The organism is Schaalia sp. lx-260 (assembly GCF_021083645.1).
Classification (GTDB): Bacteria; Actinomycetota; Actinomycetes; order Actinomycetales; family Actinomycetaceae; genus Pauljensenia.
Genome location: NZ_JAJNRQ010000001.1, coordinates 288,358 through 490,346, shown reverse-complemented (window position 1 = coordinate 490,346; position 201,989 = coordinate 288,358). Strand labels below are relative to the sequence as shown.

The window sequence follows — 201,989 nt, the reverse complement described above, 5'->3', positions numbered from 1 at the left end:
GAAACCAACCAAGCCCGCCAACAACACTGGGGACAAGCCATCACCTGGGCCGACCTCACATGGTCAACCAACACGCTCAAGGCCATCAACGAATAAACCCCCACCAACAAGATCTATCGTATAAGCCCCCATCACTGTCTGACCAACGCCATGCACACCTAAACGCCACGACAATCCGCCACTGGCACCTGAACCACCGCCGCCAGTCAACACAATTTCAGACCAGTGACAGTTCTCCAAACCGCGTAATCCATCAAATTCCAGCGGAGATAAACCAAGGGCCACAATCAATGCGCGCACAATAGCGCTTCCATGTGATACGACAATCAAAGTTCCACCATCGGCCACGCCCCGCGCATAAGATAAAGCAGCCTGCATCATCCGCTGCCCTACACGATCTGACGCTTCAACGCCCGCTTCGATACTCTCCCCTGTTTCCCGCCACTGTGCAACATATTCTGGATATTTACTCATTGCTTCTTCAAGCGTTTGCCCCTCAAATACCCCGTACGAACGTTCAATGAAGGCAGGATCTTCCAGCACGTCACCTTCTAAAAGACCTTGTTCAGCAAAAACTCCAGAAATAATCTGTGCGGTTTGCGCCGCACGCAGCAACGGAGAACACACGATACGCACAGCAGGATTTCCCTCATCTGTTTCAGTGAAATTACGTTGCTTTTGACGCAGAGCTAGCCATCCCGCTAATAAAGCAGAGGCAGTCTGGGCTTGCTGACATCCCACCTCATTCAAAGGCTGATTAACAATACCTTGAAAACGCCTCTGAACATTGAAATCCGTCTGCCCATGACGCAAGAAAACAATACGTTTCGCACCCACAACAGTACAAGTATCTTGTTGAATTATTCGGTGATCTGAAGATAGGTTTTTCATTTGGGTATGCGTACTCACGTTATCACTTTCTTTTGCGCACTCACATATCTGATACAAGCCATTAGCTCACATATGAAGGGCATATGTCATGCCCTTAGGTGAATAACTCGGCAAGGAAATAACGTCCCCTCGGCTTGGATCTTGCATTGAATACACCGGGCAATCTCCCCAAAGTTTTTCAAGTGCGTAGTATTCTCGTTCCTCGTCTTTCAGCACGTGAATAACAATTTCGCCATAGTCCAGTAAAACCCACGTGCCTTCTGTACGCCCCTCAATATGAACGGGACGTAGATGCTCTTTTTCTGCAATAACGTCCATGATTTCTTCTGCAATTGCTTTGACTTGCCGTACAGTAGGTGCCGAAGCCACAATAAAGCCTTCTGTTAAACCTAAACGCTCAGATACATCCACCAGAACAGGATTGGTTGCAAGTTTATCGTGTGCAGCACATGCCACATGATGAGCAAGTTGAGTGGTAAAAGCAGAACAAACCATATACATCCTCTGACTAGTTGATGCACTCCTTTACGGATACTACCGGAGTACGTTAAATCAAGCAGGTTTTCCCCTCCTGCAAACGCACAGGAACTTCCTTTTACAAGGCTTCCACAATGCCTTTCTTTTACGCGCAAGCAAATGTGCATAAAAATCACAAAGACATCCGCACGCCACTTATTTCCTCATATCGCCAGAAGAATCTACCTCTGTGCTATACGTGATACATAGTCAATATAGGCGATTGAATAGCAGGCGATTATCCCAGTATCCCTGTGCTATTTATTGACGTTTCGATACAAATTATACTTATTGATATATTGAACAACTCCATCAGGAACAAGGTACCATACGGGTTTACCTTGTTCTACCCGCAGCCGACAATCACTGGAAGAAATAGCCATTGCCGGCACTTCCAGCAAAGATACCGCAGAACGCGGCAACCCCGAAGCATCCAGCGTATGCCCCGGCCGTGTCACACCAACAAAATGCGCCGACTCAAATAAAGTATCCGCTTCTTTCCATTGGACTATCTGCGCCAAAGCATCAGCACCCGTAATGAAATAAAAATCAGCATCAGGATACTGCTCACGCAAATCCGTCAAAGTATCAATAGTGTATGTGGTTCCCCCACGCTCAATATCAACACGCGACACACTAAAACGAGGATTAGAAGCTGTTGCAATAACCGTCATAAGGTAGCGATGTTCAGGAGGTGTCACACGTCGGCCAGCCTTGAAAGGCTGCATAGCCGTCGGCACAAAAACAACCTCATCCAAACCGAAAACATCCATCACCTCACTCGCTGCAACTAAGTGACCATGATGAATCGGATCAAAAGTTCCACCCATGATTCCAATAGCAGGGCGCGCAGAACTTTTCTTTTGCTCACGAGGCACTGATTTCATCCCCGTAACAATACCTTGATTTACTACACGCATTTTAAGGCCGTACCGTTCCTTGGCCTTCAAAAATCCATGTACTTGTTGTGAGTTCTTCCAAACCCATCGGCCCACGCGCATGAAGTTTCTGTGTGGAAATACCTATTTCCGCACCAAGTCCTAGCTGCCCACCATCCGTAAAACGTGTTGACGCATTAATTGCAATGGCCGCTGCATCAATTTCCGTACGAAAACGCTGTGCCGATCGCAGACTCGATGTACAGATCGCTTCAGTGTGACCTGATGAGTATGTACGAATATGTTCGATCGCCTCATCAATACTCTTCACAACCTTCACAGCAATATCTAAAGATAAATACTCAGTCGCCCAATCCACTTCTTGCGCAGGAAGAACACCATGCCACTGATCTCGACCAGATTCACGCAGAATACGACGAGTATTTTCACACGCATGGATACTCACCCCAGCTTTGGTCAGCTCCTCTACGATCACAGGAAGAAAAAGCGAAGCAGCAGCAGAATGCACAAGTAAAGTCTCCGCCGCATTACATACACCTACTCGCTGCGTTTTTGAGTTCATAACGATTTTTTCAGCAGCATCCAAATCCGCTTCCGCATCCACATATACGTGACAATTCCCCACTCCTGTTTCAATCACAGGAACGCATGATTCCTGAACCACTGCACGGATTAAGCTAGCTCCACCCCTGGGAATAAGTACATCAATGTCACCATGAGCACGCATCATTGCTTTTGCCCCCGCACGCCCCCACGGGTCAACAGTAGAAATCACATCAGGATGTAAACCCACGGCCGTAACCGCTTCACGCATAACGGTGATGATCGTGTGATTTGTTATTTCAGCGGCACTGCCCCCACGCAAAATCACGGCATTTCCTGCTTTTAAGGCAAGGGTTGCCGCATCAATAGTGACATTTGGACGCGCCTCATAAATCATGCCGATAACACCTATAGGCACACTGATTTGCTGCACACTTAAGCCTGCCTCTGTGGTGTATCCACGCAAAATACGACCAACCGGGTCAGCAAGTCCGATAATATGGCGAACAGCCTCAGCAATATTGCACAGACGAGGCACTGTCAACATGAGACGGTCAATAAGTCCTTCTGACATTCCACTCAAACGAGCTTTAGCTACATCTTGCGCGTTTGCCTCTAAAATTTCGTCGCTATGTTGCAGGATTGCTTGCGCAATCGCTTCTAGAGCAGCATTTTTAGTCCGCGTACTCGCCCCTGCCAGATGACGCGCAGCTTGACGCGCAGCCCGCGTAAGAGCCGAAATGTCCACAGTTTCTTGAATCATCGGACTACGCTCCCTCGTTTCCTTCATATACGCATCGACAAATGTCAATAGCATATACGTTCTTACCCTCCATATGAGATGCCAAGAAACACAGGGAAACGAAACACGTCACTTATTTGCAGGAATAAACATGCAAGTTTTGATCTATGCCGTATCAAAAAGCTCGTATTTACACGATGATTGCTAAATCATCACGATGAATCACAGGGCGCGGATTTTCCCAGCCTTGGGCCACTAAATCTTCGCGGCTACCCCCAAGAATTGCTTCGACCGTTTCCCAATCATAAGCGGTAAGACCGCGCGCTACGAGCCCTTTTTCACCAACAATATCAACGACATCTCCTGAAATGAAATTTCCATGCACCCCGCGTATGCCTGCTGCAAGCAACGATTTCTTCCCAACGGTGATCGCGTGTACAGCGCCTTCATCAATGAAAAGTTCGCCTTGAGATTGTGCGGCGTAAGCAATCCACAAAGTGCGTGATGCAGGTCGTGACGAAGTGGGATGGAACCATGTGCCTACACGATGACCAGTCAAAACATCAGCTATCTGATCTGCATTAGCCAAAATGACACCGATTCCCGCGCAGGTTGCCATAGAAGCGGCCTGCACTTTCGTTACCATTCCTCCTGAACCAACCGCAGAACCAGCCCCTGTAATCAGTAAATCCGCTATATCATCACTTGTTTTCACTTCAGAGATAAACTGCGCCCCCTCATGTGTTGGAGGAGCCGTGTACAAGCCGTCCACATCTGTTAACAACACGAGGACATCAGCCCCTACAAGCTGCGCCACATGAGCTGCTAAACGGTCATTATCCCCAAAACGCACTTCCCGTGTAGTCACCGCATCATTTTCATTAATGATCGGTACAACACCGTATGCCAGCAAACGTTCAAGAGCTTGCCGAGCATTCGTGTAATGGTCACGACGCATAATATCGGCTGTTGTCAAAAGAACTTGAGCCGCATGACGATGATGTGATTGAAAAGCAGTTGACCAGTGAGCGATTAAAAGTCCCTGTCCCATTGCTGCGGCAGCTTGAACATGAGCAAGGTCTTTCGGGCGACGTTCCAATCCTAAAGGCGCAAGACCTGCAGCTACCGCACCTGATGACACAATAACGATTTCACGTCCACTGCCCTGCCATTGAGCAGCCAACCGTGCAACCGTGTCGATACGATTCAGATTTAAGCCACCATCTGCACGAGTTAACGATGATGAGCCAATTTTGACAACAATTCTTCGCGCTTTCGCTAACGCTTCCGTCATCATCACAATTCATCCTCATCGGGACCAGCCCATTTTCCTGCTAAACGATCCATCCACAGTTCTTCACGGGCAGCAGTTTTCGCGTCCATGACTTCATGGAAATGCTGACGGCGTTCTCGACGTGTCGGACGAGAGCTTTGGTCAATACGCATATCTGTTCCACGGCTACCTAGAAGTTCAGGACCTGTAGTTAATGTCGGCTCCCAGTCAAATAGGACACCTTCATGCAAGTCACCAATGACAACAGTATCCCCCGCGATTGCTCCGGCTTTCATAAGGAGATCCTCCACACCGGCAGCTGCCAAACGATCCGCAAGGTAGCCAACAGCCTCATCATTAGTGAAATCAGTTTGTTTCACCCAGCGTTCCGGTTGAGAACCACGCACTTGATACACTGTTTCACCAGCATGTTGAACAGCATTCACAGTAATGGTACGACGAGTTCCCACAGGGGCAGGCCGCAGGATCTGACGAGTTTTTTCCTGAGGTAATTGCACTCGATGTTCTTCAACCATAGTGGCTAAAACAAATGACAAAGCACGTAGGCCCTCATGCGATACCGCTGAAACTTCATGTATTGGCCATCCGAAAGATTCAAGGTCCGCACGAGTAATCTGCGCAAGGTCACGCCCATCGGGGATATCAATTTTATTCAGCACAATAATGCGTGGACGCTGCATTAACGGGACGTAGCCTTCAACAACTCCGAGATCACTTTCATACGCTGCAAGCTCTGCTTCAATGGTACGTAAATCGCTCACAGGGTCACGATCAGTTTCGTAAGCCGCAGTATCTAAAACATGGGCAATCACACCACAACGTTCAATATGACGTAGGAAATCTAATCCCAATCCCTTACCAGCTGAAGCACCGGGGATAAGACCCGGAACATCCGCCATTGTGAAACGAGAATCTCCCGCTTGAACAACACCAAGATTGGGCACAAGCGTGGTGAAAGGATAATCAGCAATCTTCGGTCGAGCAGCCGACATCGCGGCAATAAGTGAGGATTTTCCTGCCGAAGGGAATCCAACAAGAGCAACATCTGCAACGGATTTAAGTTCAAGAATTATTTGGCGTTCCTCACCAGGTTCACCAAGGAGAGCGAAACCCGGGGCTTTCCGAGCTTTCGAGGCGAGAGCGGCATTCCCTAAGCCCCCTCGTCCACCTTCTGCAATCACACAGCGTGTGCCCGCCCCTGTCATATCAGCGAGGAGTTCACCTGAAGCAGTTTTTACAACTGTTCCATCCGGAACAGGAAGAATAATGTCCTCGCCATTTTTTCCTTGACGAAAATCTCCCATCCCTTGCGTACCGTTATGGGCGCGTTGATGCGGGCTGCGGTGGTAGGTCAGCAAGGTGGTGACTTGAGGATCCACTTCCAAAATAACGGATCCACCATTTCCTCCGTCACCGCCATCTGGGCCGCCTAGAGGCTTAAACTTTTCACGTTTCACAGAGGCAACTCCGTGCCCACCATTACCACCTGCAGCGTAAATGGTGACCCGATCAACGAAACTCGTCATTTTTCCTCCTAGTTGCGACCCTAATACATATAAACCCTACCTGTACGTACCATCAAGATCAGATATTTATTTACGTTCCTTCAGGCATCAGATATGTGGTAGTCACTATGTCAGGTACGCGGGGTATAAATGCAGGCTGAATTCATATCACAACTGCGACATCAGCATGCAAGCTGCTCTGGTCAAACAGTGTTTTACAGAGCGCGTATGTGTAAAGAGGCGTCCGGCTAAGCCGAACGCCTCTTAAGTATGAGATGTCTCAGGCTGAGACAGACTCGACGATGTTGACAACCTTGCGATCACGACGAGTAGCAAATTCTACTTCGCCAGCACGCAAAGCAAAGAGCGTATCGTCTTTACCGCGTCCTACGCCTTCACCTGGGTGAAAGTGCGTGCCACGCTGACGAACAAGGATTTCGCCGGCTTTAACAAACTGGCCACCATAACGCTTCACGCCCAAGCGCTGAGCATTCGAGTCACGGCCGTTACGGGAAGAACCCAAGCCCTTCTTATGTGCCATCAGAGCACCTACTTTCTGCTTGTACTCCAGCTAATGTCAGGCGATCTCAGTGATCTTGACGACCGACATCTTCTGACGGTGACCTTGGCGCTTACGGTAGCCGGTCTTGTTCTTGTACTTGATGATGGAGATCTTCGGGCCTTTCGCACGGTCCACGACCTCAGCTTTGACGGTGACCTTCTCCAAGGAAGCAGAATCAACAGTGACGTTGTCACCATCAACCAGCATCAGAGGCTGGAGTTCAATGCTGGAACCGATTTCCTCAGCCAACTTATCGACGACAACGACGTCACCGACGGACACTTTTTCCTGTCGGCCGCCGGCCTTGACGATCGCGTAGACCACGTTAAAGCTCATCTCTTTTGGTATGTGGGACGGAATTCATATCTTACGTCGAACGTAAACAGACAATAGTTATTCCGTTGGCACTCGTTGTGCCGACGTATAAATTTAGCTGAAAACATTCGTCACAGCAAGCTGACAGGGACATTTATTACTCATTTTGATTGTGCGATTCCACACCTCTTATGCGTATGCCCTATCAAAGCTCTTTCTATGCCTCCCCCGTAGATTCTGGTGAGACTATCCCTGTGCTCACAGCTCGACGGCGACGTTTAGTCTGTTGAGCCGCTTGTGTGCGCTCGGGCAAGATAATGTCATTGAGTGCTACCATCGCGCGCGCACTCGTACCTGTGCGGACCGGTGGCAATTCCAGCGTCACCGGATTTTCTGATGTTTCCGGCTCAATCGACTGAGCCGTTACACTCCGACGGCGACGAGTGGTGGATTTCACCTGACCAGATTTTTCGCTACCTCGTGATGTTTTTCGCCCCGTCGAGGTAGTCGCAGATCGTTTCCGCTGGGTTACTGTTTCACTGCTACCTGAGAGGTCGCTTATGACAACCTCCGCATATTCACCCAGACTCACTTCATCTTTTTCCTGCGATGCCCCTGTCACGGCAGTATCCGTATCAGTGAACTGTTTTTTTACAGTTCGACGAGCAGCTTGACGTGTTTTCTTTTGTTGCGCGTGATTGCGCGAGGTTTCGTCATGCGATTGTCCGCGACGAGTTGTATGAGCTCGCCCTCGTACCTCCCCCTGTGCAGATGAGGATGTTACGGAAGCTTCTTTTACTTCCTCAGATTGCAACATGTCCGAAACGGACTGTTTCTGAGTATTTTCTTGAGTCGTCTCAGACACAGGTTGTGTAATCGGAGGTTCTAGCACGGGCGCTGTCACCATGTGTCGAACGCGACGAGTTTTTGAAGTAACGGGCGTCTGTACGGTTTCTTCAGTACTTTCAACGCCCGCCTCACGGTCAGCGAGTTGCCTTGTCGTTTTTTCAGCTTCATGCATATCAGCTATAGGCTGTTTTCGCTTTCCGCGCGAGCGTGCCGATCGCGGTGCTTCCGACAAAGTATCTGCCGTTTTTTCTGGCTCTGGCGTTCCTTCCTCAGTTGCGTTAAACGTTGCATCATCTTTTTGTGATGTTGCCGCTGCGATAGCGCTCAAAGCTTCACGGGCACGTTCACGCTCAGGCCCTTCTTCAATGCGACGCGGCTCTGCCATGTTTTTCTTTTTACGAGTGCTCTTTGCACCACCGGCATGGCTTCCATCAGCTTCCACGGGGTGTTGATGCACGATAAAGCCGCGTCCTTCACAGGACTGGCAGGTTGTTGAAAAAGCTTCAACAAGGCCTTCACCAGCACGTTTACGTGTCATTTGGACTAAGCCTAAAGAAGTAATTTCTGTGACTTGATGCCGTGTACGATCACGACCCAAACATTCAACAAGACGGCGTAACACAAGATCTCGATTCGATTCAAGAACCATGTCAACAAAGTCAATAATGACAATCCCACCGATATCGCGTAGGCGCAGTTGCCTCACAATTTCTTCAGCGGCTTCAAGATTGTTACGCGTTACCGTTTCTTCAAGGGTGCCACCAGCTCCGATAAATTTACCGGTATTTACGTCAATGACCGTCATTGCTTCCGTGCGATCAATGATGAGAGTACCGCCGCTGGGCAGCCAAACCTTTCTGTCCATTCCTTTCGATAGCTGCTCATCTATGCGGTGAGCGGCAAAAATATCTTCGTGCGAGGTCCACAGTTGAACGCGCTCAGACAGTTCAGGAGATAATTCTTCGACATACTCTTTGACCCGCTGATAGGTTTCTTTCCCTTGAATAATCAGCGAAGCAAAATCCTCGTTAAACAGATCCCGCACTACACGGACAGCAAGATCTGGCTCGCCGCGCAGAAGAACAGGGGCTGACTTTCCATTATTCTTTTTTGACTCAATATCCGCCCACTGTTTTGTCAGGCGCGACACATCATCACGTATTTGTTCTTCCGTTGCACCTTCAGCTGCGGTACGAACAATCACACCGGTATTGTCAGGGACTATCTGTTTCAATATTCGTTTCAGACGCTGACGTTCTTTCTCAGGTAATTTACGTGAAATACCCATCATTGAACCGCCAGGAATCAACACAAGATAGCGTCCAGCAAGGGTGATCTGACTGGTCAGTCGCGCTCCCTTATGCATGATGGGATCTTTGGTTACTTGAACAAGAACAGGATCGCCACTTTTTAGGGCTGACTCAATACGCCGAGGACGGCCTTCTAAGCCAACAGCATCCCAGTTCACTTCACCTGCGTATAAAACAGCGTTACGTCCCCGTCCAATATCAACGAAAGCAGCTTCCATTGAGGGCAACACATTTTGTACACGTCCCAAGTAAATATTGCCAACCATTGTCCCGTGAGTTCGACGGGCCACATAGTGCTCCACTAAAAGGTCGTCTTCAAGAACAGCAACCTGATCTAATCCATCCTGATGACGGATAACCATGACACGATTAACAGATTCGCGCCGCGCTAAGAACTCTGATTCTGTGATGGAATGACGACGACGATTTTCTTTGCGACCTTCACGACGACGTTGTTTTTTTGCTTCCAGACGCGTGGAGCCTTTCAACGCTTTCACTTGATCTGTGAGGTCAGTCGAGTCCATTTCTTCATCGGCGACCGCATGTGAACGGCGGCGACGGCGACGACGAGTGGTCGTTACTTCCTCGTCAAAAGCATCCTCTACCTGTAATGAAGCTGCAGAAAATTCCTCAGTAGCATCCGTGCTCTGATCGTCAGATTCTGCACGCTGAGTTCCTTTTTCTGTGCGCTCATCATCATTCACAGAAGAAGCAGTCCGCCTGCGTCTACGACGATATGAAGGGGTCGTTTCATCATCATTGTGTAGATCCTCCGATGTAAGGACCGAACGGCGACGACGATTTTTCGTTGTCGTTTCCTCATCCGAAAACTCAGAATCTGAAAATTTTTCTTCGCCAGAAGGCGCATTCTTTGTTTTTCGTAGCTGGCGTGTACGAGTTGAGCGAGTAGGCTCATCTGCCGAATAGGTACTGACCGGTGGCGCTGCCTGAAAAGTAGGAGCTTGAAATTCGGGTGCACGAAAAAGCAATGATGCCGCTGGAGTTTCCGGCAAATTCAGATCGTTAGACACGTCTCTCCCATATGTGAAGCAGCCGTCCTGCACCAACGGTAGCTTCCTGAACTCGCCCCGCATGGGGGCGGAAAGCCTGTGGGTCCGCAGTGGCGGAGAGTACGTCCACGTGCTCATGAAGCACATATCTGGGCGACGCTTAACTCACGTCACGATGGTGCGATCGTGACTCCCATCTTCACTCTCATTCTCCCATAGTTCACTCTGGCAAGCAGTGCAGCCTCAGGTGGCTTGTACCACCTCATCAGATGAAAGCTTAGGCTGAGATATTTCCCACTTTTAATTACGTAAGGTTTATATAGTGTATTCAGTGTCAGAATCCTATTTTCCGCATAACGAAAAGGAAGCATTTCTTTTACCTGACATATTGCTAAAAACTGTCACGGAATTTAGTCCCAAAAGCAGTTGACGCACCGCAAATTGAGGGTATTTTTATGGCATGACGTTCTGTTTTTCAGGACGTTGGTCCATCAATTTTTATCCCGATCGGAAGGCATCACCATGCCCCTCGCTCAGACAGCGTTAGATGCGCTGACCCTGGGGCGCTGGCAGTTCGGTATCACTACCGTCTACCACTTCCTCCAGGTTCCACTGACAATCGGTCTTTCCCTTTTAGTTGCCATTATGCAGACTTTCTGGGTAAAAACCGGCAAAGAAGCATGGCTTCAAGCAACACGCTTCTTTGGCAAAATTCTTCTCATCAACTTCGCATTAGGCGTTGCCACAGGTATCGTGCAGGAATTCCAGTTCGGCATGAACTGGTCGGAATACTCACGTTTCGTCGGCGATATCTTCGGTGCTCCTCTTGCAGTTGAAGCTCTCCTCGCATTCTTCCTTGAATCAACATTCCTTGGACTGTGGATCTTCGGTTGGGGACGCCTCTCAAAGGGATGGCACCTCGCCACCATTTGGCTTACCGCTATCGGCACTTCAGTTTCAGCTCTATGGATTCTCGGGGCAAATTCATGGATGCAGCACCCCACAGGCGCTGTTTTCAACCCCGAAACTGGCCGAGCTGAACTCAACACCACATTCGGTTTCATTGAAGTCGTACTCAACCCCCTCTTAGTATGGGAATACACCCACGTCATCACCTCCGCTTGGCTAGTTTCAGGCACATTAGTTGCCGGCTTTGCTTTATGGTGGCTGACACGCGCAGCACGTGAAGGTGGCGAAGCAGGGCTGACTGAAGCACGCAATGTGTGGCACCCTGTCGCTCGCTTCGGCCTCATCGTCGTTATTATCGGCGGTCTTGGCACAGCAATCACCGGACACTTCCAAGGACAAGACCTCGTTAAGTATCAACCAATGAAAATGGCTGCCGCCGAAGGCGTGTGTGTTGATACTCAAGGCGCAGCATTCACCGTCGCACAATTCGGTGACTGCCCACTCAACAACGAGTCACAGCCAACGAAATTCCTTGAAATTCCTGGTGTAGCCGCTTTCATGTCGCATAACGACTTCAACGCGACAGTTGCAGGCATCGCCGATGAACAAGCTCGCATGGTCAAACTGCTCAACGCAAATAAAGATTTCACTGCGACCTACGGTGACGCTTCACAATACGACTTCCGTCCTCCACAAATGGCAACATTCTGGTCATTCCGCCTGATGATGATCTTCGGAGCATTCTCAGCCATTTTGGCCATTTGGGGCTTGATCGCTACACGCAAAGGCAAACTCCCCACATCGAAATCCCTTGGGCGTTTTGCTTTGTGGAGTATCCCCATGCCATTTGTTGCAGCATCATTTGGTTGGATCATGACAGAAATTGGTCGCCAACCTTGGCTTGTTCACCCAAATATCGAAGGCCTCATGAATGGCGATCCCGTTGGTTCTGTCCTCATGATGACTGATTTTGGTCTTTCTTCACAGGTTCCAGCATGGCAAGTCGGTACCACAATGGTACTTTTCACCCTTCTCTACGGAGCACTCGGTGTCATTTGGATCCTGCTCATCAAGCGGTACGCGCTTGAAGGTATTCACGCAAAATCCGCATCCGATGAGGCTTCAGATCATGATGCCCTCTCCTTCGGATACTGAGGAAAAGGAGCGGAACAATGACACTTTCTATTCTCTGGTTCATCCTTATCGCTGTCCTTTGGACAATGTACTTAGTCCTCGAAGGCTTCGACTTTGGTGTTGGCGTCCTCTCAGCACTCGTTGCACGCGATGACCGCGAACGCACCCAAGTTGTCCGCACCATTGGCCCACACTGGGATGGCAATGAAGTATGGCTCTTAACCGCAGGTGGCGCCACATTCGCAGCCTTCCCAGAATGGTATGCCACAATGTTCTCCGGAATGTACCTGGCTCTTTTCCTGGTTCTCGTATGCCTCATTCTGCGTATCACAGCTCTGGAATGGCGTTCCAAGATCGCCACCGCCACATGGCGCACTATCTGGGACCGTATTCACACAGTCTGCGCTGCGCTTGTCCCCGTACTACTCGGTGTAGCATTCGCTAACCTCGTTCAGGGCATGGCTATTGAAGTTGTCGGACGCGACGGTAAAGTCGTTGCCGCCGATAAAGTCGCTGGAATGCTTGACACATCCGTTCATCAGCTCACCGGTGGCTTCTTCTCACTCCTGACCCCCTACACCATCCTCGGTGGCGTAGTCGTATTAGCGATCTGCCTGTCCCACGGAGCACAGTTCCTCGCACTCAAAACTGAAGGACCTGTCCGTGAACGTTCCAATACACTCGCAGGACCACTCTCACTGGTCGCTACACTCCTTGCAGCTGTGTGGGTTATCTGGGGTCAATTCGTTTACGTATCAAACGTCTTTGCATGGATTCCGCTCGCTGTAGCAGCAATCTGCTTGATCCTGTCAGCAGTTTTCTCACAGTCCGCGCTGCGTTCAGAAGGAAAATCCTTCCTGTTCTCCGCACTGGCAATTGCAGCTGCCGTGACATGGATCTTCAGCGCAATGGCTCCAGCAGTGATGAAGTCGTACATCAACCCGGCTTACTCACTCACCATCGACCAAGCATCCTCCACAACATCGACGCTCACCGTCATGACCATCGTGGCTGTATGCTTCGTCCCCGTGGTTCTCATCTACGTGGCATGGTCTTACTGGGTATTCCGCCATCGTGTGTCAATCAATGACATCGAAGAAAATGCGGGTCTGCTACCAAAGAAGATCCGACTCGGTCAGAACTTCCTCGCAGGCTGACCTCAACCAACCAACAACGGGGTCCTGTGTTTCAAAAGCGCAGGACCCCGTTGCGCTGCATAATAACTGTATCGTTACACCTGAGAAAGACATATACGACCTATGCGCCCCTTGGATCCTCGACTCTTACGATATGCACATAGCGCACGACGTCACATTCTTTTGACAGCTTTTCTTGGCCTCGTCACTGCAGCTCTTGTCATCGGACAATCAATACTCATAGCAGCAACACTGTCCCCCATCGTTGAGGAAACAGGAACTTTCAGCTCAGTCATGCCATTATTCTGGGGCCTACTTACCGTCATCATTATCCGTGCACTCTTAATTGGACTACGAGAATCCTTAGCACATAAAGCAGCCGATTCCGCAATTAAAGACCTCCGACAAGCAGTTATCAATCACAGCATCGCACTTGGTCCTCGCTGGCTTGCTGTCAAAGGTACCCACACCACGACACTACTCACACGCGGACTCGATGATCTTGGCCCCTACTTTGTCCGCTTCCTCCCCCAACTCATCCTTGTCAGCACAGTAACCCCACTGGCATTAGCAACTATTCTTCTCATTGATTTCTGGTCAGCATTTATCGCAGCCCTCACCGTTCCACTCATCCCGATCTTCATGATCCTCATAGGGCGTTTCACTCAAGATTCTTCCTCTGCGCGTCTGCTTTCCATGCAACACCTCAGCCAACAGCTCCTTGACCTCATGGCCGGCTTACCCACTCTGAAAGCCCTCGGACGCGCACAAGCACCACGCCCTCACCTCGCAAAAATTGGACAAAAAAACACAAAAATCACAATGGCAACGCTACGCATTGCTTTTCTTTCAGGCGGTGTCCTCGAATTTATCGCCACCCTATCTGTCGCACTTGTCGCAGTTGAAGTCGGTATGCGGCTGGTTTATGGAAATATCGGGCTGTTTTCCGGCCTAGCAGTCATCATGCTAGCCCCTGAAGTATTTGAACCGCTACGGCAAGTCGGCGCACAATTCCACGCCTCAGCAAATGGAGTAGCCGCCGCAAACGCCGCATTCGACATATTAGAAACTCCCCTCCCCAATGAGGCACACTCCCAAAGCATCACAACCACAGCACACCCACAAGAACTATCAGACTCACTCCCCTGCCCCAATTTACGAACCGCTTCACTCACTTTCACACATGTATCAGTTGCCGCACGCGGCGTATGGGCTCCAGCAGACCTGAATGCCACAATCACTCCCGCCACCCTTACAGTCCTCGTTGGCCCTTCAGGAGTCGGTAAAAGCACCACAATCATGGCTATGCTTGGTCTCATCCGCCCACAGCAAGGCCAGATCAGTATTGACGGTATCGACATAACAACAATCAACCCGGATTCTTTATGGGCGCAAGTCAGTTGGGTACCACAAAACCCCATGATTATTCCCGGAACCCTGCGTGAAAACCTCATTCATGACACCAACGAGGACGAACTGAGCAAGGCAGCACATGCCGCAGGATTTGACACCGTCCTCCACAAACTCCCCCAAGGCTGGGATACACCTATCGGACAAGGCGGCATCGGACTATCCGGTGGGCAACGACAAAGACTCGCCCTGCTCAGAGCCCTCATATCAGACGCGCCACTGGTAATTTTCGATGAACCTACCGCGCATCTTGATGCAGCAACCGAGGAAATCATCCTCAACACACTCCAACACTTACGCGCGCAAGGACGCACAGTACTCGTCATAGCACACCGCCAAACCCTCGTATCAATCGCTGACAAACACATCACAATCAAAGCGCAGGAAGCAACAGCCGCAGATTTTGAACGCTGGCCCATCCTCGCCGCAACCAGTACACACGAGCACGCACACTTTGAACTCCCTGAACTTCTTGACGCGACAAAAGGAAACATGCGATGACCACCGTGTTCCTCACCTCTACTGAACGAAACGCGCTACGCCGCATCCTCACACTCCTGCACGTCAACCGCACACAATTTGCGCTCGCACTCCTTCTGGGATGTCTTTGCTTAGGATCAGCAATCAGCCTATCTGCAACATCCGCATGGCTCATTGCCCGCGCCTCCCAACACCCACCTGTCCTCCACCTAACAGTTGCCGCAGTCGCCGTACGACTCTTCGGAGTTTTACGAGCATTAATGCGCTATCTTGGCCGACTAGCAAGCCACCACGTGGCCCTAGAAGGAATGGATAACCTGCGCCAAGGAATCTACGCAACCCTCGCCAATTACGAAGCTGACACGATCACACACATAACACGCGGTGACCTGCTCGCACGTGCCGGAGCAGATGTTGACGATGTCGGTGATGTAGTTGTCAAAAGTATTTTGCCTTTTGCCGTTGCCACCATCGTTGGTATAGGCACAATCATTGGAATTGCTTTCCTCAGCCCAGCTGCTGCCCTCATACTTGCGATCTGTCTTTTAATCTCTGGCGTGTGTGTTCCTCTTGTCACTATGCACGCCACACGCACAGTAGAAGAAGCCACACGAAGTGCACGTACACAACTTTCCAGCAGCATCCAAACAGTGATGGACGGAGCGCCCTACCTACAGGTAACCGGCCAACTCCCCGCACTTCTCCACACAATTTCAGCAACTGAATCAGAACTTACTCACACAACAAGGCGGACAGCTCAACTGCAAGGATGGGCTGCCGGAATTGATCGACTCTCCATGGGAATGGCTGTCATAGGGGCACTCATCGTGGGTATACCTGCAACAACACAAGGAATTTTATTCCCTGTGCTCCTCGCAGTCATTGTCCTCACACCTCTTTCCGTATTTGAAACAACATCCGAACTCTCAGCAGCCACTGCACAGCTAGTTCGCTCCGCCGCTGCCGCCGTACGTATTAACGAACTCCTCGGAGGCAACACAACCACACCGAATACTCACTATGCCCCAGCAAAGCAGGACACCACGGACCAGCGCAACACAGAGAATCTTTTGCCCTTGCAAAGCAAGGATGAGGACAACAGCCAAACCACGCCTCATACAATCCTCAACGCTCACAACCTAGCAATCGGATGGCCAGGTGGCCCAACCCTTGCCGAGGACCTCAATTTCACTTTAACTACCAATGAACGTATCGCCCTCGTTGGCCCATCAGGAATTGGAAAAACCACTCTCCTGCTGACTTTAGCGGGCCTACTTAAACCACACGCAGGAACGGTGACACTCAACGGGCATAACATTGCCGACCTTGATTACGACACCATTTTTTCTGCCCTTACTGTCACCACTGAAGATGCGCATATATTCGCCACCACAGTTTTAGAAAACCTACGAGTTGCACGCGCTGATCTAAGTAAGACAGAAGCAACACAACTCCTATCCGCCGTAGGACTCGACACATGGCTCCAGTCACTACCTGAAGGTCTGAACACGCAACTAGGAACCGCAGGAACAACTATTTCAGGCGGAGAACGCCGACGACTACTGATGGCACGTGCTCTGGCCTGCCCTGCCCCACTCATGCTCCTTGACGAAGCAAGTGAACACCTTGACACACCTACTGCTGACACATTACTGACAGAACTCTTACGCCCCCACCTGGGTCGCGCAGTCCTCGTCATCAGTCACAGACTCAGTGCACTAGAAAATGCTGATACCGTCCTTGTCATGGACCGCCGTGCAGATACTCCTCAAGCACCTGCAACAATAGTTGCTCACGGCACGCATGAAGAACTCCTGACACATGCACACACCTACCGATGGGCCTATGAACAGGAACACGTATGAGCGAAAAATCTGACTTTCGGCTTTTAGAAGCCGTACTTGACCTCACATCAAATCTTGATTCACGACGTACCCTCAAAGCCCTCGTCGAACAAGCATGTCATTTAGCAGGAGCACGCCACGGGACTCTTTCTGTCATCGACACGTGGGGTGATACCGTCATGGAAATCATGCACGGTGAAAAACTCGCCGTTATTCCGCAAGAACTCATCGTTCAAATCCCCACATCAGGGCATCTCCTTTTCAATGATTTATCTGACTACCCTGAACTTAGCGGGATAGAAAATTTCCTTGGTGTTCCCATCCTCGTCCACGGACGAATGTACGCACGCATGTACCTCACAGGAACACATCATGGTTTTAATGAACATACAGCACATATCGTTGAGGCCTTAGCCCACGCCACAGGGGTAGGCGTTGAAAACGCACAACTATACTCCGATGCGCGTCGCCGAGAACGATGGATCACAGCATCGCAGTCACTGACAACAACCATGCTTGAAGGCACGGATGAGGAAGATGCGCTGGTCCTTATCGCCCAAACAGTACGTGAAGTAGCACGTGCAGATACCGCAGTAATCGTTTTACCTTCCGTTGGAGACACCTGGGCCGCTGAAATCACCGAAGGGCATGACGCAGATCGTATCCTCGGCGCGGTTTTCCCCGCTGAAGGACGAGCCATGCAAGTCCTCGCCGAAGGTACCGGGATGCTCGTGGATTCTTTAGCTCGCGCCACGTCGCTGAGGGTACCGGTTCTTTCCACTTTCGGACCGGCATTGTATGCGCCACTGCGTTCACGTGGCCGTTCACTTGGGGTCCTTATTTTGCTGCGACTTCAAGGAGCGCCAGAATTTGATTCTTCTGAGCTTACCCTCGCTGAATCTTTGGCTTCTCAAGCGACTTTAGCGTTGGCTTTGGCTTCTGCCCGTCATGCTGAGGATATGGCTTCCCTGCTTGATGAACGTGACCGTATTGGCCGAGATCTGCATGATTTTGCTATTCAGCAGCTTTTTGCCACAGGTATGCGTCTTGATGCTGCGAAACAAAAAATTCATGCGGGCGATTTAGACCGTGAAACACTTATCGCAGCTTTAGATCATTCTTTGGCGGGGATTGACGAGGCAGTACGGCAGATACGGGCAATTGTCCATGACTTACGTGAACCAGACCGGACAGTGGGCTTAGTTGAACGTGTGCGTCGTGAGTCTTCTTTATCACGATCATTTTTAGGTTTTGCGCCTTCGCTGCTGATTTGTCTGGATGACCATGCTATCAATCAGGATGAAGATCATGAAGAAAATATGATTGCTGATCTGGAGGCCCGTGTAGGTTTGGATCTCAGTGATGATGTAGTTGCTGTGGTGCGTGAAGGCTTATCGAATATTGCTCGTCATGCACGCGCAACAGCGGGTCAAGTACGGATTGATGTGACAGGGCAAGAATCTGACGGCATGATTCATGTGAGTATCGCAGATGATGGTCAAGGAATTGACCCTCATCGTACCCGTAATTCAGGTTTATCGAATATGACGGAACGCGCTCGCAGGCACGGAGGTTCTTTTACCCTGTCAGATGGTATTGGAGGACGTGGTACACGTATTACTTGGTGCGCTCCGTTATCTTAGGGGCCGTATTCTGGGTGTTCATGCTAGCCCATTAAAACTAGCGGACTGCTATTTCACCCTTACTCTAGGAAGTAGCTCACGAAATATGGTGCAGCATCTAAGCGCCACGAATAAAAGATTCTGCCCACCATTATTTCAACAAAAAGTCCGCTGACCCCATCAATGTTTCACGGAATACGAAGGAGCTCATCTCCGCATTCGGCTCATCATGAAGCACTCGGTACAAGGGATGACCAACCGCCCACTCGTTACCGCCGGTTGTTCCTTTCGATGGTGATGACGGTGTCGTAGAGGCCGATTTTATGGAGGTCTTTGCGGCGCTTTTGCTCTGCATGGGAGGCGTAGCCCACGTAGGACAGGGAGGCGTCCTCGTAGCGGCGGAACGCAAAGACTGCCTGGTTCATGTGGATGGAGTTGAAGACTCCCAGGTTCACCAGGAGGTTGAAGTCCTCCACGGATAGGCCGGTGACTCGTTTGAACAGTTCAGGCTCGATCTTGGTGATGACGTCGTAGAGCGTGTTCTCCCTAAAGTCAGTCAGGTACATGAACGCGGGGATCCGGGTAGCGAACTTGATGAGCTTTTCCTGGATCTGCTTGCGTTTGGACTTGTAGTCCTTCTCCTCGGCTGAGAGTTCCTTCTTCTCCTTCGTGGTCAGCGAGTCGCCCTTTTCCTTCTTGGTCTTCGACACGGATTCACTCTTGTTCACCACGGTCTCGAAGATGCTAGCACCCAGGGCGCGGAATCCTTCGATATTAAGGATGGCCTCCATGGCACGCTCGTCGTTCATGATCTTCTTGAGTGTCATGTTGTCGACGTTGACTAGGATCGCGGACTCCCATTTCTTTGCCAGCAGGGTGGCTGAGGTTCCAGACATGGCGATGTCAAGCACCTCGCCCGCGTCGATCTCTTTCATCGAGGCGCCGTCATAGGCCAGTACCGGCAGGTAGTTGACGAGCTCAGCGACGGCATGCTCGGGGCTCTTAGCCTCGGGATGAAGCCCCGTGCCGTAGTCGGCAATCTGACGCAGAGCACGGGTTGGCGCGAAGTCAAAGACAAACCCGACAGGCTTGAGGATCTTCTCCCGGCTTGGGTCATCCCCATCTGGGTTCTTAATCGCCCACGGGGATTGCACCCGAAAAGCGGCCTGGAAGTAGGACTCCGGGCTGGTGAGGTTGCGCAGCATGAGGATCGATGACCACTGCTTGACGGTCACCCCGGTGGTGAGTTTGCCGCACGAGAGCGTAATGGTCTTTGTATCGTGCCCATCCCCGATCGCCTCACGCACAGGTGGGAGTGCTTCAACCCCAACCCCAGCGCCCGCTCCAGCGGCGACGATCACCTTGTATTGGTGCCAGAAGGTGTTATGTCGGGCAGCGAGCAGGTTGGCCATGGCCTGGCAGGCAGCAACGTTCGGCAGGTACCAGAACGAGTGCTGGAGGTAAGGAAGCAAACGGGCATCCGCGTAAGGGAAGGGTGGGCGGCCGCCAGCTTTGAGCATGTCCATCTGCGTGGGCGCATGCTCGCCACGGATCAGGTCCAGCCATTTTTGTACATCCGACTCGTGAACAAACCCAGCTTCGTCACCGCTACCTGTGGCCTCGAAGAAGGTGTTGAGGTCGAACTCGTCGAACTCACCCTGGTGCGCGATAGCCACGAGGTCATCGGGCATTCGGTAGGTCAGCAGACGCATCTGTGGTAGTGCGGCATACGGGTTCCACTCACCGGGATGTTCAACAGCCCATTGGCGCTTAGCGAGCTGCTCGTCGGTGTAGGTCCAGTTGAAGATCTGCTCCTCAATGAACTCGCCTGTGGCCAGAGCCTTAAAAGGAGTACCCGAGAGGTAGAGGTAGGAGCGGGTGGTGATAGGAAGAAAGTCATCCTCATCGCTGCCGAGCTCGTCGAGCTCTTCATCGAAGGCGGCCAGCCCCTCGTGGTACTCAGCATTGAGCTCCTTGGCCGCTTCTTTCTCATCCTCACCTTCGAAGAGGGCCTTAGCGTTGTCCCGCCAGGCACCGAAGTGGTACTCGTCGAAAACCACCAGGTCCCAGTTGACGGTGTGAATCCACTCGTTCTTCGACTTGATCAGGCCGGTCCTCTTATCACGCCCGAGGAGGTCCTGGAAAGAACCAAAGTAAACCAAAGGCTGATCTGCCTTGACTTCGATACCCTCATCGAGGGTTTTCGCGCTCAGATACCGCCAGCCCTCAAAATCTACATGGCTAGCCAGGTCCTCACGCCACGCGTCTTGCACGGCAGGCTTAAAGGTCACCACCAGCACACGCTTGGCACCCATACGCTTGGCGAGCTGATAGGTGGTGAAGGTCTTGCCGAAACGCATCTTCGCATTCCATAAGAAACGCGGCACCGCGCCCGGATCCTCTTCCCAGATGGAGTTGTAATAGGCGAGGGTTTGCTCAACGGCACGTGTCTGCTCCGGGCGCATCGCGAAGGTCTGGTATCGCTCACCCGTGTACTCCACGCCGGTGCGCAGTTCCGCGATAGCAGTGAGCACATCAGCAGGTTTGCAGCGCACCCACTCCGTCGCTGACCCAAAGTGAGGGTTGGCAAAGCCCTTCGCCTTCAGGCGCTGGATGACGTCCTTGTCCCGAAAGAGGGTGCCGTCCTCACACTCAGCAATAATGTCAGCATGCAGAGTGAACTCCTGCTGCATCTGCCCCTGGGACTCACGGATCCGCTCGCGCACATCCTCCTTGGTTGTCTGACCAACCTTAATCAGGCCCTCATAGCCAGCAGGAGGATTCTTCAAAGACCACGCATAAATCCGAAGCCGTGCCGAGGGCTTAGAAGGAAGAAGCTCCTCATCCCGCCTGACCATCACTCATCCTCCATCGGGCGCACGATCGACTCAATGAACGCGATCTCCTCATCGGTGATCCCGTACTTGGCGTACAACTCCTCATCGGTCCACTCGTGGTCCCAGGTTTGCATTGGAACCCAGGTATATGTTGCACGTGGTGCGTGCTGTGTCGTTTTTCGCAATGAAACGAGAAATCTGAAGAATCGCGTGCGGTAGTAACTTTCGATGGATCGCGCCTCCGCTTCGGTGTCCACGTAGAAAAAGAGGAAAGACTGAGTGCATGCAGATCCTGACGGCGCGATCCATGGCTTTCCTAAGACGATGTCCGGTAGTCTCTGTCCACCATCGGACGCCGCCTCCGGTATCAGGACTTTCCAATAAGAGAGTAGATGCTCACTCTTGCAAACCTCCGCCCGATCGATGTACTTGATCTGTCGCATTCGTTCTTGAATACAGTAGACTGGGACAGAAGTATGAGTTCGAGTCTTTGACAAGCCTTTGAAATTTGAAGTCCAACCAAATTCTTTGTCCACCGATAAAATATTTTGGATCGATTCCTCAGACGCTGTAAGAACTTTTCTAAGAATACTTAAAGCCTTATAATGCCGCACAAATACATCAAATTCACTCAGGTCACGTTCATGTGGCCCGTCCACTAACCCGGCAGTGACAGTTGTTACACTACATGAGTCATTCGGCGTTGAAGTTCGCAAAAAATAGCTTACCCCCCCCCGCACCTCAACACCAGGAAATACCTCGGCCGATGATGGGTAATCCACAAGAGCGCGAATATTCTTGTCCGACAACATTTCTTTCCGAAATTCAGACAAACCCAGTCCGGTGCTCATCCAACGCGAAGGGATAATCATGGCTAGATATCTAGAATCCAGCTGCTTCGCTTGCTGCACAAAATATTGATAGATTGGAATATCTCGATTGCCACCATTTGCATTCAACTGATACGGCGGGTTTCCGATCACCAGGTCAAAGTGCATGTCTGCTCCAAAGATTTCGTTAATGCGTTGCCTAATGTTGTTTGTGTGGATGAAGGCGTAGGCGTGGGTCTCAAGGTCTTCGCCGCGCCCGTAGTCGTTCTCGCCTGCCCCGCAGTAGGAGCAGCGTCGGCCAGTGCGGATAAAGATTTCCTCGCTGGAGAGTGGGTCAACACGGCTTTCGCGTGTGCCGGTTTTGTCATCCCAGGTGTGCTCGGTGCGTTCAAACCAGATATTACCGTCTGGTGTGTCGAAGGCGGTACAGATGGAGTGCTCACTGTTAGCGTACTTCGAGCAGTACACACTGCGGCGGGACATGAGGGCAGTGAGCTCAGTGATAGCAATCCCGTAAATCTGCTTGGTGAGGATGTGGTTGACCCGCTCCTGAGCATCAGGAATAACGGTAATGAGGCCTTCGTTGAAACGGCGGGTCGCCTCCCGTAGAAATACCCCGGTTTTGACGAACGGATCTAATACCCGGACGTTCGGGTTCGCCCACAGGTTCTCCCCGTCATGGTCACGTGCCCATGCTTCGGTGACGAGGTCAAGCATCGCTGCAGCCATCTCTGGAGGCGTGAACACTTCATCGTTCGAGAGGTTCGCGATGCAGGTGAGCACATCAGGGTTGTGCTTGTTCAACAGGAGGTTCGACACGCTCATGCTTGCTGCGCTCCTCTAGCGGCAACTTCGGCCACAGTCATTGGAGGGAAAGAGGTATCGGGGGTGAAGATTTCAGCCATGTCCATGGAACCAAACAAGGTGTCCTCCCCAAAAGCCGCACGTTTTGTCAGGTTCTGATACTGGAAGTCTCTCCGTTGAAACTTGCCCGCCCCAAGGTAACCCCACTCGGCGAAGGTCAAAGGCTCCCCGCTGGGGACCGTCATGGTCAAAGCATCGGCCTGCACGATGTTGATTTCCAGGACTGCGCGAGCCGCCGCCACCCACGTGCCGTCAGGATCCTCACCGATGAAGTCCGTGAAGATAGCGAGAAGGTTGGCGCGACAGATCTTGGCATTGTCAGCAAGCAGCTCAATGCCATAGGTGCTCATGAGAGCCAAGAGCGCGTAGTGGCGGCACTCAAAGTCGTTCTTGCCGTAGCGGGTTTGAACAGTCGAGAGCTTGCGGCGCAAGATCTCCTGAAGGAAAGCGCCCTCACCGCAAGCCGGCTCCAAGACGCGGGCATCGATACGCTCCGACTCATCTTTGACCAGGTCGAGCATGTCGTTGACCATCCATTCCGGGGTGAATACCTCGCCATGATCGGCCACGCGCTGCTTCGACTTAACTAGTTGCACCTGCTCGCTCACATCTCCTCCTGGCCTGCTCCAGCGTGGAGCATCGCGGCTGCCGTGGTTGTCTCAGCTCGATGCTCGAAACAGCCGCGAGGAGACACCCTGTCTTCCATTATCGGTTCTTTGGGCTCTCGGAGGGGTGAGGCGGGGCCGTGCGTGCCCCACAATCATGCGGTTTGCTCAATCAAACTCGTCAAAGCTGAACTCAAGTTGCCCGTCACTGCCACCCTTGCCTTGACGCTTCATGCGGAACGTGAGCAGCCGATAAACAGGGATCCCGAATGCGGGGCGTTCGTCAGCGGACAGCCTCGTGATATAGGCGAAGAAGGACTCTTCGTCAGCATCGAACGCGATGACGGTATGCACGGTGACGACTTCTTATTGGTTCTGGAGAGCGCGGATCTTGTCGCGGAGTTCCGCGTTGGGCCCGGTGACCATCTCGGCGCTGATCGTGCCCTTAGCCATCTCCTCTTTCAGCTCGCCGATGGATTTACCGGTCTTACGGGAGATCTCCTCCAGCGGGTTGAAACCGGCGTTGATCATCTGCATCAGGTCTTGGCCGGTCAGCTTGCCTGTCGAGGACATCTGGGCGAACGCCAAGGTCAGTGACTCCATCTTCTGCGCATCACCTTGGGAGATGTCACCAATATGCATCAGGTGCTTCTTCGCGCCCTCCAGGCTGATGCCAAAGGCCAGCAGGGTTTGCATATTCTCTCGTGGCACGCATGGTCAATATCAGTTCATCGGAGCGTCCGCCAATAACCACTACCGCATCAGAAGCCACATTTTTCGTTGTCATGTTTGGTTCTCCTTAGCTTGATACGGACGGTGCGGCAGGCTCGTAGACGGCCTTATATCAGTCGGTGATCGTTTTGGATGTGACTTTGGAAGCCCCTTCGGCGGCTTCGGCTTTCCACGGGTGGCGTCCCTTGCTATCGGGCTTGTTACGGCGCAGAATCGTGCCCTCCTGCTCGACGGTGCGGATCGTCCCGAATGCATCATTCGCGAATGTCTGGAGAGTATTAGCAGCCATGATCGGCTCCTTCCTAGGAAGCCGACAGATGAACAACACGGAAAGTTATGGCTTCCTAGCAGGAGGGCTTCGAGCACGCCAGATTTATAACCACACCCCGAAAGTTGAGGTTGCCTGCCCCTGAGCTATGACCTAGTCTTAATGTCAACATGACCGGTTCCGCTACCCACCGAGGTGGGAGTCCAGGGCCGGTCTTCGTTTTCTCAAATGCCGATCACGGAGTTGGCCTATTGGCCAAAAAGGACGCTCACCTTGTATCAAAATGAGCGTCCTAGTGGTTTTTTAGTGCCAGCGAATGATACAAGGGGCCTGCTGGGCGCATTTTCCCGAAGGTGGGTGCAGTTGGGTGCAGCGTCGCAGCACAGGTCATTCCACCTCACCGCTACGAGGTGAGGTTAGTTTGGGGCAAATGTTGACGGCCGTGTGCTGTCGAGCTCGACTTAGTTTTCGTCCTTGAAAGTGATGATGATGCCGTCAGCGTGGATGGTGGCGTGCTCGACGAGGGTGAGCTAAGCGGCCTCTGAGTATTGGAGGGTGCCTTGATTTTCTAGGTAGCGGGCGATGTTTTTGGCGGCAGCGATTTTCTCCTCCGCCCAGGCAATCTTTGCACTCAGTTCTTGGTAGCGCTGTTCTTGCTCTGCCCTCTCAGTTTCGAGTTGCTGGTATTGCTGGTCGTATTCGCCGGCGCTGATGGCGTGGTGGGTAGCCAGAGTGATCAGCTGACTAAGGCGTGACTGAACTTGCTCGAGGTTGGCGGTGATGTTCTGCTGGCGGGTTTTTAGCTCATCAATAGCCAGCACTTTCGTTTCGATCAAGCCCAGTGTGCTCTGTACACCTTTGGTAGCGGCGTAGCGGCTGGTTACTGCTTGGTTGAAGGCTTCTTGGATGTCTTCTTCGGATACATGTGGGGTGTTGCAGCGGGTGTTTTTCTCGTACTTGGCGCAGCAGCGCCAGATGTGTTTTTGGTATTTGGTTCCCGAATGCCACACCTTGCGCCCGTAGGCGCTACCGCAGTGTCCGCAGATCACTCGCCCGCAAAACGGGTGCTTGTATGAGGTGGCGTCTTTGGCGTGGTAGGCAAGTTTTGCTTGGACTAATTCCCACACGTCAGGGGCAATGATGGCCTCATGGTTGCCGTGCACGTAGTACTGGGCGACCTGGCCGTTGTTGGGTTTGATGGTTTTGGTCAGGAAGTCAGCGGTGTAGGTCTTTTGCAGTAGCGCATCGCCTTTGTATTTCTCGTTGGTAAGGATCGAGCGGATTGTGTGGGTGCGCCAGATTTGCTTACCCCTAGGCGTGGGGATTTTATCCCTAGTGAGGTCGCGGGCGATTTGGGCTGGTGAGGCACCGGAGAGGAACTGGGCGTAGATACGTCGCACCACCTTAGCTTGTTCAACATCGACCTCGAGGTTTCCGTCTTCACCTTTCTTGTAGCCAAGTAGGGATGAGTAAGGGACGAGAACTTTTCCGTCTGCGAAGCGTTTCCTGTGCCCCCAGGTCACCTTCTCGCTAATGCTTCTTGATTCTTCCTGGGCCAGGGAGGACATGATGGTGATGAGCAGTTCACCTTTGGAATCGAAGGTGAAAATGTTTTCTTTCTCAAACCACACCTCTACCCCGGCGTCTTTAAGACGTCTGACGGTGGTCAGCGAATCAACAGTGTTACGAGCGAAGCGTGAAACGCTCTTGGTGATAATTAAGTCAATTTTTCCCTCTAGGGCGTCGCGGATCATGTTTTGGAAGCCAACGCGCTTGGTTGTGGAGGTGCCGCTGATACCTTCATCGGAGTACATGCCTGCGAACTGCCAAGTAGCACGCGAATTAATCAACTTCGTGTAGTAGTCGATCTGGGAGCGATAGGACTGGGCTTGTTCTTCCATGTCCGTAGACACTCGCGCGTAGGCTGCCACCCGACGCACCACGTTCGGCGTATGCCCGAGGGTACTTTGGATAGTTTTGGTGGCGGGTATTGCCGTAATCGTTTTAGCCAACGCTTCTCACCTCTCCTTCCATACTTGGGTGACCGTCAGTCTGGTAGCGCCGGATGCTCCCTCCCGCCAACTCCACGCACACGCTCCGGTCGGGGCTGATTGTGATGGTGTTAATCCCCGTAATGACAGCTTCCTCATCCCACGTATCGAGGCCGAGGGCGTCTTGGCAGATGTGTTTGAGGGTCTCTTCGCGTACTTGTGGTGCCTGGCAGGGATTGCCCTGGCCGCGGGTCGCGTTGTAGCACCACCAGAACTTGTGGCTTGTTCCCGTTCTGGTTTTGGTGCGACGGTGGAAATGTTTCGAGCACACTGTGCAGGTGATTTTCGAGGTCAAAGCCATGCTGCCCCCACTTGGGGTGCGTGCCCGACCGACTTGGCGGCGCATGGCCAGTATCTGTTGGACTTGGTCGAAGAGCGCCGGGTCGATGATGGGCTCATGGGCACCATCAACCACCCACGAATCAAGCTCCCCTCATTACGTTGAACCGTGCTGATGGCTAGGTGGGGGCGGAAGTATTTTTGGCACACAACCCGCCCCGCATACACCTCATTTTCTAGCCACTTGCGCATCGTCTTGCCCCGAAACTTTCGCCCCGACCTAGGAAGCACACCCTCATCATTGAGCATGTGGGCGGTCTTTTCTGGGCTGATACCAGCCAGGTAGTTGTTGAACAGGCGGCGCACCACCACCGCTTCTTCCTCAATAACAACTAGGGTGCCTTGCTGGTAGGCGTACCCGTAGGGGTGGCGTGAATGTGGGGTGCCATCAGCGTATTTTTTGCGTATCCCCCACTTCACATTCGCACTGTTCGTCTCGGATTCTGCCTGCGCGAAAGCGGCAAGCAAAGTCAAGAGAACCTCGCCTTGGGCACTGGCAGTATCGATACTCTCGCGCTCGAAGCGCACTGATACACCTAGGCTTTTTAGTTCACGCACCACCTCGAGTAAGTCCGTGGTGTTTCGGGCCAGACGCGAAATCGACTTACACAACACCACATCCACCCCACCAGAGCGCGCCAGGCCCATTAAGTCCGCTAGGCCAACGCGCCCACTACGTTTAGTACCAGTTGCGCCTTCGTCTGAGAAAATCCCGGCAAACTCCCACCCTGGGGTGGACTCAATCAGGTGCAGATAATGCGAAACCTGGGCAGACAATGACGAGAGCTGGCGTTCATGCTCGGTTGAAACCCGCACATACGCCGCCACCCGTAACCTCTCCCCCACACTTGTCGGGGTAATCACTTCAACCCTGCCTGCCATAACCTTCCCCTTGTCACCTCAATCCACAACTCTCTGCATCCACCTAAGGGTTTTCTTTGCTTCTTGGTGTTTCAATGAACGCTTAAAACCTGCGGTTTATCCACTCCAACGCGCACAAACAACCGCCCCACCACCGCATTAGGAAACGCCTCGGTCAGCCCCTCCAACACCACACGTGCCTGGTCCTGATCAAGCACTCCCCCAGCAACGAGGGCTGACACGAACTGCGCCCCCTGCAACAAGGCCACCTCACTGGCTAGGTCCTGCCCGCCCATCAGCACCGACCGCCCTTAGTGCCAAACCGGGCACGGACATAACACGAATGGCAGCAGTACTTACGACCCTTATTCCCGTACGCGCTAAAACCCTCACCGCAGTGCGCACAAGTGAAGGAATAAATAGCCTGACGGTTAAGGTGCTCGGGGTGGGCATGCCACCAAGCCAGGCGGCAAGTAGCAGAGCAAAACCGGCGACGAGGCACCGGCATGCAAGCCTCAATTTCTTGGCCGCACTGTTCACACACCACCCCGCCATCCACAGCACTCGGGTTCTCGGTGTTGATGCTCTGGCGACGGCACAACGATTTGACCGTGTTGCGACTCAAGCCCACTTCCAAAGCGATCTGACCAAACGAGTGACCCCGACGGCGAAGCGCAAACACCTGCTCTCTGACAAGCGCATCCACAGCCATGCCAACCTCCATACGAGAAAAACTTTCCTGACGTATGGAGGGCTCTCAGCGGCCACGATTTATAACCCCCACCCCCAGATACGCAAAAAGCGCCCCCACCCAACCCAGTGAAGGGCCAGGTGAGGGCGCATGAAAAGGGTTGAAGCCCGGCTGTTTTAGTAGCCGAGCTTCTTGTTCACTAGGGCTTGGACAGCCTTGTAGTTGGCTCCCAGGCGTCGTTTGCGTTCCTCGCCATTGCCGAACTCGCCTCGGATGACCGCATCCGCCAAAGCATTCAGGTCAGGACCTGAGTAGGCGGGCGTGGAACCGTAGCCCAGGCGCTGGTTCACAATGGCCTGCACAGCAGCGTACTTCGAGCCGAGCCGGCGTCGGCGTTCGTCACCATTGCCATAGTCGCCACGCAGCACAGCATCCGCCAGTGCGTTCAGGTCACCGGAAGGCGCGCTTGCAGTAGTGGCGGGTTTGGCGTTGCCGCCACCTCCGCCTAGCCATGGTGCGAGCACAGTGGTGGGTGGGTAGTAGCGTCCTGGGCAGTCCGTAGAAGAGCAGTCCTTGTGTCCAAGAATGGTCAGCGGCCCGTGCTTGGCTTGCAGGTCGCGGATTAGTTCAGCCACGGTGGCTTTGTCGGCCTCATTGCAGCGGGGGTTGCATTCGATCCCAATAGACTCCAAATTCTTTGTCCAGTTGCCGGCGTGGTAGGCGGTGTTCCCGTCTGCAATCAGTTGGGCGACACGTCCAGCCTCAGCCACGTAGTGTGCGGATGTGTTGTTGCCGCCGCGTTCGAACCAGCGGATAGTGCCCTCAAAGGTGGGGTGTTTGGCAGGGTCATCCCAGTGATGCACCACAATGTATTTAATGCGGTGGCCTTGGCGGCCTCGGGTGAAAGCGGTGGCGTCATGGGAATGGTCAATCGTGTAAGACATAGCAGTTTTCTCCTTGATGTGGTGGATGGGTTTTAGGGTTGGACGATCACGTGCAACCAAATCAGCACAGTCAGTAGCGGGGTGGTGGCCTGGTCCCACACCCACCAGCCCACCCCGATTACTGAGGCGAGCATCAGGGTGCTGGCCAAAGCAGTGAGAATGGCTGGCAGGTGGGAGGCGGGTTTAGTCACCATCACCACCCGTCTCTTCATCGGGCGCGGGTTTGGTGGTGTGGGCTAGTGGTTTACGCACCTCGGAAACACTTGGGGTTAGAGGAATGTGCGGACGCGGCACCGCCACCGGCTCACTCGTGTTTGTTGCGGCGTGGCGACCGTGGGCCGAGCCCAAAAGACCATCCGTTGCAGTGCTTTCACGCTCGGTGAGGGTGGCTAGGACCTGGCTGAACTTGGGTGGTACTGGCAGGCCCAGGACGGTGGCGTTTTCAATCAGGGAGATACCTTCGTTGGCGATGTAGAAGAAGATCACCGCCCCGCGAAGCACCCCCACCCCACCAAGCACGTGGGTGTCCATCAGCTGGGCCAAGGCAACGAAGGTGAGGATGAGCATCTTGCCAAACAGCCCCTTAAACCCAACCGCACTGGAGAGTTTTCGGGTGGCGATCGCTGCCATCACCCCGGAGATGTAGTCGGCGGTGATGAACGCGAGCAAGGTGTAGAGCAGGGCGTCGGGGGTGCCAAATACCCAACCAGCCCCTGCGCCAATGATTCCGGCGATGGTGCGTAGGTAGTGGTCTAGTGGCATGAGAAATCAGTTCCTTCCAAGAGAGGTTTGGGCATGAAAAAGCCCCGAGGCTTCATTGGCCATCGGGGCTTGGTGGGATTGTGAGGATGTGGGTTTCAGGTTTCACCAGGGGCGGTGGTTCTGCTTCTTTTGGTGGCGTTAGTGGTTGAGCGACCACGGGTTCTGGTGGGGTGGGATCAATCTCCATCAGGGCACCTCCTTCCCGGTGGTCTCTTCTAACGCGTCGCACAGCAGGTCATAGGCTGTGGCGTCAGTCCCGGAGAACGTGCCTGGGTACTCGGCCAGAGCCTTGGTCAGGACGGCGTATTGATTCTCGTAGGTTTCGGGAAGCAATACAGCCTCACCCATGAGGGCCTGGTGTTCGGCCTTGAACTCACTAGCCTGACCGGGGTCCTTGAGTGTGAAGCCACCGGCCTCATCCAACAGGATTTCTCCGTCTTGGTCGAGGGTGGCGTACTGGCGAGCCAGCTCCACCTCAGATGCTCCCAATGCTTCAAGGTGAACAAGGAGCGAGGCGTGGAGTTTGGTTCTGGCACGTGATGCGCTACCGGCTAGTTCTAGCCCATCAAGTAGGCCGGTGATAGCAGGTAGATGGTGGTTGCGAATCTTCAATACAGCCATAGGGGGGTGCCTTTCGGTTAGGTGAGGTTGGTGGACATGGTCGATAGGCCGGTGTTCTTGTAGCTCGACCAGGCGACTCTGCCGCCTCCGATATCGTGGACTTCTTGGACCCAGCCCTTGTTCAGATAAGTGATGAGGTGGTTGACCCGCATAATCACCTCATTAAGACGCTTGGTGATCTGGGTGACCGAGTAGAGGTTGTTATCTGTCACCAAAAAGAGCGCCCCACTGGAGAAGGCGACCTGGCTGCGGGTATTCTCGCTACACCAGGCCGGCATCATCGTGCGGTTAACGTTGGAATCGAGCAGTTTGATCCCACGTTTACCCGTTGTCATTATTTTGTTCCCACCCAGGTGCAGGTCAATGCCCAGATGCAGACCACGTGCCCCCATGACGGAGCCTTTCGGGTCAAGGGTTAAGAGCACGACGTGGTCGTTGCTGCCGGCCCCATACGTCCAGGCCGCATATGAGGCGTCCTTGGAGAGCATGGTGTTGAGGCCCTTGACGCTCTCGGGTTTGTTTTTGAATCCTGCTTCACCGATTTGTCCGATGTACTTGGTGTCGTAATAAAACTGCAAACCACTTGAGCTCACTTTGCCGGTGAGGGTGTTGCCGTTGTACCAGCGGATCTCCGTGGGACTAATACGGATGCTCTGGCTCCATCCCGATAAGCCAACTTGAATGGCATTCGTTGCAAGCTTGTCAGCACTAATCGACCTTGCCCCGATTCTGCTCGCTGCCAGTGTGGCAGTAGTGATCTTGCCAGCATCCAAACTGGCAATTTTCGCGCTGTCAATGGTGCCGTCTTTGATCATCGCCCCCGTGATTACTGCCTGATCGATTGTGGTTTGACCTGTGATGTGAACCTTGGTCCCATCGATGAGGATGTCCTCACGCGAAATGTTGATTTGGTTGATGACCTGGTCTTTTTCCACCCTCAGGTTCACAGCACTTGAAAGTTGAGTTATTTTCGAGCGGGCCCCTTCGAGGAGGCTTCCGACCACAATCTGGTAGTCCTCAACTAGCTTGGCGTTCTCGGCTCCCTTATCGACTGCCTCCTGAGCCTTCAAAAGAGCCTTCTCAGCATCCCTTGAAGCGCTACGCACACGGGTGCGGACCTCGGTGCCTGCTTTGATGGCCGCATCTGCAACGTCTTTGGCTTCCGCTATCGCAGCTTCTGTCTCGTCGAGGCGTTGTTTAGCCTCCATATAGGTCAGATCCGTGGCGATTGGGAACCAGTCGTAACGGTTGTTTCGCTGCTCGTAGATCCAGATTTCCTGCTTCTCACCGTTCGTTTTGAACCAGACATCACCGGGGCGTGGATCCTTAGGAGTGGCACTGCCGTAGTGGTTGCGGTTTTTACCGTTCGCCGCCATCAGAGCCTCATCCACCCGCCCAGAAACCTCACCAACAGAAGCAAAAGCCTGGTCAGCCCTGGCCATAGCGTCACCAGCCACGGTGGTGACCGCTCCGGCCTGGGCGCTAGCATCCAGGGCAGCCCCCATCGCGTTTCCTGCTACCGCCATGGCCCTAGTGGATTGGCTGGTAATCCTTGGGGTGAAGGATCCCAGCGTCACCTGCGTGTAGCCCTCGGTGAGGGGGTTGTATTGGTAGGCCACCACCCGCGCCGACACATCCACACCAGCGTCCAGGTCTTTGACCGTGACAACGTCACCGATTGCCACACTCTCCAAAGCACGAAGATGGGCATATTCCTTTGTTCCGGCCAAATCGATTAAGTTCACTGTCCAGGTTCGGGTTGGCTCATCGATGCGCTGGAGGGCGAATTGCTGTTTTGCTGCTTGGCGCAAAGCGTTCTCAGCCTGCTTTGGTGGTAGTGCGTCCTCAGCGCTGGCTCCGTTTGGGGTGGCGGTGGATTTGATGTGATCAAACTTGATTACCCCAACCCTGGGGTGAGGGTATTGATCAAGTTTTCTCGAGTCGACCCATTTCTCCGGGAGCATCAGCCCATCAAACCCCACCGGCACGATGCGGGTGACCACCGTTGAGTAGTCCACTGACGCGGTCATGGACAACAGGTTCTTACCTGCCCGGATTTGCACCCCGTTATCCGCCCCACGCTTAGACACGAGGGAGATGTGGGTGTTGTTTCGGATTAGCTCCCCACCCCAGCGGTTCACGATCCCGTTATCAAGGTCCGGATCCATCAGGACTGAAGCGACAGACACCCTAACGAGGCGGGGTGAGGCACGAGTACTCAGGTTGCTGGTTGCGGTGAACGGGTGCTTGAACTGCGCCCCAGCAAGGACGCGGGTTAGTGCGCCGTTTGCGTCTTCGTTGACCAGGTTGGTATCCATCAAAAGGTTTGCAGCCAAGTCATAGAACACATGCTGAGCCGTGACATGCACCTGGTGGTGTTCGTTGGTCTGACAGTGGTGGATGCGGAAAAACTGGCCTCCAAGTACTGGTGCTGGACAGCGCACCAGGTTCCCAACCTGCAAGGATGAGGCTCCTTTGGCTGTGAGGGGGTAGTCGAACTCCAAGGCAAACGTGCCACCGAGTTCTTCAGTCACCACGGGGTTGATGATCTGGGCATCAAGGACGGCTAGTCCGTTGTCTGTAGTGACGTCTGTTTTGGGGATCGCGTTTGCGGGGTGTGTGGTGATCATTGGTTCCTCCACCTCGGTTCAATGACAAGCTGGCTGACCCCTGGGCCTAGTTGGACGTGGGATTTGCCGGGGCGGATGGTTGGGAATGGGCCGGTCATGTGTTGGTTTTGCGCCACATTGCCCTTGCGGCACTCCATGAGGGAACTGTCGACGGTGAGTTGGTCGGAGTCGATTTTCAGGTCCACCCTGTATCCGTTGGTCTCAAAAAACACCCTGCCACTGCCGTACACCGTGAAGACCGGACGAGCAACAGCATTACCGGGGTTAGTGATGTTCCCACTCTTAGTCAAGACAATGTTTTCCACACCCGTCAGGTAGGCGAAAGGGCCACAAAGGAGGGTGGCTTGGAACTGACCCATCATCGGAGACACCCTCACCAGCTCACTAAAAGTGACGCTCTTGACTTGATAGAACACGCCTGTGTCATGGCGGAAAGCAATCCGCTGAGCGTTTGTTAGTGCCACTACTGCTTTGCGCCATGCCCGCATCACATCACTAGAGCGGATGATCAGGTCGAGGGTGATGAGCCGGTCATTCCATCCTTGCTCGCGGGTGAGGGTGCCTTCACGGCCTGGCACCACAATCTGTTCCAGCACCCGTCCCGCCGGACTCAGCTTCACTGGAGAAGCCAGGTGCAGGTTCAGGTCCCGGCGAGCCTGGATAGTTCCATCCAACGTAAACACGGGGAATCATCCTCCTTCTCTTGAGTTGATGGCAAGTAGCGGGTTGCGGCGGGCTAGTCCCGCAAGGCTGGTATCGATGCGGGGTGCGAGGTGGCCGACTAGGGTTCCGTCATCAAGCACCACCCGAATATCCATACCCTTGAGCATCGAAGGCACCACGGCTTCGACCACAGACTGAATACCCTCCGCTGACAAACCAGTACCGCCCTCACCATTGGAAATCCCAGTAGTTAGCGCGGCAGTGGTTTGGTCGAGGTGAGCGAACTGGGCCTGGGTCTTGACATCGATTGGCACGTCCAGGCCTTCGGTGAGGCTGGTGAAGGCGGCGTCGATATCGGAGGCCATGGCATCTGCGGCTTTGGTGGCGCGCTGGGCGTTGTCGTTGATACCGGCAGCGAGACCGCGTGCGAGCATTTCACCGGCCCACGCCGTCTTGCGTGAGGGTGAGTGGATACCGAAGAATGACGTGATGCCATCCCAAATACCTGAAACCCAGTTAGATACTGAGTCCCATAGCCATCCGGCTAGGCCTTGGATGCCGTTCCACAAGCCCCGCACCAGATTCCCACCCACACTCACCATCTGACTAACGCCCTGCCCAAACGCGCTCACAATCCCAGAAACAATCTGCGGAATCGCAGACACGATCGTGGAAATGATCGTGGGCAGATTGCGGATGAGTGCGGTCAGTAGGGTGACGCCCATCATCATCAGCTGCGGAATATGGCTACTGATCGCGTTGAGCACGCTGCTGATGATTCTAGGGATGGCGGAGATGATGGTGGTGTGATGATCGTCGGCAACGCCTGAATCAATGCGACGAACAGTTTGATGCCAGCATCAATCAACAACGGCAATGACCCGAGGACGGCGTTGATGATCGCATCAATAATCTGCGGTAAAGCCGCCACGATCGTCTCAATAATCGTTGGGAGGGCTTCTACCAGCGAAGTGAGTAGAGTGATGCCAGCTTCAATGAGTTGCGGGATCGCACCCACCAAAAACTCCAACAGTGACTCAATGAGCGCTGGTAGTGCTTCGATGAGTACCGGGATGGCTTCGATAATGCCCTGCGCCAACCCCGTCACCAACTGCAGCGCAGCATCAAGCAGCATTGGTAGGTTGTCAATCAAGGCTTGGACGATCCCGACGATCGCCGCAATAGCAGCCGGAATCAACTCGGGTAGTGCCTGACCGATGCCACTGGCGAGGGTGGCGACCATGGTGGCGGCCGCCGTCGTGAGCTCGGGCAGCAACTGCAGGATCCCTTGGACGAGGGCGATGAGTAGTCCGGTTGCGGCCTCGGTAATCGCAGGCAAAACCTGAATCAAACCATCAGCCAACGACGTGACAATCCGCAAGGCCGCATCTAAGAAGGCCGGTAGCTGCTCGCTGATGAAGGCCAGGGCCTCTTGGATGACCTGACCTAAAGCGGTGATCAGCCCATCGACACCATCTTTTTCGAAGGCTTCGGACAGGGCGGAGACCCAGCCGTTGACTATCGGCATCACGGAGCCAGAGAGCATTTCGGTGAGCCCACCGGCCAACTGGCCTTTAAGGTTGGCGACCCCGTCTTGGAGGGTGGAGAGTTGGCCGTTGAAGGTTTTGGACTGATTCTCCATCGCCCCATAAAAACGCCCACCCTCAGCCGTAGCAGACTCGAAGGCCTCAGCCACCATCTCAGCCGAAATAGCGCCCTTACTCATCTCCTCCTTGAGCTCACCAATACTCTTGCCGGTCTTACGGGAGATTTCTTCCAAAGGGTTGAAGCCGGCCTTAATCATCTGCATCAGGTCCTGGCCCGTGAGCTTGCCAGCAGAGGAGACCTGAGCAAACGCCAAAGACAGCGAAGAAAACTTCTCCTTATCACCCTGGGCCACATCCCCAAGCATCCCCATGTACTTCTGCGCATCCTGCGCGCTGATACCAAAGGACATGAGGGTGCGGGTCGCATCAGCCAAATCCTGCATCCCATACGGGGTCGAGGTCGCGCGGGCCTTCAAGTCAGCGACGAGCTGGTGGGCCTTGGCCTCATTACCAAGCATCGTAGTGAACGACGCCGTGTAGGACTCCATAGTCGCGTTGTACTGGATGCCGTCCTTCATCGCGTCCACAAACCCACGCCTCACGGCCTTGATCGCACTGCCGATAGCCTTAACCCCAGCAACAATGGCCTCACTAGCGAGGTTGGCTTTCAGCACGTCGCCGAAGGACAGTGCCTTCTTGCCGCTTGAGTCCATCTCGTCGCCAAGATCGTCAACCGCGTCTTCTAGGCGGCCGGTGTCTTTGGCTGCGTCCCGTGCGTCATCCCCAGCATCATCAGCGTTATCACCGAAGGTTTCGAGGGTTTTGTTGTTGTCCTCCAACTCTCCCTCAAGGTCAGCCAACACCGCCTTCGCATTATTGAGCTGCGTCTGCCAAGCCAGAGTGCGCCGGTCAGTCTCCCCGAAATTCGTCGCAGCGTTCTTCAAGGCTGCTTCGAGGGTATTGATCTTGTCCCGCTGAGCGCTGATTTGCTCAGCCAACACTTTGCCTTTGGCGGCGTACTTGGCCTGAGCATCATCAGAGCGCTTGAACTGGGCATCAACCAGCTTCATCTCACTGCCGAGCACCCTAAAGGACGCGTTGATCTCCGTGATCGCCTTCTTGAACTCCCGCTCACCCTGCAGCGCGATTTTCAGTCCGAAGTCTTCAGCCATGAGCGGTTCCTTAAGTTGTAAAGCATGGATAATGGAGATGGAATTTCAAAATGGCTGGTCAGCTGACGTTCCCGCATAATGACAAAAGCCATTTCAGTTTGAACAAGGAGAGTTCCTGATGGGTTTTTGGTCTCGACTACTCGGCTTGCAAGATCCTGCTACGACCGATAAATCAATGAAAAATATCCCCATAAGGGGTGAAATCGGATACTACGGTCTTGAGGATTGGTGGTTGCATGAACTTAATGAGTCAGAACGAAAGCTCATCATCAATACCTACAAACCAATGGGTGTATCTAATTCAAAATCCACACTGTTAATGAGTAATGTAGAGTCTTCGCAAACTACTGCGTTTTGGTTGTCAGTTTTAGCTGGATGGTTTAAGCCGAACGACCCCGAGCAGTCTAGATTGATCCTGAAGATTGCTGATAAAGCCTGGGAAGTAAAGGAGAAGCTATCGCCAGCGACCGGAGACGACGCGATATTTTCAAAGCATCTAGCCCTTGGTGCCTTGGCAGAAATTTATTATCGTTTTCGTGAAGATCCGTTACTTCTTGAACGCTGCAAAGCTGCCGCTCGGATGCAAGTAGAAATGCAGTCAGAGGCGATGAAAGCCTACATTAGGAGAGAAAAACGTCTTGCCGTACCTGGAAAGAAAAACCAATCAATTATTTATCCCAGTCACAAGGGGTTCAAAAGGCTGGCGATTATTCTTGAAAAAGAAAAACGCTATGAAGATGCCCTTAAACTACTGGAAGGTGCTGCAAATAGTAAATGGGACGGTGACTGGGATAAGCGAATCGAGCGAATCAAAAAGAAAGCTCGTTCCCGACAATGTTGACAGTCTTCTAAACCCCGAACGGGATGACGTCATCAATGAATGTCTCCCGCAAAGGGCTTGCGGTGCCGGTGTGTTGGCGGTGGCATTCGATCAGGTCGAGTAGCAGGCCGAGGGGCATGTGCCAGACATCCGCCTGCCCCAACCCCAGGACAGTTACGCCCCAGTGGAGCAGGCGGATAAACGTGGCCTCATCAGAATCTGCTACTCGGCCTGCTGGTCTTTTCCCACCGGCTCCTGGGACACAATCTCGCGGCGAGTGCCGTTCACCAAAGCGGCCGTGATGGCCTCACGGTAACCAGCCAAATCAGCCGGACAGGTCAGCAACTCAACCAGGTATTCAGTGAGCAACTCCTGCTTGTCATCAGGATGGGCAAAGTTGTGGATTTGGATGCCCTGGTTAGCCAACAAGGTGACAATCCAGATGATCTCACCCAAAGCCTGGTCCATATCCTCACCCGTGAGGAGTTTTTCGCCGAGCTGATCTAGGCCGCCATAGCGGGCCGCAATCTTCCTAGTCGCCCCCGTCGAAAGGACGAGGGTGTATTCGGTGCCTGCGATGGTGACTGTGGCGGTGCGGCCATCGAGTGCGGGGTTTTCCATGGTCAAGGTTTCGCTACTCATGATTCAGTCTTCTCCTTCCCGCCTCAGGCGCTCTTGGGGGTGATGGTGGGTTCGTAAACCTTCTTGTACCAATCCGTAATGGTCTGAGGCTTGACCCCATCAACGCCTTCGGTGACTTCGGCTTTCCACGGGTGCAGGCCGTTCTTCTCAGCCTTGTTACGCCGCATGATGGTCCCCTCAATGCTCGGGGTCGCAAACGAAATCGAATCGCCCTTGGTGTTCAGACTGGTGGCGGACGGGGCGAACTTGACCCGGTAGAGCCAGAAATACGTGTACTTGCCGTTAGAGCGGCGGGCGCGGAAAGAGATAGCGACCGGCTTGGCCCCATCCTCACTGGTGGCGACCAGGACCTTGTTGTCATCGAGGGTGCAGCCGGTCAGTTCAGCTGCGACCTCGGGCTTGAGATCATCGATGCCCAGGGTGAGGGTGCCGGATTTGAACTCCTTGACCACCTCTGATGCGCCGTCGTCGGCGTACAAAATAGCCTCTGCTAGTTCAACGGAGAGTTCGGCGGAGATGGCTTTAGCCAGAGGTTTGGGGGTCGCGTAGGTTTCTTCCCCTTCGGGGTTTTCGGTGATGGTGGCGTAGTAGAGCTTGTCAAGACCAATCGTGGCCATGAGTGTCCTCCTTCAAAGACAAATGCGGGTGGATATATGGAAAGACCCCCGTACTAGTGGGGGTCAGTTCTTCAAGCTGTGAAACAACGACTTGCGAGTAGAAAGACCCCCGTACTAGTGGGGGTCAGTGGTGAGTGCGACTTCAACGACGTAGTGGTGGTAGCCGGCCTCGGGGTCATGGCCGATATAGCGGCGCTCACTAACCGTCAGGTCGTTTTGGCGCAATAGCGCTAGGAGCCGGTAGACCAGTGGCAGGTAGTTCTCTTGGCTGAACAGGTTGACTCTTACGTACTGAATCTCCACACCGGGTTGGTTATCGGCGTGCAGGTCGTAGACGTCCACTAGGGGTAGGAGGACGACGTAGTCGCTGGCCGGTAGGGCTGGCCAGGTGCCGGTGAACACTTCCATGCCAAGACGGCGAAAAACACTCACCAAAATCTCTAAACACTCCATGGGCCCACCTGCCTCTCATCCGGTTTTGCAGCACTTGTTTCATTGTCTCCAAGCAGGCCCGCCGACTTGAGGCTCTAGCCGGGCGTAGGAATGGGCGGGGCGTTTGCCCGGCCTTGCCGTATTCGAGGACGTTGGCGATCAGGGCGTTGGGGCGCCCATCCCTGCGGTTCTCGGTGAACCCGACTTTCACGTTGTGATCACCCTTGCGGTCCACTTTCGCAGGACTCAACCCCAAAGTGCCCAACAACTGCCCCGTGGAGCGTGACTTGCCCTTGGTATTCCCAATAGCCGCGGACAAGTTCGCCCGGACCCGGCTTTCTACGACCCGCCCGCCGGCTGTGACGGCCTCGTCGGCAATCTCGGGCATTGCTGTGGTCAGGTGAGCGAAGGCCTCGAGGGTTTTGGTTGGCATTTTGATTTGTGTTCTAGCCACGATGCACCTCCCTGCGTAGAAACAAGACGAGGTAGCGGCCTCGGCCTTTGACGTTTTCAATCCCGGTAATGGTGAACAGTTGCCCATCAGCAACGACTTTCTGACCCGTGACCGGGACCAAGCGTGGTTGGGTGCGAATTTTCGCTACCGCGTCTACTTGTTCGAATCCGGCCAGGTTCGCCCACCGGGTGGTGGCAGAACGCTCCTCGAAGACCCCACGACAGGTGAAACCCTCCAAGGCAGGTTTTGTGTAAAAGCCTTGACGGTCACTGTTCGCCATGTCGTCAACAAACAACAGCTCTGTGCGGAGCAATCCCAAACCCATCACTGCTCACCCCCTCCCTCTGTGCTTTTTAGACTTTCCAATCCCTGTCGAGAATCAGTAGTCGGTTGACGGCTTCCCACACGCGGGCGGCGGCCTGCGCGTTATCAGCGAAAAACCCGCCGGTTGAGCCATCCCTGGATTCGTAGAAGTGTGTTGCCAGCATGATCACCGCACGATACGTCGACTCCGACAACGGGTGATTCTCGTAGTGACCTGGGGCCAGGTGTTGGTAGGAGGTGGCGTAATCCAATCCCGCCTGAATCAACTCACCCAAAAGCTCATCATCCTGGCTGTGCTCAAGGACCAAATTGGCCTTGAGTGCTTCGATGAACTGGGCTTGGTTAAACGCGTGTGCCATGGCGTTACGCCACCCCCTTCTCCAACAACTGGCAGCGGATTACTGCTTCTGAACAAGCACCTTGACGGCCTCGGGCAGGATCAACTTGCCATCGACGCGTTGGGTTGCCATGAACCCCACCTGCCCCGTCGTCGCAAACAACTCATTCAGGCGCTTAAACGAGCGGCCAGCACGGTCAGCAATCCAGTAATAAGACAAGTCACCGAAGGCCACTGTCTTTGCCCCGGCCTTAATCTCCGGCACAAAGCTGGAGGTATAAATGGGGCGGCCTAGGATCATGTCCGGAGCCCCTGCCGTCAGGGCGGGCTGCCACAGGTACTGGCCCTGATTGTCCTTCAGCTTCCGAATCGCCTTGACCGTGGAGTCGTTGGTGAGCCACACGGCGTTCTTTCGATACGGGCTACGGAGCGCATAGAACAAATCGATGAGTTCGTCAGCGGTGATCGCTGCCTGGGCGGCAGCCTTAAGGCCTTCTTCTGCTCCGCCAGTCTTGTGGAAGATTCCGGTCGGCTTATTAGACCCATCCCCGACAAGGAACGCTTCTTCTTCAGCAGCACCGATACGACGGCCGAACTCGTTTGCCAGGTAGGCCTCGATGTTGAACGCAGAGTCAGCCAAGAGTTCTTCACTGACCTTGATGAAGGTGGAGAGTTTATAAGCCCCCAGCGTGACCTGCTTGAAAGCCTCATCAGACTCGGTGACCGCTGCCCCTTCATCGAGCCAGTTAGCCTTACCGTGGGTCGCCACGACGGGGATCTTGCGATCCCCAGATGTGGTGGTAATGCGCTTAGCCAATCCACGGATGATGTTTTCTTCCTGAAGGGCTTCTACGAGGGTGCGTTCGAACTCATCCGGCACCAGGTAGCCGCCTTCAGTGTCAGCGCCTTCTTTGAGGGCGTTGCGTACTTCGAAGGGGTTGGTGGCCATGCGCATGGCGTTCCAAAAGTTCTCCCGGTACTCATCCGTAGCCCGGAAAGGAACTGGCTTACCAGCCGGTTCTGGGGTGACGGTGCCGGGCATGGCAGCAATCGGTGAAGCCACTGGCTTAGACAACTGGGCGTCGAGCTCGGCGGCGCGTTCTGCTCGGGCGATCTCGCGGCCGAAGGCTTCGATTTCGGCTTCCATACGAGCGTAAGCCTCATCATCCTCAGCGGTCAGGATGCCGTTATTGGCGCTCTGGCGTTCAGTGAGGAAGGCCTTAGCCTTCTCCCACGTCTCAGCACGGCGGGTTCGCAGATCATTAATCATCGTTGTAGTCATGGTGTGTCCTTTCAAAACACGAATGGTGGATTGGGCATAAGAAAAGCCCCGGCGCGAATAGCGCTAGGGCTTCAAGGAATCGAGGGCGGATAACAGGTCATTGACCGCGCGGCTAGCAGGCGGCGGGTCAGGAGCAGCAGGCTCTACTACTAGTGGGAGCGGTTCTTGACCACCAGTGAGGTCTGCGTTGATGGCATCCAACAGTGAGTTCGTGACGGCGCGGCGAGAAAACACCATCGCTGACCTTTTCGCATCTGGCTGCGCGGCCGGGAACGGACTACCGGGGCTGATCAGGCCGTCTGCAAAGCCCAGCTCGATGGCTTTGTTCGCGTCCATCCAGGTCTCCGCATCCATCAACTCACTGAGCTCCGCACGGTCCATGTCCGTTTTGAGTTCGTAGGCGTTGAGGATGGATTCCTTAACCTCAGCCAGCATGGATACAGCGCGGAGCATTTCCTCGCTGTCGCCGATCGCGGCGGTCATGGGGTTATGAATCATCAACATCGCCACCGGACTCATCAGCACCTCGCTCCCAGCCATGGCAATCACTGACGCTGCGCTGGCTGCGAGGCCGTCGATTTTGACGGTGACGTGCCCTGGGTAGTCCATGAGCATCGAATAAATCTCGGCAGCCGCCACTACATCCCCACCAGGGCTGTTGATCCACACGATAATGTCGCCGCTGCCGCTCATGAGTTCGTCGCGAAATTGCTGTGGTGTGGTTTCGTCTCCGAACCAGGACTCGGGCGCAATCGGACCACGCAGCTCCAGAACGCGCTTACCATCCGGGCTGGTGGCATAATCCCAAAAACGCTTGGGGCTATTGGGGGTCTTCTGTGCTGTGGGGTCGGCTCTCATTGTCGCCGTCATCTGCATCCTCCTTGGGATCACTGTTGGGTTCATCAAGTTGTGTGTCTGGTTGGGTGTCTTGCATTTGGCGGTGGGTGTAGTAACTGCCCGCTTGGTTGAGTGGGAGCATGTTGCCGTTGACTAGGTAGAGGTCCCCGCCATCCTCGGCTGGGATGAGGTCGAGGTTTTCGAGTTGGCGGATGTCGTTGGCGCTCCTCCACCCGTTCTGGCGTGCTACCGCATACCCATGCATCCGGCTGGCGTAATCCCCACGCAACAGTCCTTCAAGGTTGAAGGCGATGGAGTACTTCTCCCGGTCAGCTCCGGTGAGGAGGGTTTTGGTGAGGGCTTGTTCCCACCTGATCACCCAGGGGTCGAGCGTGTACTTCACGAACTCGAGCGACTGTTGCTCAATGTTGGAAAAGCTGCTCTTTTCGAGGTCTCCGACCATGTGGGGTGGGATGCGGAAGATACGTGCGATCTCGTTGATCTGGAACTTGCGGGTCTCCAAGAACTGCGCCTGCTCCGGACTAATCCCAATCGGCGTGTACTTCATCCCCTCCTCCAAAACGGCGATCTTGCCCGCATTCTCGCTCCCGCCAAAGGTCGACTGCCACGATTCGCGCACCCTTGCTGGGTCACGAATCGTGCCCGGGTGCTCAAGTACCCCACCGGGTGCGGCACCGTTGGCGAAGAGCCTCGCCCCGTATTCTTCACAGGCCAGTCCCATGCCGATGGCGTTACGTGCCATCTGAATCGGCGAATACCCAACCAGCCCATCAAACCCGAGCCCTGGAATGTGGAGGACGTCGGCTGGGGATAAAACAACCACCGGCGGCCTACCGATGGTTTGAGGCCGATAGGTGTAACGCAATAGGCCCGTGTCCGGATCCCTATCGACGATCATCTGCGATGGTAGTAGCGGGTAGAGGCCGATGACCTCACCGCGCCCGTTGCGAATGACTTGGGCATAAGCATTACCCCACAGCAGCAGGTGAGTCATGAGGGTCTCACGGAACACAAACGAGGTCATCTCCGCATTCGGCTCATCATGCAACACCCGATACAACGGGTGCCCGGTCGCTCGTTCGTTGCCGCCCGTGCTGCCTTCGCGCTGCTGATACAGATGCAACGGCAGCGAGGCGACGGCTTCAGCCAGGATGCGCACGCAGGCATAGACGGCGGTCATCTGCATCGCACTGCGCTCCGTCACCGACTTACCCGAAGATGTAGGGCTGGTGAAGAATTCAGTGTTCGTTAGCGCCCAGTTGTTCTGAGGTTGGGGTGGTTCAGGTGGTTTGAGGCCGAGCCAGGATAGGAAACCCATAAATACACTCCTACAATTTGTGACCAGTCGGATTCGACTGTTCCTATTGACATGGCGATGGGAGAAGGTCTAGACTTTCAAGTGAACGACCTCCCCAGATCTTGGAGAGCGGATTCATCTAGTAATTGACCTGGCGTCAAGGGGAAACTCGGAACGCCCAGTTGGAAGCCTTTGCTTCCAGAAAGGTGGTAGTCATGCCACGTCCACACGATTTCAGTGCAACCAACAGCACCCTCGGATTTGAAGACGTAAAGCGTCAACTGGGAATCGGATCCAATACTCTATCGAAGTTGATCAAACTTCATCTCATCAATCGTGCCTCTGGGAATGAGCGTAACCGCTACACGGGAACATCAATCGAGAAACTTTTCCCTGCTCGTTCCAACTACTTACGGATTCCCAAATCAGAAGAAAAAGCACTAATCTGCTCGATCGGCTATGAAACTGGGAACTGTGTGCCATCTATGTATGTGGATGCCACTGGTCCACGAAATCTTGATCGATTGATTGACATCAAACAACATGTGACAGGCGACGAGTGGGTTCTGCTTGAGAATAACGAGCTACGAGTTACCGGTTATTGGTCTCTTAGTAAAGAGGATTCAGATTTCCTGACCGAGCAGCATTGCCTAGTCCTAGCTTCTTACGCAGGTTTCATCCTCGATGGCGGTCGCTTAATCCGCGAGATTGAGGGGATCAAGACTCATCGCGGCCGTCGTGCTTTCTTAGTAGAACCACTGGGAGATCCTGAACGAGAAACCTATGCTCAGAGCTATCTTCTTTCACGACAGGGGCCTATCAACCGAGTCTTGACAGCAGCAGAACTTGAAACTGCGGCTGAAGATCAAGCAGAGTTTGATAGTAACTGTCAGCGCTAAAGGAGACAATCTTTAGCGTCTTGTGGGGGTAGGTGCCTATGCGCTTCCCCCCACAAGACTTTTCAAAGAAGCAGTAACCCTCGCTGGTCGTATACCGACTCTGATGCTGGCCCGGCCCCACAACGTATGGCGCGGTCTAGTCCCATGATGGTGGCGACGACACCGTCGATTTTCTCGGTGCTCTTTTCTTTGTCGGGTTTGATGTTCCCGGCAGGATCTTGGCGGATGAAGATGTTGTCCATCATCCACCGCAAAACCGGGTGACCATCATGGGCCAGCTTGCCCTCGAGCACGAGCTTCATCAGCTCCTTAGTCGGTGGGCTCATGTCTTTGAAGCCTTGGCCGAAGGGGACGACGGTCAGGCCCATGTGGTCGAGGTTTTGGGTCATTTGGACTGTGCCCCACCGCTCGAAGGCAACCTCCCGCAAATCGTAGATTTCAGAGATTTGCTCGATGGCTTGTTCAATCGCCGCATAGTGGACCACGTTCCCTTCAGTGAGGTTGAGGTGGCCTTGGCGTGCCCAGAGGTCGTATGGGACCCGGTCACGCAGGACGCGGCGCTCAATGTTGTCTTCTGGGATCCAAAAGTGCGGGAGGACGAAGTAGGGTTCTCCGGCCTCGATGGGTGGGAAGACTTGGACGAACGCCGTGATATCCGTGGTGGATGACAGGTCGAGGCCGCCGTAGCAGACTCGGCCCCGCAGTTGCTCCGGCCGGAAGTCGCGCTTGCATGCATCCCACGCTGTCATGGGCATCCACCGCACGGATTGTTTCACCCACTGGTTCAATCTGAGTTGGCGGAAGGAGTTTTCCTCGGCCGGGTTTTGCTTTGCACTCTCACAGGCCGCACGGACCTTGTCGATGCCGACCGTGATACCCAGGGACGGGTTGGCCTTGGCCCAGACGGTCTCGTCGGTCCAGTCATCATCGGTGTCTGCACCGTAAATGACTGGGTAGAACGTGGGGTCGATCTTCCTGCCTTCTAAGATGTCCTGGGCTTTTTGGTGCGTCTCATAGCAAATGCTGTTCGTGTCTGACCCGGCTGTGGTGATCAGAAAATACAGGGGTTGGGTGCGGGCATCCCCGGAGCCTTTGGTCATGACGTCGAATAGGCGCCGGTCGGGCTGGGTGTGCAGCTCATCAAAGACAACGCCGTGAATGTTGAACCCATGCTTGGAATACGCCTCAGCCGAAAGGACCTGGTAGAAGCTGTTGGTGGGCTGGAAGACGATCCGTTTTTGGCTGGCGAGGATTTTGACGCGGCGGGACAGTGCGGGGCTGTTGCGGACCATGTCTGCTGCAACCTCGAACACGATGGAGGCTTGTTGGCGGTCTGCTGCGCACCCGTAGACCTCGGCGCGCTCCTCACCATCCCCACACGTGAGCAACAGTGCCACGGCTGCGGCGAGCTCGCTCTTGCCCATCTTTTTCGGGATCTCAACATAAGCGGTGTTGAACTGACGGAACCCATCAGGTTTGAGGGTGCCAAACAGGTCACGGATGATCTGCTCTTGCCAGTCGATCAGTTCGAAGGGTTTACCGGCCCAGCGGCCCTTGGTGTGGGTGAGGGCCTGGATGAACGCGACAGCGAAATCCGCTTTGCGCTGGTTGTAGGTGGAGCCGTCTGCCATGAACCTGGTCGGCTGATACGTGCTCATCATCGGGCAGATACTCCTTCCTCGTGTGGGTATAAGAAAAGCCCCAACCGTGTGGGGTGAAACGATCGGAGTGGGGCCAGGCCCGATCCGTGGGGGTCGGGGCGGCACGGGGGTTAGCGGTAGGTGGCGTGGAAGTCGGCAACCACCTGGCCGGTGTCGAAACCGCCGTAGCGCCAATCGGACAGGCCGCGCTGCCTGGCCAGGGCGATGATCTCCTCTGCCTTGGTGTAGTGCCAGCCGACGCGCGAGAGCGTGTGAACCGGGATCTTCTCGGCCCAGACCTCCTCGGCGAGCTCGTCGAGGACGCTGAAGGGGATCTCCGCGACGGCCTGGATCTCGCCGTGCGAAGCGGCGTCTGCGGGGATCTCCAGGTGGTTGGTGATCAGCTCTCTGGTGGCGTCCATCGTCGACTCCTTCTTGCCTGTGTGGTGTGTTGGTTAGATCTGGGTCAGGGCCCAGGCGATGGCGTGCCCGGCGTCGGCGAAGATGTGGTCGGCCTTGGCGATGAGTTTCAGGGCGCATTCGCTGCGACCGCGTGCGTTCGGGCCGAAGCCGTCGATCGGGGCTTCGGTCAGGCGGTAGACCTGAGCGCTGTTGCCGTAGCCGTCTTTCTTGGTCCAGGTCGCGAAGGTTGCCAGCGTGTAGTCGCCGTATGCGAGGACCGCCCCGTAGGAGTCGACGCGCATCTGCAGGGCTTCGGTGGTGAGCTTCTCGGTGGTGTTCATGGCTGTTTTCCTTTCCTCAGGTGCTGTTCTTTCGTCATGTACATACAGCCATAGGTGCGGACGCTTATCCAGTCATATGCGCTCAGATCAGGCTGAGATCTACAGCACCCAGGAAAACCGTGGAAAACAAGGCTTGTGACGAGAGGGAAACCCCGCTCGTGGCAGGGTTTCCGGGTGCCAGCAGGTCATGCGTCGCGATTGATGTGTCAGTTCTCCTTCCTGCTTGCTGGGGTGCGCCAGGCGGCGTCCCCCTCCAGGCCTGCCAGCAGGATGCGGCGGGCCTGCTTGTGTTCTGGGCCGATGAGCCCAGGGAGAGCAGAAAGCAGCGCATCGTATACTTGTCATTGCCCGGTGCAGGCGGCGTGGAGCGAATCCGGGTTGCCTCCTGGGCGCGCTGGCAGAGCCGGGCCACAAGCGGGATCACCGCCTCGCGTGCCGTCTCCGGCGTAATCGACTCACACCACGGGAACGAGACTGTCTCGTCATCGTTGAACTCGACGGGTGTGGCCGGGATGCCCAAAGCCTTGGCGATCAGTGGCCCTTTGGCTGCCAGGAGCGCTTCGAGATTTGTGCGAGTGCGCTCACTCCACCCGGTGGTGGGCATCGTGACCGTCAACGCCACCTCGCCCGGGTCAGTGGTGGCAAAGCCTGCCTGGCGGGCAGCCTCGAGCACGGCCTGCGTGTCGATGCCATCTGGCAGGTAGAGGGTCCAGTCCCGATCCAGCGAGGCGTCTGCGATCTGGTAGGCAAACGAGGGCGTGCCCAGATAGGTGGCCTTGACGCCAAGGTGATCGGCGAGAAGCTGGGCGAGCTTCTTCCTGCCCGTCTTGTGCGGGGTGAAGGCGAGGATGCTCATGCCACGACCTCCTGCTCGAACCAGGCGGCAACAAAGCTGAAGAAACACTTCGGGTCGTACTCGATCACGCGCACCACCAGCTGGTAGCCGCGTGCTGTGGCAACCCGCAGGGTTTCCTCGGGGTCGTAGACGTTGACTCCGGCTGCGATAAGCTCGCTGATTTCGATGTGTAATTCACTCATGACCAGTCCTTTTCGCTCGGTTCCCCAGGTGTGGGGGTGTTGTGGTCATGTACATACAGCCATACGTTTTTCCGCTTATCCAGTCGTTTTTGCCCTCGTCAACGGCTCATTTTCACGCCCCTGTTTTCCCTGCAATTTCGGAGTTTATTCGCGGTCGCGGTCAACCTGTTTGACCAGATCCAGGTACGTGTACTGGGTGCCGTCGCGCTGGCAGGTGATCCCGGCCGCGTCCCCGGTCGCCTCGGCGTAGCGGCGCAGGATCACCGAGGCGTACTTCTCATCAAGTTCCATGAGGTAGGCGATGCGGTCGGTCTGTTCGGCGGCCATCAGGGTCGAACCGCTGCCAGCGAAGGTGTCGAGGATGATCGCGCCTGCCTGGGTGGAGTTGCGGATCGGTAGGCCAGCAGGTCTAGCGGCTTGCTCGTTGGGTGGTCGGAGTTCTTACGCGGCTTGGCGAAGTTCCAGATCGTGGTCTGTTTCCGGTCAGCGAACCACTTGTGCTTGGCTCCTTGCTTCCACCCGTAGAGCACGGGTTCGTGCTGCCACTGGTACGGCGAGCGTCCCAGGACGAGGGAGTCTTTGACCCAGATGCAGCAGCCGGAGAGTGTGAACCCGGCGTCGATGAACGCTTTGCGGAAGTTCAGCCCTTCGGTGTCCGCGTGGAACACATACGCAGACCCGCCCTTGTCGAGAACGCCCGCCATGTTGGTAAACGCGGCGAGCAGGAACTCGTAGAAGGAGTCGGCCTTCATCGCGTCGTTTTTGATCTTGAGTCCATCGGAGGACTCAAAGGCGACGTTGTAGGGCGGGTCGGTGAGCACCAGGTTCGCGCTCTTGCCGTCCATGAGCACTGCGACATCGTCCGTGTTGGTGGCGTCCCCGCAGTCAACATCGGTGTGGCCGAGGTCGGCGAGCACTTTCAGGCGCTGGTGGCCGCCGACGACGTGGCCGGTGGTGTGGTTGTAGATCACCGGCTCGACGTAGCCGAACTCGGTGAGGCTGCGTTTGAGTTTTTCGTAGTCCGCGTCGCCGGGCTGGAGGTCTTTACGCGGGTTGTAGTCGGCGGGCTTGAGCTCACTGATGGGTAGCTGCTTGATGAGCACGGTCCTTCACCTCCGTCTTGAGCTTGTCGGTAAACGGCAGCGTCCATTCCCACTCGCTCAGGCCATGTCCCATGTGCCCGTAGGCGGAAAGCTTCGCGTAGATGGGGGCTTGCAGGCCCAGGCGTTCGATGATCGCGGCCGGGCGCAGCGGGAACACTGCACGTGCGGCGTCGGTGAGCAGCCAATCCGGGTGCTGACCCGTGCCGAAGGTTTCGATGTGGAACGCGACCGGATCGGCCTTCCCAATCGCATAGGAGATAGCGACGTGGCATTCTTCGGCCAGGGGCGCATCCACCACGGTTTTCGCGATCAGGCGCGCCATGTACGCGCCCGTCCGGTCGACCTTGGAGGGGTCCTTACCTGAGAAACGCGCCACCGCCGTGCGGGCCGAGCCCACCGTAGGTGTCGACCATGAGCTTGCGCCCCGAAAGCCCGGTGTCAGCGGTGGGCCCACCTGTGACGAACCGTCCCGACGGGTTGACCAACACGCGCTCAGCCGTAGCACCAGGCAGGTGCGCCTCGATCGCGGGAGCGACGACCAGCGTGCGCACCTCCCTTTCAAGAACGTCGAGGTCTTTATCGTGCTCGTGCTGGATCGAGACGATCACGGTGTCGATGCCGACCGGAGTGCCCAGCTCGTCGTAAAGCACACTGACCTGGGATTTGCCGTCGGGGCCGATCCCACGGATCGTGCCGTCGGCGCGGGCTGTATCGAGGCGGCGGCAGATCTCGTGGGCGAGCACGAGCGGCAACGGCAGCCGCTGACTGGTCTCGTTCGTAGCGTACCCGTAGACGGTGCCCTGATCGCCAGCACCCTGGCCCGCATAGGCCGACTCGTCACCCGCGCGCACCTCGAGCGAAGTGGAAACGCCTGCGCCGATGTCGGCTGATTGGCGGCGCACCCACACGTAGATAAGGAACCGGTTCGGGTTGTACCCGGCCCGTCGCAGCGCCTCCCTCGCGCAGGCACGCAGCTGCGGCCGGATGGTGGTGGTGATCTCGCCGGTGACGATGATGCGCCTGCCACTCGCCATGACCTCAACGGCCACGCGTGCCGTCGGGTCGCAGGTAAGGATGTCATCAAGGATATGGTCTGCGATCAGATCGCACAGCTTGTCGGGATGGCCGATACACACAGATTCAGCACTTCGCACTACAGACACGCGAGGGCTCCTTTCACAAAAGCGAACAACAACAAGAAAGCCCGCCCGGGTGCCGGGCAGGCAGGAAACGAAACAGGTGGAGTGGAAGGCGTTAGGAGGAAGCTTTGAGCAGCTGCTCCATGACCTCATCGCCTGGTGTGGTGCCGGAGTAGTCGGTGGTGCAGGTGGCGCGCACAATGTCGAAAATCTCGTACCAGTACACGTTCGCCTGCTTGCCGAACGACTGCGACATGGCCACGAACGGGCTGGCGATCGCAGCGCCCGTGGTGGGGTGTTTGCCGAGCAGACCGAACTTGGAAATCGCCTGCTCGCACTGGATGTAACGGGCAAACGCCTGCGCGTACTGCTCAATCAAGCGTTTGGAGACGAACTCGGTGCAGCCGCGTTCATCCAGCCAGTTCCACGTCTCCCGGTACACCAGGTCCGCGCCGAGCGGTTTGCCGTCACGCTGAATCTCCGACAGATAGTCCGATGGTTCGGGCATCGTCTCCCCGGCAAGCACCGCACCGTCGCCAATGTCATTACCTGCGAAGTCGAAGGGTTCGTTGAGCGGGTCTTCCAGGCGGGTGGCGGGGCGTCCGGCGGCGAGTTTCTCGCCCAGCGGGCCGGGCTTCGCGCCTGCACGCACGCGGCGTCCGCCCCTGTTGGTGCCGTCTTTGGCCATGGGTTGCCTCCCCGCTGTAGAATCGTCATGGTTTCGGTGCTGAAGTCCATGGGAGGTGTGAGTGGTTGAGTCTTTAAAACTATTCGTTCGGACCTACGCGTATTGGGTAGGTCTCATCCTTGGCTTCGCGATAGTGCCCGGTTCTCTGCTCTTCACTGCTGAAGTCGCCCCGGTGAACACTCCATTGTGGCTTGCACCTTTCGCCGGGCTGCTGCTTTTTGTCATTGATCGGCCATCAACATGGGAGCCGCCGCTCTGGCGAGCATTACTGATCCGAGTATTGGGTGCAGGATTTGCAGCCACCATGCTCATCGCGTTTGATGCAGTTGCTTCCACCCACTATGGATCTCAACACTGGAGTGAGACGCTCCTATCTTTCGGCCTCGGTTGGATTGTCTTCACGGTAGTGGCAGGACACATGCTCATGAGCAGCTCCGCCCGATTTGGCATACCTGCTCACACGATCAGGGACGCGATCCGTACCTACACGACATGGATAGGAATCTGCTTCGGGATTTTCTATATCCCCGCCGCGGGACTCTCCGCAGCTGGCACTCTTTTGATGGTTCTTCCGCTTTATGGAACGTTCCTCGCCGGCCTGGTTCTTTTGATAGTTGACCCGCCACGACGATGGCCGCAACCGCGAGTGAAGGCACTGTGGATACGACTCTTGTCAAGCGGGGCAGCAGCATTACTACTTGTTGTCACGAACTCGTTCTATCGCAGTACTCGCACACACGAGATTTTCGTCGGGGACTGGCAGGAAAACCTGGTCTTCTTCGTGGGTGCTTGGGCACTTTATGCCGCAGTGGCTGGGGCCACGTATCTTATGTGTGGCCCCAGCCACGAAGCAGATGACGAACTCAGTAGATGAATTCAGCTAGAGCTTGACATGCTGCCTTCTTGGTTTCTTCGCTAGGCTCAACGCCCGAGTAGCCGTATGCCCCATTGGAACCGTCTGTGAGAAGGCCAACGTATCTGTCATCCAATGGGCCATCAATTTCTGCAAAGAACTTGTCCTTTGCGGTTCCTCCGTCGCTTGCACCAACACTCTCAGAGATCGCCTTGAATCGCTGCAATAGCGAAACTGGATTGTTGTAGTAGCTCCTCAGCGTTCGAGACAGAAGGTTGGGGTCGTCGGGTCCCGAGCCTTTCAGTATCGCAGCCAGTTTGATCGCATCCCCGTCGCTACACAAGTCGGAGTAGTTGCAGTTGTTCGGCAGATCATTGGGGATGGTCAAACCTTGAAGTCCGCTGTGATTTTTATAGTTATCCCCTTGGCCAACAAGAGCTCTTGCTATTGCAATAATGTTTGAGCCGGGGTTCAGGTCAACAACCTTTTGAATCGGACCGAGCGCTGAAGCTAAGTCACCCGCCCAACCGGTCCACTTATCAGGGACGAGCGGGTTGAGGTTGATGTAGCCCAGGGTGGTCACGCTCATATGCGGGATATCTACTGCACCACCTGCGGGGTCCGTCCATTCTTGTCGATCAGAGCGAATCCACTTATTCAAGGCAGAGATTATCTGGGACGCTTGAGTGTCATCTTCCAGCCTTTTCGCGTCCGCCTCCCGATATGTTTCAGCTGCCGCGGACCACTTTGCGCTTCCCTTGAGGTAGACCGTTGATAGGTAGTTGAGGACACATCGCCAAGTCGGAACTTTAACCCATGTAACGTAACTGCCGGATGTGATCGGATCTTCTCCGAAAGCGTAGTCCTTATAGACCACGCGCAATTCCTCGAACCTGCTCTCAAGTGCTTCGATCAGATCGAGAAAATCTAGAGCGTCGTAATTCACTGGCTGCGCGGGGCGCACCGACGAATCGGCTGACATGCGACCCGAATATGCCACGCGGTCAAGATCCCATTTCCCCCGATATCCACTGATTTCGTGGAACTGATCAAATACCCAGTTGTCGGGGATGGGGAAACCGAGATTACCTGAGAATCCGGTAGACATGTCAGAAACGAATGATGCTACCGCGTATCCAGCCTGAGCTATCCGGGTGCAGATGTTTCGTGAGGCGTAGATACCCACTCGGTAGCCGCCGCCGAGGCTTTGCGTTACTGCCTTGAAGTAGGTCAGGATGTGGCTGGTCACTTCAGGGTCTGTGGCATCGTAGTCGACAGCGAAGTAAATGATTGTTGGTGGCACACCGAGTTGTTGAGCAGCGGCTTGTGCTTCTTTCGCGTGACGGTGTCCGTTGTCAACAGTGAAATGACTGAGCTTGGTTGAGTATTCTTGGAAAATCGGGAAGTACTTCAACCCGTGCTTGACAATGCGTTCGAGTTCTCCCGGTCTCAATGCCTTGAAATAGTTCTCCGGTTTCAAGACGCCCATTCCCGGCTCCGTCAAATAGCGGCCAACGATCTCGCATTTATCTTCTTTGAGATACTCAGCGAGCTCGTCTGTGATTTCAAATCTCGTATCGCACGCGACGCATTCACGGTCAGGATCACCTTTGGACGTGAGCAGGCTCATCCATGTGGTTGGATCGACAGCGCCGGTTACTGGCAGGGCATAGTCTTGTTGGAACGTGCGGATCGTGGATGCCAGCATGGAAGACCATGATTCACTCGGAGTAACTTTGTAGCCGTTACATACGAGTGCCACGCTCGCGAGCCATACCCATTGGCTTGTGCCAGAAGAGATGGTACGAAGCCGGGATCGTGTTCCTGAACCAAAGTTGCCGGTAGCTTGTGAGGGAGTAAAGCCTTGTAGGGATTGGAGAACCTGGATCAATGCTTTATTCATTTCACGGCTATACAATCCATCGGTAGGGACGATCCCCGTGTAATTCTTGTAATTTCGGTTGATGGCTTGTTGTGCAATGCGGATAGTCGTTTTGCCACCATAAGCTGCAAGTAGACGGAACTGCTTCATTGACAGTAGTGCCATCATCATCTCAAGATCAATCGTGGCGCTCGTGTCAGACAGTCCGATATCGGCCTTCATCTGGCGAATAGAGTCCGCCACGTTATCGGTGAACTTGGTCGTGATTCCACCGTATTCGGCTGGGTAGCCTTTACACCACAAGGCTCCTTGAATGATCCCGTGTACGTTATTTTCTGCCGTGTTTTGGCGAATACCGCTTGGCCAGCGGTTCTTGAAACGTGATTGTGTTCCAGAACCAAAATTGTTCGCGGTTGCCGTGATCCCCAGCTCGATCTGCAATGCACGAATGAGCGCGTAAATTGTCGCCCATCCTGTTTTCCCTGTCTCTTCTACTGCGCCGAATCCCGTTTTGTTCTTGTACGTTACGTTCAACCACTGTTGCATCGCGAGTACCATGTGATCGGTCATTGTTTCCTCCTTCAGGAATTTTTTGTGTTTTCACCAGGCGAGCACGATTGCTTGCCTACAAAGAAGGCTTCAAAGCAAGGGGTTTTATAACCCACACCGTTCGCCTTCACATATACGCCCTCGAGCAAGCCCAAATCCGGACTGTGTGGGAAAAATAGTCAAATGAGTGCGAAAAGTATGGACAACCCCGCACCGGAGTGCAGGACTGTCCACACTTTATTCAGCGGACACGATTGAGATATGTTTGCAATTTCGCTACATAATCCTGATGTGGAAATCGCGTTGCTTTTCTCAGCTTGCCGTCATGTCGATAGAGAACTTTTCCATCCTTCATAACGGTAAAACTCCAGTCGACTTTTGCATCGAGGCTGCGTCGTAAAGCATCCATGGTGTAGGGGCCGATAAGACCGTCAATCACGCGATCATAATACTTCTCCGCAGCCAACCAACGCTGAATAGCAGTTCGGGTTCCATGCCCCTCAATACCGTCTACTACGTAAGAATGGTTATACCACCCTCGACGCTGAGCAAATACCTGAAATGCGTAGATCGTTTCTGGCCCCAAAGACCATCAACGACGATTGGATTATATGGATATGCCATAAAGACACCTTTCTCTAAAATTGAACCAGGTTGTTCAAAAATAATTCGCAACGTCATTGGACGACGTATATGCAAGACATGCCACCTCGTAGAAAGCACAATGAAGATACGGGGACTAATTCAACCCCAGAAACCCGCACGAACAGTGATAGTCAATACCCTGTTTGATTCGGAGCTTTTGTGCGCGAGGGGCCACGCCCGCTGAAACCCCGAACAGCCCCAGAGATGCTGACCGCCCCTCCCCAGACTGGGGCCAGGGTCCAGAGCCCCGAGATGCTCCTGAGGTTCGTCAGTAGGTGTAGACCTGCGACCCGGCAGCCCCGTATTTCGCCACCGGTCACCATCCAAGGCAGTCTGCCTTGAGTGGCAGGGCTTTGCACAGGCTCATCAGGTTGTTCTCGTCGTGGGTGCCGCCGTGAGATAAGGGGCGGATGTGGTGGACCTCAGCCACCGGCGTCAAACGCCCTTCGGCCTCGCACTGTTCACACAGCGGATGCTTGGCAACGTACTGCGCGCGGATCTTCCGCCACGCACTCCCGTAGCGTTTGTTGATCTCAGGGTCACGCTCAAAGCGACGGTAGTTGCTGTCGGCTTCCTTGGCGTGGGCTTCACAGTAGCGGCCATCGGTGAGGGCTGGGCAGCCAGGCCAACGGCACGGAGTCTTCGGGCGACGAGGCACTGGTGCTCACCACCTTCCACGCGGGTACGCCGGAGCCCCAGCAACCAAGCTGGCTACTGGGGCTCCGGGGATATTTTTAACTACTTACAGTGTAGGTGGTCTGTAAGTGGTTTTCTATCGCAGGATTCGGACACTGTCTAACGCTAAATGCGCCCATACAGTGCGGTTGCCAGGCGGTCCACGGCGCGATTCTTCCTGCGGTAGACGCTGTCACGCTGGATGCAAAACTGTGCCTCGATGACAGCTACCCGCTCATCTTGGGAGCCTTGGCCAAGGAAGAAGTTTTCCAGCGTGTAACGGTCATCCTCGCTCAGCGCTGCCCATGCGGGAAGAAACCAGTCCATGTACTGGCGGGCTGCTTCTTGGCGTCGTTCAATCATGCTGATTGCATCCAAGGTTGCGGCCAGTCGGTTCTCACCAGCATGCGGGTCCTTCGCACCAGGCAGTCCATCAAGGCGCGGGCTTGAAGGCGAAGCCAAGTCATCACGCAGGGCTTGAATTTCGGCCGTGTTGTTGTCTGAATGGAGTTGGGCTTCCATCAGTGGGTAGTCGGTTAAGGCCGCGATGGTAGCCTTGCGGGTGTCGAGGTAACGGGTCATGACATGCATCAGCGGTCTCCTTCCATAGTGATGGTTGCTTTGACCGCATCAATCAACGCAGCCTGAGTGGTGTCCTTAACCGCCAGGGCGGAAAGGATTTTCTGGTCAATCGTGTCCTTGGCAGCGAGGTGGTGGACGACCACCGGCTCCCGCTGGCCCTGCCGGTATAGGCGGGCATTAGTCTGCTGGTAGAGCTCCAAGGACCAGGTGAGCGTGAACCACACCAGCGTCGAGCCACCAGCCTGCAGGTTCAGGCCATGACCGGCCGATGCAGGGTGAATTAGCGCCAGTGGGATCTGGCCGTTGTTCCAGGCGTTCATGTCCGCACCTGTTTTGAGCAGGCGAGCCTGCGGGAACCTGTTTTGGATTCGTTCGAGGTCGTGCGCGAACCAGTAGGCCACCAGCACCGGCTTCCCATTCGCCACCTCCACCAAATCCTCCAACGCGTCCAACTTGGCCTCATGGACGAGGTGCCAGTTGCCGTCCTCGTCATACAAGGCCCCGGAGGCCATTTGGGTGAGCTTGCCCGAAAGTGCTGCCGCGTTAGCCGCCGTCACCTCCATGCCCTCGAGCTCGAGGACCAGGTCTTTGAGCATCCGCTCGTAAGCCCGCCGGCCCTTATCACCCATGGCCACGTCGATGGTGTTGTAAGTGACCTCTGGCAGGGTGAGGTGGTCGCAGGTGCGCATCGAAATTGTGACATCGGAGATGCGCTTGTAGATCTCGTCTTCCGCGCCCGGTTTGGGTTTGTAGGAGAAGACCTGCATGCTGTTGCGCTTGTCAGGGTCGAAGAACTCACGCCGGTAATGCGTGATGTAACGCCCAAGACGCTCACCCATGTCCAATAGGCGGAACTGTGCCCACAGATCCTCTAGGCCATTGGCGGCCGGTGTCCCAGTCAAGCCCACGATGCGTTTGACGTGCGGGCGGGCTTTGAGCAGGGAGCGGAAGCGCTTGGCCTGGTGATTCTTGAACGAGCTCAGCTCGTCGATGACGACCATGTCCCACTGCCACTCCACACCACTGCGTTCGATAAGCCAGGTGACATTCTCCCGGTTAATCACCGTCACATCAGCCCCGGCCTGGAGTGCTTCAAGGCGCTTTGCTTCTGGCCCGACGGCCACTGCCATGGTGAGTCCTGCTAGGTGGTCCCACTTGGAGGCCTCGAGAGGCCAGGTATCCCTCGCCACACGAAGAGGAGCCACCACCAGCACGCGCTGGACTTCGAAGCGGTCGTACATGAGGTTCCAGATCGCCGTCAACGCGATCGAGCTTTTGCCAAGGCCCATCTCAAGCAGGAGGGCTGCGATGGGGTGGGTTTCGACGAACTCGATGGCGACTTGCTGGTAGTTATGCGGCTTGTAGAGCATCACACACCTCCTGGATCCCATCAGGGTGGTCGAGGAGGATGCAGGTGAAACCCTGACGCTGCAGTTCACGCATGCGGGTGACTTGTAGTGGGCGGGGGTGTTTGCCGGTGGTTTTGACTTCGACAAACACTGCCCGTCCATTCAGTAGGCAGATGCGGTCTGGGACGCCCGTCAGGCCGGGGGAAGTGAATTTCCAGCAGATGCCGCCCATCCGGCGAATAGCCCTTGTTAGGCGGGTTTCGAGTTGTTGTTCTTTCATTGTGTCTCCAAGATTTTTGTGGTCTTGGAGCCTGGTGTGCTGGTCTATGCTGTGCCGTTCTAGAACTTTTATATAGGGTTTGTATTTTTTATCCCTATATGGAAAGTCCTAGAAGAAAGTGACATAGAGCGGCACTCGGCTCTCAAAAACTGGTGCTTACGGCTTCAAAGTCGCTGCGTAGGACAAGGCCTTTGATGAACTTGCCGCGACTGTTCCGATATCTGCCGAACCCTCGTTGTTCGAGGGCTTCGTAGAAGTCGGTGGTGGAACGGGCGTACTCTCCTCGCTCCGCTGCGAAAGCCCTGTAGGTGGAATAGACCCGCCCCGATGCTTCACTCAGGTTCTCGCCGACCTCGCAGCGCTCATCAAGGAAGGGCGTAAGCCAGTCGTTGTTATCCCTATACGCCCCGATCGCTTCAGCCACCACACGCGGATGGGTCAGGTGGAAACCCTCAGCATGGATGCGCCTGGCGCCTTCCATGATCCAAGACAGGATCGCCCCACCAGCATGGTTGTAGAGGTAGTCGGCGTAGTTCTTAATGTCCTGGCTGCCTTCGATGCGGGCCTGGAACGGGATCACGATAAGACGCCGCCAGATGCCTGGGTCCATGCCACCGACCCTGGGTAGGTGGTTGGTGTAGAGAACGAGAGTGTGGGTTGGGGTGTAGGCGAAAGGAGCCTTGTATTTCTTCTCCGCATATATCTCGTCAGTCGAACACAGTTGTTTGACGTTCGAGGTGTTGAGCCGCATGCCTTCTTCGAGCTCAGCGGCGATGAGGAGGCGTTTGCCTTTGGCTTCGGCCAGTTCGGGTTTGACGTTGCGTTTGGCTCCGATGGTGAGCACGTCCGCTGAAAGGTTCCCGGCATAGGATCCGAACACGCGAGCGATGGTGTTCCAGAACGTGGATTTACCGTTGCGTCCGTCTCCGTAAGCGATGATGAGGGCTTCGACCATGACTTTACCGAAGGCTGCCAGGCCGACGATGCGCTGTGCATAGCCGATTAGCTCACGGTCGCCTTGGAAGAAGGTGTCCAGGGCCTGCTCCCAGATCTCTTTGCCGTCCTGGTTGGGGTCGACGGTGGTTTGTTTGGTGATCAGGTCTGCTGGGTCGTGGCCCCGCGCCGAACCCATACCTTCGATGAGGTTGTAGGTTGCTGAGGGCGTGTTGATGAGGAACGCGTCGGCGTCGAGGTCGGTGGGCAGGATTTGCAGCATCGGCCGGGCTTCTCGTAGCGCGTTAGCCACTCCACGCGATTCGCGTCGTTTGAGAGCAAACTTGTAATACTCCATCGCGTCCTCGTGAGCATGCCAGGCTTGACGCTGGGTGGGGTTCATCGCGGAGATGGCTTTGATTTTACTCATCGCCACCAGCAGGCCGGTTGCACCGGTTTGGTTCATGGCTTCTTTTGCGTCAGCGACCGCGATGAGGGCTTCGTCGAGTTGGCGGCCGGTGAGGTTTTGGCTCATGCCTTGGGCGCGTGGTTCGGATTCTTCCCAATAGGAGCCGTTGTAGGTGACAAAGTCCGTGGCCGGAGAATGCTTGAGTAGATGCCCGTATTCACGGCACAACACCTCAGCCTGACCCACATCCGAATAATCACCAGGCTTCAATGAACATGCCCCTTCGGCGTACTGCTCAGGCGGCACATACCCATCCTGAGAAAACACATGCTTGGCAAACCTGGTAGCTGAGGCCCAGATCTGCTCCACCTCAAAACCTGGCAGGGGCGGGTCGCACAGCGCAGCTTTCTGGTTGAACAGTTCTCGGGCTCGCTCGGTGGTGCCGTAACGGATCAGCACCCGCCCGGCGAAACGAGACAAGGTCGCGTTACGAGAACCTTCACCAATCAGGGATGAGGCCTGGTCAAACTCGGCGAACAGGTCGCGGGCCAGCCATTCATCGACGGGGCTCTCGCCGTCTATGGCCTGCATTTTGGCGTCCATGTTGCCGTAGATAAACCGCCCCGCATCCAACGCGTTCGAATCGAATACCGGCACCTGCGCAGCCAGTTGACGTTTGAGCGCAGCGTAGGCTTCCGCGTCCGACACTGGGTTGATGGGTAGGTAGACGTGGAACCTCGGCCGGGCACTACTGGTGCCTTTTGGTTTCATGTGGTTCCGGCTGGTGGCTGCCATGAAAGGGACACCGAGCATGAGCTCAGCAAGGTGGCTTGGGGTCACCCACTCCGTCTCGGTTTCAGAATGGTCGTTGTCCACGTCCATCACCAGGCAGTCCGAGGTTAGGAACCGGGAGTTGCCGCGCTGGCCACCCTCATACTCAGCGACCACATGATCGAAGACCACAACAGCCGTCAAATCATCCAAACTGGCCACAACATGCTGGTGTGGGTAGTGGGTGTTTTGTGCCTGCCCGGTTACTTCGGAGGCATACATGGTCATGGGGTTCACGGGCGTACCTCCATTAATTCGGTGCGATTGATGTAGGTGATCGGCAACGGGTGCTTGTAGAGGGATGCCCATTCGATTTCCAGGCGCATCCCGGCAGTGATGTCTTCTTCCCAGACCCACAGGGATTCGCATTTGCCCAGCATGATGCGGTTCATGAACATCGCCAATTCACGGTCAGAGTCAAGGTCGTCGTCCATGAATTGCGGGAACAACAGGTGTGGAGCCAAAGGGATCTTTTTGCGCTTCACTGCGAGGGCGCACAACTGCCTGGCTAGTTCTGTGTTGGCTTCCACGTCACCTCGGTAGGGTGAGCAAATGTAGGTCAGCGGCCGGTAACCAAACTCAGCTCGCTGCACCCGGCGCAGCGCCTGGAAGGTGGTCGAGTCCGGGTAACCCTCAGCGTTTGTGGTTTCGATACCGATACCAGCAGCAGCCATCAGCTCACCAAGCGAGGTGTCTTGGATGCGGGTGGTGCTCATTTGTCATCCTCACTCTCGATGGCAGCATGGGCCTGTTCGACAACGGGCAGGATTCCGAAACGGTTTTTCAGCAGGTCATAGATGAACAGCCGTCCGGCTTGGGTCCACTGGGTATGCATCCGCACCTGCCCATCAGGCAGGGTGAATGTCTTGGACTGGGTGTAGCCCTTGTTGGCATGGTGGGCGTAGAGGAACCACTGGCCCGATTGCTTGAACTGCACCTTCGCCTGGGCCAGCAGCGCATTGAGTTTCTTGGCTGAGAGCCCATAGTCCTTAGCGATCGCGGTCATTGTCACCAGCGAAGGCGAGGCTAAAACGACGTCGTAGTAGGAGGCTTTAGGTGCGGCCTCGGCTAGGGCCTGTTCGGCTGCCAGGCGGGCCATTCGCTCGGCGCGCAAATGCTCGATCGCGGCCTGCAAGAAATCATCGTTATCCAAAAGCGAGTCAACGGCATAGATGCCGTGGCGGCGGATACTGGGCAGGACTTCTTCCATCACCCACGCCTCAAAACGCTCTGCTGCCGCCAAGTGCGAGGAGACAATCAGGCGGTAGAGGTCGGCTTCGGTAATGAAACGGATTTGCTGTATGCCGCCTGGGGTTTCAAGGGGGTAGCGTTTCACGACCCCCTTGCAGTGACGCCCGAGCGCATCCTTGGTGTTGCTGTATCCCAGAGCAGTGGCAACATCTTTCCCGCCGAATAGGATCTGGCCGTTTTCGTCGGTGGTGGTGCGGATGGTTCCGAATGCCTCATGGTTAAAGACCTGCAAAGCGTTCGTGGTAGCCATGCTGGCTCCTTTCTAGAGCCAGCACCTAGACGACAAGATAAGGATTGGGCGTACCGGCTCTACCAGGAGGGCTTCCAGGCGGGCCGGTTTATAACCCCCGATACGCAAACTGTTTCCGGTCAGTCCTTCATGTAGTAATCACACCGGTAACCATCCGCATCCAGCGGCAAACCAGCAGCCCAGGCTGGTGATTGGCACATTGCATTGGCGATTTCATCGACGGTGACGGTTCGGATTGGGACTTCGATGATGAGTTCATCGTGAACATGCATGACTACCGGCCACCCCTTAGCCTCCACAGTGTGAATCGCATAGGCGAGGAGGTCGCGGGCGGTTGCTTGGACAATGTTCTCCACCAATTTGGGTCCGTAGGTTTCGATCAAGTCCCAACGTTTGGCCGTGTTCTGCCCTTGACAGGTGATGACTTCCCGCCCGAACCGCCCGGTGGTGATCGTGGCTCCTGGGTATGCCAAGCGACGCCCTGAAAGTAAACAGCAGAACAGGATTCCGGCCTCGCGGGTGAACGTAATGCCATGAGTCGAAGTGGGGCGTCCTGTGGTGAGGGCTTGCTGGGCTGCTTGGTCTATGGCCCACCAGAAGTCCACGATCGCTGGGTTAGCTTCCCGCCACGCACTCACCAGCCCCGGCAGCTCATCCTCGGACAAACCCATGCGGAGGGCTCCCATGTTTTCTAGCGCTCCTACGGAGCCGCCGTATCCACAGGCGAGTTCTGCGATCTTCCCCTTCTGCCGCAAATGCGCGTTCACCCCGTGCTTCTCCACAGGGACACCGAACATTTGGGATGCGGACTGGCAGTAAATATCCCCACCCCGCTTGAACAGGTCCAGCCGCCAGTCTTCTCCGGCCAGCCAGGCGATCACGCGGGCTTCGATGGCCGAGTAGTCAGCAACAATGAACTCACACCCCTCACGTGGGATAAACGCGGTACGGATGAGCTGGGAGAGGACATCTGGTACGGAGTCGTACAGCATTTCCAACGCTGTCAGGTTGCGGTCTTTGATCAGGGCGCGTGCGGCGTCAAGGTCGGGTAGGTAGTTGCGGGGCAGGTTTTGAACTTGGATCAGGCGGCCTGCCCAGCGTCCTGTTCTGGCTGCCCCGTGGAACTGTATCAACCCCCGCGCCCGATGATCCTTCGGGTCAGCGCTGGAGGTCATCGCCTCGTACTTACGCACTGACGACTTCGAGAGCTCGAGCCGCAGCGCAAGTACTTCTTTGACTACTGGGTCGGTGGTGGCGGTGAGGGTGTCTTGTACTTCTTGCTTGCCCATCGACCCCATAGTGACGCCACGCGTGGCAGCCCAGTCTTTAAGCTGCAACGGGCTGTTCGGATTATCCAAGCCAGTGAGCTCACTGGAGCGGGCGAGGTTCTTCTCCCGCACCTGCTTATCCAACTCAATCGCCGCATCGGCTAGGTCGAGGTCAAGGTGGATGCCTCGGTCGTTGATGGTCTGGTCGTCCCAGTACTCGCTCCACACCTGCTCAGGCAACGGGAAAGGTGAGAGCTTGGCATGCAGTTCCAGTTCTGCCTCCACGTCCCTCGCGTTATAGGTCTTGAACTGTTCCCACTTGTCTGGTACGTGACCGGGGAGGTTTCGGGTCAGGCCATTGTTGAGCAGGGATGGTTTGGCTGGGACGGAGAAGAACCGAATGAGCTCTTTACCGGTGGATAGTTTTGCGCAGGTAAGTTTGAGCACTATGGACACGCCGTCCAGGGAGAGTGGCAGTCCGAGGGCTGCTGCCCAGACCATGTGACACCGCCACCCACGAGGAGACAGTTGCCTCCCCAAATGAGCGGAGAGGCAGGTGCGCTCAAAAGCCGCATTGAACGCCCACTTCGTGATTCCCGGGTCATCAAGTGCGGCCAGCACGTCAGCGGGGATTGACTCACCCGAGGCGACGTCAATGGTCTGGACTGAACCCGCGTCCCAGGAGTAGGACAGGAGCAACAGCTCAAAAGATGGATCGTGGGCGTAGCGGTACATGCCCGCCCTACCAAGATTGACTTCGCTGAAAGTTTCTATGTCAATGAAGAGTTCGCGTTTCATATGTGGTGGTCCTTGAAGATAGGCGGAGGGGCACCAGAGGTTTGCTGCACCTTTGATGCCCCTCACGCTTGGGTTGGATTACTGGTTAGGACAGGAAGTCATCCCCACCAGATGGGGCTGCGAAGGGGTCGGTGAACGGGGTGAACTCCGCCTCCGCACTCACGCGGCCACCGAGGGGTTTGCCGTCGCGGATCTTTTGGATGTTGTGTAGTCCGCAGGCCACTCCCTTGTTCCCATTGGTGTTGAACGCGTAGAAGCTCAGGGTGACGCGGGCATAGACACCGGAGTACATCTCAGAGCGCTCAATGATGGGTTGCACGTTGGCATCGACGATGCCGGGCTGGGTGGTGGAGTTCGCGTTGACGAACATGGAGTTCGCATAGGCTTCGTCGTCGCGTTCAATATCCCCATCTCGCAACGGGAGTTTGAGGGCTCCCTTGGGTGGGATTTTGCCGCCGAACTTACCCACACCCTCCTTGATAGCCCCATCGATGGCCGCCTGGATTTTGTTCGAGGTGTCGGTGTCGGTTTTGGGGATGATGATCGAAGCCGAATACTTCGGCTTACTGCCCTGGATGCTCTTGGGCTCCCAGCAGTTCAAGTACGAGAGGCGGACGATGCCGGTCATCACGATCTTCGGATCATTGGTTGTCATTTGTTGTCTCCTTGTTTAGAAATGGATCCTGTGCCAGCAGTGTTGCTGTCATCAGGTTGGATCGGGGTGAACTCCTCAACCGCACTAGCGACAGTGAGTTCGGGTCTTGGGTCATCAGCTGGCACCAGGGATGGTTTGCCCGCTGGCTTGGTAACGAGGTCAGCGAAGACGGCCTGGAAGGTTTTCTTTCCCACCTGCTTTTCCAAAGCGGCCGGGGATTTGAGCTTCTTCTCGTAGATCTCCAAACCCTGGCTTTCAGCAACCGCCGCCACTGCCGTCTCGTCCGTGTACTTGCGTAGTGACCGGCCGGCAACCACCTTGAAGCCCTCAAACCGGATGCCCTGGTTGAGCACCGCGCTTAGCGCGTAGGACTGGATGTCACCAGCCCACTTAGTCAGTGCCGGGATTCGGCTGAGGATGCCCGCGATTTCCTCAGTTGTGAGGGTGTCGGGCTTAGCGAACTCAAACTTGGCAAGCTCCAACTGGGCCTCAGCGCGGGCGCGGCAGACGTTTTTCGCCTTGCAGTACCCACACCACTCCCCCGCCTGATACTCACCCTCACCAGCCAGCGCCTTTACAGCCGCAGGCTGGATAACCTCCCTTGCCCATGCCTCCAGCGCACCAGTGGCGATGGTTTCAGAAAGCACCGCGCCCCGTCTGGGTTGGAAGATGGTGGCCCGCACCTGAGTGAAGTCGTAGAGCATCCCATAAGCCCGGAAAGCACCCAGCGCATAAAGGCGTAGTTGTGGGTTGCCTTCGGCCTGGACTGGATTAAACCCGTACTTGAAATCAATGACCTCAAGGACCGGCTGCCCCAGGATGATGCAGTCGGCAGTCCCAAAAGACCCAGCCACATCAGCTGATAGATCCAGTTCCTGCTCCACCATGACCCGCGCGCCTGGAAACTCCTGCCGGGCTAGGGCGAGACGTTCAAGCACGTAGGCGACGTAATCATCCGTATGCTCTTCCATCTCCCCATCAACCAACGTGGACTCTGGCCGGTGGTTGGGGTGCTGGTGGAGGGCGCGGCGCAGTTTATGCTCCGCCAACGCGTGGGCCACTGTGCCTTCCCTGGTGGCGTCCGTATCCTCATTAGGGAACTGGGACTCCAACGCCAAGGACTTAGTGCAGTTAGTCCACTTGTGTGCACCTGATGGTGAGGCTTTTGCGTGACGATTAGGCATCAGACCAGCTCCCTGGCCTTAGCCAGCAGCCACCCATAATGCTCAGGTGCCACCTCAGAGAGTTTTTCCACACCGGTCTGGCGAATCAGGTCACGAACCTGATCGGTATGACCGGCATGGGAAATATCAGCTAACTGCCCGCGCAACTCATCCAAAGACAAAACCGGAGCAGCAGACTCGGCCACAGGGGCTTCGGCTGGTGTCTCCTGTGCAGTGTCAGTCTTGGATTCTTCGGCTGACGGGTCTTCCATCGGAAGTTCCTCAGCAGCCTCAGTGACAGATGCTGGGGTTTCCAACCTCGCGGCCGCGATAGGACGGGCACCGCTCATGCCGGCGTGGTCTTCGATCCCGTTCCACGCCATCTCCTCCAAAGCAGCACCGATGGTGGTGGCGGCTTCGGCCATCAGGTTCAAGCCGTGAATCAACTTATTCGCACTACGCACGTTCATACCACCTCACCGCCATCAGCCATGACACCAACCGCCTTGGCGAGGGCGGTCAGGTCCTCGTCAACGGTGGTGACCGTGATGTCCTTGACCGCATCCCCAGGGGTGAGCAGCATCAACTCCCGCACATCCCCGAACAAGAACCGCAGGATGCGTTCTCGAATACCCACGCGTTTGGCGCGTAATACCTTGCCGCGCACGCTCGGATGATTCGTACTCACCCGGACTTTCAACTTCTGTGCCATCTGGCCACTCCCATATCTCCTAGAGCAAGGGAGCCTCAAACCATTCCCACCAGGCCAGCGGGTGGTCGTCCCTTGCATAAGGAGGGCTTCCAGGCACACGGGTTTATAACCCCCACAGTTGGGCTTCATGACAGCTGGGCCTCCAGGCATGCAATGGCACGCTTCAAGATGCGGTTAACCATCGGCTGTGAAACACCCAGGAATTTGGCAACCTCACTTTGGGTGTAACCCTGGATTTTCACCGCCACCAACACCATGCGTTCACGCTCCGGCAGTGCCCGAATCGCATCCCAAAGGTGAGAAGTGGCTAAGGATTCTTCAACAGGGCTTTCCACGCTAGTGAGTGCTAACTTCGCGCGCGGCCCATCGCCAGTGTTCTCGCCACTAGTGACACGGTTAGAGCCACGTAAAACATCTCCACCACTAGTCAGAGAGGTTTCGATAAAGCCCGGCTTATCTTCACTGCCCGGGTTGCCGGCTGTGTTACGCACCCACTTCTTCGCCTGGTTGTACTCAGGCTTAGAAATCTCCTCTTTGAAGATTTCATCTATCTCCCGACGCTCCACCGCATCCGGATCTTCGGCTTGGTTTCGGCGCTGGGTGTAGTCATTTTCAATGATGATCTCAGCCTCATCAGCGCTGATTTCGAAAGTCTGCTCTCGATACGGCCGTGCAGGGTGAAAAGAGTCCTTCTCGAAACGAATAGTGATGGACTGGCGGTCACCCTGAGCGTGGGAGGAGTAGGCGAACTTTTCTTTGTTGTTGGCAGCATTTGCCATGGGGGTGTTCCCTCCTTTGAGGAGGGAGACCCGCTCGAGAAATATTCAGTTATGACGCCACACCAACCAGCCGAGAGGACGCAATGCTCGGGTACAGAAAAGGACAGGACCCCAATGACGGGGTTCCTGCCCTAACTGCCTCGAACGCGTCTCCCAAAATGGTTTGGTGGACAACCTGCGCTTAGCTAGGGCTCAGGTAAAAATGAAAATCAATAGCACTAACAAATGTGTGGTGCCTGTTCCTGGCCTGCCGGCGTGGCCATAGCGGAACCGGTGGTGGTGGTTTTTGGTGCGTTGTGCACTACGCCCCATCAACCCTGACGACTACCTACTAGGTGCTACTGCGACTAACAGGTGCCCATGCGGCAATGTCCTTAGCCCACTGCGGTGCAGTGCCCGGATTTTTCGCCACAAGATCAGCGATCAAGGCAGGCAGCACGCTGCCAACGTGTACCGGCAAGGAAGACTCAGTGGTCGTACTCATGGCTGGGTTTTCACCTCCTTCCTTCTTCGAGTCAGTTGTTGTGCATTGCGTCGCTGGTAAGAACGGAGGGACAAGTTCGCTTCTCTCGGCCAAACCAACAACAGATCCTCGCGATCTGCCCGTAAAATCTCATTGAGTGTTACGGCACAGCAGCGAGGCTTTGTTCTAGTGATATGTCGAGTGTCGGCGTTTGTAGCAGATGAAGCAGGCGCAGTCCGTACACAGCGGTACATGCGTGGTACACAGCCGTACATAGAGAAAGGAGGACAGCGAATATGCTCGTCGTGGATTTGCTGCGCCTCCTGCATACCAATGCGCACTTCACTCGTCTCGAACTCGAGGAACAACAGGCGTATTCCAAATCCGGAGGTGGATGGTTTATCCGACATCTGGCAGATCTGACGATGAAACCGGAGTCAGCGAGGAAAGAGAACAACCCCTTTTACTTTGCACAGTGCCCAGGGAGGTACGAACCAGAGAAGGAAGACAAGTACCTCAGAACGCTCCAGCGGTATTACTCTGGGGAGAAGAAGCGTCTAATTTCAAAATACCGCGCTCAGTACTGGCTATCTAACCTTGATCGGGACAGGTTACTGTCCTATCTGGAAACTGGGTTTCATCTTGATCGTCGTCAAGATTGGCTAGAGATATTCCGTGCTAATGGCTTCGAAGTGTCCGTTAGTAAAACACCAGAGCTCATCGCTGACCTTCTAACCCAGGGACTAGCCAATCTTGCCCAGGGTGATCCTCAGATCAACGATTTGAAGTGGAATCCTTCTCTCTTTGAGGCCACCAAGGAGTCCTTGGCGGAAGAAGACTTCTTCGAGGTCAGATTCTCAAGCTTGAAGGCAAGCGACATCTTCGTCGCAGATGGCATGCTCCATGTCGGCAGCCGCAAAGTCGCCCTGCCGGAAAGTTTCAAGTGCGATGACGCCACGAAGTACCGTAGCCGTCGGTTCATCGACCAAGCCTGTCTAGCATTCAGCGAGGACGCCGGACAGAACATTACGGTCGAAGAAATCGGTAATGCGCCCGAGCAATACCAGGAGGATTACGCCGATTACATTCAGTGCTTCCACACGGCCATGAGCATCCTGGCTTTGATGAGGGAAGTCAGCGTGGATGGCGAAGAAGAGTTTGATCGGATCAAACTTGACCTACTTTCTGCCCTTAAACCGGTACTGCGCCGCAAACAGGGCAACACCTATGACAAGCTCAACGACGCTCTTGCCGAATCCACACGGGCGCTACTAACCAAATCGCACGTACCTCAGACGACAGGACTGTTCGACAATGATGCCCGTAAAGGCGTATGCCACAGCCTGGCAGACACCAGCCACATCACCTGGGTAACCACGCCACCCCAGACTGTTGGGAGCAATGATGAGTAACCTACTGAACTCCCGAATGGACCTGGCAATCCGCTGCCTGCTTATCCTGTCTGCCACCCCGAATACTCCTCGTAGCATCACGGATCTGGCTGCTATCGACCTGCTGGCAACGCGCGGAGCAGATTTCGGTCTGATGCATACGAACCTTCACGGCGACCTGCGTACCGAACTAGGTCGCCTCTCTGGGCGTGACCCCCGTATCCGTGCTGCTATCCAGTGGAGTCAGCTACGCGGACTGACCACACGAACCATCCAAGGCATTCAAGCAACCAAACAGGGAAGTGATCTGGCCGCGCAGCTCGATAGTCCCTACTACCAGCAGTACCGAAAAGCCCTCATCTTTGCCCTCGACTACGTCGACCGGCACACCCTTGACCAAGTCCGAGCAATGATTCACGCCGTTGCTCCCCGAGCCTTTGAGGAGGAACAATGAGCGAAAGCCCCACCTTCTGGATAAAAGAAGTCCGCATCACCAGCAGCGACATCTACGATCAACGTAAGCCCTCGGTAATCGATCTCATCCCAGGGGTGAACATCATCCACGGCCCTTCCGACACTGGAAAAACCTACCTGGCACGCTCCATCCGGTTCGTCCTAGCGGGAGGCGCAACACCGTTCCCACGAGAAACCGGCTACGACACGGTCACCATCACTGTGGAAACTGAGTACGGCCCTGCGACCTTCAAGCGCATGATCGGGTACGGTCTCGCCGAAGTTCGCCTCCCCAGTGAGTACGGCATTCCCTCCCAGACATACCCGGTCTCCGTCACCGAAAAAACCAAGGGTCAGTTGACCGTCTCGGACATCCTCCTGCGGCTACTCGGCATCAAGATGAGCCCCAAAGGCGAACGCCGCCAGATCATCACCAACCAGTATGCCCGCAAAGAAGACCTCACCTGGCGGCACCTGCACCAGGTACTCCAACGCACCGAAGGTAACATCACCAGCGAAACCTCAATTTTCGGGCAGGACAGAACAGCCACCCTGACTGCTTTCGACCTTATCTTCAACGACACCCACCACGAAGACACCCGTGAACGCCGCGACCCGAGAGATGAAGCTCGCCGTTGGGAAATCCTCCAACCTGAGTACTCCACAGAACTCGCATATCTCGAAGACCGGATTGAACAGCTAGAAGGAGAACTTCCCACAACGGTGCAGGTTGAGGCGCTCACTAACGCCAAAGCCGCCATCGAAGACCAGATCCAACACCTACAGGCTGCACAGAAGGATCTGCGCAACAAACTCGCCGACCAGATCCACCAAATCCACGAGGCTGATAAGGAACTAGTTGCCCAGCGGTTTGTGTCTGAACAGAACGAACAACTCGCCGGGGTCTACCTATCCAATATTGAGCGCCTCACTGCGCTCGCCGACGCACAGGACGCACTATCAGGCGTTGAGCTTCCTACGGATTGTCCTACCTGTGGGGCACCTGTAGAAGCCGATTCTGACGAGGCTGCGGTCATTAAGCAGCAGGCTGCTGCCGAGTTGGAGACACTCATTACCGATCTTCGTTCGCTGCGCTCCGCGCAAGAAGCCCTCGATGAAAAGATCGCTACTACCAGCAGCGTCAAAGAGGAACTCGCACAAGAAGCGGCTGTCATCGAGTCTGACCTGGTTAGTTTCCTGCAACCCCAACTCGCTGACCTTGCTGCACGGGTACGCGACATCGAACAGACCATGCGGATTGTCCCGGAACTCGAATATCTCAAGCAGCGTCAGGAATATGTCGAAAAACGGCAGGGTGAAATCCTGATGCTCACCCAGGAACCCGATGACGAACCGTTCAATCCGCTCGCACCTTTCGACGGATACTTCAAACAAAACTTCAGCGTCTACCTGCGCGACATCCTCAAAGAATGCGCCTACGTCGGCAGTGAAAAAGCCGGACTCGACCTAGATTTCTTCGACATCCAGATTGGAGTAAAAGGAAAAGGTAACCACGGCAAGGGCTACCGCGCGTTCTTCAACTTCATCATGCTCATGGCACTGCGTCGTTACCTCAAGGATCATGCTGTCTATAAGCCTGGTTTCGTCATCATCGACACCCCAACCTTGGGACTTGAACAAAACAGCAGCGACACTGAGCTCGTTTCCGAACGCGCAGGCGGCAGCGGCCGCCCCAAGCTTGGACTCATCCGCAGGCTATTCGACTACGCCCTTGACAACGCGACAGACGGCCAGCTCATTATCATCAACAACACAGACGTCACTCCACTCATCGACTACAAAGCCAACAAAGCCAACGAAATCGTCTTCACCGGCAAGAAAGGAGAAGGGCGAGCTGGGCTACTCGAGGAACCCGAAGAGTAGCGGTTCTAGAAGCCGGTACAACTCGCAATTGGCACCGCAGCAAGGTAACCTTAACTTAGTAAGCATTGGTAAGGTTGAAGGGTTGCAAAATGCAGGATTTGTTATCGCTGACCGAGACAGCTACATATCTAGGAGTCTCAAAAGGCACACTGCGAAACTGGGACCGGAGCGGAAAACTTATCGCGGTTCGTCACCCTGTAAATGGTTACCGGATGTACCGACTAAGCGAAATTGAAGCGCTCAGGAGTTCAAGCAGTCAGAAGACCAACAAGGAAACAGGTGAATCAATTGACGCTACAGCAAATGAGTGGAAGCGCTCACTTTCTAAAATACACAACATAATAAGGGACAGTGATTCAACATCGGGCATTATGGAGCGCTTTGATGAAATGTCAAAACTGCTCCAACTAGGTCTACTTCAATCCGAGTCAACATCTCGTCTCAAAGGTGAATCAGATCCGGCCTATGCGAGGCGTTTACGACACATACATGCTCAGGGGATGAGCAGAGGTGGAGAGTCCCTAGGTAGATACTCCGAGCCGATTCGACTTCCAGATAGTGCTCTCTGTCAATGTGTAGAAATCATTAACTCACTCAACAATAAGAGTGCATCATTTGATATCCGGGGTCTAGCCTACGAACAATTTATCCAAAACACTTTCGACAAATCAGACAACCAACAGTATTTTACACCGCCACAAGTAGTGGAATTTATGGGTGACATGATGCAGCCTTTCCTCCATGGAGTTGCCTGCGACCCAGCCTGCGGAACTGGTGGTTTTCTGCGTGTCATAGCAGCAGAACATGATGTTACGCGCCTAGTAGGACTAGAAATTGACCCACGCTTGGCCTGGATTTCGCAGCTAAATCTTGAGATGCACGGAGGGACTAATAGTGAAGTTCACATCTTGGGGGCGGGGGGAAGCTTAGGGTCGGAAGCAAAACCGTTCTTTGGCGGTGTGGATGTTATTCTCACCAATCCACCTTTTGGTTCTGATTACAAAGATCCAGAAATATTAGGTGCCTTCACCTTAGGTAAAGGCCGACCTTCGCGGCGGCGGGGAATTCTATTTATTGAGCAGTGTTTTAACTTCCTGAAACCTGGTGGCACAATAGCAATTGTTATTGACGATGGGGTACTAAATTCACCCAGCACCGAAGATGTAAGGCAGTTTATCTTAAGCAAGTTTGACGTGCTTGCTATCGTAAGCTTGCCAGTTGCCGCATTCCAACCATACGCTAACGTAGCCACATCAGTCCTCATCTTGCGAAAACAAGGAGGCGCAAATAAACTCCCGAAACAGACTTTCTTCGCCAAAGCTGAATCAATTGGAAGAAAAGCAAACGGTGACGACGAGTTTACATTTGATGAACAAGGGCGCGCTCAACTGGATAGCGATCTACCTAAAATTTTGACTCAATGGATGCGCCACCTGTCTGATGAGACAATCACAGCGAATAATGTCTACGCTGCAGATATCAGTTCACCAGGTCCAAAGAGAGGTTTCCGCCTCGATTTTGCGTACAACGAGCCTCGACGTCGCGATGCGTTAGCGAGAATTCAGTCTCGCCGCGCGAACCTTGTTGAGCTTAGCGAGGTTTGCACGGAACGTAATGAGCCTTATCTACCCGCTCAGGATGTTGAAGCCACAACCATTCGCTTCACGGGACTGGCCCACATCTCACCTATGGTCGGCAAAGCGAGACAGGTCGAAGTAGCAGCAAAGTCGGTAAAAAGTGCTGTAAAACGATATGAACCTGGGGATATCATCTTCTCTAAGCTTCGCCCAAATCTACGAAAAGTGGCAGCAATTTCATTTCAAGAGGGAGGATTCGTTTCGTCAGAGTGCATCGTTCTTACACCTCGCGCGGATTTGCTTCAGACTGGGACATATGACTCCGAGCTCCTCGCTGCAATCCTCCGTTCCGACTTTGTGTACGGTCAACTCATTGGAACCGTCACTGGAATTGGACGGCCCCGCATTTCCGTAAAGGATATCCGAAGAATTTTGGTCCCTAGCCCTACCCCCGAGCGATTGAAGGCAGCTGCTATCGCCTTAAGGAATGGCAGAGATGCAGCCGAAACTCTTAGATCCAAAGCAACAGCTCTCCTAGAAGAATCTGAAATACTTTCTAGCAGCACTTTGAGTACCGTCGTAGATTTAGCAATCGGAGGTTCTGATGACTGACATTGACGCTAGAGGTATCCTTTTAGGGGCGAAGCCACCACGGGAAACTCTCGACTGGCTTAACCATGATTACATGCCAGAACTTAAAAAAAATACTGAACAGCACAGACTCTCGGCGACGTCTCGGACTTTATGCAGGCGAAGTGATCCCATCCAACGAACGAAACCTCACTGACGTTCGCACCAGGATGGGAATTCTCATCGAATTTGAACTTGCGCGCGCTGCAAACATGATGCTCGAGAATAGCGGAATCCATGACTTATTTTGGACCTACGTAATTGCGAACCGCTTCCCTGATCTAGAGATCAGAAAAACTTCTGGCGAAAGGCTTCTTCGGATGGAAGTTAAATGCCTCCAAGCTCGTGCTGAGGAAAAATCTGCGAATTTCGGAACACTCATCAAAGACATCGACCCAAACACTGATTTCCTCATCGTATGTTTGTGGGAGTGGGACCCTGAAATAAATGATGACGTTCTATGGGACCGGGCTCCATTAATTCTTGATATTTTTGTCTTCCATGCCTATTCCCTTGCATTATTAAGGGATTTTCGATGGCTAAATACCCCTCCTTCTGGGCTAGGTGGTGGATACCAGGGGTACGATATTCGTTCAGCCCTGACGTGCCGTGCGGGCCATTACTCTAAAGAGCAGGGCAACTACGGAAAGCTTTTGAGAATTTGGTCCAACGGCCTCGAATATAACGGCCCACATCATGAGCTACTAAATGCAACTATCGGCTCCTATGTTGAATTCACAAAACTTATTTCTACACAAGGTTTTAAATCCATTGCCGAGGATCATTTTCGTAACCTTGGGATGGGTGAGCCACAATTCACTGAACTTGAGTCCGGGGCACTAGTGGCTTTCACTAGCCAAATAGCATACTTGTACTCTGCCAGCAATAGAGACTTGAAGGAGCTCCTAGATAAGAATAGATTCTCTTATATCGTCAAAATGGGATCTAAATACAAAGCTACACTATACGCAAGTGCGGGCAACAAAGTGGACGGTGCAATTAATATAAAACCCAAGACTCTGTTGCTTCTACTGCGCAGTCGCTTACTTAATCATTACGAAGATTTACTTCTCTCTGACACAGAGTAAGTATCTGTTCACTAAATTCTCTGCCCGAAAAGTGATTAATGAAGCGTACGCATTCATCGCTGCTAAAAGTACCCGAATAAGTCCGGTCGAGATCGTGCACTCCCCAGCTAGAGGAAGAGGTTCTCTCTAAAAAGAAGAAATAGCCACCTCTGTTCTCGTGGCCTGTTTTAGAGCGCACACACAGAAATAATTCGCTTCGAGAGCCAGCTAAACTCTCTAACTGTTCTACAGTGAGTGGTTCATTTTGATCGACTAATAACGGTTCGGTCGTGGGCTGAAATCGCACTTCAAACGATGGCACTTCGTAGCCTCCAGATGCCTCATTCTGTACTCTCTTACCATCTCAGAGTACAGTGTCGATTTGGTGCGTGTCGCTTTCAAGCAAGACACCCCTTCTACGCTGGCATCTAAGCGCGAGTATGGTCGTTACTCATTGCTCCTGTCCAGAGGGAAACAAGTAGGTCGCACCAACCTGGCAGAGCGCTACCAGTTAAGGCAGATTTTGCCAATCGGGCTATGAAAATGGCGTCAGGTTACAGCGCTGGTGGCTAGTAGGGCATACAAGTTCTAGATGAGGTCTATATGCACGGCCAGAGAGGTTTGTAGGCTCTTACGTAGAAGGCTAGTGAACACCCAACTAGCATGTGTACAGTTCGAACGCGTCTTCAGCGCCTAGAACTCGATAGATGTTCGCTCATTTGCTGTGCCAGCGTTTGGGTAGTGCCAGGGTAATGTCGCGCTTGGTAGCGGTGGTGAGGATGAGGCGGCGGTCTTCTGTTAGGAGCCCGTCGGCTAGGTGTGCGCGCACATCATCCGCATGAGCCACTAGGTCCCGGGTGTCACTGTTGAGGATCATGGAGGCGTGGGCAAGGACAGTAAGCCTCTCGGCTTTCGATGCGGCCACCAAAGCGTCACAGGACATGGCCACGATTTCTGGGTCTTCACGGAGCAGGATTTGGAGGAACTCCGCGCGTTTCCACTTGAAGACCTCATCCAGCAGCCACCCTGTCGGGCATGAACCCCGCTTAGCGTGGGACACCTGGCACTCCCACACCACCTTGCGATAGCTCGGCGAAGTCGAGTGATGAATGTTCCGCCCATAACAGGTTCCGCAACTTTCACACATAATCAGCCCCATGAACAGCCTGCCTGGTGTGCCGATAGGCTCTGGTCGGCCATCAGACCAGTTGCGCGGCGCGGCTGCATACCAGGGGAGGCTTAGTTCTTTGGCGATGCGGGTGCGTGCCCGGTCAACAGTCGGCCAAGTGAAGTAGAAGCCCGAAGCAAGGTTGTCCAGGAGGAAGCAGGCCAGATGGTAGCGGCGTATCGCCACCAACGGCAGCGGTTCCATGGAGACGGTCGGGGCTATCGGTTTTCTTCTGATTCTCTTCGTGGTGCTCATGGCTGACATCAATCACTTGCCACCAGCCCAGCCGTCAAGCCCAAAACCATACTGTCTAACGCAAACCACGTTCCGTTAGACAGTTGGGTGCAAGCACCCCGCCGGTCTTTCCCCGCAGCCGTGCGGAAACCTGCCCGTGGGCATGAAAAAAGCGGCCCCGAAAAGCCGCCACCGAGAAAACCGCTTGGTATCAAGCCACTAGTGCACATGCACCCAAATCGTAGGAGCGTATGAATATCCACGCCCTTGGCTTCCTCAGGAATATCAAGATGACACGCCCCGGCTGAACCTTTTGACGCTACATCTAAACCTTTTGACGCCAGCCCATACTTTTTGACGTTGGCCTAAACCTTTTGACGCCCAACCCACGAGCAGGTTAAATCCGACCTCCGAACCCTCTGCATGGCACCCAAATCCCCATCCATGCGACCGGCACAAGGCTCTCAACCACCACCCTACTCCCCCACAAAACCCAGCATTTGCAAGGGAAAACCCGCCTTTGGGCATGAAAAAGATGCTGGCTTGGATTGTATCCAAACCAGCATCTAATTGGTGGAGATGCGGGGAATCGAACCCCGGTCCGACGGCTGGCCCCAAGGTATTCTCCGGGCGCAGTCTGCTTGATATTTCTCGGCCTCCGGCATCATGCAGACCTGTTACCGGATAGGCTCAGTCGATAAAGTGTTGAGGAAAACCGACCGACACGGTGTTCCTCCAGTGGCTCTCTGAATGACGCCAGGAACCGAGCTGAGAGCACCACTCGGGCTGACGGACTAAAGGTTCACGCGGCGATATCAGGCGGCGAGAACGTAGTCGGTGCGGTTCTGTTCGGCACCTATTGGTTTGCGCGCGTCGTTTACGAGGTGAGCGCACATCCTCGGCCCGCTTCCCCTTGATCGACAACCGTCGTCGAAACCGATCATCCCCTATTGAGTTCACAACTCTTCCTGCCCCAAAGAACAGATTTTTCATTCTAAACCCTTGAAAAGATGAAAGCAAACGAAATATTCTCATCCTTCAAGTTTCAAATACTTGGATTTTTATATTACTTCCAGAGTCGCTCTACAGGACCAGAATCATAAAAGAAGCGTTATCATGGATGGAAGGGCATTTGCCGCTCCGTTTCTGTCAGACTCTCAAGACCAATAAAACAATGTAGCTCACATGTGGAATACGCTTTTCCTCAGTGAAAGAAAGATTTCTGTGAATTCCTCGTATATTTTTGACACGCAGATTAGCGCTGACGATTACGATACTTTTGTCACTTCACAAAAGAATTGCAACGTACTGCAATCTGCTTGCTGGGCAGAAGTAAAAGACTCATGGGATTCTTTCCGCGCATGTGTACGCGATACACAGGGAAATATTATCGCTGCCGGCTTAATTCTTATTCGCCCCATTAAATGTGGATTTACTATGTGGTATCTCCCGCATGGGCCTATTCTTGATTATTCTGACCATGCTGTTTTAGTTTTCTTTTTAGATTCATTAAAGAAACTCGCTCAAAAATCTTCGTGTATATTTATTAAAATTGATCCTCCTGTGCCACTAAGAGCTGCAAAAATCGAAGAATTAACAAGTGATTATTCAGCCGATTCACTTGAAATAAGGGATGTATTTCAAGAATCAGGTTTTAGGCATCTGGGTTTCACAGAAAAAATGAGTGATACTTTGCAACCGCGTTTCACTACGGCGACTCTGCGACCACCTGAAGGTGAAAGTATTTTGCAGCATGTCCCTAAGCGCACAAGGCGTTTCGTGAAGGATGCAGTGAATCGTTATGTGGAAGTCCGACGTGCCAATATTGAGGCACTTGATGATTTCATGTTCCTCATTGCGCAAACAGAGGAAGCAAAATCAATATATTTACGATCACGTGAGTATTTTGAAAAAATATTCGATGTATACGGTAATGATGTCCTCTTGTATATCGCTTATCTTAATGTTCCTTCAGCTATTAAGAAATATCGTAACCGCATAAGTGAAACAGAAAAGAAACTTTCTGAACTTGGCGAAAACGCGAATCAGAAACGCCGAGAATACGAACAGCAAATTAAAAGCCATCAACAACAAATTGACTTTTTAGAAAAAGAGCATTCCGCTAATCCTCAAGATGTTATTCCTTTAGCAGGGTGCTTATCTGTGCTTTATGGGACTGGGCTTGAAATGCTGTATGCGGGAATGAATCGTCACTTTTCAAAAATTACTGCACAAGATCTTGTGTATATTCAATCCATGACAGAGGCTTTTGACCGTGGCGCCCAGTATTGTTCTATTGGCGGCGTATCCAATACTCTTGATGATGGATTAATGAAGTTTAAGTCACATTTCAACCCCATCGTTATTGAAAAACTTGGGGAGTTCGATTTTCCTATTCGGAAGTTAATGTATCGCGTCGTTAAGTTTTTTATCGATCATCGCGAATAGTTTGAGTAACGCAAACACTTCCTCACACCACTATTTCTTTCCAGTCGCAGAATATGCCTATCTGCGCACACCTATTGCCCGCGCATCTGCGTATTCTTTTATCAGTTTGAGGGGATTCAAAGGACTAAAACTTCGCCTTCCTTTCCAATGACGATCACTTACCACCTCCAAAAGATTTACTTCTTCCCACCAAAATTTATGCCCGAGATCACTTCCAACTCCCCTTTAGTTACTTTGAGGTAATCTGTTACCAATAGTTATTCTTGTGTGCGTCACAAACTCCACCACCGAAAGGAAAAATCATGAAGATTGCAGTGATCGGCGCAAATGGAATGATTGGCTCACAGATTGTTTCTGAGGCACTCTCCCGCAAGCATCAGGTCACCGCTTACACACGCAGCGGCACACAGATTGAGGGAACCACATCCGTCGCCCTCGAATTAACAAACACTTCCACAGTTGCCAAGGCTATTAATTCCCATGATTTCACCGTGATTACAGTTGCCAGCCGCGACAACTATCAAGCCGCAATTGATGCACATACTGCTCTCATTCATGCTGCCCCCACGGGCCGCTTCCTTATCGTTGGCGGCGCTGGCTCACTGGAAATTAATGGTACTCGCCTCTATGAAACCCCTGATTTCCCAAGTGATTACAGTGTTGAAGCCCGTACATTCGGCCAGATTCTCGACCTCTACCGCTCAGCCCCTACAGATGTACAGTGGACAATCGCAGCTCCCTCCCCTGAAATTGCTCCTGCAACCCGTACCGGCAGGTACATACTGGGGTCAGATTCGCCTGTTGGAGATTTTGTTTCTACTCAGGACTTCGCAATCGCAATTATTGACGAAGCTGAAAAGAAGCAAAATCTTCGTCGTCGTTTCACTGTGGCCACCGAGCAAGCCTAGTATCAACCTCAGAGATTTCACAGCACTACACCTCTAGTTTTAGGCGTAACTACACGCATGAGGGGATGCAATCACAAAAGGATTACATCCCCTCACAGCTATTATGCACGGGCTTCCCGCACCTCTCGGTTACATGCATTAATGACAGGATGAAACGCCTACTCGCTCCCCTTTGCCTGCTTTTCCTTGCACGCAACAAAATTTCAGTGTGACTGCGGCCCCGTATAATCATCGAAACGTTCGGGAGCACTGGGAACACCCATCTCTCCCATACGTCCAATTAAGTCAGTTTGCGCAGGATCTACTTGTTGGCCTCGAGAAATATCCGTCATTGCGCGGCGTGACACGACTTTGATACGTTCACGGCTTCCGCGATCACCTGGAAGATCCCCATAAGAGGCTCCTAAAGATTGCTCATATTCGTCAAGTAATTCCCAGCCATCCCACGTGGTGTATTCAATGTTGCGTTCTTCCAGCAGCTTCACGATGGCTTCATGCCCGACTGAAGTTCCTCGCGCGCGTAGGCGACCAGCTTGCGCGTCTTCCACAAGATGTGCGATTGTCTGTTGCGCGTCAGATTTTGTCGAGCCAATGAGTCCGACAGGGCCGCGTTTAATCCACCCTGTTGCGTACAGACCGTCGATAGTTGCGCTGTCTGGGTCAGATGTTTCACGTACACGTCCTTCATCATTAGGGATGATGCCGCGTACCGTATCAAAAGGCATACCTGGAATTGGGCTGGAGTAGTACCCGACGGCCCTGTACACAGCTTGCACTGGCCATGTTGTCATCACCCCGGTTCCTCGTACTGTGCCGTCGCCAACCAGTTCCATACGTTCAGTGCGTAGCGCGCGCACGTGTCCTTTATCATCGGGAACGATTTCGATAGGTGATTGGAAAAGGTGAATATGGATGCGACGCGAAGCTACGTGTTCTTCAGGGTCAGCGCTTGCGTAGGCGGTTAAAGTTTTCACTACTTGACGCTGTTGATTCGATGAGCGCAGTTGGTCTTCGGAGCCTTCATCGAATTCAAAGTCTTCTTCTGAAACGATAATGTCAACATCTGGCACATGGCCAAGTTCTCGTAATTCAAGGGGGGTAAATTTTACTTGAGCAGGGCCACGACGACCGAAAACATGAACATCTGTCACAGGGTTTTCGGCCAGAGTTTTCGCCACATTTTCAGGAATTTCTGTGACCAGCATATCCTCAGCGTGTTTAGCGAGTACACGAGCAACATCTAAAGCAACATTTCCTACACCGATGACAGCGATTTCACGAGCGTTCAGAGGCCATTCGCGCGGATAATCGGGGTGTCCGTCGTACCAGCTCACAAAGTCAGCTGCTCCGTAGGATTCAGGTAAGTTAATGCCTGGGATATCCAGCGGAGCATCACGGTCAGCACCGGAAGCAATAATAATCGCATCGTAGTGATCGCGTAGGTCGTCAATTGTGATATCTCGGCCTACTTCGACGTTACCGAGTAGTTGTATATCGCCACGCTGCAGAATCCTGTATAGGGCTGTGATGATTTGTTTAATACGCGGGTGATCTGGGGCTACGCCATATCGCACGAGGCCGTAGGGAGCAGGGAGGCGTTCAAAAAGGTCAATGCTGACATCCAGTCCTGATTTGGACAGAATATCTGAAGCGTAGATTCCTGCAGGGCCTGCGCCTACAACGGCAACATGTACAGTACTCACTCAATATTTCCTTCATTCATGGTGTGTACTTTGTAAAGTACACCGAATATCTCACTTCCGATATCCTAGCGCTGCATTAGACTTCTGTTCAGTGGCACAGCGCATACTGTATTCAAAAAGCTACTTGAGGACAATAAAACAGCCTGCAAGGTAAGGAATTCCGCTATCTCGAATACCACATGAGTATTCTCTATTTTCTGAAAAAGATGCAGGATTATTACGTATCAAGGGCTCTAACGATCAGAATATAAAAACTCGTCCGCAATTCTATCTAAAAAATTTGATACGTGAATAAATTCTTTACCCAAATCGAGTGTACGCACATCAATACGATTTCCCGACATAGCGTACCTTAAATCAAGGTTCATCATGTCTTGAGTTTTCGCATACAACAACATGCCACTTATCTGACAGCCAGAAGATCGAAAGGCTTCCTGCTCATTTTTTACATATGAAAAAATTTGATAAAGATGAGAAGATCTCACAGTTTCACTCCCCCTATTATGTTGAAAAATATCAGAATAATATTTAGCGTCAACAATGAGAATTTTATCTTTATATCGCAGCATTATATCGGTTTTCATTAAAGGCAAGTAATCATTAAAATTATCATCTAAAGCCCATGAAACTCTCGAAGCAGATACGGAGAGCAAGGGATGTTCTTTCCGATAATATTCTAAAATGAATTTTTCATATAGTTTTTCAATAAACTCCACTTTGAATGAAGAAAGAAAACGCATATCACCCTTATCAGTTGTCACAATAAGGCCTTCACATACCAACTGACAGATATTCAAGAGAAAACGATAATTTTCACTTACCTTGAAAGTATTGACATATGACCAATTAACATTAGCTAAGAAAATATCATCTACATCAGAAAAGAAAATTAAATACTTTTTTAGATTATCCTTATTTTCAGCACTAATAAAAGAATCAGTAAGCATTGAAAGAATTATCGACTTTAACACTTGATTTATTAGATTATTTTCCGAAAAGCTATCGTATTCACAGAAAAAAGTCTTTCGCCTCGACATGAAGTTATTCATCGTTTCGCCACTTATCAGCTTACCTCTCAGGAGATAAATGTTTTCTTTAACAGAAATATAGTCTTTATGCAGACCATGTTTAATTTGCTTTGAAAGAGCCGAAGACAACAAGCGGGCAAGAAATTCATGCACATTCTCAAATTTTTCAGTATTTAATGAATAGTGCTTCAATAATTTCCAATCATGGAAAACATAGCAGAGTATATGGTATATATTTTTAATTTCAATACCTTTATCGACGATCATGCGCCAATATTCCCTCTAAGCGTTCTTTCCATGAAAAATATTCTTCTTCATTATCAAACCAATATTCAGATAAGAGAGGAAGAATATCGAAAGAGATAATAGAAGAAAGAGTTTCAAAATCTATAGCAGAATAGCCGGTAAAGTAGCTATGCCCGATACAAAATCCCCTGCCCAATCCCCGATCAGATCGTATAACACTGTTGAGCTCTTTAATCTGCTCAAGCAGAGCATCCAACAAAGGACTATTTAAGTTTTTTTGATACACCCTGAAACCCTCTGAATCAAACTGTGGCTCCAATTCAAAGAAACTAAATCGCCGCCTCAGAGCATAGTCAATCATCGCAATTGATCGATCTGCAGTATTCATCATTCCAATGATAAATAGGTTATCAGGAATAGAGAAAGATTCACCATTATAGGAAAGGGTAATTTCTTCATTACGATGATCATTCTCCATAAGCATCAGAAGTTCACCGAAAACTTTTGATACATTTGCCCTATTTATTTCATCTATAATAAAAAAGAATTTTTCATTCGGACACTTTTTCGCCTTAATGCAAAAATTATAAAATACGCCTTCACGAAGTTCAAAGCCCTCAGCCAGAGGACGAAAACCCATAATAAATTCTTCATATGAGTAATTTTGATGGAACTGAACGAATTCAATATTATTAGTTTTCGCGCTACCAAGAAGCAACCAAGCTATACGCTTTGCAGCAAAGGTTTTTCCAACACCAGGAGGCCCCTGAAGAATTATATTTTTCTTACGTTCAAGTGTTCGAATAATAGAGCGAATCTTCTCCTCGCTCATATACACTTCTTTTAAGAAATCATCTATAGGGTAAGAAATCTCTACCTCAGAAGGTTTATCAGTTAAAACAAATCCGAGGGATTTCAAAATATTTTCATAGACTTCTTCATCAAGTTTAATAAGAGTTTTTTCATCAAGATCATCCATCACAAACTTTGGTAAAACTCCTGTAGATACGAGGCTCCCCCAAGTTTCTGTACTCACAAAGTTTTCAAGCTCAATTAAAGTAATAAAATCCTCGTCAACATTGTCAACAATACACTTCGCTATAAGTTGACCTTCAGAAAATTCTCCAAGACATACGACGTAGTCACCTTTTCTAATTCTCTGTAACTTTTTATAAATTATTTCCTCTTTATCCTTGAATATAAAACATGCCTCAATATTTTTCACAGGCATAGCTATGTAAGTAAAGTTTTCTTTTTGAAAATCAAGCATCCAATATGACAAGTTTATTTCCTTATCTTCGATAAAATTTTCATAAAGCGGAATAGTACTAAGATCTACACGTTCAAGAGCCTTTGACAGGTTTTCACGTAAACGCCAAACCCAACCACCCGCTTCATATCTCGTGGCTCTTCGAATTTGATAAAGTACAGCTACACCGGCTCCCGGTGGTTTTGATGCCCCTCGTGCCGCTAAAATACGCTCTGCTAACGCACTAGAAACATTTTGATACGTACCTGAGCTCGCACCATATTCCATGGCAAGCTGCTTACAGGAAGCTGTTCCGCCTATATCTTTCATACATTTCATGACTCTCAGACTTTTTTCTGTAAAAATCTCAGAATCCTCTAGTAAAGAAACCCATTCTTCAATACTTATTCCAGGATCGTACTCTGATTTTGTAGGAAACCAGACTTCATTTTCTTGTAGCCTGCGCATTTTTACCTCTTCACTGAAAAATTTTACGTACTAAACTCGCCTCAAAGACTTCCGCTTCTCCACCAACAAAGAAAAGCTCTCAACCTTACTTTCCCATTCGGTATCCCTTAGACAGCCACATTGCCAAAAGAAAGCCGTGTGAAACATTTCCAGTTCCACACGGCTTCCTCATGCGAGACGATCAACCATTAGCCCAGCGAAAGATTCAAGAGCTATTTTCGCTTCACTCGGCGGTAAAGAATCAAGCAAAGCAACCGCTTCATCAGCCCAGGTACGAGCAAGCTGACGTGTTTCTTCGAGTACATCATGCGAACGCAAAGCTTCAACGAGTTCTGCCAGCAGCTCATCAGATGACAAGTCTTGTTCCAAAAGCGACAAGATACGTTGCCCATCAGCATCAATCTGTCCACGTTCTGCGCGACGTCGCAGCAGCAACACAGGTAAAGTGTCCACACCTTCACGTAAATCCGTTCCCGGTGTTTTACCTGAAGTACCTTCCGCTGCAATATCAAGGACATCATCGGCAATTTGGAAAGCCACCCCGACTTTTTCACCAAAAGCCGCAACGATTTCCGCTACTTCATCCCCTGCTCCGCCATGCCATGCTCCAAAATGAGCAGCAGCAGCCACTAAAGAACCTGTTTTATCTGCAAGCACTTGCAAATAAAAGTCCACCGGGTCTGCATCAGGCGTTGGACCAAAAGTTTCGTTCAGCTGCCCTAAACACAAGCGTTCAAATGTGTGAGCGTGACGTTCAACCGTTTCTGGACCAAGCTGCGCAATCAAAACCGAGGCGCGCGCAAAAAGGACATCGCCAGCTAAAATCGCGCGATTATTACCCCACAAGTGTTGAGCCGACGGAGTACCACGACGAGTTGGAGCTGAATCCATAACATCGTCATGATACAAAGAAGCAAGGTGCGTGAGCTCAATCGCTGTTGCAGCGGTAATTACTTTCTCACGAGAAGCAGCATCATCTGACCCAAGTTGCGCACACACCAAGGTCAAAACAGGACGAATACGCTTACCACCAGCCTGTGCTAGATGGGATGTTAGATCATCTACCAAGTCACGCGCACCAGTAACAGCTTCAAGTAAATGCGCTTCAACTACCTGCAGGCTCGGCGTAATGCGAGCCTGCAAAGCTGGCACGTGAAAGTCAGGAATTTTTACACTCACGGAAGAAGAATAACCACCTTGTCCAACAAAGACAGAATAACGTTCGGGAATACACCCAAGATAATAGTTGCGCAAGCGCATAAAACAACAGTGACAGTGCTAAAGCCTTCTGACTGCACAACCTCTACATCACCCGTTGACTCAGTGAAAAACATGAGACGAACAACGCGGAAATAGAAGAAAGCAGTAACAGCCGAGCATAACAAAGCTAGGGCAACAAACCAGCCCATTCCTGCCGTAAATGCGTCAGAGAAAATCAGGAATTTACCGATGAAACCCGAGGTTAACGGGATACCTGCAAATGACAGAAGGAATACCAGCATCGCAGAAGCAATAAGCGGATTCGTTCGACCAATTCCTGCCCAACGAGTAATATCTGTCACTTCACCCGTGGCTTCCCCGTTCTCGTTCACTCCTCGGACCAAAGAGATAATTCCGAAGGCTCCAACGGTCGCAAAACCATAGCCCGCAAGGTAGAAGATCACATGACCTGAAGCACCGTGTGTCAGCGATAAAACACCTAAAAGCACGAATCCAGCGTGAGCAATCGACGAATAGGCGAGCATACGTTTGATGTCTTTTTGCAATAAACCCGCAAAAGTACCAACACACATTGTCAAAGCTGCGACGCCAAGCAAAACAGCAAGCAAATCCCACTGCAGAAGGGCCGCGACAACCTGATAGAAACGCAGCAAAGCAGCAAAAGCAGCTACTTTAACCGCAGCAGCCATGAAACCTGTCACCGGTGTCGGAGCACCTGTGTACACATCAGGAGTCCACGCATGGAAAGGCGCGGCACCAATCTTAAAGAGTAAGCCCACACACACCATGAAAACGCCGGCTAAAGCCAACCAGTCCATACCGGTGGTTCCCGGTAAAGCTGTAGCCACCTGAGAAATCGTTAAAGAACCTGAGAATCCATAGAGGAAAGCCGATCCCATCAGCATGAAACCTGAAGCAAAAGCACCCAAAATGAAATACTTCAGAGCTGCTTCTTGAGAAAGCTGACGACGACGACGCGCTGTTGCAGCTAAAACGTACAAAGGTAAAGACATGACTTCCAATGCCACGAAAAGTGTGACAAAAGAATTCGCTGCAGGAAATACCATCATCCCTGCAAGCGAGAATAACGCCAGAGGAAACATTTCAGAACGCTGATAGTTTTTACGATCAGATAATTCCTCATCATGTGAACCTGGACGGTCTGAAGGCTGGGCAGCAAATGCGCCATCCCCCACCGATGTGCGTTCTGCCATGACCATGAAGGCAAAGAAGGCGACAAGTACCAGCAAGAACTGCGTTGCCACAGTCAGAGAATCTTCAACGTATTCCCCTACTGATACGGGAGCATCAAGAACAACAAGCCATCGCGCTACCAAGGTCACGAGCGCAACTAGGGTTGTCAGTAAAGAAACACCAATAACGATGGGTCGTCGAGTTTTCGTCGGCGCGAAGGATTCAACGAGAATAGCCAAAACCGCGCCTGCAAGGACAACAATAACCGGACTAATGGAAGCCCAGTGGATATCCGGAGCCGCCAAAGTTTCTGTAGGAAGGAGATTCACTTCGAACTCCCTTCAAGAGCCGAGGAAGAAACCGGAACAACAACAGCGTCGGCAACCGGAGTGACAGCTGTTACCAGCGGAGCCGACCAAATACCGAGGATGAGCATGGCAGCAATCAAAGGAACCATAACTGCACGTTCGCGCCCACCTAAATCAGTAATCTTTTCTACATCACGGTGAGCTTTACCTGTGAAAACACGTTGATACGGCAAAAGCAAATACAGCGCCGCAATGACGACACCAAAGACAGCAAATATCGCTACCACAATATTGACCTGCCATGTACCCATGAGAACCAGGTATTCAGGAACGAAACCTGACAAACCTGGCAATGCCACAGAAGCCAAACCTGAGATCAACCATAAACCAGCAAGCACCGGAGTGACTCGTTGCATACCTGAGTAGTGGTTCATGTCAGCAGTCTCACCACGTTCAGCCAGCCAACCAGATAGTAAGAACATTGCGGCAATGGAAACACCGTGAGCCACCATGTAGAACATCGCACCTACGAGAGCAATTGATGTTCCAATGAAGGTACCTAAAACCATGAAACCAAAGTGTGAAACCGAGGTGTAGGACACCAAACGCATGATGTCATTTTGTCCTATAGCGGCAAGGCCACCCCACAGAATCGAAATGACTGCAAGGATAATGACAACCCATCGTGCCTGTGCGCAAGCCGCAGGGAATAATGGCAAGCACAAAGTAATCATTCCGAAAGTGCCAATTTTGTCGAGCACACCGACAAGGAGCACTGACGTGCCAGGACGGGCAACTGCTGCCGTATCAGGTAACCAGGTGTGAACGGGAACCATCGGCGCTTTGATGGCAAAAGCAATCATAAAGGTAACGAAAACACCCAGCTGTACACTGCCAGACAAGTTACTGGCCAGCATAGCTAAGGAATCTAAACGGAAGAATGTTCCAGTTTCACGCGCCGCTGTAGGTGCCCATCCCCATAAAGCAACCAAACCGCCAAGCATCGCCAAACCACCCGCGAGGGAGAACAGAAGGAATTTCATCGCAGCTGCGCGACGGGCCTCAGGCTCACCACGACCGTAACGACCGATCATCACATATAGCGGAATGAGCATCGCTTCAAAAGCAATATAAAAGACGACGACATCAAAAGCGGCAAATATCAGCACCATGAATGCTTCCAGAAGGAGCACCCATCCAGCATATGCGCCACCGCTACGTGGGTGTGCATCCTCAGACCATCCTGCGACAAGCACAACAGGCACAAGCGCAACAGCTAGGAGCAGCATTACCGCGCCCAAAGCATTCACGCCAAGAGCCCAGCTGACCCCCATTTGGGGTATCCAAGAATACGATTCAACCAGCTGATAGGACGCTGGTGTTGACCAGTCAAAGAAAACAATGAAAGCTACGAGGGAAATCACTAGCTCAATGACTGAAACTACTACAGCAAAAATGCGTCCATAGTTACGTACTGCTGGAATAGTCAAAAATGCGGAACCGATAAGCGGTACAGCAACAAGTAGTGTCAATAAAGGCATTGACGCATTCATAATCTCAAAAGTCTGCATATCTGTGAACTCCCCTCACAGCCTAAAGCCGAGGATGATAGCCAAGGCAAGGACAACCCCACCAAGGATGTATGACGCATACGCCCGTATATATCCGTTCTGAGTGTGCGTCACTAGGCGCCCCAGACCACGAGAACATGCACCGATAGCACGAACTAAACCATCAATTCCCTTGCTGTCACCCGCCGTTGCAGCAGTGACAAGCGCAGAACCCGGAGTAATGAAAACCGCTTCATTTACTTGGTCTTGATACATGTCGTTACGTGCTGCCCGTACCAGGACATTCCCTGAAGGAACAGCAATCGGGACATCATGCTGCGCGTATTTAACCCATGCCAACGCAGCGCCCGCAGCGACTAACAGTAATGTCAGAACTTGAATGACCCACACAGGCATCACAGGATGGCCGTGTTCCACAGCTCCCAGTGATGGTTCGAGCCAGTGAACAAAAAGATCACCAAAGGACAAAAGCCCACCAACTCCCACTGCGAAAACCGCGAGGATAATCATTGGGATCGTCATGAACGGTGAGGATTCATGAGGATGAACTGGGCTTCCTTCAGCTTCAGTAGTCCAACGTGCTTTGCCGTGGAATGTCATGAAGAACAGGCGCGACATGTAGAACGCTGTCACACCGGCGCCCAGCATAGCGATCCAACCGAAAAGCCAGCCAGCCCACGGTGCTTCTACGCCGAATGTGTGCAAGGAGAATGCGGCCTCAATAATTTTGTCTTTCGAGAAGAACCCTGCAAAAGGTGGGACACCTAAGATGGCAAGCCATCCCGCCATGAAAGTCACCCATGTTACTTTCATGGCTGTACGTAAAGCACCAAAACGACGCATATTCACTTGGTCAGCCATACCGTGCATGACAGAACCTGCACCCAAGAACATCAGTGCCTTAAAGAAACCGTGAGTGAATAGGTGGAATATTGCGAAAGCCCAACCAATCGGACCAAGGCCTGCGCCAAGCATCATGTAACCAATTTGGCTCATTGTTGAAGCAGCCAAGACTTTCTTCATATCGTCTTTTGCTGAACCCACAATAGCTCCGAAAACCAAGGTGATAGCACCGATGGTGACGACAGCTGCAGCCGCAACAGGTGAAGCCTGATAAATCAAACCTGAACGAACAACAAGGTACACACCTGCAGTAACCATTGTTGCAGCGTGTATGAGGGCTGATACCGGTGTCGGGCCAGCCATAGCGTCACCCAACCATGCTTGTAATGGGAATTGTGCTGATTTACCACACGCACCCACCAGCAAGAACAAGCCCATCACGGTGACAACACTCATTGGTAGGCCGGGAACCATGCTGTTCACTTGCGAAATATTGACTGTGCCGCAAGCCGCAACCATTGTCATCATCGCTAAAAGGAGTCCCATATCGCCCACGCGGTTCATAACGAATGCTTTTTTCGCTGCTTTTGCGTTATCTGGCACATGGTTCCAGAAACCGATAAGCAGGTAGGAGGCTAAGCCAACGCCTTCCCAACCTACGAAAAGAACCGCGTATGAATCGCCTAAAACCAATGTCAGCATCGCTGCAATGAACAGGTTGAGATAAGCGAAGAATCGACGACGATCCGTATCATGCTCCATATATGCCACCGCGTACACGTGGATAAGGGAACCCACGAAAGTCACAAGCATAACGAAAGTCAAAGACAACGGATCCAGTAAGAACGCCACATTCACAGTGAAAGAACCCGCTGGAATCCACGTAAATACATGGTCGAGTAAACGACGTCCCCCAGCAGGAGCTTGAATCAACTGAATCAGAATGAGCAGACCTACAATGAACGAAGCCCAGGACGCACATGTGGCCAGCCAATGGCCCCATTTATCGGTTTTACGTCCAAACAGCAATAATGTTCCAGCACTTAATGCCGGAATAGCAACCATCAGCCACGCATACTGCGCAACACCGGTAGCTGGAAGCACCTCCGTTGCTGTGTGCATATGCGTTTGCGTAGCGGCAAGCGCAGAGAAGACCAAGGATGACATGCTGTTAACCTCCCTCAGTTCTTCAGCAGATTCGCGTCGTCGAGGCTGGTAGTGCTCCGCGACTTAAAGATCGACACAATGATGGCTAACCCGACCACTACTTCAGCGGCCGCAACAACCATAACGAAAAATGCCATGATTTCACCCGACACGGTACCGTGCATACGGGCAAATGTGACAAAAGCAAGATTCGCGGAGTTCAACATGAGTTCAACGCCCATGAGTGAAATAACTGCGCTTCGACGCACAAGGACAATCGCCGCACCTATCGCAAACAGGAGTACAGCAAGAATCAGATAATAGGACATGCTCACTTGCTTTCCTCCTCAGTGACAGCAGGTGTGCTTTCGTTTTCTTGCACTTCGGGTTCACCAGCATCAGTTACAGATCGCGTAGGTAGATCGTTGAGGCCAGTCGGTGCTTTCGTTCCAGGCATCCCCCATGCGCCTGAACGTGGGACACGCGAAGAAGCTAACGGGCCGAAAACAGATTGATCGGCACGACCTAAACGAATATGAACCAGTTCATCAGCCACAGATGAATCGACTTGGCTGATATTTCGCAGAAGTCCCTTGACTCGCAAAACACGAGGAACAGATTCTTCTACCGGTCCCATTGTTTCACCGGAAAGCGCGGGGACATCGACAGCATTTGAATGAGCGTACACACCGGGTGCTGGTAGCTGCCCCATATGGCGACCACGTTCTTTGAAAGCACGCATCTTTGCTTCAGCAGTACCATGCTGGTCAGTACGAGGACCAAGCTTATCTGTGTGAGTAAGCAGCATAGCTCCAATGGCTGCGGTAATCAGCAAAGCTCCCGATAGTTCCATGGTGAACCAGTGCTGCCCGAACAACTCGGTAGCAAGATTAGTGACCGGCGCATTGGAGTATGGATCGACCTGTGTCACAGGAAGCTCCGTCCCTTTATGGGTCCTCGCTACCACGCCAACAAGAATAACAACCAACCCGAGAGCCAACAGCAGGGCCGCGACAATATTTCCTTGACGCTGAATCCTGTATTCATCAGAGGCACCCAGACCGATCATCATGATGACGAATAAGAACAGCATCATAATGGCGCCCGTATAGACCACCACTTGAACGGTTCCAAGGAAAGCTGCTCCATGAGTCAGATAGATGACAGCCAGACCTAACATGACAAGGACCATACACAACGCGGCATAAGCTGCTTTACGGAAGAAAAGAACACCTAAAGCGCCCAAAACCATGATTGTAGCCACACAGCAGAAAAGAATTGCTTCTGAAGTGGAGCTCATTGCAGGCCAAGTTCCTAACTCAATCACTGCTGTGCCTCCTTATCGGTGGGGCGTGCTGTGGCAAGGGTTGGATCATCTGGACGGTTCTGACGTACCCATTCGATTTGTTCGCTTGATGGCCCAGTGACTTCACCTCGATAATAGTCACCATCAGATAGCCCCTGCACTTGCGGATGCGGTGGAGCTAACATCCCTTCTGCCAGTGGAACCAGCAGATCTTGTTTTTCGTAGATGTCATCCAGACGCTCATATGTAGCAAGCTCAAAATCATGGCCCATTGTCAAAGCACGAGTGGGGCACGCTTCAATGCAGTAACCGCAGAAAATACAACGCAAGTAATTGATCTGGTAGATCGCTCCATAGCGTTCTCCCGGTGAATATTGTTCTTGCGGTGTATTAGAAGCAGCTTCAACCAAAATCGCGTCAGCAGGACAAGCCCATGCGCACAATTCGCAGCCGATACATTTTTCTAAACCGTCAGGATAACGATTCAGTTGATGGCGGCCATGGAAACGTGGTTCAACGAAAGGCCCTTCGAAAGGATACTGTTCAGTAACTGTGGGACGAAAGAAAGACGATATGGTGACCCCGTAGCCTGCGAAAGGTGCAAAGAATTCACCAATAGGACCCTTAGGATCTTGTTCGTAACGCATTTCGTCATCCTGGGATACGGACTTGTCTGTCATTGTGCGTCCTCCTCAGTGATGGTCGCAGCGATAGGGACTCGGCCTGCACGAGGCGATGGCGGCAAAGATTGCCCCGGCAAAGGCGGCACAGGGAAACCGTCAGCAAAAGCATCAAATGGCGCATTCCGCTGAGCGTGCTTTGCTGTTTCAATGGCTGCTTTCTTCTTTTCATCAGCACGATCTGTAAACCACAAGATCAGCAGGACAATCAGGAAGATACCGGCAATTGCACCAATCAGCACAGGAAGTGACACATTAACCCATTGGCTGATGCCTCTGACCAGAGCAACTGTGACAAGCCAGCCCAAAGAGAACGGGATTAAACGTTTCCACCCTAAAGCCATGAACTGGTCGTACCGGAAACGAAGTAAGGTAGCACGAGTCCAAATCATGAGGAACATAAAGAACCACATCTTCAGGAAGAACCACCCTAAAGCAAACCATCCACCATTGAGGATTTCAATATGGCTCAGAGGCCACGGCGCATGCCAGCCACCAAAGAACATTGTGGTTGCCACTGCCGATACGTTCAACATATTGACGTATTCTGACAGGTAATACCAACCAAACTTCATTGACGAGTATTCCGTCATATGGCCGGCCACCAATTCGCCTTCCGCTTCAGGTAAGTCGAAAGGCAAACGGTTTACTTCACCGACCATGGAAATCAAGTAGATCACAAATGCTGGGGCCAGAGGTAAGAACCACCATGTGTATCCTTGCGAGGCAACGATCTGTGAGGTAGACATCGAGCCCGCCATCAAAAAGACTGATACGAGCGCCAATCCCATTGATAATTCGTAGGAAATCACCTGAGCAGAGGAACGTACCGCACCATATAAAGGCAAAGTTGAACGAGTCGACCAACCGCCCAAGACAATTCCGTAGAGCCCTAAAGATGTAATGGCCAAAATGTACAGGACTGCTACAGGCATATCTGCAAGTTGCAGCGGCGTAGAGCGACCAAGAATCGTTACATTCGGTCCCATTGGGATCACAGCGAAAACACTGAAAGCACAAAAAGCCGAGATCGCTGGTGCTAGTAAGTATAAAAACTTGTCAGAACGCCGGGTCCACATGTCCTCTTTGAACAAGAGTTTGCCGGCATCTGCAATAGCTTGCAGCAAACCTAAAGGACCCGCCACATTCGGTCCCGGGCGTGTTTGCATACGCCCTAAACCACGGCGTTCCACCCACAGGGCGATCAGAACGTTCAAAATAAGGAAAACAATGATAAAGACAGCCTTGATGACAGTCAGCCACCAGGTTTCTTGTGAAAAATCTGCGGCAACGTACTGCGCTGCTAACGGCGTGTAGTTCACCGGTCCACCTCCCCAGTGGTGCTCAGAGTGACGACAGTACCTGCCCTGCCGAGCGACTCATGGACATAAGAGCCTTCCGAACATTCAGGCACCCACACGACGCAGTCAGGCAGGTCCGCAATATGCGCGGGTAAGGTCAGAGCACCACGTTCAGTGCTCAACGTCAAGGCGGGGCCGTGCAAGCGAGGTTCGCACCCTAAAGCCGCCATTGTTCCAGCGGAAATATACGCCACAGGCCGACGAGCAGTTCCTGCAAGATATGGAGATTCGTTTTGTAAACGACCAGCATCAAGCATGGGCTTATGCGTGGCAAGGAGGGCCTGTCCACTTCTTACCGCCGTCGGCGCAGGAGCATCCACCATGTCGAATGAGGCGCGCGGTCCGCGATAGGACATCACCGCGTTGACTTCCTCGTACAGATCGACAAGTGTTCGGCCGCCTAGGTCCGTATCGTAGTGCTCCGCGAGGCGAACAAATATGTCACGATCCGTCAATGAGCGAGCTGAAATTGCCTGACCGAAAGGACGTAAACGCCCTTCCCAGTTAATGTACGTGCCGTGTTTTTCAATAGGTGGAGCGACCGGCAAAACAACATCAGCGCGTTTGGTGATATCTGAATGACACACTTCAATACTGACCAAGAATTCAACAGATTCACATGCGTGACGTGCCTGTGCTGGATCAGCAAGATCACGCACATCCACACCGCCAACAACAAGTGCGGACACTGTCCCTTCGGTTGCTCCGTGAAGAATCTGAGTGATATCTAAACCACGTGTGGTCGGGACGTTTTCCCATCCCAGTTCGGTAATTGACTCAGCACATAAAGAACGACCAAAAGGCAACAGACCCGGCAACAAACCTGCTTCAATGGCTCCCCTGTCACCTGCGCGACGTGGAATCCATTGCATACGTGCCCCTGTGCGCTCTGCCAGACGTGTAACCGCTGTCAGTAAACCAGGTACTCGACCTGCACGCTCACCGACAAGGATGATACCGCCAGCTAAATCACCTGCCAGATCTGAGTGAATACCACCTGAAGCAATCGAAGTGACAACTTCCACTTCTGTTCCCGGAGCCGCATGAAGAACATGCGCATTCAACTTACGCAGACCTGCTGTAGTCATCGGCGCAACAGCCGATACCGTCAACATGCCTTTACGTGCTGATTTGCGCATACGCAAGAATAACGATCCACATTCGTCTTCTGGTTCAATGGCAACAAGCAGGACATGGGAGGCTTTTTCTACATCCTCGTATGTCACTCCTAAGCCGCTGCCGGCAACATGGGATGCAAGGAAAGAACGCTCCTCCTCGCTGATTTCACGTGAACGGAAATCAATCGCATCGGAACCTACAACTGTGCGAGCAAACTTTGACCATGCCCATGCATCTTCAAACGTGAGGCGACCACCCGGCAAGAAGCCCACAGTCCCTCGTTCACTCGCTTTCGTCAGCCCTTCGTGTACACGCTCAAGGGCATCCGACCATGAGGTAGGAACAAGTTCACCATTTTCACGAACAAGTGGAGTCGTAATGCGGTTGTGTTTTGCCCAGTCAAAGGCGAAACGATCTTTATCAGTAATCCATTCCTCATTGACCTGTGGATCATTTCCCGCCATACGACGAACAACTTCGCCACGTCGCACATCCACACGAATAGAAGAACCTGAAGCATCATGTTCAGTTACCGATGCCGTGGAGTGCAGGTCGAATGGGCGCGAACGGAAACGGTAGGACGCGGCTGTTAAAGCACCTACCGGGCAAATCTGAACAATATTTCCAGAGAAATATGAGGCGAAAGCGCGTCCAGACATGTCACGATCATTTTCTGCGACGGGTCCTGAGTTCACAGAACCAATCAGCCCTTCATCCCCGTAGGGACCTGATATTCCCGCTAAATGGTTATCTTGAGCGGCATCATCATGGTAGCCGAGGACAGCCGTATCAAAAGAGCCGATCTGCTCACCCATAAATACGTGGTGTTCATCAGGGGCTGTGCCGCCGCCTCGTCCTTGTAGATCTAAGAAGGCATCGCCGGCAATCTCTTTACCGAAACGTACGCAACGCTGACACAGAATACAACGATCACGGTCAAGCAGAATATGGCTTGTTAAGCGTAAAGGCTTCGTGTATGTCCGTTTAGAATCAACGAAACGTGACTTTGCTCGCCCATCCGTCATTGCTTGATTTTGTAGAGGACATTCGCCTCCCTTATCGCAAATTGGGCAGTCAAGTGGGTGGTTAAGTAGCAGGAATTCCATCACGCCTTGCTGAGCTGTGGCAGCAACTTCAGAGGTTTCCTGAGTTTTAATGACCATGCCTGGGGCAACTGTCTGAGCACAGGAAGGCTGTGGTTTAGGCATAAAACGCAGCTCACCCGTGTTACGATCCGGCATTCCTACTTCGACTAAACACTGACGACAGGCCGCCACTGGTTCAAGTAGCGGATGGTCGCAGAAACGAGGAATACGAATACCTGCTTGTTCAGCTGCGCGGATGACAAGTGTTCCGGCAGGGACACTCAGCTGCACATCATCGATAGTGACATCAACCATGGAAGTAGTCATCGTGCCCCTCCTCGCGCGAACACAGCGGATGCCTCATACGGGAATAATTCCCGCGCAGGCGTTGTTAACCCAGCTTCAAATTCGGAACGGAATTTCTTGATACCGGACATAATCGGTGTTGAAGCAGCATCACCTAATGCGCAGAAGCTACGCCCAAAAATGTTGTGCGCGATTTCATCCAGCAAATCCACATCTCCGGGTTTGCCTTTACCGGCTTCTAAACGCAGCATAATTTGTTTCAGCCAGTAGGTTCCTTCACGACAGGGCGTGCATTTACCGCATGATTCGTGTTGATAAAACTCAATCCACCGCGTAATTACTCGGACAACTGACGTGGTTTCATCAAAAACCTGCAATGCGCGTGTGGCAAGCATGGAACCTGCAGCGCCTACGGACTCGTAATCTAACGGTACGTCCAGATCTTCTTCTGTAAATAAAGGCGTTGAGGAACCACCCGGTGTCCAAAACTTCAAGCGGTGCCCCTGACGAATACCGCCAGCCATATCAATCAGCTCACGCATGGTGATACCGAATGGCGCTTCAAATTGTCCAGGGTGAGCAACATGGCCGGAAAGCGAGAAAATACCGTGTCCTTTTGATTTTTCCGTGCCCATCTGCGTGTACCAGTCAACACCGTGCTGGAAAATACCTGCCACTTGGCTGACAGATTCAACATTGTTAATCACCGTGGGACGCGCATATAAGCCTGCGACCGCTGGGAAAGGTGGTTTCAGGCGAGGATGTCCACGATAACCTTCAAGAGAATCGAGGAGAGCTGTTTCTTCACCACAAATGTAAGCACCGGCACCAGCATGTGCTGTAATTTTTAGATCACCTAAAATACCAGATTGTGTTGCTTCCTCGATTGCATTCATTAAGCGACGGTACACATGAACGACCTCACCACGTAGGTAAACGAATGCGTGTGTACAGTTAATTGCTCGGCTTGTAATCGCCATACCTTCAATGAGGACATGCGGGTTAGCCATAATCGTTGGAATGTCTTTACAGGTCCCCGGTTCAGACTCGTCAGCATTAACCACCAAATAGCGAGGTTGGCCGTCGTCTGGAGGCAAGAATGACCATTTCAGACCTGTGGGGAAGCCTGCACCACCACGACCACGCAGACCAGAGGCCTTAACCAGATCAATGATCTGCGCAGGTTCCATTTCATTTGCTTTTTTCAGGCCCTCGTATCCTCCACGTGACAGGTAAGAGTCGAGGGTCCACGAACGATCATCCCCCCACCCTCGGGTGAGAATCGGGGTCAGTGTGCTGGGAGCACTATATGTACTCATGCGTCCTGTCCCTCCTTTACGTGGTCTGTTGTGTCCGCACTGTCAATAGGTGTCGGAGCCGTCCAGCCATTTGTATCGGCAATTTTGAGGCCAAGAAGTGACGCTTCACCGGCGCTTGGACCTTCATGTACACGCCCATCAGGGAAACCAGCGAGGACGCGCTCATTTTCTTTGAATGTGGCTACCGTGTCAGGTCCACGGGTCGGGCTAACAGGACGGCCTGCTTCTAAAGCATCAACCAAGGCGATAGCGGATTCAACCGTTTGGTTATCGAAAAATTCCCAGTTCACCATGATGACTGGCGCGTAATCACAGGCAGCGTTACATTCTAATCGTTCAAGGGTGATTTTCCCCGAGGGGCTGGTTTCATCAGAGCCTACGCCAACGTGTTCAGATACGGCTTCCCAGATTTCGTCGCCGCCCATAACTGCGCACAAAGAGTTAGTGCATACGCCTACCAGGTAGTCGCCGTTAGGGTGTCGTTTGTACTGGGTGTAGAAAGTAGCGACAGCGCTGACTTCTGCGCGTGTAATGTCAAGGACATCTGCGCATAATGCAATGCCGTCAGCTGACACGTAGCCGTCTTCGGATTGGACGAGGTGCAGCATCGGTAAAAGCGCACTACGTTCGTGTCCTGTGGGGTACCTATCAATGATCTGCTGTGCTTCGTCACGTAGACGAGCTTCAACTTCAGGAGTGTAAGTCACCGGTCAACGCCTCCCAACACTGGGTCGATACTTGCCAAGGAAACCACAACATCAGCGAGCTGTCCGCCCTCAGTCATCATTGCTGTGGACTGCAAGTTTGCAAATGAGGGGTCACGGAAGTGTGCCCTGTATGGACGTGTTCCTCCGTTAGATACGAGGTGCACGCCGAGAATACCTTTTGCATGCTCCACCGTCTGATACACCTGACCAGATGGCACAGTGAAACCTTCAGTGACCAGTTTGAAATGATGGATCAAAGATTCCATTGACTGTCCCATAATTTCAGCAATATGTTCCAAGGAATTACCTTGACCGTCACTGGCAACACTTAAACGGGAAGGCCATGCGATATGAGCATCAGCAACCATTGTGGGCGCGCCTTCACATGCTTCTAAACGTCGAAGCACCTGGTTGATAATCTTCAAAGACTGGTAGCACTCGTTGAAGCGAACAACGACACGGTTATAACAGTCGGAAGCATCAGCAGTAACCACGTCGAAATCAAATTCTTCGTATCCGCAGTATGGTTGATCTTTACGTAAGTCTTGCGGCAAGCCAGCAGCCCTCAAACTTGGACCGGTCATCCCCAAAGCAATCAGACCCGATAAAGGCATATAACCTACGTCAACGAAACGCTTCTTAAAAATCGGATTTTGTAAAACAAGATCCTGCATTTCACCAATGTCACGGCGAACTTTCGGAAGTTTTTCACGAATGTACTCAACCGTGCCGGCTGGTAAATCCTGCGCAACACCACCGGGGCGAATATAGGCATGATTCATACGCAAACCGGTGATACGTTCAAAAATCCTGAGGATTTCTTCACGACCACGGAAAGCAATGGTCATCATTGTTGTAGCGCCTAATTCATTGCCGCCTGTGCCGATAGCCACCATGTGACTGGCAATGCGGTTCAGTTCCATTAACAGGATACGAATAAGGCTGGCGCGTTCAGGAACATCGTCGGTGATACGCAGTAGTTTTTCAACTGCTAAGCAGTAGGCCACTTCTTGGAAGAAGGGAGCCACATAGTCCATTCGTGTACAGAAGGTTACCCCTTGGGTCCACGTGCGGTACTCCATATTTTTTTCAATACCGGTATGCAGGTAACCGGTATCAACACGGGTTTCCCGAACGGTTTCACCGTCAAGTTCCAAAATCAGGCGGAGCACACCGTGAGTGGAAGGGTGAACCGGTCCCATATTCAACACGATGCGTTCGTGGCTGATTTTTTCAATTTCCGCTAAAACATCCTCCCAGTCACCGCCTTGTGCGAGGACTTCAGGAAGTTCCTCAATATTGAGGCCCGCGGCAGATGCAGCAGCGTGAATTTTTGTGTTCTGGATACTCATGAGTTGTAGGACCTCCGCGTGTCAGCAGGCGGAACAGTTGCACCACGGAATTCCACAGGAATACCGCCCAGTGGGTAGTCTTTTCGTTGAGGATGACCTACCCAGTCATCAGGCAAAGCGGTACGAGTCAGTGAAGGATGTCCGTCGAAAATAATTCCCATCAGATCCCATGTTTCACGTTCTTGCCAGTCGTTTGCTGGATAAATGGAAACAATTGAAGGGATATGCGGATCGCTTTCTGGGCAGGCAACTTCAAGACGGAGAACTCGATTATGTGTCAGTGACTGCAAAGGATAGATCGCGTGGAGTTCGCGTCCAGTATCGTGAGGGTAGTGAACCCCATTTGTTCCTAGGCACAATTCAAAACGTAGGTCTTGGTCGTCGCGGAGCCACTGGCATACACGTTGAATATGCTCGCGTGTAATGAAAATAGTGAGTTCACCTCGGTCGACCACTACTTTTTCAATCACATCTGCGATGGGGAGTTCAGCAGAAGTAATCAGTTCTTCTAAAATGTCAACCACCGAGTCAAACCATCCACCGTAAGGACGTTGAGACTCACCTGGTAGGTATTCCTGAGTAACTAATCCACCAAAACCTGTGGTGTCACCAGCATCATTTACCCCGAACATACCCTGACGGCGTGCAATAGGTTCAGTTGCAGCAAAACCACGATGCGTTTGAGTAAGTTCCACACCCGCTTCAGGAATCTGTTCGGCGTGTACTTCGTTGTTCATGCCAGGAGTCCTTTCAGTTGGTGGGTCGGTGTTGCAGCAAGAGCTGCTTGTTCGGCTTTACGAGCAATTTCACGGCGATGTGCGCCCAAAGGTTCTTTGCCGATTTGCTCACGCAAAGTCAAAATTGCGTGAATCAGTGCTTCTGGTCGCGGTGGGCATCCCGGTAAGTACACATCCACTGGCACGATATGGTCGCATCCTTGGACAACCGCATAGTTATTGAACATTCCACCGGAGGATGCACATGCTCCCATGGAAATCACCCATTTGGGTTCAGGCATTGAATCGTAGACGCGGCGAACGATTGGTGCCATTTTGTGTGACACGCGACCAGATACGATCATGAGGTCTGAGTGTCGTGGCGAGGCACGGAATACTTCAAGACCAAAACGTGACATATCAAAACGCGGTGTACCTGCTGCCATCATTTCAATAGCACAGCAGGCCAAGCCCATTGTGACAGGCCATTGACTGTGCTTACGTGCCAGCCCTAAAACTTTTTCAACGCTTGTCAGGGCAATGCCCGCAGGAATACTTTCTTCCAGTCCCATAGTTTTCTCCTTGACCTTCGCTCAGTAGTCCAGTCCGCCGCGGCGCCATTCGTAAATATATGGAACCGTAATAAGCGCAATGAAAGTGAGCATTGCGATCAAACCGAATAGGCCCAATTGGTTAAAGCTGACAGCCCACGGATACATGAACACAACTTCAATATCAAAGATGATGAAAGTCATGGCGACAAGGTAATAACGCACAGGAAAACGACCCAAGTCTGCCGTATGAGAACTGGGATCAATACCGCATTCGTAGTTATCAGCTTTTGTACGCGATTTCTTTGTTGGACCAAAGATCGCAGAAGCAGCTAAGCCTCCGAAAGCCAGTACCAGTGCAGCGGCTGCCATGATAAGCAGCGGCACATAGGGGTTCATTTCCATACCTCCCAGTTTTGGGTTAATGCCCTCATGTCCTTGAGGGGCCAACAGCGGTGTCCTGAAAAATTCATACAGGTTTCACCACCTTTGACAGGGCTGTAATCAGTAGGTCGTCAAAGTCTCCGCCGTTTCGTTCGTATCCGTCGGAGAGCAGTTTGTGAACAAGGGTCATCAGTCGAGGTAAAGGTAAGCCTCGCGTCGTACATAGCCGCATAATGTGTGGATTTTCAATGAGGCGCACAAAAATTCGACCCAGTTGATAGTAGCCGCCGTATTCTGTACGCATGGCTTCGGGGTACTCACTTAAAGCGCGGTCAATACCGACTCGCGTGTTCCGTCCCATTGCTTGTGCTATTGCTGCGGCCGCGTAGCGCCCTGCTTTCATACCTGGTGCGATACCTTCACCGTTGAAAGGACTCACCATACCTCCTGCATCTCCTACGAGTAGTAGGCCGTTTGTGTAGTGAGGTGTACGGTTGAAAGACATAGGTAAAGCTGCGCTGGCAAGTGGGCCAACTTGGTTTTCAGGTGTGAAGCCCCATTCGGGTGGCAGGTTTTGTACCCATTGTGCAAAAACTTTTTTGTACGGCAGGTGTGTTGCTTGAGCGTGAGAGGCAACTGACCCAAGGCCCACATTGACCAGCCCATCCCCCAAGGGGAAAATCCACCCATAGCCGGGCAGTAAATCCGATTCCCCTGGTTTTCCAGCCCATAGCTCTAAATGTGATTCCATCCATTCTTCGTTTCCACGAGGAGAACGGAAGTAGGTGCGTGCTGCAACTCCCATAGGCCGGTTGGGGTTTTTCTTTATTCCGAGGCTTGTGGCAAGGCGAGCAGATACGCCTCCTGCGTCAACAACAAGTTTTGCTTTGATCTGCCCTGTCACGGCTTGAGGTCCACGTCCTGAACGTGTGGTGATACCAATAACCCGTCCCGTTGAATCTTGGAGAGCGCCTGTGACTGTCACATTTTCGTTGACACGCGCCCCGGCTTCGCGTGCTCGCTGTACAAGCGCATGGTCTAAGTCCATCCGGCGACGCGCCATGCCGTAGCCTGGGAGAGATTTTTGGTCGGGCCATTCTAAGTGAACGGTATGACCCCCACCAATAACGGTGAGGCCGCGGTTACGTGTCCAGTCTGTTGTGTCGATTCCCATGAAAAGAAGCTCATGTACCGCTGCTGGTGTTAGGCCATCACCGCATACCTTATCGCGCGGGAAAACAGCTTTATCAACCATGAGGACATCAATCCCCATAGTTGCTAAATGATATGCGGTGGAGGCACCAGCAGGACCTGCCCCAACGACGACAACGTCGGCGGTGGCAGCAACGCCCATGTTTTCAATCACTCGCGTCCTCCAGGTCGCTCTTTCATATTCCGTGAGGAAGGAACACTACAGTCCAAGGGGTAACATTACCGGTTAAGACAGGTAAGAGGGACCAAAGCCAATTAATCCCTTGTTTTTAAGCGATCATCAAGGTAAGCAAGGAACAATACACGCACTATTTCGGAAAGACTTATGTTTTCAATTTAATGTGAGTGGATTTGAGTGCTTCATATGAAAGCAATATTTTCCCTCTTTCATTTCTGAGCGCGATGCAAGGCAACAATGCCGCCCGTAAGATTGCGATAATGAACATTTAACCAGCCCACACTCTTTATCATATGAGCCACCGTTTTTTGATCCGGCCATGAACGAATTGATTCCACAAGATAGTCATAGGCCACATCATCAGAGGACACCAGCGAAGCCACACGCGGCATGACATAGTCCAAATGAAGATCGTACAGGCGACGAAAAAGCGGATGCGTCGGAGTAGAAAACTCTGAAACAACCAGACGACCTCCTGGACGCACTACACGATACATCTCACCTAAAGCCCGATCCGGATGAGGAATATTACGCAAACCATATGAAATAGTCACAGCATCAAAAGAGTCATCATCAAAAGGCAATTCCATGGCATCACCATGCACAAACTCTAAGGAAGGATGACGACGACGGCCTACTTCAATCATCCCCTCAGACAAATCACAGGCCACCACATGCGCACCACTGCGAGCTAAAACCTGTGAAGATGTTCCCGTTCCTGCAGCCACATCAAGAATACGATCTGACGGGCACGGAGCGACCGCGCGCGCTAAAGCAGCAAGCCAGATATAGCTCATACCACCAGTTAATACAGCGTTCGTCACATCGTAACGCGCAGAAACATGATCGAACATTGAAGCGATTTCATGCGGCGCTTTATCCAAATCTGCACGTTTAACCGGTGAAGTTCCCTGAGACATATGAGAAGAATTCATAACTCAATCCTTACACGTTGTCCCCCTCAGAGTGAAGCCAAGAAGCTATTTGAGCATTAGCATGTGCGTATGGCTACATGTCTGACTTCAGATTTTTCTGCACTTCATATTCGAGTAGAAGCCTTGCCGGAAAATCACCCACTGGCTCATGTCCCCTTATTCGACCTTGCTCCGCATGGACAGCAGCTCCTCGCGTGGAACGGGACGGGTCACCAGTTACTCGGGTGGGGCAATGCCCTCAGCATCACAGTCGATGGCCCTCACGCTATACGTGATGCTGCGCGAATATGGGATGAGGTGCGTTCTGTGGCTCATGTGGACTCGCCTACCCAGGCACCACGTGCTCCTTTCGCTTTCGGTTCCTTTGGTTTTGCATCGACAACCCCAGGAATCCTCCGCGTACCTGAAGTCACAATTATCGACCATGATTATCAACGTTTTATTGCAACAGCAGCTTTATCTGCCCCAGCACCTGACCCACTAACCAGCGCAGAAGCAGCAGCACAGGAAAAAGAACAGAATCCTATTCATATTCCCTCAGGGCTACGGACTCAACCAGGCCGCATGACACAAAACGCTTGGGCAGAATCAGTCAGACGTGTCATTGAACGTTTGCGTTTAGGTAGCGCATCAAAAGTCGTGATGGCACGTGATATGCGCGTCACCAGTCCTTTACCAGTAGACGAACGATTTTTACTCCAACGTTTAAGCAAACTGTATCCCACCACATGGGTGTACGCCGTTGACAAACTCATCGGAGCAACTCCTGAATTGCTTGCCAGTACGCGCGACGGCACCGTTCATTCACGTGTTCTCGCTGGGTCCGCACGTACACATGCTGATCGTCTCATGACTGATATGAAAGAACGGACAGAACACCTTCTGGCTGTGGAGTCTGTTGTACGCGCATTATCACCTCTGGTTGATTCACTTGACGTACCTAGCGAACCTTTCCTTTTAGAGCTTCCAAATGTTACGCACTTGGCAACAGATATCCACGGGCACCTCAGGGATTCAAATGTCCTTGATGTGGTTTCTGCTGTACACCCCACGGCTGCCGTATGCGGAAGCCCTACTCCTTTGGCTTTTGATCTTTTATCAGCATATGAAACCACCGAACGCGGACGATATTGCGGCCCTATCGGTTGGATTGATGCCCAAGGTGAAGGCGAATTTGGTATCGCTTTGCGATGCGCTCAGCTCAGTAAAGATGGGACCAACTTACGACTTTTCGCAGGTGCCGGAATCATGCCCGATTCTGTTCCAGAAGCAGAACTCGCAGAAACACGAGCGAAAATGTCACCGCTTCTTGAAGCACTCGGCATATAAGAATACGAGCAGCTCATCACATTAGCTTTATGATTGTGTGGTCTTGCCATCACTCAAGGCCACACAATCACTACTCATCTTTCTTTTACTTCTTTGATTGTAAAGTCACAGAGATCTCTGAACTCTTACCCTCGCGAACAACTGTCAGTTTCACTGTGTCGCCACCTTTGTAGCGACGAACATAGCCTGATAGGGCTTTCCCTGAAGCAACATCAGCACCATCAACGGCGGTAATTGTGTCCCCAGATTTCAGCCCTGCTTTTTCAGCGGCACCGCCGGGTACGACTTCTTCAATTTGCGCACCTGCACGAGTAAATGAATCAACTCCAACAGCAGCAGTCTTAATGGTTACTCCCAGAACCGCATGATCGACACTTCCTGTTTCTACCAGTTGTTTCACAACAGAGACAACAAGATCTGAAGGGATCGCAAAACCTAAACCAATAGAACCAGCGGAGCTAGCGGATCCACTGTTAGAAGCGATAGAGGAATTAATGCCAATCACTGAGCCTGTTTCATCAAAAAGTGGCCCACCTGAGTTTCCTGGATTAATTGAGGCATCCACTTGAATAGCATTTGTAATAACAGGTTCATTGCTGGCACTACGATTTCCTTCATCTTCACGCGGCAATTGGCCGAAAGGATCAAAAGGATTCACTTGCTGGTCTTGATCGTTTTCTGAGGAAGTGGAAACCGCAACTGGCCGGTTCACAGCAGAGATAATGCCTGTTGTCACGGTATTTGAAAGTCCCAGTGGCGAACCAATCGCCATCACCTGCGTACCGATTGTTAGCTGCGAGGAAGATCCAAACTGCGCAACAGTTAAATCAGAGGGTGGATTTGTTAGGCGAATAACCGCGAGGTCAGTTGTTTGGTCGTGTCCAACAACGGTTGCGTCAAAAATTCTGTTATCAGCGAGGGTGACAGAAATTTTCCCTTTCCCGTTCAATGCGCTGGAGATAACGTGGTAGTTTGTCACGATTGTGCCGCGGGGATCATAAATAACACCAGAGCCCACACCTGAAGCGTTTTGACTGCTCACATTGATTGTCACAACTGCCGGCGAAACAGCAGCAGCAACAGCTTTCCAATCAGCTATTGTTCCATCGGAGCTGACAGGAGCAACTGTTTGCGTTGTGTATGCAGGAGCCGAAGCGCCTCGTAATCCTGTTATTGCTATTGTTGCGCTCACTGATAAAGCCGCAGTGACCCCCATTGCGCATAGGAGGGCAATCCACCCGGGGGCTTTGCGTTTTTTCCGTTTACTTCTGGTAACAGGTAACGGTGCAGGCGCATAGGGTAGTGCAGATGTGCCCGGATTCTGATTGTGAGAAGTAACGCGAGGCTCTTGAGGAGCGGCAAAGGGGAAAGATTGCGACTGAGAATATGTTGGTCGTATTTCTTGAGGGCTCATCTGGGGTGCCATATAGGGGCGAGGATTTTCTTGGGCAGGCTGAGCTGCTACACGCTGCGCTTCTGGTTCGTGTGGAGGCAGAGGTTGCGTAGGTGCCTGAAAGTGTTCGCGCATCAGATCAGTGTCCTGTGAGCGTCCTTCGACTGTGTGAGTTGTCTGCCCTTCAGTTGCGCGAATATGCTCCTGTGAAGCAATGGGCGTTGAACTATGTGTATCTGCGTGCTCAATAGGTGCGGTATGAGGCGAGGTAGGCATGTCCTGAGCAGAAGTGGAAAGAGGCGTATTTTGTGCCTCATCGTTACCTTCCCAGCGTTCATGAGGTTGCGGAATGGGCCATCCACCTGTTTCGTTTCCATGTGACTCGTTCATTATTCCTTCTTTCGCAAACTCTGTTCTACGGTTTTAGTCTGCCGGAGAATTTTAGAAGTTTACCGAACCTTTTCTGAAAGTTTTCTGAAAATCTAAAAGAGGTGGTCACCCTCGAATACGTTTATACACTTCAGGCACATGATGCACCGGAATATGAACCACCTGAATCCCCCGCCACGGAGCCTGACACACAGCAGGAATATCTTCCACACTCACACACCGATAATCCGCTCCATAAGCCTCACACAATCCTTTCACTGAAACATCAAGGCGCGTACGAAACCACCGATCAAAAAGCTCTACAGGAGCCGCCCCATGTTCCAAAGTAGAAAAAATAGAACCACCCCCATCATCAACAACAAAAATACGTACATCCGGCACATACTCACCATGAGGTACAGCTAAAGCACCCGCGTCATGAAAGAAAGTCAAATCACCCATCAAAGCAGACACGCACTCACCTGAAGCAATCGCCACACCACATGCCGTTGCAAGAGTCCCATCAATACCTGCAAGCCCCCGATTAGTAATCACTAAGCGAGGCCCCCCTCCCCTCGCAACAAGATCGACAGCACGCACAGAATTCGATGCGCCCAAGACAAGGACACCTGAAACTGATTCCCACACATGACGCGCAACCTGCACAGCAGAAGAATCAGCAGGCTCTTGAGCCAATACATCACGAATACGCGCATCCTCATCGTGCGCCACTTTCCACCACAGGTCATACCATGCGTGATCTGGATGAGGCTCCTCAGGCCCAGCAAGAGCTGCCACAACGTGAGTAGCACAGCCCGCCACATCAGTCCACGGTCCTGAAGGAGACTGCACAATAACACGCACACCTTTTTTCGCCAAAAGCCCCTGAACCACACGCGAAAGAGTCGGTCGACCAGTAACAATAACCTGCTCAATCCCCTCCATCAGCTGCGAGCGCGACAGCAAACTTTGTTCGTATGGCAACACGAACTCACTTCGAGGAACAGACGGCTCTGCGATCAAAGGCACACGGGCACGCGAAGCCCATTCACCAACCTGCTTATCAGCGCCTTCACCTGCTACGATAACCGTTCGCAGTTCAGGAACAATGACACTATTCCACGGCACAGGCACAGGCACAGCCGCATGTACTGTCGGCGTGCGCCTAGCTGCTTCATCTGCATAGTCGCACACAACATCAGCAACCCATTCACTATCCTCGCAAAAAGATGTGGGAGTAAGAGGGTCACGTAAACCCACATTGATATGGACTGGACCCGCTTCACCTGTTGGTTTTCCTTGAGCACAAGCCAGAGCCCGTCCCACAATTGCCGGCAGCGATGCTACTTCGTCACTTCCCGCAGGAATATCCCAATTGCCCCGCACATGCGAAGCAAAAACTCCCACCTGATCTGTCGTTTGAGATGCGCCTACTCCTCGCATTTCAAACGGACGATCCGCCGAAAGCACAAGGAGCGGAATCTTCGCATGAGAGGCCTCGGCAATACTTGCATGAAGTTCAGTGACAGCAGTCCCTGAGGTTGTCACGATAGCGACCGGAGCAGGATTTTTACCCTGAACCTCTGCGCCACGGCTTAACCCCAGTGCCAAAAAACCTGCTGAACGTTCATCCACACGAATATGTGAACGCAGATAGCCACGCTTTGTTAAAGCATCCAATACGTAAGCAAAAGGTGCGCTACGAGATCCAGGACAATACACCACATCACGGACGCCCTGCGCATATAAGGCGCCACAAACTGACGCAGCCAAGCGAACACTCGGAGAAATCATTGAGGCATGCCTCCTCTTTTCCTCCTTAGGCTCTGTCTCCCCCGTATGACCAGCAATATTTTCTTGACTTGTTTTATCCCTCATGAAAACGCCTCCATATATGCGCACATATCCCCTAAACGGCTCACCCACCTGTCATAGGTTCCATCCGGTAACGGTTTTTTACCTATTGCCTCCTCATACGGCTCAATAGGGGTAACCGGTAAGAAGCCCTCCGCAACCTGCAATGGTTGATACGTGACATCTGCTGCCAGTAATTGAGATGTTGCCAAACCACAGGCCACAGGCTCTTGCTGATCCATCAGATATGCGGCTGTGCGGATACCGGTCGCCAATCCGACCGATGATTCCAAAGCAGAGGAAACAACCACCCGTACTCCTGTGCGTTCAGCTAGATCCACTGTGCGCTCATATCCACCTAAAGGCGCTACTTTCACAACAGCCACATCTGCAGCTTGCTTACGTATGACTTTCATCGGGTCATCTGCTCTGCGAATTGATTCATCTGCAGCAATGGGAACATGTTGGGCTTTACGCACATAAGCTAATTCTTCAACTGTCGCACACGGCTGCTCCGCGTATTCAAGGCCACCAACGCTACTGGCTGCACGGTCAAGCTCCGCTAAAGCACGAATAGCCTCATCCTTATCCCACGCTCCATTAACATCCACGCGCACGCGAGCACGCTCCTGTCCCACAGTACGCACAAGCGCATCAGCAACAGCTTCTACGCGCTCACAGTCATCATATAAACGAGTACGAGGATCTGCGACTTTTACTTTCGCAGTCGCACAGCCACCGCTTCTTTCCACACGCTGCACTGCTTCTTCTGGAGAGCTGACAGGGATAGTAACATTCACAAGGACCCGATCAGCATGTACCTGCGGCGGGGCTACACAGGCTGCCTGCCATGCTGAAAATAGCCAGCGTGAAGATTCTTGCGGACCGTATTCAACAAAAGGCGCAGCTTCCCCCCAGCCGTATTCACCGTGGAGCAACAGGCCCTCACGTATCGTCACACCGCGAAAGCGCGTCACTAAAGGAAGCGAATACACAACTATGCGATCCACGCCCTGCAAGGTACGCCGAATATGCGACGAGCATGAGGACATATCAACCTCACGCATTGCCGCATACGATCGTGAAAAAGGTAGGCTTTGGGGTTTCATCGGTTGCGCCACAGTTTCACGCTCTAATGCGTTTGTCTGCACAAAAGAAGAATCCTCTGTCTGTACAAGAGAAGAACCCTCACGCGACGAAAACTCGTAATCCACACAGGTATTGTGTCATTGCTTGCCCTTAGCTGTGGACTCAAGAGCTGCATGTCCTCCTGTATCCACCACCATGACGCTACGCGGAGCAAGCATCACGTGCCCACGGCATTCTTGCTGATCGACTAAATCTGTCCCAATAATCCCTCGTAATTCAACAGATTTATCTGAATGATTCAACAAAAACAGGTACGGTCCGCGTCGTTGCGCTTCTACCCCATCAGGAAGGTCTGCCATCACCGGTCGCACACGCGCGTAAGCACAGACCAAAGTTGCTATGGCATAGCGTGATAGAGCATCCACATCACATGCGATATACCAGGCTGTCCCTTGCCCGCACAGATGTCGGGTAATTGCGGGCATACCTGAAAGATCTGCGCCACCGCCTCGGCCATCAAATACTGCGATAATGTCAATGTCTGTTGTTTTCTGCCACGTATCTCCTCGATACGGCATGATTTCTTCTGCCCACATACCGCAACGCATATCTGGCGCAGGAGAACCAATACGTTCCAGACAGCGACGCAAAGGCTCAGACACTACACTTAACCCTGCCCACGTACACGCGCTTGGCACACCCACAGCACGACTCAAACGGTTCACAGCATCTCCACGACTATCACTTGCTGAACTGGGAGAAATAACCTCACCCGTTAAAGCGGCGTGGTCGCTCACAGCAACACCTACAAGTTCACGCAAAGACCCGAGGTATCCGCCTGTGACTGCTTTCATGTGCTCATCAACAACACCTGAAGGTCCTTCCACAATCACGTGTGCTCCCTGCTGGGCTGCTTCACGTAAACGTTGAGCACAATCTGGATAGTCAATGAAAAGTTCCGGAACAATAATGAGGCGATACTTACGAAAATCTGCATCCACTGGGATAACGTCTGTTGCAATCCCCGCTTCCCATAAAGTGCGGTGCCACGCCCGTGTGCGTTCAAAAGGCGCATCAGAAACCGGGCCGATAGCAGATTCTTTCGCCCATTGGGAAGGCCAATCCATCACAACCGCCACCTGAGCCTCATATGATGAACCCATCACGGGGGCAAGACGCTGTATGACTTCGCCTGTACGCACCACCTCATGCCATGTACGTGATTTTTTCCCTGAATGTGGCACCATCCCCGAATGGAAGGTTTCTGATCCGCGCACGGATTGCCGCCACTGGAACTGTAAAATCCCATCAGCACCGTGCGCCATTTTTGCTACAGACCAGAGGGTAAATTGTCCTGGTCGTTTCGGTGAATTGCGTTCACGCCATTGGACCGCGCTGGGAGCTTGCTCCATCAGGAGCCATGGTTTCCCCGCTTTTAAGCCTCGCATAATATCTGCAGTCCAGGCCGCTGTATGCGCGGCAGCAGGATCGGCTGGATCAGGGTATGAATCATCAGAAATAACATCAAGATATTTCGCCCACTGCGCATAGTCCAGACTTGAAAAATCACCCATGAAATTCGTTGTCACTGGGCGATCGGAGTATTCACGTATCGCTTCCTTTTCCATACGCATAAGTGAAAGCAGGTTTTCTTGGCAAAAACGTTTCCAATCAAGATCCTGAGCAGGATTATGGAATGTTGGCATTTCACGAGGCGGCATGATCTGTTCGTAGGCGGTGTAGCGTTGCGACCAAAAAGCCGTTCCCCATACTTCATTGAGCTCTGTGAGATTGCTGTAACGGTTACGTAACCAGACGCGGAATGCATCTGCGCATATGTCACAGTAACACTGTGCTGTGTGACACCCGTATTCATTACCGATATGCCATAAAGCAACTGCCGGATGGCCGCCAAAACGTTGGGCAAGACGCTGAACCAGGCCCCGGGCAGCTGCACGGTAGATAGGGGAAGATGGACAATACTGCTGTCGTGAACCAAAACCTAAACGCACACCATGCTTGTCTACAGGTAATGTTTGAGGGTATGTATGGGCCATCCATGCGGGTGGGGATGCTGTTCCGCTGGCAAGATCAACAGCTATTCCTGCTGCATGTAAACGGTCAATAATGGAAGCCAACCAGTCAAAGTCATAGTGCTTTTCTGTTGGTTCAAGGAAAGCCCACGAAAAGATGCCGAGGGAAATCATTGTGACCCCGGCTTCGCCCATCAGGTGAATATCCTGATCGATTGTTGCTTCGTCCCATTGTTCGGGGCTCCAGTCGCCACCATACGCGGGTGTTCGTAGCGTTGGAATCATCTTCACTTCCTTTGACTTTGCGTACACATGTACGTGTATTTCAGCATAATTTAATTGAGGCTGAGACCGCCTATCATTGCTCATATTGCTTGATATTGCTTGCCTTTTCCTCATCCCTTGGGGGGCAAAGTTTTGAAGAACTGCTGGCGTGGGTTGAGCGCGTCGTTTTCCCTCGTTCCTTGGGAGCAAAGCCTTATGAATTCCACACGTGCAGCTTGTGGCACCTAAGCTAGAGATCATGAGTGCTTTAGATTGTGTTTCTGATACTTTCGATCCCACACGCTGGCGTGAGGTCAGCGGATTTACTCTGTCAGATGTCACGTATCATCGTGGCATTTCACGTGGCTATGAGCTTGATGGAAAACCTGCGGGTAAGGATTTACCTGTTGTTCGGATAGCTTTTGATCGACCGGAGATTCGTAATGCTTTCCGCCCTCATACCGTTGATGAACTATACCGGTGTTTAGATCACGCGCGGATGAGTTCTGATGTGGCTGCTGTTATTTTGACAGGTAATGGTCCGTCGCCGCGTGATGGTGGGTACGCTTTTTGTTCTGGTGGCGATCAAAGGATTCGTGGGCGTGACGGGTACCGTTATGAAATCGAAGGCTCAGATGCGAATGCTGATACTGGTACGCGGCGTGAAAATGTTGATCCTGCGCGTGCTGGACGCTTACATATCCTTGAGGTACAAAGACTTATTCGGACTATGCCGAAAGTGGTGATTGCGGCTGTTCCTGGTTGGGCTGCTGGTGGCGGCCATTCACTTCATGTGGTGTGTGATTTGTCGGTTGCTTCACGTGAGCATGCGGCTTTTATGCAAACTGATGCGAATGTTGGTTCTTTTGATGCAGGTTATGGTTCTGCGCTTCTTGCACGTCAAGTGGGGGACCGCAGAGCACGTGAAATATTTTTCCTTGCTGAACGTTATGATGCTGATACCGCAGAAAAGTGGGGTGCCATCAACCGTGCTGTTACGCATTGCGAGCTGGAAAATACGGCTTTAGAGTGGGCACGTATCATCGCAACAAAGTCACCACAAGCAATACGGATGCTGAAGTTTGCTTTCAATCTCGCTGATGATGGTTTAGCCGGCCAGCAAGTGTTCGCAGGAGAAGCGACACGTATGGCGTATATGACGCATGAGGCTCAAGAAGGACGTGATGCTTTCCTTGAACATCGCACGCCGGATTGGTCGCAGTATCCGTACTATTACTGAGCTATTGCTGACAACAATAAGGGTTTTTCATGAGGGCTGCTCTGCGGTTTCCTCGTAGTCCATACGCGGTAAAACGACCGTATATATCGTCCCATGTGTCATATCTGCGATAGGTTCTTCTCCCTCGCAGACGGTGCTTAAAATTACTTTCCCACCTAAGGCTTCTACGATTGAGCTCACAATGGAAAGACCTAATCCAGATGAGCCTTTTCCAGTGGCGCGTGTGCGGGATGTATCAGCACGAACAAAACGATCAAATACCGTATCGCGTAAGTGTTGAGGAATACCTGGGCCGTTATCACGCACAGTAATCACAAGGTTTTCTTTCCCTTTGTCTGCGGATTGTTCATGCGCGTCAGAATCGACAGGTGTATTCGTGAAATATGTTGTTCCTTGAGCTTCCTCTGGCTGGATTGATAAATCCACAATTGTTCCTGCCGGAGTGTGTACACGCGCGTTGCTCAACAGATTCGCAAATACCTGCCGTAAAGCGGCTTCATCACCGCGCACGTAGCAGTGTTCAGCTTGCGCACCTTGAGGAATATTTAGATTCCATTGGTGCTGTGGACTTGCTGCGTGAGCATCTGTCAGGGCGTCAATGGCAAGAAGAATGATATTGACAGGTTCCGTATTCAGTTCCCGTCCTGCATCAAGGCGTGCCAGTAATAGTAGGTCCTCCACAAGGTCAGACATACGTGCTGATTCTGCGCCAATACGAGTTAAGGCTGTTGAAGTATCAATGGAGTTTCGTTGCAAAAGCTGGGTGTATCCCTGAATTGAGGCTAAAGGGGTACGTAATTCATGTGACGCATCCGCTACGAACTGACGTAAACGTTGCTCAGATTCGGTGCGAGCTTGGAAAGCATGTTCCACATTGTCAATCATGGCGTTTAACGCTTGGCTCACGTCCCCAACTTCTGTTCCTTTAACGATCGCAGTAGGTTCCACCCGTTCAAAAGGTTCTATTGTCTGTGTCGCGCTTAAATCTTTATGGCTTATTTGGCGCGCTATTTGGGCAACTGCTCCGAGGGGTTTCATTTCACGGAGCACCCAGCGGCGGCCAAGCAAGGCAGCTACACCTGCAATCACACATGCGCACGCGCATGCAATCAGCAACAATGTGCGCGTCAGTCCATATACATGATCCAATGATTGTCCAACAACAATGCGCGTGCCATCCGAGGTTTCTGTGGCAGCTACACGAAAATATCCGTGTGGTCCTACATATACCGTGCGATAGTGTCCTGTTGTTGGCACATGCGTGAGGACATCAATTTCAGGTTGTTTCAGGGTAAGTACTCGAAATCCTCGCACAAGACCGGTGTATATGCCTTGGCTTGTCGATATGAGTTGCAGTTGACCGTCATGTGATCCTGGACCATCCAAATCTGAAGGAGGAAGCGGTAAACTCTCAGATTGCTCCGAGTGTGCTAAGTCCCCCGATTGCTCAAGTGGAGCGGCTTCTTCACTGGGTTTTTCTGTTTGCTGGCTTTCTTTGTCAAAGGCGTCAAATGAGCGACCAATATTTTCCGCTGCTTTCACAGCAGGGATCACATCTTCATTTTCAATAAGATTTTTGACATGCGTTAAGTCTTCTTGCACTGACATGTCCAGTTCGTGAACCATCCAAGTGCGCATGGCATAGCTGGCAGCACCTGTCATTAAAGCAAGCGACACAGCAACAATTAAGGCCATAAATATAGATAGGCGTGTTGATAAAGCCCATCGGCGTATAGCACGTCTTGTTGTTTTCATATTCATCACTTTCACACCCCTTTTTTCCAAGTGGAAAGGTTTTCATATAGACAGTTCAGAGGCATTTTCTGTAAGCAGGACTCTGAGGAACATTCATGAAAGCGAATACACATGGCTACTTGCTCTAGGCTGGTGGACGCAACATGTAACCTGCTCCGCGTAATGTGTGGATCATTGGTTCACGGTCACGATCAATTTTTTTACGTAAGTAAGACACGTACAGTTCCACAACATTTGCTTGCCCACCAAAATCATATGACCACACACGGTCAAGAATCTGAGATTTTGAAAGCACAATATTTGGGTTTTCCATGAAATATCGTAAGAGCTCAAATTCTGTATTTGTTAAAAGAATGGGTTGTCCTGCGCGTGTCACATCGTGTGAATCTTCGTCCAGAACAAGGTCACCCACTGTGAGTATGTGGCTTACTGTGGTGCTGGCCATGCCAGCTCGACGTAAAAGCGCATCAATGCGGGCGATTACTTCGTCCAAATCGAAAGGTTTTGTCACATAATCATCCGCACCTGCACGTAGACCCGCTATACGATCAGCAACAGCGTCACGTGCTGTAAGGAAAAGAACAGGGATATGTGGATGTTTTTTGCGAAGGCGTTCCAGCGTGGCCATTCCATCCAACCCTGGCATTTGAACGTCAAGGACAACAATATCCGGTTGGTATTCATCTGTGCTTTCTAAGGCTTCCCAACCATTAGCTGCGGTGCGCGTCATCCATCCTTGGTGCCGCAATGCTGCACTTAAAAGTTCAGCAAGCACAGTTTCATCATCAACAACAAGGATGCGGATGGGGCTACCATCGGGTCGCGTAAATGAAGATTGATTGGAAGTCACATTCGTCATTTTGTCAGGTCGCACTAAAAAAGGACACCTGAAAAACTATGATTTTCCTGTGGAACTGAAGAAGTTGTGTTTCTTCGAGTTTTTAGTCGATGTGTCTGCGGCCTTCAAGTGCTCGCCCGAGTGTCACAGCATCGGCGTATTCTAGGTCGCCTCCCACTGGTAATCCCATAGCAAGTCGTGATGTTGTCACGCCAATAGTCGCTAAGGTGCGCGCAAGGTAAGAGGCTGTGGCTTCGCCTTCAATATTCGGATTCGTTGCCAAAATAATTTCAGTTACTTGCCCGTCTTGAAGCCGTGTGAGCAGTTCACGTATGCGTAATTGTTCTGGGCCGATCCCCCTCATCGGATCAATTGCGCCGCCCAGTACGTGATAACGACCTCGGAATACTCGGGCTGCTTCAATTGCCTGTATGTCTTTTGGCTCTTGGACCACGCAAATCATCGTGGGGTCACGACGTATGTCACGACAAATAGCACAGGTATTTTCTTCTGTCAGATTCGCGCATATTTCACAGTGATGAACACGAGTACGAACTGCGTTAATGGCTTCCACAAGCATTGATACTTCATCAGGTTCTGCTTCTAAAAGATACAAAGCCATACGTTGAGCTGATTTTGGGCCAACTCCGGGAAGGCGTCCCAGTTGATCAACGAGGCTTTGTAAAGCACCTTCATACATGGGTGTTTCTTTCTTTCAGCTAAATACCAGAAATGATGACGAATCGATCAAACATAGGAATACTACGCGTTGATGTCAGCTTTGCTGTGGAGCGTAAGAGGTGGGTTTATGTGTTTTTCGTGTCAATTACTGTCCCGCCCAGCACATCAAAAACTGCTGCTAAACCAATTTTTCCTGTGTTTTCCGCGTCAATATCGTCAATACTCGCTGATTCATCATCTGCTGCACTTACACGAGCTGGGCGCGCAGCAGGCTGATTTTCCTGTGTCACAGTCATTTCTGATGATGCGGATTCATGATGTTTTCTTTGAGGATACCTGTCGGAAAAAGCTCCATATCCGAAAGCTTCCGCCACTTTACCTTCGGATACAAAAGGATCCTCATTACTGTATGTGACTTCTCCCCCGGGCACAGCCACCGTTTCACTCCAACCATTTATCACAGGTACAGATTGCATATGCGGTGGATCTGCTGGGCTAAATGGCCCTGCGTCATGGGCAGAAGGAGCGATATTTCCTTCCTCTTTTTCTATTCCAGTAGTGCTTATTCCTATGGAAGCATCAATGGATTTTGTGCTTTCTGTGGGGTTTTGTTGATATGCAGGTGAGTGTGACAGATCATTTTTTTGACTTTCTGGAGGAATATTTTTTACAGGCAAAGGCTCCCATTCAGCTTCAGCGGGTCCAGGACGGTAATCGGCGTATTGTGTTGAGTCTACGTTTGTCGGCTCTACCAGCGCAGATTCATGAAAAGGTTCCTCTCTTGTCAGCGAATTTTCTCCCTCAACAAGGTACGTATCACGATAATCTTCAGGGAAAGTGTGACTATGGTTTTCTTGTGTAGGTGAGGCATTGGCCTCGTCAGTCATTCCTCGCCTATTTTCCTCAGAAGAAGCCGGGAAAGAGGTGGGGGGGATTGCTGCTTGCGGCCACACTGATTCAGAAGCAGGGACTGCTTCCGTTTCCCGATATGCGGGTGATTCATCAGGGAGTGAATCAGATTCACGCAGTGGCATATTGACAACTGCAGAAGCAGCCGTCACGGGTCGCCCACCCCCTACTTGTCCTATTTCAGCACGAACCTCAACATGTATACCTGTAACTGCGTGGATTGCTTGGGCGACGATATTTCCACGTCCACCGTGAGTAAAGTGCGAAACATGCCCTGCGGTGGGCAAAAGAATGACCACGGTATTTCCATCTACAGCGCCCAGCTGCCCGTATTGGTGAAGTAAGGACCACACCACACGGCTGGTTGATGCTAAGCGGTCAACAATTTCACCCCATCGCCCTCGGATAGCATCTGCTTCTTTATGCAAATCTGCACCCTCAGCAGGGATGATCGGCCTTTGTTCCGTTGAAGTATCAGGATGAGCAAAGGCAACAGGGGATGTATCTTCAGTTTTTTTGCTCTGTTCGTTGTTTTCCTTTTCTTTATCGGGTGAGGCAGATACAGTCCTAGTGAAGCGGTCACCGTTTTTTACCGTATCCGCTTGTGCCCCCTCAGGTCTTATATCTTCAACGTGATGTCCAGGAACACGCGGTACCGTGTCTTGCGGCCATGAAGATTGCTGCGTTGGCGCATCAGGCATTTCGGGGCGAGTATTTCCTGATTCCAGTCCACCACTGTGAGGAATATTCATTGCTGCGTTGGGCGATTGCGCCGAAAATTCAGCATTATGTTCACTGGTAGCACCGTGAGTAGCTGCCGTTTGGAGCGATTTACCTGAAGTAGCTTGTGCTTCTTGACGTTTACGCGCATATGCCTCACGTGCTTCACGAGCACCAAAGCGACGCGGAACCTCAGATTCATATGTTTCGCGCGAGGGGGCTTCTGATTGTTCAGGGGTGGGTGCTCCTCCGCCGCTTAAACCAACAATGCCTGGCACCGAGGATTCCTCAAGGTCTGCCAAATAAGCTGTGCGTTTACCTTGCGCCCAGCTTTCCGTAGGAACCAAAATACGACCGATCAACAGCTCTAATTGAAGGCGAGGTGATGTCGCACCCGTCATTGCTCGTAAGGCTTCATCCGTTAAATCAGCAGCACGTGAAAGCTGACGTGGTCCCCAATTACGGGCTTGCACATACATGCGTTCCAGCTGATCCTGCGGTATATCTGAAAGGACTTGCTTAGCCCCCTCGCCTGCCACAGAAATAATCAGCAAATCACGTAAACGCCGCAAAAAGTCCTCAACAAATCGACGTGGATCTTGACCTGATTCCACCATGCGCTCAATGACACGATACGCTGCTGCCCCATCACCACCGGCGAGCGCATCAATGCTATGGTCAAGAAGCGCTTGATCTGTGTACCCTAATAAAGCTACAGCTGTTCCGTATGACACGGATTCATCAATTGCTCCAGCCATCAGCTGATCTAAGACCGATAAAGTGTCGCGTACCGATCCTCCACCCGCGCGTATTACCAGTGGGATCACCCCAGAATCCATGGTGATGTGTTCGTCATTGCATAGCTGTTCAACATATGGGGCAAGAACATCTGGGGGTACTAAACGGAATGGATAGTGGTGTGTGCGCGAACGAATAGTGCCCAGAACACGTTCTGGTTCTGTCGTTGCGAAAACAAATTTCACATGTTCTGGGGGTTCTTCCACCAGTTTAAGTAGGGCGTTGAAACCTTGCGGTGTCACCATATGCGCTTCATCAACAATGAAGATTTTGTAGCGATCACGTACGGGAGCAAATGTGGCACGTTCTCGTAAATCGCGCGCATCGTCAACACCACCGTGGGATGCCGCGTCAATTTCAACGACATCTAAAGACCCTGGTCCTCCTGTCGCAAGTTCACGGCATGAGTCACATTGACCGCACGGGGTGTCCGTAGGTCCGTGAAAACAGTTCAGACATCTGGCCAAGATACGTGCAGATGTGGTTTTTCCACAACCTCGTGGGCCTGAAAAAAGGTAGGCATGGGTTACGCGGTTCGCTCGTAAAGCGGCACGTAAAGGATCGGTGACATGTGTTTGTCCGATCACTTGTGCGAAAGTGTCAGGGCGATAACGACGGTAAAGGGCTGTGCTCACATATCAACCCTAAAGCCCCGGACCCACATTTGCGTCCTTGACCATCAGATGTTTTTTATTAAAGAGGCAAATTGACCTGCAAAATCATCGACAGCCCGCCAATCGGTGTAGACCTTTTTCACACCGGGGCCATGTGGTTTACCGGTGTGGGCAAGTATTTTATCCATAACAAATGCGTCAACTCCACTATATAAATCAAAGTCAATTTCCCCACCGAAAAGGCAGAGCAGTGTCGGTTCCCACGGTGTGGAAGCAAGGAATTTACGTGAATACACATTTGTGTCTGGTTCAGATTTATCAGGGTTTTCTGACGATAAGCTAACTCCAACAAAGGCTGTTGGCATTTTATTCAAGCGACGCGCGTGGCGTCGTGTCCATTTTTTGAGGCGTGGCGAATAGAAACCATATCGTACGGAAGCTCCGACAAGAACTGCGTCTATGTCCTCAGGGAGGGATCGCATAGCATGTACCGGTCGTATAAGAACTTCATGCCCTTCACGTTCAAGGATTCGCGTCATTGCGCACACAATTCGAGTGGTATGCCCGAAACGACTGGAATGGAGAGCGAGAACTTTCACGATTCCTCCTGCGCGGTCTTTTGTTCTGTGGGGAAATTAATACGTAGATGAAAACTCATCCTTCTCAACGGTACGCCATTGTCATCACCTATCTGATGACAAGCTGTCATATCGTGCTACGACAGCGAGTAAACCTATGCTTCTCAGTATTTTCTGTTCGGGATGCATATTTTTCTTTTCTCATCTTTACCTATTGTGGGCCTTCCTGACTCCCTGAAATTCGATACATGACTGTCATGAAAGTCCTTTTTCTACCTCCACATTCATGCCGCTTCTACGCCACGAAAGACATGATGGGAAACAACATTTTCCTGGCATTCACGTCACAACAGTTCAAAATGGCGTGTCGCAGTAAATAATATGACATTCTTAGTTCAAGTTGTCACAAACCCTTCGGTTTTCTTTCCTACTTCTCCTCCACTCATAAGGACACCCAATGACCACCTCAACCCCCACAGGCCATGCCCTCGCTCCACGCGCACTCATCAACATCGGCATTTTCGGCGCAATCTATTTCTTCATACTTTTCCTCAGCTCACTCGTCAGTTTCGTCAGCCCAGCACTACACCTAGTCGGCATCCTTATTGGCACGCTTATCAATGCCACCGTCGTTATCCTTTTCATGGTGAAAACACCCCGCGTATTCGCTATGACGCTTTTTGGCACACTTATCGGCGGCACAATGGCCCTTCTCGGACAATTCTGGGGAACCGTTATCGTAGCTGCCCTATGCGGCTTTATCGCCGATCTCATCCTTTACTCTGGTCACTACACTTCACGGTGGCGCGCATGCCTTGCCTTCGGTATCTTCCAATTCTGGTTAATCGCGCCGCTCATCCCCGTCATCATTGGATCTGACGCTTTCTTCCAACGCATTACACGACGCCAAGGAGCAGAATACGCAGACTTTATGCGCAGCCTCTTTACTCCGTGGTTCCTCATTGGATTCCACATTGCACTCTGTATTGTCGCTGTCGGAGCCGCATGGGTTGGCACCCGCATATTGGATAAGCATTTTTCACGCGCCGGCATCCTGTGATCCTCACGTGTCATTCTTCAACAACATTCACTTCTTCCACGGAAAAACAGCACATAACGCCACATCATTTCGTGTAGATCCCCGAACGAAAATTCTTGCACTCCTGCTCACAAATACTCTTGTCATGGGCCGAGGCCCCTTTTTGCTGGCACTCGTATGCGCTGTACTCCTTTTTCCTCTCCTTGCATCAGCCGTACCACTACGTAAGGTATGCATCTGGTTCACATGGACCTTCCTATGGGCCGGTGTCTATATGTGCGCACCACTCCTATGGGTTGGTTGGATCCCCACCCTCACAGCAGGATTAGGCTTTTGGTTTACACGTTTCAGCGTATGCGCAGGAGCCGCGTGGTACCTTATTTCTTCCACACAAGTTGCCCACCTCATTGCAGCACTGTCAGCACTGAAAATCCCCCAGTTTTTCATTATTCCCCTCGCTGTCATGCTCCGATTCCTGCCCTCACTTTCTGTGGAACTACATAATATTCACGACGCAATGCGCCTACGCGGAATAGATGTCAGCCCTCACAAAATAATGCGTCACCCCATACGCACAGCTGAATACATCCTCGTTCCTCTGCTGACTTCCACCACACGTATGGCCGATGAACTCAGCGCCTCCGCTCTGCTACGCGGATTAGGACGAAAAGGGCCACATACTAGCCGAATTACTCTACGATGCTCGCTTGGAGACATCTACATCCTCTGCGGCCTCTGCGTCCTCGTGATTTTTTACTTCTACGGATGGGAATTGAACATATGACATATGAAGCTGCCCCCACAAATCCACGCGGAAGTATTCATATCCACGAGGCCTCATTCCTTTACCCCACCCACACAGGCTCAGCTTCCCCTTGGGCAACAAAAGAAAACACGCAACCCCTCACACAAACATATGAACACGGCCTGCACGATATTACTTTCTCTTGCCCACCAGGAAGTACCACGCTGCTCTGCGGCCCAAGCGGAGGCGGAAAATCCACCATACTGCGACTTATCAACGGCATGATTCCACTTTTTCACAGCGGAACACTCAGCGGAAAAATCCGCGTCAATGGCACTGAACTTCCCTACGATTCTTTGAATCAGGCAGGTGAACTCACCTCCACAGTCTTTCAAAACCCACGAACACAGTTTTTTACTACCCACGTGCGTGACGAACTTGCTTTTCGCGCAGAAAACTACGCAGAAAAGCCTGAAAATATTGACCATTCGATCTGCGCTGGTGCAGAAAAAATGGGAATAAGTGCGCTATTAGATCGCCCACTCACACATTTATCCGGAGGCGAACTACAAAAAGTCGCTTGCACGCAAGCCTATATCGCACATACACCCATCATTATCTTCGACGAACCAAGTTCCAATCTCTCACCTGAAGCAATTGAGGACCTGCGCTTGCTCCTACAAAAATTACGTAACGACAAACGCACTCTCCTTATCGCTGAGCACCGCGTATATTTCCTCCGCGAACTGGTCGACCAGGTATTACGTATCGACGGTGGGAAAATCACACACAGGTGGAGCGGAAATGAATTTTTTGCCCTCCCAGATCAGATACGCCACTCTTTAGGACTGCGCACCCTGAAACCGCCCTCCAAGTGGGATGACGTTAATCTACCTACTCAAAATCACAGCTCTCATACTGCGACACGCGCTGATTTGGCTGCCCCTGTCCTGCTACAGAAAAACAGCCCTACAGCTACGAACAGCCCTACAAGTCATGCTTTTGACCTCTCCCCCACATCCCTTGTCTCTCCGGAAACACTCATACTCACAGACCTCGAACACGCCTACCAGCATCAGCAAGTTCTTCGCATCCCCTCCCTTCATATTCCAGCCGGCCGTGTATGCGCTCTCATCGGGCCAAATGGTGCAGGTAAAAGTACACTCGCGCGTATTCTATGCGGCTTGCGCGAACCTTCAGGAAAAAGAAGCACAATCCAATGGGATGGGCGCTCCCTCAACGCACGTGAACGACAAAAACATAGCGCCGTCGTCATGCAAGACGTTCATCATCAGCTTTTCACACAATCCGTCACCGAAGAAATACATTTAGGTAAGGACCCTTCCGTCAGCGCAAACGATATTGAGGACCTTATTTCGCATTATCAGCTCACAGATGTCGAAACACGACACCCTCAATCGCTTTCAGGCGGACAAATGCAACGTGTCGCAATGGCGGCAGCACTTGCACGCCGCGCACATATCCACATATGGGATGAACCAACATCCGGTATTGATGCTCGTCATTTACAGCGCGTCGCACAGCAACTCACAGAACTAGCTCAAGCTGGCCATGTGGTCATTGTTATCACGCATGATTCTGAACTCATTGATGCATGCGCAGACCATGTTTTGCTTTTACGTTCCCTCAAGGATATATCCCCTAAAGAATCACAAACTGTGTGGCTGAGCTAGGGGAAGCAAAGGTTAAGAAAAGAAAAGATCCTCCGCGCACCCGTCAGCGCACCCTTATCCTTGCTGCCTTCCAGCCCTGGGGAGGTTCGGATGATAACGTCACACGGAGGACCACTAGGAAGTGTACACGCCTAGGCACGTTGCGTCGAATGGGCGTATCTATGAGCGGCCAAGCTAAATAGCCCACAATCTGGGCAGCGCTTTCTATTACCTGATGAACGTCCTGCACATACTGGCAAATATAAGACAATCAGTGCCGCGCTTGACGAACATAGCGACGCATCGCGCGCTCTGCTTCACGTTTATCTTGCGCTTCGCGTAATGCATGGCGTTTATCAAATTCTTGTTTGCCTTTAGCCAAAGCAATTTCCACTTTAACGCGTCCCATAATGAAGTACAGTTCCAAAGGAACAATTGTGTAGCCTTTTGCTTGAACTTTCTGCGCTAATTCAGCGATTTGTGTACGGTGAAGCAGCAATTTACGTTTACGTGTAGGCGCATGGTTATTCCACGACCCTTGCGCATACATTGGGATATTTGCACCGTACAACCACGCTTCCCCTCGCGCGATTTCAACCCATGAATCCACCAAGGATGCGCGGCCCATACGTAAAGCTTTTACTTCAGTTCCTGAAAGGACCAGCCCCGCTTCCCATGTGTCCTCAATCAGGTACTCGTGACGCGCTTTTTTATGACGCGCAATTGTCTTTTTCGCATCAGAAGCAGCTTTACGGCGCTCAGCCTCTGTCATTTTTGGTTTTTTCCATTCTTTCGGCACAGTTCATCACCTCCTCTTTTTTTCATCGTGTAGCACCACGCAGTATCTATACGCTCGCATCATATATCCGACGGAAGATAAAAGCTTAGGCGCTGCTCCCCTGATTGCACTCAGATCTTTGTGTATTTAGCCAAAGACACCATTGAGGCAAAAAGAGCTAAAAGCACGGCGGCACCAATAAGAACCGGAGCCATAATCCACACTTCACGCACGCCAATAAAACTTGTCCACTCAAATACTTGAGCCAGCCAACCTTTCACAAGTAAATGCACACCTGCGAACAAGGCTCCCACTGCGAGTAAGGCACCGCAGATAGCGGCAAGCGCCCCTTCGATCATAAATGGAGCTTGAATAAATAAGCTAGAGGCACCTACCAGACGCATAATCGACGTTTCACGCTCACGACTCATCGCGGACAAACGAATCGTTGTCGTAATCAACAGAACCGCAGCAACAATCATCACTGCTGCAAGACCTAAGGACATCAGTTTCGCATTGTCGATCACTTTGAACAGGGGCTCAACAATTTCACGTTGATCTTTCACAACGGCCACGCCTGGTTTACCTGAAAATTCCTGTTGAAGGACAGAATACTTTTCCGGATCGACAAGTTTGATACGGAAAGATACCGGCATCATATCTACCGTTGTCCACTGACCAATTGAAGTATCCCCAAAAAGCTGCGTGAAATTCTCAAAAGCTTGTTCTTTTGTTTCTTCGTAGACTTCCTTCACCAAAGGAGCGATATCAGCAGAGGCTAAACGATTACGTACAGCACTAATTTGCTGCTCTGTGGCTTCTGTAGATTGACATGCAGGTATTTCATCATTGGAAGCACACATATAAATGGACACTTCAATTTTGTCGTACCACTGCGATTTCATTCGGCTCACTTGCATTTGCGCAAGCCCCGCCACGCCAACGAACAACAAAGAAACAAAAGTCACCAAAACAACTGCGACACTCATGGCGCGGTTACGTGAAAGTCCTTTACCGACCTCAGCCAGAATAAAACGAAGTTTCATCAGTTTACTTTCCTTCGCCGTACACACCACGTGACTGGTCACGAACCACGTGACCGCTATCAAGTTCCAGAACACGTTTACGCATTTGGTTCACGATCGCCGCATCGTGTGTTGCCATAACAACAGTGGTACCTGCTCGGTTAATACGATCCAAAAGGCGCATAATCCCTAAAGAAGTGTCTGGATCAAGGTTACCTGTTGGCTCGTCTGCTAGTAAAAGCTCTGGGCGATTCACCATTGCTCGCGCAATTGCGACACGTTGTTCTTCACCGCCAGAAAGTTCATGTGGCAGACGGTGTTCTTTTCCTTTAAGCCCAACCAAGTCAAGGACATCTGGCACCGCTGTTTCAATTGCACGCCGTGATTTACCGATTACTTGCATAGCTAATGCGACATTTTCGTACACAGATTTCGAAGGTAACAAGCGGAAATCTTGGAATACTGTCCCTACTTGTCGGCGAAGTTTAGGCACGGACCAGCGTGATAATGCTCCTACGTCCTGCCCGAGAACCCATACATGACCAGATGTTGCTTGAATTTCACGCATCACAAGCTGCAGGAAAGTTGATTTACCGGAACCTGATTTTCCAACGAGGAAAACAAAATCTCCACGCTCTACTTCTAAAGAAACGTGGTCAAGTGCTGGGCGCGCGCCTTTGGCGTACACCATAGAAACATCGTCAAAACGAATCATGTCGCCATCCGTGTCGGGGTCATGGTCCCATCTAGCCTAAAGGCCATATCAATTCCTTGCATCAGGAGACACGCTTTATTCCCAACAATATCGCGCACTATTAAGTCACATAGTGTTCCATGCGGCAAGCGCAATGGGTGCTCAGTTTTTCACCTCGCCGTAAATGAAAGGGCGAAAGCCTCTGCCACTCAATTGCAGATAGCCCCGCCCTCATCAGAAGGAACCTTATTTAGGCTTCCTCATCGTTTTGGTTTTTACGCCAACGAATACCAGCATTGATAAAACCATCAATATCCCCATCGAAAACATTTTGCGGATTCCCCGACTCATGTTCCGTTCGTAGGTCTTTCACCATCTGGTAGGGCTGCAATACGTAGGAACGCATTTGGTCGCCCCATGATGCTTTCACATCGCCAGCAAGCTCTTTTTTCATTGCTTGCTCTTCTTCATGGCGGCGCATCAGCAATCGTGATTGCAATACGCGGAGCGCGGCTGCACGGTTTTGGATCTGAGATTTTTCATCCTGCATCGAAACAACGATTCCCGTAGGAATGTGAGTCATACGCACCGCTGAGTCAGTTGTATTCACTGACTGTCCGCCGGGACCTGATGAGCGGAAAACGTCCACTTTCAGCTCGTTTTCAGGGATCTCAATATGATCGGTTGATTCAATTAAGGGGATAACTTCCACCGCTGCAAATGATGTTTGGCGGCGTCCTTGATTGTCGAAGGGACTGATACGGACGAGGCGGTGCGTGCCAGCTTCAACGGATAAAGTTCCGTAAGCATATGGGGCTTGTACTTCAAAAGTTGCTGATTTTAGACCGGCTTCTTCTGCGTAGGAAGTATCCATCACTTTTGTGGGGTATCCGTGTCGTTCAGCCCATCGTAAGTACATGCGCAGCAATATTTCAGCAAAGTCTGCCGCGTCAACGCCGCCTGCTCCTGAACGAATAGTGACAACAGCATTGCGTTCGTCATATTCACCGTCAAGAAGGGTACGAATTTCCAGATCAGAAAGGTCCTCACGTAGTTTTAGGAGGTCGTTTTCGGCTTCGGTGAGTATTTCGTGGGCTTCATCGGTATCTTCTGAAGCGATTTCTGAGGCCATATCAACCATGGCTTCCAGATCATCAATACGTGAGGTCATCGCCACAACACGATCAAGTTCACTTTGAGTATGGCTGAGCGCTGATGTTACTTCTTGTGCTTGCGCAGGGTCGTCCCACAGGTCAGGTGCCGCTGCTTTATCAGAAAGTTCAGCGATACGCGCACGCATTTTATCCGGCTGAACAACAGCGAGAATATTGCCCATCGTTGTACGTAGGGACTGGATTTCTTCAGGAAACTCAATTGCCACGTCGCCAGCCTAGTCGATATATGCCGCCTAGATGAGCATTAATGAGGTTCTGAGCTATTTTGTTGGAATTATGACACCTTTTCTCAAGGTTATGACGGTAAAAGTCGCTTCATACTGCTGTTTGTGTTACTCGGTTTTCTTATGCGTTTATTTTCCAATATCAAAGAGGACAGGACCCATGTGGCCCTGCCCTCTTTGTTGCGCTTTTGACTATCAGATAAGTCCGTGTGCCACCATTGCATCAGCGACTTTGATATATCCAGCGAGGTTTGCTCCTGCGACATAATCGCCGGCAACACCGTATTCTTCAGCCGTTTCCAAGCAGTTACGGTGAATATTCACCATAATCGAATGTAAACGTTCTTCAGCAACATCGAAAGTCCATGATGTGCGACCGGAATTCTGTTGCATTTCCAAAGCGGAAGTCGCAACACCACCAGCATTTGATGCCTTACCTGGGGCATAGAGCACACCCGCTGATTGTAAGAAATCGATGGCTTCTGGGGTGGTTGGCATATTCGCGCCCTCAGCAACCAAAACAACTCCGTTCTTGACGAGGCTACGAGCAGCTTCCAGAGGGAGTTCATTTTGGGTGGCGCAAGGTAAAGCGACGTCACAGGGAACATCCCAGATTGAACCGCCTGAGATAAAACGAGCTGAGGAGCGTTCAGCAGCATAGTCTGAGATACGGCCTCGTCGAATTTCTTTGACCTCTTTGAGCAGGGCAAGATCAATACCTGCTTCATCAACGACGTATCCTGAGGAATCTGAACATGCGATCACTGTGGCACCTAGTTGCTGCAATTTTTCGATCGCGTAAATAGCAACGTTACCTGAACCGGAAACAACTACTTTTTTACCTTCAAATACTTGTCCCTTGGTTGCAAGCATTTCTTGCGCAAAGAACACAAGTCCGTATCCGGTAGCTTCGGTACGCACCTGAGAGCCACCCCATGTCAGGCCTTTACCTGTTAAAACGCCAGCATCGAAGCGGTTACGGATTCGTTTGTATTGTCCAAAAAGGTAACCGATTTCGCGGCCGCCTACGCCGATGTCGCCTGCAGGAACGTCTGTGTCAGGACCGATATGTCGTTGAAGTTCTGTCATGAATGATTGGCAAAAACGCATGATTTCCGCATCTGATTTGCCTTTCGGATCAAAATCAGAGCCACCTTTGCCGCCACCAATAGGTAATCCTGTTAAAGAGTTCTTGAAAATCTGTTCAAAACCCAAGAATTTAATGATGGAAAGGTTCACAGAAGGATGGAAACGCAAACCGCCTTTATATGGGCCGAGCGCGGAATTAAATTCCACGCGGAAACCGCGGTTTACGTGTATTTTTCCTGAGTCATCAGCCCATGGGACTCGGAACATGATTTGACGTTCTGGTTCAACGATCCGGTCAAGGATGGCAAGTTCTTGATATTCAGGTTTGCGATCAACGAGCGGCGCAAGGGAAAGGAAAACTTCAAATACAGCTTGCTGAAATTCTGCTTGATCGGGGTTACGGTCAATGACCGCTTGATATTGGGAGCGCAATGACGGGTGGATACGATCAGTCTGAAGATGAGTCATATCAAAATTCTTACAAAAAATATTTTGCCTTCATATTACCTTCCAGTATTCGGACTTTATCTGTCGATGAGTGACGAAATCAATACGCATTTTCTTTCATTGCCTTGTACCGTCTTTTTGTCGCTTAATCTGCAACTACGCGGCCGTGATGCGCATTTATTCATGTGTTGAGCGGTACGGTGGATGTGTGAGTCGCACAAAGAGCCCTTTTGAATTAGCCGCACTTGCCACAGTAGCTGTCCCTGGTCTGAAAGTTGTCGCTATTCGCCCTCCTTCTTATAGTGATGACGTTGTCTCTGTGACTGGCATTGTTGATACGCGCGGTGATAAGTGGCTTGTTACGTGCCCTCATGACACTATTGGCGGCTTGGATTTACATTCACAGTCCACAGTTCTTCATCGCCTGGGACAGGCTTATGATTACCGTAAAATTTCTTTTGATGTGCCGCGTCCTGCGGGTTCTACGGTGACTCCTGAAGGGGACCGAGTCCTTGTTCATAAAGATCTTGGTGGGCGTTTCCTTGAAGAATCTGATTTTGATGATGAGCATTTACTGCCCGCTTCGTTGGGACGCGCGTTAGCTTCCCTTCACAATTTATCTGCTTTAGCGTATACGGGTGCTGGTTTGCCCGTATATGACGCGCAGGAATGTCGTCGTCGTCATGTGGCGATTCTTGATGAGGCTGCTCAATCTACTTTATTGCCGTCAAATTTGTGGAGCCGATGGGAAGCCGCTTTAGAGGATGTGTCTTTGTGGCGTTTTTCCACTGTGCCGTTGCATGCGGATTTGCAGTTACGTTCTATTAGCGTGGACCGTGGTTCTGTTATTGCTTTATCTGGTTTTCATGGGGCGCATGTGGGCGATCCTGCTACAGATATTGCCTGGGTGCTCGCTCAAGCAAGTGATGGTTTCTTGGATCGTTTCCGTGAAGCGTATGCTATGGAGCGGTCAACACCTGATTTGCATTTATTTACTCGCGCCCAGCTGGTATCTGAATTGGCGTTGGTTCGCTGGTTTGTTCACGGTGTTCATGCTGAAGATCGTGATATTCAGCGTGATGCAGAAAAGATGATACGTGAGTTAGCTGATGATCTTGGTGATGAGCAGCTAGTGAATCGTCGTCCTTCCCCTACTGCGTTAGTTCCTTCCAGTGCAACGGATGAGTCTGCACAGGCACAGGAACCGCAGGTACATCAGGTTATTCATTCGAGCGCTCATCTTTTGCAAGATGTTGATACTTATTTACCTGATGATTCTGCAGATACGGCTCCTTTCGTTGATCCTCGTTTGCTTTCTGACACAGATAAGATTTCTCCTATTTCCGCAGATAACGAAGCGCTCTTTGTAAGTTCGGGTAAGTCATATAGCAGTGCATCGGATAGTGACGATGTAGTTGATAGTGACGATCTGCCTACTGTCAGGCTTGAGTTCCTTTCCGATAACAGGTCATAGTGGTCGTACAGATAAACGGATAGGTTATGCACCTGCGTCATATACATCGTTTGTTAAGGTACCTAACACCCCTTTCCTACGTATGTGTAGAGCGCACGGACTGGATAAAGCCGAGGGTGGATAGGCAGCCGTGCTTATGCGTGCATGTGTAGAGCGCGCGCGTGCTGCCTGTTGTCCTACTCATTGTCGTTTTCTTTGAAGGTGCCTGTTTTTGTGTTTTGACCAAATACTGTGGAAACCATTTCTTCAATGCTGGTATGCGCATATGAGCCAAGGAATTGTTCCAGTTCTTGCAAAGAAAACACGCGTGGACCGTCTAAGAATGCAATACAGGCTTCCACTTGTTTTTCTGTTTTTCTTTGGCGTCTCGCCCATGCTTTACGGTACAGGCGTAGTTGTAAGACGTATTCCATGAGATGTTCAGGCGGGGTTTTTGGCCCAACAGGTCGTCCTGTTTTCCAGTCAATAACCATGTCATGACCATTACGATCCCGCAGGACAGCATCCATTCGACCGTGTACTGATATACCTGCAATTTCGATGGAAAAAGGTTCTTCGACAGCCACCGGATTACGGTCTATTAAAATATCTAATTTTTTCCAATGTTTTTGCAGGCGTTCAAGTTTTTCCCGTTCTTTTTCACTTAAAGATTCCGCTTCGGGTAAAGCTTCATCCCATAAAAGTGCACTTGATACTCTTAACTGTTTTTCCACCCATTTGTGGAAAATAGTTCCTAAAGTCGCACTCGATATTGGTTCTGTGGGGATCGGTCTGCGTAACATTCGAGCAAATTTTTCAGGGTCTGTGGTTAATGCGGACAGTCGTGTTGCCGCGACCTGATGAATTGGAAGAAGGTTCTGTTTTCTTTGCTCAGCTTGATATTGCCGTTCTTCAAGTAATGCGCGCGTATCTTGTGTCAGTTCTAAACTTTCGCTGACATACTGAATGAAAGAGTCATTTTCTATCTGGAGTGTTTGCTCCTCATTTTCTGAATGCGTACTAATAACAGGCCCTTCATTAACTGGTAGGGGAATTATTCCTATTAAGGCTCTACGCATTTCTTGTTCATTTGACATTCGTAACGCTTCTTTAAGTTTTTCTTCACGCAAACGTAGTGTCATCAGAAGATCTTTTTCTTGCCGTATATGTGTGCGCTCCATATGTTCGTACACTCGTTGCGCAGCTTGAGCAGTGTCGTGACGACTTCGACCTGCTTCTGGTGGAAAAAGTTTGATATGAGGTTCAGTCATTGTTGCACGGATGTCATCCTCATTGGGATAGTGGGTTACATGTTGTGTGAGCCTATCTAAGGATTCTTGTTGTTCTTGGCTTGTCAGACCTACAGTAATGTGTTCGCGTTGCTCACATGCTTGCGCGTAGTCGGCGCGAATGTTTTCAGGCGCTGCAGCCAGTAATGTTTCACATGTGCCCTTGTGCGTACTGGTCTCACTGTTATTTCCTGAGGGTAAGGGGCCAGCATTTTCTAAACTCGTTGCTTCCTCACGTATGTCATTATCGTATTCATTCGTTTTTACGGGTAGCTGTGTAATCTGCGCAATCCACGGTGAGCTTTCGTCGTGTTTTTGTCGAAATGCGCTCAGCAACTCTGCTTGAGCTTCCATAAGGTAACGGGAAGGATAACGTGGTTGTTTCCCATAGCCCATCCATGATCCTGTTAGGAACATATGTGTTCGTGCCCGTGTAAAAGCAACATACGCTAAACGCCGTTCTTCACGTTCCGCGTGGGCACCAAAAGCTGGTAATACTTCAGATTCTAGGTGCTGCTTAAAAACAGATGATTCTGTGGCTCTGCTATTACTCGCTTGTACTTCACGGACTTTTTCACTGAAGTATGCGGACATGCTTTCTGTTTCTTCATGTTCGCACAGTGAAGGTAAGTCCTTGTAGTCGCCTCGTAATGGGGCAGGAAGTTCCTCATGTTTCATCAGCCACCCATTGTTCTTTGGTGGATTATCAGTCCAAGGTACAGAGGTTCTTGAACGATGCTCAGGAAATAAAGAATCCACGAGAGAAGCCACAGCCACCGAATCCCATTCCAGCCCTTTTGCTGCATGCACGGTCAATATGTGAACGGCTTTCTCCTCGGGAACAGTCGAAGGCATTTCCAAGCCGTTTTCTTCTTCTTCTGCTATTTCCAGCCATGACAAGAAACCACGCATATGCGCATAAGGTACTTCTGTTTCATATTTCAATGCTGTGTCAACAAAAGCATCCAAGGCTTCACGCCCATTATTTTGCAGGGGATCAGCAATGAGGTCTTCTGTCATTCCAAGTATGCGGATGGCACGTTCTACTTGTTCAGTGAGACTACGACCATTACCTTCACGTATTTTCCTTAATTGCTGTCCGAGTATGCGTACCCGCGTATGTGCTGCTTGAGTAAAGCGTGGTCCACGGCTATCTTTGCACCATCCCACGGGGGGAACATTATCAATGGCGTCCAAGAGGAATACGTTCACATGTTCAGCTTCAGGATCGCGCTGACGAGCAAGTTCACGCGCATAGGCGTGTAATACGGCAATATCTGATGTGCCGATATCGCGTGCAGCAAGCAAACGCATAATCCATCGGGAAGCCCCTACATCTGCGCTCAGCTCCAGTGCTGCACGCACATCCCGTACTGCTGGTTCAGAAAGTAAACCGCCTAAACCGAAAACATAGGTGGAGATTCCTTCATCACGAAGTGCGCGAGCTATTTCAGGAATATCGCGTCTACGCCGACACAATATTGCTGTTGAAGTCCACCGTCGATTATCGTGCCGATCTGAGGGAGGCAAAGGATGGTGAACTTTTTTCACAAAATCAACGAGGTCTTGTATTTGTTTTTCACGTTCAAGCGGGTATGTCAGAGTTACAGTGCCGTTTTCTGCCTGAGGTTGAGGATTCAAAATAGGTGATTTTGCATAGGTAGAGTGATTGCGCAGTGGCTGGGCAATCGCATTTGCTGCAACGAGAATCTGCCTGCTGTTACGCCAAGCTGTTGATAGTGTCAAAGATTGGCTTTCCATATGGGGGGTACCTGTGTGGAATCGGTGAAGAAAAGATTCTAATGAGGATGCAGAAGCCCCACGCCACCCGTAAATGGCCTGGTTCGGGTCCCCGACAGCTGTCACAGGATGATCGTGAAAAATTGTGGATAAAAGTTCCATCTGTACAACTGAAGTATCTTGAAATTCATCCAAGAGTACTGCGCGGTATTCTTGGCGTAATGATTGAACTACTTCAGGGGCTTTATGCACAATTTGAGTTGCAAGAAGTAACTGATCGGAAAAATCAATCAGTCCTTCTTCGCGTTTATAGGCGGCGTATGCTTCAACGAAATCAAGCAACTGTAGACGCGCACGATTGACTGACAGAATTTTTTTGAGAGGATCGCTAGGCTTTGGTGAAATCTCAGCAAAATCATCGTTGAGGTATTCCAATTCTTTTCTTGCTGATTCAACGCTGAGGTTGTGGTCTGCTATTTGCCCTGAAAGTTGCAGAGTTTTATTCACTATGACCGATAGAGCCATGTCCTCCGGTAAATCATCCTGCCATGACTCCACAATATGTGTCATGATTTCGCAGGCTCGCGCACTACCGATAAGCTGCAAATCAGGGTCCAGATGGATATGCATACCGTGTTCTCGAACAATATTTTGTGCGAAAGAATTGTAAGTGGCAGCGATCGGTTCGCCTTCAATGGAATATCCTGTATTCGCAATAAAATTCTGCAAATCTTGGCGCATTTTATACCCGAGTTCACCTGCAGATTTACGCGAAAATGTCAGACCAAGAATACTCTCTGGCGCGAAACCTTTATTTGCAATAAGCCATAGCACTCGCATAGACATTGTTGTGGTTTTCCCTGCTCCAGCACCAGCAACAACGAGCAGAGGAAGCGTTTCTGATTCAATAACTTTGGCTTGTTCACAAGTAGGTGGGTAAAATTTTTCTCCCTGTGGTGTAGCAAGGACCTGTACCTTTTTAGCAGTTAAAGAAGAGTCTCCTGTGAAAGGATGCGCCTCGCGCATATTAACTATCGAGTGGTTCATTCGATTGTCCTCTTTCCTTCATCGTTTGCAGGACACATATGCGCATAAGAGCAGTATCGGCAGTTTTCCTCTGAAGGTGTTGCAGCATAGTAAGGACCACGCATACTCTCAGATACCGCGTGTATTTCTTCTTCCCATTGCTGAGTCGTTTCTTCGTCAAGGCCCAGTTGATGCGCGTAACGCACATCTTCATTACCAAAAAACACCAAGCGTGCGCTGGTAACGTTATGCCCTTGAGCGCGTAAAGCAAGCTGGTACAAAGCAAGTTGAGGATTATCTGAAGCATCAGCAGGTTTTCTTTTATTCCCGCCTTTACCGGTTTTTAAGTCCGTAATCCTTATGCCTTCATCAACATATTCAATTCTGTCAATTTTCCCTTTAATGACAGCATTCCCTAAAGGAAGTTCAACGGGTATTTCCACGTCTACTTTTCCTGGAACTGTGGCAAGATACTCCCCTAAAGCCTGAACAACTTTTTCTGCATGAATTTTTGCTTTACGACCTGAGCCAGTATTCTCATCAAGTTCAAGTTCTCCTGCACGTTTTTCGAATGCTGACTGTAATTCCTCATCTGTTCCGTGGGGGTTCTCCTGCGCGATTGCGTGAATAAGTGTTCCAAGTGCTTGAGCGCTCCCAATAGCCGGTTCAGCAGCGTATTTTTCTAAAAACCATTTGGCACTGCACTGTCGAGCTTTTTCAAAGTTAGACGGAGAAATACGAATTTTATGACCTGTATAAACCGGGTCATCACTTGTCACACCTCCACTTCCTGTCCAGTATTGCGGATCCGCACGCCACAAATGACAAGAAGCAAGTTCCCCCAGAAGCTGCGTCGCATATTCACGTTCAACACTTGATGTTTCTTGTGTAGCACGGTGACGTAATCGGCCGACATGTCCAGTAAAATCCAAAGGCGGAGGCGTTTGTTGAACCCACATTATTTCTTCTTCCTCGTTTCCTTTAGATTCTGAGGAAGTAAAGACATCTAAAAACTGTGAAGGCGCAGAATTTTCTTGTTGCACTGTCCCACAATGAATGAAGTGTGTGCTTCGTGAAAGAGCGAGCGCAAAAAGTCGCCTTTCATCGTCAAGGAGAGAACGCCTAGCTACATGCACATGTCCTTGATGAAGTACGTGTGCCTCATCGTCTGCATCATAAGTGCCCTGAGTAATATACGCGAGGAGTTCAGCGTGAAGTATGCGGTTACGTAAACGCAGATCAGGCCATGTTCCTTCTTCCAGCCCACATATGCACACAACTTCCCAGTGGCGACCAACCGATTGGGCCGGAGTCAGCACTTCGACTCCCTCAGGTCGAATACCCACATTCGTCAATGTGTCAACAGGAAGTGTTTGCATCAAAATTTGCTCAGCAAAATCAGCAGCAGAACTATGCGGATAATGTTTTTCCCACGTATCAGCCACACGAAATAAAGCAAGGACAACATCTAACTGATCGTCGTAGTACACGCTGTCACTGTCATTACGTAAAGCGTATTCTTGCCATTGCTGTGCAACCCCTGTGGCCTCCCATACGCACCATAAAGCAGCGCTAGGGTTCATATCCCCTAATTTTCCACGTAACTTCCACACTGCGTGCGCGCGTGTCATTTGCTCAGATAAGACACTAAAAGGGGATTCTACTTCGGGATCCACAAGTGTCGAGGATAAAAGATCCGGGTTCCCAACCAGGTCAGTAATCGTGTACGTATGCTGATTTTCTTGTTCACAATCACCTGTCATTTCGCTGATATTCATTTGACGATTAAGCCAGCGTAATGCCCTATTGAGATCTAAAGAGTCAGTTCCGATAAACGGCGAATCTAAAAGAGCTTCCACCCATTGTTCTTCATCATCACCATAAGCATTGACAATCACGTCAAGTAGCGTGCGCGCGGCTGGCTCCGCAGAGAAAGTAAAAGCTTGGCGCGTATTTTTGATGGGTATGCCTGCACGCCGTAAGTACCGGTGCCATTCTTCAACGTGAGCTGTTGATTTTACAATCACAACTTGTTGTCCCCACGCGATACCATCATGCAAATAATGTTGGCGAAGAAGTCGAGATATTGCGGCTCCTAACTGTGGCCCTGACCCATGAATATGCAAAGAAATACCTGAATCTTCATCATCAGTTTTTTCCTGTAATTCACAGGTTTCCTCAGGTGTATCTGCTTGCACACATTCAACCATGCGCCGCCCAAAAGGTCCTGATTGTCCGATCCTGCTAACCACGCGACGCACAAGATCACGTAAAGGCGCATTACCCAGATAAACCGGCCCCAATTCCATTATGTCAACGCCTAAGGCTTGAGCAAGACGTCCATCTAATTGAGGCTCACCACCTCGATAAGTCGCAATAGCCACATCGGGGTCAGAAAAAGCGACGATTCTGCTTCCTAAAGAAGCCGCAGCACACAATAATTCCACTGTTGAGGGAGTACAGTCCTGCAAATCGTCAATAACAATCACAGCAGGAATAGGCGGCTCAGCGAATACACCATATTGTGGAGCCCATTCATGCCAATGACGTAAAAGCATGCCCGCAATATGCTGTAAACGTGATACATCCGCGTTCATCACACCGCGCGTGTGTACTGAAAAACCGTCAGATTCTTCCCATTCTTTCAACAGTCGAGCAGCCGCCACCCATTCGTCATACCCGTATTTTTGTCCTAAGTAATTCAGTTCTTTCGGACTGAGCGCTGCTTCCCCTACTCGCGCAAATAAGTTTCGTAAGTCTGCACGAAAATGCGGTAGCTCCCGTAACTGGGGAGTAACGTGAGAAGGCCAAGGTGCATCAATCTGAGCAAGCATTTCCTCTAAACGTTGATCTGTTCGAGCACCTGTCATCAGTTCAAGGTCCCCTAAAGGATCATCACGCTCTACACGCCAAGTATTCACAATGTGATAAGCCAAAGCCGCAGGTGTACGTACAGGACGAACTGCATCAGGGAGCAAAGTCTGTACCTGAGGTGTCAAATGTGTGGCTCGCAAACGATCTGGCACAAGAAGAAGCACCGTATCTGGATTTGTCGAATAATTCGATGAAACAGAGACACTTCCGTGTGACTCTGATGTTTCCTGCGCGCGAGAAATAGATTCAATGAGTGCTATGGCGCACGTTGTTCGACCTGACGCGGGAGCACCACGAACAACAACATGTGATGTTTTTGCTCGTTCAAGCACACATTGCTGTTGTTCATTCAGCTGTGGCAATGCGTATTCTTCACTGCGAGCGGCGTAAATACGTATCGGCGTTTCTGTCATAGTTCCATACTCTCAGACGGCACCTACATCTGCGTACGCTTACCATGGATTAAAGACATTTGTGTCAAACTTGAGGAGAATCTATGAATATCACTGTTGGTCTACGTGCAGTCCCCCGCGAAATCACTCTCGATGTTGATATGACCCACGACGACCTCTTTCATGCCGTTGATGCCGCACTTCAATCAGGCGTGTCATTACGCCTATCTGATACGCGAGGTGAAAAATTTCTTTTCCCAGCCCAATCCATCGGCTACGTACAGGTAGCAGCACAGCAAAAACACCGAGTGGGCTTTTCCATTCAATAAAACACACGCCCTCGCCCTCACCCAATTATCTGGGTTGAGGGCATTTCTCTTATTTCCTTATTTTCTTCAGCGGCAAAATTCGGGCGAATACCCAAAAAATCCACAAAATTCCTACGCGCGTAGCCCTAACCCTGCCATACGATCACTGTGTTGGCGTGTAACTTTTTCGGCAATCTCATCAGCTTTTTCTGGAGTATCAACCAAAGTGGGATGAGTAAACATCGTTGAACGCATCAGAGCAAAAACTTCCCCGGCAACACGACGCGCCCACAGGGACATCCGAGCAGATTCTTCTTCAGTGCTTAGATACGAAGCAACATGCTCCCTCACCCATTGCCCTTGACCCAGATCCCAGGTAGCTTCAGGTAAGACATCATGGTGCGCAGTAAGCTCGGCAAGAAAATCTGTCAAGATTCCAAGAGTGACGTAAGTTTTCACTGAGCGTTCACGCCATGTCGTTGGACGAGTACGCGCATCCAAATCATCAAAAATACCCGAGTAGGCTTCTGCTGCTTTCAGCAAGTCACACTGCCGGTGAGCAGCCCACACTTCAAGTTCTTGGAAATGAGCAAAAGTTGCAGCCGACATTCGCGCATGTGCCACATGAGCTTCAATTGTTGGGGCTTGATCTCCGTCTTTCGCTAAGCGCGTCATTGCAGCAAGTGCCGCATATGCCACTAACCCAATTACTTCACTTTCACGCGCATTCACTGGCTGATAGTTTTGCTCCATACCGACACCCTAACAACCTTTTCATGTAGACGGGCTTACCTCGCCGTGAAGTGGCTGAAAAGAAAAACGCTCACCCACCCTCAACGTGCATTACAATGAGAGAGTACTGATGCCCGATCGTTTTGGTTTTTCTTCTACGCATATACACAGTGCTTTCAGGTAATTACACGATCGGCTTCCGAATATACCTACGCCATATTCGCTAAAAGGTAAGGCTGACCGTGACTAATTCCTCCCTTCACCATGCGGGTGAACAAACGGAGGCAGGAAAAGCAGATAAACCTGTTTCACCTGCCCCCAGTGATAAACGTTCTTTCGCTGACTTCGGTGTGAGTGATCCTGTTGTTGATGCACTAGCTGACCAAGGAATCACCCATCCTTTTCCTATCCAAGCACTGACTTTGCCACCTGCCCTTGAGCGCCATGACATTATTGGCCAAGCTAAAACAGGAACAGGGAAAACCCTCGGTTTCGTTATCCCCATATTAGAAGATGTGATTGCCCCTGACGAGGACGGGTACGAGGAATTACTTAATCCTGGCGCCCCTCAAGCTCTCATTATTTTGCCAACTCGTGAGCTCAGTAAACAGGTGGCTCATGATTTAGCTTTAGCTTCCACATATTTATCTACTCGTATTGTTGAAATCTACGGTGGCGTACCTTTTGAACCTCAAATCGCGGCATTACAACGAGGCTGTGACATTGCTGTGGGGACACCTGGCCGTATCCTTGATCTGCTGCGCAAAGGGGTTTTGCATCTCAGCGGTGTGGAAACAGTTGTCCTTGACGAAGCTGACGAGATGCTTGACCTTGGATTCTTACCTGATATAGAAACCATTTTGTCACGCACCCCCGCACACCGTCACACTATGCTGTTTTCAGCCACTATGCCGGGGCCTGTCATCGCTTTGGCACGGAAATTCATGGTTCAACCCACACATATTCGGGCGCAAGACCCTGAAGATCAAGGGGCAACCGTCACCAGCGTAAAACAAATGGTTTACCGTGTACATGCGTTAAATAAGGTCGAAGTTATCACTCGTATTTTGCAGGCTGCTCATCGTGATCGGACCGTTATTTTCTGTCGCACAAAGCGCACCGCGGCACGTTTAAATGAGGATCTTACAGAACGCGGTTTCGCTGTCGGTTCTTTACACGGCGATTTAGGTCAGGCAGCTCGTGAACAAGCCATGCGCGCCTTTCGTAATGGGAAAATTGACATCCTTGTTGCTACCGATGTGGCTGCACGTGGTATCGACGTGGACGATGTCACGCATGTCATTAACTATCAGTGTCCTGAAGATGAAAATATTTATATTCATCGCATTGGACGTACCGGTCGAGCAGGCCATTCAGGTACCGCAATTACTTTCGTGGATTGGGAAGATCAGCCACGTTGGTCCCTTATTTCGCAGGCTTTAGATTTGAATATGCCTCAGCCGATTGAAACGTACCATACGTCCCCTCATCTGTTTACTGACCTGAATATTGATCCTTCTGTCACAGGTCGTTTACCGCAATCCCAGCGCATACGTGCGGGGCTTCGTGCAGAGGCTATGGAAGATTTAGGGGGACGACGACGCTCCTCTGCACGTTCTTCTCGTACTGCGAGGACACGTCATCCTAAACGCACACTTTCAAAGAAAACACGTACACCACAAAGTGAAGATAAGCAGGGCGCGCCTACTCGCTCACGTAAACGCAATACTCGTGACGTTTCGCGCTCTCATGCGCGTCCGATTCCTTCATCTGAGCATGATACCTACGAGGTACCTCAAAAGAAACGTTCACGGATTCGCCGTCGTAAAACTCGTTCTGAAGAATAATGACATTTATGAGCTAGTGCGCCTATTCGCTGACGTTGGGGATAGGCCGCATATGCCATGTGCGAGAAGCATTATCAGTGCTATTCTCACTCATTGTTATACCCCCAGAGAACCGATTTTCACCGGAAATCTCTGGGGGCATAAGCATTCGGGAGGGATAACCCTCACGGTTTTCAGCTGATTAATGAATCGGCATCGCTTGCAGTTTCCATACCTCATCAGCATAATCACGTATCGTTCGGTCAGAGGAGAATCGACCTGAATTCGTGATATTCACCCATGCTTTACGTGCCCATGCGCGCGTATCAGCATGGTCTGCAGCCATCCGATCTTTGGCCTCACGATAGGCAACAAAGTCACCGAGCACATAGTAGACATCCGCAGGCTCGTACCCTGATTCCAACAGGGACCAACGCAAATCGTGGAACCATCCTGAACCGTTGTCATCCAAAGTACCGTCAACCAGCGCATCAAGAACTCGACGCAAACCAGGGACATTCTCGTAATGCCACCGTGGATCGTAGTTTTTCTTGAGTTCTGGCAGCTCATCATCGGTGGCGCCAAAAATGTAGGCGTTTTCATGGCCTACGGCTTCCACGATTTCCACATTGGCACCATCGAGGGTTCCCAACGTTAATGCGCCATTCATCATGAACTTCATATTGGAGGTTCCGGATGCTTCCTTACCTGCCATTGAAATCTGTTCAGAAACATCGGCAGCTGGGATGATGTGCTCCGCTGGTGAAACATTGTAGTTGTGGATAAAGACCACTGTGATACGCCCATGAATATCAGGGTCATTATTTACTAGGTCAGCGATAGCGTTAATGAGTTTAATAATCGCTTTCGCTCGCGTATATCCGGGGGCTGCTTTCGCACCGAAAATGAAAACACGCGGAGGTACTTCAGCGCTTGGGTCTTCTTTCAAACGGAAATACAGATCTAACACATACAATGCGTTCAACAATTGGCGTTTGTATTCGTGGAGACGTTTTATTTGAACGTCAAAAATAGCATCCGGATCAATGTCAATGCCTTCACGTTCTTTCACCCAACGAGCAAAATCCACTTTATTGTCATGTTTAATTTGCCAGAGGCGATCAAGCAAAGCATCGTCAGCAGCGTCGGAATACTTTTTCAGCACCGATAAATCTGTCACCCATTCATCTGAACCGGTCACTTCATCGAGCAAAGCTGCTAGTCGTGGATTACATTGTTTGAGCCAGCGGCGAGGGGTGACACCATTGGTCTTGTTATTGAAACGTTCCGGCCAAATATCATGCCATTGTTTCAGTGTTTCACGCTTAATAATTTCTGTATGCAGGGCTGCCACACCATTAATGGAATACGAGGCGTAGCATGCGATCCACGCCATGCGCACCGTATTGCCTGCTACCGGAGCCATGTAATCAATCGTTGCTTGGTCAATACCGCGTTGCTCCATGTCAATACGGAAACGACGGTCAATTTCGCGGACAATTTCAACGATACGTGGGAACAATCGATCAAAAATCGTCATTTCCCATGTTTCTAAAGCTTCAGCCAGTACTGTGTGGTTCGTGTAAGCAAAAGTGCGGCTGACAACAGCCCATGTTTCTTCCCATCCAAGACCGTGTTCGTCCATCAGTAGACGCATGAGTTCAGGGATAGCGAGTACAGGGTGAGTATCGTTGAGTTGAATGGAGTTGTATCGGGCAAAACCGGTGAGGTCATTCCCATGCTGTTCAATGTAGTTGTCCACGATCGCTTGAAGTGAAGCCGAGCAGAAGAAATACTGCTGGCGTACGCGCAGGACTTTACCTTCGTAGGTTGTGTCATTGGGGTAAAGAACACGTGAAATATCATTCGTGCGTTCACGGTCAACAATGGCATCTGTGAAACGCTGCGAGTTGAAAGCATCGTAGTCGAATTCTTCCATCGGCTCGGCTTTCCACAGGCGCAAAGTATTCACGTTTTGCGTACCGTAACCAGTAATTGGCATGTCGTAAGGAATGGCACGCACGTCAAGATCAGCGTAGTGAACAATCCGTTGGTCTTCTTCACGGCGAATAACGAAGGGGTAGCCTTCTTCCATCCACGGATCTGGATGTTCCGTTTGGAATCCATTATCAAAAAGCTGTTTGAAAAGGCCGTATCGGTACAAAATTCCGTACCCTGCAACGGGAAGGTTCAGTGTTGCGCATGAGTCCAGGAAACATGCGGCGAGGCGGCCAAGACCGCCATTGCCGAGTGCTGCATCTGGTTCTTGTTCGAGGACAACAGAAAGGTCTTGTCCGAAAGCGTTGAGACTCTCACGTGCTTCGTCAAGCATGTCAAGATTTGAGAGATTGTTCAGCAGGGCACGCCCCATGAGGAATTCTGCGGAAAAGTAATGTTCGAGGCGTCCTGAAGCGTATGTGCGTTCGGTTGCGTGCCAGCGATCAGCAATTCGATCAACGACTGCGGCGGAAAGTCCTTGCCATACTTCCATTGTTGTTGCAGCACGCAGTGGACGTCCTGATCCTGCGCGTACCTGAGATGAGAGTGTCTCGGTCAGGTTATGCGTCATATGTCCTCCTTGTATTCGGAGTCGTAAAGTACGATCCAGTCATACTGTAAACGCTTACTTCCTTTGACACGTAACCTAATGATGTGCAGACACTCACATGAGGTGGAAATAGCTGGTCCTTCTGCAGAGCCTTACAAATCCCTCATAAGAAATGATTAAAACTTTCTTTTTACACTTCATGAGACGTATGAGGATAGAGCACCTCTAAGAAGCCTTGTTCCTCAATCTGACGAAAAACATGTTCTGATGTCAGATTTTCACCTAAATGATTCGGTTTACCGCTTCCGTGATAATCAGAAGAACCTGTCACGCATATGCGCAGGTCACGCGCTAAACGTTCCACATCTTTTTTTCCTTGTTCATCATGATCGCGGTGGTCGCGTTCCATGGCGAAAAGACCGGCCTCTGCCATGTGCGCAATAACGTCTTCCCCTAAAAGACGTTGACGCGCCGCTGCCCGAGGATGGGCCAATACCGGTACCCCTCCTGCTGCGCGAATCTTTTGGACCACCTCAACTGGGTCAGGTGCCCAATGGTGAACATAGTAAGGGCCACGCGGGTGAAGCACGTGCACAAAAGCCGCTGAACGATCAGGAAAAATTCCTGCTTCAACGAGGGCATCGGCAATATGTGGGCGACCAATAACTGCGCTTCCATGCGCCTGACGCTGGACATCTGCAAAAGTGATCGGATAATCGGCGGCAATTCTTTCGACGATACGTTGCGCACGTGTCTGACGATCATGGCGAGTTCGTTCGCATATACGCATGATATCGGGATCTGTCGGATTAAAAAGGAATCCTAAAATATGCACTGTTATACCGTCAGCAGAAGCCGAAATTTCTGCGCCTCGCAGCAAAGCAACCCCTGAAGCGCTGACATGTTGCGCTGCTTCATCCCATCCGTCTATCGTGTCGTGATCGGTCAGGCCGACTACGTTAAGACCAGCGCGAGCGGCAGCATACATCAGTTCTTTCGGAGTATCGGTTCCGTCAGATATGGCTGTGTGCGCGTGAGGATCAATACGAAGCATATGTCGAGACTATAGGAAAGTGGCGCCACATTGCAGGCTTCATCGGTGCGATAATAGATAGCATGACTGCTGATTCCACCTCAGATACTGAAACTTCTGCCACTGTCAATCAATCAATGGCCAGCCGTGGAGAGAACCGCTCTCATCGTCCTGATTCTGCTGCTTTTAAGGATTTTATTGGCTCAAATTGGGGGCCACGTCAGGCTGCCTTACCTGAACGTGAACCGGTTGCTGATTACTTATCTGCCCGCGCAGAATATGCGGGAGCTCCTTTTCCTGCGGAACGCCTTGTCATACCAGCAGGAACTTACAAGACGCGCAACAATGATTGTGCTTACCGTTTCCGCGCTTATTCAGCTTTTGCTCACCTGTCAGGTTTAGGAGCAGAACGTGAGCCTGATGCTGTCATCGTCCTTGAGCCTGCTTCGCTTGATGAGGACGGTAATCCCCAAGGCCCACATGAGGCTGTTTTATTTTTCAAACCTCGTGCCTCACGTTCTTCGGAAGAATTTTATGCGGATGCGCGTTATGGAGAATTTTGGGTGGGTGCACGTCCTTCTTTAGAGGAAGTATCAGCGGCTACGGGCCTGCGTTGTGCTCATATTGATACATTGCGTGATGCTTTAGCAAAGGATGCCGGTCAGGTGTCGTTGCGTGTAATCCGTGACGTGGATACGCAGATTCAAGCAATGGTTGATGAGGTACGGGCACAGGCAGGTTTGCCCGCAGGAGATGAGGCTCGTGAATGTGACGAGCGTTTAGAGGAGCATTTGTCTGAGATTCGCCTGCGTAAAGATCCGTGGGAGATCGCGGAACTCAAAAAAGCGGTTGAAGCCACCCATAAGGGTTTTGATGAGATTATCCGTCAGTTGCCGCGTGCAGTGAATCATCAGCGCGGCGAGCGTGTCATTGAGGGAGCTTTCGGTGCTCATGCGCGTGAGGAAGGCAATGGTTTAGGCTACGACACGATTGCTGCTTCCGGTAATCATGCAAATACGTTGCATTGGATTGATAATGATGGCCCTGTTCGTGAAGGTGATCTTGTACTTGTCGATGCCGGTGTGGAAGTGGATTCTCTATACACTGCCGACATTACGCGAACTTTACCTGTCAATGGTCGTTTTTCGCGGGTGCAGGCTCAGGTGTATCAGGCTGTTTTGGATGCGTGTGAAGCAGCTTTAGCGCGAGCAAATGAGCCGGGGGCACGTTTCCGTCATTTACATGAGGCCGCTATGCGCGTGTTGGTGGCGCGTTTAGATGAGTGGGGGTTACTGCCTGTTTCACCTGAGGAGGCATTGTTGCCTTCTGGTCAGCAGCATCGTCGCTGGATGCCGCATGGGACGAGCCATCATTTAGGTCTTGATGTGCATGATTGCGCTCAGGCGCGACGTGAAATGTATCAGGAGGCTTTGCTGGAGCCTGGCATGTGTTTCACCATTGAGCCTGGTTTGTATTTCCGTGCAGATGATTTGCTCGTTCCTGAGGAGTTCCGTGGTATCGGTGTGCGTATTGAGGATGATGTTGTTGTCAACGAGGATGGGTCGGTGACTCGCATATCTGAAAGTATTCCGCGCACGATTGCTGATGTGGAAGCATGGATTGCGCAGGTTCAAGGCTGATTTTATGTGTATGTCGCTGATTATAAGCTGATTGAGGCAGGGGTGTGCTGTGTATTTGCTGTACTCAGCACACCCTCAGTGTGAATGTGGGAGGCGACGAAGTTCCGCTTATTATTTTGCTCTTTGCGCATAGGATGTCCCAACAGGCAGAGTGCAATGAGATGATTGTGGAACTATCCTTTCCTCGCGTTTTCCTTAGATTTTTCTCAATTTTTATCTGGCCAGTTGGGTTTGAAAGCCATTCCGTAAACTGTCATGTCTTGCGACAGGATTTGGTTGAGTTGAGGTATGGATAGTAGTTCTTCACTTTCACCGGTTTCAACGTTGTAGCGCCTAAGTGTGAAAGGTCCATCTGTTTCTTCCCCGCTGGGTCCAAGAGCATACACGTACCCGTCCCGCACACGGTATTCACTCCAAAAATAACTCTTGTAGACCGGAACTTGCGGCTTTTCATGCGTGACTCCTGTTGTCAGGTCTGTTGTAAACACCTGACCATTACGAGCAAAAAACGTGTAAGAATTCCCTTTTTGCTCACCCTCGAACACTCCGGAATCATCTCTATCTATCTCAATGTTGTGACCTTCTTCGTCATGTAGTTGCATGTAGCTTCGCGTACCGGTATCCATGTCCCACACTTGCATATACAGTGATGCCCACAGCGGCCGCTGTCTAACTTTCTCAGCGTTTGGATCAAGAGGCTCATCCTTATCGGCTGGGATATATAACTTGTTACCGATGCACGGAAAATCGAGTGCGCCTGCATTCATATTCGTATCCTCCACACTCACCGCAAGAATCTTCGGATGCAAAGTACTTTCGCGGGGATACACCTGAACAAGAACTGCGTATTTATCTCCCTTTTCGCTTTCAGGAACCTCCGAACCAATATTCGGCAGCTCTTTTGCCATACGCGCGGCTTCAGCGGAAAGTTGTGGAGACAAGCGAGTATCTGTGACTGCAAGAATACGATCCCCACACTGTCCCATCACCATATAAGCACCTGGAATATCAATAACCTCCACACCACTGGTGTCACCTGCCACGATACGTTGCAAGTATCCGTCAGGAGTGCCACCACTGTTATAAAAGGAAATAAAACCTTTCCCATCAGGGCTGAGAAAACGCGACAGTTCACGACTTTCTTTAACCCCACGTGGCAGAGTCGTCACACCATCATCAGAAAGCAGATACTCATTTTCAGGCCCACCAAAATACACACCCGCATCAGACCACAGGGGACGCCCCTGTTCCATTCGTCCAACATTCAGAGCTTGAATACTGCCATCAGCATGCACTAATACAAGGTAACCCACGTTCTTTGGCAAAATTGATTTTTCTTGAGAATCATGTCCCGCCTGCACAACCATCACGACATCACGCAGTGAGGCTTCCTGCATACTCACACGATGAGCAGGACCACACCCCGCCAGCAACGCACACAAAGCAGCCACACACGCAGTAATAAAACGTTTTCCACGCATGATCTACTCCTTCGATAAACACCCACATGCGAAATTCTGAAACACAAACGAACACATAAACCCTGAGGCATCATCACCTCAACAAAAAGAAAACACCGGCGTAACTATCGGCCCAATCCAACCCAACAGAAACCAAAACCCATATTCTCAGTCGCGGCCCCTCAAACAAGAAACCCTACGCATACACAGCATGACACAGGAATAAAGAAAAACAGATAGTTTTACTCTCCCTTGGCTTCGCGTCTCACTCCCCCTCAAAATTTCTCACTTCACTTTATTCAGCCACTCAGGGTTGAAAGCCATACCAAAAACCCACATGTCTTCCGTAAGAAGCTTATGAAATTCAGGAATTGTAAGAATTTCCTTGCTTTCACCGGTTTCAACGTTGTAACGCTTGAGAGCGAAAGAAGCATCTGTCCCTTCCCCGCTGGGTCCGAGAGCATACACGCACCCATCCCGCACACGGTATTCACTCCAAAAAGAATTCTCATAAATCGGTATTTGCACTTTTTCATGCGTGACTCCTGTTGTCAGGTCTGTTGTAAACACTTGACCATTACGAGCAAAAAACGTATAGGTATTCCCTTTTTGCTCGCCTTCATAGGGCCCCGCATAGTTATCATTCAGCTCAATACTTTGGCCTTGCTCATTGTGTAACGGCATGTACGTGCGCTGGCCTGTACTAATATCCCACACCTGCATATACACGCTTCCCCATCGAGGGTCCTGCTCTTGCTTAGGAGCATCCGAATTCCCTCTCTTATGTGCGGGGATGTACAAAGTGTTATCAATACAGGGAAAATCCACTGCCCCGGCACTCATATTCGCGTCTCGCTTGCTCACACCAACGATCTTTGGATGTAAATCACCTTCACGGGGATACACCTGAACAAGAACGTCGTAACCTTCTTCTTTATCACTTTCAGGAACTTCTGAGCCAATATCCGGCAGCTCTTTTGCCATGCGCTCAGCCTCAGCAGAAAGCTGAGGTGCGATACCTGTATCTGTTAGAGCAAAAATACGATCACCGCATTGCCCTACTGTTGTGTAGATTCCAGGCACATCAAGTGTTTCTACGCCTTGAGCATCACCGGCCACAATGCGCTGCATATACCCATGCGGGTCGCCTCCACTGTTGTAAAAGGAAATAAAACCTTTCCCGTCGGGAGTAAGGAAACGCGAAATTTCATGTCGTTCTTCCTCACTACGAGCAATTGTTGTGAGAGCATCCGCTGAAAGTAAATATTCGTTTTTAGGCCCACCAAAATACACACCCGCGTCAGACCACAGAGGCCGAGCAGTAGCCATCAACCCGACATCTACTGTTCGGTAAGTACCGTCAGCATGTACTAAAAGTAAGAATCCTGCCTTTTGAGGAAAAAAGGACTGGGTATCTACCTGATTTCCTACCTGTACAACCATCACAACATCACGCAGTGAGGCTTCCTCCATACTCACGCGATGAGCAGGACCACACCCCGCCAACAACACACACAAAGCAGCCACACACGCAGTAATAAAACGTTTTCCAGACATACTATCTGTTCCCTACTGAAAATTTCGCTCTTATAAACACAAATTTTTATGAATTCACAATCCAGTTCACTGCAGTCAAAGGCGAGTCACGAATATCCCGCGGATACACACCTGGACCACCATTACCATCCAAATCAATACCAACCGATTTGTAATAGGCAAGCCACACGAGCTGAGAGCAGTTCAATTTATCCGGTTTGAGTGATTTATTTGCCCAGAAAACCATGTTATAGGGGTAGTCTCTCAGGTTGTTATAAGCATAATCCGCAGCAATATTACGTTTGACCTGATTCGTTTTCACTTCCAGCAGAAGTGTTCCTCTGAGGACTTGAAGGTCATAGTGCCATTTCCAGTCACTTTTCTTCCCTATTCCAGAGGCTTCAACCAACCAGCGTTTATCACAATACAAACCGACATGTCCCCAGTTCGCCCCAGAACTACCCGCATCCGTGTAGTAAATATCGCCTTTGTTGTATGAAGTAGGAAGGTAAACAAGACCAGGTCCTGCTGATCGGAAGCTGCTTCCCTGATTTCCACTTTCCACAGCAAGCGCATGCTGTTCGCGTAGCTCCATCAATGCTTGATCTAAAAGTTCAGACTGAGTTTTCCCTGTCTCTTGGGAATACTCCTCCAAATGAGTACGCACTTCCTCACGAGTAAGCTCATACGGATTCAAACGAATAATCTCATCAATCTTCACATCATCATCACTTGCCGCATAAGCAGCCCCCGACGCAATAAATAACCCACACGAACACACCACCGACATACACGCAGTAATAAAACGTTTTCCACGCATGATCTACTCCTTCGATAAACACCCACATGCGAAATTCTGAAACACAAACGAACACATAAACCCTGAGGCATCATCACCTCAACAAAAAGAAAACACCGGCGTAACTATCGGCCCAATCCAACCCAACAGAAACCAAAACCCATATTCTCAGTCGCGGCCCCTCAAACAAGAAACCGTACGCTCACACACAGCATGACACAGACACAAAGAAAAAACAAGCACTTTTACAAAAATCTTAAAAACGGCACAAAAATTCCATAATAAAAGTAAGGCTTGCCGCTTTATAGAAACAGCAAGCCTTACACAACAACACCTCACGGAGCGGGACAAGAAATCATTGTCTTTTTACTCCCCTATACTCCGCGTGGCGCGACAGTCACAATCTACACCTCGTGAGTATCAGAGATCTCAGTCGCCTTACTTGAAGCCGTCTGCTGATCGTTCATCTCATTTCCATCCAGACGCACACCAAAACGCGGCTGTTCATCAGGACGCGACCCATATTCTGTTGGACCACTCAACTCAGCCCTACGCGAACGTCGAGGAGCCGGACGCATCTGATTACCCCGCGTATTTTGTAAAAGCTGGAAAGCCTTATCCACTTCAGCAGAAGCCAGAACAGCGTAACGCGCCGCTACTACCTGTGAACGCGACGTGAAATCACGTTTACCGCCCGATAGTGCGTAACTTAAAGTTGACATCACCATCCCCAGCAAAGCGCCTCCACCCAAAGCAAATGACAAAAGCATCCACGGCATCGTTGCCTGCTGATTACCAAAGAAAGTAATGAAACCAATACACCCGCCCCACAGGAAACCTGTCATCGCACCCGACAAGGCCACCGTCGCCATTGTGCGTCGTCCAGTTACCCGCTCCACCATGAATAAATCAGTCCCCACAATTGTGATATTTTTAATATCGAATTGAGTATCTGACAGATAATCCACTGCGGCTTGCGCTTCCGCATATGTTTTATATGATGCAACCTCAACACCATCAGGTAAATGCGGGCCACTCATCATTTCTCCAGTTCGTTGAATCATAGGTCGCACCCTTTCCTCATTGTGGACACAAAAGCGCTCACAAGCGCGTATAGCTCCACTTTCTTTTAGATATCAGCCTAGGCTGTTCTTGTGAGCACTGCACCCTTGGAAATCGCAACCCGTCGCCGCCGTATCTACATCGGCAAGCTCGTAGGCACCGGCGTTTTTGACCCATTGGGCGACAAAGTAGGTAAAATCCACGATGTCGTTGTAGCTTTCCGCCTCAACACAGTGGCCAATGTCATTGGATTCGTTGTAGAAGTAGGGCCACGCAAACGCGTATTCCTCCCCATGACACGAGTCACCGCCATTGAATCTGGTTCCATCATCACCACAGGCCTGCTCAACATTCGCTCATTTAAGCAACGCCCCATTGAAACACTGGTTGTTTCAGAACTTTTTGACCGAGTTGTCCGCCTCAGCGAAGATGACAGCGAAGTACGTGTCCTTGACGTCGCAATGCAGCAACGCCGTCCCCGTGACTGGGTAATCGACATGTTACACGTTCAGCGTGTACGCACCACTCCTCTAGGTTTCCGACGAGGAGGCGAAACACTCACCGTCAATATTACGGATATCACCGGTTTGTTACGCACTGACACAAACCAAGGAGCAACAGCCCTCATTCAACAAACAGAAGATATGAAAGCCGCAGACCTCGCGGACTTCATACATGACCTACCTGCAGACCGACGTATCGCCGTCGCACAGGCGCTAACCGATGCCCGTTTAGCTGACGTCCTTGAAGAACTCAGCGAAGAAATCCGCGTGGAAATCGTCTCACTCCTTGACGCTTCACGCGCAGCAGATGTTCTCGATGTCATGCAACCTGATGACGCAGCCGACCTTGTTTCTGAGCTCCCCGTAGAACGTGCACAAAAACTGCTGGGACTTATGGAACCAGAAGAAGCAAAAGACGTACGTCGCCTCCTGCGTTACCAAGAGTCCACAGCAGGTGCTCTCATGACCACAGAACCGGTGGTTTTGCCACCTGATGCCACTGTCGCCCAAATGCTTGCCGCTGTACGTCGTGAAGATTTATCTGTTTCTTTAGCAACCGCTGCGTTCATTACACGCCCACCTTTAGAAACACCTACTGGACAATTCTTAGGAATGGTCCACATTCAACGCGCACTACGCGAACCACCCCACACACAAGTCGGTACCATTGTGGATACGGACATTGAATTAGTTTCACCCGAAGACCACGTCGCTAAAGTCACCCGACTGCTTGCAACATACAACCTCACGGTTCTGCCTGTCGTTGATACAGACGGGCATTTACATGGCGCAGTTTCAGCTGATGACGTTCTTGACGAACTATTACCTGATGATTGGCGTAACTTTGATGACGAGGTCACGGACCGACTGATGGCAAGGAGCATAGATGGCTGATCGTCTTGATACACCAGCAGAACGCCGTCAATTTCGACTGCCTCGCATTAACCTTGAGTCTGAGCGCATAGGTCGTGGCGCAGAACTCATTGCCCGTTTCAGCGGAACCCCCCAGTTCTTGGTGTACCTCACGCTTTTCGTTGTCGCTTGGATCGGGTGGAACACTCTCGCACCACAAGCATGGCAATTTGACCGCGCAGATTTAGGTTTTACTGCGCTCACACTCATGCTTTCCTTACAAGCATCATATGCTGCTCCTTTGATTTTGTTAGCCCAAAACCGGCAAGATGATCGTGACCGCGTCCAAGCTCAACAAGATCGCCAGCGTGCTGAACGAAACCTTTCAGACACCGAGTACCTCACACGTGAAATAGCTGGTTTACGTATCGCAATGGGCGATATGGCTACACGTGATTTTGTTCGCTCAGAATTGCGTGACACACTCGAAGAACTCCGTGAACACATTGAACGCCTCAGCGCTCTTACTCAAGAAAACACAAGCCCTTCAGCTTGCGGCCCTGATGAAACTCTCGCACGCACAGAAACAACGGAGACTGCAACCTCGTAAGTGTTTTACCCCAATTACCCCTCACTTTCCCTCAAAATGAACGCGGGCGAGTCGGCACGTTCTTCATCACTAAGCGTGAGGGCGGCCAGCACATTACGATGGTAGGCATGAGCGTGTCCCATGAACGTATTCTCGAAGCCCTTTCAACAGTTATTGACCCTGAGATTCACCGTCCCATTACTGAACTCAATATGGTTGATTCCATCTCCATTGATGGCTCAACAGTAGCAGTCACTATTCTTTTAACAATCGCTGGCTGTCCTATGCGTAACAAAATCAATGCTGATGTTCATGCTGTTCTCACAGCTCTTGAAGGCGTTGATGATGTCACAATCACCATGGGTGTGATGAGTGACGAGCAAAAGAAAGCCCTCCGTGAAAAACTCAATGGTGGCAGGCCTGAACGAGAAATTCCTTTCGCTTCACCTGACTCACTTACTCGCGTCATTGCGGTCACATCCGGTAAAGGCGGGGTTGGGAAATCCTCGATGACTGCGAACCTTGCTGCCGCTTTAGCTCGCTCAGGCGTCAAAGTCGGTGTAATGGATGCTGATATTTACGGTTTCTCTTTGCCACGTATGCTCGGTATTACCCACGAGCCGCAAGTTCTCGATGGCATGATTATTCCCCCCGTTGGTGCAGCCGGAGTCAAAGTTGTATCTATTGGGATGTTTGTTCCAGATGGGCAGCCTGTTATCTGGCGTGGGCCTATGCTTCACCGTGCGCTCCAACAGTTCCTTGCAGATGTATTTTGGGGTGATTTAGATGTGCTCCTCATTGATATGCCGCCTGGTACAGGGGATGTGGCAATCTCGATTGCTCAGTTACTGCCAAACTCTCAGATTCTCGTGGTCACTACTCCTCAAGTAGCAGCCGCAGAAGTAGCTGAACGCGCAGGTTCAATTGCAACGCAAACTCACCAAAAAGTGATCGGTGTTGTCGAAAATATGTCATACCTTGAACAAAATGACGGTACTCGTTTAGAAATTTTCGGTACAGGAGGCGGTGATTCGGTTTCCCAACGTCTCACTGCGCAGCTTGGCTATCCTGTGCCTTTACTCGCTCAAGTTCCACTGGATATTGCTTTACGTGAGGGTGGTGACACAGGTGAACCGGTTGCTTTATCGCAAGGACCGGCTGCTACTGTGCTCACTGAACTTGCTGCTTCTTTACGTCACAGTGATCGTGGTTTAGTGGGTCGTCCTTTAGGAGTTTCTCCTTTGTCGAAGAATTCATAATTCGTTCCCTACTCAAACTTCACACATATCAGATATTCGACATGCCAGAACGCTGGTGTATGTGGCTCTCGCACGCACTTTTCTTCAAAGTAAAGTGTCTGTCATTATTGCGTACAATTGGTGAATATCTGGAGCACAAGTGAAGTCATGCACTCAAACGCGTACATTTTATGTGTTTGTCTGACATGCCCACACAACACGATTTAGGCTTAGATACGCGCTCGCACAGGCGCTTACCGTGCCTGTAGTTACTACACGGAGGCATCATGTCCACTGACAAGGCTCAAACATGGGTGTACGCAGAAGATTACATTCCTGAGCATGAAGTTCTTTTAGCTGCACGTGACGCTGCCGTTGAGGTTGGCGCAGCTCCCGTCTCAACTGGGATTGGCGCGACTTTGCGTATGCTTGCCGCTGTTTCTGGTGCGCGGGCTGTTTTAGAGATCGGTACCGGAGCTGGAGTATCGGCCCTGTGGTTACTTGATGGGATGCCTGCTGACGGGGTGCTCACAACTATCGACCACGAAGTTGAGTTCCATAAGCACGCGCGACGAGCTTTCACCGCCGCAAAAATTTCACCACAGCGTACACGCCTAATTGCTGGTCGAGCACTCGATGTCCTCCCCCGTATGGCCGCTCGCGCCTACGACATGCTGGTCATTGACGGGGATGTTCTTGAAGCGCCTCAATACCTCGATCATGCTGTACGCGTTTTGAGGCCTGGCGGTGTTGTAGCTTTTGTCCACGCTTTATGGCATGACCAAGTAGCAGATCCTGCTCGTCGTGATCCTGAAACAGTTGTTTGCCGTGAACTTGTCCGTTTCCTCAGCACATCAGAAGATTTCATTCCTTCATTACTTCCTGTAGGTGACGGCCTGCTTGTCGCTGTGAAACGTTAAGAAGCCCCCATATATCTCATCCGTGAGCCTGTCATTGAGGGGCCTCGAACATGCATAAAACCTGTAGCTACTTATAAGTAGCTACAGGTTTTATATTTGGTATCTATATCTACAAGAAGCACCGCAAAGGATCTATCAAGATACCGTATCGACTTTTATTTTCTTATCAGGTAGGCCTGCAACGGCTCCATCAAATATCGCTCAGATTTAGTGTTCAGCCGCAGGCTCACCTTACACAGCGGAAGCAAGAGCTTGCGAAAGTGCCTGAGCTTCTTCAACAGTGAGTTCAATGACGAGGCGACCGCCACCTTCACTCGGAATACGCATAACAATTCCGCGACCTTCCTTTGACGCTTCAAGAGGTCCGTCACCGGTCCGAGGTTTCATGGCTGCCATGTGTATGCTCCTCACAGCTGAATTTCACTGACAATACATTGACACCTATCAATGAATACACTAATTCTACCTGTCTTTCGCATACCTGACAGAAGATATGAAAAAGCCCGACACTATCATTGTTTTTCACCCGTACCAGCGAAATTACTTTTCACCGATCACGTAACGCACAGCCTCCTCAGGTTCATCAACAACATGAAATAACAGCTCCTGACCTTCAGAAATCATCCCTTCATCCCGCATAGTCCCACTGATCCACTCAACCAGCCCCGACCAATAGCTACGCCCAACTAAGACCACGGGGAAAGAATGAATTTTTTGCGTCTGTACCAACGTAAGAGCTTCAAAAAGCTCATCTAATGTTCCAAAACCACCAGGCATCACAATAAAACCTGATGAGTACTTCACAAACATTGTTTTACGCGCAAAAAAGTAGCGGAAATTCACGCCACGATTCACCCATTGATTCAGTCCTTGTTCATGCGGTAATTCAATACCTAAACCAATAGAGGTTCCACCGGCTTCCCAAGCCCCTCGATTCGCCGCTTCCATCGCGCCTGGGCCACCACCAGTAATAACCGCATAACCTGCTTCAACCAGCAAAGAACCAATACGTTGAGCTTTCACATAATACGGATGATCGCGAGGTATACGCGCCGACCCGAAAACAGAAATAGCTGGACCTACTTCAGATAATGCGCCAAAACCTTCAACAAACTCCGACTGAATACGTAGCACACGCCACGGATCATCATGTAGCCAGCGAGTATCTTTATGATGCCGTAAAAGCTGTGTATCTAACGTGTCTTCAGGGATCTGACCACCTCGTAATACAAGCGGACCCCTACGATGCGCAGGTTGCGGATCAGAACCGACTGCCATATCCTCAGTCCGCTGTTCCTGTGGAACAGACATCCCCATAGTCGCATCATTCATCTTTGCCTCCACTGACATATCACAAGTTCCACATCCCATTATTTTCCTTCATCACACTACGCACACACCCACCTAAGCAATTTGAGCGCCTATCCTACCCATTCACATATCAGCTCTTATGGCCTAACCAGGATGCCAACGTATGAGCACATTGACGTATCTGAGCAACTTGTACACGTTCTTCACGAGTATGAGCCAGCAAAGGATCTCCCGGACCATAATTCAAAGCAGGAACCCCCCTTGCAGCAAAACGCGCCACATCAGTCCACCCGTATTTTGGCCCCACAATGTCGCACGAATATCCATGATAAACAGAGGCAACCGAGCTAACAGCTGACACAAAATCCTGAGCAATCGGCATATGCATTCCCGGACGCGCACCCACGGCCACATCTTCCACACATATGTGCGCGCCAGAGCCAGCAAAATATTCACACACACGTTCTACTGCTTCTTCAGGTGTGCGACTAGGCGCAAAACGATAATTCACCCACACAGAAGCCTTATCTGGAACAACATTCCCAGCAATCCCACCTTCTATTCGGACCACCGATAAAGACTCTTTATATGCCAATCCATCGACATCCACCTCAGGGTTCCCATATGAGGCAAGCGAGGCAATAATAGGGGCTGTCTTGTGAATCGCATTATCCCCTGTCCATGAACGCGCTGAATGAGCTGCTTTCCCCGAAAAATCAGCGCGAATACGTACCGTCCCGTTACATCCACCTTCAATACGAGCATCTGTCGGTTCCCCAAGAATAGCGAATTCTGCATCCAACCAATCCGGATGATTCCGTTCAATCCTGCCCAAACCATTCAATTCAGCAGCGACTTCCTCATTGTCATAAAAAATCCATGTCACGTCATAGCGTGGATTTCGCACATGGACAGCCGCGTATAAAGCCATCGCCACACCACCAAGCATGTCCACGCTGCCGCGGCCTACTAAATAATCATTGCCTTCATATGTCAGGCGTTGGTGAGGAACATTATCAGCTATCGGCACGGTATCCACATGTCCTGCAATAATGACACGCTCAGATGCGCCTTGATGTGTGCGAGCAAGTACTGCATCGCCATCACGCAGCACTTCTAAATGTCCGCATGTGCGCAGCAGTTGTTCCACAGCGTCAGCAATCTGTTTTTCTTGACCACTTACCGAAGGAATATCAATCAGCTGAGCAGTAAGTGTCACTGGGTCATCGGCTGTCAGTTGATATGTCATTGTCTTCCTTTATGCTTTGTGCACAATTTTGTTCTTATGTCAGAGGATACGTGTGAAGATACCTTCAACGCTTCCCTTATTTTCCGTGTTGACGCATCATGACAGTTCGTAACAACCGCACTGCAAGCTCCCCTGAGCGTATTACACGCATACGCACCATCGCATCACAGCCCCGACAGACACAGAAAACCGCCAAAAATCGTGAAATGCTTCTGTGGTTGCGTAAAAGAAATATCACAAAAGACGTGCGGATATTTTTCAACATGTACCCACCAAAGGTAAAAAGTAGAATTTCTGGCATGTCTGATCTTGTTCATACACCGGATATTCGCGTGTCTTCTTCACGTGATAATGGTCCGGCTCCCCTGAGCGACACTAATCCTTTTGAGGTAGCGGAAGCAGCTGCACGTTCACTGCGTTCTCGAACAGGTATTGAGCACTATGACATTGCTTTAGTTCTTGGCTCTGGTTGGGCCGAGGCCACGCAGTTACTCGGTGAAGTTGTCGCGTCGATTCCAGCACGCCAAATTCCTGGTTTCCGCGCTCCAGCGGTCCCTGGTCACCAGCCCTGCCTCATCTCTGTCAAGATTACTGGCACAGACCGCTACGCCCTGGTCCTCGGTGCCCGCACACACTATTACGAAGGTCATGGTGTACGCGCGGTTGCTCATGCTGTTCGTACAGCAGCCGCATGTGGAGCTGGCACTCTTATCCTGACAAATAGTTGCGGTTCTGTACGACCCGAATGGGGGCCTGGAAGCGTTGTCCTCCTTCGTGACCACATCAACCTCACAGGTGCTTCACCTATCGAAGGCGCTCATTTCGTTGACCTTACTGACCTGTATTCACAGCGCCTACGTGACATTGCTCATCGCGTTAATCCTGATCTTCCTGAGGGCGTGTACACGCAATTTTGCGGACCCCATTACGAAACACCAGCCGAAGTACGTATGGCAGGAATACTTGGTGGGGATCTCGTCGGAATGTCTACCGCTTTAGAAGCAATTGCTGCTCGCCAGTCAGGTATGGAAGTGATGGCTTTGTCTTTAGTGACAAATCTTGCCGCCGGAGTTGGTTCCACACCGTTATCTCACGAGGAAGTAATTGAAGCCGGACGCGAAAGCACTGAAAGAATCTCCACTTTACTTGCTGGTATCGTCCACCGCATTGCCACCGAGAATTGCTGAACCTATACACGTGTGCCGCGCCTATGACAGGCGCGGCACACGTAAATAATCGAACGGATCAGGCGATCACAAAATCAACGTGCAAGAGCACACGAGAAACAGGGTGACGCTGTACCTCACGCATAACCACTGTGTATGTGGTTCCATCGACAACCACATCAACAAGATCTTGACGGTGGTCACGTACAGCGAGGAATAATTCATGCCCCGGTACATCTACGTGTAAGGTTTCCTGGCCCTTGCCATACACGGAAACTGGAACTAATCCGTCACGGCGAGCGCGACGAGCAGCACCCTTACCGAACTCTGAACGAACCTGACCAACAAGAACCGGTTTTTCACTCATGATGAGCCTCCTTCACAACTGCGAGTTCACATTACGCGCACCAGCACACCAGAACCCGCAACGCATACACATTACGGAGGCCCTGTCGATAACGGCTTTACTTCACACCCTGCCCTTATGCGCAGTCATATGTAAGCAGCCCTCGCCGGAGCAACCCCACCAGTGTAGCGTGAATAGTAATATTTAAGCCACTCCATCAAATAAAGATGTGACGGAACCGTCTTCAAAAACCTCATGAATCGCAGTTGCCAGTAGGGGCGCGATAGGTAAAACCGTGAGCGTGGGGAAACGCTTTTCCGGCGTAATCGGCAAAGTATCAGTCACTACAACTTCCGTTGCACCGCACTCTGCTAAACGACGTGTCGCAGGGTCAGACAAGATACCGTGTGTCGCAGCCACGATCACAGACTGCGCGCCCGCAGAGTACAAAACCTTTACTGCTTCAGCGATTGTGCCTGCTGTATCAATCATGTCATCAACCAGCACACACTGTTTACCTGCAACATCACCTACCACTCGGTTTGCCACAGCAACATTTGGTCGAGTCGTATCACGAGTTTTGTGAACGAAAGACAAGGGACAGCCCCCCAGTTTTGCTGACCATTTTTCTGCCACGCGGATACGACCTGCATCAGGTGAAACCATCACCACATTGCTTAGGTCAACACGAGTACGTACATAATCAACTAAAACCGGCATAGCCCACAGGTGGTCAACGGGACCATCAAAGAATCCCTGTTCCTGCGAGGCGTGTAGATCCACACTCATCACACGATCAGCACCTGCAGTCTTATACATATCTGCTATAAGACGCGCTGAAATAGGTTCACGTCCTTGATGTTTCTTATCCTGACGCGCATAGGGGTAGAAAGGTGATACAGCTGTAATACGTTTCGCAGATGCACGCTTTGCCGCGTCAATCATCAAAAGCTGTTCCATCAGCCATTTGTTAATTGGGGAGGTGTGGGACTGCAAAACAAAAACATCAGCGCCACGTAAAGATTCAGTGAAACGCACATAAATTTCACCGCTCGCAAAATCGTAGGCAGTTGTCGGCGAGACGCCGCACCCGAGGACCTCACCCACCTGATGTGCGAGTTCAAGGTGGGCACGTCCCGATACAAGGACAAGCCGCTTCTCACCACTGGTCACCAACCCGCTCATAGGTTTCCTTCCTCACAAATGGAATAAAACAGTCAGCCCGCTTGGACCTGACCACGAACACTAAAAGGAACCACGACCTCGCCCTCATCAATTTGAGCACCCACTGTCCACGCTGTTGGAACATGAGCATCATGCCCCACCTGCGTATCAATCAGTGTTGCCCCAGGACCGATAAGGCAACGAGAACCAATCGTGGTCCTCCCCCGCAACACGGTCGCAGGGAAAATTGTGGTATCTGGACCAATGGTGACATCCACATCAATCCATGTTGACATCGGATCAGGGATTGACACCCCTGCTCGCATATGTCCTTGACAAATCCGGCGATTAAATTCTGCGCCTAATTGCGCCAATTGAACACGATCATTACATCCTTGAATTTGCCAATGATCCTCAACGATCAGTGCTCCCACGGTTCGCCCTGCAGGGGCAGCCGCAGCCAACACATCAGTTAGATAAACCTCGCCTTGAGCATTATTTGCTTTCACATCATGTAAAGCGGCGCGTAAAAATTGCGCATCAAAAGCATAAATACCCGCATTTACCTCAGAAATTGCGGCTTCGTCCGGCGTAGCATCACGTTGCTCTACGATACGGGTCACAATGCCATCAGGATTACGAATAATACGGCCATAGCCTGTGGGATCATCCAGTACGGCAGTTAATACCGTGACCGCATGTGAGCCTTCCTCATGCGCGGCAACAAGGTCCTCTAAAGTACGGACCGATAGCATCGGCACATCACCGTAGGTCACAACAATCGTTCCGTTGATTTTTCCGCAGACATTTTCCAATGCGTTGACAGCGCATTGTACGGCGCGACCTGTTCCTGGGATTTCATCTTGATCTGCGATCAGCGCATGTGGAGCAAAACGAAGGATCTCATCAGCAACTATTTCACGTTGATGACGGACAACCGCGACCAGATGTTCGGGTCGTAACGCCAAAGCCGCACGCACAGCATGACCGATCATTGAGATACCAGCTAAAGGATGCGCAACCTTAGGGATATCTGATTTCATTCGCGTACCCTGACCAGCGGCAAGAACAATAACAGCTGCAGGGTGAGTCATGAATCCTCCCAAAAGGGCTCAATCGGTGCGCGTCGAAGCAAAGCTCCACCAGCAGCTCCGCCCCCAGGATTCGAACCTAGACTAAGGGCACCAAAAACCCCTGTGCTGCCGTTACACCAAGGCGGAAAGCACATTTATTGTGCCACAACCTGAGGCACAATATCGAATCACGAATAGCACTTCAGCAATTAAGAGAGGAAAGCCACTAATCTTCCCTCAATACGACCGGAGCAACAAAAGCTGCGATAACGTGAAGAATATGAACGAAAAACGCACACGTATGACAGGTGTCGCCCGTCGTGAACAGCTCATAAACGTTGGCAGGACCCTTTTTGCATCTAAAGGTTTCGATGCGACAAGTGTCGAAGAAATCGCAGCAAAAGCAAAAGTGTCAAAACCCATCATTTATGAACACTTCGGCGGGAAAGAAGGACTATACGCGGTGATAGTGGACCGTGAAGTTCAGGCGCTCACCACAACTCTTGAAAATGCGCTCACCCGTTCACAGCGGCCCCGCGTCATCGTTGAATCCGCTGCGCTTGCCCTCTTAACATATATTGAAACGCATACCGATGGGTTCCGAGTCCTTATGCGCGACGCCCCATCAGCACACCATGCTGGCTCGTTTTCATCCATCATTGGGGATGTTGCTGCGAAAGTTGAGCACCTCCTCGCTCAACAGTTCGATGCTTCACATATGAATCCGCGATATTCACCTCTGTACGCACAGATGCTTGTCGGGCTCATAGCTCAAGTCGGTCAATGGTGGCTGGATGAACGGCATATGAGTAAAGAAAAAGTAGCTGCCCATGTTGTCAACCTTGTGTGGTATGGAATGAGGGATCTGCGCACAACACCTTCACTGATGTCTGATAAAAACAATTCAGGCACTAACGTAGTGCTATGACTACCACGATTTCTTTTGATGAAGCCACTGTACGCCAATGGATTGCCGATGATCCTGATCCTGATACTGCGCGCGAACTCAGCGAACTATGTGAGGCAGCGATAAATGGGGACGCGGAAGCTGATGCGGAAGTCGCCGATTGTTTTTCTTCGCTCCTGCATTTTGGTACTGCTGGCCTCAGGGGAACTCTTGGACCTGGCCCTCATCGAATGAACCGTGCCGTTGTTATTCGTGCTGCTTGTGGGCTATCACAGGTCCTTCATGAATGTGTAGGTGAAGGTTTTAGCGTAGTTATCGGCTATGACGCACGCTATGGTTCTGCTCAATTTGCTGAGGATACTGCCGCTGTTGTTGTTGCAGCTGGCGGCCGTGCTTTACTGATGCCCTCTGCTTTGCCTACGCCTGTAACTGCCTTTGCTTTGCGCCATATGAATGCTGATGCCGCAGTCATGGTGACAGCTTCGCATAACCCACCTCAAGATAACGGGTATAAGGTCTACCTAGGTGGTCGAGTCATTACGGATGCTGGCCAAGGGGCGCAAATTGTTCCGCCTTTTGATTCACGTATTCATGAGGCTATTGCTGCTGTTCCTTCAGTTTCTTGCGTGCCACGCGCCACGTCAGGGTGGGAGATTGTCAGCGAAGACATCATTCAAGCATATGTTGATACTGTCGCTTCCCTCATCCCAGATGGGCCGCGTGACCTGCGTATCGTATTAACTTCAATGCATGGTGTCGGGGGTGAAACTATGCTACGTGTCCTTAAAGCTGCTGGTTTCACAGATGTTCACGTGGTCCCCGAACAGCATGATCCAGATCCGCGTTTCCCGACGGTTTCCTTTCCAAATCCTGAAGAACCTGGTGCGCTTGATTTATCTTTTGCGTGGGCACGTGAACTTTCAGCAGATATTATCTTGGCAAATGATCCTGATGCTGATAGGTGTGCCGCGGCGATACCTGATCCGGCATATGAGGGTGCGTGGAGGCAGCTCACTGGCGATGAAGTAGGAGCACTACTGGGCGAGCAGATAGCTCAAGCATATGAAGGTGATTCGCAGGCTGTTTTAGCTAATTCTGTGGTGTCGTCACGTTTACTCTCGCAAATAGCGGCAGCGCATGGTTTGTCTTATCAGCACACGCTGACAGGTTTCAAATGGATTGCGCGTGTTCCTCATTTAGTTTTTGGTTACGAGGAGGCCATAGGCTACTGCGTTGATCCGCTGCATGTGCGTGATAAGGATGGGATTTCTGCCTGCTTGAGTTTGGCCGCTCTTGCTGCCCAGTGTAAAGCCAATTCGCGGAGCCTGCGTGATGTCCTCGATGATTTAGCGCGTACTCACGGGCTTTATGCGACAAGCCCGCTAAGTATCCGCGTGGAGGATCTGTCTTTGATTGGGAAGGCAATGGCGCATGTACGTGCGCATGGTATTGCTTCTTTGGCGGGTTCACCGGTGGTGGAATGTGTTGATCTGTTGGAGGGCTGGAATGGGCTTCCTCCGACTGATGGATTACTGTTCCTGACGAAAGCTCATGACCGTGTCGTTATACGCCCCTCGGGTACAGAACCCAAACTCAAATGCTACTGTGAAGTTATTATTCCTGTAGAAGGACAAAATGTAGCTGCTGCACGACTTCACGCGGATGAACGTTTAGAGCTCGTTAAAAATGATGTCCGTCAGGCATTAGGTATGTGATTTCTGTGGCCGTGCGTAACATAAAAAGCACGGTTTTTACGTGAAGTCATAAAAGAGTATTGGGCGGTGAGTTTTTACATTCACCACCCAACAGTTTTAGGCGCTCACCCTAGTTGTGGGTGTTCACTTACTCGGCTAAAGCCTCCAAGATTTGTCGAGAGGCAGAAAGACCTAATCGATTCGCACCTGCTTCAATCATGGCTTGAGCTGTTTCAACATCACGGATACCACCGGAAGCTTTTACTCCCATTTCTTGTCCTACTGTGGCTCGCATCAGGGCCACAGCATGAGTGGATGCGCCCCCCGCTTTATGGAAGCCGGTGGAAGTTTTCACAAAATCTGCTCCTGCCGCTTGCGAAGCCTGACATGCAGCCACAATCTCATCATCTGTTAAAGCTGCTGATTCAATAATGACTTTCAAAACGACATGCGGTGCCGCTTCACGAACCGCACGAATATCTGATTCAACTGCGTCCCAGCGTCCTTCTTTAGCGAATGCAAGATTAATGACCATATCAACTTCGTCGACGCCATGAGCGGCAGCTTCAGCAGCTTCAGCAGCTTTCACAGCAGAGCTATGCGCCCCTGAAGGGAAACCGCATACACACGCAACTTTCAGTCCTTCAGGAACACGGATCGGCAACATACTTGGTGAGACGCATACAGAGTATGTGCCAAGTTCGATGGCTTCTGTGACAAGGGCTTCAACATCCGTACTTTTTGCTTCAGGTGCTAATAAAGTATGGTCAATCATTGCAGCGATTTCGTGACGTAGCATTTTCTCCCCTATACGCATATGCGTGTATTTTCTGTATTTTCCTTTGTGTTCTTTACGCTTTCGTAGGCCGAGTACTACCTAGCACAGACTTTACGAAGCAGTAATACGGTCAATAATGACACTTCCTTGTTCCCCTGTAGCTTCAGGACCAATGCTTATTGCTCCGGCGAGCGCTTGGCAGGCTCGTTCAAAACGTTGCGGAGTTGCCGTATGTAAACGCAGAAGCGGTTGCCCTTTGTGTACAGCTTCACCTGGTTTCGCAAGGATTTCAATGCCTGCTTCACTTTGTACGGGATCTTCTTTACGGGCGCGGCCTGCCCCTAAACGCCATGAAGCAACACCAAGAGCAAGGGCATCCATTGATGTCAGATAGCCACTGCTTTCTGCGCATATTTCTTCTGTGTAAGGTGCTACCGGCAGCGGGGCATCAGGGTCACCGCCTTGAGCGCGAATCATATCGCGCCATTTATCCATTGCACGTCCGTCTTTCAAAGCAGCTTCAGGATCAGCATTCGGCAGGCCGGCTAGGGTCAGCATTTCTTTAGCCAATGTGAGTGTCAATTCAACGACATCTGCTGGACCGCCACCTGCAAGGACCTCACATGCTTCACGAACTTCCAGTGCATTACCGACCGTGCGACCTAAAGGCACATCCATCGCGGTCAAAAAGGCAACGGTGTTCACAGCAGCGTCATGCCCCAACTCAACCATTGTGCGCGCAAGCTGCGTCGCTTGTTCACGATCTTTCATAAAGGCCCCCGCCCCCACCTTCACGTCAAGGACAAGCGCACCGGTACCTTCCGCTATTTTCTTTGACATGATCGATGAAGCGATCAGAGGCACACAGTTCACCGTAGATGTGGTATCACGTAAGGCGTACAGTTTCCGATCAGCTGGAGCAAGCCCTTTCCCTGCAGCACAAATAACAGCTCCGGGACCAGTGCCGAGGATATTCATGATTTCCTCATTGCTGAGCAGTGCGCGCCAGCCTGGGATTGCTTCCATTTTGTCTAGTGTGCCACCTGTGTGTCCAAGGCCTCGGCCAGAAAGCTGAGGGACAGCCACGTTAAATACTGCAACCAGTGGGGCTAAGGGTAGCGTGATTTTATCGCCAACCCCTCCGGTGGAATGTTTATCAACGGTTACTCGCGGCAAGGCAGAAAAATCCATCCGTTCGCCGCTACGGATCATGGCGTGTGTCCACCGTGCTATTTCAGACCGATCCATACCGTTGAGGAAAATAGCCATAGCTAAGGCGGCCATCTGTTCATCAGCGACCACGCCGCGCGTGTAAGCGTCAATAACCCAGTCAATCTGGTCGTCGCTTAATCGGAAACGATCTCTTTTAGCAGCGATAATGTCAACAGCGTCAAAAAGTTCCGTTGTCATGAGTTTTCTCTCTCGCGGCGAGTATGTGCGTATTGAAGATCTGAGGGGCCAAAACCTCCGGGGAGAACTTCATTGATTGTCATGTATCCCTGTGGCATCAGTAAAAGCATGTTTGGTGCTGCATGTTCAAATAGAAGCTGACGGCAGCGTCCACATGGAGCGCACGGATTTCCGTGTCCGTCAACGCAGACAAAGGCTAGGAGTTGTCCGCCTCCACCTCGTATAAGATCAGAAATCAGACCACATTCAGCGCATAAAGTCACGCCATAGCCCGCGTTTTCGACATTGCACCCTGAAATGATGCGTCCGTCGTCTGTGAGTGCTGCTGCTCCTACGCGAAAATGTGAGTACGGAGCATAGGCGCATAAGGCGGCTTCGCAGGCCACTTCATGAAGTTTCTGCCATGTTTGTTCACTGATAGGGTCACGCTGTCTCACGGGTAAGGCACTCCTTCTGCAGCGGGGGCACGGACTGCACCAACAAATCCTGCGACGGCGAAGATTGTGACGACATAGGGGATCATGAGTAAGAATTCTGCGGGGATTGGCGCGTTAACGGCCTGCATAATTGCACCCAAGTTTGTTGCAAAACCAAAAAGCAATGCTGCTGCGAAAGCGCCTTTCGGATTCCAACGACCAAGAATCATTGCAGCTAAAGCAATGAAACCGTTTCCAGCCGCAATATTCTTTGAGAAAGCAAGACCTTCACCGACAGTGAAAACAGCTCCGCCAAGACCTGCGATAGCCCCCGCCATAATGACGTTTTTCCAACGCAAGGCATTGACACGGATACCGACCGTGTCAGCAGCTTTCGGATGCTCACCACAAGCTCGGGTACGTAATCCCCAACGTGAAGAAAAGAGGGCGATTTGAACCGCGATAACCGCTACGTACATCAGGTAGACCAGCAGTGTTTGGTTGAATAAAACCGGCCCAATGATTGGAATATCTTTCAGCACGGGAATGGGCATAGTCGGCAATGGTAATGCTTGGTTTAATTCTGGCGCATTTTTCAACTGCGTTGAAAACATGAAGCTGGTCAATCCCACAACAAGCATATTCAATACGACACCGACAACAATGTGGTCTGCACGGAATTTAATGGTAAATAAAGCCAGAAGAACAGAAACCAACATACCTGCGATTGGTGCCGCAATAAGGCCATATAAAGGATTACCACCAAGCGAAGCGGCCACGACAGCAAAGAAAGCACCCAACAGCAGTTGGCCTTCAATCGCGATATTAATAACGCCCGTGCGTTCACAGATAATACCTGTCAATGCCCCATATACCAGGGGGGTCGCAAAAAGGAGGCCACCAGAAAGTAAGGAAACCACTGGCAGGACTGATGATTCTTTGCCGGCGACTGTCCATATCAGGAATACGAGGACGAAAGAGGCACCGACAATTGTGACCAGCCATCCGTTACTTTCACGGCGTTGGCGAGCACGTATCCAGATGACAGCGGTAACAATCAGCGAGCAGGAGCTCAAAATTATTCCTGTGAAAAGTGCAGGAATAGTTACTTCACCTAGGGTAAACCACGAGGTTGCACCAATAAAAGACACACGTGAGTTTCCTGAGGACATGCATGTCATCAGTATGCTCAGGGCAGTCATGATGGCACTCACGATAGGATCACGCCACTGAACGGGTTTAAGGACTTTCCCGTTTTCTGCTTGCGTAATTGCAGGGACGATGCTGCTACTCATGCTTGGGCCCCTTTCGTTGCTGATGTGCGCTGAGAAGCCTGCGCTGATGAAACACGATCGGCTGCTTTCTTTTCTCGTCGCAGACGAATCGCTTCCGAAGCAGCGATCAGCAACACGATGATTGCTTGAGTGATTTGAACAATGTCCACAGGAATCTGCGCTGAGGAGGCTTGCATCACTGCGCCACCGGCTGCAAGACCGCCAAAAAGAAGGCCTGCAAGAACGACACCTAATGGGCTGGATTTACCTAGCAGAGCAACAGTAATCGCATCAAAACCATAAGACCCTGCTACTGACCCACTGATAGCTTTTTCTGTCCCCAGAATCGGTCCTGTGGCTGCAAGACCTGCAAGGGCACCTGACAGGATGAGTGTCATCATTAAAATTCGTGACACATTCATTCCAGCGGTGCGGGCAGCTTCAGGATTAGCGCCAGCGGCACGTAGTTCAAAACCAAATGTTGAGCGTTTCAAAAGCCACCAGACAAAAATAGCGGCTGCAATAGCGACAATAAAACCAAAATGTAAACGGAAAGAGGAACCTAAGATCAGTGGATATGTGGCGGTGGGGTGTACCCGCTGCGATAAGGACGGGTATCCGCCTTCACCGTAGAAAACTTTCTGAGCTAACAAGTACTGCATAAGGTACACGGCAATCGAGTTCATCATGATGGTCACAATGACTTCATTGGCGTGAAGTTTCGCGCGTAAAATCCCAGGAACCAGACCCCACAGTCCGCCGCCAAGAACAGCACCAATCATCGCAACGATCAGGTGCAGAACCGGCGGAAGATCCCAGGAAAAACCTACGAAACCTCCCAAAACTGCGCCCATCATAAGTTGCCCTTGCACACCAATATTGAACAGGCCTGCGGTAAATGACACCGCGATAGCTAGACCTGCGATGATGAGCGGAACTGAACGGGTCATTGTTTCTGTTAGAGGCCTGAAAGCGCCTTCAATTGTGGGTTGTGTCCAGTCAAAAATGGCTCCACGGATAAGGGAAAGGAAGAATCCTCCACAGGCATTAGCGAAAGCTGAAAAGAAATCACTCGGGCGGGCAAAAAAATAGCTGACTGTGTGTTGGACTTTCTCATCAAAGAAAACAACGATGAGCGCGCCGAGGAATAAAGCGACAATCACAGCCATTGTGACTGTTGTGGTTGATGGGCTTATACATCGTTTAATGAAAGTCGATGCCCATGATCGTGCCTGTTTTTCTGAAGGTGCGGATACCGCTGGTGGGGCTTGTGTGCTCATTTGTCCTCCTCGGAAGCAGTACTCGTATGGGCAGCTTGGGCGCGTGCTTCATTTTCAGGAATGCCAGCCATCATGAGTCCTAAAACTTCAGCGGGGGTATCTGCGTTGACAATACCGACAAGACGTCCTCGGTACATCACAGCAATCCTGTCAGCTAGAGCCATGACCTCATCAAGTTCTGTTGAGACAACGAGGAGGGCTGTCCCTTTGTCACGCTCTGCGACGATACGGGAATGAACGAATTCAATCGACCCTACATCCAGGCCTCGTGTAGGTTGCGAAAGGACGAGGACACGCAGGGGACGTGAAAGTTCGCGTGCAAGAATGGCTTTTTGTTGATTGCCGCCCGACAAAGTAGAGATGGGATCGTGGACGGATGTTACGCGCACATCGAATTCATCGCGTAATGCCTGCGCATGTGTGTCAATTGCTTTGAGGTCAAGTGATATTCCGTGTGAAAAAGGCTGATTTTTGTGCTGGTCGAGAATCATATTTTCAGCGATAGTGAAAGAAGAAATCATTCCATCTTGACTGCGGTCTTCAGGAACATAGCCAAGTCCTGCGGCGAGTCTGCGTTTAATGTCGAGCACGGTGACATCGCGGCCATCAATTTCAACGGTTCCTGCATCGGGTTGTCGTGAGCCAAGGGTGACTTCACAAAGTTCTGTCTGGCCGTTTCCTTGAACGCCCGCAATACACAGAATTTCACCTTGCCGCACATCAAGGTTGATGTTATCTAAAACTGGAATGCCTGATTCGTTAAGTACTGTCAGTTCACGATACGACAAGGCTATATCGCCGGCATGCGATTCTGTTTTCGATACACCAAGGTCCACCGGTCGGCCAACCATGAGGGTCGCTAATTCATTTTCTGAGGCGGTAGGTTTTGCTTCGCCTACGACTTTACCTCGACGAATAACTGTGATGTGATCTGCGACGGCTCGGACTTCACGAAGTTTATGAGTGATGAGGACTATGGATGTTCCGGCTTCTTTTAGTTCCCGCATAATAGCGATGAGTTCATCTGTTTCTTGCGGGGTAAGTACAGCTGTAGGTTCATCAAGGATCAGGACTTGCGCGTCACGTGAAAGCGCTTTGATGATTTCAACACGCTGTTGCGCACCAACAGGGAGGTCTTCGATCAGCGCATCAGGATCTATGTCGAATCCAAAACGTTCAGAAAGTTCGATGACTTTTTGACGGGCTGCTGCAGTATCGAGTATTCCTCCTTTGGTGGGTTCGTATCCTAGGGCAACTGATTCAGTCACAGTAAACACGGGGACGAGCATGAAATGTTGGTGAACCATGCCGATACCGGCTGCTACTGCGTCGCCTGGACCGTGAAATTTCTGTGGAACACCGTCTATGAGAATACGTCCGTCATCGGGCTGATACAGACCGTAAAGGACATTCATGAGGGTGGATTTGCCTGCACCGTTTTCGCCGAGTAAGGCATGAATCTGCCCGGGTTCAACCACGAGGTCAATGTGGTCGTTGGCTACGAGTGGACCAAATACCTTAGTGATTCCTTCTAATTCAAGTTTCACAAAGGCTCCTATATCGCATCAGTGTCCGACAGAAAGTCACGTACCTTCATATAGCTTTATGCCGTAGTTTTGAAGTAGTGGTACCGTGTCGCTCTATCTTACAGACTTATTGTGATTTGTTGTGAAAAACAGTGGAAGGCGCAGGGTTTTCCCTGTGCCTTCCGCCTAGACAAAGAATCTGCGATCACTGAGGAGTGTTCTTGGATTCAACTTTGAGTTTTCCTTCAGCGATCTGAGTCTTGAGTTTGTCAATTTCAGATTTAAGTTCTGCAGGAATTTTCGCATCAAAATCGTGGAATGGAGCGATACCGACACCGCCATTTGCAATGGTGCCTACATAGGCGGACCCATCCCATTTACCGTCACGTAAGGACTTCACCGTGTCAAAGACAGCTGCACCAATTTCTTTCATCACAGATGTCATGATGAAACTGCCGAAGTCAGCATTGGTGAGGTAGCCGTCAGCATCAACCCAGACAACGGATACATTGCCATTTTCCTTAGCAGCAGCCAAAGTGCCGTTACCTACAGGACCTGCGACAGGGAGAATAATGTCTGCGCCCTGTTCAATGAGCTGCATGGTGAATTGCTTACCTTTAGGTGCGTCTTCGAAGTTACCGACTGCGACTCCCTCTTGCTTTTCTTTATCCCAACCGAGCAGTTCCACTTTGGTTCCGTGGTCCTCGTTGTATTTTGCAATGCCGTCAGCAAAACCATCAGCAAAAATAGCTGTGGTCGGAATATTCATACCGAGGTATGTACCGACTTTACCTGTTCCTGTCATACCAGCGGCAGCATATCCGGCAAGGTAAGCAGCTTCCGCGGTGTTGAATACGAGGGCTTTTGCGTTTTCTTTTGCGTTTTCGAAAGTCGAGTCTACGAGGGCGAATTTAACTTCTGGGTGGGCTTGCGCGGCCTCATCCATAGCTTTTGCCATGAGGAAGCCCACGCCAATAATGAGGTTGCAGTTCTGTTGAATTTGAGCGGAAATATTTGAGGCGAAATCTTCAACGGATTGTGATTCAGAGTAGGCAACATCTACTCCGAGTTCAGCTTTTGCTTTTTCAAGACCGTTCTTGCCGGATTCATTGAAAGACTTGTCTTCAAAGCCGCCTGAGTCCGATACCATACAGGCCTTAATGTTGCCGTTACCTGAGGCGGAACCAGCTGATTGCGCTGCTTTTGAGCTCATCGTACTATCAGGAGCGGCACCACATGCTGCCAGGAGGAGCGAGGTTGCTGCACATGCTGCAACAGCGGTTATCTTCATCGGCTTCTTCACGGAAATACCTTCCTAGAGTCTAATTTCCCAGAGTTGATGCGGTTTTATCCGACACTTCTTTCGATACTACCTGTATCTCCACATAAAATGCATAGTCGTGACCTTTTTGTAATCGTCATTTTTTCTGAGTTTTCCCACTCTTTCCAGATATCTTGATCGCCAGTATCATGAGGACATGACATCTAACGGCCCTATTTCCGCCTTTTCAGATGAAGTAGATAAAATTGTCGATTCGTGGTCACGCCAACGTCCCGATTTAGACACTTCCCCTATGCTCGTACTTTCACGTATTTCACGTTTAGCTCGCCATCTTGATCTTGAACGCCGTACAGCATTTGCTGACCATGACCTTGAACCGTGGGAGTTTGATGTCCTCGCGTCTTTACGTAGATCTGGTGCCCCTTTTGCCCTCACTCCTGGGCGGCTTATGACAGAGCTTCTTGTTTCTTCGGGAACTATGACCAATCGTATTGATCGTTTAGAAGCAAAAGGACTTGTTGAGCGTTCTCGTGAAAGTAATGATCGTCGAAGTATTACCGTTACTTTGACAGATAAGGGTAGGGATTGTGTCGATGGGGCACTTATGACATTACTTGCGTGTGAACAGCGTATTTTGTCCCCGCTGAGTGAGTCAGAGTTAGAGCTTTTAGGTAATCTGCTTCGCCCGCTTTTACTTCCTTTTGAATGATGGGAAGTAAAATTTCGGTTCAGCAAAATAAATAGGTGTCGTATAAATACGGTGTCATGTTTTGGCTTATAAAACTCGCAGCGCGAGAATCGTCGACGATGATGATTCTCGCGCTGCGAGTATGTGCTGTATGTATTCGATTTTTAGCGAGCTTCGTAGGATAAGCAGTCAGCGGTGTGAGCACCAACGCGAATAGCTTCGGCTGTGCATTCTAAACCGGAGTTGTGTGTGCAGTCAGCTTTTTGACATGCGCCCACGAATGTGGAGGCGTCTTTTAGTCCGCCTTTAATTGTGAGTGGAATGAATGTGGTGCATGTCTGTGCGTAACCGATAGTTACAGCTGCAGCTCCACAGGATTTTGTTTTGTTGTAGGAGCAGCTTTCAACGGAGCAATCAAGGATACGAGGACGTGTTGTTGTCATGACGATCTCTTTCGTTAATGTATGACGTAATTCGTCATTACCAGTGCTTGTTTTGTCATTTTCTAGTGAACATGACACAAAAGATTCTGTCACTATTTTTTGCATTTATGCAGGTCAAGCCGCATTTAATATGAAAGTTTTTTTGATGACTTCAGTGGAATCGACTTGACCTAATTCCGTGTTGCGTAATTCAGGAAATTACGCAACATAACATAACGAAATTCGCTGTCCTCGAATAAGGTTTTCCTTACTCCAACAGTTGAGCAGCTTCCAACCACGCATATTCAAGCTCCTCAATTTCCTCTCTCACAGCATGTAATTGCGCAGAAGCCTGCGTCAGCTCCGGCAAAACACTCACATCTCCCACTACCTGCTGCGATAAATCAGCAACACGCGCCTCACATTCCTCTGCTTGGGATCGCATACGCTCTAAACGCCGCTCTAAACGGTCAGCCTCTTTTTTCGCTGCACGCCTTGCAGCCGAATCTGGCACCGGCCCTTCAGTGCTACGCGACTGTTCAACTGCACGAGAAAGCTCAGCAGCTTCCGCCCTCATTTCAAGGTATTGCTCCACACCTCGCGGCAATGCTCGAATCTGCCCGTCCCCCACTAAAGCAACCTGATGATCTGTCACTCGCTCCAACAGGTACCTGTCATGACTGACCACCACAAGAGTCCCAGAAAAAGTATCCAACAGATCTTCCATTGCAGCTAAAGTATCGGTATCCAAATCATTCGTCGGCTCATCCAACAACAAAACATTCGGTTCCGACATTAACAGGCGCATCAATTGCAAACGACGACGTTCCCCACCAGAAATCTCTGCCACACGAGTCCACGCACGTTCACGCGTAAAACCCATACGTTCCGTCATCTGAGCAGCAGTCACTTCCTTACCGCCCACCATCACCACCTGCGCCACTTGAGCAACAGCTTCAACAACCCTCAGATCAGCTACATCATCTAACTCGCGCGTATCTTGAGACAATGTAGCCATGCGCACCGTTTTCCCTAAACGTACTCTCCCCGCCGAAGGCGCAATTTTACGGCGCAGCACATTCAACACAGTGGTTTTTCCTGCACCATTGACTCCCACAATACCGACACGTTCCCCCGCAGCTAAACGCCACGTGACATCCGAAAGAATATGCTTGTCCTGACCGTCAGATGCGGGGAAAACAACACTGACCCCCTCCAGATCAACCACATCTTTACCTAAACGACTGGTAGCCATACGCACAAGTTCCACATTGTCACGCGGTGGAGGAACATCCGCGATCAAGGCTTCCGCCGCCGCAATATGAAACTTCGGTTTCGATGTGCGAGCAGGAGCGCCCCTACGCAGCCATGCAAGTTCTTTCTTTAATAGCTGCGAGCGCTTATGAGCCGCCACATCTGCCTGACGTGCGCGTTCTGCACGCGCAAGCGTGTACGCCGCATAAGAGCCATCGTATATTTCGACATGACCAGGGATTTGTGGGCGACTTCCCCCTGGGTCAATGCCGGGAACTACTTCCCAAATGTGCTCACACACCGCGTCAAGGAACCAGCGATCATGTGTGACAACAAGTAAAGCGCCTGAAGAACCTGCCTGCGAAAAACGATCATTCATGTGGCGAGCAAGCCAAGCAACCCCTTCCACATCTAAATGGTTTGTTGGTTCATCAAGACACACCACATCAGCTTCAGCTGCTAAAACACGAGCTAAAGCCACACGGCGTTTTTGTCCTCCGGATAAGGAATTGATCGGCGCGTTAATATCAATTCCCGTTAATAAACCCGCGTGAATGTCACGTATGCGTGGATCTGAAGCCCATTGATAATCTTCAGATCCAGCATGAATCGCCTGTATCACTGTTGCGCATGGGTCAAGAACATCAGATTGGTCCAAAAGTGCAATACGCACACCTTCACGTTTTGTTATCAGTCCAGCATCGGGAGTGATCTGGCCGGCAATCATACGTAAAAGAGTGGATTTACCTGCACCATTTGGTCCGAGAATACCGACACGACTTCCGTCCTCTACACTCACATTCACTGCTGATAGCAGATGTCGAGAGCCAACAAAAGCTCCCACATCTTGCGTTCCCAGAAGGTGTGCCATCGTTACGTATTTTCCTTACTGATATCCGTGGTCGTGCGCATACATGCACACCCACATGTTCAATGTATTTTTGCGTTTTTCTGACAATGCGCGGGTCACAACGATTCCAGTCGCGCCCCTTGAGCTGGACCATGCGCGCAAATAGTCCGCTGCACATATGGGCTTTGTTCCCATGTGCGAGCAATCTGTAAAGCATGTTTTTCATCGCGAGCTAAAGCTGCGATTGTGGGGCCTGAGCCAGAAAGGAAAGCCGCAAGCGCTCCCGCTTGTCGCGCACTGCGCATTGTTTCTGTCAGTTCTGGGCGTAGTCTACATGCTGCTTCTGATAGGTCATTATGAATATGTGGGGCTATTTTTTCGCTTTCATCAGCAAAAAACATGTAGTGTTCAGGGTCTTTTGTAGGTAAAGGCTGCCATTTTCCTAAAGGTCCTCCGCCTGCGTCTAATTCTCGGAAAACTTCCGGTGTAGATAAGCCGCGATCAGAAAGCGCTAAAACCCAGTGTCGGGCAGGGACCTGATTACTCAGGACGTGCATATGATCGCCACGTCCTGTTCCTAAAGACAGTCCGCCTACGAGACAAGCTGGAACATCAGCGCCAAGGCTGCGGGCGATTGCGTGAAGTTGCTTTTCTTGCAAGGGCAGGTCCCATAATTTTTGACAGGCAATGAGGGTGGCTGCGGCATCTGCAGAACCGCCTGCCATTCCACCGGCAACGGGAACATATTTGTCTACTTGAATACTCACTCCGGCTGCGGTTTGTGCCCATGGTGTCGCCATTGCAAGTTTTTGCATAAGTTTTGCTGCACGCCAGGCAAGATGTGTACGCGGATCCATTTCAGTGAATATGCGCGTAGTTGGGTGGTCAATACTTCCATCAGGAAAATACGCTGTTGTCCTCACGTGGATACCTGGAGTGCGACTTGTTCGCACAGTTACTTTTTCCCTCAGATTAAGGGCTTCAAATACTGTGACAAGAGGGTGATATCCATCGGGTTCAGGCGCCCCAACATACAGGCAAACATTGACTTTACTGGGAGCTGATGCAATAACTTCACGCATCGTGCTCTCCCCTGTGTTCCTGCATGTTTTCAGTTGATTGACGAGGCGGAATAATGCCTTTTTCACGCATATCTAGCAGGCACACACCTAGGGTCACAAAATCGTCGATGCTCAGTGTTTCCCCGCGCACCGATGGGTCAATTCCTGCGCTTTCAATTAACTCGGTGGCTTGCTCAGTTCCTCCTGACCACCTGCGTAAAGCTGCACGTAAAGTTTTACGGCGTTGCCCAAAAGCCACATCACATACTTCAAATGTTGCTAAACGTAGAGCGTGATCCCCACGAGGTTCAGCATTACGTTGCAGGTGTACAAGCGCTGAATCCACATTCGGGATCGGCCAGAAAACACTGCGTCCAATTGTGCCTACACGTTGCGCTTGACCGTACCATGCTGCTTTAACTGAGGGAACACCATATGTGCGACTTCCTGGTTCTGCTGCAAGACGATCAGCCACTTCTGCCTGAACCATGACAAGGACATCCCTCAGTGAAGGTAAGTGTTCAAGTAAGGATAAAATAACTGGGACGGCAACGTTATAGGGCAAATTAGCAACCAGTTTCGTAGGTGCCGGCCACAATTCGTCCTCCCTTTTTACCTCAGTGTCAGACCTGTTGTTTTCGTTTATGCTTCCTGCACGTTCAGAAGGAAGAAACTTATCGCTCTGCTCTGGTGTGTGCATAATTTTCTGGGAGGACGGAATAAGATCATCACAGGAACGCACATTCATCGCATCACCGAGGACTACACGGAAACGTTCAGCAGCCTCAGGCATACGTGCCCGAATCGTTTCTGGCAGGGCATGAGCTAAAGGCGGATCAATTTCCACGGCACGTACCCTAGCTCCAGCTTCAAGTAGGGCAAGCGTCAGAGAGCCTAAACCGGGTCCAACTTCCACGACTTCGTCACCTGATTCAATCCCGGCAGCACGAACAATCCTGCGAACGGTCCCGGCATCGTGAACAAAATTTTGTCCCAGCACTTTCGTTGGACGAATCCCCAGTGCTTCTGCAATTGCTCGGACTTCCAATGGCCCTAACAGACCCGTATCACAGGGGGTTACTCCCGCAGGTAAGGTAGGGTCCAGGCGGGAGTGACGAGTATGAGAAGCGGCTTTTCGTCGGCGAGGTGTTAATCCTGAAGTCACACAGGAAGTCTAATGTACTTCAGTCGTCAAAGCCGTATCCGCTGAAGGGAAGAAAGCAAGCGGTGCTTCTTGGTACACATAACTCAGCTCTCATCGTGAACAAGAGGCGATCCAGTTTCTAGTACCAGCCTACAGAGTTTGAATGACCTAAAGCGCCACAGGGAGTACCATAGCGGCCTGCAATATAGCCTAGGCCCCACTTGATTTGAGTCGAGGGATTTGTTCGCCAGTCCTCACCGGCTGAGGCCATTTTTGACCCAGGCAGGGACTGCGGAATCCCATAGGCACCTGAGGAAGAATTTTCTGCATAGGGGTTCCAATGCGATTCACGATCCCACAGGACAACAAGGCATTGGAATTGTGAATCGTCCCAGCCGCGCGCGTTTACCTGCGCTTGTGCGAGGGTACGAGGATCTTCACCTGAATACGTCAGCGGCACACCTGCAGCCATTGCTGCGGCAACTGTTTCCGGTGAAGCTTTATCGCCGATCAGGTCTTTTATTTCCTGTTTCGTTGAAATTGTTCCAAGTTTTGCCCGGTAACGTACAGAGCGGCGACCGTCTGTTTCAGTCCCCTCTTCTAAAGAGGCTTTCGGATCAATTCCTGCGGCGACAAGGGCTTGTGGTGTTACCTCTTTAGTACCTTTAAGTACGACTTCTTCGGTTGGTTCCGTTAAGGTTTTTTCACCGAGTACTGCGACATGGCTTTGACGTCCATCGATCGTTTCACGCCATACGCGCTGTTCATAGACACCATTAACTCCGGCTGTTTCAACCACTTGTTCCCCAGCGAAAAGGGTATCCGTTTCTTTTTCGACAACGGTGAAAGGAACTTCGTGATTTCGAGTGATTTCACCGCGTTCTACACGTTCTACTCGAATAAAAATATCGTTTTTCTCTGAGGCCACACGGACCCTATCATTCGGCGCTAAAGCAACACCGGACGCTGCAAGGATTGAGCGTGCATCTACACCCGGTTGTGCAATAACTGTTGTTACTGAACTATCCAAGCGAACCTGCACAGGACGGCGACTAGAAACTAACGGTATGAGTGTAGGACGAGTATATGAACGATCTGCGGCGATTGATACGCTGGTTCCTTGAGCACTACTTTCAGCTAGCAGGTATTCAGCGCTACTTGCAGTACTCCATACAGTTCGTTCACGCCCATCAATATTTAAGGTGTATGGGTGCGAGGTACGGACCACGACAGCATCATTATTTTTCAGGCTTTGAGTAAGAGCTGGCTGCACAAGATCACGCTCTGCAAGTTCTACACCGGCAGCAGCAAGGACCCCAGCAGTTGTCGGCTGCCAGGTAGTGACCGGCATAGTGACACCATCTACTTCAAGGGTGACTTCTGTGCGTGCGAAAGCAATGTTAAGGCAAGCAGTTCCTATTACAGCAGTAGCAGCCGCAATTGCAGCCAGACGAATAGTACGTGCGCCATATTGGATACGCGAGGACAACATGAAAAGATGAGGAAACCTTTGTTTAATGTGTTCTATTTCATCCACAATAAATTGTCTCCTCAATAGCGGGTTTCCTTGACTTCTCACAAAGGAACATATTGATCCTAATATGGATGCCCCACAGAATTCAACAGATCAAGGGTGAGCCTTCTCATGGGCATAAATACGCACAGCACACGGACGCCTCTCCCATTTACTTCACGCATCGCCTCACGCGCGGTATCACACAGCGTTATCCCACACGCCATACACATCGCACGAATTACGCATAAGCTGCTCACAGGTTTCGCTTTCTGAGGCCTCCCACAAATCCGCGATATAGCGAACCGTATGTGGCATCACATACGAAGCATTAGGGCTTCCTCGATGAGGAACCGGAGTTAAATACGGAGCATCAGTTTCCACAAGCACACGATTACGCGGCAACGCTTTCAATGCCTTACGTAAATCCTCATTCGCCGGATATGTTAATGGCCCAGCAAATGAGGCATACCAACCATTTTCTGCTAATACCTGCGCCATAGACGCATCACCTGAAAAACAATGGAAAACAATGGGCTGCCCCGCATGAGCACAACGACGTAAAAGACTCAGTGTATCCGCATGAGCATCACGATCATGAATTTGTAAAGGCAAAGACAGAGCGTGCGCTATTTCCACATGAGCTTCAAATGATCGCACCTGCGCTTCGCGTCCCTCCTGCGCAGTACGAAAATAGTCCAAACCTGTTTCTCCTACAGCAACCACCATAGGATCACGGGCATAGTTTTCAATCTGAGATAAAGCATCATCCAAGGCAATGTGATGTTCTTTTATTTCCGGCTGCAATCCATCAGGCGAGGCCTGCGCGTATCCTCCGTGTAATGCCGCCTCATTTGGGTGAATTGCCACTGCTACACGTACACTCGGATAAGTGCGTGCTAAGCGAAAAGCAGGTTCACATTCAGGAAGTTCACATGCACTCGTAATCTGATAAGTGACCCCCACAGCACGTGCCCTCATGATCTGTTCCTCCACACTGATACGCACCCCGTCAGCTCGTGGAATCTGTAATTCATGTACCGGCAAATGCGTGTGATTATCCATAACAGGCCCTGCTAATGGCAGTGGAGTATCAGGCCAGGTACGAGTTTTCTTTTTTCCCACGTTTCCTCCGTACACATTGACAGGTATGAGACAGCAGTTTTTATTCACCGTATAGTCAACGTATGTGAGCTGTCATTTTCTCATCGTCATTCGATACGCACAGGCAAGATAACACATTCATAACCAAGCAGGACATCTGAAAATTGATGCTCCCTTTCCTCAGCTCATGCTTTACCCTAGGGATTGCATGTAATCTGCGTTCCCGTAACTTTGATTGAAAGACAGACCGCACTTATGGCAGCGACACTACACGAATCACCCGCACACCCGTGGAGTAAGCACTGGCCCCATGTGCGCGACTTATACCTTCATGCTTTTCCTCCCAAGGAACGCCTCTCTTTAATTTATTTGCTGCTGTCGTCTTTGCGTCCATCATGCTCATTTTCTACATGGACTTACGATGAAAAATTTGCAGGATTGACTTATCGTATTATTCGCAAAGATGTGGTTTTCCTCTTGTTTTTAGCCGTACACCCGGAGGCACGCTCCCACGGGATCGGATCACGTATCCTCAAAAAAATCAGCGAAATCCCCACCGCCACAGTCACCGTTTTACAAGTAGAACCATGCGATGAGGAAGCACCTAATGCCGATCAACGCCGTAAACGCTGGGATTTTTACATCCGTAACAGTTTTCGACCCGCCCCGTTACTTTCAGATGAGGCCGGACAAACCTACGCCACAATGATCCGTGGACGTGACATTACTGCCGCGGAATTTTACCGAATTCTCAAAGGATTCATGCCTCCATTTCGACCGGTAAATGTGCGCGAAATACCCACTGACAAAAGCCCTACCCAGACACGCTCCCCTGAAGCGTAACCTCGCAACCAAGCATCTGCACCCACCACATCCTCAAACGCTTAACGGCCCCGCAGAACAAGTCCACAGGGCCGCTCACATAGTAGCGTCAGCATGTAGGTAACAGGCTACGCTGGATCACTCCCATTCGATTGTTGCAGGAGGTTTCGACGTCACATCAAGTACTACGCGATTCACGTCAGCAACAGAATTTGTGATACGCGTCGAAATACGAGCAAGCACGTCATATGGCAGTCGCGTCCAATCCGCTGTCATTGCGTCCTCCGAGGACACTGGACGCAACACAATTGGATGACCATAGGTACGCCCGTCCCCTTGCACACCTACTGAGCGCACATCAGCCAATAAAACCACAGGGCACTGCCAAATCTGCTCATCCAAACCAGCAGCCGTTAATTCTTCACGCACAATCGCATCAGCTGCACGCAAAATATCTAAACGCTCACGTGTCACTTCACCGACAATACGGATCCCTAAACCTGGTCCAGGGAAAGGCTGACGAGCAACTAAATACTCTGGCAATCCCAGTTCACGACCTACAGCACGCACCTCGTCCTTAAATAAAGTACGCAAAGGCTCAACCAGTTCAAAAGTCATATCGTCAGGTAAGCCACCCACATTGTGATGGCTCTTAATATTGGCAGCTCCTTCACCACCACCAGACTCAACCACGTCAGGATACAGGGTGCCTTGAACTAAGAACTTCACTTCACCACCCTCAGCGCCGATTTCTTCAATCACACGCTTCTGGGCAGCCTCAAAACTCCGGATAAATTCACGGCCAATAATCTTCCGTTTCGTTTCGGGGTCGCTCACTCCCGCCAAGGCATCAAGGAAGCGGGCAGATTCATCACATGTCACGACTTTAATGCCCATGCCACGCGCATAATCGCCTTCAACTTGCTCACGTTCTCCGTGACGCAGCAAACCGTGGTCAATAAAGAAACACGTCAGCTGGTCCCCTACTGCTCGGTGAACTAAAGCGGCCGCAACCGACGAATCCACACCGCCTGATAAAGCACAAATAACCTGCGCGTCACCCACTTGCTGACGAATCGCAGCAACTTGCTCATCAATAATTGAACCTGCAGTCCACGAAGGTTCAAGTCCAGCACCCTCATATAGGAAATTCTTCAGCGCGTCTTGCCCGAAAGCTGAATGTCCTACTTCTGGGTGCCATTGCAAACCGTATAAACGACGTTGCGGATCTTCAAAAGCCGCCACAGGTGTTTGCAAGGTCGAAGCCGTAATTTGGAAGCCTTCTGGCGCTTCCTGAACAGCATCTCCGTGACTCATCCACACCACTTGATCCATAGGGGTCCCAGAAAATAAACACGAATCCCGAGAAATCTGAGCATCCGTATGACCGTATTCGCGTGTACCTGTCCGCCCTACGCGCCCGCCCAGAGCCGCAGCCATTGTTTGAAAACCGTAGCAAATTCCAAGGACCGGCACACCGGCATCAAAAATAGCTGAATCAATACTGGGTGCGCCGTCTTCATACACAGATGACGGCCCACCGGACAAAATAATGGCTGCAGGATTTTTTTCTAACATATCCTGCACAGGCATCGTATGCGGCACGATTTCTGAATAAACCGATGCTTCGCGTACACGACGTGCAATCAGTTGAGCATACTGAGCACCAAAGTCAACAACAAGAACGGGACGAAGGGTATTTTGTTGAGTCACATCCCCCATGCTACCTGCACGTCAGGCTATATCGCCTCAAGCAGCCGCTAAGAGAGAAATATCGCGCCAACACCTAGGCTGGTAACCTCACGTCCGCAGTGTTTACCTGCTGTTCCCCCAAGCCCCTATTCTTCAGTGCGCGAAATGCCGTGTCCCTGTGAAGTACATGGTGATGCCAGCCTGCGTAGCCGCGTCAATTGATTCCTGATCTCGCACAGAACCGCCTGGCTGAACTACAGCTTTCACGCCCGCATCAATCAGGGTTTGTAAACCGTCAGCGAATGGGAAGAAAGCATCCGAAGCCGCAACCGCCCCTTCACTGCGTTTCAGTGGGGAATGATCCAAGAGGTCGTCTGCACGCGCCCCACCGGCACTAGCCACCTGATCGGTTCCGTGAGCTGCAGCATCCCCGGTTGAGCGTGAACTTAAAGTATTGGCTCGTTCCACAGCGAGCTTACATGAGTCCACACGGTTAACCTGCCCCATACCTACGCCAACAGAGGCACCATCTTTCGCAAGTAAAATAGCGTTTGAGCGGACAGAGCGCACACAACGCCACGCAAATACGAGGTCACGCAGAGTCTGCGAATCAGCCGGTTGGCCTGCCACACATTCCCAATGCGCAGGGTCATCCCCGGCCTCGGTTACATCGTCTTGACGTTGAACAAGCAAACCACCACTGATTTGCTTAAATTCATATCCGCCACGCACTGGAGGTTTCACAGCAAGTACGCGGAGGTTCTTTTTAGTTTTGAGGATTTCTAAGGCCTGTGCTTCGTAAGCCGGAGCAATCACGACCTCAGTGAAAATCGGAACGATTTGCCGAGCCGTTTCCGCATCAATCATGCGATTTGCTGCGATAACGCCTCCGAAAGCTGAAACGGGATCACATGCATGGGCTTGACGATGAGCAGCGGCAATAGTATCAGCGATAGCGATACCGCACGGATTCGCATGTTTGATGATGGCAACGCATGGTTCCTCATGGTCATATGCTGCGCGTAAAGCCGCGTCACCATCTGTGTAGTTGTTATACGACATCGGTTTACCGTTAAGTTGCACCGCATGGGCGATGCCTTCATAGGGTTCAGCTTGTTCTGCAGTATTCTCGCTGTTCTTTTGTGCTGCTTCTTCGGCGGAGCGAGCACTGTAAACAGCTGCTTTTTGATGTGGATTTTCACCATAACGTAAGGTTTGAATGAGGGTGAAAGTATCTGAGAGCTGCCTTGGGAATTCAGCAGTATCACCGTTTTCATTCACTTGTTCACTAAACCATTGGGCAACAGCCGTGTCGTACAGTGCGGTGTGTTTGAAAGCTGCTGCTGCCATTGCGCGGCGTTGGAGCAAAGTGAATCCATTGCTTTGTGCAGCTCGTACAAGAGCATCGTATTGGGCGGGTGAGGTTACTACTGCAACTGACGGGTAGTTTTTTGCTGCGGCACGCACCATTGAGGGGCCACCGATATCAATTTGTTCGACGCATTCATCAGGTAAAGCCCCGCTGCTCACAGTATCTGAGAAGGGATACAAGTTACAGACTACCGCATCGAATGGGGCGATATGTAGCTCATCAATTTGTTTGCGATGATCGGCTTTACGCTGGTCAGCAAGGATGCCTGCATGTATTTTCGGGTGGAGGGTTTTCACTCGCCCTTCTAATATTTCCGGAAAGCCCGTCACGTTATCCACAGGGGTTACTGAAATTCCTGCATCCGCTATCCGAGCAGCGGTAGAGCCGGTCGATACGATTTCTACGCCAGCTTCATGCAGGTGTGCAGCAAGGCTTTCCAGCCCTGTTTTGTCGTAGACAGAGATCAGTACGCGAGTGATAGGGCGAAAGTCGATTGATTCCAGATGATCGAGACGAACGGACACGATATCCTCCATGGTTTATCTAGCCCAGGCGCCCAGGCGGGCGACGCCTCGAAGGGCAGTGCGACTACTCCCCGGTGGTGAACCACCCTCGCCAGTTGCAGCCTCTTGCATTTAGCAGTCTAGTACCCTTTATGCTCCTAGGGGTGATATCGCAGTTTTCTGGTCGCTCTGCCTGTTGTCTGCCAGTTATACGTGGAGGCGACATCCTTATTTTCAGTTTTTTCGCATAAAAGAGGTAATGCTGCGGGCAGGTTAGGAGTCTTCAGTTTTTATTTCAGTGGATGAGCTATTTTCCACACGAGGATCATCACCGGGACGCGATTGAGATACTTCCTGGGGGCCCGGCTCAGATACTTCACTATTTTCAGTGGCACCTGCTGACTTTTCCTGTTGTTTTTGCATATGTGAGGCCTCAGTAAGGACAGGTTTGCTGTGTTTTTCTTGCTCTGTGCTGCCCTTTTCGTCCTCTGAATTTTCTTTCGCTGATTCATGCGTATTTTCCGTAAAGTCTGCACTAGACCCGTCAAGATCCACCTCAGCAGAATCTAGTGGGTCTACTAAAGCGGCTTCCGCAAGAACAGAGGTATCCCGAGCGTCCCGGTATTCTGCTCGCATGCGCTGGCACTGTGTACGTGCCCATCCCACAGTGGCAGGGTGAGCGATCAGAACGCACACAGTGATCGCCCCGCACATTGCGAGGACCAATAAGCTGGGTGCGCGCCATATGTCCGGCCCGAGGATACTCATGCGTTCAGACCCAATATGCATACGAGAAGCTCCGGCAGCACCCACACTGAGGAGCCACAGGGTCACACTCATCGTGAGGAGGCTTCCGGCCTGTGCCCGTATAGAAGGTTCACACGCACGCATACGCACATAGATTCCATATGCGCATCCGGCGGCAATAAGGAAAACAATGACCCACGCGCCCGTTGTTTGCGCAGGAAGCGCACCTAAAAGAGGGACAACCGGTATTGGAGCTACCGGTGTTGATGTTGGAGAATGAAGGGCGTCTGCCCCCACATAAAAACCTGCACCGGTCAGCCATGACACAGCCCAGACGATAGCTGTCGGCATGAACATGAGCTGAGCCATGACCGTCATCACTGTGTCATAAGTTGAAGAAATAAAGAAAAGCTCGTGTATGTGAACGATCCGATCCCATGCCGCCCATACTGCACAAATGAGCGCCATAAAGCCTACGCCCGCTGCCCCAAGAGCTGCAAGAACGCCCAAACGCAACCCGTGTTTTACCCAATCGGGAATCCGTATCTGCACGTGTTTATTGACACTCGAACTCAGGAGAGACCATATTACAGCGATTATGGGAAGGATGAGGCTGCCCACAATAGTCGTATGCCATTGCAGGTGATCTGAGGTTCCCGCAGCGAGCGCACATGATGTGAGAGCAAAACCAATCACAGCCCACCATTGTGAAATTGCAGGAAAACGGCGGCTTGATATCAGAAAAGCTCTGAGGAATAGCAGCACGATAAGGCAGATCAGTGTGGGGATCACACGAATGTGGGTGCCACTCATGTTCAGCGTCCCGCCCAGGACGAGCCCCCATAGGTCGCCTCCTGTAGCGAAAGCATCCGACCAGGTTGCAGATTTCAGCCACGGATTCGCAGCGATACTCCAGTAGGTCGCCATCACCATCACTATGACAAGCCCCCAGCTGACAAGTGCTGCTTGCACACCTGAAAGCATTGCTCGTGCCCAGCCGTCGGGCAGACGGATGTGAATGACTGGGCGCGCTTGGGCTTCAATAGTTTTTGTTTCGCTCATCAGGTCAATACTGCCTTGGACGTGGGTCAGCCACCTACCGGAAGCGCCGATAGATGGCTGATTACTTCTGTGAGGAAGCTCGAAATATTTAGCTGAGGGCTTGTAATGCTTCACGAGCGAGAAGAGCTGTTTGTGATGGGGTCCTCCCGACTCGCACACCGACAGCTTCAAGAGCTTGGGCTTTGGCTGCTGCTGTTCCGGAAGAACCTGACACGATGGCTCCTGCATGTCCCATTGTTTTACCTTCAGGTGCAGTAAAGCCAGCGACATATGCGACCACAGGTTTTGTCATGTTTTCGCTGATCCATGCGGCAGCGCGTTCTTCTGCGTCGCCTCCGATTTCACCGATCATGACCACTATATCTGTGTCAGGGTCAGCTTCAAAAGCAGCGAGCGCATCAATATGTGTTGTTCCAATTACCGGATCACCGCCGATTCCTAGGCATGTGGTAAAGCCGATGTCTCGCAGCTCAAACATCATTTGATAGGTTAGTGTGCCGGATTTGGATACGAGTCCAATGCGCCCTGGTCCGGTGATATCGGCCGGGGTGATACCGACGTTGGATTGTCCGGGGCTGATAATTCCTGGGCAGTTTGGACCAATCAGACGTACACCTTTGTTCAGTGCGTGGTTCACACATGCTGTGGAATCAGCAACGGGAATGCCTTCTGTAATCATGACCAGAGTGCCAATTCCTGCATCAATTGCTTCATATGCAGCGTCTTTGGCGTAGGCAGGTGGAACGAATATGACAGATACATCCGCTCCTGTGGCTGCCATGGCTTCTGCAACTGTCCCGTACACGGGTACTTCGTGCGGGCCGTCGTGTACTTGGTCAGCGCATGGGCCGTAGCCTTCAACTGTGAAAGTAACTGTTGTTCCTGCTTTGCGTGGGTTTACGCCTGCCACTATGTGGGTACCTGCATTGAGCATACGAGCGGTATGTTTCATACCTTCTAATCCCGTCATTCCTTGGACGATTACGCGGGAGTCAGCGTGGAGGAAAATCGACATCGGTGTTCCTTTCAGCTTTTAGTTCTGGGATGCGGCGAGTTCGGCGGCAAGGCGAGCAGCGCCGTCCATGGTGTCAGCCATGTGGACGAGGGGATGATGGGCGGCTTCGAGGATTGCGCGTCCTTCGAGGACACGGTTCCCGTCCAAACGCACAACGATGGGTTTTGTGGCCGCGTTTCCTAGGGTGTCAAGTGCGCCAATAATGCCTTGAGCTACTTGATCGCATGCGGTGATTCCACCGAAAACGTTGACAAAAACTGCGCGAACTTGATCGTCACCAAGGATGACATCTAAACCTTGGGCCATGACTTGGGCTGAAGCGCCACCGCCGATATCTAAGAAGTTTGCTGGCCGCATACCGAGGTCTTTTCCGGCCATTGCGACGACATCTAGTGTTGACATGACCAGGCCTGCACCATTTCCGATAATGCCGACTTGTCCTTCGAGGCGCACGTAGTTCAGGCCGGCTTCTTTTGCTTGTGCTTCACGGGGGTCTTCAGTGCGCGTATCAACAAGCTGAGCGTGGTCCAGATGACGGAAAGCAGCGTTATCGTCAAGGGTTACTTTTCCGTCAATGGCGAGGATATTTCCTTGAGCGCTCAGAACCAGGGGGTTTACTTCAACGAGTGTGGCATCTTCATCTCGGTAGGTTTCCCACAGTTTTACGAGGACAGGGGCAACTTTTCCCGCGGTTTCGTCAGCGAAACCAGCGTCTGAGAGAATTTTCAGTGCAACGTCATGGGTAATGCCTAAGAGCGGATCGAGTCCTTGACGGATCAGAGCGTGTGGACGCTCGGCCGCTAAGGTTTCTATGTCCATGCCGCCTTCACGTGAACACATCGCAAGGTGTTGACGTCCTGCCCGGTCAAGGAGAATGGAGAAATAGTATTCTTCAGCGATATCAGCGCCGCAGGCTATGAGGACTGTATGTACGGTGTGGCCTTTAATGTCCATACCGAGGATCGCTTCAGCTTTTTCTTTTGCTTCGTGTGCGGTGCGCGCAAGTTTTACTCCGCCAGCTTTGCCGCGTCCACCAGTTTTCACTTGCGCTTTGACAACCACGAGGTCTGTGTGCGTAAGTAAAGTCTGTGCTGCGTCATAGGCTTCTTCTGGTGTGGTTGCAACAATGCCCGGTAAGGTTGGCACGTCGTGACGTGTAAATATGTCTCGTGCTTGGTATTCGTAGAGGTCCACCTTGTGTCCCTTCAGGTTGTGGCGTAAGGGGAGGATGTTAAACATATCGCTCAACATCGAGACGTTCTTCTTAAGAGTAACGCGATCTGGGCCATTCGTCCCGTTTTTGGTTCATTTTAAGAAAACTCTTTTCATATTTTCTGCATCGGAGCCATTCGGACAAGTAAACGTTTTTCTGTCCCAGCAAAATCAACCCGCGCAATAGCCCGAGGGCCTTGCCCTTCAACACCTATGACTGTGCCTATCCCAAGGGTCGTATGACGGACTCGATCCCCTGCTGAAAGTTCCAATGATGGCGCACCTGCGCTAGGAACAGAAACAGTTGAGGTGTCGCTTGCCGTTGCAGAAGTAATCTGTGACATTCCCATACGTTGTACTGTGCGCATACGCGGGGCCACTGTAAAAGATGCCTTATGTGACGAGTACCCGGCACCTAAGATATGACCTTCATCTTCCTGAGATGCAGATGAGGAATATCGCTGAGATCCTACTTCGTTGCCGTAACGAATTTTTTCCATTGAGCTACGCGCACGTCTGAATTCAAGTAATTCCGTTGGTATATCGCTCAGGAACATTGAGGGGGGCATTTCTTGCGGTGCTCCCCACGAGGTGCGAACTGCCGCACGAGTCAGATAGAGGCGTTCCCGCGCGCGTGTGATAGCAACATATGCTAAACGGCGTTCTTCAGCCAGCTCGGATGTGTCAGAGAAGGAACGCTGATGCGGGAAAGTGCCATCTTCCATACCGGTGACAAATACTGTGGGAAATTCTAGGCCTTTTGCTGTGTGTACTGTCATTAATGTGACTTCCCCGTGGGTTCCGTCTTGGGAAGGCACTTGATCTGAGTCAGCAACTAAAGCCACTCTTTCTAAGAAATCCACAAGGAAACTTTCCGGGTGGGCAGAAGAAAAGTCTTGAGCAACTGAATGAAGTTCTGCAAGGTTTTCTATTCGTGAGGCATCTTGCACATCTTCACTTTCCCGTAACTGTTTAATATATCCGGTTGTGTCAAGAATATTTTCAAGAATGTGAGCACTCATTCCTCCGCAGCTATCACAGGTGCGGCATACTTCGATGAGGCCCCAGAGTCGTGCCACTGATTGAGCAGCACGAGGCGTTAAACCGGTAACTTCCGGTATGTGTTCTTCTTCAGTGTGATGCTCCGCAGCAGAATATTCGCGCGGCTTTGTCCCGTGTTCTGATTTTTCAGATTGAGTAAAAGGCTGGATCTGCGTTCCTGTTTCGTCGCATATTCCTTCGCCTTCACCTAACGGCCGCCCGCATGAAAGCCACACATGGCGAAGTGCTTGTCCAAATGAAATGCCATAACGGTCAGCATGTGCGCTCAGTGCGGCTTCTGCTTTTGCGCCCAATCCGCGACGAGGAACATTCAGGATACGGCGTATTGCTACAGCGTCGTCAGGATTTGAGACGACGTGCATATACGCTAAAGCGTCTTTAATTTCTTTACGCTCATAAAATCGTGTACCCCCCACTATTCGATAGGGAATACTTTGCCTGACTAATAATTCTTCAAATGCGCGCGACTGTGAGTTAGTCCGATAGAAAATAGCGATATCACCCCATTTCGCGCCTTGATCGGTAAGACGATCAATTTCCGAAATCACAAAACGTGCTTCATCACGATCAGAATCTGCCACATCCACAACAATCGGTTCCCCATCGCCACTGGCGGTCCATAGTTTCTTTGGAAAACGCCCGTGGTTTTGAGAAATCACAGCATTTGCTGCTGAAAGAATATTTTGGGTGGAACGGTAATTTTGTTCCAACATGATTGTTCGCGCACCAGAAAAATCGCGTTCAAATTCCTCAATATTACGAATAGTTGCGCCACGAAAAGCATAAATCGACTGGTCAGAATCACCCACCACAGTAAGTTCAGCAGGCATATGACCAGCGTCTTCTGTTCCAACGAGTTCCCGCACAAGCACGTACTGCGCATGATTTGTGTCTTGATACTCGTCAACGAGGATATGTCGGAAACGCCGATGATAGTACTGAGCAATCTGTGGATGCGAACGCAGAAGTTGGACGGCACGCATAATCAGATCATCAAAATCAACAGCATGAGCTTGTGCCAGTCGCTTCTGATACTCCGCATATGCAGGTGCCACAATACGTGAAATGGGATCATGTAATGCCTGTTCAGCATATTTTTCAGGCGTAATCAGCTCATTCTTCAGATCACTGATACGTGCTGAAATCAGCTTTGGGCTGCACCGTTTCACATCCACTTCAGCGTCTTTTAACACCATCTGTATGAGGCGCTGACAATCCTGCGCATCATAAATGGTAAATGTGCTCCTCAACCCCGCAGCCTCATAGTTATCCCGCAATATTCGCACACATGCAGAATGGAATGTGGACACCCACATACCTGCAAAACCGCGTCCCACCAGCGCTGATACGCGTTCACGCATTTCAGCAGCCGCTTTATTTGTGAAAGTGATCGCCAGAATCTGTCCGGGTGTTGCTTGCCCTGTCGCTAGCGCGTAGGCAATCCGATGAGTTAAGACACGTGTTTTACCAGAACCTGCACCTGCCATAATCAGTAGAGGTGAGCCATGATGTGTTACTGCTTCACGCTGCTGTTCGTTCAGACCAATAAGAAGCCGATCTGCCTGCTCACTGTCCTCATGTGCATGCCAAGAGTAGGTATCTGAAGAAATACCCTGCCGAGGCTGTTCAAAGGAAGTGTAGTGTTCTTCCCCCAGTACAGGAAGATCAGCATGTGACTCCTGATTTTCACCTGAAGTCAGATACGGTTTCGTAATATGCCCATTTTTTGCTTCGAGAGAGCTTACAGGGACATACTCAGAACCAAGGTCCGGTAGTGCAGTGAAGTTACGTTCCATCATTAATTACTTTAACGACACATACCCACATCTGCGGTACATATGTGTCGCGCTTTCTTGTCAGCAGTTTCTCTTTCCATATACGATCTGAGCCTCGCACAGTAAGTGGAGCGGTAGCGCCTTGAGTGTGCTATCCCTCAATCACAGGCCAAGGCCAGTGGCTGTTAGGTACTCAAGTCGCCTACTGGGAAGGAGCAGACGAACGTCCTTCCATGCACCTACCCCACATATTCACCAGATCACGTAGGTCAAAGCGCACCCAAGGTATCGTCGTACAGAAATTCCCAGCTACCAAGTAACATGCCTGCGTTTAACGCTTTTGGTACAGCCTCTTTGTCGCATACACAGGCTCATTCGTCACTTGAATACCTAACGAACGGAAAATTCCTTCATCAACAGGACCTAAAATCGTTGACGTGTGAACATCACACCCACGTAAAGCAGCAAGCTGTTCCAATGCTCGACGGGCATTTTCGTCACCATTTGCGGACACCGCTAAAGCAATCAGCACCTCATCAGTATGCAAACGAGGATTTTGAGAACCCAAATGCGCAGTCTTTAACGTCTGAATCGGCTCAATTGATTCAGGAGCCAGTAATTTCACCTCATCATCAATCCCTGCCAGTAATTTCAACGTATTCAAAAGCATCGCTGAACATGCACCAAGCAGTTCACTGGTTTTACCTGTCACAATGCGCCCATCTGCCAATTCAAGAGCAGCAGCTGGCCCATTCGTTTCCTCAGCAACACGTAAAGCCGGCAGCACCACAGGACGATCAGTAGGTTCAATACCTAAAGAAGTCATCAACAGAGCAATACGCTCTGATTGAACAGGGTCTACTTCGTCACGACGTTCCTGAACTAAAGCCTTGTAATAGCGGCGGATGACTTCTTGCCGTGATGCCTGACAACACACCTCATCATCACTGATACAGTGCCCCGCCATATTCACACCCATATCGGTTGGCGACTGGTAGGGTGATTCACCGAGGATTTGTTCAAATAAACGTGACAATACAGGGAAAATCTCCACATCACGGTTGTAGTTCACGGTTTGCACACCATGAGCTGCCAGATGGAAAGGATCAATCATATTCACGTCATCAAGATCCGCTGTCGCCGCTTCATAGGCAACATTAACAGGGTGATCTAAAGGCAGATTCCAGATCGGGAATGTCTCAAATTTGGCGTATCCTGAACGAATACCGCGTTTATGGTCGTGATACATCTGCGACAAACAGGTTGCCATTTTACCTGAGCCGGGGCCTGGTGCTGTAATCACCACAAGGTCACGGCTGGTTTCAATATATTCATTACGACCGTATCCTTCATCTGACACGATTTTTGCCACATCACGCGGATATCCAGCAATCGTGTAATGCCGATACACAGGTAGGCCGAGTTTTTCTACCTTATTTTTGAAAGCCTGCGCTTGGTGGTTGTCATCATTCCAGCGTGTCACCACAACTGAACCAACATGAAGCCCGTAGGAACGGAAGGCATCCACATGACGCAGAACGTCGTCTTCATAGGGAATACCCAGATCAGCGCGCACCTTGTGACGCGAAAAATCTTCCGCATTCACCACGACAACGATTTCTACTTCATCAGCTAGTTCAGCAAGCATGACGATTTTGTTATCAGGGGTAAAACCCGGCAGCACACGTGAAGCGTGCATATCATCTACCAGTTTCCCACCGAATTCTAAGTAGAGTTTCCCACCGAATTGTGCTCGCCTCTGTGCAATATGTTGAGATTGCATTTCGAGGTATTTTTGGCGGTCGAATCCGATCTTCTGCACGTGTCACTCTCCAAAAAGCTAGCGGCAGGTGTCCCGATCGCCGTCCGGTGACCCTCGCGCCCGCCTTACCGATTCTAGCGGCAGCAACGGTAAGCGCATAGTTGAGGCACCACAAAGCAGAAAGTCTCGTTTCAGATCACACTATGTGACGTTGAATGGCCCAGCGTGTCAGTTCGTGCCGGTTCGACAACTGGAGTTTACGCAGTACCGCTGAGACATGTGTTTCTACTGTTTTAATAGAAATAAACAGCTCAGAGGCTACTTCCTTGTAGGTATATCCACGCGCAATCAAACGCATCACTTCCTGTTCACGCGCAGATAACATATCCAGTTCTTCATCTGTATAAGCCACAGCACCCGTCCCAAAAGCATCAAGGACAAATCCTGCAAGCCTTGGACTAAAAGCGGCATCTCCTGCTGCTACACGACCAATTGCTTCCACCAGATCAGGAGTAGAAATCGCTTTTGTCACATACCCTCGGGCACCTGCACGGATGACTGACACGACATCCTCTGGGGCATCTGACACTGATAAAGCTAAGAAACGTACTGAGTCAATATCTTGACAGCGTGCAGCAACTTCCGCACCGCCACCGCCCATTCCTCCCGGCAAATGCACGTCAAGTAAAGCCACATCTGGGCGCAGTTCATGACAGGCCACAATAGCGCTATCAACATCCGTTGCCTCGCCAATAATTTCTAAATCTGCGCCGCAAGACTCAAGTTCAGCACGTACCCCCGCACGTACCATAGGGTGATCGTCAATGACGATCAAACGAATAGTCATCACATGTCCTTTCGTGGCGTATCAGCTATATGCCTATGCCTCAGTTTGTTGATTCTGTTCCGCGTGGAACATACATGTGTACTTCAGTTCCGGGATTTAATCGGCGTATGGAAGCTTGCCCGCCTGCCCGTTCCATACGCCCAAAGATTGATCCTTTCACTCCGTGCCTATCAGCAGCGATCTCGTCGAGATTAAAACCTGGACCTGCGTCTTTTACATACACATCAACACGTGTCGGTGTTGTTTCAGCGTAAACAGAAATAGGAGCAGCACCATGACGAACCGCATTATGTGTTGCTTCACTGCAGGCGGCAATTAATGCAAGTTCTGCTGGCCCCGGCTGCACGTCACCAACAGTAACAACTTCCACGGGCACACCGTGCAGTGATTCAATATGACCGACAGTTTCTTTAAGAGCTTGTGCGAAAGAATCTGCCACTTCCGTTCGCCCTGTGTACAGCCATGAACGTAATTCACGTTCCTGTGTAAGAGCAAGGGCGCGCACACGTTGAGGGTCTTGAGCTGCTCCTCGTATGAGAGTTAGAGTTTGCAAAACTGAATCATGCAAGTGCGCAGCTATATCTGCGCGTTCAGCATCACGTACCTGTTGTTCACGTGTTACCTGCCCATCACGATGTGCACGAAGGACCAGAGGCATCAAAGCCAAAGCAACACCAACAATAGAGATCAAAATAACCGAGGCTACTCGTAGTGTGTGCAGCAGTGATTCATGGCCGAAGATAAAAAACAACAGTCCTACGCTAAAGAGCGTTGCACCGACAATGATTACCATGATATTCAGTGGAGCATACAAGCGTTGCGCAGAATCGACACGGCTCCAAATGAGAAGTAAACCGAAAACACTCAGGAAAATACCTGAGGCTACCTGCCAACTTACGCTTCGGTTTCCCATAAAGAGAATGAGCAGAAAAGCCACTCCGATAAGGCCAATCCCAGCAAAGACAAGCTGATTACGCGCAGTCGAAACTCGCCGGTCAATCCCAACAGAGGCCAGACGCTCAGCAATCCGTTCCCCACGATGTGTGGATATCTCTGGCACATCCAGTGGAACCATGAGCCATAACCACACATACAGTAAAGCCCCTGCTCCACCACCTATGATGCTGGCAATAATGAAAATAATTCGCGTAGCTTTCACTGATATGCCGAGGTGAATGGACAAGCCTGAGCAAATACCCGCTGCCCAGGGGGTTGGCATATCTGCACTTCGAGCAGTCGCACGACGTAAAGGGGGATGCTCTGTTGTATGGCGTGGAGGCATAGTCTTTTCCCCCGGCATGAAAGTATCACGGAAAGCTTGAGGTTCCCTCATGTGAGGTGTGCCAGTTGGATCGTATGAGTAGTCGTAGCGCCGGTAGTTTTGCGCAGGTTTTTGTGGGTGAACTGACTCATCAGACGAACGATATGGCAAAGAAGCAAAAGAAGGAACTGAAGTATCGTGTTCCACCTGTGTGTACGGAAAGCCCTTGCCCATTGGCGCTCCCGCACCATACCCAGCTTGTTCGTTCAGGCATGTGTGAGGGTTCGTTTGTTCATCCACACGTATATTTTCCCATCAATGCGCCTTCATATGCACCTGCTCACGGTACGATCAGGGGCAGATCAGGGGAACCCCCAATATTTTTTTGTTCTTTTTTCAGGCACAGTAGATGCTATGAATACACAGGAATCTTCATTTGGACCTTCTGATCCTCACAATTGGAGAACTCACGGTGGCCCTCCACCTGCTTCAGCCCCTCAGCCAGATTCTGACCCTTACAATTCTCATTCTTTTTTCCGTTCACTACGTTCGTCAGGATTTTACCGTACCGACTCACGTTTCATTGGTGGCGTTTGTGGGGCAATCGCACAAAAAATTGGATGGGATCCTGCTCTCATCCGCGGCTTGACACTGATCTTTGTTTTTTTCATGCCGCTTATCTTGGCTCTCTACGGTCTTGCCTGGGCTTTCCTCCCTGAACAATCTGACGGCCGCATCCACGCTGAAGAACTCATCAAAGGTCGTTTCAATATTGCGCATTTGGGGCAAATTTTCCTTCTATTTATTGCCTTCAGTGGGTCATATTCGATTTCATCGGTCCTTTTCAGTTCCCGTTTTTCTTCCCCTTTCACACTTTTTATTCCTAGCATGTGGGTCTTATGCATCCTGCTGATTATTTTCTTCATTGCACGAAATAAACAGTCAACATCTCCGGGACACACCTCCTCCCACTACGGCGTACCTGCATACGCGCCCCCTACACCTCAAGCAAACGCTCCTAGCTCATCACATACTCAGCCTCAGGGACCTGACGTGTTACCGCCTGAAAACCTAGGACCTAGCCGCAGCCCACAGGTAACAGAAGCAACCTCATCAGCAGGCTCTATGGGATACCCTCCCGCTGGAACAACATCTTTTGCTCCTCCATCTGCGACTACTCCCCCCACCTCCTCATGGCAAACATCTGCGCACACATATGCTTCACCTTACGCACCCCCGACAATGGCCGGCACACCTACACCGGTTTATGCCACACAACCCATGCGTTCTTTCACGAAAACACGTCGGGTCAGCACCGCTACTAACTTGGCAGTCACCGGAATTATCACGCTCATCATTACTGCGTCTTTTTTCCTCATGCGTTACTTCTGGATACTCAGCCAAGCAAGTACCGGCACCCCAACGCATATAATTTGGCTATGCCAAACAGCTCTGATTGGCGGTGGAATTTCACTGATCTTTGTCGGCCTCGTCATTGCTTTCGCTTCAGTTCGTGATCGCAGTGCCGGATGGCTCGTAGGCTTATCAGTCTTTGGTGTGCTTCTTGCCGTTCCCACCTCCTTTGCTGCCCTTCCATTGGCCGCCGGTGTCAATGTGTCATGGCTTGGCTCATGGAGCAACCACACAACTCTCTACAGCTTCAACACAATCGAAAGTACATGGGAAGCTGATGTTGTTCACCTCCCCGTATATGCGGCAAATCTTTCCATAAAATTAGAGGATGCACCGCAAAAAATTCATAAAACTATTACTTTTACTGGATCTAGTGCCTCAAATACAACGGTAACTCTACGTTCAGATCAACCTCTGCAAATCATAGCTTCCGGTGGCATTAACCGATTAAACGTCAATAACGTCACCTTAGATGCCACCAGCACCTCACTTTTAGACAGCAGTATTGATGAAGAAACCATCTTGCGTACATCAAATTTCACCGAGGAAAATGGAATCACCCTATTCCTTAGCCCAGAGGTGGAAACACTCACACTTAATGGCTTACGCGACGCTTCCTCATCTTCCAAACCGTCGAGTTCTGCCACCCCAGCCCCTCCATCTGGAAGCTAAGAGAGCACCCTCAAAAAGAACGCGCAGCCTGACAAGCTCACATCAGCCATAAAAATACTTGATAACAAGGAAAACACCCTTATGCCTCAGCACACACACGATAGCGAAACCGAAACTTTGAACACATCAACACCTGCAGGACAGGACGAACATTCTCATACCCACACGCAGGATAAAAGCCCCCATAATACTTCCTCACTACCATCATCACTTCTCTTGCAGCCAGAAAACAGTGACACCACTGAAACCAGCATCCTTGAGGAACACGCCCCTACCATTGATAAAGCGCAGGATTCTTCAGACACTGCCGCACCTAAAAACAACGGGAGCGATACACCCGATTCCTTTCGACTACAAGAGTCAGATGCCCCTCAGACTGCTGCGCCGACAACCGAAACGGTTTCTGCGGCCTATCCTCGCTTTGTCACACCACAAGACCTCGCACAACACACAGAAAGCGAAGCACGAGGGATTCGTATAGGCCAGTTTTTGTGGGCTTCCCTCGTCATCATCATTGGTCTGCTACTCATCTTCTGCGCATTCATCGGGTACATTGACGTAGTTTTCGCTTTAATCTGCGCGATTGCTGCGGTGGGCCTGACTTTGATTCTCGCGGCCCTTATCATAGGAACCAGAAAAAAGTAATGAGTGGTTCCGCCCGCTGAGCACATGCGAACCGCATAGCACGCACCCCGATCTTCACCTCACCTGCAGGTTATGATCGGGGCTACGTTTTAGGCCTATAGCCTAGGTTTTATGCGCCTGTCACATCGTCAGGAAGCATATCGGCATAACGAGCCAGTTCTTCCTCAATAATTGACTCATCAAGTTTGACGAATACCGGCGAAGGCTTACCAATTTCGCGTCCCACCACCACAGGGTGACGTTCCCACGTTGGGAAACCTTCATAATCACCGGTAATAATCGGGTAGCCTGCGCGTCCACGGAAATCTTCAGGCAGCACATCAGGATCAAGTTCTGCTACTTCTTCAATCCGAGGCATAGGTGCAATATCGCCCGCGCCCCCCATGATGCTGTCAATCGCATTTGCGGCATGAGGTAAGAACGGACTGAGCATCGTATTCAGGTCAGATACAGCTTGAGCAAGAACCCACAAAACTGTACGTAAACGCTCCTGCTGCTCAGGAGCTTTCAGCTTGAAAGGCTCTGTTTCTGTGATGTATTTATTTGTTTCCGCCACAAGACGCATAGCCGCACCTAAAGCAGCTTTTTGACGGTGATGACGAATCAGATCCCCCACCTCAGCGAAACCGGATTCAATAGCCGCCAGCAAAGCCTCATCAATTTCTTGGAGCGGACCAGGCTCGGGAATAGCACCACACTTTTTGTGAATCATTGAGGCTGTCCGATTGACGAGGTTACCCCAGCCTGCAACAAGTTCACCATTTGTGCGTCGCACAAATTCTGCCCATGTAAAGTCAGCGTCGGAGGTTTCAGGCCCTGCTGCACTGATGAAATAACGCAGCGCATCAGCCTGATAGCGTTGAAGAAAATCGCGCACATAAATCACGATGCCATGGGAAGATGAGAATTTTTTCCCTTCCATCGTCAGGAACTCACTGGAGACAACCTCTGTTGGCAAGTTGAGTACGCCCAGGTCTTTTGGCTGGCCTTCCTTTGAGCCTTGACCGTTGTATCCCAGTAATTCAGCAGGCCAAATCTGACTGTGGAACACAATGTTGTCTTTACCCATGAAGTAGTACGACAAAGCTTCGGGATCATTCCACCATTGCCGCCATGCTTGTGGATCACCTTGACGGCGTGCCCATTCGATTGAGGCCGATAGATAACCGATCACGGCATCAAACCACACGTACAAGCGTTTTGTGGGTTGATCTTCCCATCCTGGGACGGGGATACCCCAGTCGATGTCACGTGTCATTGCTCGTGGGCGTATATCGTTGAGGAAGTTCTGCGAGAATTTAATAACATTTGGCCGCCATGTTCCCGAATCCTCACGATCATTCAACCAGTGGGAAAGGGCATCTGCTAACGCAGGTAAGTCAAGGAACCAGTGTGTTGACTCAACAAATTGCGGTTTTTCCCCGTTAATACGTGAGTGGGGGTCAATAAGGTCCGTGGGGTCAAGTTGGTTCCCGCAGGCATCGCATTGATCGCCTCGTGCTCCCGGTGTTGAACATATCGGGCATGTGCCTTCAATGTAGCGATCTGGTAGTGTGCGCCCTGTTGATGGCGAGATTGCTGCACGGGTGACCTGTTCAATCATGTATCCGTTGTCACGAACGACCTCGAACATTTCTTGAACGACTGCATAGTGGTTTCCCGCAGTTGTACGGGTGAAAAGGTCATAGGACAAGCCGAGCGCAACAAGGTCCTCCACGATGAGGCGGTTGTTACGATCTGCGAGTTCTCGCGCACTAATACCTTCAGCGTCAGCAGCCACCAAAATAGGGGTGCCATGTTCATCTGTCCCTGACACCATGAGGACTTCATGACCGGCCATACGCATGTAGCGTGAGAATACGTCTGAGGGCACTCCGAAACCAGCAACATGTCCGATATGACGAGGGCCATTGGCGTAAGGCCAGGCGACTGCAGAAAGAATACGACTCATACTGCGTAGTTTAGTCATGTTACTTCGGGACTTTGCTTATCCTTATGCTTCGTGGACGTGTGACACATTCGTGTTCTTTTGTTGCTGCGGATATTCAGCTATGGTGTGACTTGTTAGCGTTACCGGGAAATTATGTTCAACGTCAGGAGATCATGGTGATACGAGCGCTCATCATTGTTGATGTTCAGCCGACTTTTTGCGAAGGCGGAGAACTCCCTATTCTGGGTGGCGACAGATGCGCAGAGGATATTGCCTATTTCCTTGAAAAGAACCGTGATCGTTATCGCCTGCTCATCACTACACAGGATTGGCATATTGACCCGGGTGCTCATTTTTCTGCGACCCCAGATTATGTGGATACGTGGCCGCCTCATGCACAGGCGGGAACAGTGAACGCGCGTATTCATCCGGCTTTGCAGGGTTTCGCATATGATGCGGCGATTCGTAAAGGTCACTATGGCGCAGCTTATTCAGGTTTTGAGGGGATGAATGATGAAGGGGTTTCTTTAAATGCGCTGCTGACTGGGGCAGGCGTCACTCATGTGGATATTGTTGGTTTAGCTCAGTCGCATTGTGTATGTGAGACTGCGTGTGACGCGGTGAAATATGGGTTTTCTGTGCGAGTGTTTTCTGATTTGACGGTTCCGGTCACCCCTGAGCTTGGGGAAAAAGCTTCTCGTGTTATGTGTGAGCGCGGTGTTGCGCTAGTTCGTTCGTGTGATGCTCGCTGGTAAGCAGGGTGGCCGCATTTCAGGGAAGATTACGGAGGCAGGCCCAAGCCGCTTTTAGGGTATGTTTCAGGTATTTCACTGGGGTATCCCCTGCATTTTACGAGGTGGCGGATACTGTTTCCCTCATACGTTTGCGGGCGAGGGAACGGTTTTTCATTATTCGATACAGGCCCACTCTGGGGGAAAGCAGCCACGCGATACAAAATCCGATACCGTGGACAATAACGATCATGGCTCCTGAGGCAACGTCTTTGTGGTAGCTCACGAGTATTCCAATAAATGTGCATGCGATGGAAAATAGTGGGGCGATGACAAGCATACGTCCGAAACGATCTGTGAGTAGGCGCGCAGTTGCTCCTGGGATGATAAGTAAGGCGACGACGAGGATGACGCCGACGACTTGTAAGGCAACCACTGTTGTCACCGCGAGCGCGCCGAGGAGAAATGCGTTGAGGCGTTTAGGGGAAAGTCCTACTGCGAAAGTATGAACGGGGTCGAAGGCGTTGAGGATGAGGTCTTTGCGCAAAAGAATCAGGACTGTTGCGACAGCCAGTGAGAGGATGATGACTTGAATCATGTCTTTTGTGAGGACACCAAGGATGTTGCCAAAAATAATGTGTGTGAGGTCAACATGGCTGGGTGTGATAGAGACAAGAAGCAGGCCTGTCGCAAAGAAAATAGTAAAGACAATGCCTATTGCAGCATCTTCGCGGATGCGTGTTTTTTGTTTAACAATTCCGATGAGGGCCACCGATAAGGCTCCCGAGATAAAAGCGCCGATGGCGAAAGGAATTCCAAGGATATAGGCCAAGACAACACCGGGTAAGACGGCGTGGGATACAGCATCACCCATAAGGGACCATCCGACCAGTATGAGCCAGCATGAAAGCAAAGCGCATACCAGTGCGGCGGCCATAGAAGTTACTAGGGCACGTGTCATGAATCCGTAGCTGAAAGGTTCGATGATGTAGTCAATGAGTATCGCGTGGAGCATGCTTTTCCTCGTCGTTTTTCGTGTGCTCTGTTTTTGGGGTGCTGCATGCAGCCATTGTGAGAGCACGTATCGACGTTTCTTGAGTTTTTAGTTTTCTGTGGAATTCGACGTGCTTTTGTTAGCGACGATTCCGAAAACTTGTGCGAGGATTTCTGGGGTACAGACAATATCTGGAGTGTCGTGGATGAGGACTCTGCCGGCGAGCAGGAGTGCTTCATCTGCGAAAGTGGATAGTCCCGCGAGGTCATGTGTGGCTACTAGCAGTGTTTTATTACGTGTGGCCAAGCCGCGCATGAGTGTACGGATTGTTTGTTCTGAAGCGTGGTCTACTCCAGCGAAAGGCTCGTCAAAGAGTAGGAGTTGCGCGTCTTGCGCTATGCCTCGGGCAAC

166 protein-coding genes, 1 tRNA gene, 2 other RNA genes, 4 pseudogenes and 1 riboswitch (1 of these 174 running past the window's edge) are annotated in these 201,989 nt (G+C 51.2%); of the genes and pseudogenes, 36 read left to right on the top strand and 137 right to left on the bottom strand.

The window, feature by feature from the left end:
* Nucleotides 1-63: 63 nt before the first annotated feature.
* The 9 genes from LRP57_RS02010 to LRP57_RS01970 all read right to left on the bottom strand — a co-directional run bounded on the left by LRP57_RS02010 (nucleotide 64) and on the right by LRP57_RS01970 (nucleotide 10,457).
* Nucleotides 64-891, bottom strand: a complete 828-nt coding sequence (locus LRP57_RS02010) for a histidine phosphatase family protein (RefSeq protein WP_231204552.1) — start codon at nucleotides 889-891, stop codon at nucleotides 64-66.
* A 66-nt stretch (nucleotides 892-957) separates the two neighbouring features.
* The gene (gene rsfS, locus LRP57_RS02005; protein ID WP_231204550.1) at nucleotides 958-1,386 is read right to left on the bottom strand and encodes a ribosome silencing factor; all 429 of its coding nucleotides are present in this window, start codon (nucleotides 1,384-1,386) and stop codon (nucleotides 958-960) included.
* Between the two features lie 278 nt (nucleotides 1,387-1,664).
* On the bottom strand, nucleotides 1,665-2,294 hold the full coding sequence (gene nadD / locus LRP57_RS02000; RefSeq protein ID WP_231204548.1) for a nicotinate-nucleotide adenylyltransferase: 630 nt from the start codon (nucleotides 2,292-2,294) through the stop codon (nucleotides 1,665-1,667).
* A gap of 34 nt (nucleotides 2,295-2,328) precedes the next feature.
* Nucleotides 2,329-3,609 (bottom strand): glutamate-5-semialdehyde dehydrogenase, encoded by a 1,281-nt coding sequence (locus LRP57_RS01995; protein ID WP_442984702.1) that lies wholly within the window; start codon nucleotides 3,607-3,609, stop codon nucleotides 2,329-2,331.
* A gap of 172 nt (nucleotides 3,610-3,781) precedes the next feature.
* Nucleotides 3,782-4,888, bottom strand: a complete 1,107-nt coding sequence (gene proB, locus LRP57_RS01990; RefSeq protein WP_231204608.1) for a glutamate 5-kinase — start codon at nucleotides 4,886-4,888, stop codon at nucleotides 3,782-3,784.
* Nucleotides 4,888-6,411, bottom strand: a complete 1,524-nt coding sequence (gene obgE, locus LRP57_RS01985) for a GTPase ObgE (protein ID WP_231204544.1) — start codon at nucleotides 6,409-6,411, stop codon at nucleotides 4,888-4,890. The genes proB and obgE overlap by 1 nt, the downstream gene beginning before the upstream one ends.
* A gap of 259 nt (nucleotides 6,412-6,670) precedes the next feature.
* Nucleotides 6,671-6,931, bottom strand: a complete 261-nt coding sequence (gene rpmA / locus LRP57_RS01980) for a 50S ribosomal protein L27 (protein ID WP_231204542.1) — start codon at nucleotides 6,929-6,931, stop codon at nucleotides 6,671-6,673.
* A gap of 36 nt (nucleotides 6,932-6,967) precedes the next feature.
* On the bottom strand, nucleotides 6,968-7,288 hold the full coding sequence (gene rplU, locus LRP57_RS01975; protein ID WP_231204540.1) for a 50S ribosomal protein L21: 321 nt from the start codon (nucleotides 7,286-7,288) through the stop codon (nucleotides 6,968-6,970).
* Nucleotides 7,289-7,484: 196 nt separating this feature from the next.
* Nucleotides 7,485-10,457: an Rne/Rng family ribonuclease gene (locus LRP57_RS01970; RefSeq protein ID WP_231204538.1), complete on the bottom strand. Its 2,973-nt coding sequence runs from the start codon at nucleotides 10,455-10,457 to the stop codon at nucleotides 7,485-7,487.
* Between the two features lie 501 nt (nucleotides 10,458-10,958).
* On the opposite strand from LRP57_RS01970, the gene LRP57_RS01965 reads away from it, so the two are divergent.
* The 5 genes from LRP57_RS01965 to LRP57_RS01945 all read left to right on the top strand — a co-directional run bounded on the left by LRP57_RS01965 (nucleotide 10,959) and on the right by LRP57_RS01945 (nucleotide 18,992).
* Nucleotides 10,959-12,500: a cytochrome ubiquinol oxidase subunit I gene (locus LRP57_RS01965; RefSeq protein WP_231204536.1), complete on the top strand. Its 1,542-nt coding sequence runs from the start codon at nucleotides 10,959-10,961 to the stop codon at nucleotides 12,498-12,500.
* 17 nt (nucleotides 12,501-12,517) lie between these two features.
* On the top strand, nucleotides 12,518-13,636 hold the full coding sequence (gene cydB / locus LRP57_RS01960) for a cytochrome d ubiquinol oxidase subunit II (protein ID WP_231204534.1): 1,119 nt from the start codon (nucleotides 12,518-12,520) through the stop codon (nucleotides 13,634-13,636).
* A 102-nt stretch (nucleotides 13,637-13,738) separates the two neighbouring features.
* Nucleotides 13,739-15,526, top strand: coding sequence for a thiol reductant ABC exporter subunit CydD (gene cydD / locus LRP57_RS01955; RefSeq protein WP_231204532.1), 1,788 nt, complete (start codon nucleotides 13,739-13,741; stop codon nucleotides 15,524-15,526).
* Nucleotides 15,523-17,370 (top strand): thiol reductant ABC exporter subunit CydC, encoded by a 1,848-nt coding sequence (gene cydC / locus LRP57_RS01950; RefSeq protein WP_231204530.1) that lies wholly within the window; start codon nucleotides 15,523-15,525, stop codon nucleotides 17,368-17,370. Before cydD ends, cydC begins: the two co-directional genes overlap by 4 nt.
* The gene (locus tag LRP57_RS01945; protein ID WP_231204528.1) at nucleotides 17,367-18,992 is read left to right on the top strand and encodes a sensor histidine kinase; all 1,626 of its coding nucleotides are present in this window, start codon (nucleotides 17,367-17,369) and stop codon (nucleotides 18,990-18,992) included. Before cydC ends, LRP57_RS01945 begins: the two co-directional genes overlap by 4 nt.
* Nucleotides 18,993-19,240: 248 nt before the next feature.
* Here LRP57_RS01945 and LRP57_RS01940 read toward each other — a convergent pair whose 3' ends face one another.
* The 18 genes and pseudogenes from LRP57_RS01940 to LRP57_RS01860 form a co-directional block, all read right to left on the bottom strand.
* The gene (locus LRP57_RS01940; RefSeq protein WP_231204526.1) at nucleotides 19,241-21,829 is read right to left on the bottom strand and encodes a DEAD/DEAH box helicase family protein; all 2,589 of its coding nucleotides are present in this window, start codon (nucleotides 21,827-21,829) and stop codon (nucleotides 19,241-19,243) included.
* Nucleotides 21,829-23,463: an Eco57I restriction-modification methylase domain-containing protein gene (locus LRP57_RS01935; protein ID WP_231204524.1), complete on the bottom strand. Its 1,635-nt coding sequence runs from the start codon at nucleotides 23,461-23,463 to the stop codon at nucleotides 21,829-21,831. Before LRP57_RS01935 ends, LRP57_RS01940 begins: the two co-directional genes overlap by 1 nt.
* Nucleotides 23,460-24,110, bottom strand: coding sequence for an N-6 DNA methylase (locus LRP57_RS01930; RefSeq protein ID WP_231204522.1), 651 nt, complete (start codon nucleotides 24,108-24,110; stop codon nucleotides 23,460-23,462). The genes LRP57_RS01935 and LRP57_RS01930 overlap by 4 nt, the downstream gene beginning before the upstream one ends.
* Before the next feature lie 165 nt (nucleotides 24,111-24,275).
* Nucleotides 24,276-24,461 (bottom strand): hypothetical protein, encoded by a 186-nt coding sequence (locus tag LRP57_RS01925; RefSeq protein WP_231204520.1) that lies wholly within the window; start codon nucleotides 24,459-24,461, stop codon nucleotides 24,276-24,278.
* Nucleotides 24,462-24,473: 12 nt separating this feature from the next.
* Nucleotides 24,474-24,800, bottom strand: a pseudogene (locus LRP57_RS01920) (tape measure protein); the annotation flags it as partial.
* A gap of 151 nt (nucleotides 24,801-24,951) precedes the next feature.
* Nucleotides 24,952-25,128, bottom strand: coding sequence for a phage tail protein (locus LRP57_RS08345; protein ID WP_442984699.1), 177 nt, complete (start codon nucleotides 25,126-25,128; stop codon nucleotides 24,952-24,954).
* 509 nt (nucleotides 25,129-25,637) lie between these two features.
* Nucleotides 25,638-27,119, bottom strand: coding sequence for a recombinase family protein (locus LRP57_RS01910; RefSeq protein WP_231204517.1), 1,482 nt, complete (start codon nucleotides 27,117-27,119; stop codon nucleotides 25,638-25,640).
* Nucleotides 27,112-27,459: a recombinase zinc beta ribbon domain-containing protein gene (locus LRP57_RS01905; protein WP_231204515.1), complete on the bottom strand. Its 348-nt coding sequence runs from the start codon at nucleotides 27,457-27,459 to the stop codon at nucleotides 27,112-27,114. Before LRP57_RS01905 ends, LRP57_RS01910 begins: the two co-directional genes overlap by 8 nt.
* Nucleotides 27,450-28,379, bottom strand: coding sequence for a recombinase family protein (locus LRP57_RS01900; protein WP_231204513.1), 930 nt, complete (start codon nucleotides 28,377-28,379; stop codon nucleotides 27,450-27,452). Before LRP57_RS01900 ends, LRP57_RS01905 begins: the two co-directional genes overlap by 10 nt.
* A gap of 71 nt (nucleotides 28,380-28,450) precedes the next feature.
* Nucleotides 28,451-28,654, bottom strand: coding sequence for a hypothetical protein (locus LRP57_RS01895; RefSeq protein WP_231204511.1), 204 nt, complete (start codon nucleotides 28,652-28,654; stop codon nucleotides 28,451-28,453).
* Nucleotides 28,655-29,225: 571 nt separating this feature from the next.
* On the bottom strand, nucleotides 29,226-29,993 hold the full coding sequence (locus tag LRP57_RS01890) for an N-acetylmuramoyl-L-alanine amidase (RefSeq protein ID WP_231204509.1): 768 nt from the start codon (nucleotides 29,991-29,993) through the stop codon (nucleotides 29,226-29,228).
* A 183-nt stretch (nucleotides 29,994-30,176) separates the two neighbouring features.
* Nucleotides 30,177-30,755 (bottom strand): phage holin family protein, encoded by a 579-nt coding sequence (locus LRP57_RS08235; protein WP_269213793.1) that lies wholly within the window; start codon nucleotides 30,753-30,755, stop codon nucleotides 30,177-30,179.
* 52 nt (nucleotides 30,756-30,807) lie between these two features.
* A complete protein-coding gene (locus LRP57_RS08230; RefSeq protein WP_269213792.1) occupies nucleotides 30,808-30,942 on the bottom strand; it encodes a hypothetical protein in 135 nt (44 codons plus the stop codon).
* On the bottom strand, nucleotides 30,942-31,376 hold the full coding sequence (locus tag LRP57_RS01880) for a DUF1617 family protein (protein ID WP_231204507.1): 435 nt from the start codon (nucleotides 31,374-31,376) through the stop codon (nucleotides 30,942-30,944). Before LRP57_RS01880 ends, LRP57_RS08230 begins: the two co-directional genes overlap by 1 nt.
* Nucleotides 31,377-31,393: 17 nt before the next feature.
* Nucleotides 31,394-34,006, bottom strand: a complete 2,613-nt coding sequence (locus tag LRP57_RS01875) for a phage tail spike protein (protein WP_231204505.1) — start codon at nucleotides 34,004-34,006, stop codon at nucleotides 31,394-31,396.
* A complete protein-coding gene (locus tag LRP57_RS01870) occupies nucleotides 34,003-34,689 on the bottom strand; it encodes a phage tail protein (RefSeq protein WP_231204503.1) in 687 nt (228 codons plus the stop codon). The genes LRP57_RS01875 and LRP57_RS01870 overlap by 4 nt, the downstream gene beginning before the upstream one ends.
* A gap of 6 nt (nucleotides 34,690-34,695) precedes the next feature.
* Nucleotides 34,696-35,436 carry a phage tail protein gene (locus LRP57_RS01865; protein ID WP_231204501.1) on the bottom strand — a complete coding sequence of 247 codons (741 nt, stop codon included), beginning with the start codon at nucleotides 35,434-35,436 and terminating at the stop codon, nucleotides 34,696-34,698.
* The gene (locus LRP57_RS01860) at nucleotides 35,400-37,388 is read right to left on the bottom strand and encodes a tape measure protein (protein WP_231204499.1); all 1,989 of its coding nucleotides are present in this window, start codon (nucleotides 37,386-37,388) and stop codon (nucleotides 35,400-35,402) included. The genes LRP57_RS01865 and LRP57_RS01860 overlap by 37 nt, the downstream gene beginning before the upstream one ends.
* A gap of 118 nt (nucleotides 37,389-37,506) precedes the next feature.
* Here LRP57_RS01860 and LRP57_RS01855 point away from each other — a divergent pair, with 118 nt between their 5' ends.
* The gene (locus tag LRP57_RS01855) at nucleotides 37,507-38,229 is read left to right on the top strand and encodes a hypothetical protein (RefSeq protein WP_231204497.1); all 723 of its coding nucleotides are present in this window, start codon (nucleotides 37,507-37,509) and stop codon (nucleotides 38,227-38,229) included.
* 201 nt (nucleotides 38,230-38,430) lie between these two features.
* Here LRP57_RS01855 and LRP57_RS01850 read toward each other — a convergent pair whose 3' ends face one another.
* The 8 genes from LRP57_RS01850 to LRP57_RS01810 form a co-directional block, all read right to left on the bottom strand.
* Nucleotides 38,431-38,850 (bottom strand): hypothetical protein, encoded by a 420-nt coding sequence (locus LRP57_RS01850; RefSeq protein ID WP_231204495.1) that lies wholly within the window; start codon nucleotides 38,848-38,850, stop codon nucleotides 38,431-38,433.
* Between the two features lie 23 nt (nucleotides 38,851-38,873).
* Nucleotides 38,874-39,467 carry a major tail protein gene (locus LRP57_RS01845; protein ID WP_231204492.1) on the bottom strand — a complete coding sequence of 198 codons (594 nt, stop codon included), beginning with the start codon at nucleotides 39,465-39,467 and terminating at the stop codon, nucleotides 38,874-38,876.
* A 114-nt stretch (nucleotides 39,468-39,581) separates the two neighbouring features.
* Nucleotides 39,582-39,920, bottom strand: a complete 339-nt coding sequence (locus LRP57_RS01840) for a hypothetical protein (RefSeq protein WP_231204609.1) — start codon at nucleotides 39,918-39,920, stop codon at nucleotides 39,582-39,584.
* Between the two features lie 425 nt (nucleotides 39,921-40,345).
* Nucleotides 40,346-40,678 (bottom strand): head-tail adaptor protein, encoded by a 333-nt coding sequence (locus tag LRP57_RS01830; RefSeq protein ID WP_231204606.1) that lies wholly within the window; start codon nucleotides 40,676-40,678, stop codon nucleotides 40,346-40,348.
* A 28-nt stretch (nucleotides 40,679-40,706) separates the two neighbouring features.
* Nucleotides 40,707-41,036 (bottom strand): head-tail connector protein, encoded by a 330-nt coding sequence (locus LRP57_RS01825; protein WP_231204490.1) that lies wholly within the window; start codon nucleotides 41,034-41,036, stop codon nucleotides 40,707-40,709.
* Nucleotides 41,037-41,075: 39 nt separating this feature from the next.
* Complete coding sequence (locus tag LRP57_RS01820; protein ID WP_231204488.1) at nucleotides 41,076-42,296, bottom strand: phage major capsid protein; 1,221 nt, start codon at nucleotides 42,294-42,296, stop codon at nucleotides 41,076-41,078.
* A 63-nt stretch (nucleotides 42,297-42,359) separates the two neighbouring features.
* Nucleotides 42,360-43,166 (bottom strand): head maturation protease, ClpP-related, encoded by an 807-nt coding sequence (locus LRP57_RS01815; RefSeq protein WP_231204486.1) that lies wholly within the window; start codon nucleotides 43,164-43,166, stop codon nucleotides 42,360-42,362.
* Nucleotides 43,117-44,472: a phage portal protein gene (locus LRP57_RS01810; protein WP_231204484.1), complete on the bottom strand. Its 1,356-nt coding sequence runs from the start codon at nucleotides 44,470-44,472 to the stop codon at nucleotides 43,117-43,119. Before LRP57_RS01810 ends, LRP57_RS01815 begins: the two co-directional genes overlap by 50 nt.
* A gap of 194 nt (nucleotides 44,473-44,666) precedes the next feature.
* Between LRP57_RS01810 and LRP57_RS01805 the strand changes: the two genes are divergently transcribed.
* On the top strand, nucleotides 44,667-45,350 hold the full coding sequence (locus LRP57_RS01805) for a hypothetical protein (protein WP_231204482.1): 684 nt from the start codon (nucleotides 44,667-44,669) through the stop codon (nucleotides 45,348-45,350).
* A gap of 62 nt (nucleotides 45,351-45,412) precedes the next feature.
* Here LRP57_RS01805 and LRP57_RS01800 read toward each other — a convergent pair whose 3' ends face one another.
* From LRP57_RS01800 to LRP57_RS01760, 8 genes and pseudogenes are all read right to left on the bottom strand, one after another.
* Nucleotides 45,413-47,011: a terminase large subunit gene (locus LRP57_RS01800; protein WP_231204480.1), complete on the bottom strand. Its 1,599-nt coding sequence runs from the start codon at nucleotides 47,009-47,011 to the stop codon at nucleotides 45,413-45,415.
* Nucleotides 47,012-47,121: 110 nt separating this feature from the next.
* Nucleotides 47,122-47,412: a pseudouridine synthase gene (locus LRP57_RS01795; RefSeq protein ID WP_231204477.1), complete on the bottom strand. Its 291-nt coding sequence runs from the start codon at nucleotides 47,410-47,412 to the stop codon at nucleotides 47,122-47,124.
* A gap of 33 nt (nucleotides 47,413-47,445) precedes the next feature.
* A complete protein-coding gene (locus tag LRP57_RS01790) occupies nucleotides 47,446-47,733 on the bottom strand; it encodes a hypothetical protein (protein ID WP_231204475.1) in 288 nt (95 codons plus the stop codon).
* 82 nt (nucleotides 47,734-47,815) lie between these two features.
* Nucleotides 47,816-48,589, bottom strand: coding sequence for a hypothetical protein (locus tag LRP57_RS01785; RefSeq protein ID WP_231204473.1), 774 nt, complete (start codon nucleotides 48,587-48,589; stop codon nucleotides 47,816-47,818).
* Complete coding sequence (locus LRP57_RS01780) at nucleotides 48,586-48,771, bottom strand: cell division protein (RefSeq protein ID WP_231204471.1); 186 nt, start codon at nucleotides 48,769-48,771, stop codon at nucleotides 48,586-48,588. Before LRP57_RS01780 ends, LRP57_RS01785 begins: the two co-directional genes overlap by 4 nt.
* Before the next feature lie 144 nt (nucleotides 48,772-48,915).
* A pseudogene (locus tag LRP57_RS01775) lies at nucleotides 48,916-49,874 on the bottom strand (site-specific DNA-methyltransferase).
* A pseudogene (gene metK / locus LRP57_RS08225) lies at nucleotides 49,846-51,037 on the bottom strand (methionine adenosyltransferase). The pseudogenes LRP57_RS01775 and metK overlap by 29 nt, the downstream one beginning before the upstream one ends.
* A 91-nt stretch (nucleotides 51,038-51,128) precedes the next feature.
* Nucleotides 51,129-51,701: a P27 family phage terminase small subunit gene (locus LRP57_RS01760; protein WP_231204464.1), complete on the bottom strand. Its 573-nt coding sequence runs from the start codon at nucleotides 51,699-51,701 to the stop codon at nucleotides 51,129-51,131.
* 61 nt (nucleotides 51,702-51,762) lie between these two features.
* Between LRP57_RS01760 and LRP57_RS01755 the strand changes: the two genes are divergently transcribed.
* Nucleotides 51,763-52,575: a hypothetical protein gene (locus LRP57_RS01755; protein ID WP_231204462.1), complete on the top strand. Its 813-nt coding sequence runs from the start codon at nucleotides 51,763-51,765 to the stop codon at nucleotides 52,573-52,575.
* Here the strand turns inward: LRP57_RS01755 and LRP57_RS01750 are convergent.
* The 16 genes and pseudogenes from LRP57_RS01750 to LRP57_RS01675 form a co-directional block, all read right to left on the bottom strand.
* Nucleotides 52,565-55,006 (bottom strand): glycoside hydrolase domain-containing protein, encoded by a 2,442-nt coding sequence (locus LRP57_RS01750; protein WP_231204460.1) that lies wholly within the window; start codon nucleotides 55,004-55,006, stop codon nucleotides 52,565-52,567. The two genes, LRP57_RS01755 and LRP57_RS01750, sit on opposite strands and share 11 nt — an antisense overlap.
* Before the next feature lie 220 nt (nucleotides 55,007-55,226).
* Nucleotides 55,227-55,424: a hypothetical protein gene (locus tag LRP57_RS01745; RefSeq protein WP_231204458.1), complete on the bottom strand. Its 198-nt coding sequence runs from the start codon at nucleotides 55,422-55,424 to the stop codon at nucleotides 55,227-55,229.
* A gap of 512 nt (nucleotides 55,425-55,936) precedes the next feature.
* Nucleotides 55,937-56,288: pseudogene (locus LRP57_RS01740) on the bottom strand (HNH endonuclease); the annotation flags it as partial.
* Nucleotides 56,289-56,431: 143 nt separating this feature from the next.
* On the bottom strand, nucleotides 56,432-56,827 hold the full coding sequence (locus LRP57_RS01735; protein WP_231204456.1) for a hypothetical protein: 396 nt from the start codon (nucleotides 56,825-56,827) through the stop codon (nucleotides 56,432-56,434).
* Nucleotides 56,828-56,895: 68 nt separating this feature from the next.
* Entirely contained in the window at nucleotides 56,896-58,257 is a 1,362-nt protein-coding gene (locus tag LRP57_RS01730; protein WP_231204454.1) for a DEAD/DEAH box helicase, read from the bottom strand.
* The gene (locus LRP57_RS01725) at nucleotides 58,238-58,516 is read right to left on the bottom strand and encodes a VRR-NUC domain-containing protein (protein WP_231204452.1); all 279 of its coding nucleotides are present in this window, start codon (nucleotides 58,514-58,516) and stop codon (nucleotides 58,238-58,240) included. Before LRP57_RS01725 ends, LRP57_RS01730 begins: the two co-directional genes overlap by 20 nt.
* 142 nt (nucleotides 58,517-58,658) lie before the next feature.
* The gene (locus tag LRP57_RS01720; RefSeq protein ID WP_231204450.1) at nucleotides 58,659-60,926 is read right to left on the bottom strand and encodes a phage/plasmid primase, P4 family; all 2,268 of its coding nucleotides are present in this window, start codon (nucleotides 60,924-60,926) and stop codon (nucleotides 58,659-58,661) included.
* Entirely contained in the window at nucleotides 60,923-61,363 is a 441-nt protein-coding gene (locus LRP57_RS01715; RefSeq protein ID WP_231204604.1) for a DUF7768 domain-containing protein, read from the bottom strand. The genes LRP57_RS01720 and LRP57_RS01715 overlap by 4 nt, the downstream gene beginning before the upstream one ends.
* Nucleotides 61,364-61,401: 38 nt before the next feature.
* Nucleotides 61,402-62,190 carry a phage antirepressor gene (locus LRP57_RS01710; protein ID WP_231204447.1) on the bottom strand — a complete coding sequence of 263 codons (789 nt, stop codon included), beginning with the start codon at nucleotides 62,188-62,190 and terminating at the stop codon, nucleotides 61,402-61,404.
* A gap of 119 nt (nucleotides 62,191-62,309) precedes the next feature.
* A complete protein-coding gene (locus tag LRP57_RS01705; protein ID WP_231204445.1) occupies nucleotides 62,310-64,256 on the bottom strand; it encodes a DNA polymerase in 1,947 nt (648 codons plus the stop codon).
* Between the two features lie 85 nt (nucleotides 64,257-64,341).
* Entirely contained in the window at nucleotides 64,342-64,911 is a 570-nt protein-coding gene (locus LRP57_RS01700; RefSeq protein WP_231204443.1) for a DUF2815 family protein, read from the bottom strand.
* The gene (locus LRP57_RS01695) at nucleotides 64,908-66,095 is read right to left on the bottom strand and encodes a DUF2800 domain-containing protein (RefSeq protein WP_231204440.1); all 1,188 of its coding nucleotides are present in this window, start codon (nucleotides 66,093-66,095) and stop codon (nucleotides 64,908-64,910) included. The genes LRP57_RS01700 and LRP57_RS01695 overlap by 4 nt, the downstream gene beginning before the upstream one ends.
* On the bottom strand, nucleotides 66,095-66,544 hold the full coding sequence (locus LRP57_RS01690; protein ID WP_231204438.1) for a hypothetical protein: 450 nt from the start codon (nucleotides 66,542-66,544) through the stop codon (nucleotides 66,095-66,097). The genes LRP57_RS01695 and LRP57_RS01690 overlap by 1 nt, the downstream gene beginning before the upstream one ends.
* Nucleotides 66,541-66,786 (bottom strand): hypothetical protein, encoded by a 246-nt coding sequence (locus LRP57_RS01685; RefSeq protein ID WP_231204436.1) that lies wholly within the window; start codon nucleotides 66,784-66,786, stop codon nucleotides 66,541-66,543. The genes LRP57_RS01690 and LRP57_RS01685 overlap by 4 nt, the downstream gene beginning before the upstream one ends.
* 125 nt (nucleotides 66,787-66,911) lie before the next feature.
* Nucleotides 66,912-67,565: a sigma-70 family RNA polymerase sigma factor gene (locus LRP57_RS01680; RefSeq protein WP_231204433.1), complete on the bottom strand. Its 654-nt coding sequence runs from the start codon at nucleotides 67,563-67,565 to the stop codon at nucleotides 66,912-66,914.
* A gap of 331 nt (nucleotides 67,566-67,896) precedes the next feature.
* Nucleotides 67,897-68,049 carry a hypothetical protein gene (locus LRP57_RS01675; RefSeq protein WP_231204430.1) on the bottom strand — a complete coding sequence of 51 codons (153 nt, stop codon included), beginning with the start codon at nucleotides 68,047-68,049 and terminating at the stop codon, nucleotides 67,897-67,899.
* A 275-nt stretch (nucleotides 68,050-68,324) separates the two neighbouring features.
* On the opposite strand from LRP57_RS01675, the gene LRP57_RS01670 reads away from it, so the two are divergent.
* The 5 genes from LRP57_RS01670 to LRP57_RS01650 all read left to right on the top strand — a co-directional run bounded on the left by LRP57_RS01670 (nucleotide 68,325) and on the right by LRP57_RS01650 (nucleotide 75,051).
* A complete protein-coding gene (locus LRP57_RS01670) occupies nucleotides 68,325-69,440 on the top strand; it encodes an ABC-three component system protein (protein WP_231204428.1) in 1,116 nt (371 codons plus the stop codon).
* Nucleotides 69,430-69,873 carry an ABC-three component system middle component 2 gene (locus tag LRP57_RS01665; protein WP_231204426.1) on the top strand — a complete coding sequence of 148 codons (444 nt, stop codon included), beginning with the start codon at nucleotides 69,430-69,432 and terminating at the stop codon, nucleotides 69,871-69,873. Before LRP57_RS01670 ends, LRP57_RS01665 begins: the two co-directional genes overlap by 11 nt.
* A complete protein-coding gene (locus LRP57_RS01660) occupies nucleotides 69,870-71,756 on the top strand; it encodes an ATP-binding protein (protein WP_231204424.1) in 1,887 nt (628 codons plus the stop codon). Before LRP57_RS01665 ends, LRP57_RS01660 begins: the two co-directional genes overlap by 4 nt.
* Nucleotides 71,757-71,845: 89 nt before the next feature.
* The gene (locus LRP57_RS01655; protein ID WP_231204421.1) at nucleotides 71,846-73,945 is read left to right on the top strand and encodes an N-6 DNA methylase; all 2,100 of its coding nucleotides are present in this window, start codon (nucleotides 71,846-71,848) and stop codon (nucleotides 73,943-73,945) included.
* A gap of 188 nt (nucleotides 73,946-74,133) precedes the next feature.
* Nucleotides 74,134-75,051, top strand: a complete 918-nt coding sequence (locus tag LRP57_RS01650; protein ID WP_231204419.1) for a hypothetical protein — start codon at nucleotides 74,134-74,136, stop codon at nucleotides 75,049-75,051.
* Between the two features lie 694 nt (nucleotides 75,052-75,745).
* Here LRP57_RS01650 and LRP57_RS01645 read toward each other — a convergent pair.
* Nucleotides 75,746-76,090, bottom strand: a complete 345-nt coding sequence (locus LRP57_RS01645) for a hypothetical protein (protein ID WP_231204417.1) — start codon at nucleotides 76,088-76,090, stop codon at nucleotides 75,746-75,748.
* Between the two features lie 913 nt (nucleotides 76,091-77,003).
* Nucleotides 77,004-77,380, bottom strand: a transfer-messenger RNA (tmRNA) gene (gene ssrA / locus LRP57_RS01640).
* Nucleotides 77,381-77,617: 237 nt separating this feature from the next.
* Between ssrA and LRP57_RS01635 the strand changes: the two genes are divergently transcribed.
* The gene (locus LRP57_RS01635; RefSeq protein ID WP_231204415.1) at nucleotides 77,618-78,880 is read left to right on the top strand and encodes a peptidoglycan bridge formation glycyltransferase FemA/FemB family protein; all 1,263 of its coding nucleotides are present in this window, start codon (nucleotides 77,618-77,620) and stop codon (nucleotides 78,878-78,880) included.
* A gap of 302 nt (nucleotides 78,881-79,182) precedes the next feature.
* The gene (locus LRP57_RS01630) at nucleotides 79,183-79,788 is read left to right on the top strand and encodes an NAD(P)-dependent oxidoreductase (protein ID WP_231204413.1); all 606 of its coding nucleotides are present in this window, start codon (nucleotides 79,183-79,185) and stop codon (nucleotides 79,786-79,788) included.
* Between the two features lie 203 nt (nucleotides 79,789-79,991).
* Here the strand turns inward: LRP57_RS01630 and LRP57_RS01625 are convergent, their stop codons facing one another.
* The 20 genes from LRP57_RS01625 to LRP57_RS01530 form a co-directional block, all read right to left on the bottom strand.
* Entirely contained in the window at nucleotides 79,992-81,491 is a 1,500-nt protein-coding gene (locus tag LRP57_RS01625; RefSeq protein WP_231204410.1) for an FAD-dependent oxidoreductase, read from the bottom strand.
* 233 nt (nucleotides 81,492-81,724) lie between these two features.
* The gene (locus LRP57_RS01620) at nucleotides 81,725-82,786 is read right to left on the bottom strand and encodes a 5-methylcytosine restriction system specificity protein McrC (protein WP_231204408.1); all 1,062 of its coding nucleotides are present in this window, start codon (nucleotides 82,784-82,786) and stop codon (nucleotides 81,725-81,727) included.
* Nucleotides 82,773-84,482 (bottom strand): AAA family ATPase, encoded by a 1,710-nt coding sequence (locus LRP57_RS01615; protein ID WP_231204405.1) that lies wholly within the window; start codon nucleotides 84,480-84,482, stop codon nucleotides 82,773-82,775. Before LRP57_RS01615 ends, LRP57_RS01620 begins: the two co-directional genes overlap by 14 nt.
* A 168-nt stretch (nucleotides 84,483-84,650) precedes the next feature.
* Nucleotides 84,651-85,661, bottom strand: a complete 1,011-nt coding sequence (locus LRP57_RS01610; RefSeq protein ID WP_231204403.1) for a polyprenyl synthetase family protein — start codon at nucleotides 85,659-85,661, stop codon at nucleotides 84,651-84,653.
* Entirely contained in the window at nucleotides 85,658-87,226 is a 1,569-nt protein-coding gene (gene nuoN, locus LRP57_RS01605) for an NADH-quinone oxidoreductase subunit NuoN (protein WP_231204400.1), read from the bottom strand. Before nuoN ends, LRP57_RS01610 begins: the two co-directional genes overlap by 4 nt.
* Nucleotides 87,223-88,776 (bottom strand): complex I subunit 4 family protein, encoded by a 1,554-nt coding sequence (locus tag LRP57_RS01600; RefSeq protein ID WP_231204398.1) that lies wholly within the window; start codon nucleotides 88,774-88,776, stop codon nucleotides 87,223-87,225. The genes nuoN and LRP57_RS01600 overlap by 4 nt, the downstream gene beginning before the upstream one ends.
* A 15-nt stretch (nucleotides 88,777-88,791) precedes the next feature.
* A complete protein-coding gene (nuoL, locus tag LRP57_RS01595; RefSeq protein ID WP_231204602.1) occupies nucleotides 88,792-90,741 on the bottom strand; it encodes an NADH-quinone oxidoreductase subunit L in 1,950 nt (649 codons plus the stop codon).
* 59 nt (nucleotides 90,742-90,800) lie between these two features.
* Nucleotides 90,801-91,100 (bottom strand): NADH-quinone oxidoreductase subunit NuoK, encoded by a 300-nt coding sequence (gene nuoK / locus LRP57_RS01590; protein ID WP_231204396.1) that lies wholly within the window; start codon nucleotides 91,098-91,100, stop codon nucleotides 90,801-90,803.
* Complete coding sequence (locus LRP57_RS01585; RefSeq protein ID WP_231204601.1) at nucleotides 91,097-92,065, bottom strand: NADH-quinone oxidoreductase subunit J; 969 nt, start codon at nucleotides 92,063-92,065, stop codon at nucleotides 91,097-91,099. Before LRP57_RS01585 ends, nuoK begins: the two co-directional genes overlap by 4 nt.
* A 23-nt stretch (nucleotides 92,066-92,088) precedes the next feature.
* The gene (nuoI, locus tag LRP57_RS01580) at nucleotides 92,089-92,751 is read right to left on the bottom strand and encodes an NADH-quinone oxidoreductase subunit NuoI (protein WP_231204394.1); all 663 of its coding nucleotides are present in this window, start codon (nucleotides 92,749-92,751) and stop codon (nucleotides 92,089-92,091) included.
* Nucleotides 92,748-94,073: an NADH-quinone oxidoreductase subunit NuoH gene (nuoH, locus tag LRP57_RS01575; RefSeq protein WP_231204392.1), complete on the bottom strand. Its 1,326-nt coding sequence runs from the start codon at nucleotides 94,071-94,073 to the stop codon at nucleotides 92,748-92,750. Before nuoH ends, nuoI begins: the two co-directional genes overlap by 4 nt.
* Nucleotides 94,070-96,643, bottom strand: a complete 2,574-nt coding sequence (locus tag LRP57_RS01570) for an NADH-quinone oxidoreductase subunit G (protein WP_231204390.1) — start codon at nucleotides 96,641-96,643, stop codon at nucleotides 94,070-94,072. The genes nuoH and LRP57_RS01570 overlap by 4 nt, the downstream gene beginning before the upstream one ends.
* Complete coding sequence (gene nuoF / locus LRP57_RS01565; RefSeq protein ID WP_231204388.1) at nucleotides 96,640-97,941, bottom strand: NADH-quinone oxidoreductase subunit NuoF; 1,302 nt, start codon at nucleotides 97,939-97,941, stop codon at nucleotides 96,640-96,642. Before nuoF ends, LRP57_RS01570 begins: the two co-directional genes overlap by 4 nt.
* Nucleotides 97,938-98,648 carry an NADH-quinone oxidoreductase subunit NuoE gene (gene nuoE, locus LRP57_RS01560; RefSeq protein ID WP_231204386.1) on the bottom strand — a complete coding sequence of 237 codons (711 nt, stop codon included), beginning with the start codon at nucleotides 98,646-98,648 and terminating at the stop codon, nucleotides 97,938-97,940. Before nuoE ends, nuoF begins: the two co-directional genes overlap by 4 nt.
* On the bottom strand, nucleotides 98,645-100,000 hold the full coding sequence (locus LRP57_RS01555) for an NADH-quinone oxidoreductase subunit D (protein WP_231204384.1): 1,356 nt from the start codon (nucleotides 99,998-100,000) through the stop codon (nucleotides 98,645-98,647). Before LRP57_RS01555 ends, nuoE begins: the two co-directional genes overlap by 4 nt.
* On the bottom strand, nucleotides 99,997-100,737 hold the full coding sequence (locus LRP57_RS01550) for an NADH-quinone oxidoreductase subunit C (protein ID WP_231204382.1): 741 nt from the start codon (nucleotides 100,735-100,737) through the stop codon (nucleotides 99,997-99,999). The genes LRP57_RS01555 and LRP57_RS01550 overlap by 4 nt, the downstream gene beginning before the upstream one ends.
* Nucleotides 100,734-101,288 (bottom strand): NADH-quinone oxidoreductase subunit B, encoded by a 555-nt coding sequence (locus LRP57_RS01545; RefSeq protein ID WP_231204379.1) that lies wholly within the window; start codon nucleotides 101,286-101,288, stop codon nucleotides 100,734-100,736. Before LRP57_RS01545 ends, LRP57_RS01550 begins: the two co-directional genes overlap by 4 nt.
* A gap of 21 nt (nucleotides 101,289-101,309) precedes the next feature.
* Nucleotides 101,310-101,666, bottom strand: a complete 357-nt coding sequence (locus LRP57_RS01540; RefSeq protein WP_231204377.1) for an NADH-quinone oxidoreductase subunit A — start codon at nucleotides 101,664-101,666, stop codon at nucleotides 101,310-101,312.
* Between the two features lie 70 nt (nucleotides 101,667-101,736).
* Nucleotides 101,737-103,005, bottom strand: a complete 1,269-nt coding sequence (locus tag LRP57_RS01535; protein WP_231204599.1) for a geranylgeranyl reductase family protein — start codon at nucleotides 103,003-103,005, stop codon at nucleotides 101,737-101,739.
* Nucleotides 103,006-103,250: 245 nt separating this feature from the next.
* Nucleotides 103,251-103,961, bottom strand: a complete 711-nt coding sequence (locus LRP57_RS01530) for a class I SAM-dependent methyltransferase (protein WP_442984701.1) — start codon at nucleotides 103,959-103,961, stop codon at nucleotides 103,251-103,253.
* 84 nt (nucleotides 103,962-104,045) lie between these two features.
* Here LRP57_RS01530 and LRP57_RS01525 point away from each other — a divergent pair, with 84 nt between their 5' ends.
* Nucleotides 104,046-105,305, top strand: coding sequence for an isochorismate synthase (locus LRP57_RS01525; RefSeq protein ID WP_231204373.1), 1,260 nt, complete (start codon nucleotides 104,046-104,048; stop codon nucleotides 105,303-105,305).
* Nucleotides 105,306-105,390: 85 nt separating this feature from the next.
* Here LRP57_RS01525 and LRP57_RS01520 read toward each other — a convergent pair whose 3' ends face one another.
* The 4 genes from LRP57_RS01520 to LRP57_RS01505 all read right to left on the bottom strand — a co-directional run bounded on the left by LRP57_RS01520 (nucleotide 105,391) and on the right by LRP57_RS01505 (nucleotide 112,328).
* Nucleotides 105,391-107,088, bottom strand: a complete 1,698-nt coding sequence (locus LRP57_RS01520) for a S1C family serine protease (RefSeq protein ID WP_231204371.1) — start codon at nucleotides 107,086-107,088, stop codon at nucleotides 105,391-105,393.
* A gap of 105 nt (nucleotides 107,089-107,193) precedes the next feature.
* The gene (gene menD, locus LRP57_RS01515) at nucleotides 107,194-108,945 is read right to left on the bottom strand and encodes a 2-succinyl-5-enolpyruvyl-6-hydroxy-3-cyclohexene-1-carboxylic-acid synthase (protein WP_231204369.1); all 1,752 of its coding nucleotides are present in this window, start codon (nucleotides 108,943-108,945) and stop codon (nucleotides 107,194-107,196) included.
* Nucleotides 108,942-110,135, bottom strand: a complete 1,194-nt coding sequence (locus LRP57_RS01510) for an o-succinylbenzoate synthase (RefSeq protein WP_231204367.1) — start codon at nucleotides 110,133-110,135, stop codon at nucleotides 108,942-108,944. Before LRP57_RS01510 ends, menD begins: the two co-directional genes overlap by 4 nt.
* Before the next feature lie 12 nt (nucleotides 110,136-110,147).
* Entirely contained in the window at nucleotides 110,148-112,328 is a 2,181-nt protein-coding gene (locus LRP57_RS01505; protein WP_231204365.1) for a beta-galactosidase, read from the bottom strand.
* Nucleotides 112,329-112,566: 238 nt separating this feature from the next.
* Between LRP57_RS01505 and LRP57_RS01500 the strand changes: the two genes are divergently transcribed.
* On the top strand, nucleotides 112,567-113,547 hold the full coding sequence (locus LRP57_RS01500) for a 1,4-dihydroxy-2-naphthoyl-CoA synthase (protein WP_231204363.1): 981 nt from the start codon (nucleotides 112,567-112,569) through the stop codon (nucleotides 113,545-113,547).
* 27 nt (nucleotides 113,548-113,574) lie between these two features.
* On the opposite strand, the gene LRP57_RS01495 is transcribed toward LRP57_RS01500, so the two are convergent.
* The 5 genes from LRP57_RS01495 to LRP57_RS01475 form a co-directional block, all read right to left on the bottom strand.
* A complete protein-coding gene (locus LRP57_RS01495) occupies nucleotides 113,575-115,302 on the bottom strand; it encodes a sensor histidine kinase (protein ID WP_231204360.1) in 1,728 nt (575 codons plus the stop codon).
* Between the two features lie 124 nt (nucleotides 115,303-115,426).
* The gene (locus LRP57_RS01490; RefSeq protein ID WP_231204358.1) at nucleotides 115,427-116,161 is read right to left on the bottom strand and encodes a response regulator transcription factor; all 735 of its coding nucleotides are present in this window, start codon (nucleotides 116,159-116,161) and stop codon (nucleotides 115,427-115,429) included.
* Nucleotides 116,162-116,243: 82 nt separating this feature from the next.
* Entirely contained in the window at nucleotides 116,244-116,840 is a 597-nt protein-coding gene (gene recR, locus LRP57_RS01485) for a recombination mediator RecR (RefSeq protein WP_231204356.1), read from the bottom strand.
* Nucleotides 116,841-116,946: 106 nt separating this feature from the next.
* Entirely contained in the window at nucleotides 116,947-119,883 is a 2,937-nt protein-coding gene (locus tag LRP57_RS01480) for a DNA polymerase III subunit gamma and tau (protein WP_231204354.1), read from the bottom strand.
* A gap of 44 nt (nucleotides 119,884-119,927) precedes the next feature.
* Nucleotides 119,928-120,461: a flavodoxin domain-containing protein gene (locus LRP57_RS01475; RefSeq protein WP_231204352.1), complete on the bottom strand. Its 534-nt coding sequence runs from the start codon at nucleotides 120,459-120,461 to the stop codon at nucleotides 119,928-119,930.
* Nucleotides 120,462-120,897: 436 nt separating this feature from the next.
* Here LRP57_RS01475 and LRP57_RS01470 point away from each other — a divergent pair, with 436 nt between their 5' ends.
* Genes LRP57_RS01470 through LRP57_RS01460 form a run of 3 tightly spaced genes read left to right on the top strand, consistent with a single transcriptional unit; the run spans nucleotide 120,898 to nucleotide 123,918 of the window.
* The gene (locus LRP57_RS01470; RefSeq protein ID WP_231204350.1) at nucleotides 120,898-121,500 is read left to right on the top strand and encodes an MptD family putative ECF transporter S component; all 603 of its coding nucleotides are present in this window, start codon (nucleotides 120,898-120,900) and stop codon (nucleotides 121,498-121,500) included.
* A 7-nt stretch (nucleotides 121,501-121,507) separates the two neighbouring features.
* Complete coding sequence (locus LRP57_RS01465; protein ID WP_231204348.1) at nucleotides 121,508-122,263, top strand: energy-coupling factor transporter transmembrane component T; 756 nt, start codon at nucleotides 121,508-121,510, stop codon at nucleotides 122,261-122,263.
* Nucleotides 122,245-123,918, top strand: coding sequence for an ATP-binding cassette domain-containing protein (locus LRP57_RS01460; RefSeq protein ID WP_231204346.1), 1,674 nt, complete (start codon nucleotides 122,245-122,247; stop codon nucleotides 123,916-123,918). Before LRP57_RS01465 ends, LRP57_RS01460 begins: the two co-directional genes overlap by 19 nt.
* A 20-nt stretch (nucleotides 123,919-123,938) precedes the next feature.
* Here the strand turns inward: LRP57_RS01460 and ffs are convergent.
* The 6 genes from ffs to gdhA all read right to left on the bottom strand — a co-directional run bounded on the left by ffs (nucleotide 123,939) and on the right by gdhA (nucleotide 129,350).
* Nucleotides 123,939-124,034, bottom strand: an RNA gene (gene ffs, locus LRP57_RS01455) — signal recognition particle sRNA small type.
* Nucleotides 124,035-124,168: 134 nt separating this feature from the next.
* Nucleotides 124,169-124,696: an SsrA-binding protein SmpB gene (gene smpB, locus LRP57_RS01450; RefSeq protein ID WP_231204343.1), complete on the bottom strand. Its 528-nt coding sequence runs from the start codon at nucleotides 124,694-124,696 to the stop codon at nucleotides 124,169-124,171.
* Between the two features lie 110 nt (nucleotides 124,697-124,806).
* On the bottom strand, nucleotides 124,807-125,721 hold the full coding sequence (gene ftsX / locus LRP57_RS01445) for a permease-like cell division protein FtsX (RefSeq protein WP_231204341.1): 915 nt from the start codon (nucleotides 125,719-125,721) through the stop codon (nucleotides 124,807-124,809).
* 4 nt (nucleotides 125,722-125,725) lie between these two features.
* On the bottom strand, nucleotides 125,726-126,415 hold the full coding sequence (gene ftsE, locus LRP57_RS01440) for a cell division ATP-binding protein FtsE (RefSeq protein WP_231204339.1): 690 nt from the start codon (nucleotides 126,413-126,415) through the stop codon (nucleotides 125,726-125,728).
* A gap of 229 nt (nucleotides 126,416-126,644) precedes the next feature.
* Entirely contained in the window at nucleotides 126,645-127,775 is a 1,131-nt protein-coding gene (gene prfB, locus LRP57_RS01435; RefSeq protein ID WP_231204337.1) for a peptide chain release factor 2, read from the bottom strand.
* Between the two features lie 213 nt (nucleotides 127,776-127,988).
* Nucleotides 127,989-129,350, bottom strand: a complete 1,362-nt coding sequence (gene gdhA / locus LRP57_RS01430) for an NADP-specific glutamate dehydrogenase (RefSeq protein WP_231204335.1) — start codon at nucleotides 129,348-129,350, stop codon at nucleotides 127,989-127,991.
* A gap of 187 nt (nucleotides 129,351-129,537) precedes the next feature.
* Here gdhA and LRP57_RS01425 point away from each other — a divergent pair, with 187 nt between their 5' ends.
* On the top strand, nucleotides 129,538-130,803 hold the full coding sequence (locus LRP57_RS01425) for a phosphotransferase (protein WP_231204333.1): 1,266 nt from the start codon (nucleotides 129,538-129,540) through the stop codon (nucleotides 130,801-130,803).
* A 176-nt stretch (nucleotides 130,804-130,979) separates the two neighbouring features.
* On the opposite strand, the gene LRP57_RS01420 is transcribed toward LRP57_RS01425, so the two are convergent.
* Nucleotides 130,980-134,858: an ATP-dependent helicase gene (locus LRP57_RS01420; protein ID WP_231204331.1), complete on the bottom strand. Its 3,879-nt coding sequence runs from the start codon at nucleotides 134,856-134,858 to the stop codon at nucleotides 130,980-130,982.
* Nucleotides 134,855-138,124, bottom strand: a complete 3,270-nt coding sequence (locus LRP57_RS01415) for a PD-(D/E)XK nuclease family protein (protein WP_231204330.1) — start codon at nucleotides 138,122-138,124, stop codon at nucleotides 134,855-134,857. The genes LRP57_RS01420 and LRP57_RS01415 overlap by 4 nt, the downstream gene beginning before the upstream one ends.
* Nucleotides 138,125-138,207: 83 nt before the next feature.
* Between LRP57_RS01415 and LRP57_RS01410 the strand changes: the two genes are divergently transcribed.
* Nucleotides 138,208-138,432, top strand: a complete 225-nt coding sequence (locus tag LRP57_RS01410) for a DUF3107 domain-containing protein (protein ID WP_231204328.1) — start codon at nucleotides 138,208-138,210, stop codon at nucleotides 138,430-138,432.
* A 111-nt stretch (nucleotides 138,433-138,543) separates the two neighbouring features.
* Here the strand turns inward: LRP57_RS01410 and LRP57_RS01405 are convergent, their stop codons facing one another.
* On the bottom strand, nucleotides 138,544-139,164 hold the full coding sequence (locus LRP57_RS01405) for a ferritin-like fold-containing protein (RefSeq protein ID WP_231204326.1): 621 nt from the start codon (nucleotides 139,162-139,164) through the stop codon (nucleotides 138,544-138,546).
* A 221-nt stretch (nucleotides 139,165-139,385) separates the two neighbouring features.
* Between LRP57_RS01405 and LRP57_RS01400 the strand changes: the two genes are divergently transcribed.
* The gene (locus LRP57_RS01400) at nucleotides 139,386-140,990 is read left to right on the top strand and encodes a DEAD/DEAH box helicase (protein WP_231204324.1); all 1,605 of its coding nucleotides are present in this window, start codon (nucleotides 139,386-139,388) and stop codon (nucleotides 140,988-140,990) included.
* 181 nt (nucleotides 140,991-141,171) lie between these two features.
* Here the strand turns inward: LRP57_RS01400 and LRP57_RS01395 are convergent, their stop codons facing one another.
* Both LRP57_RS01395 and LRP57_RS01390 read right to left on the bottom strand, forming a co-directional pair.
* Nucleotides 141,172-143,538 carry a glycogen/starch/alpha-glucan phosphorylase gene (locus LRP57_RS01395; RefSeq protein ID WP_231204322.1) on the bottom strand — a complete coding sequence of 789 codons (2,367 nt, stop codon included), beginning with the start codon at nucleotides 143,536-143,538 and terminating at the stop codon, nucleotides 141,172-141,174.
* Between the two features lie 169 nt (nucleotides 143,539-143,707).
* Nucleotides 143,708-144,571 (bottom strand): PHP domain-containing protein, encoded by an 864-nt coding sequence (locus LRP57_RS01390; protein ID WP_231204320.1) that lies wholly within the window; start codon nucleotides 144,569-144,571, stop codon nucleotides 143,708-143,710.
* A 62-nt stretch (nucleotides 144,572-144,633) separates the two neighbouring features.
* On the opposite strand from LRP57_RS01390, the gene LRP57_RS01385 reads away from it, so the two are divergent.
* Nucleotides 144,634-146,190, top strand: coding sequence for an aminopeptidase P family protein (locus tag LRP57_RS01385; RefSeq protein ID WP_231204318.1), 1,557 nt, complete (start codon nucleotides 144,634-144,636; stop codon nucleotides 146,188-146,190).
* Nucleotides 146,191-146,396: 206 nt separating this feature from the next.
* On the opposite strand, the gene LRP57_RS01380 is transcribed toward LRP57_RS01385, so the two are convergent.
* The 4 genes from LRP57_RS01380 to LRP57_RS01365 all read right to left on the bottom strand — a co-directional run bounded on the left by LRP57_RS01380 (nucleotide 146,397) and on the right by LRP57_RS01365 (nucleotide 151,049).
* Nucleotides 146,397-147,671, bottom strand: coding sequence for a hypothetical protein (locus tag LRP57_RS01380; RefSeq protein ID WP_231204316.1), 1,275 nt, complete (start codon nucleotides 147,669-147,671; stop codon nucleotides 146,397-146,399).
* Between the two features lie 264 nt (nucleotides 147,672-147,935).
* Nucleotides 147,936-149,207 carry a hypothetical protein gene (locus LRP57_RS01375; RefSeq protein WP_231204314.1) on the bottom strand — a complete coding sequence of 424 codons (1,272 nt, stop codon included), beginning with the start codon at nucleotides 149,205-149,207 and terminating at the stop codon, nucleotides 147,936-147,938.
* Between the two features lie 46 nt (nucleotides 149,208-149,253).
* Complete coding sequence (locus LRP57_RS01370) at nucleotides 149,254-150,006, bottom strand: hypothetical protein (RefSeq protein ID WP_231204312.1); 753 nt, start codon at nucleotides 150,004-150,006, stop codon at nucleotides 149,254-149,256.
* A gap of 383 nt (nucleotides 150,007-150,389) precedes the next feature.
* Nucleotides 150,390-151,049 (bottom strand): general stress protein, encoded by a 660-nt coding sequence (locus LRP57_RS01365; protein WP_231204309.1) that lies wholly within the window; start codon nucleotides 151,047-151,049, stop codon nucleotides 150,390-150,392.
* Nucleotides 151,050-151,139: 90 nt separating this feature from the next.
* On the opposite strand from LRP57_RS01365, the gene LRP57_RS01360 reads away from it, so the two are divergent.
* The 4 genes from LRP57_RS01360 (at nucleotide 151,140) to LRP57_RS01345 (ending at nucleotide 155,149) form a co-directional block, all read left to right on the top strand.
* Entirely contained in the window at nucleotides 151,140-152,444 is a 1,305-nt protein-coding gene (locus tag LRP57_RS01360; RefSeq protein ID WP_231204307.1) for a magnesium transporter MgtE N-terminal domain-containing protein, read from the top strand.
* A complete protein-coding gene (locus LRP57_RS01355; RefSeq protein WP_231204305.1) occupies nucleotides 152,437-153,012 on the top strand; it encodes a DUF1003 domain-containing protein in 576 nt (191 codons plus the stop codon). Before LRP57_RS01360 ends, LRP57_RS01355 begins: the two co-directional genes overlap by 8 nt.
* Nucleotides 153,013-153,119: 107 nt before the next feature.
* The gene (locus LRP57_RS01350; protein ID WP_231204303.1) at nucleotides 153,120-154,250 is read left to right on the top strand and encodes an Mrp/NBP35 family ATP-binding protein; all 1,131 of its coding nucleotides are present in this window, start codon (nucleotides 153,120-153,122) and stop codon (nucleotides 154,248-154,250) included.
* Between the two features lie 266 nt (nucleotides 154,251-154,516).
* Complete coding sequence (locus tag LRP57_RS01345) at nucleotides 154,517-155,149, top strand: O-methyltransferase (RefSeq protein ID WP_231204301.1); 633 nt, start codon at nucleotides 154,517-154,519, stop codon at nucleotides 155,147-155,149.
* A 231-nt stretch (nucleotides 155,150-155,380) separates the two neighbouring features.
* Here LRP57_RS01345 and LRP57_RS01340 read toward each other — a convergent pair whose 3' ends face one another.
* The 3 genes from LRP57_RS01340 to dapE all read right to left on the bottom strand — a co-directional run bounded on the left by LRP57_RS01340 (nucleotide 155,381) and on the right by dapE (nucleotide 157,709).
* Nucleotides 155,381-155,545 carry a DUF3117 domain-containing protein gene (locus LRP57_RS01340; protein ID WP_231204299.1) on the bottom strand — a complete coding sequence of 55 codons (165 nt, stop codon included), beginning with the start codon at nucleotides 155,543-155,545 and terminating at the stop codon, nucleotides 155,381-155,383.
* A gap of 144 nt (nucleotides 155,546-155,689) precedes the next feature.
* Nucleotides 155,690-156,427: a TIGR00730 family Rossman fold protein gene (locus LRP57_RS01335; protein WP_231204597.1), complete on the bottom strand. Its 738-nt coding sequence runs from the start codon at nucleotides 156,425-156,427 to the stop codon at nucleotides 155,690-155,692.
* 163 nt (nucleotides 156,428-156,590) lie between these two features.
* Complete coding sequence (gene dapE / locus LRP57_RS01330; RefSeq protein WP_231204297.1) at nucleotides 156,591-157,709, bottom strand: succinyl-diaminopimelate desuccinylase; 1,119 nt, start codon at nucleotides 157,707-157,709, stop codon at nucleotides 156,591-156,593.
* A 299-nt stretch (nucleotides 157,710-158,008) separates the two neighbouring features.
* Here dapE and LRP57_RS01325 point away from each other — a divergent pair, with 299 nt between their 5' ends.
* Nucleotides 158,009-158,896 carry a purine-nucleoside phosphorylase gene (locus tag LRP57_RS01325; RefSeq protein ID WP_231204295.1) on the top strand — a complete coding sequence of 296 codons (888 nt, stop codon included), beginning with the start codon at nucleotides 158,009-158,011 and terminating at the stop codon, nucleotides 158,894-158,896.
* Nucleotides 158,897-158,954: 58 nt separating this feature from the next.
* Here the strand turns inward: LRP57_RS01325 and LRP57_RS01320 are convergent, their stop codons facing one another.
* From LRP57_RS01320 to LRP57_RS01305, 4 genes are all read right to left on the bottom strand, one after another.
* On the bottom strand, nucleotides 158,955-159,242 hold the full coding sequence (locus tag LRP57_RS01320; RefSeq protein WP_231204293.1) for a hypothetical protein: 288 nt from the start codon (nucleotides 159,240-159,242) through the stop codon (nucleotides 158,955-158,957).
* Nucleotides 159,243-159,425: 183 nt separating this feature from the next.
* Nucleotides 159,426-160,406: a ribose-phosphate diphosphokinase gene (locus tag LRP57_RS01315; protein ID WP_231204292.1), complete on the bottom strand. Its 981-nt coding sequence runs from the start codon at nucleotides 160,404-160,406 to the stop codon at nucleotides 159,426-159,428.
* A gap of 32 nt (nucleotides 160,407-160,438) precedes the next feature.
* Nucleotides 160,439-161,479, bottom strand: coding sequence for a bifunctional UDP-N-acetylglucosamine diphosphorylase/glucosamine-1-phosphate N-acetyltransferase GlmU (locus tag LRP57_RS01310; protein ID WP_231204290.1), 1,041 nt, complete (start codon nucleotides 161,477-161,479; stop codon nucleotides 160,439-160,441).
* A gap of 55 nt (nucleotides 161,480-161,534) precedes the next feature.
* Nucleotides 161,535-161,605 (bottom strand) — tRNA-Gln (locus LRP57_RS01305).
* 133 nt (nucleotides 161,606-161,738) lie between these two features.
* On the opposite strand from LRP57_RS01305, the gene LRP57_RS01300 reads away from it, so the two are divergent.
* A complete protein-coding gene (locus LRP57_RS01300) occupies nucleotides 161,739-162,386 on the top strand; it encodes a TetR/AcrR family transcriptional regulator (RefSeq protein ID WP_231204288.1) in 648 nt (215 codons plus the stop codon).
* Entirely contained in the window at nucleotides 162,383-164,080 is a 1,698-nt protein-coding gene (locus LRP57_RS01295; RefSeq protein WP_231204286.1) for a phospho-sugar mutase, read from the top strand. Before LRP57_RS01300 ends, LRP57_RS01295 begins: the two co-directional genes overlap by 4 nt.
* A 127-nt stretch (nucleotides 164,081-164,207) precedes the next feature.
* On the opposite strand, the gene deoC is transcribed toward LRP57_RS01295, so the two are convergent.
* The 7 genes from deoC to LRP57_RS01260 form a co-directional block, all read right to left on the bottom strand.
* Nucleotides 164,208-164,876: a deoxyribose-phosphate aldolase gene (gene deoC, locus LRP57_RS01290; protein ID WP_442984698.1), complete on the bottom strand. Its 669-nt coding sequence runs from the start codon at nucleotides 164,874-164,876 to the stop codon at nucleotides 164,208-164,210.
* 72 nt (nucleotides 164,877-164,948) lie between these two features.
* Nucleotides 164,949-166,247: a thymidine phosphorylase gene (locus LRP57_RS01285; RefSeq protein ID WP_231204284.1), complete on the bottom strand. Its 1,299-nt coding sequence runs from the start codon at nucleotides 166,245-166,247 to the stop codon at nucleotides 164,949-164,951.
* Nucleotides 166,244-166,684: a cytidine deaminase gene (locus LRP57_RS01280; protein ID WP_231204282.1), complete on the bottom strand. Its 441-nt coding sequence runs from the start codon at nucleotides 166,682-166,684 to the stop codon at nucleotides 166,244-166,246. The genes LRP57_RS01285 and LRP57_RS01280 overlap by 4 nt, the downstream gene beginning before the upstream one ends.
* Nucleotides 166,681-167,958: an ABC transporter permease gene (locus LRP57_RS01275; protein ID WP_231204280.1), complete on the bottom strand. Its 1,278-nt coding sequence runs from the start codon at nucleotides 167,956-167,958 to the stop codon at nucleotides 166,681-166,683. Before LRP57_RS01275 ends, LRP57_RS01280 begins: the two co-directional genes overlap by 4 nt.
* Complete coding sequence (locus tag LRP57_RS01270) at nucleotides 167,955-169,217, bottom strand: ABC transporter permease (protein WP_231204279.1); 1,263 nt, start codon at nucleotides 169,215-169,217, stop codon at nucleotides 167,955-167,957. Before LRP57_RS01270 ends, LRP57_RS01275 begins: the two co-directional genes overlap by 4 nt.
* Nucleotides 169,214-170,764, bottom strand: coding sequence for an ABC transporter ATP-binding protein (locus LRP57_RS01265; protein ID WP_231204277.1), 1,551 nt, complete (start codon nucleotides 170,762-170,764; stop codon nucleotides 169,214-169,216). Before LRP57_RS01265 ends, LRP57_RS01270 begins: the two co-directional genes overlap by 4 nt.
* A 184-nt stretch (nucleotides 170,765-170,948) precedes the next feature.
* Entirely contained in the window at nucleotides 170,949-172,046 is a 1,098-nt protein-coding gene (locus LRP57_RS01260; protein ID WP_442984587.1) for a BMP family lipoprotein, read from the bottom strand.
* Nucleotides 172,047-172,221: 175 nt separating this feature from the next.
* Here LRP57_RS01260 and LRP57_RS01255 point away from each other — a divergent pair, with 175 nt between their 5' ends.
* On the top strand, nucleotides 172,222-172,734 hold the full coding sequence (locus LRP57_RS01255; RefSeq protein WP_231204275.1) for a MarR family winged helix-turn-helix transcriptional regulator: 513 nt from the start codon (nucleotides 172,222-172,224) through the stop codon (nucleotides 172,732-172,734).
* A gap of 143 nt (nucleotides 172,735-172,877) precedes the next feature.
* On the opposite strand, the gene LRP57_RS01250 is transcribed toward LRP57_RS01255, so the two are convergent.
* The 6 genes from LRP57_RS01250 to LRP57_RS01225 form a co-directional block, all read right to left on the bottom strand.
* The gene (locus tag LRP57_RS01250) at nucleotides 172,878-173,156 is read right to left on the bottom strand and encodes a DUF1540 domain-containing protein (protein WP_231204591.1); all 279 of its coding nucleotides are present in this window, start codon (nucleotides 173,154-173,156) and stop codon (nucleotides 172,878-172,880) included.
* A gap of 247 nt (nucleotides 173,157-173,403) precedes the next feature.
* Nucleotides 173,404-175,260: an ABC-F family ATP-binding cassette domain-containing protein gene (locus LRP57_RS01245; protein WP_231204273.1), complete on the bottom strand. Its 1,857-nt coding sequence runs from the start codon at nucleotides 175,258-175,260 to the stop codon at nucleotides 173,404-173,406.
* A gap of 95 nt (nucleotides 175,261-175,355) precedes the next feature.
* Complete coding sequence (locus LRP57_RS01240) at nucleotides 175,356-176,321, bottom strand: 4-(cytidine 5'-diphospho)-2-C-methyl-D-erythritol kinase (protein WP_231204271.1); 966 nt, start codon at nucleotides 176,319-176,321, stop codon at nucleotides 175,356-175,358.
* Complete coding sequence (locus LRP57_RS01235; protein WP_231204269.1) at nucleotides 176,314-177,465, bottom strand: ribosomal RNA small subunit methyltransferase A; 1,152 nt, start codon at nucleotides 177,463-177,465, stop codon at nucleotides 176,314-176,316. Before LRP57_RS01235 ends, LRP57_RS01240 begins: the two co-directional genes overlap by 8 nt.
* A 118-nt stretch (nucleotides 177,466-177,583) precedes the next feature.
* Nucleotides 177,584-178,981, bottom strand: a complete 1,398-nt coding sequence (locus LRP57_RS01230) for a ubiquitin-like domain-containing protein (RefSeq protein ID WP_231204267.1) — start codon at nucleotides 178,979-178,981, stop codon at nucleotides 177,584-177,586.
* 177 nt (nucleotides 178,982-179,158) lie between these two features.
* Nucleotides 179,159-180,082 carry a TatD family hydrolase gene (locus tag LRP57_RS01225; protein WP_231204265.1) on the bottom strand — a complete coding sequence of 308 codons (924 nt, stop codon included), beginning with the start codon at nucleotides 180,080-180,082 and terminating at the stop codon, nucleotides 179,159-179,161.
* A 234-nt stretch (nucleotides 180,083-180,316) separates the two neighbouring features.
* On the opposite strand from LRP57_RS01225, the gene LRP57_RS01220 reads away from it, so the two are divergent.
* A complete protein-coding gene (locus tag LRP57_RS01220) occupies nucleotides 180,317-180,904 on the top strand; it encodes a GNAT family N-acetyltransferase (RefSeq protein ID WP_231204263.1) in 588 nt (195 codons plus the stop codon).
* A gap of 117 nt (nucleotides 180,905-181,021) precedes the next feature.
* On the opposite strand, the gene guaA is transcribed toward LRP57_RS01220, so the two are convergent.
* The 9 genes from guaA to LRP57_RS01175 all read right to left on the bottom strand — a co-directional run bounded on the left by guaA (nucleotide 181,022) and on the right by LRP57_RS01175 (nucleotide 195,493).
* On the bottom strand, nucleotides 181,022-182,596 hold the full coding sequence (guaA, locus tag LRP57_RS01215) for a glutamine-hydrolyzing GMP synthase (protein ID WP_231234922.1): 1,575 nt from the start codon (nucleotides 182,594-182,596) through the stop codon (nucleotides 181,022-181,024).
* 132 nt (nucleotides 182,597-182,728) lie between these two features.
* The gene (gene purH, locus LRP57_RS01210; protein WP_231204260.1) at nucleotides 182,729-184,471 is read right to left on the bottom strand and encodes a bifunctional phosphoribosylaminoimidazolecarboxamide formyltransferase/IMP cyclohydrolase; all 1,743 of its coding nucleotides are present in this window, start codon (nucleotides 184,469-184,471) and stop codon (nucleotides 182,729-182,731) included.
* 23 nt (nucleotides 184,472-184,494) lie between these two features.
* A riboswitch (ZMP/ZTP riboswitch) is annotated at nucleotides 184,495-184,580 on the bottom strand.
* Nucleotides 184,581-184,723: 143 nt separating this feature from the next.
* Nucleotides 184,724-186,259, bottom strand: coding sequence for a cell division protein PerM (locus tag LRP57_RS01205; RefSeq protein WP_231204258.1), 1,536 nt, complete (start codon nucleotides 186,257-186,259; stop codon nucleotides 184,724-184,726).
* A gap of 88 nt (nucleotides 186,260-186,347) precedes the next feature.
* Nucleotides 186,348-187,274, bottom strand: a complete 927-nt coding sequence (gene sucD, locus LRP57_RS01200; RefSeq protein WP_231204256.1) for a succinate--CoA ligase subunit alpha — start codon at nucleotides 187,272-187,274, stop codon at nucleotides 186,348-186,350.
* A gap of 18 nt (nucleotides 187,275-187,292) precedes the next feature.
* Nucleotides 187,293-188,468 (bottom strand): ADP-forming succinate--CoA ligase subunit beta, encoded by a 1,176-nt coding sequence (sucC, locus tag LRP57_RS01195; RefSeq protein WP_231204254.1) that lies wholly within the window; start codon nucleotides 188,466-188,468, stop codon nucleotides 187,293-187,295.
* Between the two features lie 131 nt (nucleotides 188,469-188,599).
* Nucleotides 188,600-191,344 (bottom strand): ATP-dependent helicase, encoded by a 2,745-nt coding sequence (locus LRP57_RS01190; protein ID WP_231204252.1) that lies wholly within the window; start codon nucleotides 191,342-191,344, stop codon nucleotides 188,600-188,602.
* Nucleotides 191,345-191,654: 310 nt separating this feature from the next.
* Nucleotides 191,655-193,145 (bottom strand): DUF1846 domain-containing protein, encoded by a 1,491-nt coding sequence (locus LRP57_RS01185; RefSeq protein WP_231204250.1) that lies wholly within the window; start codon nucleotides 193,143-193,145, stop codon nucleotides 191,655-191,657.
* 136 nt (nucleotides 193,146-193,281) lie between these two features.
* Nucleotides 193,282-193,932, bottom strand: a complete 651-nt coding sequence (locus LRP57_RS01180) for a LuxR C-terminal-related transcriptional regulator (protein ID WP_231204248.1) — start codon at nucleotides 193,930-193,932, stop codon at nucleotides 193,282-193,284.
* 40 nt (nucleotides 193,933-193,972) lie between these two features.
* On the bottom strand, nucleotides 193,973-195,493 hold the full coding sequence (locus tag LRP57_RS01175) for a sensor histidine kinase (protein WP_231204246.1): 1,521 nt from the start codon (nucleotides 195,491-195,493) through the stop codon (nucleotides 193,973-193,975).
* A 114-nt stretch (nucleotides 195,494-195,607) separates the two neighbouring features.
* Between LRP57_RS01175 and LRP57_RS01170 the strand changes: the two genes are divergently transcribed.
* Complete coding sequence (locus LRP57_RS01170; protein ID WP_231204244.1) at nucleotides 195,608-197,278, top strand: PspC domain-containing protein; 1,671 nt, start codon at nucleotides 195,608-195,610, stop codon at nucleotides 197,276-197,278.
* An 81-nt stretch (nucleotides 197,279-197,359) separates the two neighbouring features.
* Nucleotides 197,360-197,923 carry a hypothetical protein gene (locus LRP57_RS01165; RefSeq protein WP_231204242.1) on the top strand — a complete coding sequence of 188 codons (564 nt, stop codon included), beginning with the start codon at nucleotides 197,360-197,362 and terminating at the stop codon, nucleotides 197,921-197,923.
* A gap of 109 nt (nucleotides 197,924-198,032) precedes the next feature.
* Here the strand turns inward: LRP57_RS01165 and metG are convergent, their stop codons facing one another.
* The gene (gene metG / locus LRP57_RS01160; RefSeq protein WP_231204240.1) at nucleotides 198,033-199,874 is read right to left on the bottom strand and encodes a methionine--tRNA ligase; all 1,842 of its coding nucleotides are present in this window, start codon (nucleotides 199,872-199,874) and stop codon (nucleotides 198,033-198,035) included.
* Nucleotides 199,875-200,029: 155 nt separating this feature from the next.
* Between metG and LRP57_RS01155 the strand changes: the two genes are divergently transcribed.
* Nucleotides 200,030-200,608 carry an isochorismatase family protein gene (locus tag LRP57_RS01155; protein WP_231204589.1) on the top strand — a complete coding sequence of 193 codons (579 nt, stop codon included), beginning with the start codon at nucleotides 200,030-200,032 and terminating at the stop codon, nucleotides 200,606-200,608.
* Between the two features lie 94 nt (nucleotides 200,609-200,702).
* On the opposite strand, the gene LRP57_RS01150 is transcribed toward LRP57_RS01155, so the two are convergent.
* Both LRP57_RS01150 and LRP57_RS01145 read right to left on the bottom strand, forming a co-directional pair.
* Complete coding sequence (locus LRP57_RS01150; protein ID WP_231204238.1) at nucleotides 200,703-201,599, bottom strand: metal ABC transporter permease; 897 nt, start codon at nucleotides 201,597-201,599, stop codon at nucleotides 200,703-200,705.
* Nucleotides 201,600-201,686: 87 nt separating this feature from the next.
* Nucleotides 201,687-201,989, bottom strand: partial view of a metal ABC transporter ATP-binding protein gene (locus LRP57_RS01145; RefSeq protein WP_231204236.1) — the end only. Its footprint extends 429 nt past the window's final position; the window shows 303 of its 732 coding nt (coding positions 430-732); the start codon falls outside the window, past its right edge — the gene reads right to left on this strand; the stop codon is at nucleotides 201,687-201,689.

Excerpts from the sequence above, each read along its gene's own strand:
- LRP57_RS02010 (WP_231204552.1), bottom strand. The coding sequence starts at position 891 with ATGAAAAACCTATCTTCAGATCACCGAATAATTCAACAAGATACTTGT.
- rsfS (WP_231204550.1), bottom strand. The coding sequence starts at position 1,386 with ATGGTTTGTTCTGCTTTTACCACTCAACTTGCTCATCATGTGGCATGT.
- nadD (WP_231204548.1), bottom strand. The coding sequence starts at position 2,294 with ATGAAATCAGTGCCTCGTGAGCAAAAGAAAAGTTCTGCGCGCCCTGCT.
- proB (WP_231204608.1), bottom strand. The coding sequence starts at position 4,888 with ATGATGACGGAAGCGTTAGCGAAAGCGCGAAGAATTGTTGTCAAAATT.
- obgE (WP_231204544.1), bottom strand. The coding sequence starts at position 6,411 with ATGACGAGTTTCGTTGATCGGGTCACCATTTACGCTGCAGGTGGTAAT.
- rpmA (WP_231204542.1), bottom strand. The coding sequence starts at position 6,931 with ATGGCACATAAGAAGGGCTTGGGTTCTTCCCGTAACGGCCGTGACTCG.
- rplU (WP_231204540.1), bottom strand. The coding sequence starts at position 7,288 with ATGAGCTTTAACGTGGTCTACGCGATCGTCAAGGCCGGCGGCCGACAG.
- LRP57_RS01965 (WP_231204536.1), top strand. The coding sequence starts at position 10,959 with ATGCCCCTCGCTCAGACAGCGTTAGATGCGCTGACCCTGGGGCGCTGG.
- cydB (WP_231204534.1), top strand. The coding sequence starts at position 12,518 with ATGACACTTTCTATTCTCTGGTTCATCCTTATCGCTGTCCTTTGGACA.
- cydD (WP_231204532.1), top strand. The coding sequence starts at position 13,739 with ATGCGCCCCTTGGATCCTCGACTCTTACGATATGCACATAGCGCACGA.
- cydC (WP_231204530.1), top strand. The coding sequence starts at position 15,523 with ATGACCACCGTGTTCCTCACCTCTACTGAACGAAACGCGCTACGCCGC.
- LRP57_RS01945 (WP_231204528.1), top strand. The coding sequence starts at position 17,367 with ATGAGCGAAAAATCTGACTTTCGGCTTTTAGAAGCCGTACTTGACCTC.
- LRP57_RS01940 (WP_231204526.1), bottom strand. The coding sequence starts at position 21,829 with ATGGTCAGGCGGGATGAGGAGCTTCTTCCTTCTAAGCCCTCGGCACGG.
- LRP57_RS01935 (WP_231204524.1), bottom strand. The coding sequence starts at position 23,463 with ATGAGCGTGTCGAACCTCCTGTTGAACAAGCACAACCCTGATGTGCTC.
- LRP57_RS08345 (WP_442984699.1), bottom strand. The coding sequence starts at position 25,128 with ATGGCTGCTAATACTCTCCAGACATTCGCGAATGATGCATTCGGGACG.
- LRP57_RS01905 (WP_231204515.1), bottom strand. The coding sequence starts at position 27,459 with ATGGCTTTGACCTCGAAAATCACCTGCACAGTGTGCTCGAAACATTTC.
- LRP57_RS01900 (WP_231204513.1), bottom strand. The coding sequence starts at position 28,379 with ATGGCAGGCAGGGTTGAAGTGATTACCCCGACAAGTGTGGGGGAGAGG.
- LRP57_RS01895 (WP_231204511.1), bottom strand. The coding sequence starts at position 28,654 with ATGGGCGGGCAGGACCTAGCCAGTGAGGTGGCCTTGTTGCAGGGGGCG.
- LRP57_RS01890 (WP_231204509.1), bottom strand. The coding sequence starts at position 29,993 with ATGTCTTACACGATTGACCATTCCCATGACGCCACCGCTTTCACCCGA.
- LRP57_RS08235 (WP_269213793.1), bottom strand. The coding sequence starts at position 30,755 with ATGCCACTAGACCACTACCTACGCACCATCGCCGGAATCATTGGCGCA.
- LRP57_RS08230 (WP_269213792.1), bottom strand. The coding sequence starts at position 30,942 with ATGGAGATTGATCCCACCCCACCAGAACCCGTGGTCGCTCAACCACTA.
- LRP57_RS01880 (WP_231204507.1), bottom strand. The coding sequence starts at position 31,376 with ATGGCTGTATTGAAGATTCGCAACCACCATCTACCTGCTATCACCGGC.
- LRP57_RS01875 (WP_231204505.1), bottom strand. The coding sequence starts at position 34,006 with ATGATCACCACACACCCCGCAAACGCGATCCCCAAAACAGACGTCACT.
- LRP57_RS01860 (WP_231204499.1), bottom strand. The coding sequence starts at position 37,388 with ATGGCTGAAGACTTCGGACTGAAAATCGCGCTGCAGGGTGAGCGGGAG.
- LRP57_RS01855 (WP_231204497.1), top strand. The coding sequence starts at position 37,507 with ATGGGTTTTTGGTCTCGACTACTCGGCTTGCAAGATCCTGCTACGACC.
- LRP57_RS01850 (WP_231204495.1), bottom strand. The coding sequence starts at position 38,850 with ATGAGTAGCGAAACCTTGACCATGGAAAACCCCGCACTCGATGGCCGC.
- LRP57_RS01845 (WP_231204492.1), bottom strand. The coding sequence starts at position 39,467 with ATGGCCACGATTGGTCTTGACAAGCTCTACTACGCCACCATCACCGAA.
- LRP57_RS01840 (WP_231204609.1), bottom strand. The coding sequence starts at position 39,920 with ATGGAGTGTTTAGAGATTTTGGTGAGTGTTTTTCGCCGTCTTGGCATG.
- LRP57_RS01830 (WP_231204606.1), bottom strand. The coding sequence starts at position 40,678 with ATGGGTTTGGGATTGCTCCGCACAGAGCTGTTGTTTGTTGACGACATG.
- LRP57_RS01825 (WP_231204490.1), bottom strand. The coding sequence starts at position 41,036 with ATGGCACACGCGTTTAACCAAGCCCAGTTCATCGAAGCACTCAAGGCC.
- LRP57_RS01820 (WP_231204488.1), bottom strand. The coding sequence starts at position 42,296 with ATGACTACAACGATGATTAATGATCTGCGAACCCGCCGTGCTGAGACG.
- LRP57_RS01815 (WP_231204486.1), bottom strand. The coding sequence starts at position 43,166 with ATGACGGCGACAATGAGAGCCGACCCCACAGCACAGAAGACCCCCAAT.
- LRP57_RS01810 (WP_231204484.1), bottom strand. The coding sequence starts at position 44,472 with ATGGGTTTCCTATCCTGGCTCGGCCTCAAACCACCTGAACCACCCCAA.
- LRP57_RS01805 (WP_231204482.1), top strand. The coding sequence starts at position 44,667 with ATGCCACGTCCACACGATTTCAGTGCAACCAACAGCACCCTCGGATTT.
- LRP57_RS01800 (WP_231204480.1), bottom strand. The coding sequence starts at position 47,011 with ATGATGAGCACGTATCAGCCGACCAGGTTCATGGCAGACGGCTCCACC.
- LRP57_RS01795 (WP_231204477.1), bottom strand. The coding sequence starts at position 47,412 with ATGGACGCCACCAGAGAGCTGATCACCAACCACCTGGAGATCCCCGCA.
- LRP57_RS01790 (WP_231204475.1), bottom strand. The coding sequence starts at position 47,733 with ATGAACACCACCGAGAAGCTCACCACCGAAGCCCTGCAGATGCGCGTC.
- LRP57_RS01785 (WP_231204473.1), bottom strand. The coding sequence starts at position 48,589 with ATGAGCATCCTCGCCTTCACCCCGCACAAGACGGGCAGGAAGAAGCTC.
- LRP57_RS01780 (WP_231204471.1), bottom strand. The coding sequence starts at position 48,771 with ATGAGTGAATTACACATCGAAATCAGCGAGCTTATCGCAGCCGGAGTC.
- LRP57_RS01760 (WP_231204464.1), bottom strand. The coding sequence starts at position 51,701 with ATGGCCAAAGACGGCACCAACAGGGGCGGACGCCGCGTGCGTGCAGGC.
- LRP57_RS01750 (WP_231204460.1), bottom strand. The coding sequence starts at position 55,006 with ATGACCGATCACATGGTACTCGCGATGCAACAGTGGTTGAACGTAACG.
- LRP57_RS01735 (WP_231204456.1), bottom strand. The coding sequence starts at position 56,827 with ATGGAAGCCCAACTCCATTCAGACAACAACACGGCCGAAATTCAAGCC.
- LRP57_RS01730 (WP_231204454.1), bottom strand. The coding sequence starts at position 58,257 with ATGCTCTACAAGCCGCATAACTACCAGCAAGTCGCCATCGAGTTCGTC.
- LRP57_RS01725 (WP_231204452.1), bottom strand. The coding sequence starts at position 58,516 with ATGAAAGAACAACAACTCGAAACCCGCCTAACAAGGGCTATTCGCCGG.
- LRP57_RS01715 (WP_231204604.1), bottom strand. The coding sequence starts at position 61,363 with ATGGCTGCTGCTGGTATCGGTATCGAAACCACAAACGCTGAGGGTTAC.
- LRP57_RS01710 (WP_231204447.1), bottom strand. The coding sequence starts at position 62,190 with ATGGCTACCACGAACGCTTTGCAGGTCTTTAACCATGAGGCATTCGGA.
- LRP57_RS01705 (WP_231204445.1), bottom strand. The coding sequence starts at position 64,256 with ATGAAACGCGAACTCTTCATTGACATAGAAACTTTCAGCGAAGTCAAT.
- LRP57_RS01700 (WP_231204443.1), bottom strand. The coding sequence starts at position 64,911 with ATGACAACCAATGATCCGAAGATCGTGATGACCGGCATCGTCCGCCTC.
- LRP57_RS01695 (WP_231204440.1), bottom strand. The coding sequence starts at position 66,095 with ATGCCTAATCGTCACGCAAAAGCCTCACCATCAGGTGCACACAAGTGG.
- LRP57_RS01690 (WP_231204438.1), bottom strand. The coding sequence starts at position 66,544 with ATGAACGTGCGTAGTGCGAATAAGTTGATTCACGGCTTGAACCTGATG.
- LRP57_RS01685 (WP_231204436.1), bottom strand. The coding sequence starts at position 66,786 with ATGGCACAGAAGTTGAAAGTCCGGGTGAGTACGAATCATCCGAGCGTG.
- LRP57_RS01680 (WP_231204433.1), bottom strand. The coding sequence starts at position 67,565 with ATGGCAAATGCTGCCAACAACAAAGAAAAGTTCGCCTACTCCTCCCAC.
- LRP57_RS01675 (WP_231204430.1), bottom strand. The coding sequence starts at position 68,049 with ATGAGTACGACCACTGAGTCTTCCTTGCCGGTACACGTTGGCAGCGTG.
- LRP57_RS01670 (WP_231204428.1), top strand. The coding sequence starts at position 68,325 with ATGCTCGTCGTGGATTTGCTGCGCCTCCTGCATACCAATGCGCACTTC.
- LRP57_RS01665 (WP_231204426.1), top strand. The coding sequence starts at position 69,430 with ATGATGAGTAACCTACTGAACTCCCGAATGGACCTGGCAATCCGCTGC.
- LRP57_RS01660 (WP_231204424.1), top strand. The coding sequence starts at position 69,870 with ATGAGCGAAAGCCCCACCTTCTGGATAAAAGAAGTCCGCATCACCAGC.
- LRP57_RS01655 (WP_231204421.1), top strand. The coding sequence starts at position 71,846 with ATGCAGGATTTGTTATCGCTGACCGAGACAGCTACATATCTAGGAGTC.
- LRP57_RS01650 (WP_231204419.1), top strand. The coding sequence starts at position 74,134 with ATGGGAATTCTCATCGAATTTGAACTTGCGCGCGCTGCAAACATGATG.
- LRP57_RS01635 (WP_231204415.1), top strand. The coding sequence starts at position 77,618 with ATGTGGAATACGCTTTTCCTCAGTGAAAGAAAGATTTCTGTGAATTCC.
- LRP57_RS01630 (WP_231204413.1), top strand. The coding sequence starts at position 79,183 with ATGAAGATTGCAGTGATCGGCGCAAATGGAATGATTGGCTCACAGATT.
- LRP57_RS01620 (WP_231204408.1), bottom strand. The coding sequence starts at position 82,786 with ATGATCGTCGATAAAGGTATTGAAATTAAAAATATATACCATATACTC.
- LRP57_RS01615 (WP_231204405.1), bottom strand. The coding sequence starts at position 84,482 with ATGCGCAGGCTACAAGAAAATGAAGTCTGGTTTCCTACAAAATCAGAG.
- LRP57_RS01600 (WP_231204398.1), bottom strand. The coding sequence starts at position 88,776 with ATGCAGACTTTTGAGATTATGAATGCGTCAATGCCTTTATTGACACTA.
- nuoL (WP_231204602.1), bottom strand. The coding sequence starts at position 90,741 with ATGCACACAGCAACGGAGGTGCTTCCAGCTACCGGTGTTGCGCAGTAT.
- LRP57_RS01585 (WP_231204601.1), bottom strand. The coding sequence starts at position 92,065 with ATGAGCTCCACTTCAGAAGCAATTCTTTTCTGCTGTGTGGCTACAATC.
- nuoI (WP_231204394.1), bottom strand. The coding sequence starts at position 92,751 with ATGACAGACAAGTCCGTATCCCAGGATGACGAAATGCGTTACGAACAA.
- LRP57_RS01570 (WP_231204390.1), bottom strand. The coding sequence starts at position 96,643 with ATGACTACTTCCATGGTTGATGTCACTATCGATGATGTGCAGCTGAGT.
- nuoF (WP_231204388.1), bottom strand. The coding sequence starts at position 97,941 with ATGAGTACATATAGTGCTCCCAGCACACTGACCCCGATTCTCACCCGA.
- LRP57_RS01555 (WP_231204384.1), bottom strand. The coding sequence starts at position 100,000 with ATGAGTATCCAGAACACAAAAATTCACGCTGCTGCATCTGCCGCGGGC.
- LRP57_RS01550 (WP_231204382.1), bottom strand. The coding sequence starts at position 100,737 with ATGAACAACGAAGTACACGCCGAACAGATTCCTGAAGCGGGTGTGGAA.
- LRP57_RS01545 (WP_231204379.1), bottom strand. The coding sequence starts at position 101,288 with ATGGGACTGGAAGAAAGTATTCCTGCGGGCATTGCCCTGACAAGCGTT.
- LRP57_RS01540 (WP_231204377.1), bottom strand. The coding sequence starts at position 101,666 with ATGAACCCCTATGTGCCGCTGCTTATCATGGCAGCCGCTGCACTGGTA.
- LRP57_RS01535 (WP_231204599.1), bottom strand. The coding sequence starts at position 103,005 with ATGGGCGTTGCTGCCACCGCCGACGTTGTCGTCGTTGGGGCAGGTCCT.
- LRP57_RS01530 (WP_442984701.1), bottom strand. The coding sequence starts at position 103,961 with ATGTCTCAGGGAACTTCACCGGTTAAACGTGCAGATTTGGATAAAGCG.
- LRP57_RS01525 (WP_231204373.1), top strand. The coding sequence starts at position 104,046 with ATGGCTACATGTCTGACTTCAGATTTTTCTGCACTTCATATTCGAGTA.
- LRP57_RS01520 (WP_231204371.1), bottom strand. The coding sequence starts at position 107,088 with ATGAACGAGTCACATGGAAACGAAACAGGTGGATGGCCCATTCCGCAA.
- menD (WP_231204369.1), bottom strand. The coding sequence starts at position 108,945 with ATGAGGGATAAAACAAGTCAAGAAAATATTGCTGGTCATACGGGGGAG.
- LRP57_RS01505 (WP_231204365.1), bottom strand. The coding sequence starts at position 112,328 with ATGATTCCAACGCTACGAACACCCGCGTATGGTGGCGACTGGAGCCCC.
- LRP57_RS01500 (WP_231204363.1), top strand. The coding sequence starts at position 112,567 with ATGAGTGCTTTAGATTGTGTTTCTGATACTTTCGATCCCACACGCTGG.
- LRP57_RS01495 (WP_231204360.1), bottom strand. The coding sequence starts at position 115,302 with ATGAAAACAACAAGACGTGCTATACGCCGATGGGCTTTATCAACACGC.
- LRP57_RS01490 (WP_231204358.1), bottom strand. The coding sequence starts at position 116,161 with ATGACGAATGTGACTTCCAATCAATCTTCATTTACGCGACCCGATGGT.
- recR (WP_231204356.1), bottom strand. The coding sequence starts at position 116,840 with ATGTATGAAGGTGCTTTACAAAGCCTCGTTGATCAACTGGGACGCCTT.
- LRP57_RS01470 (WP_231204350.1), top strand. The coding sequence starts at position 120,898 with ATGACCACCTCAACCCCCACAGGCCATGCCCTCGCTCCACGCGCACTC.
- LRP57_RS01460 (WP_231204346.1), top strand. The coding sequence starts at position 122,245 with ATGGGAATTGAACATATGACATATGAAGCTGCCCCCACAAATCCACGC.
- ftsX (WP_231204341.1), bottom strand. The coding sequence starts at position 125,721 with ATGAAACTTCGTTTTATTCTGGCTGAGGTCGGTAAAGGACTTTCACGT.
- ftsE (WP_231204339.1), bottom strand. The coding sequence starts at position 126,415 with ATGATTCGTTTTGACGATGTTTCTATGGTGTACGCCAAAGGCGCGCGC.
- gdhA (WP_231204335.1), bottom strand. The coding sequence starts at position 129,350 with ATGACTCATCTTCAGACTGATCGTATCCACCCGTCATTGCGCTCCCAA.
- LRP57_RS01420 (WP_231204331.1), bottom strand. The coding sequence starts at position 134,858 with ATGAACCACTCGATAGTTAATATGCGCGAGGCGCATCCTTTCACAGGA.
- LRP57_RS01415 (WP_231204330.1), bottom strand. The coding sequence starts at position 138,124 with ATGACAGAAACGCCGATACGTATTTACGCCGCTCGCAGTGAAGAATAC.
- LRP57_RS01410 (WP_231204328.1), top strand. The coding sequence starts at position 138,208 with ATGAATATCACTGTTGGTCTACGTGCAGTCCCCCGCGAAATCACTCTC.
- LRP57_RS01405 (WP_231204326.1), bottom strand. The coding sequence starts at position 139,164 with ATGGAGCAAAACTATCAGCCAGTGAATGCGCGTGAAAGTGAAGTAATT.
- LRP57_RS01395 (WP_231204322.1), bottom strand. The coding sequence starts at position 143,538 with ATGACGCATAACCTGACCGAGACACTCTCATCTCAGGTACGCGCAGGA.
- LRP57_RS01390 (WP_231204320.1), bottom strand. The coding sequence starts at position 144,571 with ATGCTTCGTATTGATCCTCACGCGCACACAGCCATATCTGACGGAACC.
- LRP57_RS01385 (WP_231204318.1), top strand. The coding sequence starts at position 144,634 with ATGACTGCTGATTCCACCTCAGATACTGAAACTTCTGCCACTGTCAAT.
- LRP57_RS01380 (WP_231204316.1), bottom strand. The coding sequence starts at position 147,671 with ATGCGTGGAAAACGTTTTATTACTGCGTGTGTGGCTGCTTTGTGTGCG.
- LRP57_RS01375 (WP_231204314.1), bottom strand. The coding sequence starts at position 149,207 with ATGTCTGGAAAACGTTTTATTACTGCGTGTGTGGCTGCTTTGTGTGTG.
- LRP57_RS01370 (WP_231204312.1), bottom strand. The coding sequence starts at position 150,006 with ATGCGTGGAAAACGTTTTATTACTGCGTGTATGTCGGTGGTGTGTTCG.
- LRP57_RS01365 (WP_231204309.1), bottom strand. The coding sequence starts at position 151,049 with ATGATTCAACGAACTGGAGAAATGATGAGTGGCCCGCATTTACCTGAT.
- LRP57_RS01355 (WP_231204305.1), top strand. The coding sequence starts at position 152,437 with ATGGCTGATCGTCTTGATACACCAGCAGAACGCCGTCAATTTCGACTG.
- LRP57_RS01350 (WP_231204303.1), top strand. The coding sequence starts at position 153,120 with ATGAGCGTGTCCCATGAACGTATTCTCGAAGCCCTTTCAACAGTTATT.
- LRP57_RS01345 (WP_231204301.1), top strand. The coding sequence starts at position 154,517 with ATGTCCACTGACAAGGCTCAAACATGGGTGTACGCAGAAGATTACATT.
- LRP57_RS01340 (WP_231204299.1), bottom strand. The coding sequence starts at position 155,545 with ATGGCAGCCATGAAACCTCGGACCGGTGACGGACCTCTTGAAGCGTCA.
- LRP57_RS01335 (WP_231204597.1), bottom strand. The coding sequence starts at position 156,427 with ATGGCAGTCGGTTCTGATCCGCAACCTGCGCATCGTAGGGGTCCGCTT.
- dapE (WP_231204297.1), bottom strand. The coding sequence starts at position 157,709 with ATGACATATCAACTGACAGCCGATGACCCAGTGACACTTACTGCTCAG.
- LRP57_RS01325 (WP_231204295.1), top strand. The coding sequence starts at position 158,009 with ATGTCTGATCTTGTTCATACACCGGATATTCGCGTGTCTTCTTCACGT.
- LRP57_RS01320 (WP_231204293.1), bottom strand. The coding sequence starts at position 159,242 with ATGAGTGAAAAACCGGTTCTTGTTGGTCAGGTTCGTTCAGAGTTCGGT.
- LRP57_RS01315 (WP_231204292.1), bottom strand. The coding sequence starts at position 160,406 with ATGAGCGGGTTGGTGACCAGTGGTGAGAAGCGGCTTGTCCTTGTATCG.
- LRP57_RS01310 (WP_231204290.1), bottom strand. The coding sequence starts at position 161,479 with ATGACTCACCCTGCAGCTGTTATTGTTCTTGCCGCTGGTCAGGGTACG.
- LRP57_RS01300 (WP_231204288.1), top strand. The coding sequence starts at position 161,739 with ATGAACGAAAAACGCACACGTATGACAGGTGTCGCCCGTCGTGAACAG.
- LRP57_RS01295 (WP_231204286.1), top strand. The coding sequence starts at position 162,383 with ATGACTACCACGATTTCTTTTGATGAAGCCACTGTACGCCAATGGATT.
- deoC (WP_442984698.1), bottom strand. The coding sequence starts at position 164,876 with ATGCGTATAGGGGAGAAAATGCTACGTCACGAAATCGCTGCAATGATT.
- LRP57_RS01285 (WP_231204284.1), bottom strand. The coding sequence starts at position 166,247 with ATGACAACGGAACTTTTTGACGCTGTTGACATTATCGCTGCTAAAAGA.
- LRP57_RS01275 (WP_231204280.1), bottom strand. The coding sequence starts at position 167,958 with ATGAGTAGCAGCATCGTCCCTGCAATTACGCAAGCAGAAAACGGGAAA.
- LRP57_RS01270 (WP_231204279.1), bottom strand. The coding sequence starts at position 169,217 with ATGAGCACACAAGCCCCACCAGCGGTATCCGCACCTTCAGAAAAACAG.
- LRP57_RS01255 (WP_231204275.1), top strand. The coding sequence starts at position 172,222 with ATGACATCTAACGGCCCTATTTCCGCCTTTTCAGATGAAGTAGATAAA.
- LRP57_RS01250 (WP_231204591.1), bottom strand. The coding sequence starts at position 173,156 with ATGACAACAACACGTCCTCGTATCCTTGATTGCTCCGTTGAAAGCTGC.
- LRP57_RS01245 (WP_231204273.1), bottom strand. The coding sequence starts at position 175,260 with ATGGCACACCTTCTGGGAACGCAAGATGTGGGAGCTTTTGTTGGCTCT.
- LRP57_RS01240 (WP_231204271.1), bottom strand. The coding sequence starts at position 176,321 with ATGCGTGAAGTTATTGCATCAGCTCCCAGTAAAGTCAATGTTTGCCTG.
- LRP57_RS01220 (WP_231204263.1), top strand. The coding sequence starts at position 180,317 with ATGGCAGCGACACTACACGAATCACCCGCACACCCGTGGAGTAAGCAC.
- LRP57_RS01205 (WP_231204258.1), bottom strand. The coding sequence starts at position 186,259 with ATGAGCGAAACAAAAACTATTGAAGCCCAAGCGCGCCCAGTCATTCAC.
- sucD (WP_231204256.1), bottom strand. The coding sequence starts at position 187,274 with ATGTCGATTTTCCTCCACGCTGACTCCCGCGTAATCGTCCAAGGAATG.
- LRP57_RS01190 (WP_231204252.1), bottom strand. The coding sequence starts at position 191,344 with ATGGAACGTAACTTCACTGCACTACCGGACCTTGGTTCTGAGTATGTC.
- LRP57_RS01180 (WP_231204248.1), bottom strand. The coding sequence starts at position 193,932 with ATGACTATTCGTTTGATCGTCATTGACGATCACCCTATGGTACGTGCG.
- LRP57_RS01170 (WP_231204244.1), top strand. The coding sequence starts at position 195,608 with ATGAATACACAGGAATCTTCATTTGGACCTTCTGATCCTCACAATTGG.
- LRP57_RS01165 (WP_231204242.1), top strand. The coding sequence starts at position 197,360 with ATGCCTCAGCACACACACGATAGCGAAACCGAAACTTTGAACACATCA.
- metG (WP_231204240.1), bottom strand. The coding sequence starts at position 199,874 with ATGAGTCGTATTCTTTCTGCAGTCGCCTGGCCTTACGCCAATGGCCCT.
- LRP57_RS01150 (WP_231204238.1), bottom strand. The coding sequence starts at position 201,599 with ATGCTCCACGCGATACTCATTGACTACATCATCGAACCTTTCAGCTAC.